The organism is Salinibacterium sp. NK8237 (genome assembly GCF_015864955.1).
Classification (GTDB): domain Bacteria; phylum Actinomycetota; class Actinomycetes; order Actinomycetales; family Microbacteriaceae; genus Rhodoglobus.
Window position 1 is genome coordinate 1,423,228 of record NZ_JADYWE010000001.1, and the last position, 230,686, is coordinate 1,653,913.

Annotated in this window: 212 protein-coding genes and 1 pseudogene (2 of these 213 running past the window's edge); 92 read left to right on the plus strand and 121 right to left on the minus strand. The window is 62.0% G+C overall.

The annotated features are described in order from the left end of the window. The 3 genes from I6E56_RS06915 to I6E56_RS06925 all read right to left on the minus strand — a co-directional run. Window positions 1–506 carry the 5' portion of a glucose-6-phosphate isomerase family protein gene (locus I6E56_RS06915; RefSeq protein ID WP_197136929.1) on the minus strand. Its footprint begins 121 nt before the window's first position, so 506 of the gene's 627 nt are visible here — the first part of the coding sequence; its start codon is at window positions 504–506; the stop codon falls past the left edge of the window. 166 nt (window positions 507–672) lie between these two features. Next, window positions 673–1,407: a hypothetical protein gene (locus I6E56_RS06920; RefSeq protein ID WP_197136931.1), complete on the minus strand. Its 735-nt coding sequence runs from the start codon at window positions 1,405–1,407 to the stop codon at window positions 673–675. A gap of 151 nt (window positions 1,408–1,558) precedes the next feature. Continuing rightward, window positions 1,559–2,212 carry a cysteine hydrolase family protein gene (locus tag I6E56_RS06925; RefSeq protein WP_197136933.1) on the minus strand — a complete coding sequence of 218 codons (654 nt, stop codon included), beginning with the start codon at window positions 2,210–2,212 and terminating at the stop codon, window positions 1,559–1,561. A gap of 142 nt (window positions 2,213–2,354) precedes the next feature. Between I6E56_RS06925 and I6E56_RS06930 the strand changes: the two genes are divergently transcribed. Next, window positions 2,355–3,851: an MFS transporter gene (locus I6E56_RS06930; RefSeq protein ID WP_197136935.1), complete on the plus strand. Its 1,497-nt coding sequence runs from the start codon at window positions 2,355–2,357 to the stop codon at window positions 3,849–3,851. Window positions 3,852–4,155: 304 nt separating this feature from the next. Here I6E56_RS06930 and I6E56_RS06935 read toward each other — a convergent pair whose 3' ends face one another. From I6E56_RS06935 to I6E56_RS06955, 5 genes are read right to left on the minus strand one after another with little or no spacing between them, the layout of a single operon-like run. Beyond that, the gene (locus tag I6E56_RS06935) at window positions 4,156–5,745 is read right to left on the minus strand and encodes an ABC transporter substrate-binding protein (protein ID WP_197136937.1); all 1,590 of its coding nucleotides are present in this window, start codon (window positions 5,743–5,745) and stop codon (window positions 4,156–4,158) included. 44 nt (window positions 5,746–5,789) lie between these two features. Then, a complete protein-coding gene (locus I6E56_RS06940) occupies window positions 5,790–6,548 on the minus strand; it encodes an ABC transporter ATP-binding protein (protein ID WP_197136938.1) in 759 nt (252 codons plus the stop codon). Next, a complete protein-coding gene (locus tag I6E56_RS06945; RefSeq protein ID WP_197136940.1) occupies window positions 6,545–7,519 on the minus strand; it encodes an ABC transporter ATP-binding protein in 975 nt (324 codons plus the stop codon). The genes I6E56_RS06940 and I6E56_RS06945 overlap by 4 nt, the downstream gene beginning before the upstream one ends. Further along, window positions 7,516–8,385, minus strand: coding sequence for an ABC transporter permease (locus tag I6E56_RS06950; protein WP_197136942.1), 870 nt, complete (start codon window positions 8,383–8,385; stop codon window positions 7,516–7,518). The genes I6E56_RS06945 and I6E56_RS06950 overlap by 4 nt, the downstream gene beginning before the upstream one ends. A gap of 32 nt (window positions 8,386–8,417) precedes the next feature. Then, window positions 8,418–9,395, minus strand: coding sequence for an ABC transporter permease (locus tag I6E56_RS06955; RefSeq protein ID WP_307783774.1), 978 nt, complete (start codon window positions 9,393–9,395; stop codon window positions 8,418–8,420). Window positions 9,396–9,565: 170 nt separating this feature from the next. Between I6E56_RS06955 and I6E56_RS06960 the strand changes: the two genes are divergently transcribed. Continuing rightward, window positions 9,566–10,150, plus strand: coding sequence for a PadR family transcriptional regulator (locus I6E56_RS06960; protein ID WP_197136944.1), 585 nt, complete (start codon window positions 9,566–9,568; stop codon window positions 10,148–10,150). A gap of 17 nt (window positions 10,151–10,167) precedes the next feature. Here the strand turns inward: I6E56_RS06960 and I6E56_RS06965 are convergent, their stop codons facing one another. Together I6E56_RS06965 and I6E56_RS06970 are read right to left on the minus strand one after the other, a co-directional pair. Continuing rightward, window positions 10,168–10,533: a YciI family protein gene (locus tag I6E56_RS06965; RefSeq protein ID WP_197136946.1), complete on the minus strand. Its 366-nt coding sequence runs from the start codon at window positions 10,531–10,533 to the stop codon at window positions 10,168–10,170. Window positions 10,534–10,599: 66 nt separating this feature from the next. Further along, window positions 10,600–11,577, minus strand: coding sequence for an ABC transporter substrate-binding protein (locus I6E56_RS06970; protein ID WP_197136948.1), 978 nt, complete (start codon window positions 11,575–11,577; stop codon window positions 10,600–10,602). A gap of 288 nt (window positions 11,578–11,865) precedes the next feature. Here I6E56_RS06970 and I6E56_RS06975 point away from each other — a divergent pair, with 288 nt between their 5' ends. The 7 genes from I6E56_RS06975 (at window position 11,866) to I6E56_RS07005 (ending at window position 17,964) form a co-directional block, all read left to right on the plus strand. Further along, the gene (locus I6E56_RS06975; protein WP_197136950.1) at window positions 11,866–12,666 is read left to right on the plus strand and encodes an ABC transporter permease; all 801 of its coding nucleotides are present in this window, start codon (window positions 11,866–11,868) and stop codon (window positions 12,664–12,666) included. After that, entirely contained in the window at window positions 12,663–13,460 is a 798-nt protein-coding gene (locus tag I6E56_RS06980; RefSeq protein ID WP_197136952.1) for an ABC transporter permease, read from the plus strand. Before I6E56_RS06975 ends, I6E56_RS06980 begins: the two co-directional genes overlap by 4 nt. Further along, the gene (locus I6E56_RS06985) at window positions 13,453–14,229 is read left to right on the plus strand and encodes an ABC transporter ATP-binding protein (RefSeq protein WP_197136955.1); all 777 of its coding nucleotides are present in this window, start codon (window positions 13,453–13,455) and stop codon (window positions 14,227–14,229) included. Before I6E56_RS06980 ends, I6E56_RS06985 begins: the two co-directional genes overlap by 8 nt. Window positions 14,230–14,433: 204 nt before the next feature. Beyond that, entirely contained in the window at window positions 14,434–15,384 is a 951-nt protein-coding gene (locus tag I6E56_RS06990; RefSeq protein ID WP_197136957.1) for a fumarylacetoacetate hydrolase family protein, read from the plus strand. Next, complete coding sequence (locus tag I6E56_RS06995; RefSeq protein WP_197136959.1) at window positions 15,381–16,274, plus strand: VOC family protein; 894 nt, start codon at window positions 15,381–15,383, stop codon at window positions 16,272–16,274. Before I6E56_RS06990 ends, I6E56_RS06995 begins: the two co-directional genes overlap by 4 nt. Next, window positions 16,271–17,128, plus strand: a complete 858-nt coding sequence (locus tag I6E56_RS07000; RefSeq protein ID WP_197136960.1) for a VOC family protein — start codon at window positions 16,271–16,273, stop codon at window positions 17,126–17,128. Before I6E56_RS06995 ends, I6E56_RS07000 begins: the two co-directional genes overlap by 4 nt. 122 nt (window positions 17,129–17,250) lie before the next feature. Then, the gene (locus tag I6E56_RS07005; protein ID WP_231606270.1) at window positions 17,251–17,964 is read left to right on the plus strand and encodes a fumarylacetoacetate hydrolase family protein; all 714 of its coding nucleotides are present in this window, start codon (window positions 17,251–17,253) and stop codon (window positions 17,962–17,964) included. On the opposite strand, the gene I6E56_RS07010 is transcribed toward I6E56_RS07005, so the two are convergent. Further along, entirely contained in the window at window positions 17,965–18,705 is a 741-nt protein-coding gene (locus tag I6E56_RS07010) for a GntR family transcriptional regulator (RefSeq protein ID WP_197136962.1), read from the minus strand. Window positions 18,706–19,033: 328 nt separating this feature from the next. Here I6E56_RS07010 and I6E56_RS07015 point away from each other — a divergent pair, with 328 nt between their 5' ends. Then, on the plus strand, window positions 19,034–20,104 hold the full coding sequence (locus I6E56_RS07015; RefSeq protein ID WP_197136963.1) for a zinc-binding dehydrogenase: 1,071 nt from the start codon (window positions 19,034–19,036) through the stop codon (window positions 20,102–20,104). A 210-nt stretch (window positions 20,105–20,314) separates the two neighbouring features. Continuing rightward, window positions 20,315–21,355 carry a formylglycine-generating enzyme family protein gene (locus I6E56_RS07020; RefSeq protein WP_255529377.1) on the plus strand — a complete coding sequence of 347 codons (1,041 nt, stop codon included), beginning with the start codon at window positions 20,315–20,317 and terminating at the stop codon, window positions 21,353–21,355. A 44-nt stretch (window positions 21,356–21,399) separates the two neighbouring features. Here the strand turns inward: I6E56_RS07020 and I6E56_RS07025 are convergent, their stop codons facing one another. Next, window positions 21,400–22,266: a neutral zinc metallopeptidase gene (locus I6E56_RS07025; RefSeq protein WP_197136964.1), complete on the minus strand. Its 867-nt coding sequence runs from the start codon at window positions 22,264–22,266 to the stop codon at window positions 21,400–21,402. 58 nt (window positions 22,267–22,324) lie between these two features. Between I6E56_RS07025 and I6E56_RS15190 the strand changes: the two genes are divergently transcribed. From I6E56_RS15190 to I6E56_RS07035, 3 genes are all read left to right on the plus strand, one after another. After that, a complete protein-coding gene (locus I6E56_RS15190; protein WP_255529378.1) occupies window positions 22,325–22,459 on the plus strand; it encodes a hypothetical protein in 135 nt (44 codons plus the stop codon). 135 nt (window positions 22,460–22,594) lie between these two features. After that, window positions 22,595–23,389: a tryptophan-rich sensory protein gene (locus tag I6E56_RS07030; protein WP_197136966.1), complete on the plus strand. Its 795-nt coding sequence runs from the start codon at window positions 22,595–22,597 to the stop codon at window positions 23,387–23,389. After that, entirely contained in the window at window positions 23,389–25,029 is a 1,641-nt protein-coding gene (locus tag I6E56_RS07035) for an MFS transporter (protein WP_197136968.1), read from the plus strand. The genes I6E56_RS07030 and I6E56_RS07035 overlap by 1 nt, the downstream gene beginning before the upstream one ends. 75 nt (window positions 25,030–25,104) lie before the next feature. Here the strand turns inward: I6E56_RS07035 and I6E56_RS07040 are convergent, their stop codons facing one another. Beyond that, window positions 25,105–27,231 (minus strand): acyl-CoA dehydrogenase, encoded by a 2,127-nt coding sequence (locus tag I6E56_RS07040; RefSeq protein ID WP_197136970.1) that lies wholly within the window; start codon window positions 27,229–27,231, stop codon window positions 25,105–25,107. 230 nt (window positions 27,232–27,461) lie between these two features. Here I6E56_RS07040 and trxA point away from each other — a divergent pair, with 230 nt between their 5' ends. Further along, complete coding sequence (trxA, locus tag I6E56_RS07045) at window positions 27,462–27,863, plus strand: thioredoxin (RefSeq protein ID WP_197136972.1); 402 nt, start codon at window positions 27,462–27,464, stop codon at window positions 27,861–27,863. 95 nt (window positions 27,864–27,958) lie between these two features. Here the strand turns inward: trxA and I6E56_RS07050 are convergent, their stop codons facing one another. The 9 genes from I6E56_RS07050 to recQ form a co-directional block, all read right to left on the minus strand. After that, the gene (locus tag I6E56_RS07050) at window positions 27,959–29,026 is read right to left on the minus strand and encodes an ABC transporter substrate-binding protein (protein WP_197136974.1); all 1,068 of its coding nucleotides are present in this window, start codon (window positions 29,024–29,026) and stop codon (window positions 27,959–27,961) included. Window positions 29,027–29,317: 291 nt separating this feature from the next. Beyond that, entirely contained in the window at window positions 29,318–30,328 is a 1,011-nt protein-coding gene (locus I6E56_RS07055) for an iron-siderophore ABC transporter substrate-binding protein (RefSeq protein ID WP_197136975.1), read from the minus strand. A 133-nt stretch (window positions 30,329–30,461) separates the two neighbouring features. After that, entirely contained in the window at window positions 30,462–31,298 is an 837-nt protein-coding gene (locus tag I6E56_RS07060; protein WP_197136976.1) for an ABC transporter ATP-binding protein, read from the minus strand. Further along, window positions 31,295–32,287 (minus strand): iron chelate uptake ABC transporter family permease subunit, encoded by a 993-nt coding sequence (locus I6E56_RS07065; RefSeq protein WP_197136977.1) that lies wholly within the window; start codon window positions 32,285–32,287, stop codon window positions 31,295–31,297. The genes I6E56_RS07060 and I6E56_RS07065 overlap by 4 nt, the downstream gene beginning before the upstream one ends. Further along, window positions 32,284–33,321, minus strand: coding sequence for an iron ABC transporter permease (locus I6E56_RS07070; protein ID WP_197136978.1), 1,038 nt, complete (start codon window positions 33,319–33,321; stop codon window positions 32,284–32,286). Before I6E56_RS07070 ends, I6E56_RS07065 begins: the two co-directional genes overlap by 4 nt. A 21-nt stretch (window positions 33,322–33,342) precedes the next feature. Further along, window positions 33,343–34,296 (minus strand): siderophore-interacting protein, encoded by a 954-nt coding sequence (locus I6E56_RS07075; protein ID WP_197136979.1) that lies wholly within the window; start codon window positions 34,294–34,296, stop codon window positions 33,343–33,345. 38 nt (window positions 34,297–34,334) lie between these two features. Then, window positions 34,335–34,829 (minus strand): helix-turn-helix domain-containing protein, encoded by a 495-nt coding sequence (locus I6E56_RS07080; protein WP_197106590.1) that lies wholly within the window; start codon window positions 34,827–34,829, stop codon window positions 34,335–34,337. 161 nt (window positions 34,830–34,990) lie between these two features. Further along, the gene (locus I6E56_RS07085; RefSeq protein ID WP_231606506.1) at window positions 34,991–36,013 is read right to left on the minus strand and encodes an ABC transporter substrate-binding protein; all 1,023 of its coding nucleotides are present in this window, start codon (window positions 36,011–36,013) and stop codon (window positions 34,991–34,993) included. Between the two features lie 164 nt (window positions 36,014–36,177). Next, on the minus strand, window positions 36,178–38,262 hold the full coding sequence (recQ, locus tag I6E56_RS07090) for a DNA helicase RecQ (RefSeq protein WP_374061777.1): 2,085 nt from the start codon (window positions 38,260–38,262) through the stop codon (window positions 36,178–36,180). A gap of 32 nt (window positions 38,263–38,294) precedes the next feature. On the opposite strand from recQ, the gene I6E56_RS07095 reads away from it, so the two are divergent. Next, window positions 38,295–39,173, plus strand: a complete 879-nt coding sequence (locus I6E56_RS07095; RefSeq protein ID WP_197136982.1) for a DMT family transporter — start codon at window positions 38,295–38,297, stop codon at window positions 39,171–39,173. Window positions 39,174–39,234: 61 nt separating this feature from the next. Here I6E56_RS07095 and I6E56_RS07100 read toward each other — a convergent pair whose 3' ends face one another. From I6E56_RS07100 to I6E56_RS07110, 3 genes are all read right to left on the minus strand, one after another. Continuing rightward, a complete protein-coding gene (locus I6E56_RS07100; protein ID WP_197136983.1) occupies window positions 39,235–40,200 on the minus strand; it encodes a carbohydrate ABC transporter permease in 966 nt (321 codons plus the stop codon). Next, the gene (locus I6E56_RS07105; RefSeq protein WP_197136984.1) at window positions 40,197–41,330 is read right to left on the minus strand and encodes a carbohydrate ABC transporter permease; all 1,134 of its coding nucleotides are present in this window, start codon (window positions 41,328–41,330) and stop codon (window positions 40,197–40,199) included. The genes I6E56_RS07100 and I6E56_RS07105 overlap by 4 nt, the downstream gene beginning before the upstream one ends. Before the next feature lie 147 nt (window positions 41,331–41,477). After that, window positions 41,478–42,809 (minus strand): ABC transporter substrate-binding protein, encoded by a 1,332-nt coding sequence (locus tag I6E56_RS07110; RefSeq protein ID WP_197136985.1) that lies wholly within the window; start codon window positions 42,807–42,809, stop codon window positions 41,478–41,480. A gap of 262 nt (window positions 42,810–43,071) precedes the next feature. Here I6E56_RS07110 and I6E56_RS07115 point away from each other — a divergent pair, with 262 nt between their 5' ends. Further along, window positions 43,072–43,785, plus strand: coding sequence for a DUF981 domain-containing protein (locus I6E56_RS07115; protein ID WP_231606271.1), 714 nt, complete (start codon window positions 43,072–43,074; stop codon window positions 43,783–43,785). 18 nt (window positions 43,786–43,803) lie between these two features. Here the strand turns inward: I6E56_RS07115 and I6E56_RS07120 are convergent, their stop codons facing one another. The 9 genes from I6E56_RS07120 to kynA all read right to left on the minus strand — a co-directional run bounded on the left by I6E56_RS07120 (window position 43,804) and on the right by kynA (window position 56,186). Next, entirely contained in the window at window positions 43,804–44,865 is a 1,062-nt protein-coding gene (locus tag I6E56_RS07120) for an ABC transporter permease (protein ID WP_197136986.1), read from the minus strand. Beyond that, the gene (locus I6E56_RS07125) at window positions 44,862–45,830 is read right to left on the minus strand and encodes an ABC transporter ATP-binding protein (protein ID WP_231606272.1); all 969 of its coding nucleotides are present in this window, start codon (window positions 45,828–45,830) and stop codon (window positions 44,862–44,864) included. Before I6E56_RS07125 ends, I6E56_RS07120 begins: the two co-directional genes overlap by 4 nt. A 52-nt stretch (window positions 45,831–45,882) precedes the next feature. Then, window positions 45,883–46,452 (minus strand): serine O-acetyltransferase, encoded by a 570-nt coding sequence (gene cysE / locus I6E56_RS07130; protein ID WP_197136987.1) that lies wholly within the window; start codon window positions 46,450–46,452, stop codon window positions 45,883–45,885. Between the two features lie 70 nt (window positions 46,453–46,522). Beyond that, on the minus strand, window positions 46,523–47,461 hold the full coding sequence (gene cysK / locus I6E56_RS07135) for a cysteine synthase A (protein ID WP_197136988.1): 939 nt from the start codon (window positions 47,459–47,461) through the stop codon (window positions 46,523–46,525). Between the two features lie 168 nt (window positions 47,462–47,629). After that, the gene (locus I6E56_RS07140) at window positions 47,630–51,889 is read right to left on the minus strand and encodes an ExeM/NucH family extracellular endonuclease (RefSeq protein ID WP_197136989.1); all 4,260 of its coding nucleotides are present in this window, start codon (window positions 51,887–51,889) and stop codon (window positions 47,630–47,632) included. A 198-nt stretch (window positions 51,890–52,087) separates the two neighbouring features. Beyond that, window positions 52,088–52,906, minus strand: coding sequence for a PaaX family transcriptional regulator C-terminal domain-containing protein (locus I6E56_RS07145; RefSeq protein WP_197136990.1), 819 nt, complete (start codon window positions 52,904–52,906; stop codon window positions 52,088–52,090). Between the two features lie 6 nt (window positions 52,907–52,912). Further along, on the minus strand, window positions 52,913–54,178 hold the full coding sequence (locus I6E56_RS07150) for a kynureninase (RefSeq protein WP_197136991.1): 1,266 nt from the start codon (window positions 54,176–54,178) through the stop codon (window positions 52,913–52,915). Continuing rightward, window positions 54,175–55,332: an amidohydrolase family protein gene (locus I6E56_RS07155; RefSeq protein ID WP_197136992.1), complete on the minus strand. Its 1,158-nt coding sequence runs from the start codon at window positions 55,330–55,332 to the stop codon at window positions 54,175–54,177. The genes I6E56_RS07150 and I6E56_RS07155 overlap by 4 nt, the downstream gene beginning before the upstream one ends. After that, window positions 55,329–56,186 carry a tryptophan 2,3-dioxygenase gene (kynA, locus tag I6E56_RS07160; protein ID WP_197136993.1) on the minus strand — a complete coding sequence of 286 codons (858 nt, stop codon included), beginning with the start codon at window positions 56,184–56,186 and terminating at the stop codon, window positions 55,329–55,331. Before kynA ends, I6E56_RS07155 begins: the two co-directional genes overlap by 4 nt. Before the next feature lie 120 nt (window positions 56,187–56,306). On the opposite strand from kynA, the gene I6E56_RS07165 reads away from it, so the two are divergent. Next, window positions 56,307–56,903, plus strand: coding sequence for an NUDIX domain-containing protein (locus tag I6E56_RS07165; RefSeq protein WP_307842800.1), 597 nt, complete (start codon window positions 56,307–56,309; stop codon window positions 56,901–56,903). A 10-nt stretch (window positions 56,904–56,913) separates the two neighbouring features. Further along, entirely contained in the window at window positions 56,914–57,606 is a 693-nt protein-coding gene (locus I6E56_RS07170; RefSeq protein ID WP_197136995.1) for a M24 family metallopeptidase, read from the plus strand. A gap of 26 nt (window positions 57,607–57,632) precedes the next feature. On the opposite strand, the gene I6E56_RS07175 is transcribed toward I6E56_RS07170, so the two are convergent. The 7 genes from I6E56_RS07175 to I6E56_RS07205 all read right to left on the minus strand — a co-directional run bounded on the left by I6E56_RS07175 (window position 57,633) and on the right by I6E56_RS07205 (window position 68,152). Further along, entirely contained in the window at window positions 57,633–58,010 is a 378-nt protein-coding gene (locus tag I6E56_RS07175) for a PGPGW domain-containing protein (protein ID WP_197136997.1), read from the minus strand. A 24-nt stretch (window positions 58,011–58,034) separates the two neighbouring features. Next, a complete protein-coding gene (locus I6E56_RS07180) occupies window positions 58,035–58,883 on the minus strand; it encodes a hypothetical protein (RefSeq protein ID WP_197136999.1) in 849 nt (282 codons plus the stop codon). 177 nt (window positions 58,884–59,060) lie between these two features. Continuing rightward, complete coding sequence (locus I6E56_RS07185; protein WP_197137001.1) at window positions 59,061–61,379, minus strand: DEAD/DEAH box helicase; 2,319 nt, start codon at window positions 61,377–61,379, stop codon at window positions 59,061–59,063. Window positions 61,380–61,749: 370 nt separating this feature from the next. Continuing rightward, window positions 61,750–62,793 (minus strand): TM2 domain-containing protein, encoded by a 1,044-nt coding sequence (locus tag I6E56_RS07190; RefSeq protein ID WP_197137002.1) that lies wholly within the window; start codon window positions 62,791–62,793, stop codon window positions 61,750–61,752. 311 nt (window positions 62,794–63,104) lie between these two features. After that, complete coding sequence (locus tag I6E56_RS07195) at window positions 63,105–63,314, minus strand: hypothetical protein (RefSeq protein ID WP_197137003.1); 210 nt, start codon at window positions 63,312–63,314, stop codon at window positions 63,105–63,107. 103 nt (window positions 63,315–63,417) lie between these two features. Then, the gene (locus tag I6E56_RS07200; RefSeq protein ID WP_197137004.1) at window positions 63,418–66,573 is read right to left on the minus strand and encodes an efflux RND transporter permease subunit; all 3,156 of its coding nucleotides are present in this window, start codon (window positions 66,571–66,573) and stop codon (window positions 63,418–63,420) included. Window positions 66,574–66,730: 157 nt separating this feature from the next. Beyond that, window positions 66,731–68,152 (minus strand): PLP-dependent aminotransferase family protein, encoded by a 1,422-nt coding sequence (locus I6E56_RS07205; RefSeq protein ID WP_197137005.1) that lies wholly within the window; start codon window positions 68,150–68,152, stop codon window positions 66,731–66,733. A gap of 61 nt (window positions 68,153–68,213) precedes the next feature. On the opposite strand from I6E56_RS07205, the gene I6E56_RS07210 reads away from it, so the two are divergent. Next, window positions 68,214–68,864, plus strand: a complete 651-nt coding sequence (locus I6E56_RS07210; RefSeq protein WP_197137006.1) for a YitT family protein — start codon at window positions 68,214–68,216, stop codon at window positions 68,862–68,864. Between the two features lie 78 nt (window positions 68,865–68,942). Here the strand turns inward: I6E56_RS07210 and I6E56_RS07215 are convergent, their stop codons facing one another. Next, window positions 68,943–69,728: a MerR family transcriptional regulator gene (locus I6E56_RS07215; protein WP_197137007.1), complete on the minus strand. Its 786-nt coding sequence runs from the start codon at window positions 69,726–69,728 to the stop codon at window positions 68,943–68,945. Between the two features lie 47 nt (window positions 69,729–69,775). Further along, complete coding sequence (locus tag I6E56_RS07220) at window positions 69,776–70,417, minus strand: hypothetical protein (RefSeq protein WP_197137008.1); 642 nt, start codon at window positions 70,415–70,417, stop codon at window positions 69,776–69,778. 105 nt (window positions 70,418–70,522) lie between these two features. Between I6E56_RS07220 and I6E56_RS07225 the strand changes: the two genes are divergently transcribed. Together I6E56_RS07225 and I6E56_RS07230 are read left to right on the plus strand one after the other, a co-directional pair. After that, window positions 70,523–70,918 carry a CrcB family protein gene (locus I6E56_RS07225; RefSeq protein WP_197122939.1) on the plus strand — a complete coding sequence of 132 codons (396 nt, stop codon included), beginning with the start codon at window positions 70,523–70,525 and terminating at the stop codon, window positions 70,916–70,918. Next, window positions 70,915–71,295 carry a CrcB family protein gene (locus I6E56_RS07230; protein ID WP_197137010.1) on the plus strand — a complete coding sequence of 127 codons (381 nt, stop codon included), beginning with the start codon at window positions 70,915–70,917 and terminating at the stop codon, window positions 71,293–71,295. Before I6E56_RS07225 ends, I6E56_RS07230 begins: the two co-directional genes overlap by 4 nt. A 43-nt stretch (window positions 71,296–71,338) precedes the next feature. Here the strand turns inward: I6E56_RS07230 and I6E56_RS07235 are convergent, their stop codons facing one another. The 3 genes from I6E56_RS07235 to I6E56_RS07245 are packed head-to-tail and all read right to left on the minus strand — an operon-like array spanning window position 71,339 to window position 73,751. Beyond that, a complete protein-coding gene (locus I6E56_RS07235) occupies window positions 71,339–71,956 on the minus strand; it encodes a phosphoribosylanthranilate isomerase (RefSeq protein ID WP_197137012.1) in 618 nt (205 codons plus the stop codon). Continuing rightward, the gene (locus tag I6E56_RS07240) at window positions 71,953–72,825 is read right to left on the minus strand and encodes a PfkB family carbohydrate kinase (RefSeq protein WP_197137013.1); all 873 of its coding nucleotides are present in this window, start codon (window positions 72,823–72,825) and stop codon (window positions 71,953–71,955) included. Before I6E56_RS07240 ends, I6E56_RS07235 begins: the two co-directional genes overlap by 4 nt. A 14-nt stretch (window positions 72,826–72,839) precedes the next feature. Next, complete coding sequence (locus I6E56_RS07245) at window positions 72,840–73,751, minus strand: pseudouridine-5'-phosphate glycosidase (protein ID WP_197137014.1); 912 nt, start codon at window positions 73,749–73,751, stop codon at window positions 72,840–72,842. Window positions 73,752–73,877: 126 nt separating this feature from the next. Here I6E56_RS07245 and I6E56_RS07250 point away from each other — a divergent pair, with 126 nt between their 5' ends. Further along, the gene (locus tag I6E56_RS07250; RefSeq protein ID WP_197137015.1) at window positions 73,878–74,771 is read left to right on the plus strand and encodes a LysR family transcriptional regulator; all 894 of its coding nucleotides are present in this window, start codon (window positions 73,878–73,880) and stop codon (window positions 74,769–74,771) included. A 57-nt stretch (window positions 74,772–74,828) separates the two neighbouring features. Here I6E56_RS07250 and I6E56_RS07255 read toward each other — a convergent pair whose 3' ends face one another. After that, on the minus strand, window positions 74,829–75,989 hold the full coding sequence (locus I6E56_RS07255; RefSeq protein WP_197137016.1) for an AAA family ATPase: 1,161 nt from the start codon (window positions 75,987–75,989) through the stop codon (window positions 74,829–74,831). A 64-nt stretch (window positions 75,990–76,053) separates the two neighbouring features. Beyond that, a complete protein-coding gene (locus I6E56_RS07260) occupies window positions 76,054–77,175 on the minus strand; it encodes an NAD(P)-binding domain-containing protein (protein ID WP_197137017.1) in 1,122 nt (373 codons plus the stop codon). A gap of 155 nt (window positions 77,176–77,330) precedes the next feature. On the opposite strand from I6E56_RS07260, the gene I6E56_RS07265 reads away from it, so the two are divergent. Then, a complete protein-coding gene (locus I6E56_RS07265) occupies window positions 77,331–77,570 on the plus strand; it encodes a DUF3073 domain-containing protein (protein WP_197109364.1) in 240 nt (79 codons plus the stop codon). A gap of 79 nt (window positions 77,571–77,649) precedes the next feature. On the opposite strand, the gene I6E56_RS07270 is transcribed toward I6E56_RS07265, so the two are convergent. The 3 genes from I6E56_RS07270 to purM form a co-directional block, all read right to left on the minus strand. Beyond that, complete coding sequence (locus I6E56_RS07270; RefSeq protein WP_197137018.1) at window positions 77,650–79,044, minus strand: aminotransferase class V-fold PLP-dependent enzyme; 1,395 nt, start codon at window positions 79,042–79,044, stop codon at window positions 77,650–77,652. Window positions 79,045–79,128: 84 nt separating this feature from the next. Further along, window positions 79,129–80,028: an EamA family transporter gene (locus tag I6E56_RS07275; protein ID WP_197109362.1), complete on the minus strand. Its 900-nt coding sequence runs from the start codon at window positions 80,026–80,028 to the stop codon at window positions 79,129–79,131. Window positions 80,029–80,101: 73 nt separating this feature from the next. Further along, on the minus strand, window positions 80,102–81,208 hold the full coding sequence (gene purM, locus I6E56_RS07280) for a phosphoribosylformylglycinamidine cyclo-ligase (protein WP_197106628.1): 1,107 nt from the start codon (window positions 81,206–81,208) through the stop codon (window positions 80,102–80,104). Between the two features lie 141 nt (window positions 81,209–81,349). On the opposite strand from purM, the gene purF reads away from it, so the two are divergent. Next, window positions 81,350–82,807, plus strand: a complete 1,458-nt coding sequence (gene purF / locus I6E56_RS07285) for an amidophosphoribosyltransferase (RefSeq protein WP_197106629.1) — start codon at window positions 81,350–81,352, stop codon at window positions 82,805–82,807. 47 nt (window positions 82,808–82,854) lie between these two features. On the opposite strand, the gene I6E56_RS07290 is transcribed toward purF, so the two are convergent. Both I6E56_RS07290 and I6E56_RS07295 read right to left on the minus strand, forming a co-directional pair. After that, window positions 82,855–83,217 carry a hypothetical protein gene (locus I6E56_RS07290; RefSeq protein WP_197137020.1) on the minus strand — a complete coding sequence of 121 codons (363 nt, stop codon included), beginning with the start codon at window positions 83,215–83,217 and terminating at the stop codon, window positions 82,855–82,857. Continuing rightward, window positions 83,214–83,585, minus strand: a complete 372-nt coding sequence (locus I6E56_RS07295) for a sterol carrier family protein (protein WP_197106631.1) — start codon at window positions 83,583–83,585, stop codon at window positions 83,214–83,216. The genes I6E56_RS07290 and I6E56_RS07295 overlap by 4 nt, the downstream gene beginning before the upstream one ends. Window positions 83,586–83,652: 67 nt before the next feature. On the opposite strand from I6E56_RS07295, the gene purD reads away from it, so the two are divergent. Next, complete coding sequence (gene purD, locus I6E56_RS07300; protein WP_197137022.1) at window positions 83,653–84,903, plus strand: phosphoribosylamine--glycine ligase; 1,251 nt, start codon at window positions 83,653–83,655, stop codon at window positions 84,901–84,903. After that, a complete protein-coding gene (locus I6E56_RS07305) occupies window positions 84,900–85,811 on the plus strand; it encodes a phosphoribosylaminoimidazolesuccinocarboxamide synthase (protein WP_231606274.1) in 912 nt (303 codons plus the stop codon). The genes purD and I6E56_RS07305 overlap by 4 nt, the downstream gene beginning before the upstream one ends. Window positions 85,812–85,892: 81 nt before the next feature. Here the strand turns inward: I6E56_RS07305 and I6E56_RS07310 are convergent, their stop codons facing one another. From I6E56_RS07310 to I6E56_RS07320, 3 genes are read right to left on the minus strand one after another with little or no spacing between them, the layout of a single operon-like run. Then, the gene (locus I6E56_RS07310; protein ID WP_197137024.1) at window positions 85,893–86,378 is read right to left on the minus strand and encodes a GNAT family N-acetyltransferase; all 486 of its coding nucleotides are present in this window, start codon (window positions 86,376–86,378) and stop codon (window positions 85,893–85,895) included. A gap of 54 nt (window positions 86,379–86,432) precedes the next feature. Beyond that, window positions 86,433–87,263: a hypothetical protein gene (locus I6E56_RS07315; RefSeq protein WP_197137025.1), complete on the minus strand. Its 831-nt coding sequence runs from the start codon at window positions 87,261–87,263 to the stop codon at window positions 86,433–86,435. Next, window positions 87,260–87,661 carry a PadR family transcriptional regulator gene (locus I6E56_RS07320; RefSeq protein ID WP_307842801.1) on the minus strand — a complete coding sequence of 134 codons (402 nt, stop codon included), beginning with the start codon at window positions 87,659–87,661 and terminating at the stop codon, window positions 87,260–87,262. Before I6E56_RS07320 ends, I6E56_RS07315 begins: the two co-directional genes overlap by 4 nt. 64 nt (window positions 87,662–87,725) lie before the next feature. Here I6E56_RS07320 and I6E56_RS07325 point away from each other — a divergent pair, with 64 nt between their 5' ends. After that, the gene (locus I6E56_RS07325) at window positions 87,726–88,220 is read left to right on the plus strand and encodes a GNAT family N-acetyltransferase (RefSeq protein WP_197137026.1); all 495 of its coding nucleotides are present in this window, start codon (window positions 87,726–87,728) and stop codon (window positions 88,218–88,220) included. Between the two features lie 99 nt (window positions 88,221–88,319). Here the strand turns inward: I6E56_RS07325 and I6E56_RS07330 are convergent, their stop codons facing one another. Then, window positions 88,320–88,793: a small multi-drug export protein gene (locus I6E56_RS07330; RefSeq protein ID WP_197137027.1), complete on the minus strand. Its 474-nt coding sequence runs from the start codon at window positions 88,791–88,793 to the stop codon at window positions 88,320–88,322. A 177-nt stretch (window positions 88,794–88,970) separates the two neighbouring features. Here I6E56_RS07330 and I6E56_RS07335 point away from each other — a divergent pair, with 177 nt between their 5' ends. The 3 genes from I6E56_RS07335 (at window position 88,971) to I6E56_RS07345 (ending at window position 91,964) form a co-directional block, all read left to right on the plus strand. After that, entirely contained in the window at window positions 88,971–90,203 is a 1,233-nt protein-coding gene (locus tag I6E56_RS07335; protein ID WP_197137028.1) for a sensor histidine kinase, read from the plus strand. Window positions 90,204–90,295: 92 nt separating this feature from the next. After that, window positions 90,296–90,889 carry a DNA-binding response regulator gene (locus I6E56_RS07340; RefSeq protein ID WP_197138199.1) on the plus strand — a complete coding sequence of 198 codons (594 nt, stop codon included), beginning with the start codon at window positions 90,296–90,298 and terminating at the stop codon, window positions 90,887–90,889. A 238-nt stretch (window positions 90,890–91,127) separates the two neighbouring features. Continuing rightward, window positions 91,128–91,964: an Abi family protein gene (locus I6E56_RS07345; RefSeq protein ID WP_197137029.1), complete on the plus strand. Its 837-nt coding sequence runs from the start codon at window positions 91,128–91,130 to the stop codon at window positions 91,962–91,964. Window positions 91,965–91,991: 27 nt separating this feature from the next. On the opposite strand, the gene I6E56_RS07350 is transcribed toward I6E56_RS07345, so the two are convergent. The 3 genes and pseudogenes from I6E56_RS07350 to I6E56_RS07360 form a co-directional block, all read right to left on the minus strand. After that, the gene (locus I6E56_RS07350; RefSeq protein WP_197137030.1) at window positions 91,992–92,318 is read right to left on the minus strand and encodes a hypothetical protein; all 327 of its coding nucleotides are present in this window, start codon (window positions 92,316–92,318) and stop codon (window positions 91,992–91,994) included. Window positions 92,319–92,384: 66 nt separating this feature from the next. Then, window positions 92,385–92,966: a DUF4166 domain-containing protein gene (locus tag I6E56_RS07355; protein WP_197137032.1), complete on the minus strand. Its 582-nt coding sequence runs from the start codon at window positions 92,964–92,966 to the stop codon at window positions 92,385–92,387. Between the two features lie 95 nt (window positions 92,967–93,061). Beyond that, window positions 93,062–93,511, minus strand: a pseudogene (locus tag I6E56_RS07360) (MarR family winged helix-turn-helix transcriptional regulator); the annotation flags it as partial. Between the two features lie 62 nt (window positions 93,512–93,573). On the opposite strand from I6E56_RS07360, the gene I6E56_RS07365 reads away from it, so the two are divergent. Next, complete coding sequence (locus I6E56_RS07365) at window positions 93,574–93,942, plus strand: VOC family protein (RefSeq protein WP_197137036.1); 369 nt, start codon at window positions 93,574–93,576, stop codon at window positions 93,940–93,942. A gap of 58 nt (window positions 93,943–94,000) precedes the next feature. Here I6E56_RS07365 and I6E56_RS07370 read toward each other — a convergent pair whose 3' ends face one another. Continuing rightward, window positions 94,001–95,653, minus strand: coding sequence for a molybdopterin-dependent oxidoreductase (locus I6E56_RS07370; protein ID WP_197137038.1), 1,653 nt, complete (start codon window positions 95,651–95,653; stop codon window positions 94,001–94,003). 388 nt (window positions 95,654–96,041) lie between these two features. Here I6E56_RS07370 and I6E56_RS07375 point away from each other — a divergent pair, with 388 nt between their 5' ends. The 4 genes from I6E56_RS07375 to I6E56_RS07390 all read left to right on the plus strand — a co-directional run bounded on the left by I6E56_RS07375 (window position 96,042) and on the right by I6E56_RS07390 (window position 98,375). Then, a complete protein-coding gene (locus tag I6E56_RS07375) occupies window positions 96,042–96,971 on the plus strand; it encodes a hypothetical protein (RefSeq protein ID WP_197137040.1) in 930 nt (309 codons plus the stop codon). Beyond that, entirely contained in the window at window positions 96,968–97,333 is a 366-nt protein-coding gene (locus I6E56_RS07380) for a GntR family transcriptional regulator (protein ID WP_197137043.1), read from the plus strand. The genes I6E56_RS07375 and I6E56_RS07380 overlap by 4 nt, the downstream gene beginning before the upstream one ends. A 46-nt stretch (window positions 97,334–97,379) precedes the next feature. Continuing rightward, window positions 97,380–97,796: a hypothetical protein gene (locus I6E56_RS07385; protein ID WP_197137045.1), complete on the plus strand. Its 417-nt coding sequence runs from the start codon at window positions 97,380–97,382 to the stop codon at window positions 97,794–97,796. A gap of 96 nt (window positions 97,797–97,892) precedes the next feature. Continuing rightward, window positions 97,893–98,375, plus strand: a complete 483-nt coding sequence (locus I6E56_RS07390; RefSeq protein ID WP_197137047.1) for an N-acetyltransferase — start codon at window positions 97,893–97,895, stop codon at window positions 98,373–98,375. Window positions 98,376–98,416: 41 nt separating this feature from the next. On the opposite strand, the gene I6E56_RS07395 is transcribed toward I6E56_RS07390, so the two are convergent. Continuing rightward, entirely contained in the window at window positions 98,417–99,421 is a 1,005-nt protein-coding gene (locus I6E56_RS07395; protein WP_197137048.1) for a hypothetical protein, read from the minus strand. Between the two features lie 155 nt (window positions 99,422–99,576). Here I6E56_RS07395 and I6E56_RS07400 point away from each other — a divergent pair, with 155 nt between their 5' ends. From I6E56_RS07400 to I6E56_RS07410, 3 genes are all read left to right on the plus strand, one after another. Then, complete coding sequence (locus I6E56_RS07400; protein WP_197137051.1) at window positions 99,577–100,653, plus strand: alkene reductase; 1,077 nt, start codon at window positions 99,577–99,579, stop codon at window positions 100,651–100,653. Between the two features lie 136 nt (window positions 100,654–100,789). Continuing rightward, a complete protein-coding gene (locus tag I6E56_RS07405; RefSeq protein WP_197137053.1) occupies window positions 100,790–101,716 on the plus strand; it encodes a hypothetical protein in 927 nt (308 codons plus the stop codon). After that, on the plus strand, window positions 101,713–102,078 hold the full coding sequence (locus I6E56_RS07410; protein WP_231606275.1) for a GntR family transcriptional regulator: 366 nt from the start codon (window positions 101,713–101,715) through the stop codon (window positions 102,076–102,078). The genes I6E56_RS07405 and I6E56_RS07410 overlap by 4 nt, the downstream gene beginning before the upstream one ends. 9 nt (window positions 102,079–102,087) lie before the next feature. On the opposite strand, the gene I6E56_RS07415 is transcribed toward I6E56_RS07410, so the two are convergent. The 4 genes from I6E56_RS07415 to rbsK form a co-directional block, all read right to left on the minus strand. Beyond that, a complete protein-coding gene (locus I6E56_RS07415) occupies window positions 102,088–103,071 on the minus strand; it encodes an oxidoreductase (RefSeq protein ID WP_197137055.1) in 984 nt (327 codons plus the stop codon). A gap of 95 nt (window positions 103,072–103,166) precedes the next feature. Beyond that, window positions 103,167–103,982 (minus strand): GntR family transcriptional regulator, encoded by an 816-nt coding sequence (locus I6E56_RS07420; RefSeq protein WP_197137061.1) that lies wholly within the window; start codon window positions 103,980–103,982, stop codon window positions 103,167–103,169. Between the two features lies 1 nt (window position 103,983). Then, window positions 103,984–104,388, minus strand: coding sequence for a D-ribose pyranase (rbsD, locus tag I6E56_RS07425; RefSeq protein WP_197137063.1), 405 nt, complete (start codon window positions 104,386–104,388; stop codon window positions 103,984–103,986). 2 nt (window positions 104,389–104,390) lie between these two features. Next, a complete protein-coding gene (rbsK, locus tag I6E56_RS07430; protein WP_197137064.1) occupies window positions 104,391–105,374 on the minus strand; it encodes a ribokinase in 984 nt (327 codons plus the stop codon). Window positions 105,375–105,491: 117 nt separating this feature from the next. Between rbsK and I6E56_RS07435 the strand changes: the two genes are divergently transcribed. Next, on the plus strand, window positions 105,492–106,151 hold the full coding sequence (locus I6E56_RS07435) for a transaldolase family protein (RefSeq protein ID WP_197137065.1): 660 nt from the start codon (window positions 105,492–105,494) through the stop codon (window positions 106,149–106,151). Between the two features lie 21 nt (window positions 106,152–106,172). On the opposite strand, the gene I6E56_RS07440 is transcribed toward I6E56_RS07435, so the two are convergent. After that, window positions 106,173–107,042, minus strand: a complete 870-nt coding sequence (locus tag I6E56_RS07440; protein WP_197137066.1) for a sugar phosphate isomerase/epimerase — start codon at window positions 107,040–107,042, stop codon at window positions 106,173–106,175. Between the two features lie 193 nt (window positions 107,043–107,235). Here I6E56_RS07440 and I6E56_RS07445 point away from each other — a divergent pair, with 193 nt between their 5' ends. The 3 genes from I6E56_RS07445 to I6E56_RS07455 all read left to right on the plus strand — a co-directional run bounded on the left by I6E56_RS07445 (window position 107,236) and on the right by I6E56_RS07455 (window position 110,822). Next, a complete protein-coding gene (locus I6E56_RS07445) occupies window positions 107,236–108,741 on the plus strand; it encodes a sugar ABC transporter ATP-binding protein (RefSeq protein ID WP_197137067.1) in 1,506 nt (501 codons plus the stop codon). After that, complete coding sequence (locus I6E56_RS07450) at window positions 108,738–109,772, plus strand: ABC transporter permease (RefSeq protein WP_197137068.1); 1,035 nt, start codon at window positions 108,738–108,740, stop codon at window positions 109,770–109,772. Before I6E56_RS07445 ends, I6E56_RS07450 begins: the two co-directional genes overlap by 4 nt. A 66-nt stretch (window positions 109,773–109,838) precedes the next feature. After that, entirely contained in the window at window positions 109,839–110,822 is a 984-nt protein-coding gene (locus I6E56_RS07455) for an ABC transporter substrate-binding protein (protein ID WP_197137069.1), read from the plus strand. A 117-nt stretch (window positions 110,823–110,939) separates the two neighbouring features. Here the strand turns inward: I6E56_RS07455 and I6E56_RS07460 are convergent, their stop codons facing one another. Genes I6E56_RS07460 through I6E56_RS07485 form a run of 6 tightly spaced genes read right to left on the minus strand, consistent with a single transcriptional unit; the run spans window position 110,940 to window position 116,555 of the window. Next, complete coding sequence (locus I6E56_RS07460) at window positions 110,940–111,899, minus strand: phosphotriesterase (protein WP_197137070.1); 960 nt, start codon at window positions 111,897–111,899, stop codon at window positions 110,940–110,942. After that, on the minus strand, window positions 111,896–112,816 hold the full coding sequence (locus I6E56_RS07465; protein WP_197137072.1) for a shikimate dehydrogenase: 921 nt from the start codon (window positions 112,814–112,816) through the stop codon (window positions 111,896–111,898). Before I6E56_RS07465 ends, I6E56_RS07460 begins: the two co-directional genes overlap by 4 nt. Then, window positions 112,813–113,463: a bifunctional 4-hydroxy-2-oxoglutarate aldolase/2-dehydro-3-deoxy-phosphogluconate aldolase gene (locus tag I6E56_RS07470; protein WP_197137073.1), complete on the minus strand. Its 651-nt coding sequence runs from the start codon at window positions 113,461–113,463 to the stop codon at window positions 112,813–112,815. The genes I6E56_RS07465 and I6E56_RS07470 overlap by 4 nt, the downstream gene beginning before the upstream one ends. 25 nt (window positions 113,464–113,488) lie before the next feature. Then, on the minus strand, window positions 113,489–114,481 hold the full coding sequence (locus I6E56_RS07475; protein WP_231606276.1) for an NAD(P)-dependent oxidoreductase: 993 nt from the start codon (window positions 114,479–114,481) through the stop codon (window positions 113,489–113,491). Beyond that, a complete protein-coding gene (gene xylB, locus I6E56_RS07480) occupies window positions 114,481–115,974 on the minus strand; it encodes a xylulokinase (RefSeq protein WP_197137075.1) in 1,494 nt (497 codons plus the stop codon). The genes I6E56_RS07475 and xylB overlap by 1 nt, the downstream gene beginning before the upstream one ends. A 5-nt stretch (window positions 115,975–115,979) precedes the next feature. After that, window positions 115,980–116,555 carry a glucose-6-phosphate isomerase family protein gene (locus I6E56_RS07485; RefSeq protein WP_197137076.1) on the minus strand — a complete coding sequence of 192 codons (576 nt, stop codon included), beginning with the start codon at window positions 116,553–116,555 and terminating at the stop codon, window positions 115,980–115,982. 207 nt (window positions 116,556–116,762) lie between these two features. Between I6E56_RS07485 and I6E56_RS07490 the strand changes: the two genes are divergently transcribed. Then, on the plus strand, window positions 116,763–117,593 hold the full coding sequence (locus tag I6E56_RS07490; RefSeq protein WP_197138202.1) for a VOC family protein: 831 nt from the start codon (window positions 116,763–116,765) through the stop codon (window positions 117,591–117,593). 17 nt (window positions 117,594–117,610) lie between these two features. On the opposite strand, the gene I6E56_RS07495 is transcribed toward I6E56_RS07490, so the two are convergent. Continuing rightward, complete coding sequence (locus I6E56_RS07495) at window positions 117,611–118,621, minus strand: serine hydrolase (protein WP_197137077.1); 1,011 nt, start codon at window positions 118,619–118,621, stop codon at window positions 117,611–117,613. A gap of 138 nt (window positions 118,622–118,759) precedes the next feature. Between I6E56_RS07495 and I6E56_RS07500 the strand changes: the two genes are divergently transcribed. Beyond that, a complete protein-coding gene (locus I6E56_RS07500; protein WP_197137078.1) occupies window positions 118,760–119,317 on the plus strand; it encodes a YceI family protein in 558 nt (185 codons plus the stop codon). A gap of 58 nt (window positions 119,318–119,375) precedes the next feature. Here the strand turns inward: I6E56_RS07500 and I6E56_RS07505 are convergent, their stop codons facing one another. From I6E56_RS07505 to I6E56_RS07545, 9 genes are all read right to left on the minus strand, one after another. Then, window positions 119,376–120,629, minus strand: a complete 1,254-nt coding sequence (locus I6E56_RS07505; RefSeq protein ID WP_231606277.1) for an MFS transporter — start codon at window positions 120,627–120,629, stop codon at window positions 119,376–119,378. A gap of 32 nt (window positions 120,630–120,661) precedes the next feature. Next, window positions 120,662–121,438, minus strand: a complete 777-nt coding sequence (locus tag I6E56_RS07510; RefSeq protein WP_197137080.1) for a triose-phosphate isomerase family protein — start codon at window positions 121,436–121,438, stop codon at window positions 120,662–120,664. Next, on the minus strand, window positions 121,431–121,910 hold the full coding sequence (locus I6E56_RS07515) for a ribose-5-phosphate isomerase (RefSeq protein WP_197137081.1): 480 nt from the start codon (window positions 121,908–121,910) through the stop codon (window positions 121,431–121,433). Before I6E56_RS07515 ends, I6E56_RS07510 begins: the two co-directional genes overlap by 8 nt. A gap of 33 nt (window positions 121,911–121,943) precedes the next feature. Continuing rightward, window positions 121,944–122,990, minus strand: a complete 1,047-nt coding sequence (locus tag I6E56_RS07520; protein ID WP_197137082.1) for an ABC transporter permease — start codon at window positions 122,988–122,990, stop codon at window positions 121,944–121,946. A 12-nt stretch (window positions 122,991–123,002) separates the two neighbouring features. After that, window positions 123,003–124,019, minus strand: a complete 1,017-nt coding sequence (locus I6E56_RS07525; protein WP_197137083.1) for an ABC transporter permease — start codon at window positions 124,017–124,019, stop codon at window positions 123,003–123,005. A 1-nt stretch (window position 124,020) separates the two neighbouring features. Continuing rightward, window positions 124,021–125,607 carry a sugar ABC transporter ATP-binding protein gene (locus I6E56_RS07530; RefSeq protein WP_197137084.1) on the minus strand — a complete coding sequence of 529 codons (1,587 nt, stop codon included), beginning with the start codon at window positions 125,605–125,607 and terminating at the stop codon, window positions 124,021–124,023. Window positions 125,608–125,696: 89 nt separating this feature from the next. Next, window positions 125,697–126,752, minus strand: coding sequence for a substrate-binding domain-containing protein (locus I6E56_RS07535; protein ID WP_197137085.1), 1,056 nt, complete (start codon window positions 126,750–126,752; stop codon window positions 125,697–125,699). 209 nt (window positions 126,753–126,961) lie between these two features. Continuing rightward, on the minus strand, window positions 126,962–128,263 hold the full coding sequence (locus I6E56_RS07540; RefSeq protein WP_197137086.1) for a dihydrolipoamide acetyltransferase family protein: 1,302 nt from the start codon (window positions 128,261–128,263) through the stop codon (window positions 126,962–126,964). After that, on the minus strand, window positions 128,263–130,473 hold the full coding sequence (locus I6E56_RS07545) for a thiamine pyrophosphate-dependent enzyme (protein WP_197137088.1): 2,211 nt from the start codon (window positions 130,471–130,473) through the stop codon (window positions 128,263–128,265). The genes I6E56_RS07540 and I6E56_RS07545 overlap by 1 nt, the downstream gene beginning before the upstream one ends. A gap of 235 nt (window positions 130,474–130,708) precedes the next feature. Here I6E56_RS07545 and I6E56_RS07550 point away from each other — a divergent pair, with 235 nt between their 5' ends. The 8 genes from I6E56_RS07550 (at window position 130,709) to I6E56_RS07585 (ending at window position 138,245) form a co-directional block, all read left to right on the plus strand. Then, complete coding sequence (locus I6E56_RS07550; RefSeq protein ID WP_197137090.1) at window positions 130,709–132,547, plus strand: LuxR C-terminal-related transcriptional regulator; 1,839 nt, start codon at window positions 130,709–130,711, stop codon at window positions 132,545–132,547. A 120-nt stretch (window positions 132,548–132,667) separates the two neighbouring features. Then, on the plus strand, window positions 132,668–133,528 hold the full coding sequence (locus I6E56_RS07555; RefSeq protein ID WP_197137092.1) for a class II fructose-bisphosphate aldolase: 861 nt from the start codon (window positions 132,668–132,670) through the stop codon (window positions 133,526–133,528). Between the two features lie 4 nt (window positions 133,529–133,532). Further along, the gene (locus I6E56_RS07560) at window positions 133,533–134,321 is read left to right on the plus strand and encodes an HAD-IA family hydrolase (RefSeq protein WP_197137094.1); all 789 of its coding nucleotides are present in this window, start codon (window positions 133,533–133,535) and stop codon (window positions 134,319–134,321) included. Between the two features lie 31 nt (window positions 134,322–134,352). Next, a complete protein-coding gene (locus I6E56_RS07565) occupies window positions 134,353–136,080 on the plus strand; it encodes a dihydroxyacetone kinase family protein (RefSeq protein ID WP_197137096.1) in 1,728 nt (575 codons plus the stop codon). A 27-nt stretch (window positions 136,081–136,107) separates the two neighbouring features. Further along, window positions 136,108–136,662: a VOC family protein gene (locus I6E56_RS07570; RefSeq protein ID WP_197137098.1), complete on the plus strand. Its 555-nt coding sequence runs from the start codon at window positions 136,108–136,110 to the stop codon at window positions 136,660–136,662. 129 nt (window positions 136,663–136,791) lie between these two features. Further along, complete coding sequence (gene purS, locus I6E56_RS07575) at window positions 136,792–137,064, plus strand: phosphoribosylformylglycinamidine synthase subunit PurS (RefSeq protein WP_197106662.1); 273 nt, start codon at window positions 136,792–136,794, stop codon at window positions 137,062–137,064. Further along, complete coding sequence (purQ, locus tag I6E56_RS07580; RefSeq protein ID WP_197122852.1) at window positions 137,064–137,762, plus strand: phosphoribosylformylglycinamidine synthase subunit PurQ; 699 nt, start codon at window positions 137,064–137,066, stop codon at window positions 137,760–137,762. Before purS ends, purQ begins: the two co-directional genes overlap by 1 nt. Window positions 137,763–137,780: 18 nt before the next feature. Then, window positions 137,781–138,245, plus strand: a complete 465-nt coding sequence (locus tag I6E56_RS07585) for a DUF3817 domain-containing protein (RefSeq protein ID WP_197137100.1) — start codon at window positions 137,781–137,783, stop codon at window positions 138,243–138,245. A gap of 34 nt (window positions 138,246–138,279) precedes the next feature. Here the strand turns inward: I6E56_RS07585 and I6E56_RS07590 are convergent, their stop codons facing one another. Together I6E56_RS07590 and I6E56_RS07595 are read right to left on the minus strand one after the other, a co-directional pair. Beyond that, entirely contained in the window at window positions 138,280–139,122 is an 843-nt protein-coding gene (locus tag I6E56_RS07590; RefSeq protein ID WP_197137101.1) for a type II CAAX prenyl endopeptidase Rce1 family protein, read from the minus strand. 12 nt (window positions 139,123–139,134) lie between these two features. Further along, entirely contained in the window at window positions 139,135–140,370 is a 1,236-nt protein-coding gene (locus I6E56_RS07595) for a mechanosensitive ion channel family protein (protein ID WP_197137103.1), read from the minus strand. Window positions 140,371–140,466: 96 nt separating this feature from the next. Here I6E56_RS07595 and I6E56_RS07600 point away from each other — a divergent pair, with 96 nt between their 5' ends. Both I6E56_RS07600 and I6E56_RS07605 read left to right on the plus strand, forming a co-directional pair. Next, window positions 140,467–141,849, plus strand: a complete 1,383-nt coding sequence (locus tag I6E56_RS07600) for a DUF2254 domain-containing protein (RefSeq protein WP_197137104.1) — start codon at window positions 140,467–140,469, stop codon at window positions 141,847–141,849. A gap of 67 nt (window positions 141,850–141,916) precedes the next feature. Next, window positions 141,917–143,365 carry a glycosyltransferase gene (locus tag I6E56_RS07605; RefSeq protein WP_197137105.1) on the plus strand — a complete coding sequence of 483 codons (1,449 nt, stop codon included), beginning with the start codon at window positions 141,917–141,919 and terminating at the stop codon, window positions 143,363–143,365. 90 nt (window positions 143,366–143,455) lie between these two features. On the opposite strand, the gene I6E56_RS07610 is transcribed toward I6E56_RS07605, so the two are convergent. Beyond that, entirely contained in the window at window positions 143,456–145,684 is a 2,229-nt protein-coding gene (locus I6E56_RS07610; protein ID WP_197137106.1) for a beta-glucosidase, read from the minus strand. Window positions 145,685–145,815: 131 nt separating this feature from the next. Between I6E56_RS07610 and I6E56_RS15320 the strand changes: the two genes are divergently transcribed. The 3 genes from I6E56_RS15320 to I6E56_RS07630 all read left to right on the plus strand — a co-directional run bounded on the left by I6E56_RS15320 (window position 145,816) and on the right by I6E56_RS07630 (window position 148,130). After that, entirely contained in the window at window positions 145,816–146,796 is a 981-nt protein-coding gene (locus tag I6E56_RS15320) for a tail fiber protein (RefSeq protein ID WP_307842802.1), read from the plus strand. Between the two features lie 54 nt (window positions 146,797–146,850). Beyond that, the gene (locus I6E56_RS07625) at window positions 146,851–147,315 is read left to right on the plus strand and encodes a GNAT family N-acetyltransferase (RefSeq protein ID WP_197137107.1); all 465 of its coding nucleotides are present in this window, start codon (window positions 146,851–146,853) and stop codon (window positions 147,313–147,315) included. A gap of 74 nt (window positions 147,316–147,389) precedes the next feature. After that, the gene (locus tag I6E56_RS07630; RefSeq protein ID WP_197137108.1) at window positions 147,390–148,130 is read left to right on the plus strand and encodes a sulfite exporter TauE/SafE family protein; all 741 of its coding nucleotides are present in this window, start codon (window positions 147,390–147,392) and stop codon (window positions 148,128–148,130) included. Window positions 148,131–148,317: 187 nt separating this feature from the next. Here I6E56_RS07630 and I6E56_RS07635 read toward each other — a convergent pair whose 3' ends face one another. The 3 genes from I6E56_RS07635 to I6E56_RS07645 form a co-directional block, all read right to left on the minus strand. Continuing rightward, window positions 148,318–149,817: a catalase gene (locus tag I6E56_RS07635; RefSeq protein WP_197137109.1), complete on the minus strand. Its 1,500-nt coding sequence runs from the start codon at window positions 149,815–149,817 to the stop codon at window positions 148,318–148,320. A 78-nt stretch (window positions 149,818–149,895) separates the two neighbouring features. Further along, window positions 149,896–150,345 (minus strand): Fur family transcriptional regulator, encoded by a 450-nt coding sequence (locus tag I6E56_RS07640; protein ID WP_197137111.1) that lies wholly within the window; start codon window positions 150,343–150,345, stop codon window positions 149,896–149,898. A 325-nt stretch (window positions 150,346–150,670) separates the two neighbouring features. Further along, window positions 150,671–151,129, minus strand: a complete 459-nt coding sequence (locus I6E56_RS07645) for a putative immunity protein (RefSeq protein ID WP_197137112.1) — start codon at window positions 151,127–151,129, stop codon at window positions 150,671–150,673. 162 nt (window positions 151,130–151,291) lie between these two features. Here I6E56_RS07645 and I6E56_RS07650 point away from each other — a divergent pair, with 162 nt between their 5' ends. From I6E56_RS07650 to I6E56_RS07660, 3 genes are all read left to right on the plus strand, one after another. Continuing rightward, window positions 151,292–152,335 carry an Abi family protein gene (locus tag I6E56_RS07650; protein WP_197137114.1) on the plus strand — a complete coding sequence of 348 codons (1,044 nt, stop codon included), beginning with the start codon at window positions 151,292–151,294 and terminating at the stop codon, window positions 152,333–152,335. A gap of 211 nt (window positions 152,336–152,546) precedes the next feature. Continuing rightward, complete coding sequence (locus I6E56_RS07655; protein ID WP_197137116.1) at window positions 152,547–153,131, plus strand: hypothetical protein; 585 nt, start codon at window positions 152,547–152,549, stop codon at window positions 153,129–153,131. Continuing rightward, window positions 153,128–153,673, plus strand: coding sequence for an RNA polymerase sigma factor (locus I6E56_RS07660; protein ID WP_197137118.1), 546 nt, complete (start codon window positions 153,128–153,130; stop codon window positions 153,671–153,673). The genes I6E56_RS07655 and I6E56_RS07660 overlap by 4 nt, the downstream gene beginning before the upstream one ends. Window positions 153,674–153,732: 59 nt before the next feature. On the opposite strand, the gene I6E56_RS07665 is transcribed toward I6E56_RS07660, so the two are convergent. The 3 genes from I6E56_RS07665 to I6E56_RS07675 all read right to left on the minus strand — a co-directional run bounded on the left by I6E56_RS07665 (window position 153,733) and on the right by I6E56_RS07675 (window position 155,111). After that, a complete protein-coding gene (locus I6E56_RS07665) occupies window positions 153,733–153,993 on the minus strand; it encodes a Txe/YoeB family addiction module toxin (protein ID WP_197137119.1) in 261 nt (86 codons plus the stop codon). Then, window positions 153,990–154,241 carry a type II toxin-antitoxin system Phd/YefM family antitoxin gene (locus I6E56_RS07670; RefSeq protein WP_197137121.1) on the minus strand — a complete coding sequence of 84 codons (252 nt, stop codon included), beginning with the start codon at window positions 154,239–154,241 and terminating at the stop codon, window positions 153,990–153,992. Before I6E56_RS07670 ends, I6E56_RS07665 begins: the two co-directional genes overlap by 4 nt. A gap of 75 nt (window positions 154,242–154,316) precedes the next feature. Then, on the minus strand, window positions 154,317–155,111 hold the full coding sequence (locus I6E56_RS07675; RefSeq protein WP_197137123.1) for an alpha/beta fold hydrolase: 795 nt from the start codon (window positions 155,109–155,111) through the stop codon (window positions 154,317–154,319). A 108-nt stretch (window positions 155,112–155,219) separates the two neighbouring features. On the opposite strand from I6E56_RS07675, the gene I6E56_RS07680 reads away from it, so the two are divergent. Together I6E56_RS07680 and I6E56_RS07685 are read left to right on the plus strand one after the other, a co-directional pair. After that, window positions 155,220–155,456: a type II toxin-antitoxin system ParD family antitoxin gene (locus I6E56_RS07680; protein ID WP_197137125.1), complete on the plus strand. Its 237-nt coding sequence runs from the start codon at window positions 155,220–155,222 to the stop codon at window positions 155,454–155,456. Beyond that, the gene (locus I6E56_RS07685; protein WP_197137127.1) at window positions 155,453–155,773 is read left to right on the plus strand and encodes a type II toxin-antitoxin system RelE/ParE family toxin; all 321 of its coding nucleotides are present in this window, start codon (window positions 155,453–155,455) and stop codon (window positions 155,771–155,773) included. Before I6E56_RS07680 ends, I6E56_RS07685 begins: the two co-directional genes overlap by 4 nt. Window positions 155,774–155,843: 70 nt before the next feature. Here I6E56_RS07685 and I6E56_RS07690 read toward each other — a convergent pair whose 3' ends face one another. Continuing rightward, window positions 155,844–156,311, minus strand: a complete 468-nt coding sequence (locus tag I6E56_RS07690) for a DUF1643 domain-containing protein (protein ID WP_197137129.1) — start codon at window positions 156,309–156,311, stop codon at window positions 155,844–155,846. Between the two features lie 140 nt (window positions 156,312–156,451). Here I6E56_RS07690 and I6E56_RS07695 point away from each other — a divergent pair, with 140 nt between their 5' ends. After that, entirely contained in the window at window positions 156,452–157,123 is a 672-nt protein-coding gene (locus tag I6E56_RS07695; RefSeq protein ID WP_197137131.1) for a FadR/GntR family transcriptional regulator, read from the plus strand. A 32-nt stretch (window positions 157,124–157,155) separates the two neighbouring features. After that, window positions 157,156–157,995 (plus strand): ABC transporter ATP-binding protein, encoded by an 840-nt coding sequence (locus tag I6E56_RS07700; protein WP_197138214.1) that lies wholly within the window; start codon window positions 157,156–157,158, stop codon window positions 157,993–157,995. Between the two features lie 50 nt (window positions 157,996–158,045). Here the strand turns inward: I6E56_RS07700 and I6E56_RS07705 are convergent, their stop codons facing one another. After that, the gene (locus tag I6E56_RS07705) at window positions 158,046–158,705 is read right to left on the minus strand and encodes a TetR/AcrR family transcriptional regulator C-terminal domain-containing protein (RefSeq protein WP_197109325.1); all 660 of its coding nucleotides are present in this window, start codon (window positions 158,703–158,705) and stop codon (window positions 158,046–158,048) included. Window positions 158,706–158,870: 165 nt separating this feature from the next. Between I6E56_RS07705 and I6E56_RS07710 the strand changes: the two genes are divergently transcribed. Continuing rightward, window positions 158,871–159,158, plus strand: a complete 288-nt coding sequence (locus tag I6E56_RS07710) for a putative quinol monooxygenase (RefSeq protein WP_197109324.1) — start codon at window positions 158,871–158,873, stop codon at window positions 159,156–159,158. Between the two features lie 114 nt (window positions 159,159–159,272). Here the strand turns inward: I6E56_RS07710 and I6E56_RS07715 are convergent, their stop codons facing one another. The 4 genes from I6E56_RS07715 to I6E56_RS07730 all read right to left on the minus strand — a co-directional run bounded on the left by I6E56_RS07715 (window position 159,273) and on the right by I6E56_RS07730 (window position 163,701). After that, window positions 159,273–159,419: a hypothetical protein gene (locus tag I6E56_RS07715; RefSeq protein WP_197137132.1), complete on the minus strand. Its 147-nt coding sequence runs from the start codon at window positions 159,417–159,419 to the stop codon at window positions 159,273–159,275. A 105-nt stretch (window positions 159,420–159,524) separates the two neighbouring features. Next, entirely contained in the window at window positions 159,525–160,079 is a 555-nt protein-coding gene (locus I6E56_RS07720; protein ID WP_197137133.1) for a hypothetical protein, read from the minus strand. A 37-nt stretch (window positions 160,080–160,116) separates the two neighbouring features. Next, the gene (locus tag I6E56_RS07725; protein WP_197137134.1) at window positions 160,117–162,114 is read right to left on the minus strand and encodes a primary-amine oxidase; all 1,998 of its coding nucleotides are present in this window, start codon (window positions 162,112–162,114) and stop codon (window positions 160,117–160,119) included. Between the two features lie 105 nt (window positions 162,115–162,219). Further along, window positions 162,220–163,701: an APC family permease gene (locus I6E56_RS07730; RefSeq protein WP_197137135.1), complete on the minus strand. Its 1,482-nt coding sequence runs from the start codon at window positions 163,699–163,701 to the stop codon at window positions 162,220–162,222. A 220-nt stretch (window positions 163,702–163,921) separates the two neighbouring features. Here I6E56_RS07730 and I6E56_RS07735 point away from each other — a divergent pair, with 220 nt between their 5' ends. The 3 genes from I6E56_RS07735 to I6E56_RS07745 all read left to right on the plus strand — a co-directional run bounded on the left by I6E56_RS07735 (window position 163,922) and on the right by I6E56_RS07745 (window position 166,496). Next, window positions 163,922–165,454 (plus strand): APC family permease, encoded by a 1,533-nt coding sequence (locus I6E56_RS07735; RefSeq protein WP_197137136.1) that lies wholly within the window; start codon window positions 163,922–163,924, stop codon window positions 165,452–165,454. Next, complete coding sequence (locus I6E56_RS07740) at window positions 165,447–166,214, plus strand: helix-turn-helix domain-containing protein (protein WP_307842803.1); 768 nt, start codon at window positions 165,447–165,449, stop codon at window positions 166,212–166,214. The genes I6E56_RS07735 and I6E56_RS07740 overlap by 8 nt, the downstream gene beginning before the upstream one ends. An 87-nt stretch (window positions 166,215–166,301) precedes the next feature. Beyond that, a complete protein-coding gene (locus tag I6E56_RS07745) occupies window positions 166,302–166,496 on the plus strand; it encodes a hypothetical protein (RefSeq protein ID WP_197137139.1) in 195 nt (64 codons plus the stop codon). Here the strand turns inward: I6E56_RS07745 and I6E56_RS07750 are convergent. From I6E56_RS07750 to I6E56_RS07760, 3 genes are read right to left on the minus strand one after another with little or no spacing between them, the layout of a single operon-like run. Then, window positions 166,493–167,005: a tetratricopeptide repeat protein gene (locus tag I6E56_RS07750; RefSeq protein ID WP_197137140.1), complete on the minus strand. Its 513-nt coding sequence runs from the start codon at window positions 167,003–167,005 to the stop codon at window positions 166,493–166,495. The two genes, I6E56_RS07745 and I6E56_RS07750, sit on opposite strands and share 4 nt — an antisense overlap. 55 nt (window positions 167,006–167,060) lie before the next feature. Next, the gene (locus I6E56_RS07755; RefSeq protein WP_197137142.1) at window positions 167,061–167,573 is read right to left on the minus strand and encodes an SRPBCC family protein; all 513 of its coding nucleotides are present in this window, start codon (window positions 167,571–167,573) and stop codon (window positions 167,061–167,063) included. Window positions 167,574–167,575: 2 nt separating this feature from the next. Continuing rightward, the gene (locus tag I6E56_RS07760; protein ID WP_197137144.1) at window positions 167,576–167,920 is read right to left on the minus strand and encodes a helix-turn-helix transcriptional regulator; all 345 of its coding nucleotides are present in this window, start codon (window positions 167,918–167,920) and stop codon (window positions 167,576–167,578) included. A 247-nt stretch (window positions 167,921–168,167) separates the two neighbouring features. On the opposite strand from I6E56_RS07760, the gene I6E56_RS07765 reads away from it, so the two are divergent. Together I6E56_RS07765 and I6E56_RS07770 are read left to right on the plus strand one after the other, a co-directional pair. Beyond that, complete coding sequence (locus I6E56_RS07765) at window positions 168,168–168,449, plus strand: helix-turn-helix domain-containing protein (protein WP_197109314.1); 282 nt, start codon at window positions 168,168–168,170, stop codon at window positions 168,447–168,449. Next, window positions 168,439–169,713, plus strand: coding sequence for a type II toxin-antitoxin system HipA family toxin (locus I6E56_RS07770; protein ID WP_197109313.1), 1,275 nt, complete (start codon window positions 168,439–168,441; stop codon window positions 169,711–169,713). Before I6E56_RS07765 ends, I6E56_RS07770 begins: the two co-directional genes overlap by 11 nt. 18 nt (window positions 169,714–169,731) lie before the next feature. On the opposite strand, the gene I6E56_RS07775 is transcribed toward I6E56_RS07770, so the two are convergent. Further along, window positions 169,732–170,565: a phosphotransferase family protein gene (locus I6E56_RS07775; protein ID WP_197110119.1), complete on the minus strand. Its 834-nt coding sequence runs from the start codon at window positions 170,563–170,565 to the stop codon at window positions 169,732–169,734. A gap of 179 nt (window positions 170,566–170,744) precedes the next feature. On the opposite strand from I6E56_RS07775, the gene I6E56_RS07780 reads away from it, so the two are divergent. From I6E56_RS07780 to I6E56_RS07800, 5 genes are all read left to right on the plus strand, one after another. Next, the gene (locus tag I6E56_RS07780) at window positions 170,745–171,245 is read left to right on the plus strand and encodes a GNAT family N-acetyltransferase (RefSeq protein WP_197109312.1); all 501 of its coding nucleotides are present in this window, start codon (window positions 170,745–170,747) and stop codon (window positions 171,243–171,245) included. 109 nt (window positions 171,246–171,354) lie between these two features. Continuing rightward, on the plus strand, window positions 171,355–171,750 hold the full coding sequence (locus tag I6E56_RS07785; protein ID WP_231599625.1) for a hypothetical protein: 396 nt from the start codon (window positions 171,355–171,357) through the stop codon (window positions 171,748–171,750). Between the two features lie 199 nt (window positions 171,751–171,949). Then, on the plus strand, window positions 171,950–172,900 hold the full coding sequence (locus tag I6E56_RS07790; protein WP_307783767.1) for a PhzF family phenazine biosynthesis protein: 951 nt from the start codon (window positions 171,950–171,952) through the stop codon (window positions 172,898–172,900). Window positions 172,901–173,055: 155 nt separating this feature from the next. Beyond that, window positions 173,056–175,308, plus strand: coding sequence for a phosphoribosylformylglycinamidine synthase subunit PurL (gene purL, locus I6E56_RS07795; protein WP_197138216.1), 2,253 nt, complete (start codon window positions 173,056–173,058; stop codon window positions 175,306–175,308). Between the two features lies 1 nt (window position 175,309). Beyond that, a complete protein-coding gene (locus I6E56_RS07800; RefSeq protein ID WP_197137146.1) occupies window positions 175,310–176,146 on the plus strand; it encodes a peroxiredoxin in 837 nt (278 codons plus the stop codon). A gap of 32 nt (window positions 176,147–176,178) precedes the next feature. On the opposite strand, the gene I6E56_RS07805 is transcribed toward I6E56_RS07800, so the two are convergent. Further along, on the minus strand, window positions 176,179–176,913 hold the full coding sequence (locus I6E56_RS07805) for an amino acid deaminase (RefSeq protein ID WP_197137148.1): 735 nt from the start codon (window positions 176,911–176,913) through the stop codon (window positions 176,179–176,181). A 101-nt stretch (window positions 176,914–177,014) separates the two neighbouring features. Here I6E56_RS07805 and I6E56_RS07810 point away from each other — a divergent pair, with 101 nt between their 5' ends. The 6 genes from I6E56_RS07810 to I6E56_RS07835 are packed head-to-tail and all read left to right on the plus strand — an operon-like array spanning window position 177,015 to window position 182,107. Beyond that, complete coding sequence (locus tag I6E56_RS07810; RefSeq protein WP_197137150.1) at window positions 177,015–177,734, plus strand: HAD family hydrolase; 720 nt, start codon at window positions 177,015–177,017, stop codon at window positions 177,732–177,734. A gap of 56 nt (window positions 177,735–177,790) precedes the next feature. Continuing rightward, on the plus strand, window positions 177,791–178,777 hold the full coding sequence (gene phnD / locus I6E56_RS07815; protein ID WP_374061589.1) for a phosphate/phosphite/phosphonate ABC transporter substrate-binding protein: 987 nt from the start codon (window positions 177,791–177,793) through the stop codon (window positions 178,775–178,777). Continuing rightward, window positions 178,778–179,602: a phosphonate ABC transporter ATP-binding protein gene (gene phnC, locus I6E56_RS07820; protein WP_197137152.1), complete on the plus strand. Its 825-nt coding sequence runs from the start codon at window positions 178,778–178,780 to the stop codon at window positions 179,600–179,602. Further along, window positions 179,599–180,456, plus strand: coding sequence for a phosphonate ABC transporter, permease protein PhnE (gene phnE / locus I6E56_RS07825; RefSeq protein WP_197137154.1), 858 nt, complete (start codon window positions 179,599–179,601; stop codon window positions 180,454–180,456). The genes phnC and phnE (I6E56_RS07825) overlap by 4 nt, the downstream gene beginning before the upstream one ends. After that, window positions 180,453–181,250, plus strand: coding sequence for a phosphonate ABC transporter, permease protein PhnE (gene phnE, locus I6E56_RS07830; protein WP_197137155.1), 798 nt, complete (start codon window positions 180,453–180,455; stop codon window positions 181,248–181,250). The genes phnE (I6E56_RS07825) and phnE (I6E56_RS07830) overlap by 4 nt, the downstream gene beginning before the upstream one ends. Further along, complete coding sequence (locus I6E56_RS07835; RefSeq protein ID WP_197137156.1) at window positions 181,247–182,107, plus strand: MurR/RpiR family transcriptional regulator; 861 nt, start codon at window positions 181,247–181,249, stop codon at window positions 182,105–182,107. The genes phnE (I6E56_RS07830) and I6E56_RS07835 overlap by 4 nt, the downstream gene beginning before the upstream one ends. 23 nt (window positions 182,108–182,130) lie before the next feature. On the opposite strand, the gene I6E56_RS07840 is transcribed toward I6E56_RS07835, so the two are convergent. Beyond that, the gene (locus tag I6E56_RS07840) at window positions 182,131–182,475 is read right to left on the minus strand and encodes a chorismate mutase (protein ID WP_197106692.1); all 345 of its coding nucleotides are present in this window, start codon (window positions 182,473–182,475) and stop codon (window positions 182,131–182,133) included. A gap of 82 nt (window positions 182,476–182,557) precedes the next feature. Here I6E56_RS07840 and pgm point away from each other — a divergent pair, with 82 nt between their 5' ends. After that, complete coding sequence (gene pgm, locus I6E56_RS07845; protein ID WP_197137157.1) at window positions 182,558–184,192, plus strand: phosphoglucomutase (alpha-D-glucose-1,6-bisphosphate-dependent); 1,635 nt, start codon at window positions 182,558–182,560, stop codon at window positions 184,190–184,192. 79 nt (window positions 184,193–184,271) lie between these two features. Here the strand turns inward: pgm and I6E56_RS07850 are convergent, their stop codons facing one another. The 4 genes from I6E56_RS07850 to I6E56_RS07865 form a co-directional block, all read right to left on the minus strand. Further along, a complete protein-coding gene (locus I6E56_RS07850; protein WP_197137158.1) occupies window positions 184,272–185,177 on the minus strand; it encodes an amidase domain-containing protein in 906 nt (301 codons plus the stop codon). A gap of 108 nt (window positions 185,178–185,285) precedes the next feature. Next, the gene (locus I6E56_RS07855; protein WP_197137159.1) at window positions 185,286–186,239 is read right to left on the minus strand and encodes a DMT family transporter; all 954 of its coding nucleotides are present in this window, start codon (window positions 186,237–186,239) and stop codon (window positions 185,286–185,288) included. Continuing rightward, on the minus strand, window positions 186,236–186,856 hold the full coding sequence (locus I6E56_RS07860; protein ID WP_197137160.1) for a GNAT family N-acetyltransferase: 621 nt from the start codon (window positions 186,854–186,856) through the stop codon (window positions 186,236–186,238). The genes I6E56_RS07855 and I6E56_RS07860 overlap by 4 nt, the downstream gene beginning before the upstream one ends. Window positions 186,857–187,041: 185 nt before the next feature. Then, window positions 187,042–188,328: an adenylosuccinate synthase gene (locus I6E56_RS07865; RefSeq protein WP_197122636.1), complete on the minus strand. Its 1,287-nt coding sequence runs from the start codon at window positions 188,326–188,328 to the stop codon at window positions 187,042–187,044. 168 nt (window positions 188,329–188,496) lie between these two features. Between I6E56_RS07865 and I6E56_RS07870 the strand changes: the two genes are divergently transcribed. Next, window positions 188,497–189,600 carry a M4 family metallopeptidase gene (locus I6E56_RS07870; RefSeq protein WP_197137161.1) on the plus strand — a complete coding sequence of 368 codons (1,104 nt, stop codon included), beginning with the start codon at window positions 188,497–188,499 and terminating at the stop codon, window positions 189,598–189,600. A 112-nt stretch (window positions 189,601–189,712) separates the two neighbouring features. After that, window positions 189,713–190,132 (plus strand): protealysin inhibitor emfourin, encoded by a 420-nt coding sequence (locus tag I6E56_RS07875; RefSeq protein WP_231606279.1) that lies wholly within the window; start codon window positions 189,713–189,715, stop codon window positions 190,130–190,132. 18 nt (window positions 190,133–190,150) lie between these two features. Here I6E56_RS07875 and I6E56_RS07880 read toward each other — a convergent pair whose 3' ends face one another. From I6E56_RS07880 to I6E56_RS07910, 7 genes are all read right to left on the minus strand, one after another. Beyond that, entirely contained in the window at window positions 190,151–191,047 is an 897-nt protein-coding gene (locus I6E56_RS07880) for a hypothetical protein (protein WP_197137163.1), read from the minus strand. After that, window positions 191,044–191,670, minus strand: a complete 627-nt coding sequence (locus I6E56_RS07885; protein WP_197137165.1) for a signal peptidase I — start codon at window positions 191,668–191,670, stop codon at window positions 191,044–191,046. Before I6E56_RS07885 ends, I6E56_RS07880 begins: the two co-directional genes overlap by 4 nt. Continuing rightward, window positions 191,670–192,248: a hypothetical protein gene (locus tag I6E56_RS07890; protein WP_197137166.1), complete on the minus strand. Its 579-nt coding sequence runs from the start codon at window positions 192,246–192,248 to the stop codon at window positions 191,670–191,672. Before I6E56_RS07890 ends, I6E56_RS07885 begins: the two co-directional genes overlap by 1 nt. A gap of 162 nt (window positions 192,249–192,410) precedes the next feature. Continuing rightward, entirely contained in the window at window positions 192,411–193,658 is a 1,248-nt protein-coding gene (locus I6E56_RS07895) for an FAD-binding oxidoreductase (RefSeq protein ID WP_197137168.1), read from the minus strand. Between the two features lie 6 nt (window positions 193,659–193,664). Then, window positions 193,665–194,303, minus strand: a complete 639-nt coding sequence (locus I6E56_RS07900) for a TrmH family RNA methyltransferase (protein ID WP_197137170.1) — start codon at window positions 194,301–194,303, stop codon at window positions 193,665–193,667. Window positions 194,304–194,386: 83 nt separating this feature from the next. Beyond that, window positions 194,387–194,836 (minus strand): hypothetical protein, encoded by a 450-nt coding sequence (locus I6E56_RS07905; protein WP_197137172.1) that lies wholly within the window; start codon window positions 194,834–194,836, stop codon window positions 194,387–194,389. Next, entirely contained in the window at window positions 194,833–213,063 is an 18,231-nt protein-coding gene (locus I6E56_RS07910; protein WP_197137174.1) for a DUF11 domain-containing protein, read from the minus strand. Before I6E56_RS07910 ends, I6E56_RS07905 begins: the two co-directional genes overlap by 4 nt. Before the next feature lie 232 nt (window positions 213,064–213,295). Between I6E56_RS07910 and I6E56_RS07915 the strand changes: the two genes are divergently transcribed. Together I6E56_RS07915 and I6E56_RS07920 are read left to right on the plus strand one after the other, a co-directional pair. Next, window positions 213,296–214,156, plus strand: coding sequence for a site-specific DNA-methyltransferase (locus I6E56_RS07915; RefSeq protein WP_197137176.1), 861 nt, complete (start codon window positions 213,296–213,298; stop codon window positions 214,154–214,156). Continuing rightward, window positions 214,153–214,926, plus strand: coding sequence for an HAD-IIA family hydrolase (locus I6E56_RS07920; RefSeq protein ID WP_197137178.1), 774 nt, complete (start codon window positions 214,153–214,155; stop codon window positions 214,924–214,926). Before I6E56_RS07915 ends, I6E56_RS07920 begins: the two co-directional genes overlap by 4 nt. Before the next feature lie 78 nt (window positions 214,927–215,004). Here the strand turns inward: I6E56_RS07920 and I6E56_RS15325 are convergent, their stop codons facing one another. Genes I6E56_RS15325 through I6E56_RS07935 form a run of 3 tightly spaced genes read right to left on the minus strand, consistent with a single transcriptional unit; the run spans window position 215,005 to window position 216,995 of the window. Further along, entirely contained in the window at window positions 215,005–216,273 is a 1,269-nt protein-coding gene (locus tag I6E56_RS15325) for a septum formation family protein (RefSeq protein ID WP_197137180.1), read from the minus strand. Further along, complete coding sequence (gene pyrE, locus I6E56_RS07930) at window positions 216,270–216,821, minus strand: orotate phosphoribosyltransferase (protein WP_197137182.1); 552 nt, start codon at window positions 216,819–216,821, stop codon at window positions 216,270–216,272. The genes I6E56_RS15325 and pyrE overlap by 4 nt, the downstream gene beginning before the upstream one ends. Before the next feature lie 30 nt (window positions 216,822–216,851). Beyond that, entirely contained in the window at window positions 216,852–216,995 is a 144-nt protein-coding gene (locus I6E56_RS07935) for a hypothetical protein (RefSeq protein WP_197137183.1), read from the minus strand. A 71-nt stretch (window positions 216,996–217,066) separates the two neighbouring features. Here I6E56_RS07935 and I6E56_RS07940 point away from each other — a divergent pair, with 71 nt between their 5' ends. Then, on the plus strand, window positions 217,067–217,903 hold the full coding sequence (locus I6E56_RS07940; RefSeq protein ID WP_197137184.1) for an exodeoxyribonuclease III: 837 nt from the start codon (window positions 217,067–217,069) through the stop codon (window positions 217,901–217,903). Between the two features lie 87 nt (window positions 217,904–217,990). Here the strand turns inward: I6E56_RS07940 and I6E56_RS07945 are convergent, their stop codons facing one another. Continuing rightward, window positions 217,991–220,153, minus strand: coding sequence for an ATP-dependent Clp protease ATP-binding subunit (locus I6E56_RS07945; protein ID WP_197137185.1), 2,163 nt, complete (start codon window positions 220,151–220,153; stop codon window positions 217,991–217,993). Window positions 220,154–220,272: 119 nt separating this feature from the next. On the opposite strand from I6E56_RS07945, the gene I6E56_RS07950 reads away from it, so the two are divergent. Beyond that, window positions 220,273–222,132 carry an HSP90 family protein gene (locus I6E56_RS07950; RefSeq protein WP_197137186.1) on the plus strand — a complete coding sequence of 620 codons (1,860 nt, stop codon included), beginning with the start codon at window positions 220,273–220,275 and terminating at the stop codon, window positions 222,130–222,132. Then, window positions 222,129–224,930, plus strand: coding sequence for a hypothetical protein (locus I6E56_RS07955; protein WP_197137187.1), 2,802 nt, complete (start codon window positions 222,129–222,131; stop codon window positions 224,928–224,930). Before I6E56_RS07950 ends, I6E56_RS07955 begins: the two co-directional genes overlap by 4 nt. A gap of 21 nt (window positions 224,931–224,951) precedes the next feature. On the opposite strand, the gene I6E56_RS07960 is transcribed toward I6E56_RS07955, so the two are convergent. Next, window positions 224,952–226,316 carry an NAD-dependent succinate-semialdehyde dehydrogenase gene (locus tag I6E56_RS07960; RefSeq protein WP_197137188.1) on the minus strand — a complete coding sequence of 455 codons (1,365 nt, stop codon included), beginning with the start codon at window positions 226,314–226,316 and terminating at the stop codon, window positions 224,952–224,954. 85 nt (window positions 226,317–226,401) lie between these two features. Then, complete coding sequence (locus I6E56_RS07965) at window positions 226,402–227,985, minus strand: PucR family transcriptional regulator (RefSeq protein ID WP_197137189.1); 1,584 nt, start codon at window positions 227,983–227,985, stop codon at window positions 226,402–226,404. A gap of 160 nt (window positions 227,986–228,145) precedes the next feature. On the opposite strand from I6E56_RS07965, the gene gabT reads away from it, so the two are divergent. Together gabT and I6E56_RS07975 are read left to right on the plus strand one after the other, a co-directional pair. Continuing rightward, window positions 228,146–229,522 (plus strand): 4-aminobutyrate--2-oxoglutarate transaminase, encoded by a 1,377-nt coding sequence (gene gabT, locus I6E56_RS07970; RefSeq protein WP_197137190.1) that lies wholly within the window; start codon window positions 228,146–228,148, stop codon window positions 229,520–229,522. 120 nt (window positions 229,523–229,642) lie between these two features. Next, window positions 229,643–230,686 carry the 5' portion of an NAD-dependent succinate-semialdehyde dehydrogenase gene (locus tag I6E56_RS07975; protein ID WP_197137191.1) on the plus strand. 423 nt of this gene lie beyond the right edge of the window, so only the first 1,044 of its 1,467 coding nucleotides appear in the window; it begins with the start codon at window positions 229,643–229,645; its stop codon lies beyond the right edge, outside the window.

Below are 230,686 nucleotides of genomic sequence, written 5' to 3' on the forward strand. Positions count from 1 at the left end.
GCGTAATTTTGTCCGGCGTCGGCGGCATAGCTGAACAGCGTGATGAAGGGTTCGTCGCCGACATTGACGCTCCGGTGCAGCCATCCGCCAGGGACATTGACTGCTTGGCCAGGCGTGAGTTCGATCGCTTTGCTTTGTCCGTCGAGGGTGTCGAGCAGCATGACACCCCGCCCGGACAGACAGTAGTAGAGCTCTGCCCTGTTTGCCTTCGCGTGCAAGTGTCCGCGCGTTATCGAGAACTCGTCGCCATAGCGTCCGGGGAGGAGCTTGCTCGTTCCGACAATCAACGCCCCAGGCCCATCTTGATACTTGTGCTCATCCACCGAGTAAACGAGAAGGTCAGCGCCGAGGGCATCGACTTGAGCAACCCACGATTCGTTGTCGGCGTAGACGTCTTGCATGTCGCCGAGGTGCTTTTCGTAGCGCCTTGTTGCCCCGACGATCGCACCAGTTGGAAAAATCTCCAGCAGAACCGGCTGATCGACAGCGATGTCGGAACCTGTCATCGTTACTCCCTTTGTAGTAAAACTACCGTAGCATCACATTTCGATGAAAGCGCCGTCAAAATTTCGGCGATATTTACTTTCCAACGCGCCGATTATCGCGATCCGTGTAGTGCCGCTAGTGAAGCGTTGGGAGTCTTGATCATTTTGCAGCCGAACCGCTGCCGCCTTAGGGCGCATCCGCGACTGTGCGAAACAGGATCGTGTTGTCTTGCGTAAGGCTCGTTCCCCAAATGAGTTCTGCTGAGGAATCCCAGGAGACCTCGTCGTAGCCATCCTTGGGGCTGACCTCGGCTGCGCTGAAAACACCCGCGGAGGTCCAGGAGCTGGAATCGAAGTCAGTCGCGAACCAGTCGTCCGCGACATCCGTCACCTCAAAGGTGCACGCAGTGTCAGGGTCAGCGGCGTTCTCGCAGCTGGTGTCGAGCGGTGCGCGTTGAATGACGAGCGACTCCCACGAACCGTCGGTCGCCGCCACAACGCTGCCAGAGGCATCCGTCACTTGGGCAATCAGGCCACCGTCGCCCATCTGCTGATTGGCGAGACCGATGTACTCGATACCGGAGTCCGTCTCCTTGAAGTCTTTCGCCTCAATCGCGATCGTCAACGGATAGCTTGCCGTGAACGTGAACGTCTCCTTGTTGAAGGACCGCTCGGTAGTGATCGGAACCGAGTCTTCGCCAACGAGCTCACCATTCACATACATCTCAAACCAGTTATCGGCCCAGACATCGGCGGTGAACTCTTGCAGCTCTGCGGTGGCTTCGGAGGCTTCAGCCGTTTCTGTTGTTGCCGAAGGAGTGATTTCGGCGGCGGGCACCTCACCGCTTGCACACGCAGAGAGCGCAAGAACGCAGGCTGCGAAGGTAGCGGCGATGGTGAGCGAACGAGAAGTGTTGCGCATGACGACATCCAAACATCGGAGGGTGGATCTTCGACGCTATGAGGGTTGTCTATGGACGGGCTGAATCGCCGAGCGCCAACCGGTGCGGCACCCTGCCTTGCGCCCGACACGCAAGACAGAGCACCCGTTGCCAGCGAGCGAGACTCCGTGACTAGTTCTCTGCCCGACGGCCGTAGTGGGGAGTTGTGAATGCGCGATCCCACGGCGCACCAGGAGCCATCAGCTCTCGCCACGGAGCAACCTCGACATACAAGACCCTCATCGCATCAAGCGCGTTGTAATGCAGCGACTCTCCGTCGGTCGAAACCGCATCCTCGGGCACGGCGATTTCGAAGTTTTTCATCATGCCCGTGCGCGAAGTTGTTTCGATACAGACGTTAGTTTGCAAGCCCGCGACCACAAGGCGACGAACATCCAGATTGCGCAAAATTGTGTCGAGGTCAGTCTGGAAGAAGGCATCCCAGCGGTGCTTCTCAATAACAATGTCTCCGGGCTGCGGCGCGACGACATCGAGAATTTGTGAAGACCAATCGCTGGGGTCGAACCCGGGGCCCTCTTCGGCATCCGCGAGCTTCGCCTGGAGACGGCGGATGCTGGGAGTTGTGTCCGCTCCATCGGCACGGCTCACTTGGCGCGTGTAAATGATCGGGATGCCCTTCGATCGCGCATCAGCGAGCAACGCTGCACACTCGGCAACTACCGCATCAAAGTTCCAGATCGGAGGCCACCCGTAGGCATCGCGCCGATCTTGCTCTAGGTACATGTTTTGCATGTCAATCATCACAACAGCTGTTCGGTCGCTCACAGTGGCTCTCGCTCTCTACTCATCTTTAGTGTGGAAACGTACTCCAATACTGTTGTACAGTATCGGTGTTTCCTTTGTGTTTCCGCCTGCACTCGATTTCACTCCTATCGGACATCGATGCTGCCACCAACGAAAGGCTCTCGTGACCGCTGGCAACCCCGCCGCCACCCAGCTGCGCGCTCCGCATCGTTGGGCTACATTCGCGGTCCTCGCCGCGACAGCGGCCCTCACTATCCTCGATGTGTCAAAAGTCGGGGTCGCGCTGCCCGCAATTCAAGAGTCGACCGGCGGTTCGGGCTCCACTATTCAAGTCATGGTGGTGGGCTACACGCTCGCATATGCTGTGCTGTTGTTGCCCGCCGGAAGAGTTGGTGACGTTCTTCCGCGCAAAGCGATATTCCTCGTCGGTGGATTCATGTTCCTCGGCGCTAGCGTTATTTGCGCGCTTGCTCCCGATATCGCGTGGCTGATAGGTGGGCGCCTGTTTCAAGGAGCAGGAGCGGGCATCCTGATGCCGCAGGTGCTCGGGCTTATTCAACGAATCTTTCCGCCGGAAGAGCGCTCGCGCCCATTAGCGGCGTTAGCAGCAACGATCGCGGCTACCGCGCTATTCGGTCCCGTTATCGCGGGCGTCATCATGGAACTCGTTGGCGGCCCTGAGGCTTGGCGAGCGCTGTTCTGGCTCAATGTGGTCATCGGAATCATCGTGCTGCCGATTGCGATCTTTGTAATCCGGGAACCACAAGGCGAGAAACGTCGGGGATTCGACGCTGTGGGAGTCATGCTCTTGACCCCAGCCGTCATTCTGCTCGCTGGGCCCCTGAGCACCGTGTCTACCGACTCGCCCGCATCGTGGCTGACGCTAGCGCTGACCCTCCTCGGAGCAGTCTTCGCGATCGCGTTTGTGCTCTATGAGCGGTACCGAGCCCGCAAAGGACGTCAAGCGCTCGTGGACCCCCTACTCTTCGGCTTCCGCCATCTCACGGTGGGAGTAATCATCGCGGGATTCATGCACGCCGCAGCCACGGCGGGCACTCTCATCATCACGATCGGCCTCCAGCAAGAAGCCGGCCAGACGGCACTTCAGACGGCACTCTGGATGCTCCCTGCTGCGATCGCGACCATCATAGGTTCGTGGATTGCTGGCAGACTCCCCCAACGCTCCACCTATCGCCTCATCGCGATCGGGACGGGGATGGGAGCCCTCTCGCTCGCGGGAATCGCGATCGCCTTTGGTGTCGCTCCCGTCACAGCGCTGCCGTGGATCGTCAGCGCCATCTTGGTCACCAACTCGTTTGGCAATGCCCTTGCCGGCCCAGCAAACCAGGCACGGACACTGGTAGAAGTCCCCGATTACCGAGCAAGCGTCGCCGGATCATTGATTCAGTTCTCTCAACGCTTTGGCTCCGCACTTGGTATCGCCTTCGCCCTCATCCTCTACTACGGCTATGAGAACGTTTCCACGCTAGCGGGCCAACCGACACTGGGCCCAACGCTCGCGATCGCTCTCACCTCGGTCTTCCTGCTCATCGCGGCGATCCTTGCACTCATGGATCGCGCACGCAGCCGCAGAGCGGCACCAGCGACGGACCCTGAGCTTCGCGAGTCGACCGCGGTGCCCGTGGTCGCACCCAGCTAGCCAATGAACGAGACCAGACTTCGGGATGCCCGGCGCGCTGAGGTCGCTGCGACTCACGGCGCTCAGCACGCGGGAGGGGCTGCGCGCACACACTGAGTGGTGAAGTAGGCAACCCAGCGAAGCATGGATCGCCGGCCGCAGCCGCAAGCCGCATCCGACTCCAGCGCGTGCTAAAACTCCATCTGCGAAACGGGGCGCTGCGCACGGAGGTCCGCTGCCCCGCAGAACAGAATGTGCAGCCTCGCGGGCGCGCGAAAGACCGGCCCCGCTGTTAAGCGGGACCGGTCCTCGTTGAGCTAGACCGCTAGCCGGCCATCGATACGTTGGTGAATTCGATCCACCAGCTCTTAGGCTGCTCGTAGCCCTCGACGTCGGCGGACATTGCGCGCGGTGCGGTGTCGTTAGCAACGAACAGCCACGCGGCGTCCTCGGTGACGAGATGCCCGACCTCTGTCAGAAGCGCACCACGCTCTTCTTCGTCGGTCGTCACGATCGCCTGCGCGTAGAGCGCATCGGCTTCTTCATTGCAGTAGCTAAAGAAGTTGCCGTCGCAGCCGAACCAGAAGCCGTTCCAGCTCGAGGGCTGTTCGAGGCTAAACGCCTGGTTTGCCGCGTTCCAACCAGTGTCACCCTCACCCAACTGACCGTACATTCCCGAGAAGTCAACCGGGTCAAGTGTGACCCGAATATCTACCTCGGCCAGCTGCGCCTGCAGTGCTTCATTCATCGACTTAGCCTGCATCGAACCAGAGCCAGCCGTGATGTAGCCCACCGTGATGTCAACACCATCGGCGTACCCTGCTTCAGCCAGAAGTTCGCTCGCTAGCTCAGGGTCGTAGCCGTAGATGTCGTCAGCTTCGTCGTAGTAGAGGCTCGCCGGAGCGAACATCTGATACGCAGGCGAAGCTGTGTCGTGCAGCAAGTCGCTCGCGATTGCCTCGCGGTCAATCGCATAGTTCATAGCTTGACGAACACGGATGTCGTCCAACGGAGCCTCCTGGGTCATCAACTGCCATGACCACTCCCAGTCGAACGCATTGCCTGCGGTTACAAATCCCGCTTCCTCAAGGCTTGCGAAGTCATCGGGTTGCGCAGACTCGATCCAGTCGACTCGTCCCGAGCGCAGCGCTGCCGTACGCGCTGACGCGTCAGGAATTAGTTCGACCGTCAGCCGGTCGAGCTTTGCGACATCGCCCCAATAGTCGTCGTTGCGAACGAACGAGATCGACTGGTTCTCTTCGAGGGAATCGAAGACGAATGGACCAGTTCCGACCGGGTCTTTCGCCTGGCCTTCAGCGCCGAACTCTTCTAGCGATGCTGGGCTCGCGAAGTAGACGTTGTAGAGGTCAGCAAGGAAGAAAGCGAAAGGTTCGTTGAGATGGAAAACAACCGTCATGTCGTCGACCTTTTCGGTCGACTCAATGAAGTTCAGCACTGAGTAGTAGGTCACCAATACCGGGTCGTAATTCGGGTCAGTCTCATCCATGTAGCGAGTGAGGTTATAGAGCAGCGCGTCAGCATCCCACGCCGTTCCATCGTGGAAGGTCACGTCCTCCTGAAGGTGGATGGTGTAGTCGAGGTCGTTCTCCGCGATCTCCCATGACGCCGCCAAAGCCGGAGCGACGCCAGCAGGGGCGTTGGGGTCGGAAACGTCTCGCTTGGTGAGCCCCTCGTAGATCAGGTTTCCGATCAGTCGCTGCCCCTCATAGCCGGCGGTGGTGATGGCGCCGGTATCAAGGCTGGGGAAGGATGCCATCTGCGAACCGATGACGAGTTCTTGCTCGGCTGTGTCTCCGCTGTCGCTACCGGCACAGCCGGTCAGGACGAGTGCTGTAGACACAACCGCGGCTGCGATCGCTGTGAGGCGCCGCGTGCGGGTGTTTGTGAAATGCATGTCTCTCCTTGTGTCGTAGGGGTGTGCGCGTTTCTTTTCATCGATCAGATGGCCTCCGCGCTATGCCTCGCGTCCAGAAGCACCCGGGTGTACGGGTCTTTCGGATCGTCCAACACAGCGCGAGTCGGCCCCGACTCGACGACTTCACCGCGGTTCAGTACGAGCACGTCGTCACTGATGTGCTCGATGACCGCGAGGTCATGGCTGATGAAGAAGAGCGCAACACCAAGATCGCTTTGCAGCTCCGCGAAAGTGTTGAGCACCTGCGCCTGAACGGACTTGTCCAGCGCGGACACTGCCTCGTCAGCAACGATCACCTCTGGGTTATTGGCGATCGCGCGCGCAATCGCAATCCGTTGCGCCTGACCGCCAGATAACTCGTGCGGATAAGCGTGCAGGTAGTCGGCAGTGAGGGACACACGCGCCAACAGCTCAACGCAACGCGCGGCCCATTCGCGGGAGGGAATCCCTTGGGCCCGTAGTTGAAAAGCGAGCGACTGCTGCACCGTCATTGTGGGGTTGAGGGCGTGCCTCGGATCCTGCGGAACCAGTTGAATTCGTCGGCGTGCCATACGCAGCTGGCGCTCACTCATCGAGAACAGGTCATCGTCACCGAGGGTAACGACCCCGGCATCCGGAGCCATGAGCCGCATCACAATTCTGCCAAGAGTCGACTTTCCGCTGCCTGATTCGCCTACGACACCGAGCGTGCGCCCACGCTCGAGACTGAAGGACACTCGGTCGAGTGCGGTAAACGCGCCAAAATGTTTCACGATGCCATCTGCGGCGAGAACGGAACTCATGCTGTTACCTCCTGAGGAGCTGAAGCCACGGCATGGCCGGGTTCGACATCACGCAACGAACCCCAGTCCCGCCTCATCCGCACCTCGTCTGGTACGACCGCGAGTTCGCCCCGCGGGGTGTTAGCCGAAGGTTCGGCCGCGAGCAGTGCACGCGTGTACTCGTGCTGCGCGTTGTGAAGTACTTGATGCGCGAAGCCCAGCTCGACAATGCGACCGCCGAGCATGACGGCAACGCGGTCGTGCGGCTTCGAAGCAATGAGGGCTGCGATACCAATGTCGTGAGTGATGAACAAGATTGCCGTCTCCATGCGCACACGCAAGTCGTCGAGGAGTCGCACCACTTGAACGCCGACGGAGGCATCGAGCGCGCTCGACGGCTCATCCGCGATGATCAACTCCGGTTCGCAGCAGATCGCGATCGCGATCGCGACTCGTTGACGCATGCCACCAGAGATTTCGTGGGGGTAGTTATGCAAAACTCGTTCGGGGTCAGCGATGTGCACGAGCTCGAGCAGCTCCGTTGCTCGAACAAGAGCTGCGGCACGATTGGGAGCCTTACCGTGTTGCAACAGTGTCTCGGTTATCTGGCCGCCGATTCTCCGCATCGGATCGAGCGAAGAGTTTGGGTCTTGCGGCACCATTCCGATTCTGTCGCCGTGAAGTCGGCGAAGAGCTCGGCGATCCGCGCTCAGAAGCTCGACACCATCGAACTCGACCGTTCCCTCGACCTTTGCCGCGGGATGAGCCATCCCTGTAATAGTGCGAGCGAACACCGTCTTGCCACTGCCGGATTCGCCGAGGAGAACCGTGACTTGAGAACGCTCGAGGCCGAGGCCGATCGAATCGACGACAGTGTTCCAGCCGCCGCGAGGTGAACGAAACGAGACGGAGACGTTCGAGGCGTCGAGCGTCAACGGTGTTTGGACATCGAGTCGCCCTCCCGATGCTGCGGTTGTGGTGCCTAGGCTCATGACTCTTGCCCCCGTCCGGAGATGGCATCTCGAAAGCCATCTCCGACGAGCGGAAAGAGCATCGAGAGCGCGATGATTACGACAACCGGTGCGAGCGCCAGCCCGGGGTCGCTATAAATGGCAGCCTGCATTTCTTGAAGGATGGATCCCAGCTCCGGTTCTGGGGAGGGAACCCCAAGCCCAATGAACCCAAGCCCACCCGCAATGGCGATGTTGGCTCCCACAAGTGAGGTCGAGAATGCCAGAACGGCCGGGAGCGCAACCGGAACGATCTGTCGCCCCAGGATCGAAGGAAGTCCTGCACCGCTGGCCCGCGCCACGGTTACAAAGTCGAGTTCGCGGATTCGTGTCACTTCGGTCTCAGCGATTCGAGCGACGGGTGCGATCCAGACAAGCGTCAGAGCGAGGATGAGCGTTCCCAGACCGACGCCAAGGGTGATGGCGAGAAGAAGCGAAAGCAGCACGCCGGGGAACGCAAACATGACATCGACGGCGCGCATCAGGATGGTGTTGGTTACCTTGCCCGCGAGTCCCGCAATAGTGCCGATAATCAGGCCGAGCGTCGTGGCGATCACGATGGGCACGACCCCGGCAATCAGAGAGGTGCGCGTTCCGTACACTAGGCGACTGAGCATGTCGCGACCTTGGCTATCCGTTCCAAGGATGTGACCGTCGCTGAAGAACGGCAGCAGTCGATCGGCGAGCGAACCGCTCAGCGGGTCAGCAATTGGCAAGACCGGCGCAAGAGCCACTATCAGCCCCACGCTGGCCACCAATGCGAGAGCAACCTGGCTCCTCAGCGGCAGCCGAGAAAGAAGCGCCCGGCGCTGGAACCGCGGGCTTGCGGTCTTCGAGGGTGTTGCCATGGTGGCTTTCCTTCCAATGACGGGAAATTTGGTCATGCTCGACCCACTCGGATTCGGGGATCAAGCAGTGCGTTGAGAATGTCGGCGAGGAGCAGCACAACTACGAATACGACCGCAATGAGAAGAGCGACCGCTTGCACCAGGGTGTAATCGCGCAAGCTAACGGACTGCACTACGAGGGCACCGAGGCCGGGAATGCTGAAGATGTTCTCGACGAATAGAGCGCCACCGAGCATCGAGCCAACTTGGATTCCCAACACGGTGATCATGGGCGGCAGTGCGTTGTGATGCGCATGCACCGCGAGTCGCCAGGGGGAAAGCCCTCGAGCGCGAAGTGCGGGGAGGAGCTCTGTCGATTGAAGGGTGGCGATCGACGTCTTCAACGAGCGTGCCATTTGCGCTCCGGGGGCGAGCGCCAATGCTGTGGCGGGGAGCACGAGATGTGCGGCGACATCGAAGAAGCCGCCATCGCCGCGAGAACTTATGCCACCGGCAGGGAAGAGAGGAAGCAGCACTGCGAATGCAAGCAGCAGGAGTAACGCAACGGTGTACTGCGGTGCCGACAAGAAGAATGCCTCGACCCAGTCAATCACTCGACGCACCCAGCGGATGGATGACGTGGCGAGATTGCCCATGACGAGAGCAAGGACGACGGCGATCAGCGTTGCGGCTGCTCCGAGCATCGCAGTGTTTTCGAGTGCTGGCCCCACAATATCTGCGACGGGTCGGCCCTGACTGTAGGAGTACCCCAGATCGCCCGTAACGAGACGGCCTAGCCAGCCGAAGAACTGCACCAGTATCGATTGGTCTAAGCCCATGACGATACGCAGCTCGGCGCGCTCCTCAGGAGTGCTGTCAGTTCCAAGGATCGTGAGCGCCGGGTCACCCGGTATTGCTCGGATTGCGAAAAACACTACGGCCGCTACGAAAAACGCAGTGAGAACCGTCAAGAGCAGTCGTGCTCCAACGAACCGGAGAAACCGGTTATGTGCCAAATTCTTGTACTCCACAATTGGAATTAGACCGTACTTCTATTTCGGAAGTGTTACAGCGGCATTAACCCCAAAACTTGATCCCAAAGGTATAGTTCAAGAAAGGAGCATTCCGGCAAGCATCGGCGCTTGACGAGCGACTGCCTAATGACCTAAATTGACGATGGCTCGAATCAAAGGAGGCCCTCTTGGCCCTGAGACACGCAATTTTGTCCGCCCTCTCACGTGGCGTTCCCCGCACCGGCTACGACCTGAACACAAGCTTCGCCGACGACGTCGATCGCGCGTGGCACGCGAGCCCTTCACAGGTGTACTCCGAACTGACAAAGATGGAATCCTCTGGACTCATCGACATCAGCGAACGCAACGAGCGAGGCCGCACGAGCTACGTCATCAACGAAAACGGAATAGAGGAGCTTCGACGCTGGCTACTCCATGACGAGCCAGATCACGGTATCCGCGACGATGCGATGATGCGCTTGGTCACGCTGTGGGTTCTTGACGACACGAATGCCGGCTATCTCATTGATGCCGAAATCTCATTCCAGCGACGCAGACAACTCAGCCTCAAGCACATGCTTGATTCGTGGGACGAAGTTCGCGAAGACACTCGCGTCTGGCGCAATCGTCACGCCATGCACTGGCTGTGGCTGCACCAAACACAAGAGATGCTGACCTGGCTCGAAGGCTTCCGCCGAGTCTTAGAGAACCCGGAGCTCTCGGTGCGCGACGTCTTTGCCCAATACGACGTGCCTTCCGAGACGGCATCCTAGGACCTAAGGCGCAAAGTCTATTCGACGATAAAAGTGGAATCAGAAAAGCGAACCTTGATACCCATCGAGCCTTCAACCAGAATCCACCTGCGAATCTCAAACGTTCGCAGCCCTGCGGCCGCTAGCGGGTCGGCAGCAGCAAGGGCCTCTGCTTCCTCGCGCGATGCAACACGGAGGATCGTCAACCCCGCGCCAACATCTGGGCCTTCTGGCGCAAACAATGGGCCAGATCCAAAGACTTTGTTTGCGCGTTCGAGATCAAGGATGTAGCCGAGGTGTTCTGGGATTGACTCGCGGAGTTGTTCTGATGCGACGGTAGAAGTCCACTGCACAATCCAAAGTTCCACTTTGGCAGACTGCGCGATTGGAGAGGTTTCTGACATCTCTGTTGTCCTTTCACAATGAGAAAGCGGCCGGGGAACTAGATGCCCCGACCGCTCCGCATTGATTTACTGAGTGAGTAAGAGCGTGTCCAAATCAACAGTGTTTTCGATGACATCGTTCGCCAACATGATCTCTTCGTATGCTTCGAAAGCAGCGGGATCGAGTGTCACCGTATAGTCCGGCAGCCGGATGTCTGCCGCGACTTCGGCGGTCAACGATGTGTAGGTCGGAAGGATCGCTCGCACGGCATCATCATTCTCAGCAGCGAAGACACTGGACTCAGCGAGCGCCCGTTGGAAGCAGCCCACCACGTCGGGGTTCGCACTGGCATATTCCTGCGACGCTATCCAGACCGCAGCGACCCCACCATCTCCCGCAGCAGTGTTAGTCGGCAAGACTTCGGTGTAGCCGCTGTCCAACGCGCTGAGCAGGAAGCCATCGCTGACAGCAGCTGCGTCAACTTGGCCCCGGTCAATAGCCTCAAGCATTGCGGAGTAGGCAACTTCGGAAACTGTCACAGTGCTGGGGTCGATACCCAAAAACTCCAGAGACTGCAGTAGCGAGATATGCGGCAACTGGTAGAGAGAGTCGACGGCGATCGTCTTTCCGACAAGATCTTCAGGGTCCACGATCCCGGTGTCGCTGCCGGTCACCACCGAGATGTTCGATGGTGTGCCTGCAGCAGGTAGTCCGGCCGCCGCTCCGACCACCACGACGGGCAGTCCGTTGGACGATGTCGCGATCACGGCGGGTGCACTGGTGAAAGCGAATTGAGACTCGCCACTCACTACTGAGGCCTGCAAGGAAGCCGCAGGCGTTTCGACCAGAGTGATGTCTAACCCCTCGTCAGCGAAAAAGCCTTGGTCAATCCCCAGCACTACGGATGCTGCGCTTCCGACGGGGAGATATCCGATCGTGAGCGATGCTTCGCAAGAGTCGCCTGAGGCTGCTGTGGTGCTGGAATCTTCGGTTGCGGCGCTTGCGCAGCCACCGAGAGCGCTGACCGCGAGGAGAGCTGCCGCGCCGGCCGCTATATGCCGCAAAGACGGGCGTGGACGTAAAAGTTGAGAGTGCTGTGTCGAGTACAAGTGATCAAACTCCTTTGTCTGAAGATCGCGAGATGTCGCATATTGCATCGACACCGGATGCGACCATTCTCTACAGACTATTGAAGATTGTCAACACACTTCGCAGCTCCCCACCTCATAGATTGAGCCGATTTCAGGGAAACTTCCTCAGGACTCACTGGTCAACCTGTATAGATTTTGCTACTGTGTGGGCATGCCGCAATCCCGCGGAGTGATAATGACGTCACACAAGAGGGGCCACCCGTGAACCGAATCTCCGTCGCTCGACACGAGACGACAATTCTCGTCGCCAAGGGCGTCGCTGGGATCGTGATCGCGGTTACTATTTGGGAACTTTTACGAACCCTCAACGTCATCCCCGCATCGATCGTGCCTCCAACGCTGGACGTCGTCAGTACCGCGGTGCGCGAGTTCGCGGCGGGCGACCTTACTGCGGCTTTCATCGAGACGCTCTCTGCATGGTCGGCCGGGTTGTTGGTCACCATCCTGATAGCTGTTCCTTTGGGCGTCATCGTCGGACTTTCGCGGTGGGCGGACGCAGCGACCTCGATTTCCTTCGACCTCATCCGCCCCATCCCTGCTGTCGCGCTCGTGCCCGTTGCGGTCGTGTTGCTTGGCTTAGGTCAAGAAATGCAGGTCGCGCTCGTGGTACTTGCCGCCGTATGGCCGCTGCTTTACAACACGCGCTATGGAGTGCGCAATGTAGACAGAACCCACCTCGATGCAGCACGCGTATCTGGCGTCAATGGATGGCCGCTCATCGCGAGAGTCGTGTTGCCGAGTGCGCTACCTTCCATGTTCACGGGGCTTCGGCTCTCGGCTGGAATTGCGCTAATAGTGACGGTCGTGACCGAACTCGTGGCGTCCGGGACAGGTCTGGGAAGGTACATCAGCATTAGTCAGCAGGCAGGCCTCAACTCGGAAGCCATGGCGGGAGTCCTCGTAGCCGCGCTATTGGGGCTGACCATCAGCGGCCTCGTCGGCCTCATTGAGAAACGCGCCCTCCGTTGGCATCACGGACTATCGAAAGCAGCCTCGGAATGACCAAACGCAGTAACTCCCCGTTGGACCGACCTGGTGTGCGAATTGGAGTGGGACTTCTCGCGGTCGCAGTTCTCCTGCTTGCCTGGGAAATAATAGGGTCCTCCAACGCGATTCCGTTTCTTGTTCCCTTTTCTGCAGCGGTCAGCTCCGCGTTTTCTCTCGTGACCGGACCAGAGCTGCTCGAGGATGTACTGCCCTCGGCAGCTCGAGCGGCATCCGGCTTCGCTATCGGTTCAGCACTTGGTGTACTCGTCGGGATTCCGCTCGGCCGCGTCAAAGGCCTCGACCCCTGGTTTCGCCCCAGCCTCGAGTTCCTCAGGAACACTCCGCTGCCGGCACTTCTCCCCATTGCCTTTGTGGCTTTTGGAGCGACCGACGAGACTCGAATTGGGCTCATCGCCATCGGTGCGTTGTGGCCAGTGCTGCTCAATGCGATCGATGGCGCTCGAGCCGTTGACGGCCGCTTGCTCGACGCAGCACGAGTAGTCGGCGTGCCGCAATGGAGGATACTAATCCGCGTCGTCCTACCCGCCGCGGCCCCGCAAATTTTCGCCGGGTTGCGCATTGCTCTGGGAATTGCACTGGTCATGATGGTCGTTAGCGAGTTGATCTCCTCAACCAGCGGACTCGGCTACTTGGTGCTCCAGGCTCAACGATCCTTTGCTCTGCCGCAAATGTACGCCGGTGTACTTCTTCTCGGAGTCATCGGTGGAATTTTCACCCTAATTTTCGCCGTAATAGAGCGGCGTGCACTTCGCTGGTACGCCGGCCAGAAAGGACTGAACGATGCTTGAAACCAAGCCTGCACTTCTTGAGGTTCGCCACATCACCAAGACCTACCGCACTCGCACTGGCGACACCCTTGCCATCGGCGATGTGAATTTCGAAGCGCATGAAGGTGAGTTTGTGGTGATCGTAGGCCCGTCGGGCTGCGGCAAAACCACTTTGCTCCGATGCCTGACTGGACTCGACACGCCCACCGGCGGCGAGGTGCGATTCGACGGCAGCCCTGTTGATCGACCGAGAGAAGGCGTGGGCGTTGTATTTCAGGAATATACACGCAGCCTATTCCCCTGGCTTTCGGTAGCGGCGAACGTGGGCTTTGGTCTCTCGGGGATGCCACGAAAGGAACGGGAGGAGCGCGTTGCAGATGCCCTGCGCCACGTAGGACTCGTCGAGTTTGCCGACAGCTACTCGTGGCAGTTGTCCGGAGGGATGCAACAACGAGTTGCTATTGCTCGCGCAATCGCTTCACGGCCGAAGTTCCTCCTCATGGACGAGCCGTTCGCTTCTGTTGATGCCCAAACTCGCGGACAACTTGAGTCACTCGTGCTGGACCTCTGGAAGGAATTCAAGTGGACAGTCGTCTTGGTGACGCACGACATCGACGAAGCGATCTTTTTGGCAGATCGGGTACTGGTGCTTTCCACGCGGCCGAGTCACATCGTCGAGGAAATCCAGATCGACTTAGAGCGACCCCGCACCCATTTAGGAACGAAGAGTCAGCCCGAGTTTCATTCTCACCGCAAACGTGTCAACGAATTGATAGGCGTCATGCACTAAGAATGCCCCCTTCTCCGCTTTCTCTATAGAGCTATCAACGGCCAGCGGCCAATGCGCCGCCATCTGCTTTTAGACGCGCGCCAAAATCGGCCAGAAACCGGACTATTTACTCTTCGATCATTAAATGTTTGATCCCTTGCCAATTTTCTCTATAGACTGAGACGGTCGGTGAGGACACCCACCACCGCAAAGTGAAAGGGAACCATGTCTACATCCAGCACGCTGGAACCGGCGTCACCGCACGCTGAACCAATCGCTTACCGCTTAGCGGCCGGCGTCATCAATGGCGCGCACCGCGTCGTAATTGTCGTAGGCGCCTCCGCCTACGTGCTCAACGATTTTGTCGACGAAGAAGAAGTACCCGCCGCGCTCCCCACTATCCTCGCCGAGTGGCAGCGGTGGCGACCGATCGCAGCTGCTGCCGCCCAGAGAGTTATGGCTTCCCCCAAGGCACCTGCCGAAGTCGAGCGCTGGCTGGCACCGGTTCAACCGGACAAGCTTCTCTGCATTGGCACGAACTACCACGACCACCTTCGCGAGATGGGCACCCCTAATGTGCCCACTGTTCCCTATTCATTCCTGAAACCCGCCGCCACCGGCATCGTTGCCACGAACTCGAAGGTTTCGCTCCCTGCTCGCAGCACTATGGTCGACTGGGAAGCGGAGCTGGCCGTTGTCATCGGGCACACGCCAGAACCAAACGATCCCGACATCATGGCCAGCATCTCCGGATACATCGTGCTCAACGATCTCTCAGCGCGCGACTGGATCATCGGAAAGCCTGAGGTCGGCATCGACTGGGTCATGATGAAGGGCTACGACGGGTTCTCACCGATCGGTCCGTACTTCACCCCTAGCGAGTTCGTCGCAAATCCACAGGACCTCTGGATCAAGTGCTGGGTGAATGGTGAGCTAAAGCAAGACTCGAACACTTCAGAAATGGTATTCGGAGTCGAAACGATTCTCCGACATGCCTCAGGAATAATGACCCTCAACTCTGGTGATGTCATTGCCACAGGCACCCCAGCGGGGGTGGGCTTCGGTGCTCGCCCTCAACAATTTCTCAAACACGGTGACACTGTCTCCGTCGAAATTCAAGGGCTCGGCCGACTCGAGACCCACATGGTTGACCTACAAGAAGGAGCAAACCGATGACAAGCCCACTGAGTCGCCTCTCTCACGTCGCACTCCGCACGCCCGACGTCGAACGTATGCGCAGTTACTACACTGACGTGATCGGCCTCTCCTCCTACGACGATGCTGATGGCACTGTCTATCTCGCCAGCGGCGGGCTTGGCCCGGCGCTCGAACTCAAGCCGGCGGCGGAGGCGGGCGTAGACCATGTGGCTTTCGACCTGACCGAGTCTCGCGAGGAAGAGCTTCTTACTCGCCTCGCACATCAACACATCGATGTCGCGACAAAGACAGATGCTGAGCCCGGCATCCTTCGAGTGCACGACATTGTGGATGTTGAGGGAAACAAGATCCAGCTCGCCATCTTGGACAGCACTCGTGAGGCCGCTGAACTTTCACAAGTAGGAATCGCACCGCAGAAGATTGGTCACGTCGCGACCCGTACGGTCAGCGCGGAGAACGTCGTAGGTTTTTACGAATCAGCGCTCGACTTTCGTTGGTCCGACTGGATGGGCGATTTTTTCGCGTTCATGCGCTGCAACGCCGATCACCACACCGTGAATTTTGTGAATGCTTCGAGCCCTGGCCAGATGCATCACTTCGCTTTCGAGCTCAAAGATGCCAGTGAGGTGGTTGCGGCGTGTGATGCTCTCGCAGTACGCGATATCCCCATGATCTGGGGGCCAGGACGCCACGGTATTGGCCACAATCTGTTCACCTACCATTCTGACCCGGACGGCAACGTTGTCGAGCTATTCACTGACCTCGATCGCATCGTCTCCGAGGATCTCGGCTATTTCGAACCTCGGCCGTGGCATCAGGATCGACCTCAGTATCCGAAACGCTGGACCCCCGGTTCTGGCGCCGCAAATATGTGGGGTTACGCGGGACCGGAAGGATTCCTCTCGTGAGTGCTTCACCATCACTGAACCGCACGCTGCTATCGCACGTGGCACTCACCACGCCCGATGTTGAGGGCATGGCCGCGTTCTACAACAGGCACATGGGCCTCCAGCAGGTCGTCGACCTTGGCTCCCCCCATCATGCGTTTCTCGGCTACGGGCAGGGACATCACGCCCTCGAGCTCATCGAGGGCCCTGTAGGGCTTCACCACATTGCATTTGAGGTCGGCGACGAGGGCGGACATGAAGCACTCGCCGACCGCCAAAGGGCACGAGGCATCAACGTTCGCGAGCTCGGCGATGAAGCGGGAACACTCGAAGTTGCCGACCCCGACGGGAACTTGGTGCGACTCCACGGGCCGATCTCCCGCTCAGGCGAACACACAGCCGATCCTGGCCGTCGCCCGCTGCGTATTCAACACGCAACGTTCTCTACGCACAACATGGAACCGATGGTCGAGTTCTACGTCGGCCTCGGGTTCCGCGTGAGTGACCGGATGGGTGAGGTGTTCACTTGGTTGCGCTCCACCGTCGATCACCACTCGATCGCAATAGTCAAGGGACCGACGAGCAGCGGGCTCGATCACTACTCGTGGGATCTCGCGGAGTGGGAGGACTTCAAGTCGTGGTCGGATCGACTTACCGACAACGGCGTCCAGATCCAATGGGGGCCTGGTCGCCATGGGCCCGGCGGAAACCTCTTCCTATTCTTTGATGATCCCGATGGGAATCACATCGAGCTTTCGGCTGAGATGGAGCGCTTCTTTGACGACCGCGCGGACTACCAGCCCCGTGTATGGGAACCGGGAGCAACAACCGTCAACCTCTGGGGCGGGCAAGTCCCGAGTTGGCGGGCGGTCTGATTATGAGATTCGCTTCCGCAGTAATAGAAGGTGTCCCCACGGCGGTTCTTGTCGAAGGAGACAACGCTGTTCCGCTCCGAGGGATCTCTGAACTTGGGGCACACACCCCGTCAGCAGTCCTGATGGATCCCCCTTTGGACCGCGCGCGAACGGTCGCTTTGAGCGCAGTAACGTTGCGGGCAAGCGTTCCCAGCCCCGGCAAGATAATTTGCGTCGGGCTTAACTACCGGAGTCACATCAACGAGACGGGCCGAGAGACCCCGCAATATCCGGTGCTCTTTACAAAATTCGCCGAGTCGCTTATCGGGCCATCGGATGACATCGTGCTACCCGCCGAGTCGCATCAGGTCGACTGGGAAGGTGAACTCGCGGTGATCATGGGTCGAGCTGGCAGGCGGATTCCTGAGGATTCTGCGCTGGACTTCGTTGGCGGGTACGCCGTCGCCAACGACATCACCATGCGCGATTACCAATACAAGACCCATCAGTGGCTGCAGGGGAAAACTTGGGAGCGTTCAACACCGCTCGGGCCCTACCTCACGAGCGCGGATGAAGTTGGGGATCCCTCCGATTTAGAGTTGTCGTTGAGCATCGATGGAGAAATGATGCAGTCGGGGAATACAAGTCAACTTCTATTCGACATCCCGCGATTGATTTCGGTCATTTCGGAGTTTGTCACCTTGTCGGTGGGAGACGTAATCATGACAGGAACTCCCGAAGGGGTTGGGTTTCGACGTGAACCGAAACGATTCCTTCGTGATGGCGAGACCGTCCGAGTTGAGATTTCCCGCGTCGGTGCGATCGAGAACCGCGTTGTCGGCGGGGAACCCCGATAGCTACTTCGACTCCGCTGCTTTTTGCACCATGAGGAGCGCTTCACGAACCGCAATCGGGTTTTCTTCGGGGGCGACCTTAGCTAGAACCGTCAGCGCAGACCGGGCGAGGTGTCGTGCCAGCAAAATCGATGCCTCGGCTGGCTGCCCTGCTTCGCACGCGGCCAGAATGGACTGGTGTTCTTCGTTACCTATCTCCCACGTTCGTGCCGGGGAGCCGAAAAGGCTCGAGCGGCGGTAGCGCTCGGTGTGATCTGAAACAGACTCGATGATTCGGGACATCTGCTCATCGCAGCCGCTCGTGATCCTTCGGTGAAAGTCCGCGTGAATCGGTTCCCATGCCGAGAGGTCCTGGGCCTCTGCTGCGTCGGCCATACCCTTAACCGCAGCCCGCAGAGCCTCTATCTCGGTCGGGCCGAGCGTGGGAACCGTCAATCGAATAGCAAGTGCCTCCATCACGATGCGGCTCGCGTACACGGAGTCGATATCGCGTGGATTGAGCGGAGTCACTCTCGAGCGGCGGTTGTGCTCGGCGACCAAGAGCCCCTCGGCCTGAAGCAAGCGCATCGCCTCACGCAGTGGCGTGGTGCTCACCGCTAGTTGCTTCGCTAGCTGCACTTGGGAGAGGATCGCCCCCGGCGGAATTTCACCGTTAAGGAGCAGCGCACGCAGCCTCGTGTACACATCTTCAGTGTTGCTGATGGTCCTCGCCGGCTGAGTGGAACCTCCGTCTATATCATTCACGCCTAAACTCTACAGAGCGAGAGCTGTCTATGAAAGCTTCGTGCCGAAATTGTGGGAAACCTCTTGCTCTACCACTCAGGCAAGTCTATAGTCTTGCTCCACAGTAGAGCCCAGTACAGCAGGCTTCCGCCGTGCTGATCCCGTGCCGTTCCGGGATCTCAAAGACTGGCGGCGCAACAACACAATCTGTTACTCTATATAGAGATTTCGACCTAACGCCATCTGCAGGCTTGATTTTAGGCCTCTTTTGCCATAACTCGATAGAGATTTGGCCTAGCGCATTATCTGACGACGACACATTGGGGTGTCAGAGGGAGACAAGAACGAAATGAAAGCGATCACGTTCAGCAAGCATGGCGGAAGTGAAGTTCTGGAATACAGCGAAGTAGACCGACCGTCGCCCGGCGTCGGCGAGGTTTTACTCAAAATTCACGCCGTCGCGATTAACCATGGACCTGATATTGAGACGAGGCGTCGGGGCTTCGGCATGGGGGCTATTGCAATGCCGCACATCGGCGGTGTCGATCCAGCAGGCGAAATCGTCGAACTCGGAGCCGAGGTGACTGAATTCGCGCTCGGTGATCGAGTTGCCGTGTATCCAGTCATCGCCTGCGGTGTCTGCGAATTCTGCAGTGATGAGGCATCGGAAAACTACTGCAGCAACTCCGTTCTCTACGGCGTTCAAACTGACGGAGGCAGGGCAGAGTTTGCGGTCGCCCCAGCATCACAACTCGTTCGCCTGCCTACGACAGTCTCGTACGAAGCAGCCGCCGCGCTCGGAGTCGCTTACACCACAACTTGGCACGGGCTTATGGAGCTCGGCAAGTTGACCGCCGACGACACGTTTCTCGTTGTCGGTGCCGGCGGTGGATGTGGCGTTGCCGCAGTTCAGCTCGCCAAAATTTACGGCGCCACGGTCATTGCGATTACTGGTTCTGAATGGAAACAAGAGAAAGTTCGTGAGCTCGGGGCTGACGCAGTATTCAGCTACCGTGACAAGGACTGGCCGGACAAGGTGCGAGAGTTCACCGGGGGCCGAGGAGTCACTATCGCCTTCGACAACGCGGGGACAGAAACTCTGCCGTCGAGCATTAGTTGCTTGGCTCGCGGTGGTCGCCTGTTCTGTTCCGGCGGCACCACTGGTTTCGAGGTCTCACTAGATCTGCGTCAGCTTTACCGCAACCTTATTAGCCTCCTGTTTTACGTACAGGGAGGAAAAGCCGACATGGAAAAACTCGTCGCGCTTGTCGCGGATGGATCTCTGAATCCGGTCATCGACCGCATCTACCCGCTAGAGAATGCAGCCGACGCCGATAACCACCTCGACGCGCAAGGGCAGTTTGGCCGAGTTGTGCTTGCCGTCGCTGGAGACGTTCCCGCCGCCGGCGAATATATCTAGCCCACTCCCGGCCTCGGCCTAACGCGGTGATCTGTCACGCAGGGAACAAAGCCCCAATCAATTGTTCATATGGGCGCTCCTCGAACATGAGAAGCGCCCATATGCGTATCCGACGGATGCTGATGACACGCAAAAATCGGCAATAGGCGCATAAGGAGTGCCTTGGCCGGCAAGACGGTCGGCGAGCAACCACCGGCGTAGGCTGGAACGATGGATGACGCAACACCGTCGAGCTGCGGAGACAGCTGCACCTGCACCCCCCAACGCAGCGCTGCAGCCCCCTTGGGCATGCCGCTCTCGGCACCGCCTGCGGCATCCGTAACTGCGATATCTGATGCGACGGCGGCATCCGCGCGATCCGCAACAACCGCGGCCGGAACTGGCGACCACCTCATCGAGCACGCTGCGATTCCCGCGGGCACCTTCGTGATGGGCGACTCGTCGGGCGACCGCAACGCGGCCGATGGCGAACTGCCGCAGCATCCGGTCTCCCTCGATGCATTCTCGATTGACGTCAGTAGCGTGACGAACGACGACTTTGCACGATTCGTGAATGCGACGGGCTATCTCACCGAGGCAGAAACCTTTGGCTATTCGGCAGTTTTCCATCTCGCTGTTGACGCCCCCGAGGAAGACATTGTGGGGCGAGCTGCGGGAGCACCCTGGTGGTTCGGCGTGAACGGCGCGGATTGGAAGCACCCCGGTGGCCGCAATTCATCCCTTGAGGGCTTGGGCGATCATCCGGCCGTGCACATCAGCTTCAACGACGCCGAAGCCTATTGCGCGTGGGCCGGACGCCGCCTCCCCACCGAAGCCGAGTGGGAGTACGCCTCTCGCGGAGGTCTCGACCAAACCAAGTACCCGTGGGGTGACGACGAAATGGATGCCGGCGGCTGGCGCACGAACATTTTTCAGGGTGACTTTCCCCGCACCAACACCATGGACGACGGATATCTCACTACCGCGCCCGTGCGCAGCTTCGAGCCCAACGGCTACGGACTCTTTCAAACGGTCGGCAATGTGTGGGAATGGTGCGCCGACTGGTACGACGCGAATTACTACGCGACGCTGCCCGCCGACTCCCCCACCGACAATCCCGTTGGCCCCCAAAGCGGAAACGTGCGGGTGCTGCGCGGCGGCAGCTACCTGTGCCATATCTCGTACTGCAACCGGTACCGCAACTCGGCCCGCTCACAGAACACGCCAGACTCGTCAATGGGTAACGCCGGGTTCCGCACGGTCGCGCTGTAGGTGCGATTCGCGCTGTAGGTGCGATTCAACCGCAGCAACCAGCGCTAGGGCGTTGCCACCTCAAAGGTGTTGCACGAGTCCGGCCCACCGTTGAGCCCGGTCGTAAACCACTGCTGACGCTTATCGCTCGAGCCGTGCGTCCACGACTCGGGAGTCACTTCGCCCTGCGTTGACTCCTGGATGCGGTCGTCGCCGATAGCCGATGCTGCACTCAGAGCATCCGCAATTTGGGCATCCGTCACGGGATCAAGAAAGGCCTCCCCGTCATCATCGGTGATGGTGGATGCTGCGCCTACCCACGCTCCCGCGAAGCAGTCTGCCTGCAGTTCGAGGCGCACCGAATCGGATGACGGGCCTGTTGTTTGACGGTCGAGGCCCTCCATAATCCCAGTGGAGTTCTGAATGTGGTGGCCCCACTCGTGGGCGATGACGTACATCTCGGCGAGTGGCCCGCCGCTGGATCCGAAGCGAGAGCGCAGATCATCGTAAAACGCGGTGTCGACGTAGATCTTCTCATCGGAAGGGCAATAGAACGGCCCCGTCGCGCTGGTTGCGCCGCCGCATCCGGTGTTGACCTGCTCAGTGAAAAGAACAACGTTGGTGGTGCGGTAGCCGTCGATTTCACCTTCCCAGTAGGTGTCGAGCGAGTCAGCGGCCCCGGCGATCCGGCAATCGATGTCGCTATTGGCTTTTTCTGCCGTAGTGCATTCCGTGAGCGCTTGACCCTGCTCTTGCTCCCCGCTCGTTGCGCCGCCACCCACGAGCCCCGTCAAGTCCACGCCGAGAACTTGAGATGCGATGAATAGGCCAACTACCAGCAGTGTGCTGCCGCCGCCCACCGCGATGCCGGTGTTGCGGCCGCGTCGCGAGACCTTGTCGGGATTGATACGGGCGTTGTCGTTGAACGTCATAGAGGGAATTTACTACGTGGCACGAGCAGTGGCTGATCTACTCAGATATCCTTGAGGAATGACTTTCATTTCCGTAATCACCGTTCTCGGCAAGGCTGTGCTCGTTGTCACGGGCGCGATTGTTGCACTCAGCGGCATCGTCCTTCTCGTGAACCTTGCCGTGCCGAGCTTGCTCGCTGGTTTCACGCACTAGAACGTTCGGCATCCGCGCTGTTCGCAAGGCGCTAGCTATGTCTGCGTGCTCCTGAGCGACACCCACATTTCAGCGATTCTTCGGTCAACTCCGCCACAGGAGTTCTAGGCTAAAGGCCTACCGAAGGAGAACGTGATGCGCGAGTCCAAAGATGTAGTCCGTCAAATCACCGTCGCCGCGAGCGCGACTTTTGCCCTGATTGGCGCATTCGTAGGTTCGGGTGCCTACGGCGGAACCCCGGTCGAAGAAGTCGCCGGCGGCGCTCTGAACGCCGACGCCACCGTTATAGCCCCGGCCGGTGCAGCATTCACCATCTGGAGCATCATCTACTTCGGCCTTGTGGCCTACGCCGTGTGGCAGATGCTGCCGAAACAGACCAGCACAGAATTGCATCGCCGCGTGGGGTACTGGGTCGCGGCTTCTCTCGTGCTCAACGCTGCGTGGATTCTCTCGATTCAGTTCGACATGCTGGCTCTCAGCGTTCCTGTCATCATTCTTCTCCTCATCGTGCTCATTCGGGCCTATCTGATTACCGTCAAGCTGCCCGCAGCCGGTGCGATCGACACGATAATCACGGATGGCACGGTCGGGCTCTACCTCGGTTGGGTGTGCGTCGCGACCGCAGCCAACATTGCCGCGTGGCTCACCGCCATTGGGTTTACGGGCTTCGGCATTTCTCAGGATGTGTGGGGTGTGGCAGTAGTGTTCGTCGCTGGTGCCGTCGGTATCGCCCTCGCCGCCCGCGGCCGCGCGCACTTCGCGCCATCGCTTTCACTCAGCTGGGGTCTTGCGTGGGTTGCCGTCGGACGCCTCACCGGTGATCTCATCTCGCAGCCCACCGCGGTCGCCGCGATCGTCGCCCTCGTCGCGGTGCTTGCCAGCGCCGCAGTCTTCACCGCTGCACGCTTGCGCGCTGAACAGACCGCCTAATGGATGACCGACGCGCCTCACGCAAACGCTGGTTGGGCCTCCTCTTCATCAGCATTGCCGTGGCGCTCATCATCGTTGACTCCACGATCGTCAACGTCGCCATCCCCTCCGTTGTCGAAGACCTTGACCTCAATTCGACTCAGGTTCAGTGGGTGCAAGAAAGCTACACGCTCGTCTTCGCTTCGCTGCTGCTGGTGTTCGGCACCCTCGCCGACCGCTACGGCCGGCGCAAGGTTCTGCTCATCGGTGTCGCCATTTTCGCGCTCTCGTCGATCCTCGCCGCGACTGCTGCGACCGGCGAATTGCTGATCGCCTCGAGACTCGTGCAAGGCATCGGTGGGGCCATGATCTTGCCCTCCTCCCTCTCCACTATCAACGCGACTTTCCGCGGTCGCGAACGCGCCATCGCCTTTGCCGTCTGGGGTTCCACGATCGGCGGCATGGCGGCTGTTGGCCCGCTCCTCGGCGGCTGGCTCACGACCTACTACTCGTGGCGTTGGGCCTTCGGCATCAACGTGCCGCTCGGCGTGATCATCGTCATCGGCATCCTGATCTTCACGATCGAATCGAAGGAGCCTTCAGCTCAACGACGAGTGGATGTTGTGGGCGCGCTTCTCTCGGTCGTTCTGTTCGCTTCGCTCGTCTTCGCTCTCATCGAGGGCCGCAGTTTCGGCTGGTTCTTCAGCGATACCCCGCCCGACTTCTGGACGTGGGATGTCTCGCCTATCCCCTTCGCGTTCGCCCTCGCTCTCGTGAGCGGCATCGTCTTTGTGCGCTGGGGTTTCGCTCGCGAGCGTGCAGGCAAGTCAACGATGCTCGCGTTTGGACTGCTGAAGATTCCATCGTTCCGCAATGGAAATATCGCCGCGATGATTGTCTCGCTTGGTGAGTTCGGCATCATCCTGTCACTGCCACTGTGGTTGCAGAATGTGCTCGGCTACGACGCCCTGCAGACGGGTTTCGTGATTCTCGCGCTCGCCATTGGTTCATTCGTCGCAAGTGGTTTCGCGGGTGCTTTCGGCAACAAGGTGACACCGGTCACGATCGTGCGCGTCGGCATCGGCGCCGAGATCATCGGCATTCTCATCGTCGCTTTCGTGCTCAGTCCGGATGCCGTCTGGTGGCACATCGCGCCCGGGCTCTTTATCTACGGCTTCGGTGTCGGCCTCGCGACGGCGCAACTCACGAGCGTGGTGCTCAAGGACGTGCCGCTCAGCCAGTCGGGTCAGGGTTCCGGAACACAGAGCACTGCCCGCCAGGTCGGCTCCGCGCTCGGAATCGCCATTCTCGGCACCGTGCTCTTCGCGAGCCTCGGCACTGGCCTCGACGCCAAGCTCGCTGACCGTGCCGAGATCCCCGCCGAAACCCGCAGCGAGATCGTGGACCTCGTCGTCGATACTGCCGGCACCGCCATCAGCACCCTCGATGAAACATCGCCGGATGCCGCAGCCGACGCCCGTCAAGCCTTCACCGATTCGACACGGTATTCCGCACTCGCGGCTGCCGGTTTCCTTGCGTTTGGATTCCTCGCCAGCCTCCGTCTCGACGGCGGACGCCGCGGCGACGACGACACCGAGGGTGCCGACGGTGCCGGCGCACGCAGCACTGCAGAGTCAACTGACGATTCAGGGCGCGAATAACCGCCCTGTAGGGATACAAAAAGGCTGCCGCCCCACACAGCGTGGGGCGGCAGCCTTTTCTGCAAATCAGCGCAGTTAGCGGCGCTTCTTCTGCTTGAGATCCTTTTCGTGCACGGGCTCTTCGCCGCTTTCGCGACGCGCGGCGTAGTAGTCGCGAGCCTCGTTCTGGCGCTGAGCTTCGATGCCCGAGGCGATCGGTGCGCGCACCAGTTCGTCGGTCAGACCGAACGCGGCCACGAGATCCAGCGCCTGCGGACGCAAGCGCGGAAGCAGACGGTCATCGATGTAGTCGGTGATGGCCTGCGCACGGTTCGTGGAGATGCGACCGTGCATGAGGTACCACGCGAGGTTCTTCTCGATGAGCGTGAAGCCGAAGAGGTCACGCAACCAGGTCATAACCTGAGCGGTGTCCTTGTCTTCGATCTTCTCGATGGCGCGGGTGAACGCCTCCCACTGCAGCAGCTCGCCATGCGCGTACGCGGTCATGATGAGCTGGTTCTGGTGGCTGTTGAAGAGAGCGGCAGCCTCAGCCTGCGGAAGCTTGCTCGCCGGACGCAACTTGCCGGCGACATCCGCCACCATCGTTTCGACACGGTCGGTGAGCAGCTGGCGCTGGGAGTCGGTGTCGCGAACGTAGCCGATGGAGCGGGCGGTTGAACCGAAGTCCACGACGTTCTGGGCGAAGCGGCGAAGACCCGTGCGGTTGACGGCAGCCTCGTTGACCTGGTCGGCAACGTAGTGAGCCATGGCACCGGCATCCGCTCCGGCGAACTTGCGGGAGTAATCGGTGAGCAGTCGCTTGGCCACGAGTTGCAGCAGCACGTTGTTGTCACCCTCGAAGGTCACGTAGATGTCCATGTCGGCGCGCATCTGCGTGAGGCGGTTCTCGGCCATGAAGCCCGAGCCACCGCAGGCTTCGCGAGCCTCTTGCAGAGTGTCGAGGGCAGCCCACGTGCTGAGGGGCTTGAGGGCCGCGGCGATGGTTTCGAGGTCTTGGCGATCGGCATCGGTATCGGTGCGGCCGGAGAAGACGCCGTCGAACTTGTCGAGGAACTCCTCGTGCGCGAACGACATCGCGTAGGTCTGAGCCAAGCGCGGCAACAGGCGACGCTGGTGACGCTGGTAGTCCAGAATCACTTCTTCGTTTGTGTTGCTGGATGCCGTGAACTGTCGGCGCTCCGAACCGTACTTGATGGCGATGTTGAGGGCCAGCTTGCTCGCGAGCACCGCGGCGCCATCGAGCGAAACCCGGCCCTGCACGAGGGTGCCGAGCATCGTGAAGAAGCGACGACCGGGGCTGTCGATGTCGGAGGTGTATTCGCCGTTCTCGTCAACGTTGCCGTAGCGGTTGAGGAGGTTGATGCGCGGAACACGAACGTGGTCGAAGTGGAGGCGACCGTTATCGATACCGTTCAGACCACCCTTGAGGCCGTCATCTTCGGTCGAGATTCCGGGGAGCGCGCCGTTGTCGTCGCGCAGCGGAACATAGAACGCATGAACGCCGTGATTGACGTCCTTGGTAATGAGCTGCGCAAAAACGGTAGCGGCCTTGCCGTGGAGCGCCGCGTTGCCGAGGTACTCCTTCCACGCAGCGCGGAACGGGGTGTTGATGACGAACTCATCGGTGTCGGGGTCGTAGGTCGCCGTCGTGGCGATGCTCGCGACATCCGATCCGTGACCGATCTCGGTCATCGCGAACGCACCGGGAGTCTTGAGGCTCATGATGTCGGGCAGCCACTTGTCGTGGTGCTCCTTGGTGCCAAGGTGAACAACGGCGGAACCGAAGAGGCCCCATTGCACGCCTGACTTAATCTGCAGCGACGGGTCAGCGAGCACGGTCTCTTCGAACGCGGCAATGTTTCCGCCGTGGTTGTCGTCGCCGCCGAGGTCAACCGGGAACGCGCGGTGAACAGCGTTGTTGTCGACCAGCAGTGAGAGCTGGTGCAGCACGCGCTCACGGTGGTCTTCCATCGAGAGGCCGTCAACGCGGTGGAACTCGGGGTTCGACATGAGCGTGCGGGACTCTTTGCGCTCCTTCGCCCACTTGCCGAGAAGGTATTCGCCCAACCATTCGACATCGATGGTGGGGGCAGCGGCAGCACTATCTGTCGTCGCTGCAGTGGGGGAAGTTGCGGCGTTGTTGGCGGGGGTGGATGACTCCGGCGCCGACTCGGTCGCCGTGTGGTCGTGAACCTGGGTCATGGCTATCTCGATTCGTCAAAGTTCGGTAATCACACGCTACGACTGGTCTTCGCGGGGGCAAAGCGGGTCGTGCACCATCAATGAAGCGGATGCCGGACCCACCGCATCCGTTTGTGCGAAACCGCAAAACAGCCGCCGTAGCGTTGTGGGATGTAGTGCGAAACTCGGTCGTCCGACCTCGGGAATCTTTCTTCAGGCACGGTTGTTGGGCTGCATGAAAGGATGTAACTATGTCGACAATCACTCTCACCTCAGCAGACTTTGGCCAGGCGGTCACTAAAGACGGAATCCTCCTCGTGGATTTCTGGGCCGAATGGTGTGGCCCCTGTAAGCAGTTCGGGCCCATCTATGAAGCCGCAAGCGAAGCCCACCCGGACATCACGTTCGGCAAGGTAGACACCGAAGACCAGCAGGAACTCGCTGGCGCAGCAGGAATCACGTCGATTCCGACGCTCATGGTTTTCCGTGAAGGCGTACTCGTCTTCTCACAGCCCGGAGCTCTCCCCGCTCCTGCTCTCGAGCAGGTTATTGAAGGCGCCAAGAACCTCGACATGGTTGAGGTTCACAAGCAGGTTGCCGAGCAGCAGGCTGCAGCAGAAGCTGGCGAAGCGCCGGCTGAGCACTCTCACTAACCAGAAGCAACACCGCAGACCACAAAGGCCCCGCCGACGTCATGTCGGCGGGGCCTTTTCTGTGCGTGAACTAAGGCTGCGTGAACTAAGGCCGCCTACGGAGCACCAATCGACGCAGCCAGATCTGCCACGAAAGCATCAACCGCCCACGGCACGGAGAGCGCAGTGGGCGCGATCATGCCCAGAGTCGGCTCATCGAGGAATCCCGGATAGTGAATGACCCCGTCAGCCCCCGTAGCACTCGCTTCAACGAACGTTACCCAATAGGGCGCACCGACCGGGTCCCCGATATAAATCAGCACATCGGTGTCAAGCTGTTCGACATCGTCGGCCCACAAGTAGTACACCTTACCGTTGTACGATTCTGAGTTGTAGGCGACAGTTGAGTCATCGGCGTAAGTGAAACCGAGTTGCTCGAGGAGAGCCGCGACCGCAGTATTCGATTTACTGTAGGCAACAGAGCCTCCTTGCGGCGAGATGACCGCGATGGTCTTTCCTGCGAACTCAGGATGCGCCACAGCGTGCGCCGCCAACGAATCATCGATGGACGCTAGGTGAGCCTCAGCCTCAGGCACGTGACCAACAATCTGCCCCATCTGGAGGAGGGTTTCGCGCCACGAGTTCGAAGAGCTGAACGATGGAGAGTCGAGGGCTGAAAGAGCTGGACGGATCGTCGGGGCTACCTCAGGCAGATCATTATAAAAGGCAAGCCATGACGTCGGATCCATGTCGAACGGATGAAAAGGCAGCGCCGTGACGATAACGTCTGGCGAAACTGCTTCCGCATCGGCAAGAGTGTCACCGTCGAGAGGATCGATGGTCGGCACCACGCCGACACCGAGCGAGCCGATCGCTTCCTCTTGCCAAGGACCAAGCGAGCCGCCGCCGGAGGCGACCGGCCCAATACCCAGCGCTAGAAGCGAATCCGTCTGCTCAGCGCCGAAAGTGAAGATGTGTTCCGGCGCTTCTTCGAGGGTAGTTTCACCCTCAGAGTGCACGACCGTAGTGGGGAACGCGGGCGCAGCCGTCTCCGTGGGAGCTGGTCCACCCGCAGGAGCGGCCGTAGGTTCGGGCTCTGCTGGCGGGCTGCAGGCGCCGAGCAGCATGAGCGCCGTTACTCCTACCGCAGCGATGGACACGGTTCTTCTCAACGCTGTAGACATCTGCATCCCCTAACAAAAAGTGAGCAAGTTCTCACGTCACGGTAACGAGCGAGGCGCCTACCTGCCCTTCTGGTCCCAAAGTTTGGCCTGATCGTTATCCAGGGGTGGTCGAATTGCCTATCTAGCTATCAGCTCACGGCGTTAGCGAGGTCGTGCCCAAGGGTGTCCGGGCCCACCGCACCCGAAAGCGCAGTTGATCGGGCACCCTGGGCGACACACAAGCGGCCACCGACGTCTCCGTCGGTGGCCGCTTCGCGAGATGACTCGCGAGATGACTGGCGTGGTCGCGCGTTAGTTCAGCGCACCAGCAATTGCATCCACGAAGCTGTCGATACCCCAGGGCAGCGAGAGCGCCGTGGGCGGCGATACCGAGGCGACGAGCGACGCGCCGTTGACCGCGATGAGTCCACCGTTGGCCACGGCCGGGATGCTCTGCGCGTAAGGCTGGGCAGCGAAAGTATCGCCAGCGTCATCCGTCTCCGCGTACGCAATCAACAGGTCGCTATCGAGCTCATCGAGCTTCTCGTAGCTGAGAGTGTAGAAGAACGTTGCGTCACCATTGGCGAGGGTCTCAACCGCGGGAGCGCTCTCAAGACCGAGGTCGACTAAGAACTCCACGCGGGGGTCTGCCGGCTTGTAGACGTAGAAGGTTCCGCCGACGTCGAAGGTCGCCGCAACGGTCTTGCCCTCGAACTCGGGATGCTCGGCCGCCTTCTCGGCGACGAGAGCGTCAATGTTGGTGAGTACCTCATCCGCGGCAGCAGTCTTGCCGAGGGCGGTGCCAGTGGTGCTGATCACGTCGCGCCACGGGGTAGCCCACGGCAGCTCGGGGTACGCAACGACGGGAGCGATCTCGCTGAGCAGGTCGTACTGCTCTTCGGTGATTCCCGAGTAGGTTGCGAGGATCAGGTCGGGAGCGGCCTCGGCGATCTGCTCATAGGCGGGAGCATCCGTGGTCGCAGGGACAATGATGGGGTCGTCGCCATCGAGCTCGGCGAGAGCATCCGCAGCCCAGGGAAGAACGCCGTTCTCGTCGCCACCGTAGTTTTGCGCTTCCATGCCAACGGGCACGACACCGAGGGCCAGAACAGCGTCGCCGCTTCCCCAGCCGAGAGTGAGCACGCGCTGCGGTTCACTCTCGATAACCGTTTCGCCGAAGGCGTGCTCGATCGTGACGGGGAATGCGTCGGAGGCTGCGGGCGCATCCGTTTCGCCTTCGGACGTTGAGGCGGCGCAACCGCTCAATGCGACGAGGGCGGCGGTGGCCGCAGCGAAGGCTGCGAGGCGGGAACGGCGTGACATTGATCTCCTCGATCGAACGATAGGTGCACAGTAAGGATAGGCTTACCTTAGTGAGTTGCGCAAGCAGCGTGCGGGCGAACATGGCGGCAGGGCGCTGGGACCCAGGCGGCGCCGGCGTCCGACGACAGTGCCACTAGCGCCCCGGGCGACGCCCCAGCGGGATGACCATCGGTGAGCCAGAAACCGGATCGGCCATGATCTGAGCCTCGAGCCCAAACGCCTCGCGCATCCGTTCTGCTGTAACAACCTCGGCAGGTGTGCCCTCGGCGATGATCTGCCCCTCGCCCATGAGGATCATGTGATCGGCATAGCGCGCGGCCAAGTTGAGTTCGTGCAGCACCATCACGATGGTGGTGCCTCGCTCGCGATTGAGGGTGGCGAGCACGTCGAGCGCATCAAGTTGGTGGCGCACATCCAAGAAGGTGGTGGGTTCGTCGAGCAGCAGAATGTCGGGATCCTGGCTGAGCGCCATCGCGATCCACACGCGTTGACGTTGCCCACCCGAGAGCTCCTCGATGCGGCGCGATGCCAACTGAGCGGTGTCGGTCGCTTCAAGCGCGTGCTCGACAGCCGCCTCATCCGCCGCCGACCACTGCTGAAACCAACCCTGATGCGGGTAGCGTCCGCGAGCCACGAGGTCGCGGACCGTGATGCCCTCCGGTGCGATCGGCGACTGCGGCAAGATTCCCACAACTTGCGCAACCTCTTTCGATGCCATCGAGTGGATGTCGCGGCCGTCGAGCATCACGTGACCCGACGCCGGTCGCAGCAACCGCGACAGCCCGCGCAGCAGTGTCGACTTGCCGCAGGCATTGGCGCCCACGATCACGGTCACCGTGCCGTCGGGGATCGTGACGCTCACGTTCGACACAATGTCGCGCCCGCCATAGTTGAGGGTCACGTTGTCGGCGCGCAGTTCGTGCGGTGGGCGCTGGGGAGTGTCAGCTGGGTGAGTGTCAGCTGGGGTCACGATGCACGTCCTTCGCGGTTGGTGGTGGAGATAAGCCACAACAGGTACGGGGCACCCACGATGCCGGTGACGATTCCTGTAGGCACTTGGGTTCCGGTGGTGATGAAATGTTGGGCCACAAAGTCGGCGCCGAGAACGAGCACGACCGCGACAAGAGCGCTCGGGACGAGCGCGAGGCCTCCCCCGCGCACCAAGCGCCGAGCGATCGGGGCGGAGACGAAGGCGACAAAGGCGAGCGGTCCTACTAGGGCGGTGGCGATCGCGACTAGAGCTACCGCGACGATGATGAGCGCGAGCCGCGAGCGTTGCACAGCCACGCCGAGGCCCGCAGCAAGATCATCGCCGAGCTGGAGCATCCGCAGCTTCGATGCCAGCAGGAAGACCGCGGGCAGCAAGATGGCGAGGCTGACAGCCATGATGAGGATGTCGTCCCAGCTGGCTCCGCCGAGCCCGCCGACCATCCACACGAGAGCTTGTTGCGCGTCGCGCACGTCGCCGCGGGTGATGAGATAACCCAGCACGGATTGCGCCATGAACGCGATGCCGACACCGATGAGAACGAAGCGCATACCGTTCATGCCCGAGCGCCACGAGAGCAGGTAGATCGTGAACGCCACAAGTAGCGCGCCGCCGAGCGCGGAGAGTGACACAACGAGTCCGGTGGCTCCAAAGACGAGCAGGCTGAGCACGGCGGCGACACTCGCTCCCCCACTGATGCCGATGATGTCGGGGCTAGCAAGTGGGTTGCGCAGCAGGCTCTGGAACAGGGCACCAGCGAGGCCGAACCCGACAGCAACCAGCACGGCAAGAAGCACTCGCGGCAGCCGCAACTTGAAGACAATGAACTGGTCGGATGAGGTGCCACCGCCGAACAAGGTCGCGAGCAAATCCGGCAGCGTGAGCGTATATGCCCCGACCGCAATATTGACAAGAATGAGTGTCAGAGCAATCGCCGCGAGAACGATAGAGACGCGCCACGTGCGGGTCATAGCCCGGCCAGCTTCACTCGGCGCACGAGGGCGATCATGACGGGCGCACCGATAATGGCGACGACGAGGCCCGCTTCGAGCTCGGACGGTGCGACCACAAGGCGGCCCACGATGTCGGCGATGAGGAGCAAGCTGGGGCCGACGAGCGCCGAGACAGCAATAATCCAGCGATAGTCAGGGCCCGTGAATGGGCGCACGATGTGGGGCACAACGAGACCGACGAAGACGATGGGGCCGGCAAGCGCGGTGGCGGATCCGCAGAGCAGAACGACAGCTCCGGCAGCGACCGCACGAGCAACGTAGACCCGCTGGCCGAGGCCCCGGGCGAGGTCATCTCCGAGGGCGACGAGGTTGAGCATCCGTCCCGAAATGATCGCGAAGATGGCGCCGGCCACAACGAACCCGATTGTGAGGCGCACGGCCTCAAGGTCGCGGCTAGCGAGCGACCCCACCGACCAGAACCGGAAGGTGTTGAGGGTGTCGGTGTCGGAGATGAGAACGAGAGAGATGACGGAGGTGATGCCGGCGGTGACCGCTGTTCCGGCAAGCACGAGCTTGACCGGGGTAGCGCCCTCGCGGCCCAATGAACCGATTGCGTAGACGATACTTGCCGCCGCCGCTGCCCCCGCGAAGGCGAACCAGATGTAGCCGGTGGGGTTGGTGATCGACAGCACGCTGATCGCGAAGACGACCGCGAGTGAGGCGCCCGCGTTGACGCCGAGGAGGCCGGGGTCGGCGAGCGGGTTGCGGGTGACCCCCTGCATGACCGCTCCGGCGACGCCGAGGGAGAGGCCTGCGAGAAGACCAACAATGGTGCGGGGTAATCGCAGTTCACGGATCACCAATTGGTCGTTGTTGCCCGCCTCGGGGTCGAAAAGCGCCTGCCAGATTTGCGAAAACTCGACACCGCGAGCGCCGAGCGCAAGGCTCAACACGAGAACGACCGCGAGCAACCCGAGGGCCGAGCCGAGAGTGATCCAGCGCTGGGTGCGGAGGCTCAGTCGTGCGCGCGAAGCCGAGGCGGTCTGGGTCATAGTCGGGGGTGGTGGTGCGAGCTACTGCGCTTCGGACTTGCCGAGACGCCAGTACCCCATGAACGCAACCTGCTTGCGGTCAACACCGGTCTCGCTCACAAGAAAGCGGCGCAAGAGTTTGATGGTGCAGGCTTCGGCGGCAAGCCAGGCATAGAAGTGCTTTCCGGATGCCTCACCCGGCGAATCCCAGAGAAGTTCGGTGTCGACATCGATATCCCCGAGCAGTTGGGGCGTCGGGGCGAGTGCGGGTAACACGAGTGACGCGTTGGCTTTCGTCCACGCCCGAACGGCGGGGTCGAGCGCAGAACCTGCGGGCTGCTCGCCGCGCGGAAGCCACGTGACGTGGCAGTTACTGGTGAGGTTCAGTGGCGGCTGGTCTGCGGCATCCGGAATCTCGATGAAAGCGTGAGCTTGCACGCTGGGGTCGAGGCGTTCAAGGATGTTGCAGATGGCGGGCGCAGACGTTTCATCGCCGGCCAGAAGCACAGTGCGGGCGGGGCCGGGGTGCCAGTCGATGCCGATACCCGAGTGGATGCTCGCCGCGTCGGGCCCGACGATGATGACCTCGTCGCCGGCCGCTGCGTTTGCGAGCCACTGCCCGGCGGGGCCATTAGCGCCGTGGAAGACCATGTCGACATCGATTTCGCGGAGCTCAGGTCGCACCGCGCGAATCGTGTAAGTGCGGAACGGGTTGCGCGCCTCGTCGGGCAGCGCACGCCAGCGGGCGTACCAGGTGCCCTCGGCGATGGTCTGCGGATCGTGCGCGCCGATGTCGCTCAAGCCAATGCCCGGCAGCGGAAAAACGATCTTGATTCGCTGGTCGAAACCATCAGTGCCGAAGGCCTCGAACTCAGCGCCCGCGAAGGTAACCCGCTTAAAGTGAGGCGAAAGTTCGCGGATGCTTTCCACGCGGGCAGCGAACGGTCGATAGCCCGGGCGGGCGTCCTTCACGATCTCGCGCTCCAAGGTAAGCATTGCCTAAGTATGGCATACCTAACCTGAAGCGAAAAGGGTCAGATCTCGCGGCTCTTCTGCAGTCGGCGGTCACGTTTGCTGCGCGACAGCGGGAATGTGCGTTCGAGATATGGCTCGAGAACAAGTCGCTTCAGAGCAATGAAAATGAGACTGCCGCCGAGCCAATAGGCGACGAAACCCATGCTCGACAACTGCGTATTGATCGCAAAGCTGAACATGCTGATCACCACGCCCACACCGACGAATAGCCACACCCAAGCACCTGCCACCCGGTTGCGTGACGACTGCTGATCCTGAGCGCGCGACTCGAATGAATCGACTCGGCCGCTCAACTCATCGCTCTCGATGCTGGCGAAGAGATCCCGAACTGGCACCCCGAGTGCATCGGCGACCAGCGACAGCGTTTCGAGGCTGGCGTCACTCCCCGCTTCTAACCGTTGGATGGTGCGGATGCCGACACCACACTCGGTGGCGAGCTTCTCTTGGGTCCAGCCGCGCTCACGGCGCAGGTCAACTATGCGTGTCTCGTTCATGTGACCAATACTCCACGATGCGGTGGATGCAGGCTACGCCAGCCGCACGTCAGTCACACGCCAGTCGCGCGCCAACGGCACGCCACCTCGCCGCAGACCACAAAGGCCCCACCGACACATAAGTCGGCGGGGCCTTTGTCGCGCGTGAACGCGGGAGGTTGCTACTTGAGCGCCGCGGCTAGCTGACTCACAAACGCCTCGATACTTGCGGGAGCGGTGAGCGCCGTGGGCACGACAAGCGCTAGCTGCGTTGCTTGATCCATCTGCCCAAAGTGGAGCACTGTTCCGTCGGCGTAGGTGGGACTGTCGCCATACCCGCGAATAGTGTCTGTTTGCCCGCCCTCGTCGTCGCTCACAATCAGAACATCGACGTCGAGGAGTGCTGCTTGATCGGGCTCGAAAAATACCACGTCGCCGCTTACGTCACTCTCGATCGTCGTGGGGTCGAAGACTGTAAAGCCAAGCGCCTCAAGGATGAGCGCCACCGGAGACGTCGCCGTCACGAGTACGGGACCGCCGGAGCCAGACCGCGTCACCGCTATTGTTTTACCGGAGAATTCAGGGTGCTCCTCGGCCAAGGCCGCCACAGTCGCATCGAACGACTCGAGTTGGGCTGCGGCATCCGCGCTCTTGCCGAGCACCGCCCCCACTTGGATGAGCGCTTCACGCCAACTTGTCGCAGATTCATAGCCCTCAGAGTCCAACGCCGAAGCGGTCGGATAGACCGTCGGGGCAACCTCCGTGAGCCTCAGGTAACCGTCGCTGAGCAGTACGTTTCCATTGAGAGGGGAAATCTGTTGTGGGGCAAGAATCACGTCGGGAGCAAACTCAGCAAGAGCGGCGAGAGTGCCGTCAACGTCGTCGTTCTCGGTCAAGACTTCTGGCACCGCAGCGCCGAGTTCAGCCAGGGTCTCTTCGTAAATCGGGCGTGTCAGAGGGTAGGTAGTCACAACCGGGACGGCCCCCAGAGCCAGAAGTGCATCGGTGTGCTGCGAGCCCAGCGAAGCTATGCGTTCCGGCAATTCCTCAATGGTGGTTTCACCCTGGGAATGCACGAGCGTGACAGGAAATGCAGGAGCAGGGGCTGGAGTTTCACTAGGCGCCGAAGTTGCCTGCGGCTCGCTGGCGCTCGTGCACGCGCTGAGAGCAATAGCTGCGATCAGACTGATGCCGACTAACCGCATTCTTTGCGCTGCCGAGTGTGACAAGGATGCCCCCAATTGATCTGGATTATTTCTCAACTAAGAGTACTCGAACGAGCCTCAGCCGGATACAACGAGAAGAAACAATGTGCCAAGTCGTGACCTACCGCGCCTTGTCGAGGCCGCGAGGGTAGGCGGAAACCCGTCTAGAACTCAGGTGGCCCGTCGTAGGGAGCGTCGTCATCCGAGTAGAACGGGATGTCGTCTTCATCACCGGGAACCGGGGTTGCTTTGGCCGGAGCCGGGCGTGACGCGGCCGGGCGTGAGGTAGGCCGCGAAGCCGCAGGGCGTGCAGTCGCCGGACGCGACGGAGCGGCGGGAGCCGCTGCCGCGAACGCGGGTACGGCACCCGCAGGCGCACCACTTCCCGCTTCGGCCTCGCCCGATCCGCCGGCCACAACCGCGAGCACGGCGGCGCCATACGTCTCGAGCTTCTTCTCGCCAACACCGCTGATTTCCGACAGCTCAGCCAACGACTCTGGTTTGGTGACGGCAATGCCGCGCAGGGTGGCATCCGCGAACACGACGTACGCAGGCACACCGTTGTCGCGCGCGACTCCCGAACGCCAAGTGCGCAGGTTCTCGAACAGATCGGTCGCCGAGGCGGGCAGGTCGGTCATGACCTTGCGTTTAGCGGCGCCGCCGCCTGCACCCGAACCGCGCGCCTTGCGGGGTGCTTCCTTGCGCAGCTTCACCGTGCGCCCGCCGCTCAGCACCGACGCACTCTCGGGCGTGATCGCGAGCGTGCCGTACTCCCCCTGCACCGTAAGCAATGATTGCGCGAGCAGCTGCCGCACGACCGAGCGCCAGTCTTGCTCCGAGACATCGGAACCGATTCCGAACGTGGCCAGATCGTCGTGACGTTGCTGCGTGACCCGCGGTGTGGTCTTGCCGATGAGGATGTCGACTAGGTGCCCAGCGCCAAACTTTTGGTTGCGCTCGCGCTCCAACCGCACAATCGTCGACATCAGCTTTTGGGCCGCGACTGTGCCATCCCAGGACTCGGGCGGAGACAAGCAGGTGTCACAGTTGCCGCACGCCGTGGACTCTTGACCGAAGTAACCAAGCAGCTGCACGCGACGACATTCAACCGTCTCGCACAGCGCGAGCATCGCATCAAGGTGCGCGCTCAGGTTGCGACGGTGAGCCAGGTCGCCACCCGACTGATCGATCATGCGGCGCTGCTGCATGACATCCTGCAAGCCGTAAGCCAACCACGCGGTCGCGGGCAAGCCATCACGACCGGCACGACCCGTCTCTTGGTAGTAACCTTCAACGCTCTTGGGCAGGTCGAGGTGGGCGACGAAGCGCACGTCGGGCTTGTCGATGCCCATGCCGAACGCGATCGTCGCGACCATCACCATGCCCTCTTCGCGCAAGAAGCGGCTCTGGTTGCTGGCGCGCACTCGCGAGTCGAGACCCGCGTGATACGGCAACGCGGGGATACCGTTCTCCACCAAGAACTGCGCCGTCTTCTCGACCGAGGCGCGAGACAAGCAGTACACAATGCCGGCATCGCCCGAGTGTTCCGTGTTCAGCAGAGTGAGCAACTGCTGCAGCGGCTGCGCCTTGGATTCAATGCGGTACTGGATGTTGGGCCGGTCAAAACTAGAAACATACTGAGTGGCGTCAGTGAGCTTCAGTCGCTGGGCGATCTCTTTGCGAGTGGCTTCGGTCGCGGTCGCGGTGAGCGCAATGCGCGGGACCCTCGGCCACAGGTCGTGCAACACATCGAGTTGCAGATAGTCGGGGCGAAAGTCGTGGCCCCACTGCGACACACAGTGAGCCTCGTCGATGGCGAAGAGCCCGATTTGGCCCTGTTTGAGGAGTGACACGGTGGACGAGACGCGGAGGCGCTCGGGCGCGAGGTAGAGAAGATCCAGCTCGCCAGCCCGGTACGCGTTTTCGACGCGAGTGCGCTCGTCGGCGGACTGGGTGGAGTTGAGAAACTCCGCACGCGCGCCGACGGCGGCGAGGGCATCCACTTGATCTTGCATCAGGGCAATGAGCGGCGAAATGACAACGCCGGTGCCCTCGCGAACGAGCGCGGGGATTTGGTAACACAGCGACTTGCCACCACCGGTAGGCATGAGCACGAGGGCGTCTCGGCCCTGCACGATGGTGTCGATGATCTCGCCCTGCTGCCCCCGGAACGAGTCGTAACCGAACGTGGACTCAAGAACAGACTGGGCAGACACCATGCCGAGAAGTCTAGGCGCAGCCACTACCATTGGCATGATTCGTCCCCACAGCGACAGGCGCCATGTTCACCGTATTTCTTGGGCTTTCGAGCGCGCTCACCTTCGGTGCCGCTGACTTCTTCGGCGGCATTGCTGCCAAGCGAATTAGCCCCATTTTGGCCACCGCCGTCGGCGCTGTTTCTGGCCTCGCTCTGCTGCTGCTCATCTTTCCGTTCATCCCGACGGTGTGGTCGACCGAAGCAGTTCTCTACGGACTCGTTGCCGGCGTCAATAGCGCGATAGCAATCGGCCTGCTTTACGCGTGCCTCGCGATCGGGCCCATGAGCATCCTCTCTCCGGTGACGGCGGTCATGTCGGCGATCGTGCCCGTGACAGTCGGCCTACTGCGCGGAGAATCGCTCGGCTCGTTCGGTCTCATCGCCATTCCCGTTGCGCTTATCGCCGTGGTGCTCGTGGGTTTTGTTCCCGAAAAAGGTGCCGTGCGACCGAGCGCCAAGGCACTACTGATGGCCGTGGGTGCCGGCAGTGCGATTGGGCTTTTCTTTGTGATTCTGGATGCCGCCCCCGATGACTCGGGCATCATCACCATTGTCGCCAACCGCGTCGTCAATGCGGCACTCATGTTTACGCTGTTCTTTGTCATGGCGACATTAGCTCAGCGCCGCCGAGCCGGAGCACCAGCCCCCGCCCGCTCGTCCCTGTGGCGCCGCGGACTCTATTTCGCCATGGTCGGCGGCACCCTCGACGTAATCGCCAACATGGCGATTATCACGGGCGTGCGCATCGGCGATCTTTCGGTCATTGCCGTGCTGACCGCGCTCTACCCCGCCGGCACAGTGCTACTGGCGGCCATCGTTCTGCGCGAGCGCATCGCCCCCGTGCAATACGTGGGCATCGCGCTCGGCATCGCCGCGAGCATCCTGCTCGTAGTGGGCGACTAGCGCGCAACCATCACGGCTAGCGCGCCAGCCACACGTCGCCTAGTCGGCAGCGCGCCGCGAGCTACCCCTTCGTTGAACCCGCGAGCAATCCGCGCACGAAGTAGCGCTGCAGCGCGAAGAAGACGATGAGCGGCACAAGAATCGAGATGAAGGCACCGGCGGTAAGCAGGTTCCAGTCTTGACCACGGCTACCGGTGATCTCCGCGAGCAGTTTCGTCATCGGCGCCACTCGCCCGTCGGCAAACACCAACGCCACGAGCAGGTCGTTCCAGACCCACAAGAACTGGAAGATCGCGAACGACGCAATGGCCGGCATCGTGAGCGGAAGCACGATGCGGAAGAAGACCTGACCGTGGCCCGCACCATCCACTCTCGCTGCTTCGATGAGCTCGGACGGGATCTCGGAGACGAAGTTGTGCAGCAAGAAGATGGCCAGTGGCAGCGCGAAGATCGTGTGCGCAATCCAGACCTGCGAGTAGGAGTTGGAGGCATTGAGGCTTGAGAAGATTTCGATGTCACCGATCGACAGCCCACGAGAGAACAGGCTCAGCAGCGGAACAAGTGCCATCTGCAGCGGCACGATCTGTAGCGCGAAGACGCCGATGAACATCCAGTTGCGACCGGGGAACTTGATCCACGCGAAGGCATACGCTGCCAGGCTCGCGATAACGAGCGGGAAGATCGTGGCCGGCAACGTGATGGCGATCGAGTTAATAAACGCGCCTGCCAAATTGAGCTGGCTGTTTCCGGCCGCCAACACCTCGGTGTAGTTGTTGAGAGTGAAGCCGGGGTTCTGGAAGATCGTCCACCAGCCGTTGCGCAGAATCTCCTCGGGCGGGCGAAGCGAGGAGACGAACAGCCCGAATGTCGGCGTCGTCCACAGCACTGCAATCACCAGCGCTGCGATCGTGGCTCCGCGACTCGTGAGGCGCTTCTTGGTGCGCTTGGCAGCGCCGTTTTCGCCACGGGCCAGTTGCTTCTTAGTCTTCTTGTTCAGCGGAAGCTTCGCGGGCACTGTCGCGGTCATCGGATCTCCCTCTGCTTAGCAATCTGTCTCGCGTTGTACACAACAATCGGCAGCACCATGATGAACAAAACGACCGCGAAGGCGGCAGACCTGCCCACCTCGAAGCCCTGCCACTGCGAGTACATTTCGTTCGCGATCACGCTGGTTTCGTTCGCACCAGCAGTCATCGTGCGAACGATGTCAAAGACTTTGAGCGAGGCGATCGAGATCGTCGTCAACACCACAACGAGCGAGCTGCGGATGCCCGGCACGGTCACATTGATGAAGCGCTGCCAGGCGTTCGTTCCGTCGAGCTCCGCGGCCTCAAGTTGCTCGGCCGGAACACCCTTGATCGCCGCCGACAGGATCACCATCGCGAAACCCGTCTGGATCCAGATCAGCACGACGATAAGGAAAAACGTGTTCCACGGGGAGTTCGAGATCCAGTCGACCGGTTGCCCGCCCATCCAGACCACAATTTGGTTGAGCAAACCGATCTGCTCTTGGCCAGCGGGGCGCACGGCATAGACGAAGCGCCAGATGATGCTCGCGCCCACGAACGAGATAGCCATTGGCATAAAGACGAGCACTTTGAAAATCTTCTCGCCGCGCGACTTGTCGATGAAGACCGCGTAGGCGAGTCCGAAGATGGTGGAGACCGTGGGAACAATCAGCACCCATACGACCGTGTTGAGAACGGTGCGGATGCCGGTGTCTTGAGTGAAGATCCAGATGAAGTTATCGAGGCCGACGAAACGGGTTCCGCGGCTGTTCATGAAGGCTTGGATCGTGGTCTGGATCGTCGGGTAGATGAGACCGATAGCGAGCAAGAAGATCGCCGGGCTCATGAATCCGACGAGCTGGAAGAGGTAGCCGGCACCTTGCTTCGAGCGGTAGTCAAGGATGAAGAAGAGCCCACCGAAAACAGCTGCTGCGCCCGCCGCCCAATACACCGAGCCCAGTGCCAAGAAGATGAGGGTGGGGATGAGCACGCAGGCTGCGGCACGAATGATCGTGTACTTGCGGCCGCTGCGTGGGGCGATCTCGATGAAAAATATCAGCAGCGCAATCACCACGAGGAATGCCAGAAGCACGAGGGGAATTTGAGCGAGCGCGGGAAGCGTGGCTATCCACGCGAGAAAAGCTGACATTAGCGACCTTTCGAGTGCATCACTGGACTCTTCACTTCACTGGCATTTCTGCTGTTTCGACTCTACCGAGGAGTCGGCACGAGTGGGAGGAAAGTGAGCGTGGGCTGGAAGAAAAAATGTCCAGCCCACGCTCACTATTGAACGGTGTTACTCAGACGGCCATGACGCATCGATGGTCGAGAGCACTTCTTCGGTTGACTTGCCATTGACCCAGTCGACCATTCCGGTCCAGAACGATCCAGCGCCAACAACACCCGGCATGAGGTCAGAGGCGTCGAAGCGGAACGTCGTGTCGGGGTCCTGCAGAATCGTGATGGCTTCCTGCAGGATGGGGCTGCTCGCGCTAGCCGGGTCGAGGCCGTTGTTAGCGCTAATGACGCCGCCCAACGCTACGCGGGTGTTTGCCCACTCGGCGCTCGACAGGTATTCCTGCACGGCAATCGTGTCTTCGTCGTTGGAAAAGGCTCCGACGATCTCGCCACCACCGGTGACAGCGTTGCCACCAGCTTCAGCAGACGGCGTGACAAAGGCCCAGATGTCAGCATCCGGTCCGACCGTGGCGTTCCCGTTCTTGGGGTCCTGAATGAACCCGTCGAAGAAGGATGCCTGGTGGTGGAGGGCACACGTGCCGTCGCCGAGCGCGCGAGCCGGGTCACCGAACGGCGTGGAGTTGATCGACTTCACGTCGCCGAATCCAGCATTCACGTAATCCGGGTTCAGGAGGATGTCGCCCACCGAATCGAACGCCGAGACGATCGCAGGGTCACTGAACGGGATCTCATGCGAAACCCACTGGTCGTAGACGTCTGGTCCGGCTTCGCGCAGCACGAGGTCTTCTACCCAGTCCGTTCCTGGCCAACCGGTTGCGGCATCCGAACCGAACCCGGCACACCACGGTGCGGTTCCGGTCTCATCAGCGATCGTTTGGGTGAGTGCGAGCAGCTCGTCCCAGGTTTCGGGGACTTCTACACCCCACTCGGCGAACTGCGAAGGCGAGTACCAGATGAAGCCCTTGACGCTGGCCATGAGCGGTGCGCCGTAGAGAGTGTCACCGGTCGTGCCATAGGCAGCCCAGTCTTCTGACCAATACTCTGCGACGTTGGCGGCTACGCCCTCGGGCGCTGGCTGAATGTACTCGCGCGAGGCGAGGTCGGCGAGAAGACCCGGCTGCGGGAAGATTGCGATGTCAGGAGCATTGCCACCCTGAGCGCGGATGCTGATCTGCGCTTCGAACTCTTTGCTCGATTCGTACTGAATGTCGATGTCATTCGCTTCTTCCCAGTCAGCCCAGGATTCTTCGAGAAGCTCAGCTTCAGTGTCGGCGATGGTGCCATAGATAGTGACTACGCCATCCGCTTCGCCAGCATCGCCGGGGCCACCGGTGCCGCTGGTACCGGAGGCACAGCCTGTAAGAACCATGCTTGCGACGCCAAGAGTGGCGATAGGCAGCAAGGCCCGTCGAAAGTTGTGGGAAATCATACAAATCCTCCTCGTCGAGGTTTGCCCGCAGACCGAGCAGTATGCGGGGGAACAACTGCAGCTCTGAACTCGCTCACTCATTGCAGCTCAAGAGAGCGTGTTCACGCCTTACGCTAGGTGACGATCAACGGTTTGTGCAAGCGCTTGCGCTACACAGCTGTCTACCGCAACGCGAATGAGACATGACGGGCACCATCCCGGCGCACCCTGACGCAATTTAGGCAAATTTGATTATCGTGGTCTTCGGGTGTTGACTGACGACATGGATCAAGGATTAGTAATCGACTGGACACAGATGCCCACCTACAACACGATCATGGCGGTGGCCGCCGGTGCGGGACTGCTCAGTCTCGTGTTGTTTGCTCGCAAGCTCATGGCAGGGGCTGACGTGGAGTTCCGCGGTCACGCCGTGAACTTCGGTGTGCTGGGCCTGATCCTCACCGTCACGGGCACGCACATGACGCTGACCTGGCCCTTCGCGGCCTACTTCCCGTTCGACAACATCATCTTTGGCGAACCGAGCCTCGCCTTCGGTGTGCTTCTGCTCGCCTCGAGCTTCGTACTCTGGCGCCGCGCATCCGTGCTCGAAGAATCCAAGGATGCCGCCCGCGCCGTCGCCCGCACTGCTGAACCCCTTGGCGTACTCATCTTTGGTCTCGGCCTCGCCCTCATTGCGATCGCTTTCGCCGGAGTCATCTTCCAGCTCTTCGCCGCTCCTCCCGAGGAGCCCATCTCGGGCGCCTTCGCAGAGTGGCCCTGGGTCGAAGCGATCTTCATGTCAGGTCTCTTCGCGCTCGTAGGTCTCGGAGCATTGCTCTTCCCGTTCGCCACCCGCAGCTTTGCAGTTCGCAGCACGCCGACCAAGGTTCAATGGGTTACCGGAGTCGCCCTTGCTCTCGGCGGCATCGTATTTCTCCTCTTCGGCGCGCTCAACTTCTTCACTCACATCGGGCTCATCGTCAACACGATGGGCTAACGCCGCGAAAGCCGCGTTCTAAGCGATGCGGCTACCTCGGGCCAACTTTGCCGCTGGGGTCTTGGTGCGAGCCCAGGCCCCAGCAAGCAATGCTCCTGCGAGGATGACATGCGTCGCTAGCCCGACAGCCCAGCTAGGAGTTGTGGATTCGATGACGCTGCGAGCACTCGGGGAATCGGGGTATTGGTCGAACTCTCCGACGACGCAGGTGTTCACTGAGTAGCTAACGTCCTGCGGAATTTGAGCCATTCGAGTCGTCAGCTTGAAGTAGCCAAAGAGGTCTGTGGGCTGGTCGTTCGAGTCGTACGTTGTGGGCACGGCATCCGCCAGAATCACGTACGGGTTTGCCGCCAATGCGCCCCAGAACAGGTCGAAGCGTGGCGTCTGGTACTCGAACTCTTCGGGAGTCGAACACGACGTCGGTTTACCTGAACTGTCGTATTCGATTCCGTAGCTCGAGACCTGAGTCGCGGTAGTTTGCAGTGCCAGCCCGCCAAGAGTGAAGGCGATAATCGTGCCAACGCTCAGCGCCGCCACAACCAGATATGTCACAACGATCGAGAACAGCGGCCGCGACATGAGCCCAGAAAGCCCTACCCCCACCGCGGCAACGACGCCCAGCTCGAGCGCGAGCACAACGATCGAAACGATGATGGTGCTCGCACGAAGCTGGCCAGCGAGGGCTGCGTAGACGAGGAACGGGATAGCGGCCGCCAAGAACGCGAGGGCGGTGATCCAGGCCGAGAGAAACTTGCCCATGATCAGCTGGCCGGTCGTGATGAGCGTCACTTGCGTGGTGGCGAGAGTGCCAGCATCCCGATCACCGTTAATGGCGTTGCCACTCAGGGCCGGCGCCACAAGCGTGCCCAAGAGCAGCACGAAGTAGATAACGGTGGAGTAAACGCCGGCTGCACCGTTGTCTACGCTGCCGAACCCGTTAAGCGCGAACGACAGCAGCACCGTCACGATGAAGATGAGCGCGACGAAGACAGCAAGAAGGATGTACCAGCTTGTTGTGCGCACGCGCTGGCGCAGCTCGAGTGAAAGAATCACTCCGACGCCGGAGATGAAGGGGCTCATTCGCTTTCCTCCGAGCTCAAGTCGATAAAGGCATGTTCGAGATCGCCCACAGCTGGCGCAAACGTGCTGATCGCAACGCCTGCCCCGACCAGTCGAGCAAGAAGTTCGGATGCCGCCGCTTCGCCGTCGAGCGCAACGAGCAGTTCCGTGCGATCGGTCGCAATCGCTTCATCCGCGATACCGTCCGCAATGAGTGCCGTCCGCAGAGCCACCACGTCGCTCGAGCGGATGCGCCAGGGCCGAGCCGTGGCGCGACTACGTGCCAACGCTTCCGCAGACGCCGTGACGCCCTTCGATAGGTAAACGGCGCCATCCGCCATTTCGTCGAGTTCGGAAAGAACATGACTGGAGACGAGAAGGGTCTTGCCCTCGGAAGCAAGCCGACGAACGAGGGTGCGTAGGTGCGCGCGCGCCACAGGGTCTAAACCCGAAGCGGGCTCATCGAGCAACAGCACTGCAGGGTCGTGCACGAGTGCACGGCCAAGACTGAGCCGTTGCTTCTGCCCCCGCGACAGAACGCGGGTCGGGCTGTCGGCGAGATCGCCCAGATCAACAAGCGTGAGAATTTCGGCTGCTCGAGCGGCCGCCGTGGCTTTGTCCATCGCATACATGCGCGCCGCGTAAGTCAGGGTGTCGCGCACACTAATCGTCGCCCACGATCCGAGCACGTCGGGCATCCAGCCCAACCGCGAGCGCACAGCGGCCGTCTCGCCAAAGGGGTCGTAACCGGCGATGCGGATGCTGCCAGCATCCGGTTTGAGCAGTGACGCCAGCATCAGCATAAGAGTGGTCTTGCCCGAGCCATTGGGGCCGATAAGACCCGTCACGGTTCCGGGCACCGCGACGAAACTGGCGTCACGTACCGCATGGATAGCTCCAAAGGATCGGCCGACGTTCTCGACGACGATCCCGGAGTGTGGAGGTTCTGAGTGCAGTAGCTCGGTGCTCACCATAAGGGTGAGCATAACTTACTGTTACGACTTCTCGAGGCCTGCGAGGAGCCCTGTCCCGTCGTGGCTAGATGTAGATCGCGGGATCGATGTAGTTAAAGCCGTCCTTAGGCGCTTTCGTGCCGCCCTTGGGGCGCGCCACGGCGGGAGCGCCGACGAGCAGAGAGTCGGCGGGAGCATCCGCCACCACTACGGCACCGGCACCCACGACCGAGCCAGAGCCGATCGTGATGTCGCCGAGGATGGCAGCGCCGGCGCCCACAACAATGTCGTTGCCGAGCGTCGGGTGGCGCTTGCCGCCCTGCGAGCTCGTGCCGCCAAGCGTGACGCCGTGATAGATCAAGACGTCGTCGCCGACAATGGCAGTCTCGCCAATGACGACTCCGGAGCCGTGGTCGATGATGACGCGGCGGCCAAGTTGCGCGCCAGGATGAATCTCAACCCCGGTCAGAAAACGAACGAACTGGGAGACTACGCGGGCAAGAAAGAATGCCCGCGCAGTCCACAACCAGTGACTCAAGCGGTAACCCCACACGGCGTGCATCCCTGAATAGGTCAGCCAAATCTCGAAGGCACCACGGGCTGCGGGGTCGCGTTCGCGCACGGCAGCGATGTCTTCACGAGTTCGAGCAAACAATAGAGGGATCCGTCGTTAGTGGTGGTTAGCGGCGTTGAGTTGAGGTGACTCGGTCTTAGTCGACAAGCCCCTAGTCGACGAGGTCTTCGTAGAGAAGGGTCGAGAGGTAACGCTCGCCGAAGCTCGCGATGATGACGACAATGGTCTTGCCTGCATTCTCAGGGCGCTTGGCCAACTCGATGGCGGCGTATACGGTCGCACCCGAGGAGATGCCTGCGAGGATTCCCTCTTCGGCTGCAAGGCGACGAGCCATCGTGACCGACTGGGTGATGTTGACGTCGAGTACCTCGTCGTAGACATCGCGGTCGAGAATTTCGGGCACAAAATTGGCGCCGATTCCCTGAATCTTGTGGGGGCCAGGAGCTCCGCCATTGAGGATGGCCGACTCTTCGGGCTCAACCGCAACAACCTTGATCTCGGGGTTCTGTTCCTTGAGGTAACTACCAGCACCGGTGATGGTTCCGCCGGTTCCGATTCCCGCAACGAAGATGTCGACGGCACCGTCGGTGTCGTTCCAAATCTCAGGGCCCGTGGTGGCACGGTGAATAGCGGGGTTTGCGGCATTCGCGAACTGCTGAGCGGCGACAGCGCCCTCAGTGTTGGCCACGATCTCAGCGGCCTTCTCAACGGCGCCACGCATACCTTCGCCGGCGGGAGTCAATACGAGCTCTGCACCGAACGCGCGCAGCAACATGCGGCGCTCCTTGCTCATGCTCTCGGGCATCGTGAGCACTACGCGGTAACCGCGAGCGGCACCAACCATGGCGAGCGCGATACCGGTGTTGCCACTGGTGCCCTCAACGATGGTCCCGCCAGGCTTCAACGCGCCAGCTTTCTCGGCCGCATCAATAATTGCGACACCGATACGGTCCTTCACACTGGCCGAAGGGTTCTGGAATTCGAGCTTTGCCAGCACCGTGGCGCCAGCACCGTCTGTGACGGAGTTGAGCTGAACCAACGGGGTGTTACCGACGAGTTCGGTGATGTTCTTATAGATACGACTAGCCATGATTCAGGGGTTCCTTTGCAGGTTGGAGATCGATGGGAGCTTGCTCACCATAGTTAGTAGCAATCAGCAGGCCAAATTTATTTCATCAATATGGGTAAAAGTAAGAAAAGAGGGCCCCGCGTTGTGCGGGACCCTCTTCGCGTTATGCGGCTAGTTGCCAGCTTTCGCCTAGAAGACGAAGACCAGTCGCGGCCAGCTCGTGCTCGACTCCACCAGATCATTACCGGAGTACTTGACCGTAATGAAGTGGATGCCGCGGCTCAGCTTCGGCAGCTTCAGCGAAGCCTCGCCGCGCTTGTCGACCGTGCTCGTGCCGACTGCGGTGCGACCGTCGTAGAAGGTCACCTCGCCAGCTGTCGTGCCGCCCTTGCTAACCGAAACATCAGCATCGACGGTCACAGAGCGGTTGCCCCAGACGAACGAGGATGAGGTGCTGGCGCTGACTCGCGAAGCGATCTTGTCGACCGTTTCGGCATCCGAGACAGCAACACCGTCGGCGTAGCCATCCTTGCTTGCGGTGACTTGCACGCTCAGCTCGGTAGCGACATCCGCGGCCGTGACCTTGTAGGTGCGGTCGGTCGCGTTAGCGATCGGCACACCATCGCGCAGCCACTGGAAGCTAAGGGTCGTCGAGTTGACGCTCCACTTGCCGCCATTGGCGTTCACTGTCGAACCGACTTTTGCGTTGCCGCGGATGCTCGGAGCCTTCGTGTTCTCGATGGCCTCCTCCGTGGCTGCCACCTCGATCGGTACCACTACCGCAGTATCCGTTCCCGGAACCGTCACGGTCAGCGCGAGCGTGCCCGAAGGAGTGCCGGCGGGAACTGTGACGGTCACGCTGGCGCGACCCTGCTCATCCGTGGTGTCGACGATGGTGCGGTCGATCGTTGCCGAACCGAGCACTGTGCCGTCAACCGAAACCTCGACCGTGGTGGCGTCTGAGCCGCCGCGGCTGAAGGTGAGTGACGACAAGTCAAGGGTTACGTCGTCTCCCGGAGCGAAGCCGCCAGCGGCGGGCTCCGATACGACAGCACCAATGGCACGCTGTTCGAGCGGCGGGCTAGCGACCGTGTTCTCCTCGAACCACTCGACCATGGACTGCAGGTCGACTCGTCCGCTATCGGCACGATCGGTTCCTTCGGCGAGAGTCGCGAAGTTATCGCCACCCGCCGCGAGGAAGGAGTTAGCGACCACCGTGTAGCTGGCTGCAACATCCACCGGAACACCGTTGAGGTACATTGCGGTCACTCGCTCGCCCTGGACTGCGGTGGGGTCGTACGAGTACGTGAGCCCCTCCGAAACACCGAGCTTGAGGAACGGACGTTGCGCACCTTCTGGCTGCCACTGCTCTTCGAGCACCGACTTGATCTGCTCACCCGTCAGCGACATCGTCGTGAGCGTGTTGCCGAAGGGCTGCACATTAGCAGCCTCGCGGTACGTGACTTCGCCGTCGGCGTCGCCAGCTCCCGATGCTTCGTAGATGAGGTCGGTGCGCAAACCACCAGGGTTCATGAACGCGATCTCTGCACCCGAATCGGATGCCGCCCAGAGCTGAACATCAGCAACAAAGTTGCCAATGGTCGACTCTCCACCGCGGTTCTCCGGGAACTCCGCCGCGTCGGTCGGGGACTGCACCGCACGGAACATGCTCTCGGTGATTTCACCAACCGTGGCGTTGCCGAGTTCGGCAGCAGCCTCCGTTGCTTCGTCAACGATGGCCTGCACAGCGGCATCCGGCTCGAAGCCCTCGATCGGCAGCACCTCGGCGCTGAACTCGAGAATCTCCATGGTTGCCGGGTCGACGTTGAGGTCGAAGTGGCCGTAGTACGAGCCGTACTGCCCAGCAGAGATCACGAGACGCGGGCTGTCCATGCCAGCAACCTCGATCTCGTGGTCGTACGCCAGGTGGGTGTGGCCCGAGACAATTGCCTGAATCTTCGGGCTCACGTCAGTGACGATCTGGCCGAAGGCCGAGTCATCCATCGAAGCAGCGATATCGGTGGATGCCGCGCCCTCGTGGATGAGCAGAACGAGAACGTCTGCTTCACCATTGCTGTCGTCACCATCGGTGAGGTAATCCGCAACGCGGTCTACTTCTTCGACAACTCCACGGATCTCGAGCGAAGCGATGCCAGCGGGGCTGACGAGCTCTTCGAGGTCTTCGGTAATGGCACCGATGAATCCGACAGTTACGCCCTCAAACTCTTGCAGGAAGTACTCGTCATAGGCCGGCGCATTCGTGTCGCGGTCGTAGATGTTGGCCGCAAGGTAGGGCCAGTCGGCGGCATCCAAGATGCGGTCATCGACATCGGCACGACCCTGATCGAATTCGTGGTTACCGAAGGAGCTCGTGTCGAGCCCGATTTCGTTCAACACGTCGATCGTGGGCTGGTCGTTCTGGATGAACGACGTGAACGTCGTTGCACCAACGAAGTCACCCGCACCCACGAAGGTGGTGTTCGGGTTCTGCGACTCCCACGAGCGAACCATGCCCGCGAGCATTGCTGCGCCGGGGATTCCGCTGCCCGCTTCGATACGACCGTGGAAGTCGTTCGTGGTGAGAATTTCGATCTCAACCGGCGCTGCCTCAGTGCTGAGGCCGATGCTGATCGGGTCGTGGTCACTCGAACGGAACACGCTGCTCGCATCCGCAGCAGCGTAGGCGTAGCCACGGTCTGACCACTCAGGCGAGTTGATGTTCCAGACGGCGGCATCCGTCACGTGGTCGGCAAGCGACGGCGAGACGATGATGTGGTCGAGCGATCCGAGTTCACCATCGAACGTGTAGGTGTACTGCTCGTCGCCTGCGGCGGCGAGGGTGTCGACGTAGCCAGCCTCGGTGAAGACCTGAATGGGGTCTTCTTCGGAGTAGGCGTTGAAGTCACCGACCAGCACAACCTGGTCGCTCTTGGCTTCATCAGCCGAGATCGAGTCCACAAGGTCCTTGACGGCATTAGCCTGCTCAACACGCTCGGTGTTGAAGAAGCCCTGGCCATCGGTCGGCTCGGTTCCCGAACCACCCTTCGACTTGAAGTGGTTGGCAACAACAGTGATGAGCTCACCGTTTGACTCGAAGGTTTGAGCGATCGGCTCACGCGCGATGTCCCAGACCGACTCGTCGACCTGCGTGAAGCTGTCGCCAACAGGCGTAGCAGCGGCAGGCTTGAAGATGATCGCGTTCGTGATGAAGTCAGTGATGGCTGCATCGTCGAGCGCTGCCGGAGTCGGAACGTAGTCCCACGTGCCTGCGCCAGCGGCCGCGTTGAGCGCACCGACGAGATCCATGAGCGCTTCGTCGAGGTCTCCACCCAGCTTGATGGAGTTTTCGATCTCCATGAGACCAACAACATCCGCATCGAGCGAGTTGATAGCGGCAACGATCTTCGACTGCTGGATTGCGAACTCTTCAGCAGTGTCTGCGCCACGAGCATCCGAGTCTTCACTCGTGAGCGTCGTGAAGTAGTTGTAGACGTTGAACGCCGATACCTTGAAGTCTCCGCCAACTTCAGGCGCAGTCTCTTCACGCGGGTTCGTCGACTCGAACGTGGGCAGGTACTCCGCCGGGCTCGCATCGTTGATCGCGATGGTCGGCTGCAAACGCCAGTCGTCAAAGCCGTAGCTCAGAACGAAAGGGTTCGCGGGGAACTCAACGGTGTCACCGTTGCGCACAACAGTGTCTGCCGAGAAGTAGGGCTGCTCACCGGGGTGAGAGCTACTCGAAACCTGGATGTTGTAGCCATCATCGAGAAGGATGCGGCTGGCACGGTTGGCGGCGGCGATCGCGTCGGCGTCGGCTCCGGCATCCGTCGTCTCGGTGCTCTTGACGGCGAGCTCTTCTGGGCTGAGCCAGAGGGTGCCGTAGTTATACAGCTGGTGGCTCGAGCTGACGAGGTAGTCGCCGGTGGGGGCGACGAGCATCGACTCGAGGGACTCGCGGTCGGTGCCGACAACGCTCGCATCGAGAGCGGATGCTTCAACCGCATCTTCTGCGGCTAGGTCGGCGGCTGCAGTCACGAGCTCGACTGTGGTGCCTGAACCGAGCTGAGTCAGGCCGTAGTACTCGCCAACGGGACCGGTCGCGGTGACCTTGTCTCCGATGGAGACGGCGGGGTTCGCGCTGCCGAGGTAGACGAAGATTCCGTCAGAGGCACCGGGCGTTGCATCGGTCGCGCCGCCGGACCCAGGAGTCTGGATGACGATGCCGCTGTAGCCGGAAGCCCCCCGGTAGTCAGCAGTGACAACACCCTCTACGGTGACGGTGGTGCCGACAATAGTGCTGGAGGCTGAAGTGCCTTGCACCTGGGCAATCGTGTATGTGGCTTCGGCGGCTAGGGCAGCCGGAGCGGTGATCGTAGCCAACGCAATGGCGCACGACGTGGCAAGAGCCCCGATCGTGAGCCGCGTTGGCCTGCTGCTTCGTGGATACATAGCGGGCAGTCCCCTTAGGAATTGTGAAATCGACGGTCTACCCCATAACAGGGGTACCTGAGACGATAGCCCCGCCCACAGCCCATTCCAAGGTTTTAAACGAAATGCTCATGTGCGCGTAACCCGTTGTTCTTATGCGAAATGCGCGCACCAATACTTCGGGGGTTTGTTCGCACGGAGCGCCCGCCGACGCCACCGTCAGTGAGCGCTATTGCGCGCAAAAGCGTGCGCCCGCGCCGCCAAGGTGCGCGAAAGGCGACCGAAAAGATCGATGCTTGCTCGCCCCGGCCAATCCTCCGGCAACGCCGAATCCGGCAACCCCGGATCGACATACGGGATCACACGCCACTGATCGAGAGCATGGATGTAGCACGCAAACGCCTCGGCATCGGTCGACCCCGGACCCACCAGAGCGGAGTGCTGCGCGAGAAAACTGTCGTGCAATTCACGCAACCGATCGAGGTCCCACCACTGGGCTACGGCATCCGCAAACGACTGAGTCGTCTCGGGCCGGCCCGCAATAAACAGCGTCGCGCACTCGCTCAGTTCGAGGCTTTCCAGAATGCGCAACACTTCTGGCTTGAGGTGGGCGGGGCAAATCCAGAGCCCGGTGGCCACGGTGCCGCACCCGATCCAACCGAGTCTGCGACGAAGCTGGTGGCGTTCGTCGCGGCGTGATTCCGGGATCGAAAACGAAATCAGACACCACGGGTCATCTTCGCGCTGCTGGCGAAAACTAAAGACGCGGCGATCGCCGCTCTCGAGCATCGGCACGGCATCCTCGTTCACGCGGTAGCCCTGCTGGCCGTCGACCATTTCAGGCACAAGAAGGCCCTTCGATTTCACTCGAGCGATGGCACTGCGAGCACCATTGGCCGAGACTCCCAGCGCCTCCATGATGCGCACGAGATGCGCCGACGAGATCCAGCCACCAAGCTGACGCAGCTGCGAGCCCACAAAGGTGCGGAGCAGGGCTGTTGCACTCCCGGGGCGGGAGTCGAAGTCATCCAGAATCATGCGCGGCTACTTGGTGAGCTGCGCGTGAATCGCGTCGATGCCGAGCTGCACTTCGGCGAAGGTCGTGCTGAGTGGCGACAGCCCGAGCCGGATGCCGTGAGGCCGACGGAAGTCGGGAATGATCCCCTGTTTCCAGAGTTCGGCATTCACGGCGGCGAAGCTTTCGTGGTCGATCGTGACGTGGCTGCCGCGTTCGTCGGCATCTCGCGGCGAGCTGACGGTGACGCCGAGCGGCGCGAGTAATTCGTCAACGAGCGCGAGGGCGTACTCGGTGAGCGCGATCGACTTGGCGCGGATCGCGGGGATGCCCACTTCTTCGATGAGCCCGAGCATGTCTTGCATCGCGAGCGACCCGACGATCGAGGGCGTGCCACTGATGAAGCGCCGGATGCCCTCGTGCGGTGCATAACCTGGACCCATTTCGAAGGGGTTGTTGCTGCCCATCCAGCCTTGGATCGGTTGCGTCATGGCCTCGATGTGCTCGGCGCGCACGTAGCCGAAGGCGGGGGAACCCGGGCCTCCGTTGAGATATTTATACGTGCATCCGGCGGCAAGGTCGACGCCCCACGTGTCGAGTTCGGTTTCGACGACACCGGCGGAGTGACAGAGATCCCACAGCACGAGCGCACCTGCGTCGTGCGCGAGGGCGGTGATGCCGGGCATATCGGCGAGGTGACCGGAGCGGTAGGCGACGTGGCTGATAACGACAAGCGCCGTGTTCTCGTTGAGCGCGTCCTCTACTTCGGCGGCGGTGACTCCCCCATCGCTCGCGGGATCGATCCAGCGCAGGGTCTTGCCCAGCTCAGCCGCGATCCCCTCGACCAGATAGCGATCGGTCGGAAAGTTGCCGGTGTCGATCACGATCTCGCTGCGCTCCGGGCGGGCGCTCAGACCCGCGCGAATCAGCTTATAGAGCACGACGGTGGTCGAGTCACCGATGAAGGTTTGGCCGGGTGCAGCACCGAGGGTGGCAGCGCCGAGGCGATCGCCGAGGGTGAGAGGCAATTCGTACCACGCTTCATCCCAGCCACGAATAAGACGGCCGCCCCAGTGCTCGTCAACGAACTCGGCGAGGCGGGCCGCACTCGCGATGGTGGGCCGCCCGAGCGAGTTGCCGTCGAGGTAGGCACGCACTTCGGCTGATCGCACGAACTTGGCTGGGTACTGCTTCAGCGGGTCAGCGGCATCGAGCGCTGCTGCGGCCTCGGCACTCGTGTCGATGGGAGCGCTGGCTTCGGGGTGTGCCGCGGTTGGCACGCTGATCTCGGTCATAGGTTGAGCCTCCATGTGGTTGGGATGGGGGTTGTTGCGGCGGGAACGACATCGTCGCCCTCGCGAACGGAGTGCGCGAGGGTCGCGGCCTCCGCAAAATCAGGGTGAAGCAGCTCGCGGGCAGTCACCACGGTGGCGGTCATCAGCCACGACGCGAGGTCGGCATCCGCGCGCGGCACGGTGGGGAGGTAGCTCACGGTGCTGCCGAAACCGGGCAAGCACAGCGCCCGCAGCAGGGCGTCGTAACGCACGCCGGCATCCTGCAGTGCGGTCAGCTCGCGGTGGTTGAGGCCGGGTGGCAGGTCGCCGTTGCCCAGATCGGTGCCGTAGCGGATGATGCCGCCGGCGGCATGAAAGCGCTGCAGGTTGTCGCTGGCGGTGGCGAAGTCGCGGCCGCGCTGACCATAACCGTGGATGTCGAGGGTGCTGATCCACGAATGACGTCCAGCAAGAAAGCGGGAGTTCGGCTGCGCCATCTCCTCGATCAGGGAATCGCTGAGCTTCTCGGTCCAGGGCGTATGCGCCAGGCGGTCGGCCCCGGCAGCGAATGCTCGCTGGGCTTGGCCAGTGCCCTGCACGTGCACGACGACTTCGGCTCCGCGGCTGTGGGCGTACTCGACAAGGGCGCTCAAGGTGTCATCGTCGATCACGGGCCCCTCTTCAGCATTGAGCGCGACTTTCACGAAGGTGGCCCCTGCGGCCAGTTGTTGCGCGACGGCCGCCATCGCCTCCTCACCGGTCTGCACTTCAGTGACAGCGAGGGTCGCCGCCCAGGCCCGGTTCGCCGGGTACGTGTGAGGCGCGGTGATAAAAGCTCCCGCATGGTGCAGCTCCGGAACCGTATCGTCGGTAGCCCACTCCTGAAGACGCTCAGGGTGCCCGCCCAAGTCGTCGACGGCGGCGAGACCGCCGGCGATGAGAGCGCGCGGCTCGATCAATCCGAGGTGAACGTGCGCGTCGCGAAAGCCGGGAAGCAGCACTCCCGGAAGACGCACGGCGGTGGATGTTGGGGCATCCGCTATCGCTCGGATGCCGTGGGGGCTGACGCGAACGGTGGCGGGACCGTGCCATTCACGCAGCCAGAAGCCGTCAACGGCGTAATCGACGGCGAGCGCCGACTCCGGAGTCTCGTGCGGGTTTGGTGGTTCGGTCACGAGCGGCCGATCTCGGTGCGCACGGCAAAGAGTTCAGGAAAGAAGGTGAGATCGAGAGCCTTCTGCAAAAAGCCGACTCCGCTGGAGCCGCCGGTGCCGCGCTTCATGCCGATGATGCGCATGACAGTTTTCATGTGGCGGAAGCGCCACAGTTGGAAGTTGTCTTCGAGATCAACAAACTCTTCGCAGGCTTCGTAGGCGAGCCAGTGTTCGCTCTCGTTGTCGTAGATGTGGCGGAAGGTGTCGATAAGCTCGTCGTTTTGCTTGTAGCCGCGAGTCACGTCACGGCCCAGCACGGCGTCGGGGATGTCGTAGCCGTGACGGTCGAGGTACCGCAAGAATTCGTCGTAGACGCTCGGCTCGGCGAGCAGCTTGCTGAGCAGGGCGTGAGCTTCAGGATGCGCTTCGAACACCTTGAGCATTCCCGCGTTCTTGTTGCCGAGAAGAAACTCGACCGCGCGGTACTGGTACGACTGGAATCCGGATGAGCTACCCAAGTAGTCGCGGAACTGCGAATACTCGCTCGGCGTCAGCGTCGCGAGCACCGACCACTGCTCGGTGAGGGTGCGCTGGATGTGCTTGACGCGCGCGATGCGCTTGAGCGCAATAGAGAGGTTGTCGCTCGCGATGAGGTCGCGGGCCGAGGTGAGTTCGTGGATCACGAGCTTGAGCCACAGCTCGGTGGTCTGATGCTGGATGATGAACAACATCTCATCGTGATGCTCAGGAGTGCTTTGCGGAGTCTGCGCGCTCAGCAGCGTGTCGAGCTCGAGGTACGCACCGTAGGACATCCGCTCGCTAAAGTCGGTGACAATCTCTTCTTCTAGGGCGCGTTCGCTGTGAGAATCCGGCATGCCGACACCCTATTGCACTTCTGCGACGATCGCCACATTTGTGTTCGAGTGGTATCGGGCGGAGCGGGGCCGGGGCGTGTGATCTCGCACCACGGCGGCCGCTCCCCTCATGAGCCACTTGTGCCGGATAATTGCCAAGTGATCGTCGATGACTTCCTGACCAGCCTTGAGACACTCCCCGCATCCCCCGCGCGCGACTCATACCTTGCTTTTGTCAGGGCAGGCGGCACGGATGCTCTCCAGCGGGATGGAGGGCCCGAACATGTCACCGCGTCCTGCTTCGTGTTCTCCCCCGACTTCGAGCGCGTGCTGCTGTGCTTTCACCGCAAGGGACAGTTTTGGGTTCAATTCGGTGGCCACATCGAACCGCAGGATTCATCGATCGCGGATGCCGCACTGCGCGAAGCGCGCGAGGAGTCCGGCATCGCCGAGCTCACTCTGCGCTCCGAGGCGATCGTCGACCTCGACCGCCATGACCTCCACGGCGGTTTCGCGTGTGCTGCTCACTGGGATGTGGGATTCGTCGCGATCGCCGCCGCGGATGTCGTCTTCGCGGCTAGCGACGAAAGCGAAGACGTGCGCTGGTTCGCCACGAACGCTCTCCCCGGGAAAGTCCCCAGCAGCTTTCCCGCGCGGATCGCAGCTGTACTGAATGCCGTCACGGGCAGCGCCGCCGACGAACCCCGCGACCCCGAACATGGAGAGACAAGAAAGTGACAGCGAAAGGATGATTGAACACCTCACAGTGCAATCGATTGCACGAGACACCATGGATCTTGCGCGCCAAAGCATCCGCGCCGGAGACACTCTCGCTTCAGTACGGCAGTTGTGCGAAGACACCATGCGCAGCTTGGGCGCGGACTCCTTTTGGTACTGGGGAATCGGAGCTCTCGTGTTGTGCGGCGAAGACACGATCAGCTCGGTCTCCGGTCGCGAATACGAAACTGCTGATCGAGTCATCTGCTCGGAGGACATCATCACAATCGATCTCAGTCCGCAGCAAAGTCGGGTCTGGGGCGATTTCGCCCGAACCATCATTGTGGAGAACGGTTCGCCACTCGACGATGCTCGGCTCACGACGCATGACGAATGGCGGGATGGCGTGCTCGCAGAGGCACAGCTCCATAGCGACCTGATCGACGTCGCTAGACCGTCGATGACGTTCGAGGATCTTCACACCGAGATGAATTCACGCATCAACGAATTGGGCTTCGAGAACCTCGATTTTCTAGGCAATGTAGGTCATTCAATCGAGCGCCGCAGCACCGACCGCTTGTACATCGAGCGCGGCAATAAGGCCCGAATCGGAGACACTCCTTTTTTCACTTTTGAGCCCCACATCCGGCGGCCAGCAGGCACTTTCGGTTTCAAGCACGAAAATATTTACCACTTTGACGCCGAAAGACTTGTGGAGTTGTAACGTTCACACGCTGTAACGGGTAAGCCTCAGGAAGCCACTGCATCGAAATCAGGAGCATCGGCGGCAGCCCGCACCGCTGCCCGTCGTTTACGCTTCTCGTTGGCCGCGGCAAGTGCCTTGCGGGCGAGGGCATTCGCTTTGCCGCTCGCTTTCTTTGCCATCTCGAACTCGGTGCCCAGAAGCGCGAGCCCGCCAATCGCCACTAGGGAACCTGGCCCGGGCAACGGGATCAGCACCACACCAAGAGCGACCGTCGTGCCGCCGACGACACCAACGGTCGTGCGATAGACACGGTCTGCCTTGGGGTTCTTGCGGATCGCCTCGCGCGTTCCATGAGCAGCGGAACTTGCCGCGTGCCCTACCGCCACGCCTGCACGCGCGGCGACTGTTTGTTTCTGGCTCATAGGTTGATTCTACGAGTTGGTTCTCTACTCGCTAGCTGAGATCACGCTCTCAAAACCGGCGATGCGCGTCGCGACAACTTCAGCAGCTTCCTTGGCCTCGGCTTCGCTGGCATCCATGAGTGCCGACTGGTAGCGAGCAGTGAGGTCGTACAGCGTCTGGATCGCACCGGTCTCAACATTGCAGGTGGCCTGAATTACGGCGATTCGTCGGTTCTCGGCGCTGTCGCCGTCCGACTCGTAGTCGAACTGAGGCATAGGTGACTCGGCATCGAATTCGAGCCCCTGCTCAACCATGCACTCCTTGGCCACAGCGAGCGCTGCTTGGCCTGGCTCCGAAGCGAAGGCGGCATCGTAGGCAGCTCTCGCGACCTGCGCATCGAAAGAGTAGCCGTCATCCAGATTGAAGCGTGTTCTCATTTCTTCTTTGGATTCATCGAGGCAACGCAGCTCGTCATCGCTCGGAGTCGGCGGCACTTGGTCGATGAGGGCCGCAATCTCGAAACCGTACTCCTGAGCGAGCGGGACGCTCCACAGCCCAAAAAGCCGATCCTCTTCGCTCGACACCGTCTCTGACCGGCTGTAGCCCGGCAGTCCACTCTCGGCGAGGCACGCGTCAGTCAATACCTGCCACGCTTCACGCCGGAGTTCATCGACCTGCGGCGCATCCCGGTTAATGGCATCCACCGGCAGAACAACGGTGCCCGCCTCGAAGTCGAGGGTGGCGGTCACGTGGGCGTAGGGCTCGATGTCGACGCGTGAAGATTCCAACCCGACAGTGCCGGTCGAGCATGACGACAGCAGAAAACTGGCGGCGATGAGCAGAACGCCCGCCGGGGTCGCGATCCGAGAGGTGTGTTGCGATCGAATACTCATCTGTGGTTACCCAACAATCTTGTTATTTGAGGTTTAATCGCAACAACGCGTGCGCTCCATAGAATCACGGGATGCCGCACCCGTCAACCACAGCGGGCACATGCAGAAAGCCCCGGCTGCCGACCACATGAGTGGGGCATCCGGGGCTTTCTTATGCTCGAGTGAGCGGGGTGCTTGTTAGAGCGCAGCCAGCTTGTCGACGAACGAATCGCCAGGCGCTACGTCGACCGACTCTGCATCGATCTCGGCGCGGCCAAGGAGTTCGTCCATCTTGCGACGACGGTTGCGCGGGATGAGCGTGACAACGGTTCCGGCCTTGCCTGCGCGACCGGTACGGCCAGCGCGGTGCAGGTACGTCTTGTACTCCTCGGGAGCATCGGCCTGAATAACGAGGCTGATGTCATCCACGTGGATGCCGCGGGCTGCAACGTCTGTCGCGACGAGCACGTTGACCTTGCCGCTTGTGAGCATCTGCAGGTTGCGGGTACGACGCGACTGGTTGAGGTCACCGTGAAGGCTCGTGGCGGGGGTTCCACCCATGCTCAAGAATTCAGCCATCTCTTCAGCAAACGCACGCGTGCGGGTGAAGACAAGAGTCTTGCCCGTGCCGGCGGAAAGCTGCTTGATGATCGCACGCTTGTCGCGCTGTTCGATGAGCAGAACCTTGTGGTCGATCGTGGAAGAAGCCTGGTCTTCACCAGCAACCTCGTGCACGGCCGGGTCAACAAGGAATTCCTTGACGAGAGTGGCAACACCCTTGTCAAGGGTTGCCGAGAACAGCAGCTTCTGGCCGCCCTCGCTGGTCTCCCGCAGAATGCGCTGAACAGGCTCAAGGAACCCGAGGTCGCACATGTGGTCTGCTTCGTCGAGAACAGTAACCTTCACCTGGCTGAGGTCGAGACGACCCTGCTCGATGAGGTCTTCAACACGGCCGGGGGTCGCGATGATGACATCGACGCCACGGGTGAGAGCTGCAACCTGCTTGTACTGAGGAACGCCACCCACGATGGTCGTGGTGAACAGGCCAACGCTGCGAGCGATGGGCTGAATGGTGCGGTCGATCTGCTGAGCAAGCTCGCGGGTCGGAGCCAGGATGAGGGCGCGCGGCTTGCGGCCCATCTGACGGTCCTTGCCACCATTGTTTTCCATGAGGCGCTCAACGAGAGGCGCACCGAAAGCAATGGTCTTGCCCGATCCGGTCTTTCCGCGGCCAAGAACATCCTTGCCGGCGAGAACGTCGGGGATGGTTGCTGCCTGAATGGGGAACGGCGACTCTGCACCCATGGATGCGAGCTGACGCGAAATGTTCGAGCCGATACCCAGGTCGATGAAGGACTTGCCTTCAACATCACTGGCGGTAACGGTCTTGGCTACGAGGCGCTCAAGTACAACGTCTTCTTGCTGCGAGTGCGACGACTTGCCATCGCGGGCCGGGTAGTAGGCGCTTTCGCGCGGCTCGGAACGTTGCGGACGGTCGTTGCGGTCATTGCGGTCGTTGTACGACGGGCGCGAACCACGGTCGGGACGGTCGCCATACGCGGGACGCTCCGAACGCTGCGGGCGCTCGTTGTAGGCGGGGCGCTCTGAACGCTCGGGGCGTGCACCGCGGTCGGGACGGTCACCGTACGCAGGGCGCTCGGTGCGCTGAGCACGGTCGTTGTACGACGGACGCTCGGTGCGACCAGCGGATGCGCCACGGTCACCATACGAGGGACGCTCAGTGCGACCAGCGTTGCGATCGTTGTACGACGGACGCTCATTGCGGTCGTTGTAAGAGGGACGGCCACCGCGGTCGGGGCGGTCGCCGTAGGAGGGACGCTCTGAACGGCCACCAGCATTGCGGTCGTTGTACGAGGGGCGCTCGTTACGGCCGCTCGAGTTGCGGTCGTTGTACGACGGGCGCTCGCTGCGACCGGCGTTGCCGCCACGGTCGGGGCGGTCACCGTACGAAGGACGGTCATTGCTGCGCTGCGGGCGCTCGTTGCGGTCGTTGCGGTCATTGCGGTCGTTGTACGACGGACGTCCACCACGGTCAGGACGGTCGCCGTATGACGGGCGATCGTTGCTACGCTGCGGGCGCTCGTTGCGGTCGCCATACGTGGGGCGTCCACCGCGCTCGGGGCGGTCACCCGACGAGGGACGATCGTTGCTGCGCTGGGGACGGTCGCCGTAGGCGCCACGTTCGTTGCGCTGCGGGCGGTCACCATACGAGGGGCGATCTCCGCGGCCGCCGGCCTCGGGGCGTCCACCACGGGCAGGCTTTTCGCGAGGAGTCCAGTCGGGGCGACGCTCGTCGCGTCCGCCACGGGCTCCGCCCGGCTTGCGGTCTCCAGTGCGAGCAGCGCGGTCATCTGCGCTCCAGCGACGCTTGGGGGCATCCCCCTCATCGGCACGGAATCCGCGGTGACCTTCGCTGCGTGAACCGCCACGTTTGGGCGCTCCCGAGTTGAAGTTTTTGTTGCCACGACCAGTGGCAGGCTTATTGAAATTAGGCATAGTTCTTTCCGGGTTGTTCTTAGATGGAACACATCTAGTGCGTGGAGCACGCGCGCACGCCAACACTCACCATTTAGTTAGCGAGACACCGATTGGTTAGAAACCGATTGACTGTCTTCTAATTAGCTTGAGTATTCGTACGCTGCACTACTGAACCCGGGCAGTCTTTGACCGAGGCCGTCACATACATTCGTGTGATTGTCACCAGTTGGATGGACTGGCAAACCGGCCCGCAAGACTTACAAACCCATACGCGAGATTTCGCGCTGTCTTGAGCCGACTTGACTACGTTACTCGATCGAGCCCCTAATAGCGAGGGCCGAGCGGATGCCGGGGTCAAGCGACACAGCCGCTCGACCCCAGCGATCAATTACTCGACTGCGAGCGTCCAGGCGCCGTCAGCGCCTACCGTGATCGCCGACGGACCCGTGCTCAGTGCAACGGTGCCACTGTAGGAGCCGATTTCGTTAACGAGGAGGCCAAACGCGAACGCCTTGTCGGTTTCTTCGATAATGGAGAAGTTGCTGTCGCCCGAGTGGGTAGCCGTGAGCTTAGCTGCATCGCCGTTGTACAGGAACACTGCGTCGCCGGTGCCGGATTCGGCCAGCAGGGGGGCTGCCGAAACAGGAGCAATGAGCAACGACCACGCACCATCCGCCTTGATCTGAAGCGTAACGCCGTCTGAGAGCGCATTGAATCCATACGACGTTGTGCCCGCGTAGTCTCCGATCGTATTCACCAACAGTTCGCCAGTGCTCTCGTTATCTTCGTTGAGTACTGAGACTGCGAAGTTCGACGCTCCGGCATGTGTAGCGGTAACGATTCCTGCTGTCGCGCCGACGGGCAGGTCGACAATGCTGTCGCCCGTGCCAGTCTCGGTGATGGCTTCGAACGTGCCGAAGGCGTCATCCGCCCAGCCCTGCACTGCCGGTACTTCTGGTTCAGCAGGCTCTTCCTCAGCAGCGTCCGACTCTTCTACGTCAGCGCTCTCCGAAATAGCGCTCGTGTCACTCGAATCAGTTGTCTCGGCGTTGCCTCCGTTGAGGCTCGACGTCACGATCGAGAGAACGATGAGTGCGCCGGTAACGATCCAAGCAACCTTCTTGTTCTCGTTGTACCCGACAAGCGCATTGCCTGCCTTGTCGCGCTGAGCCCCGCTGAGCGTGAGGATGATGTCAACTAGGACCCAGATTCCTGCACCACCGAAAGTGATGAGCTTCAGAATTCCGGTACCGACTTTGCCGAGGTAGAAACGGTCGACGGCGAAGAAACCAAGCAGGAGAGCGAAAAGCCACGTGATGACAAACGACTTGCCAGCGATCGGAGGTACTGGGGGCGCAGTCGGAGCTGCAGGAGGTGCACTATTCGGAATGTCTTGCGCGTTCGATTCGGGTGTAGGTGTGGCGTCTGACATGGAGCCTCTTTCGTTCGGGTAATGAAGAGAAACGCGCGCACTGTGATTCACGCCGCGCACGTTGTTGTGCGCGCACGCCGAGGCACACGACAACTGGCCGAGTGATGAGTGATCTCATCTGGCCGGTATCGCCTAGACGCCCCCGCGTGGTTACTTACTCACCCTGTCGGACGGCACTGACATTTGTTCAATTGAACGAGCAGATCAGGCCAAGTGGTCTACCGGACGGCGTGAAACGCTAAGCGAATGCAGTGATGCGGTCGCGCGAGGCACGCAGGCAGATCCCAGCCCGCCCTCGCCCACGTCGGTGACTAAACGTTGTGGTCGTAGGGAAGATCGCCGTTGGGGCGCGGCTCCGGCGGAAGAGTTTTTTCAGCGCGACGCTCAAGCCACATATGGTGATCGCGCATCGCCCGACCAACCGCCAGACGGATCAGCCAATAGACAAGCAAGGCACCCACGACTATCGCCAAGAGCATCAGTGCGATTGCGAAGGGGAAGTACCCCATATTGCCGTACATGAGTTCTCCGATTCGGTCTGCAGAAAGTCTCCCACAATAGTGACAGAAATTCTGTTTCCCCACGGCGGCTGAACCGGCGGGGGGAAACTAGACCATTCAAGGATTACTCTGCGGTGGCAACCACCGGAGTCTCGCGACCAGCCTTCTTGGCTGCGCGACGGCTCTTGCGATCGGTGCCGGCTGCCTTCTTGTCTTCGCGACGTTCCTTAGCGCCCTCGACGAGGTAGTACAGAACGGGCAGCACCACGAGGGTGAGCACGGTCGAGGAAACAAGTCCGCCGATAACGATGATGGCCAGGGGCTGCGAAATGAACCCGCCCTGACCCGTGACACCGATGCCGAGGGGAAGGAGCGCAAAGATCGTTGCCGCCGCGGTCATCAAGATGGGGCGGAGTCGACGCGATGCACCCTCGATGATGGCTTCGCGAGCGCGCATGCCCTTCACGCGGTACTGGTTGATGAGGTCGACGAGCACGATGGCATTCGTCACGACGATACCGATGAGCATCAGCACACCGATGAGCGAGGCAACACCGAGCGGGATGCCCGAGATCACCTGAAGCGCAATGGCACCGGTTGCCGCGAAGGGCACCGAGACCAGCAGCAGCAACGGCTGGCGCAGGCTCTTGAAGGTTGCCACCATCACGACATACACGATGAGAATTGCGACCAGGAGCGCGAGGCCAAGCTGCTGGAACGCATCCGTCTGCTCCGTAGCGACACCGCCCAGTTCGGCAGAAGCGCCCGCGGGCAGTTCTGCTTCATCAACAGCGGTAGCAACCAGAGCGGATGCCGTTCCTACGTCGTCACTGCTCGGCGTCACGCTCAAGGTCGCACTGCGCACACCCTTCACCGAGGTGATGCTCGCGGGGCCGTCGTCAACGGACACTGTGGCGACATCCGTCAGCGGGATGAGTCCGGTGGCACCCGGGATCTCGAAGTCTTCCAACTCTTCGATCGTGGTCGGCGCAAGGTCATTGAGAATGTAAATCGAGAGCGTCGATTCGTCGATGACGGCACTACCGACCGCATTCGGGTTCATCGCACCGGTGACAATTCCACCGACTGCAATTTCACTCAGTCCGACTTCGGCGGCCTTGTCGCGGTCAACAACGATCGAGATGAACGGCTGCTGCTCCGACAGGTTGCTGGTGGCTTCGGCAACGATGTCGAGGTCGCGCACCTGCTCGAGCAGGGCATCCGATGCTTCACGCAGTTCAGAATCGCTGGTGGCGGTGAGGTTGATCTCGATGTCGCTGGATGCGAAACCGCTGGAGGCCGCGGCGAGGGTGATCTCGCCGGCATCCTCGATGTCGGCTACAGCCTCGCGCACGTCTTCTTGCAGCTCGGTCTGATCAAGGTCGGGGTCGGTGGTGAGCGAGAATGCGTTCGCTCCGCTGCCGGTGAACGCAGCCCGCAGCGAGCCGCCGCTGGAACCGATGGAGAGCTGCACGGTCTCGATGCCGTCGAGGTCCATGAGAACCGCTTCAACCTTCTTGGCGGCTTCGTCACGAGCTTCGAGGCTTGCACCGAGCGGCAGCGACTGGTTGACGGTCAGAGTGTTCTGTCCGCTGTCGCCAATGAAGTTGGTCTTCATGAACGGCACGAGTGCCACGGTTCCACCGAGCAGGAGAACAGCAGTCATGAGTGTGGCAACGGGGCGCTTGAGCGTCCACTTGATTACGGGTAGGTAGCCACGCTGCAGGGCGTTGGTCTTCTCTTCCTGAGGCATACCCGCTGCGTGCGCGTGCTCCACAGCGTCTTCGGTGTGGCGCGGCACAGCCTTGTTGCCGAGGAACCAGTAGGCGAGCACCGGCACGATCGTGAGCGACACGAAGAGTGATGCGGCGAGCGCGATGGCGGTCGTCAACGCGAACGGGCGGAACAACTCTCCCGTGATGTCGCCGACAAGAGCCAGCGGCAAGAACACCGCGATGGTCGTCACGGTCGAGGCCGTGATGGCTCCCGCAACTTCCTTCACTGCCGTCTGGATGGCCTGAAGCTTGGGCTCCCCCATCGAGACGTGTCTCTTGATGTTCTCGATAACCACAATCGAGTCATCCACCACTCGACCAATCGAGATCGTGAGGGCTCCGAGGGTGATGATGTTGAGGGTATAGCCCGAGACCTGCATACCGATAAAGGTGATGAGAACGGATGCCGGGATCGAGATCGCGGTCACCAGCGTCGATCGGATCGACAGCAAGAACACCAGAATCACGATCACGGCGAAGACGAGACCGAGCAGCCCCTCGGTGGTGAGGCTGTCGATTGATTCTTGGATGAAGGGGGCCTGGTCGAAGACAACCGTGAACTTGGTGTTGTTGCCGAGGGCACTCTCGAGGTCGGGGATCGCTTCGAGAACGGCTTGCGACACAGCGACGGTGTTGCCCGCGGGGCTCTTCGTGATCGCGATCGTGAGCGAAGGCTCACCGTCAACGCGCGAGATTCCGGTGGCGGGATCGTCGATGACGTCGACGGTCGCTACGTCTGAGATGGTGACGACTTCGGTGTTCGAACCGCCGAGCAACGGCAGTTCGGCAATGCCGTCTGCCGTCGTGATGCGCTGACCGGCCTGCACCGTGAGGGTCTGGCCATCTTCGGTGATCTCACCGGCTGGCAACAGCACGCCGTTGTCGTCGAGCGCAGAAATGATGTCCTGGTTGTTCAGCCCGTTGAGGAACAGTTCGTCTTGGTCGGGAGTGATAACCAGGCGCTGAGTAGACGTGCCCAGCAGGCTTGCGTCGCTGACGCCATCCAACTTATTGAGTTCAACCAGAGTGGATGCTTCGAGCTTGCTGGAGAGCTCGAGAGGGTCGAGGTCGCTCGAGACTGCGATCTGCACGACCGGAAGATCGGTGAAGTTGAAGGTGAACACCTGAGTGTCGGCGGAGTCGGGAAGCTGGCCAGAGATGCGGTTGATGGCGAGCTGAATCTTCTGCTCGGCAGTGGCGATGTTGGTGCCGTATGCGAAGGAAGCCGAAATGTTGGCGAAGTTCGAGTTCGAGGTTGCGGTCGTCGACTCAAGCCCCTCGACGCCCTGGATGGCTGCCTCAAGCGGGCCTGCCAAGTCCTTATCGACAACCGCCGGCGATGCGCCCGGGTAGGTAGAGACGATGAAGATCTGCGGCAGCGACAGCGACGGAATGAGCTCTTGCTTGAGCGATGTCAAAGCAACGCCACCGAAGATTCCGATAACGATCGTCACGAGCGCGATGAGGGCTCGGTTACGCAGGGAGAAGACAGAAAGCAGATGCACGAGGGAACTTTCGTTGCTGTTAAACGCGGGCGCGGTCGCAAAAACCACTTCTTGGTTAGGTCAATTCTCTCAGCACGCTCAGTATTCCGCGTACTCTCGCGAGATTACATCTGCGTAAAAGGTGCGCCGCCGCGAGGCGCTCTCTCCGTCGTAAGACTTAGACGACGCTGGCCAGTTCAGTGCTCGCCGGCGAGAACGGATGCCGCATCACCGTCGACCACGCTGCGGCGAGCGCCGAGACGCCCTGTTCCAGATCGGCGGCGTTTCCACTGAACGGGATGCGCAGGAACCGTTCGAACGCGCCATCCATTCCGAACCGCGGACCAGCCGCGATCACGAGGCCCTCATTGCGAGCGGCGAGAACGAGCTGCGAGCTGACGGGTTCGCCGAGACCGACCCAGGCGGTCATTCCTCCCTGGGTGTGCGGCACCTGCCAGGACGGCAGTTGCTCGGCAAGGAGGGCGGAGAGGTGCTCGCGACCGGCACGCAAAGACGTGCGTCGAGCATCCAGAATCGAAGGAAAGTCTTCGAGAACGTTGGTAACGACAAGCTGTTCTAGCAGCGGGGTTCCGAGGTCACCGGCCGATCGTGCGCGAACCAGTTGACGGATGGTGGCGTGGTCGGCGCGGATCCAGCCAGTGCGCAGCCCGCCCCACACTGTCTTGCCGACAGAGCCGACCGAGATGGCGTTGCCGTGAGCAGCAAAAGGAAGTCGTGTGCCGTTGCTGTCGAGATCGAGCTCCGCCATAGTCTCGTCGGCGATGACCGCGGTGCCGTGGCGAGCAGCGAGTGACAGCACTTTTTCGCGCAGTTCGTCGGGCATGGACTGCCCGGTGGGGTTGTGAAAGTCGGGCATGAGATAGGCCAGCGAGGGGCTCGTGCGTTGGATGGCCTGCTCGACGGCGATGGCATCCCAGCCGGTTTCGGTCGAGACACCGACCGGCACGAGGCGCGCACCAGCGGCCCGAAGCGCATCGAGAGCGTGCGGGTAACTCGGGTTTTCCATGAGGGCACGATCGCCACGAGACATGAGGGTGCGCGAGATCAGGGCGATGGCGTGCTGAGCGCCGAGGGTCACCATGATCTGGTCGGGGCTCGTCGGCAGCCCGCGATCGGCGTAGCGCTGGGCGATAGCTTCGCGCAGGACCGGCAAACCCACCGGGTCGAACCCAGACTCTCCCAGGTAGGCCGGCAGTTGTTCGGCCGCACGACGAGAAGCCTCAATCACTTCGGGCGCCGCCGACATTGTCGACTTACTGAAATCCAACATTTGCGGCGCTGTCGATTCGGGAATCGGGTTCGCACGATGCGGCAACTGGGCAACGCTGCCCGAGCCACGCGTGCTCTCCACGTAGCCGCCTTCACGCAGCGTCGAATAGGCCGCCGTCACGGTCGTGCGGCTCACTCCGAGCGCAAGGGCGAGTTCACGCTCAGCCGGCAGCCGCGTCGACGTCAGAATGCGACCATCCATGATGAGGAGTCGGATGCGGTCAGAGACGGCCGCATAAGCCGCATTCGACCCCGACGCACGCCACTCACCCATCATTACGACCAATGCTCGGGCAGAAAGGCTATTCATGAGGCCACGATAGCGCGATTGGCCTCTTGCTCCGAGTCCAATTACGTAATTGGATACTTGGATGACTCCCCGCTTCACCATGACACGACGAATCGTTCAGCTCGGCATCGGACTGTTCCTCTACGGCTTCGCCATCGCGCTGATGATTCGCGCCGAGGTTGGAGTTGGCCCGTGGGATGTACTCGGTCAGGGTGTCTCTCTCACCACCGGTATCCCCTTTGGCTTTGTTACCAACATCATTGGCCTTGTCGTGTTACTGCTCTGGATCCCGATCCGCCAAAAGCCCGGCATCGGAACCGTCTTCAACGTGGCTCTCGTCGGACCGAGTGCCCAACTCGGGCTGTGGATGCTGCCCGAAATTGAGGGACTCGCGCTGCGCATCCTCGTGTTTGCCGCCGGCCTGCTGCTCCTCGGAATCGCGACCGGCCTCTACCTCGGGGCACGCTTTGGCCCGGGGCCGCGCGATGGCCTCATGACGGGCATCCACCGCCGCTACGGTGGCAAGATTTGGGTCGTGCGCAGCAGCATTGAACTTGTCGTGTTGAGCATCGGCGCGTTCCTCGGTGGCGATCTCGGCTGGGGCACCCTCGCGTTCGCCCTGCTGATCGGCCCGATTGTGCACTTTACGATTCCGCGCCTCATGGTGCCTGCCGCCGTCTCTGGCGAGAGCGTGGAGACGCCCGAGCCGAGCCCCGACGTCACCGTTCCGTAGCGGCGCCGCACCCGCGCAGCGCGAGCACCCCCGCAACCCGCCGCAACCCGCCCGCGTGCGACAGATCAGCGGCGCGGACTAGCTCCAGCGTGTGGCCGCAAATGCAATCATGGCCGCGCGCACGAACTCGGCACCCGCCTGCCCGCCGTAATTGCGAGCGAAGCGGGGATCAGCGACATACATCTCGGCAAGCCCGAGATAATACTCCCGGGGCGGCCCCGCTTTTCCTTCGCTCGGAGTGCCGGGGATACCGACAAGCGCGTCGAACTGACGCTGTGCGAGCACCTGAGCGGCGTCGCTCTCGGGGTCATCGCCGCGCTCGGCAGCAGCGGCCCAATCCGCCGCCAGCTGCTTCTGCGCCGCAACGAACGCAGCTTGGTCGGCCGCGCTCATCGCCTTCCACCAGGTGTTACTCGCCGCGTACGAGTCAGCGCCCCAGCGCTGCTCGACTTCGTCCTTATGGGCGGTGTGGTCGAATCCGTCGAACATTTCTTCAGCCATGAGTGGCTCTCCTTCTGTGAGTTTGTGGATAGTGGTGCTCACCGACGCGATGAGCCGATCGATGCGCTGCTTCTCGCTTTCGAGCAGGCGCACGTGGTCTCTGAGCGCAGCCGTGTCATCCCGTTGCCCGGCGAGCACCTCGGCAATGGCCGCAAGGCCGAGCCCGAGTTCGCGCAACAGCAGAATGCGTTGAAGGCGAGCGAGAGCATCCGCGTCGTAATAGCGGTAGCCATTGGCGCCGACCCGGCTTGGTGTGAGCAGCCCGATGTCGTCGTAGTGCCGCAGCGTGCGCGATGTCGTGCCGGTGATGCGGGCGACGTCGTTGATCGAACGCTCGGCGAGTGGTGGGGTGTCGTGTGCCATACCTCGACGGTAGAGGTTGACGTTACGTCAATGTCAAGCGCGCGGCGCTATTCGGTGAATTTCACCGGAACGTAGACATCCTGCACCCGGTCATTGAGCGCGGTGTGGTCGTTGCGGGTGAAGATGCCGCACTCGTTCGTGATGCAGTCAGCGTCTTCACCTTGCGGGTCACCAAGCTCGAGGTAGGCCGTGAAGGTGCCGGTCGCGGTGTCGTCATAGCTGCGAGCGCCGAAGAGCCGCCAGGCCCAATCGGCGTTGATCCAGTTGCTGGGCGCCCACTGCACGGTGCCTTCGGCAACATTCTCTTGCTGCTGGCTTGGCACTCCGCCGATGCACGGCCCTGGCTTGTCTGCCGATGTTTCTGGGATGACGCACACGGCAACGTAGACCCCTTGAGTGCCGTCATACCCGGTTCCCGTCACGACCACCCGTTCGTCACGAACGAGTGCTTCGGTGGCGATGGGTTCGCCGTTTTCACCGGCGACGCTGAGCGTGCGGGTTCGTCCGTCATCACCCTCGGCGGTGACAGAGAGCGGCCATTCGCCAGCCGTGAGTTCTTGGTTCGATTGACCCGCGCTCTCATGGGTGAGAATCGGCACGACGATGATGGCGATGGGCACGAGCAACACCACAACTACGGCGAGCACGATCCACGGCCAACGGCGGCGGCGCGCAGCAGTTCGGGTCATGGCTTCAGTCTAGGACTGCGCGCATGGCGCGGGGCAGCGCCCGCTTGCCATAGGGTGACTGTATAGGCAGTACAGACCCGAGAACTGGCACTTGGAAGGCAGCGCATGATCCGTGAACTCGCTGCCGTGGCCGTTGGCGGTGCTATCGGCACCGGAATGCGGTTCGCCCTCGATCTTGCCTTTGCCACCGACGATGGGCTGTTTCCCCTCTCCACTCTGATCGCCAATATCGTCGGCAGTTTCGTGCTGGCACTCGTCGTTGCCGAACTGTGGACACCAGCCCCGGTCTGGGCCCGTGCCGGCCTAGGCGCCGGTCTTCTCGGTTCCTTCACGACGTTCTCCGCACTTGCCGTCGCCGTCGTGCAACTCATAGGTGCCGACCAGCTCATCCCGGCCCTCATCTACCTCGCCGCCACCATGGTGCTCGGACTCGCCGCGGCCGCACTGGGCCTGCGCCTCGGTTTCGCTCGCGCACGCCGCCCTGACCTGGTGAACGAATGACCGCGGGCGTGGTGTTTGCGATCCTGGGCGCCGGTGCCGCCGGGGCCGTCTTGCGCTACCTCACGGCACGCGCGTTTGTTCCGCACAAGCGGTTCCCGTGGGCCGTGCTCGTGGTCAACGTGATCGGCTCCGCCCTCGGCGGGACGCTCGCCGGCATGGCGCACATTGGCACCATCGACCCCAACCTCGAGCTCGTGTTGCTCACCGGCCTCTGTGGCGGACTCACGACCTTCAGCACCCTCAGTGTTGAAACAATGCAGATTGCCAACCTCAAACGGCTCAGGGTGGCGGTCGCTAGCGTCGCCGCTAACCTCATACTCGGCATTGGTGTCGCAGCAGCGACCTACTTCGGTCTGATCGCGCTCGCTACAACGTAGGTTCTCGGCTCGGCTGAGTCTCCAGTGAGGTTCGCCCGGCGGCTCAGGCGTCGCGAACAGCCGCCACGAAAGCACGAATCAGTGCGGGATCCTTTACGCCTCGGCTCACTTCGACGCCGCTCGACACGTCAACGCCTCCCGGTTGCATGATGCCGACCAGCTCGGCCACATTCTGCGGGGTGAGGCCACCGGCCAGAATCCAGAAGCCGTCAGGCGCAGCATCCGACAGCAGGGTGGGGTCGAAGGCTGCTCCCCCGCCCGGCGTCACCGCATCGATCAGCAATCGGTCATCGGCGCGCAGCACTCCGTCATGACTGAGTCGGCGGTAATCATCGATAGACAGGGCGCGGATGGTGCCGAAGCCCTCTGCCCGCAGCCGGTCAAACTCTGCCTCAGTTTCGTCACCGTGCAACTGCACTGTGGCGATACCGGCCGCGTGCGCGGTGCGGAGCACCGTCTCGATCGGTTGGTTGCGAAAGACGCCAACCGTTTCGAGCGCGGACGGCAAGCCCGCGATGAGGGAACGCGCCTGCTCGGCGCTGACCTCACGAGGACTGCCGGGAGCGAAGACGAACCCGATCGCGTTGGCGCCGCTGTCGGCTACCGCCGCTGCGGCATCCGCCGTGCTGATGCCGCAGATCTTTACAAAACGGTGAGTCATCCGGCAGAGGCTCCTGGCGAGCAGAGAACAAGCGCTGCCGATGAGTGCCCGCCGACGCACGCTTTCTGCAGGTCGTGCGTCGCGAGGTACGACGTGAGAAAGCCAGCAGCGAAGGCGTCGCCGGCACCAGTGAGGTCACGCACGGCAGGAACCGGAGGCACTGCCACGGTGAGCGGCTCACTGCCGGGCTGGTGCACGATCGTGGGATCAGCGCCCGCTTTGGTGACGATGATCGTGTCGGTCAAGCGTGGTGCGTTGGTGCCCGGCTTTCCGTCGACGACCACATCGAGGCAGGCCATTTCGCTCTGGTTACCGATGAGGAAATCGGGAGCCAGATCGACCATCAGGTCGAGGAAGCGGTCGATGCCGTACTGGGCGAGCATCCCCGTGGAAGAGACATCGATTGACACCAGAATGCCCCTTCTCTTTGCGCGACGGATGACGTCGATCACTGTATCGCCGACCGGGGCGCCGTTGAAGGAGTACGCCGACACGTGCAGCAGCTCAAGCCCGTCGAGCCACCCATCAGGCACCTCGTCGAGCATCGTCGCCGCAGCTCGGTTCGGCAGCATGCTGCGTTCGCCGTCTTGGTCAATCAGGATGATGACGGTGCCGGTGACGTGTTTGCGCTGCACGCGCACGTCAACGCCTTCCGCTTCCAAGTCCTGCACTAGGGCGGTGCCGAGATTGTCGTTTCCCACGCAGCCGATGAACCGGGTCGGACCGAGACGGCCAGCAAAGCTCGCGACGTTTGCCCCGCTTCCGCCACGAGTGTGGAAGATTTCGGCTTCGGTGTCGGTGCCGTGGCGGAGTGGCTCCGAGAGCCACACCACGACGTCCTCAACCAGATCGCCAATGATGCCGAGCACGTGTTCGCTCGCCGCTAGCGCGTGAGCGCCGTGGCGACGAGTCCACCGAGCGAGACGTTGCCGCGGTAGACCTCGACGTTGACATCCAGGCTGACGCCCTTGGTGTCCTTCTGGATGAAGTCGAGCAAGAACGGGGTTGAGGCGTTGCCGCTGATGCCCTGCTTCTCGGCCTCAGCCCATGCCCGGGCGAGGATGTCGTCGAGCTGCTCCGGCGGAAGCTGCTTGTCGACGGCGACGGGGTTGGCCAGCAACACCGACTGCGGCAGGCCGAGTTCATCGCGTGCGGTGACAACGGCGGCGACCTCTTCGGGAGTGTCGACTGAGTAGCCGATGCTGAAGCCAGAGTCAGTGACATAGAAGCCGGGGTACTTGGTGGTGCCGTAGCCGATGACCGGGATGTTGAGGGTCTCGAAGCGTTCGAGCGTTGCGGGGATGTCGAGAATCGACTTCACTCCGGCGCTGATCACGAGGATGGGGATCTGCGCCAACGTGGTCATGTCGGCTGACTCATCAAAGGTTTCGGAGGCGCCGTGGTGAACGCCACCGAGACCGCCGGTGGAGAAGACCTTCACGCCAGCATGGTGGGCGAGGAACGCGGTTGCTGCGACGGTAGTGCCACCGTGGATGCCGAGCGCGCGAACAACAGGAAGGTCGCGAAGGCTGGCTTTGGCGATCTTGTCGGTGTTCGAGAGTTCGGTGATCTGTTCGGTACTGAGGCCGACAGTCGGCACACCGTTGAAGACACCGATCGTGGCGGGCGTGACGCCCTGCGCGCGAAGACCGGCTTCGGCTTCAAGTGCAACGTCGAGGTTGCGCGGGCGAGGAAGCCCGTGGGTGAAGATTGTGGATTCGAGAGCGACAACGGGGCGGTTCTCGCGAACAGCATCCTGCACTTCTTGGGACACGTGGATGACGGGTTCAGACATAGTCACTCTCATTCTTCGCTGTGCTCTTCACTGATGCTCGGGCGGAGGCGTACCTCTCTCCCCACCGTAACCAGTCGATTACCAAGAATCCATAAAGAGTCACGAGAGTTTCGATAGGTTTAACCTATGCGAATCACACTGCGGCAAGTGGAGATCTTTGTCGCCGTGGCCGAGTTCGGGCATTTCGGCCGCGCAGCCGAAGCTCTCCACATCTCCCAGCCAACAGTGAGCCAGGAAGTCACTCGGCTGGAGCGCGCGCTGGAGGTCGCGCTGCTCGACCGGTCCGGGCGGTCAGCCACACTCACGCTGGCAGGCGAAGCGATGGCCGCCGAGGGCAAGAAGCTGCTCGCTCACGCAACTCAAGTCGTGCTCGACGTGAAGCTGCACGAACCGAGCCGCCTGCGCACCGTGCGCGTGGTGGCGTCTCCGAGCATCGTAAATCGGCTGCTCCCCGCCGTGATCAGCAAAGCCGAACAGTCACTTGCATCCACTCGCATCGAAGACATCCTCGTCGACACCGGCGGCGTCTCCGCCCACCTCGTCGCCGAACAAGCAGATGTTGGACTCGGCCGTTTTCTCGACACCGTGGACGGGTACAGCGTTGAGGTGCTCGCCGAAGAACAAGTCTTCGTCGCGATCAGCCGCAAACACCCACTGGCGGATGCCGCCCACCTCGAACTCCCCGAGCTCGGCGACCTTCCCCTGCTGTTGTGGCCGCGCGAACAGAATCCCGCCTACTTCGACTACTTGCTCGAGATCTGCACCTCGCGTGGGCTGGGCCCGCTGCTTCTGGTGAGCCCGCCCCGAATCGTGGGTTCGCGGCTCTATCTGCTCTCGGAGTCGCGCGCGTTCTCGCTCGTCTCCGCCGCCCTCATCGGCCACCTGCCCGAAGATCTCGTCGCCATTCCGCTGGCCCGTCCGGCAACCCTGCCCCTCGAGATGCAGTGGCGCACGAGCGATGGCCGACCCCAGCTTGCCGCTCTTCGCGCACTCATTCGCGATGTGGCATCCGCCGGCTAGCGACGCCCGCGTTTCGCTAGTGCCCGCTGCGGGTATTCCCGCCGCGGCCAGTGTCGCTCAACGTTTCGGCCAGCTCCAGGGCGGTTCATCAAGCATGCCTTGGCCCTCGATCACAGTCTCGCCGTCACGCTTGATGAGATGAACCTCGTTCGCTCCGCCGCGCACCAGACCGTCGACTAGCGCTGAAGCGTGCGACACCACCACGATCTGGGTCAACTGTGCTGCAGCCTCGACAAGCTGAGCGAGCGGCTCGAGAAGTCGCGGATGCAGACTTGTCTCCGGCTCATTCAACACGAGCAGCGATGGTGGTGTCGGCGAGAGCAGCGCCGCCACGAGCATGAGAAAGCGAAGCGTGCCATCAGAAAGTTCATGGGTCTCCAGCGGCCGCAGCAGCCCAGGCTGCTCCATCACGAGCGAGAACAGTCCATCGCGTGACTGCACCCGCACGGATGCACCATCGAAGGCCTGCTCAATCGTGCGGTCGAGCAACGTTCTGTCGCCACGCTCGCGAATGGTTTGGATCGCTGCTGCCAAATCGGCGCCGCTGTGGCTCAGCACGGGAGTATTCGTGCCGAGCTGCGCTTGACGAACCGGAGCATCGGGATCGGTTCGAAAATGATCGTAGAAGCGCCACGACCCCAATCCTTCCCGCACCGTCAGCAGTTCCGGAGCCAGCCCCGGATCCGCAAATGCTGCCACCATGCTTTCGATGGGACGTAGGCGGTAGTCGTGCGCGACCCACTCGCCCCGAGCATCCCGCACCCGAACGGCGCCATTTCGTCGCTCGCTGAGAGCGGTCGCCGGCCGCAACACCGCGCCGCTAAACACTGACTCCGCTTTGATCTCGGGATCGCGGGAGAACATCGTGCACTGGTCAGTGGGCAACCCGAAGTCGACTGCATACCCAAACTCGGTGCCGGCGTAGCCAAGCTTGAGCGCCACGACATCTTTGCGCACGGTGCCTTGGACGGGATGCCCGGCGCGTTTCGCTGCTGCAGCACCCGCTTCGGGGCCAGCCCACAGCATCGACTGCACACCGCCCTCGCGCGCCAGCGCAGCAATCGCGCCACTCTGTCCCACTTCGGAAAGCAACCGCAGGCTGCGATACACACTCGACTTGCCGACGCCGTTCGCGCCCGAAATGACCGTCAATCTACCAAGCGGCATAACGAGATGCCGCAGGGAACGAAACCCCTCGATCGCCAGCGTCGTAATCATGCCGCGAGTTTAGCCACGGCGGCTGTCATTGCTGTGACGCCTTAGGCTCGCGGTTGCGAAAGCGCTAGCGCCCGTTTTTCATGGCTTGAATCTTGCTGAGGGTCGCGATGGCCTGGCGGGCGATCATCCGCCCCGCACGGTTGGCACCAATCGTTGATGCCTGCGGCCCGTACCCGGCGAAGAAGACACGGGGGTCTTTCCAGGCGACGCCCTGCCCGACGGCCACTCCGCCCTCTTTCTCGCGAAGTTTCAGCGGAGCAAGGTGACGCAGTTCTGGGCGGAACCCGGTTGACCAAATAATGGCATCCGCCTGCTGGAAGGCACCATCTTTCCAGCGCACCCCATCGGGCTCGATGCTCGAAAACATGGGGCGCGGCGTCAAAACGCCCCGTTCAATTCCGGCTTGGATGCGGCGGGTGCGCGGAACACCCGTGCCACTGACGATGCTGGGCAGGGCTCGGCCCGCCCGCGCCGCCTCATCCTGCATCAGCACGGCTTCTTTGCGCGCTTCAAGGTTGAGGCCACCGTCTTCGAGGAAGTCGATGGGGCGTCGGCTCACCCAGGTGAGATTGCTGGCGATGTTTTCGAGTTCGAGCAGGAATCCGATTGCCGACGTTCCGCCGCCAACTACGACAACGCTCTGGTCGGTGAATTCGCGGGCGCTGCGGTATTCGCTCGTGTGAAGGTGGCGACCCTTGAACGACTTGAGCCCCGGGTACCACGGGATAAACGGCGCACCCCACGTGCCGGTGGCGTTGATAACGAGCATCGTGCTGACGGTTTTGGTTTCTTCGCCATCGAGGGTGAAGGTCACGTTCAGGTGTTCGCCGAGGTTATCGACGGCGATGACATCCGCATTGCGCACGACTTGCAAACCGTAGTGCTCTTCGTATGCACGGTAATAGTCAGCGACGACCTTCTTGGCTGGCATGTGTTTGTCGGCGGTCTCAAAGCTCAAACCGAGCTCTTCGAGACCGGGAAGGTCATTGATGCGGTGGGCGGAACCAATGCGCAACGCTTCCCAACGAAACTGCCACGCGCCGCCTGTATTGGGGCCGCGGTCGAGCAGCACAAAGTCGTTGCCGGCGTCGAGACCTAGTCTCTGCAAATAGTAGGCAACAGAGAGGCCCGCTTGGCCAGCACCAATAACGACAACAGAGGTGTCGGTTTCAGTGGTGGATGTCACGGGCTAACGTTACCCGTGAACACCCCACCTGTGCACCGCCCACGAAGACCTTTCTGTCCACCGTGCTAAACTTCAGGTTAGTTTTCATCCATCCCTGTTCGCTCGTTCGCTGGCCACCGTCAGTGCACCGGGACAGAAGCATGAGGGGGTCTCGAATGGGACGCGGCCGTCAAAAGGCAAAGCACACCAAGGTTGCTCGGGATTTGAAGTACTTCAGCCCAGACACCAACTATGGTGCACTCGCTCGCGAGTTGAGCGGGTCAGAAAGCGCTGCTCCGGTGTCGGAAGACAGCGAAAAGTGGCCGGAGTACTCCGCTGGTAGTGCCTACAGCGATAAGTACGACGTCGACGAAGAGGACGACGAAGACGACAACGAGGAAACTCGTAGCGCCTGATAGTCACCTTCTAATCACAAGGCGAGCACCAGACCCTCCGGGGTCGGATGCTCGCTTCGTGCGTTAACGTGACGCCGGGCTAGCGCTCGCGCGACCACTCCACGAGAGTAGGCACCGCGTCTTCGGCGAAGCGCTCATAGTCGTCTGCGGTGTTATAGGCGTGCGCGGAGAGCCTTAAGTAGCCGATGTCGCGGAAGCTCGTGACTTGGGTTTCGAATCCGAGTTCGTCCGTGATGCGTTGACGAATAGCGTGAGCGGTGTCATCCGTTGTGCCGAGAGCGCCGGGGAGCCGCAGGAGACGCATTCCCGGAGCGGGGGTTCCGACATCCACTCGCGACTCTTCGCCAGACGCAGCATCGAGCGCATCGGCGACAACGTCGGTGGAGTAGTCGAGCAACGAGTCGATGTAGCTGCGAATGGAATCCCAGCCAATACGGTCTTCGAGGCCCGTGATTGCATCGACGGTCGCGAGATAGGGCGTGTAGTCGAGGGTGCCCTGGTCGTCGAAACGACCGGGGAACGGCTCATCCATTCCCCACGAATCAATCACCGGATACAGGTTCTTGGCGAATTTCTTTTCTGCCACTAGCACTGCGGTTCCGCGGAAACCGCACGCAAACTTGTGCAAATTGCCCACCCAAGCGGATGCCGCAACGCCCTCTGCCGGGCGGTGCTGAATTCCCGGGGCGTGAGCTGCATCCACGAGCAGAGGCACCCCGTGCTTCGTGGCCAACTCGGCGAGCGCCGCGACCGGGAACTCGCGCGCAGTGGCCGAGGTTGAGGCGTCGATGATGAGGCCTGCAGGCTTCTTGGCGAGTGCTTTGCCAAGAACGGTGAGGATGTGTTCGGGCGTGGCATCGAGAGCGATGGGCACGGTGCGCACTTTGGCTCCGCGCTGGCGGGCCTCGCGGCGGGCCGAGAAGGCGACTGCCCCGTAAGCGTGGTCGGTGATGAGCACCTCGTCACCGGCGTTGAGCATGAGGGCGCGGATGGCGGCCGTCATTCCGGCGCTGGCGTTGGGGACGAAAGCGAAACGGTCGGCATCCACACCGATGAAGTCGGCAAGGTTCGCGCGGGCCTGAGCAAGACGCTCAGGCGCGGCCATGAACCAACGCTGCGGTGCACTCTCGGTGTCTTGCAGGTAGGCGAGGCGACGCAGTTGGGCAAAGACAGGGACTGCTCCGAAGGAGCCGTGGTTGATGTGGCGCCAGCGGGAGTTCAGACTCCACAGCGCGGCGGCGGGAGAACCATCGCGGGTCAGCAGCGGTTCGGGGCGGGGCGTGCCCTCTGCGTGATCGGCGTCATCGTGGCCGTCATCCGCGGCGTCATCCGAGTCAGCTTCGTTCACGGTCACGACGTCGCTGTCGTCAGCGTCGTCGAGCTGCTCATCCACCACGGTGTGCTCGTGTTCGGGTTCTGCGAGTTGCTCGTCGTTGTCGACGTCAACCGAGTTGTCGGGCTGCTTAGTTGCCATAGCGCCCATTCAAGCGCACGGCACCGGATTCGCTTCGGTGGCACCCGGGGCGCAGCGAAAACACTGCTGCAGTGAAGGCGTTGCCTAGGTGAGAGCGCGCCCGCGGCGACGGCGCAGCAACCCGGTCGTGATGGCGACGCCGAGAAGCAGCATCACTCCACCAATAACTTCGATCACCGTCGGCACCTCACCGAGCGCTAACCACGCGGTGGTCATGCCGATCGGCGGAACGAGCATCGTGAAGGGCACGACAGCGGATGCCGCATGGCGGGCGAGCAACGTGTTCCAGATGCCGTACCCGACAAGGCTGGCGAGCCACGCGGTGTAAGCGGTCGAGAGCAGCTGCGGAACGGTGAGGTGCGTGAGGGCGAAGCCGACAGCATCCGCCCCATTTATCGCGAAGGCGAGCCCGAGCATCGGGATCGGTACGACCAGGGCCGACCAGACCGTGAGCGACAGTCCGGCCAGTGGCGAGGACGTGGTGCCGATGCGCCCGACTCGGCGTGCGATGACATTGCCGATGGCCCACGATGCAGCAGCGGCCAGGGTCACGAAGAAGGCCAGCACGGGAGTTTCTACCCCGCGCCCGCTTCCCACCACGACCAGGCCCGCGGCGCCGAGCACGACTCCGACCAGTTGACTGCGCGTGGGGGTTTCACGCAGCGCGAGAGCGGCGAACACCACCGTCAGCACCACCTGCGCTTGCAACACAAGTGAGGCGAGGCCGGGCGGCATGCCGATGGCGAGCGCGGTGTAGAGCAGGCCGAACTGCCCGAGGCTCATGAACGAGCCGATGAGCACTACGTCGCGAAACCTCGACTTCGGCCGCGGCACGAAGAAGATAGCGGGAACAATCACCACCATGAAGCGCAACGCTAGAAACAGCGTGGGTGGCATCCCCTCGAGTCCAACATCGATAACAACGAAGTTGAGCCCCCAAATGATGGCGACGAGCACTGCGGCGAGAATGGAACGGATGGGCATAGTTCAACGCCTCAGATAGGGACCGGGATCACGACCGGAAATAACGCGGCTCGCGCTCAACGCAACGATAAAGCTAGTTCGCGTACGAACCGCTCAGGCGCACAGCGCCACCGTTGACGCCCTTGGCTCCCTGTTCGAAGCCAGAAAGATCATGGGCGGCCATCGAAACACGACCAACTTCCCACGAGGGGATGCCGTCGGCGGTGAGTGCTGCGATGGTCGCGTCGGCAGCATCCGCAGCCACGATCGCGATCATGCCGATCCCGAGGTTCCAGGTTCCTTCGGCACTTTCGAGGCTGGAACCAGCCAGGTCAGACAGCACACGGAATACGGTGGGCGGCGACCAGGTCGAGCGCTCAACTTCAACCCACGAGCCGACAGGCAGCACGCGCGCGAGGTTCGCGGCGATTCCGCCACCCGTGACGTGGCTGAGCGAGTGCACAGCACCGGGCTGGGCGTCGAGCAGGTTCAGCAGCGGCATCGTGTAGAGGCGGGTCGGCTCGAGGAGCACTTCGCCGACGACTCCGCCGAGTTCGTTGAGGTGGTCGCTGTAGCCGACCTTGTTGTTGGCCAGAATGTGGCGCACGAGAGAGAAACCGTTCGAGTGGATGCCCGAGGACTCCATCGCGATCACAACATCGCCATCGGCCACAAGGTGCGGGCCGAGCTGGGATCCCGCTTCAACCACACCGGTTGCCGCACCGGCAACGTCGTAGTCGTCGGGGCCGAGAAGACCAGGGTGTTCTGCCGTTTCGCCGCCGACCAGCGCGGTGCCGGTAGCCGAGCATCCACGGGCAATACCGGCAACGATGTCGGCGATGCGCGAGGGAACGACCTTGCCACACGCGATGTAGTCGGTCATAAAGAGGGGCTTGGCGCCCACGACGATGATGTCGTCAACGACCATGCCGACGAGGTCTTGACCGATGGTGTCGTGCTTGTCGAGAGCCTGAGCGATCGCGACCTTGGTGCCCACGCCATCCGTCGATGTTGCCATCAGCGGGTGCTTGTAGTCCTTGAAGAACGAGGCGTCATAGAGGCCAGCGAAACCGCCGAACCCTCCGACCACGTTGGGCCCATGAGTGGCACTGACGGCCGCCTTCATGAGTTCGACGGCGCGGTCACCAGCAGCGGTATCGACACCGGCTGCGGCATAGCTGGAAGAAGAGTTCTCGGTCACGGCTCAAGCGTACCGGTCTGCGGGTTTTACGCGCAGCAGCACCCCCGCTCCCCCCGCAGCAACCGCACTGCCAGATGTGAGAAGCTAGACCGTACTCACACCGGGTACGCGCTCTACGACCTCAGGGAGCCACGCGAAAGCATGTGCGGCATTGTCGGTATCGTCTCTTCTCAGCCCGTCAACCAGCAGGTTTATGACGCCCTGCTGCTCCTGCAGCACCGCGGTCAAGACTCCACGGGTATCGCCACCGCCGACGGCAGCACTCTGCACTTGCAGAAGGCCAACGGGCAAGTACGTGAGGCCTACCGCACTCGCGACATGCGCAACCTTGTCGGCACCTCCGGCCTCGGCCACGTGCGCTACGCCACCAAGGGCAACGCCTTCAATGAAAATGAAGCCCAGCCGTTCTATGTGAACGCGCCCTACGGCATCATCCTTGTTCACAACGGCAACTTGACGAACACGCAGCAGCTCACTGACGAACTGTTCCGCATCGACCGTCGCCACCTCAACACCACGAGCGATACTGAACTGCTCGTCAACGTGTTGGCCAACGAACTTCAAGAGCAAGTGTCGGGGCTCGACCTCGACCCCGAGCAAGTTTTCACCGCCATCGAGCGCGTGCATGACCGCGTTGAGGGCTCCTACGCCGCGATCGCACTGATCGCTGGTCACGGCTTGCTCGCGTTCCGCGACCCCTACGGCATCCGCCCCTTGGTTTTGGGCCGCCGCCAAACTGGTCTCGTCGGCTACGAGTGGATTGTGGCGTCCGAATCTCTCGTGCTGGAAAGCGCCGGCTACGAACTGGTGCGGGATGTTGCCCCCGGCGAAGCGATCTTCATTACGCCCGACGGCGAAATGTTCTCCAAGCAGTGCGCCAAAGCACCGGTGCTGATCCCGTGCTCGTTCGAATACGTCTATCTGGCTCGCCCCGACTCGATAATGAACGGCATCTCCGTTTATGAAGCTCGCCTGCGCTTGGGCGACAAACTGGCCGACACCATCTCGAAGTTCACCCCCATGGGCGACATCGACGTTGTGATGCCCATCCCCGACTCCTCACGGCCCGCCGCGATGCAGGTCGCCCAGAAGCTTGGCGTCGAATACCGCGAAGGCTTCTACAAGAACCGCTACGTTGGTCGCACCTTCATCATGCCCGGCCAGGCCGAGCGCAAGAAGAGCGTGAAGCAGAAGCTGAACGCCATGGGCACCGAGTTCAAGGGCAAAAACATCCTGATCGTGGATGACTCCATCGTGCGTGGCACCACCTCGAAAGAGATCGTGCAGATGGCTCGTGAAGCCGGCGCCAACAAGGTCACCTTCACCTCCGCTGCACCCCCCGTGCGCTACCCACACGTGTACGGCATCAACATGCCGACTCGCGCTGAACTCGTTGCCCACGGGCGCAAGATTCCCGAGATCGCTCTAGAGATGGGCGCTGACGCTCTCATCTACCAAGAGGTCGCCGACATGCAGGCTGCGATCACCGAAGGATCCGACGTGTCAGCTCTCGAAATGAGCTGCTTCACCGGCGAATACGTTTCGGGCAACATCACGCCCGAATACCTCGACTGGCTTGAGCTCACACAACTGAGCTAGCGCGGCGCACTTCGCGGGGGTGGACTCCCGCGGGGTGCAGCTCGTTGCTACTCGAGCGTGCCCTCGTACACTTCTGGCTCCGAGATCTCGTGCTCGGCCGTGCCGGTCTTGGCACGACGGCGCGATGAACGATCGGCGATGAGCGCGACGAGCGCTCCGACGGCAACACCGGCAGGAATACCAAAGAGACTGAAGTAGCCAAAGAGAGCCCCGAATCCGACCGAAGGGTCAGCGGGGAACGACATCGTGAGAATGAACGTGGCGGCGGCACCGAGCCCACCACCGACAATCATGAACGCGCCGTACTTAGGCGCACGGCGGATGCTCACGCCCGTTGATTCGACCGTGGTCTTCATCGCAGGCTGCTGCGGGGCGGATGCCGCGGGCTCGTGTTCTGGCGTAATACTCACGGCACTATTCTCTCCCACACAACTGGGAGGTATTCGCTGAGGTCGGCACGCGACCCCGAGGCGCTGATGTCGCCGGAGTCGAGGGCCTCGGCCCACTCGCGCGTTCCCGTGGCCAAGGCAATCCAGGTCGCGGCATCCATCTCAACAACATTGGGCGGGGTGCCGCGCGTGTGATTGGGGCCTTCGATGGCTTGAACGGCGCCGAAAGGCGGCACTCGCACTTCAACCGAGTTGCCTTCGGCATTCTTTGCGAGCACCTGCAGGAGGTAGCGCACTGCGGTGGCTGTGGCGTCGCGGTCTGCTCGACCGTCGCGCACCATCCGGATGCTCGCTTCACCAGCAATGGGGGCTATTTTCAGCTGTGCCATGCCTAAACGCTAGCAAGTTGGGCTGTGCGCTAACAACTGTGGCTGTGGGCTTGGTTAGGCTGGGGTCGTGCGAATTCTTGTTCTTGGATCCGGTGCCCGCGAGCACGCCATTGTGACGTCACTTCTCAGTGAGGAGGAGACGCACGAAATCACGGCTGCGCCCGGCAATGCCGGTATTGCATCGGTCGTGGAGACGGTCGCGCTCGACCCCACTCGGGGAAGCGTTGTTACCGAATACGCCCTCGGCAATGACATCGAACTGGTCATCATCGGGCCAGAGGCTCCCCTGGTTGAGGGCGTCGCTGACGCTCTTCGCCGCCGCGGCATCGCCGTGTTCGGCCCAGGCAAGGCCGCCGCTGCTCTCGAGGGCAGCAAAACTTTTGCCAAGCGCATCATGGATGCCGCTAACGTGCCCACCGGTCGCGCCCACCGCGCTGGCTCGCTCGAAGAAGCCACTGAGGCTCTCGATGAGTTCGGCGCCCCTTACGTAGTCAAGGCTGACGGCCTCGCTGCCGGCAAGGGCGTTCTCGTCACTGGTGACCGCAACGCCGCCGTTGATCACGCCAAGCACTGGCTCACCTACGGCAGCGTGCTCGTCGAGGAATACCTCGCCGGCGAAGAGGTCTCCCTCTTCCTGTTGAGCGATGGCCACAACGTTGTTCCGCTGTCTCCCGCGCAGGATTACAAGCGCGCCTACGACGGCGATGACGGCCCCAACACGGGCGGCATGGGCGCCTATTCGCCGCTCACCTGGCTCCCCGACGGCTTCGTTCAAGAGGTCATCGACACGATCGCGCTCCCCACGATCCGTCAGCTTGCCGACGAGCAAACGCCGTTTATTGGACTGCTCTACTGTGGCCTCATTGTTACTCGGGACGGCATCCGCGTCATCGAGTTCAACGCCCGCTTCGGCGACCCCGAGACGCAGGTTGTGCTCCCCCGCCTCGTTACGCCGCTGAGTTCGCTGCTCTACGCGGCGGCGACCGGCGGCCTCCCCGACCATGCCACCCCCGAGTTCTCAGACGACGTTGCCGTCACCGTGGTGCTCGCCAGCGAGGGCTACCCCGAGAACCCCAAGATCGGTCGCCCGATTACGGGACTGGATGCCGCCCTCGCCGTTCCCGGAATCACCATCGCCCACGCGGCCACCGCCAAAAAGGGTGACGAGTTTGTCGCCACCGGCGGACGCGTGCTCAGCGTCGTCGCGACCGGTGCGACGTTTGCGGTAGCCCGCGAACGCGCGTACGAAGCACTCGGCCACATTCACCTTGAGGGCTCACACTTTCGCAGCGACATCGCTTTGCGCGTCGCGAAATGAGCGACGTTGTGAACGGCGCTGCTGGCGCGGATGCTGCTGGTGCGGGCTCTGCTGCTGGCGCTGGCGCGTGGACGCTGACGTATTCCGGCAAAGTCCGCGACTTGTATGTACGGGCCGACGAGCCACAGCTTGTGCTCATGGTTGCCAGTGATCGCGTGAGTGCGTTTGACCACGTGCTTGAGCCGGGCATCCCGAGCAAGGGCGCGCTGCTGACGCAACTGAGCAAGTGGTGGTTCGCGCAGCTCGCTGACATGCCGAACCATTTGGCGGATGCCGCTGGCGTTGATGCGCCAGCTGAGCTTGCTGACCGCTCGATGATCGTGAAGCGGCTGGAGATGTATCCGGTGGAGTGCGTCGTTCGCGGCTACCTGTCGGGCAGCGGCTGGCTGGAGTATCAGGAGTCGCAGAGCGTGTGCGGCATTGCGCTGCCTGCTGGTTTGAGCGATGGCGACCGCCTGCCCGAACCGATCTACACGCCGGCGTGGAAAGCGCCAATGGGTGAGCACGACGAGAACATCAGCTTTGAACGCACCGTCGAACTCGTCGGTGCTGAGGTTGCGACGGCGCTTCGGGATGCTTCGCTCGACATCTTCGCCCGAGCCTCAGCCATCGCGGAAACTCGTGGCGTAATTCTCGCCGATACCAAGTTCGAGTTCGGAGCCGACCCGGAGACCGGTGATCTCGTCCTGGCCGACGAGGTACTGACGAGCGACTCCAGCCGCTACTGGGATGCCGAACTCTACGCTGCCGGCGGGCCCGGTCGCCTAGCGAGCTTCGACAAGCAGATCGTGCGCAACTGGCTCTCCGCAAACTGGGACAAGCAGGGCGTACCGCCCGAGCTTCCCGCTGACATCGTGGAGCAGACGGCTGCGCGGTATCGCGAGCTGATTGAGCGGCTTACGGCGTAGTTCAGCGTTACTGTTGATGCATCATGATCAGCCCGCTCGCCTCGCGGCTCGGGCTGATTTTCTTTAACTGGGCAACGCGATCTACCCTGGGTGCTGCAACCGCAACAGCATCGTGTCGGAGTCGCCGGAGCGGCCGACAATCTGAAATCCCAACCGTGAGTACAGCGAACGCACGGGGTTGCCATCCTCAACGCTCAGGCTGATGGCGGGCAGACCGCGCACAGCCGCGGCCGCGATGAGCTTCTGCAGAAGCTCGGACCCGATTCCTTGGCCACGAAAGCCCTCGAACGTGGTGATGCTGAGTTCGGGGATTGTTTCTTCGACGAAACCGTAGCCGGGGTGCTCCGCCGAAAAGAAGACCAGCCACGCGACTGCACGGACTTTGCCGTCATACTCGTCCAGCATCCCGAAGTCATTGCCGGTTGGGAAGGCGGAGTAGTAGTGCGCGAGCTCTTCTGACTGATCGAGATCAGCAAAGCTAAAGCGCGGCCCGCACCAGTTCATGTTGGCGAGCGTCGCTTCTCTCAGGACCGGCCGGTCGGATTCCTTCAGCAGGCGGGTCGACATCCGACGATTGTAGCTTGGTGGCGAAACTGGCCGACGCCGTGATCAAGCCTTGAGCTACGGGGCTGAGACATTGAGGATGCCGGCCTGCGCGCAGGTTTGCGGAAAGTCTTTCTGCAAGCCAGTAGCGTCACCAAAGCTCAACGGTTCGAGCACATTCGATGCCCACCCGCCATCAGGGTCGGAGACGTAGTCGTAGCTGGGCCACTGCGCAAGCATCGATTCCGCGGTGACCTGGCGTTCGGCATCATCCTCGGATGCTGCGGTCAGGTACTCGGCCTCCCACGCACACAGCCAGGTGAAGTGCGCGACAGTCGCGCCCAGTCCAGACTGAACAACTCCGCCATCCGTTTGGCCGGAGTCCAACCCTTCTGGCACGCCGGCGGGATAGGCCGCGCCGTTGGGCAGCGCCTCGGGCATCGCTTCGATCGCGGCGACGTATTCAAAGTAGGCCGTGCCCTCGGTCACCCTGGCTGGTCCTGTCGGGTCTTCATTCACCACGGATGCTGGACCCTCTGATGACTGAGGCGCTTGTGGTGAGATCGCAGGCTGAGGTCCGGGAAACCAGAGGTATATGGCCAGCACGAGGCCGGCGATCACGATCGCCGCTGCGATGAGAACTCGCTGGCGGCGCTTCAGAGATGAGCGCGAGGCCGGGCGACCCTGCCCCGGGATGCCTTCGTCCCCGAGAATTTCAGCGGGCGATCCGAACGCAGCGATGACGGCGGCAGCGTCGGCGTTCGAGACTGCGACCGGGATGGACTCGCGCAAGTGATTGGCGATTTCTTCGCGTAATTCCAGACGGCGGGCCGAAGACAGCGGTGCTGCCAGGTCATCGAACTCAGAGAGGTACGACGTTACTAGTGGGTGCTCGGCGGCGTGGTTCATGGCAGCTCACTTTCGATGGATCCACTGGGAACGGATGCGGAGGGCACGGTCTCGAGGAGCGTTCCGACGGAGCCGGAGAACTGGCGCCAATCTTCACAGAAGAGTTCAAGGTCGCGACGACCGACATCCGTGAGGCTGTAATAGCGTCGCGGTCGCTCGGTGTCACTCACTTCCCAGTGGCTGCTGACTTGACCCGCTTCTTGTAGGCGGCTCAGCAGCGGGTACACGGTGCCCTGGCTCGTGAGCAACTGACCGACGTCATTCAGTTCGCGAACGATTTGTAGCCCGAAGCGCGGCCCGGTCGAGAGTAACGCGAGGATGCACGGCCCAACGACCCCTCGCCGGAGTTGGGTGCTTGCTGCGCTTTCGACCATGCCGTCGACGATACCTTGTGTCACAAGAGCTAAACAAGAGAAACGGTCACATCTTCCCTTCCGCCGAAGCGACTGGCACGATAATCAGATGACCACCATTCTTCGCGACCCAGTGCCTGCCGACGCCGACGCTCTCGCTCAATTGCATGTCGCGAGCTGGCGGGAGACCTATTCCCACCTCCTCCCCGATGGCTTCTTCACGGCCGAGTATCTGGCCGGACGCCAGAAGATGTGGAATCACATCCTTAACTATCCGCGAGCGGAGCGGTGCATCCAAGTGGCTGACCTCGACGGCACAATCGTTGGATTTGCTTCGGTTGGGCGGGAGGCCTCCGTCAAAGAAACTACCGTGCCTGCGCAAGCCCAACTCGAAGCGATTTATGTTGTGGCGGCGCACCATGGCACCGGCATCGGTCAGGCATTGCTCGACGCGACCCTAGGCGACTCGCCTGCTGCGCTGTGGGTCGCCAAAGACAATCCCCGGGCTGTGGCCTTCTACCGCCGCAATGGCTTCGAGTTCGACGGTACCGAAGACATCGACCCTGCGACTCCCCAACTCGTTGACGCGCGGATGGTGCGCTGACAGCCCCTGCGGCGAGTGACCTGCGGCCGTTGCCGAAGCCGCGTGCTGACGTAACGCGCAGCTTCGGCTGGGGATGCCTGGCCACCCCGGGCATCCGCATCAACGCAGGGCGGTGGTCCCGAACGTGGCGAGCACACCGAACAGAACGCCCCAGATGATGATCGAGATGAGCTGCCACACGATGACGGCGTTGCGCGAAGCGCCGAATGACACCATCGCAGCCGAGGTGACTTGGCTTGGCAGGAGGGTTTGGCCGAGCAGGCTGACTCCGGCGACTCCGTAGCGATCGAAACGTTCGCGCAGCTTTTGGCGACGGGGCGTTTCGGGCTTGGGCTCGCGGCCCGCTGCCACCTTGGAACGAACTCCATGGGCTGCGAAAACGAAGATCAGCATCGAAATCACGTTGCCCACGATTGCAGCGACGATTGCGACCACCGGGTTGACGCCGGCGACGATCCCGATCACCGATCCGCCGTACGACTCCACATACGGAATCGCCGCGATCAACATCACACCCACCCACTGCAGCAGTTCGGGGAGTCCTGAAGTGAAGGAAGTGAAAGCGTCGTACATGGTGTGCCTTTCGGGAGAGGGTGACGAGAATCGTCCGGCATGTCACTGGCTGGGGTGCCAGCGATGAATCAATCCTCGCCGCGGATGATCGCACCGGACAGTGCCGCCGCGTCACGGCATCCGGTGAACTTTCGCACCCGCGACCGTGACAAATGTCACTGCTCTACGCTGGAGGCCATGCTCGAATCCACTACGCCCGCGACGCCCCGCGACGGCGAACAGGCTCGCGGCGTTCGCGGAGTGCGCGCCACCTGGAATTACACGCTCGGCTCCATCGTGTTCTTCTACATCGTGCTGAACGCGGTTGTGATTCTGAATATGCTCGCCGTTTTCGCCGCATCAGGCTCGCCACTTGATGGCCTTCTCATCGCGCTGACGGCGATTGCGGCTGCAGCCCAAGTGCGCGGATGCTGGTTCCTTCGCACGGAGCGAGGGCAGGGCATCCCGAACGTCGCCTGGCTCATCGCGCTTCTCGCCCCCGCCATTGCGGTCTGGGTGATCGGACTTTTCAGGCCCGAGGTGGGATTTCTTGCCGCTGTTCCGGTGTGGATGGCCGCGTGCGTTCTCGCTCCTCTCCTTCCGCGGCGCCAGCTCTGGACGCTGCTGGCCGTCGGGCTCGCAGTGTCGATCGCCCATCCGGTGCTCGCAACCGCGATCTTCGGCAACCAGGTCAGCCCGGCTGCGATTGGGGACGCCTGGTTGGTGTTGTTCTACGGCATCCTGCTGCCGCTTATGGTGCTTTCTGGTCTGTGGTGGTGGGACATTGTCGTCACCCTCGACCGTCTGCGTTCGAGCGCTGCCGAGCTCGCGGTGACTGAAGAACGACTGCGCTTCGCCTCTGACCTGCACGACATTCAGGGGCACCACTTGCAAGTGATCGCCCTCAAGTCTGAGCTGGCCGAGCGGATGCTGTCCATCGACCCCGAAGCCGCCCGCGAACATATTCACGAAACTCGGATGATCGCCAAGCAAGCTCTCGAAGAGACCCGGTCACTCGTGGCCGGGTATCGCGAAGTTGAGCTGGACAACGAACTCGAGAACGCGCGCGAAGTGCTCGCGGCGGCGGGCGCGCACTGCGATCTGGTGATTGGCCGAATGCCAGACGACGCCGACGTGCGGCGCGCCCTGGGCCTCGCCGTGCGCGAAGCGACCACGAACATCTTGCGGCACAGCGAGGCCAGCCACGTGTCGATTCGGCTAGCCAGCAGCGACACCGAAAGCACTCTCGTGATCAGCAATAACGAACTGCGAAGCTCGGCCTCGGCGGGAGAGACTCCCGGCAGCGGGCTTGTCGGGCTCCACAGCCGAGTCACTGCCCTTGGGGGTGAGCTCGCCACTGAGGCCGATGCCAGCGGAGATCGCTTCGAGTTGAGCGTGCGGATTCCGACGCGCTCGCGGGTGACAGCGTGAGCGGGACTGGCGTGAGTGGGGCGAGCACGGCCGCGGTCGGCGTAACGGGTACGAGCGCGAGCGGCGCCGTCGAAGCGCCCCGCGTCATCCGCCTGCTCATTGCTGACGATGAGCATCTCATTCGCGGTGCGCTGAGTGCACTGCTCAACTTAGAAGCCGATATCGAGGTCGTCGCGAGCGTCGACAACGGTGTCGCTGCGGCGGAGCAAGCACTCGCGCTTCAGCCGGATGTCTGCCTCCTCGACCTCGAAATGCCGCAGGCCGATGGCATCGAGGCGGCCACGCGCATCCTCTCGACCGTCGCGACGAAGGTCGTCATTGTGACTCGCCACGCTCGACCGGGCGTGCTGCGCCGCGCTCTTGCCGCTCGCGTTTCGGGCTTCGTGCCCAAGTCGACGCCCGCCGAAGACTTGGCCGCTGTGATTCGGGATGTCGTGGCCGGCAAGCGCTACATCGATGCCGAAATCGCGGCGACGGCTCTCACCGCCGACCGCTGCCCTCTCACTGATCGCGAGCTCGACGCGCTGCGGTTCAGCCGCTCCACGATGAGCGTGCAGGAAATCGCTGACGCTCTACACCTCGCGCCCGGAACCGTGCGCAACTACCTGTCCTCCGCGATGACGAAGCTCGACGCTCGCTCGCGGCACGACGCCGCCGACAAGGCTTGGCAGCAGGGGTGGATCTAGCGACGGCGTTCAGTCCAGCTTGGCCCCTAGCGCGGAAACCCAATTCAGGGCGCAGCTCAACCATGTGGAAAACTCTGCTGCGCTCGTTGGCATCTGCTAAATTGGTAGCAACACGACCGGTTCCGCCCCTCTGGGGGTCCAGGGCCGGTCTTTACTTTGCCCAGACAGGTCTTAGCCCTTGGAACCAAAGCCGCACAAGACGTACGCCGAGCAGTTAGCGGTGCTGAAACGTCGCGGCATGTCGGTTGACGATGATGCTGCCGCTCTGGCGCTCCTCCAAAGGGCTGGCTACTACACGCTTAGCGGGTATTCGCATACGTTCAGGCTCAAGACCACACAGGGCGATCGGACTGAACGCTTCCGCGAAGGCACCGCTTTCGAGAGCATCCATGCTCTTTGGTCATTCGATAATCGCCTTCGAGCCGCTACTTTCGCCTCAGTACAGACAGTTGAAACCCATCTGAGAGCCCTCATCGGATACTCGTTGGGAGCGGTGGACCCGCTCATCCACGTGAAGCCCGAGCTGCTATCGATCTCGAAGATGCATGACTACCGGTTGTGGTCCGCAAAGCTGGCAAGAAAAGTAAAAGACTCACGCGAAGACTTTGTGATCCACCATCGCGACAATCGCGAGAATGTGATTCCCGTGTGGGTTGCCGTTGATGTTCTCGACTGGGGCGGACTTTCGTACCTCTACAGTTTTATGCCCATTCGCGAACGCGAAGCCGTGGCCGGGCACTTCGAGCTCAGCGCGGCTCAGCTCCTTTCATGGCTTCGCGCCCTCAACACCGTAAGAAACGTTTGCGCTCACCACTCGCGTTTTTTCAATCGCCACTACGCCGTATCGCCGAAGCTCACGAGACCTGGTGAAAACCTTGCTCTCGACGAGATCGCCGTCTCGAAGCAGAGCACCTTTGGGATGTTGTCCCTTATTCGGCACCTTGGCTCACAAACTCAGGGGCACAATCAGAGATTGCTTCCCGCTGCCGTGTCCTCATTCCCGCCCGACACCGGACTTAACTTTGGTGCTCTCGGTACGACCGAAGACTGGCAAACCTTCCACCTCTGGAAATAAGCTACGCCGGGCACAACGGGGCTTCAGCTACGCGCTTTCGGGCCGAGCGAAAGTGAGCGCCCACGACTGGGTGCCTTGTTCGGTGACGACCCAGCCATCCGCTTCGATGTCGTGGCGGATCTTCGCAAGGTGCTCGGCCATGCGCGGCGCGTACGCTTCATCCGGATTCATCGGATCGAACATGTGATTCGACGAGAAGGTTCCGCTTTCGTAGCGAGTGTCGCCATCTACCTTGCCAACAAAGCGCAGCGTTCGGTTGAACACTCCTGTTGTGTACGAGGTAAGCAATCTCGCCAGTTTTGAGATTTCGACGTCTTCGACTTCGATGCGGAGCAACTCGCGTTGTGCGTTCATGCGTCCCATAGTGCGCCTGAGATGCGCGTTTGTAAACGGGCCCGGCGAGGGAACCCAGCGGCAGGGCTACTCGTAGCCGTAGGTGAAGTGCCCGGCGTAGCGGAACCAGTCCCCCAGCAGCGGAGTGTGGAGCCGGACATCCACGTGCTGGCGTCCGTCGGCCCACGATTCGTCGACCGTGACCGTGGCGAGTGCGGGGATGCGGAGGCGGAGACCAGCCAGACGCAGCCATTGGCGATCGGAGCGCAACCGCATGCGTCCATCCGTGACCGCGAGTTCCAAGCGCACTTCGAAGCCGCCGCGCCGCCCCAAGAAATCGTGCAGGTGACCGTCGACAACGCGCATCTCATCCTGCAAGGCGCGGTCGCGACCGGGGAAGTGGAAGGTGCGCACGGCGCCGAGGTCGCCATCCGCGGTGGGGGTATTGATGACGTCGAAGGGTACGTTGCGCGCGTACTCCGGGAACAGGATGCGCTGCCACGCCATAAACGCCAGCACCGGTTTCAGGATGCGCAGCGGCGACCCCGCTACGTCGAACACTCCGCTGCCGACGCCAACGCACTGACCGCCATCGAAGTAGGGGCGGAGCTCAGGAGACAGCAGATCGAGCGAGGCGCCGAGCACTCGCCGGTAGACCGACTCGGTCACGATTGCACCTGCTCTTGCGCCTGCTGACGTGTGGATGCCGGATGCGCGGTCGCCGGCAGGCTGGGCTCCTCACCACCGGCGGCGCCGGCAACCCCAGCACTCGGCTCACGCAGCGACGTCACGCACCGCGACAGCAGATCGCCGAGCATCGCTTGTTCGTCCATGCTCAGGGTGGACTTCATCCGGTCCTCGACGTCTTTGACCGCAGCGCTGGCGGAGGCCAACTGGCGCCGCCCGCTCGCAGTGAGTTCGGCGGGGAGCACGCGGCCAGCGACGGGCTGCTCGGGCCGCGTAATGAGACCATCACGCTCGAGGGATTGCAGCAAGACGTTCATCGCTTGGCGAGTAACGAAGGCTCCGCGGGCAAGCTCAGAGTTCGAGAGGCCGGGTCGTTGGGCCAACAGTTCGAGGCACGAGTAGTGCGTGATGCTCATCCCGAGCGGACGCAGCACGGCTTCCATCGACGACCGGAGTGCGCTGGAGGCTTCCTTCAGAAGGTAGCCCAGCGAGGTTTCGAGATCGATTCCGGCCGGCCGTTGCGTCATGTCAATATTCTGACATAGAGTGTGGGATGTCAACTAATTGACATGACGATTGAGGAGAAATAATGACCAGCGCATCCGGCCCCGGCTTCATCTCACTGCAGGTTCGCGACCTCGACGCCGCGGGCGCTTTCTACGAAAAGTACCTCGGCTTGACCCGCCAGCCAGGCCCACCCCACGCGATCGTTTTCGGCACGACCCCGGCTGCATTCGCGGTGCGCTCCGCAGCTCCCGGCGTTGACCTCGACTCGGTCGCGCAACTCGGACTCGGCGTCGGCATTTGGATGTGCGCTCCCGACACCCAGGGTATCCACGACACCCTCGCTGCCGATGGCATCACCATCACCTCAGCTCCCGTCGATGGTCCCTTCGGCCGCACCTTCACGTTCGCCGACCTTGATGGCTACCAGATCACGCTCCACGACGGCGCGTAGCGCGCGGGCAGGCCTTGATAAGCGCTGATCCGCGCTGGAAAGCCTCGATACTTGTCAGCTACGCGACCTGCACGCCGATGCGGTGCCAGCCCTCGGCGCCGTCGGGCACGACCGGCACGGGGTCACCGGATTGCGTGGTGCCTTCGGCATCCGTCGCCCGCACCTCAATGATGTGGTTGCCGCTCGTGGCTTCCCACTCGTAAACCCACTGCACCCAGGTGTCGACCGAGATGGCGGTGGCGAGTTCTGCGGGTTCCCACGTGCCGCTATCGACGCGCACTTCGACACCGGCAATTCCCGTGTTGGGCGCCCACGCGACGCCAGCAACTGCGACGGTACCTGCCTCGACCGATGCATCTGAGGATGGAACATCGATGCGTGACTGCACCTTCACGGGGCCGATGGCCGACCATCCGCGGTCGGTCCAATACGCCGTGGCGTCGGCGAAGCGGGTGACTTCCATTTCAACAACCCACTTGGTTGCCGAGACGTAGCCGTAGAGCCCGGGCACCACCATGCGCACCGGGAACCCGTGTTCGCGCGGAAGCGGTTCGCCGTTCATCCCGACGGCAAGGATGCTCTCGCGAGACTCTTCCTGTAGCGCCTCGATCGGGGTGCTCGCGGTAAAGCCGTCGATGCTGCGCGACAGCACCATGTCAGCCCCGGCGAGCGGCTTCGCCTGGGCGAGCAGTTCACGGATGGGGTAGCCGAGCCACATGGCGTTGTCGACGAGGTCGCCGCCCACCACATTCGACACGCACGACAGCGTTGCGGCAGTCTCCACCAAGGGCAGTGCGAGCAGTTCGGCGAACGTGATTTCGATCTCGTTCTCGACCATTCCCGTGATCTTGAGGCTCCACTCATCCGCATCGATGTTGGGCACAACGAGCGCTGTGTCGATGCGATAGAAGTCAGCGTTGGGGGTGATGATCGGCGAGATGCCGGCAACCTCGAGGCTCGCGCCGGCGGGGATTGCGGGAGCGGGGAACGCCGCGGCGGGCAGCGTGAGAGCCGTGCGCACGGCATCCACGACACTGGCACTGGCGTTGACGACGCGCGCGCCAGCACCGACGAGAACGGCACCGATGGATGTCACTCCCACGATGCGCAGAAAGTCGCGGCGCGACGCGGCCGGCACACGAGCGGGAGTAGCGGATGACCGTTGAGCGCTGGCGGCGCGCGCCGCCTCCGCAGAACCAGCGCGCGTCGTGGCGGGCGCGACCGGGGTAGAACTCACCCAGCGTCGCAACCGAATCATGGTGAGGCGCAAGACCAGCACACCGGCGACAACGCCGAGAACGGTGGGCATCGGCCAGCTTGCGGTCGCTTGGGCGCGGGTCGTGACGGCGATCGTCGCAATCACTCCGACGAAGACAAGCAGGATGACGCCCCAGCTAGGCCGCGCGTACTCGGCGAGGCCAATTGCCACAGCGAGAATCAAGACGAGTAGCCCGACACACAGCAGCAACACGATCTTGTCATTGGTGCCGAAGAGCGCGATCGTGAGGTCTTTCAACCATGACGGCGCGAGGTCGATGACGAGGGAGCCGACCGCAAGCACGGGGCTGCTGGCGGGCGAGATGAACACGGCGAAGAACTCGGCGACGGCGAGCACAACGGCGGCACTCAGCACGCCAAGAAGTGCCGACCAGGTGCGGATGCGCTTCACGCTCAGGTCGGCGGGTGGGGCAGTCTTCGTCGCGGAGGTCACAGGCGAATCGCTTCTTCCTAAGTAAGACGAGAGACCGTGGGTCTAGACGCCGGGCTGGACTTCGAACATCCTCTTCCAGAACCGCCGAAGCGGGAGGCATAACCCACCTTAGACGCGGCTGCTGCATGCACGGCGGTCGGGCTTCAAATGAGTCAAACACGTAAGAATTGCGAGGTTCACTTTGCGTCGCTAGGGCGTCAAACGAAACTGACATCATGGAATCATTGAATCTGGCGGAACAGTTCCGCGCCGCCAACCCCGCAACCGGGTTGCTCGCGCTGCTCGACTGCCGAGAGCCCGACGCACCGGCGCCCCTAGCTCAATGTACCCATTGCCTGCTACATTCAATGTACTTATACGCTAGTACATTTAAGGCCTGAGGAGCGCAATGTCCACTCTCACCTTCATACTCTGGTTTGGATTGCGCACCGCGATCATCGGCCTTGCAATCGCGGTGGTCTGGTGGATTGTTTGGGGCCGCAAAGACCGGTTGCCGAGGGGTGCCGTCGCCACCGCCACACTCATCGCCGCGGGATTGGCGTTGATGCCAATGATGTACTTACTGGCGGCAAGTGTGGGATTTTTCGGCCCGCGGCCCCTGTTGGTCGAACAGTTTTGGTACTGGGTTTTCGAGAGACGCATTTCATGGTCACTCGTATTAGGTCTCGTTGCGATCGCAGTCCTGATATTGCCCATCCACGCTCGCGTCGCACGCGGGCAAGCAACCCTCACCCATCGCACGCCCTTCAGCTTTGGACACCGGTGGTGGTTCGGTGGCACCGCCAGCATCATCGGCGCAATAGTCACGGTTACTGTTCTCGCCGGTCTCGCTTCCGAACCTGACCCTGAGGGCCTCTGGCGCAACTTCACCGTTGAGGGCGCAAACGGATCGACCTTCGGAACCACCATTTATGGCTGGTACTACTCATTGCCCGCCTTGGCGCTGCTCGCAGCACTCATCGTTGTGACGCTGACCGCCCTGTGGCTCATCGCCCGGCCGCCCATCAGCGCCGACCACTCCAGCGATGTGTGGATGCGGCAACACAGAACCCGCAACGTTCTCGCCCTCGCATCCGGCGCACTCTTGCTCCACTTGGGCATGATCTTCAACTCTCTTGCGTCCACCGCCACATTGCGCGGCGGGGAAACCGTGGGTAGCACCGGCTGGGCTTCCTGGGGAACTCCGTTCGAGGCGATGCAACCGGCGCTAACGTTCTTGGGCCTCGTCGCCATGTCGCTGGGGTTCACCCTGTGGTTCGGCATTCTTCTCGCCGCAATCCCGCCGCGGCACGCTAGCGCTCCGTCAGTTCAATCATGAGGATCTCGCTGGCGGGATCAGCCCCCGCCGCTGATCAAATCCGGGATCAGATCCGGGGGCTGATCGCAGCAGGGAGCCTCGCCGCTGGCGAACGCATCCCCTCCGTGCGGCAACTCGCGAAGGATTTGGGCGTCTCCCCCGGCACCGTCGCCAGAGCCTACAAAGTGCTGGAATCCGAGGGGCACCTGCGCACGCACACCGGGGGCGGCACGCGCGTCAGCACTACGGCATCCGCAACGCCGAAACCCGTTGCAGAAGCTGCTCGCGCTCTCGCCGACACAAGCATCCGCTCGGGGATTGACCTCGAAGAGGCTACCCGCGTGCTGCGCGCAATTTGGGCATCCCGCCACAATGGCAATTAGGCGATAACCGAGCGACAAGCCCATCAAGTTGAGCTACATTCGATTTATGAATGTCGCGCAGCGTTCTCGTCTATTGGCAGCGATTGCGGCGTTGAGCATGGCGCCGCTCGCGCTTTCTGCGTGCAGCCCCGCTGCACCGGATGGCCCTCCGAACGCCGTTGCGCCATCCAGCACGCCAACAGACGAATTCGCCTGGCAGCAGGAGCAACTGCAGGAGATGGCGGACGAGCTGTGGAATGCGGTCGAACGACAGTTTCCGGATGCTGTGAGGCCCGGAACAGAGCTCGTAGAGTGGAGCACTGCTCCGGCGCTCGGCGGCTCTGAACAGCTGCGTGACTGCCTTAACGAGACCTCAGCTGCGGAGTTCTCCGCCGAGGAGCGCGAGGTGGCGCACTACGTGTGCTTCGTGCAGTATCCCGTGAAGCCGGAGTACTCGACGGACGACGCCGACACTAAGCCGTGACCGGCCACACGGGCTCTCGCGGCCATTCGCCTCCTTCATCCCGCCTAGACCCATGCAACCGTCGTGTATTCGGTTCGCTGCTGCGAGAATCAGCCCATGACAACAGTGAACGTCCGCCCCATGACCGCGAGCGAGTTTGACGCGTGGCAGCACGCAACAACCGCAGAGTTCGCTGCCGAGCAAGTCGTGATCGGGCGCTGGCCGCTCGAAGGTTCGGTCGAGCGGGCTGTCGCCGACAATGCCTCTCGGTTGCCGCAGGGCATCCACACTCCGCGCATGCTGTTCCTGCAGGGAACGGATGCCGACGGCGCAACGGTCGGGCATGCGTGGGTCAGTCTCGACCACCCGCAAGGGTCACCCGACTTGGCGTATCTGTTCGACATCCAAGTGGTGGAAGAGCGCCGAGGTGAGGGCCTTGGTCGCGCCCTTCTGGCTGCGGTCGAAGCTGCTGTCGTGGATGCTGGGGTTCCCGCTCTCGAGCTAAACGTGTTCTGGCACAACACGCCCGCAGTCTCGCTGTACGACTCTTCGGGCTACTCCGTCACCACGCAGCAGATGCGCAAGACCCTTCGGTCGTAGCAGGCGAACCCATTCGCCCTGGTCGCTTTTACAGCGACCGCCTAGCGCAAAGCAGCCGAGCGGCCACGAAGGTAGCGCAACACCAAGCCAACAAGCACCGCCACTCCGGCCGCGACCATAAGCGGCGGCACCACAAGGTCTGGCATCGTCGCTGCTAGCCGAAACACGCCGAACCCCGCGCTGGCCATTTCTTGAAGATCAGACGCATACACCCTGCTTCCAGCGGCGTGACTGATCGCCGTCGTTAGGGCCGGCACGAGCCACAGCAGCATGAAGCTCACGAGCACCGCAATCACACGCCCCACCGAGCGGATGCCGCACCATCCGGCCGCAATCCCGACCAGTATGGCCGGAACCCACCGCAGCACGCTCGCCGCCCAGCGCCGAAAGTCTTCTACTTCCCCGTACTGCTGATTGGTCAGCGGATGCACGAGCTCGCCCAACCACGGCGCCAACGCCACCGCCGCCATCGCGTAGCCGATCAACGCGCCAGCGCGCGGAGCCCGAGCGATCAGCCAGAACACGGCAATCCCCACCAACATCGCGAGCGCCGCAACCCCGGTAACCGCCGCGAGGTAGAACGTCGCCGCACTGCGATCTTGCAGCCCACCCTGCACAACAACGTAGGTTTGCACGATCGCGCCAAGCTGCACCACGATGAGCGAGAGGAACATCACCAGAACACCGCGCCGCGGCATCCGGGATCGCAACACGCGCGCAAGAAGCCCGGCGACCGCAGCCCCAACCACCATCAGCCCAATCTCGGTGGTCAACGCATATTGGCTAAACGGCAGCAGCACAAGCGGCATTTCGTCGGGCGCAGTCTCGGCCACCCACAAGTTTTGCAACGGCAAACGCAAGCCCTGAAGCAGCCACGGCAGCAGCCCAACCACCGCAGCGCCCACACCGAGGAGGGCGCTCATCCACACAGTCAATCGACGACCAGCGGATGCCTCACCCGCCGTCGCTGCAGAGCGATCCGCCTCCGCATCCCTCGTCATTGTTTCTGGCTGCTCGGCCGGGATTTCGCTCGCATTGTCGTCCACAACGGTCAGCCTATGAACGTGTGTAGCAAGACGGAAGAGTATCGGTGAGAAATATTCGATACAGCGCTCGGTGGCCAACGCGGCACATTCACAGGGAGGAATAGTGCGTGCCGGTCGATGTTGAAGTTGTTACGACCGACAGAAAGAGATCCGCTGTGAATTTGTTTTCCCCCACGACCTTCGGCGAGCTGAGCCTGACCAACCGCTTGGTAATGGCACCGCTCACTCGCACCCGCTCGGGACAAGCCGGTGTTCCCGGCCCGATGGTTGCCGAACACTATGCGCAGCGCGCCTCGCTCGGCCTGATCGTGTCCGAGGGCACCTACCCGAGCCACGCCGGGCAGGGCTTTCCCGGCCAGCCCGGTCTGGTCGAGCCCGAGCAGCTCGAGGGCTGGAAGCACGTTACCGACGCTGTGCACGCGGCGGGCGGCCAGATCGTCGCGCAAGTGATGCACGCCGGGCGAGTAACCCACGAAGCCACCAACGGCGGACACCCCGTAGTCGGCCCGAGCGCAATCGCGATCAACGGCCAGACCCACACCTACGACGGCAAGCAGCCGTACCCGGTTCCGCATGCGCTCACCGATGACGAGCTCACCGGCGTGATTGACGAGTTCGTGACTGCCTCGCGCAACGCTATCGCGGCGGGCTTCGACGGCGTCGAACTTCACTCCGCCAACGGCTACCTCCTGCACGAGTTTCTCTCCCCCGCCTCCAACCAGCGCGAGGGCCAGTACGGCGGGTCCCCCGAAAACCGCGCTCGCTTCGTGATCGAAGTTGCTACCGCGGTTGCCGACGCGATCGGTGCCGGCCGCGTGGGCTTACGCATCTCGCCGCAACACAACATCCAAGACGCCCTAGAAATAGACAACGCTGATGCCCTCGCGACGTACGGCGCACTAGTCGACGGCCTTGCCCCTCTCGGTCTTGCCTACCTCAGCGTGCTTAACGCCGACCCCACCGGTGCCTTCGTGCAAGAACTTCGCACCCGCTTCGGCGGACCGGTGTTGCTCAACAGTGGCTTCGCTCAGATGACGACTCGGGATGAGGCCCTCAGCCTGGTGCGCGACGGTCACGCCGAGGGTGTTGTCGTGGGTCGTCCAGCCATCGCAAACCCTGACTTGGCCTACCGCTGGCAAGAAGACCTACCCCTGAACAGCCCCGATGCCAGCACCTTCTACGGCGCCGGCCCCGAGGGATACACGGACTACCCGACCTTCGAGCCAAGCTAGCGCTTCGCTGGAGCCGCCGGCGGCGAATGAACGTTTCTGGCGTCCGGATGACACCTGGCCGCGCAAATGTACCAGTTGCGTGCTACATTGAATGTACTTCACCACTAGTACATTCAATGTTTACGGAGCCGCCTCAATGCCCGACCTCGTCATACTCATCTGGTTCAGTTTCCGCTCCATAATCATCGGTCTGGTACTAGCAGTTGTGTGGTACCTGGCACGAGGGCGCGCAGGCCGGCTGCCCACCGGACTGACCGCGGCAGTCACGGTGACTGCGACTTCGCTGGCCTTGGCCTGCCTCCTTTATCTGAATGCGGCCATCGGATTCCCCGTGCTCCGGCCCCCGCTGTCCGAGCACCTTCCGCTGTGGGTATTAGAGATGAGCATCCTCTGGGCTCTCGCGATCGGAATCCTCGCCGTCGCACTCCTCGCCATCCCTATCGGTGCCCACACTCCGCGCGGTCACGCAAGCCTCACCCGGCGAACACCGTTCAGCTTCGGCCCTCGGTGGTGGTTCGCTGGCATCAGCACAATTGTCGGCACGATCGTCACCGTTTCCGTGCTCGCCGGCTTGGCGTCTGAACCAGACGAAGAGGGCCTCTGGCGGAACTACACCGTGGATGCCGGGAGCTCAATCTCCTTCGGAACCCGCATCTACGGGTGGTACTACTCGGTGCCCGCGTTGATACTTCTCGCCGCACTCATCGCGGTCACCATCGTCGCACTCTGGCTCATCGCCCGACCTTCGCTCAGCACCAACCATGACGATGATGTGCGGATGCGTAACCTCAGAACCCGGAATGTCGTCGCCATCGCGAGCGGGGCTCTCCTGATTCACCTCGGCTCAATATTCACGTCACTGTCGAATACAGCGTTGCTGCGGGGCGGGGCCGCTATTGGCGACAGCGGTTGGGGTTCGTGGACCACCCCCTTCGCCGCGATGCAGCCAGCTCTTCTCCATGTTGGTCTGGGGATAGGCGCCCTCGGCTATGCCCTCTGGTTCGGCGTGCTGCTTTCTGCGGTGTTCATGCGTCGCGCGACCACCGGCATCGTTCGATCATGATGATTAGCTTGGCGGGGTCAGCCCCCGCCGCCGAACAAATTCGGGACCAAATTCGCGGCCTCATTGCCGCCGGAACTCTGGCAGCGGGTGAAAGAATCCCCTCAGTTCGACAGCTCGCAAAAGACCTCGGCGTTGCCCCCGGGACGGTCGCTAAAGCCTACAAAGCTCTCGAATCTGAAGGACACCTTCGCACCCACACCGGAGGAGGAACCCGCGTCAGCGCAACGGCGTCGGCCACACCCCTCGCCGTTGTCGAAGCTGCCCGCCTCCTCGCCGACACCAGCATTCGCGGCGGTGTTGACCTCGAAGAAACCACGCGGGTCCTGCGTGCGATCTGGGCGTCGCAGCGCAAAAACGACTAGGGCCGTCCGCTAGCTGCTGAACGGATCCAACCCGGTCGCCTTCACCGCAACAGCCCAGAGCTTCTCGGCCGCAGCAGGGTCAACTGCCCACTGCTTGGCGCCGCCGGTCGTCATGTCGGCGTGGTCATCCGCGACGATTCCCTTGATGGAGCAGTCTTCGCAGTACGCGCCGCCACGCTCAGCGAGCTCGGCGGCCGTTGCAGCCCAGAGGCCGGTCGAAGCACCTTCGGCAGGCGTCTTGAACAGCGGGTTCGGGTTGCCGTCTTCGTCAATCCACTGGCGTGCAAGCAGTTCCTCGCGGGGCATGTTGCGCTGCAGGTCAGTCATGATGCCACCGGGGTGCACCGAGAACGCGTGGATGCCGCGGCCAGCCAGGCGAGCGTCCAGCGCAACAGCGAGCAGGGCATCCGCTGTCTTCGACTGGCCGTAGGCAACCCAGGGCTCGTAGTCGGTGGTGTCGAAGTTGATGTCGTCGAAGTTCACCGGCGAGCGCCAGTGGCCAACCGAGGAGTACGACACGATTCGCGCGCCATCCTGAAGCAAGGGTTCGAGGCCAGCGACGAGTGCGAAGTGTCCGAGCACGTTCGTGCCGAACTGCAGGTCCCAGCCCTGCGGCGTGCGCAATTCAGGCGTTGCCATGACCCCGGCGGCATTGATCATGAGGTCAACGGGGGTGCCTGCGTCGCGCATTCCGGCGGTGAACGCGGCGACAGAGTCGAGGTCGCTAAGGTCCATCGCCTCAATCTGAACACCGGCAACATCGGCGAGCACTTCGGCTGCCTTGTCTGGACGACGGGCGGGAACAATCACGGTCACGCCCGCTTCGGCGAGCGCCTTTACGGTTTCGTAGCCGAGCCCCGAGTAGCCACCGGTGACGACGGCGGTTTTGCCGGCGAGGTCGAAGCCGGCAATCACTTCGGATGCTGTGCTGCGGTAGCCGAACTTCGATTCGAGTGGTTGTTGGCGGGCGGTCATTTCTTCGAGGGAGATCATGGTTAGGACTCTAAGAGTTGGAGTGCACTCTAGGTCAAGCCAACCGGAGGAATTCAGATGACATCCACGCTCGCGCTATTGTTGCGACGCCTCAGCTAGTCCGTGATGTGCAAGCGGGCCGTGGAGCGACCGCCCTCAAGCTGAAACTCAAACCGGCTTCGATCCCCGCGGTGATAGGCGACGAAGTGTTCAATGGGTTTCCCTGTCGCGTCCATGCTGACGCTGCGCAGCAACAACAGGGGATCGCCAGCGTTGATCTGAAGTTTTTGGGCCTGCTCTGCCGACGCAATAGTCGACTCGGCTGAGCGTGTGCCCGTTGTCGCGACAACGTCAACCTCTGCGAGCACCGCATAGAGCGAATTCTCTGACATGTCGACGTCGAGCGTGTGACTGCCGACCGCTTCGGGCATCCACGTGGTCGTCAAGGACCACGGTTCACCATCCACCCATCTCAGACGATCCAGGACCACCACTATGTCTCCCGGGTTGATCTGCAACATCCTCGCAACGTCGGCGCTGGCAGCTTCTCGCTCGTGCCGCAGGATGTCGCTGTGCACGTGACCGCCCCGTCGAGCGACTTCGTCATAGAGGCCCGTCAGCGTGTGCACCAGACTCTCGGCAACTTTCGGACGTGACACGAAAGTTCCTTTGCCTTTGACGCGCTCCACCACGCCTTCGATTTCTAAGAGCGCCAGAGCCTGCCGAACCACGGTTCGCGAAATCTCGTACTGTTCGCAGAGTCGATGCTCGCCAGGCAGGAGGTCGCCCGGGCCGAGCAAGTGCTTATCGATCGAGTCGAGAATGAGAAGACGCAGTTGGTCGTACATTGGCACTGCAGAGTGGCGGTCGATCTGCCCTACATGATGAGGCGCTGCATCCAAGGCGGCTGTTGTTTCGGGCCGGTCAGACATGTTAATACGCCACCCCTGCATGCAGGATGACATTCGCATAGGGCGTGTACTCGCCAGAGCGAACGAAGGCGCGAGCATCGTGGGTCAGCGATTTAAATTGCTCATGCGGAATCATGCTGATCTCGAGATCCAGGTCTCGAAATCTCGACTTCAACGCTTCCAACATCTCGGGACTTGACTCGGCAATTTCTGCGGAAACCGTCACCCCTTCAACGACAAGCTCAGCCAACACAGTATCGAGCACGTCTAAGAACGCGGGCATCCCTGGTCGAAAAGCGAGATCAATTCGCTCGGAGTCCAGCGGAATTGGCAGGCCGGCATCCGTCACCACGATGAGATCAGTGTGACCTGTCTGGGAGATTACCTTCGATAGTTGCGGGTTGATCGTCGTGTTTGAGCTTCTCACGTTCAGTTCCGTTCACTCGGGTTTGCGGGAATTGCGTTCGTGGACATTAGCGCCTCGACGTCGCGGCGTTCGGGAAGGCTAGGGGATGCCCCTCGCTTGGTAACCGTGAGCGCACCTGCGGCACCAGCGAGACGAATCGCATCGTGAAGGGGCATGCCCAGAGCGATCCCTGCGCCGAGGTAGCCAGCGAAACTATCACCCGCAGCCGTCGTGTCAACCGATATTACTGGGATAGCGGGGAAGGCGGTGATTTCATCGTTTGTCACGAGCAACGCACCCGCGGCCGCAAGAGTGATCACCGCTGCCTTCGCACCCCGATCCAAGAACCACCTACCGGCCTTCGTTGCACTCTCCTGATCGGTGACTTCAATCCCGGTCAGGATGCGGGCTTCAGTTTCGTTGGGCGTGACGATATCGATGCCGGCCCAGATGCTGTCATCAAGCGGAACCGCTGGGGCCGGGTCCAAGATAACTGTCAGCCCACTCTCCCTTGCCCGACGAATCGCATAGCTCGAAAGGTCGGCTGGAATCTCCAGCTGCGTTAGCAACACAGAAGAAGTAGCGGAACACGCCGCGAATGCCTGATCGATTTGTTCAACGCTGAGCTGCTCGTTTGCGAGAGGAACCATGACGATATCGTTCTCGGCCGAATCGTCGACCCGAATATGAGCGATTCCGGTGCGTGCTCCATCGATGGCGCGCACGTGTTCTGTTGCGACGCCCGCGCTTCGCAACCCGTCAAAGATGAGGTTCTGGAAGAGGTCCGTTCCAACGCACGCCACGAAGTGAGCATCCGCCCCGGCTAGCCCTACTGCGACCGCCTGGTTAGCGCCCTTTCCTCCAAGCACGAGGGTAAATTCATCACCATGGATCGTCTCGCCACGCGACGGAAGCCGCTGAGAGAACGTCGTAAGGTCTGCAGTGACGCTTCCGACAATGATCACCCCTGGGCGCAATTTTTCGGTGCCTGGCAATTTTTCGGGCATGGAACAACTCCTGTTCGAGCTTTTGACAACAGCGTCAACTTGTAATTACATTAGCCGAGATTCAACCTGAATCGATAGGTTGGTCACGTTGACGTGACTGCCAGGAACGGGGACTCCATGGCGAATTCGCCAAAGTTTTATGTGGATAGTGCTGATGTCGAGAAGGTCACAGAGCTGCTCGCTGTGGGGCTGGTGTGCGGAGTGACCACGAACCCGACCATTCTCGAACGCGGCGGGCGGCACCTCGGCGAACTACCCGAGCTTTATGCACGCTGGGTCGCCGAAGGCGCGGAGGAAGTATTCTTTCAGGCGTGGGGTTCGACCTCAGACGAGATGCTCGAGAACGCCGCACAACTGCTCGCTCTTGGCGACCGCGTGGTGGTAAAAGTGCCCGCGACTCGCGATGGATTCATCGTTGCGCGCACCCTGACTGCCCGTGGAGCTGTCGTGCTTGTGACCGCCGTGTATTCGGCGGCGCAGGCACTCGCCGCGGCCACTTATGGTGTGCGTTACATCGCCCCGTATTTTGGTCGGCTTAGCGATAGTGGGCGCGATGCCCTGAAGCTCATCGGCGAAATGCAGGCGGTCTGCGAAGGCACAAGCACAAACGTGCTCGCCGCCAGCCTGCGCAACCCCGACGATATCGTTGCCCTCCGCCTCGCCGGGGTTCAGTACTTCACCGCTGCGCCCGAGGTGATTCTCGCGTGCCTGCGAGATGACATCAGCGAGCGTTCCGCATCCGATTTCGAGGACGCCATCGTTCGCATTTCTCAGTAGCTGACCTCAGAACAGCATCGGCTAGTGCATGCTGATCGAATCCACGCCGTGGATGCGGTCGCGGATAAACCGATTCGCGTGCGCAGCAAGGTCACCAGAGTCTTCCCACAGGTTGCGCCAGATCGCCAAGGTGTTGCTCAAATCCGCGTTCACGACGGCGGAAGAAAACGACTCGAAAACCACCGGGCCGTCATAGTCGATGCGCGCGAGCCCGCGAAAGAGCTCGTCGAAGTCCACGGTGCCGGAACCTAGGTAGCCGCGGTGACTCTCGCCAATGTGCACGTATCCCAGTTGCGCGCCCGCATCGAGGATTGGGCTGAACAAATCCGACTCCTCAATGTTCATGTGATAGCTATCGAGGTGCACTGAGACGGTGTCGCTCTGCAGCCGGTCCAGGTATGCCAGAGCACCACGGCCCGTGTTGAACAGGTTTGACTCGTAGCGATTGACTACCTCTAGCGATAGCCGGATGCCGCGGTCGGCTGCCTTCGCCGCCACCCTGTCGATTGCGGCAGCGCTCCCCGCGATCCGAGCCTCGGTAGTCGGTTCCGCGTACTTGCTCATGGCGGAATAGATCACGCCACAGAGCACATCGCCCCCCATCGTTGCCACGTGATCGAGGCACTTTTCGAGAACGGATTCACCCCGTGCGACGACGGTCGGATCGTCGCTCGACAGGTCGGTCTGTGCGGTGAGGCCGAGCGACGCTGTCACCGCAAGGTTGTTGTCTTTCAGCATTCGCGCGGCAAGCTGAGAATCGAATCCGTCAGGATCCATGAGTGGAATTTCTATCAGGTCGAACCCGGCAGTTGTGGTTCCTTCGATTGCTGTGCGCAACCCTGCCTCGTCAAAAGTGCCGGTAAATACCAGCGCGTGAGCTCCAATGAGCATGAATATTCCTCCCTCAAACGGGTTATTTCCCGCTTCGTAATCGAGATGTTATTACAGGTCTTCCCTTCAGCGCGAACATTAGATACATTGGGATACAACTTACGGCGGAGGGCTCGCGAACCCACGAGTTTGCAGCACCAACTCCGCCCACAATTACAGCCACACATCAACCTCCGAAGAAGCAGGTGAAGGAATGAGCGCACCCATCCTCAAAGTTGAGGGGATCAGTAAAAGCTTCCCCGGTGTAAAAGCCCTCGATGATGTTCATCTTGAGATCCACAGCGGCGAAGTACTTGTACTCGTTGGCGAGAACGGCGCAGGAAAGTCGTCTCTCATGAAGATCCTTTCCGGCATCTACACGAAAGATGCGGGCCGGATTCTCTACGAAGGCAAAGAGATCGACATCGCGAGCCCGCTGCATGCGCAACAACTCGGGGTCACGATCATCCACCAAGAAATGAACTTGATGGGCGATCTCACTGTTGCCCAAAATATCTACGTTGGCCGTGAGCCGAAGTCTGGCCCCTTTCTTTCGGAAGTGAAGCTCAACAAGGCAGCCACAGAGCTGCTCAGCCGGCTCAACATCAACCTAGACCCGCGCCAGCTCGTCTCCGAGTTGACGGTAGCTAAGCAGCAAATGGTCGAGATCGCCAAGGCTCTCTCCTTCAATGCCAAAGTGCTGATCATGGACGAGCCGACCTCGGCGCTCACCGATACAGAAGTCGAAGTTCTCTTCACTCTGATCGAAGAACTCAAGGCCACCGGCACAGGAATCATCTACATCTCGCACCGCATGGATGAGTTGAAGCGCCTCGCTGACCGGGTCACGATCCTTCGAGACGGCTCCTACATTGGAACGCTCTCCCGCGAAGAGATCGATATTCCGCAGATCATCGAAATGATGGTCGGCCGCCACATCGACGAGGGCAAGCGCCCGAGCATCCGTGAGCATGACGAGGAACCTCCCGTGTTGAGTGTTCGCGGACTCTCGACCAAGAACCTGCTGCGAGACGTGTCCTTCGACCTCAAACGTGGAGAGATTCTTGGGTTCGCTGGCCTGATGGGTGCCGGTCGCACTGAAACGGCTCGAGCCCTCATCAGCGCAGACCCACGCACCGGTGGCACGGTCGAGATCAATGGCGAACTTGCTCGTATCAAGCAGCCCGCGGATGCTGTTCGCCTAGGAATCGGATACCTCTCGGAGGATCGCAAACTCACCGGCCTCATGCTCGACCAAGACGTCACCTTCAACACCATCCTCGCCTCGCTTCCGCAATTCGCCAATCACGCGGGGTTCATGCAAACCGGCAAGACGAGGACGGCGACAAAAGAAAAAGTACAAAGCCTCCGCATCAAGACGCCGTCGATTGGGCAACTTGTGAAGCTGCTCTCGGGCGGCAACCAACAAAAGGTGGTCATCGCAAAGTGGCTCGTGCGCGACTGCGACGTGCTGATCTTTGACGAACCAACTCGAGGCATCGACGTCGGGGCGAAAGAAGAAATTTATGGGCTGCTCCAGCAGCTTGCGCACGAAGGCAAATCAATCATCGTAATTTCGTCGGAACTTCCGGAGATTCTCCGCGTCGCTAATCGCATCATCGTGATGGCGGGCGGACGAATCACCGGCGAGCTAGCAAACGAAGAAGCCAGTCAGGAGAAAATCATGCACCTCGCAACTCACGGTGGAGGCGACGAATGAGCGCACAAAATAACGCCAATCCAGACACAACAGCGATGATCGAAATCGCGTTGTCAGAGGACAAGCCGGGAGGCGGGCTTATGGGCTTCCTCAAGCGTCAGGCACAGCAGTCACTCGCTTTTGGAACGCTGATTGTGCTCGTCGTCTTCTTCTCGATCGCCAATCCGGCGTTCCTGACGTGGCCAAACATCTCAGGTGTTCTGCTGGCTACGGCCGTCATCGGTATCTTGGCGCTAGGAACAACCTTTGTCATCATCACCGGAGGAATCGATCTGTCGATCGGCACCGGTATGACTTTGGCTGCTGTAATGACGGGTGTATTCGTCGTCAATATGGGTGTTCCGGTCTGGCTCGGCGTAATCGGTGGGATCGCAACCGGTGGGCTCATGGGGTTCGTCAACGGCCTCAACATCGCCTACCTGAAACTCCCACCGTTCATCGCGACACTGGCGATGATGTTGATCGCGCAGGGATTGTCTCTGATCATCTCCGGTGTGCGCCCCATCTATTTCTCGGCGATTGCTCCTGAGTTTTCTCAGATCGCGCTTGGAAACCTGATCCCCAGTTTCCCCAACGCGGTGCTGATCACAATTGTGGTCGCCCTCATCGCGTACATCGTGCTCGGAAAGACGGTCCTCGGCCGCTTTACGTTCGCCATCGGCTCCAATGAAGAAGCAACACGCCTCTCAGGAGTCAACACCCGCCGCTGGAAGATTCTGATCTACACCTTCGCTGGACTCTTCACCGGTATCGCCGGCGTAGTTATCGCTTCCCGCCTCGACTCAGCGCAGCCAGCGCTGGGTGTCGGATACGAACTGCAGGCTATTGCTGCGGTAATCATCGGCGGCACCTCTCTCCTCGGCGGCCGCGGCTCCATCCTCGGAACCGTTATTGGCGCGCTCATCATGAGCGTTGTCATCAACGGCCTGCGGATCATGTCGATCCAGACCGAGTGGCAAAACGTTGTAGTCGGAGTCGTCATCCTGGTCGCCGTCTACTTCGACACGCTTCGCAACCGCGCAAGCAACTAGCTCACCAAGAGTTCGACCTGTCCCATCGCTGACGACCCCGTCGGCATTACACACAATGGAGAACCAATGAAATACGGCAGAAAATTAGCAGTCGCCGCAATCACCGTCGCCGCTCTCAGCGTCGCCGCGTGCTCGTCTGGTGACACCTCGGGCGGAACCACTGACGGATCGGGCGATGAGGTCTACATCGCGCTCGTCTCCAAGGGATTCCAGCACCAGTTCTGGCAAGCAGTGAAGCTTGGCGCAGAGCAGAAGGCTGAGGAGCTGGGAATTACGATCACGTTCGACGGCCCCGCCTCCGAATCCGAGATCGATTCGCAGTTGCAGATGCTGCAGACCGCAATCGACAAGAACCCCGTAGCAATCGGGTACGCGGCCCTCGACCCTGAGGCCTGTGTCTCTCTGTACGAAACGGCCGAAGCGGCAGAGATCCCCATCGTAGAGTTCGATGCACCGTGCGCTAGCGACTACTCGCAGAACCTTTCCGCAACCGACAGCATCGTCGCTGGTGGAATCGCGGCTGATCACATGGCTGAGCTCATCGGCGGCGAAGGCGAAGTTGCCATCGTCGGCCACAGCCAGATCAACTCGACCGGTATCGAGCGTCGTGACGGATTCGTTGAAAAGATCGAGTCTGACTACCCCGACATCACCATCGTTGACATCCAGTACGGCGAGGGCGACCACCTGAAGTCGGCTGACATCGCGAAGGCAATGATCGCTGCCCACCCGAACCTCAAGGGAATGTACGGCACCAATGAGGGCTCGGCGGTCGGCATCGTGAACGCCGCAACCGAACTCGGATTGGAAGCTGGCGACCTCACGATCATCGGTTTCGACTCGGGTTCCGCTCAGATCAACGCGATCAAGAGCGGCCTGATGGCTGGAGCGATCACGCAAGACCCCATCGGCATCGGTGAGTCGGTTGTTCAAGCCGCCTACGACGCTTACATGGGCGAGACGCTCGAACCATTCACCGACACCGGATCGTTCTGGTACGACGCTGACAACATCGACGACCCAGACATCGCCGCGGTCCTCTACGAATAGGACTACCCACCAATAAAGAGGCCCTCCACCGAAAGGTGGAGGGCCTCTTTGCGTGTCGCACTAAAGGTTGTGCCGTCCGGTATTCACAATGAGAAGCAAGCCCTCAATGGCGAACGATCAGCGGGCATCGAGGAACAGTGCCGGGTTGGCAACCGTCAGCTGTTCGACCGCGGGCTCGCCGATGCACTCGCGAAGCCGCGGCACATACCGATTCCCGAGGTACGCGAGACCCGGCATACCGCCATACGCGATATAGCGTGTGGCGCGAGCGACATCGCCACCCAGGAGGATTCGCCCTGCACCTCCCCCACGCACAACCCGCTCCGTCAGCTCCAGCAGTTGTTCATCTGAGAATTGCTTTGACCGAGCTGCCCCGTCATAACCAAGCCAGGCGCCCCGCTCCACAAGGGAGAGGTGCAGGCCCGCATCGAGAACACGATCAGCATGCGCCAGAACGACCCGCTCCGCGCTCACGCCCTGAGCCGCCAAAATGTCGAGCACTTCGTGGGCGGCGGTGCAGAACTCGAGGTGGACCATCACCGGCCTCGCGGTGTGCCGATGGGCTATCGCCACAGCATCCAAGGTTTCACGCTCGAACGATGAGATCGCCCAGTAGCCGATTCCTGCCTTGATGAGCCCAGCTCGCACCGGCTCACCGGCCGGAGTGAGCGCGATCTCTGCGCGCACCTGCGCTGGCAGGAAGGCGTCGGATGCGGGCATCCCTCGCTCAATATCGTCGCTGAACAGCTCAGCAAGTGCGTCAGCTTTGAGCGCCCTCAATGGATGATCGCCAGGGTAGTGCGCCTCACGATGGGTGCCTGTGGTCGCGACGATCGAGAGAGCGTGGGTTGCGCTGATTCGAGCGAGTGCGGCAGGATTTCGCCCCAACCCAACGGGGGTGGCATCGACCATCGCCTCAAAACCACTATCGCGCAGCAACGCCGCTTCCGCCGCCGACGCGGCCTCATCGGAGAGCTCGTCTCCAGGAAGAAGAGGACTGACTTGGAAAAGATGCTCGTGATAGTTCGTCGCCCCGAGATCGGAAGCGGCGATATCGCCAAGCACCGTACGGATCATTGCTGTGCTCTCGCGAACTCTGCGGCATCCGCTAGCTCATCGACCAGCGGCGGAGTCATCGTGACGCCGAAAACTTCACCGATCACCTGCGTCCAGCCGTGGATGAAGTAGCGCCAGCCGTCTACGACGGTCAATCGCTGTGCTTCTTCTTGCGCTCGCGCCTGATGGAGAAAGTCGAGACTGCCCCGATAGTTGAATTCCCACACGACTGCGTCCTTCGGAAAGACAGCATCATCGGAGAGGGGCGACCCGGGCCGATCTTTGCCCAGTCCGGTTGCGTTCACGACGAGGCTGCCCGCTGGCGCCGTCGCTAGTAGCTCTGTAACGGAGAGTTGCGCCGGATTGACATAGCGAATCACGCCAGCCTGAGTTCCTCGACGGTGATGCACCTCGGCGAGGTGGGCTAGCCGGGCATCGCTGGTATCCACCACCGTAATGATCTCGGGAGCGTCTACTCGCTCGACGAGGTGCCAGCTCAACGCGGTTCCCGCACCTCCAGCGCCGAGGATGATCGCTTCGCTCCCCGAGTCACGAAAGTGAGTTGGCGAAAGGAACTCGTCGAGGGCTAGGCCCACAGTGATTGGGTCTTTGGCATGCCCCACAAGAGCGCCGTCGCGCTTCGAGATGCTCGACACCTCGCCACACAGGGAAGCAAAACGGTCGAGCTCAGAAAATAGGTCGTGGGTCGCCGCGAAAAGTGCCAACTTGTGGGTCGTGACCAATGCCCCTAAGTGGCGTGGATCGTCCTGAATTTGGGTCACGAGAGCCCGGTAGTCGGCAGGCGTCGCATCCATGGGCAGGTCGTGGCCTACCAACTCGCGAGTAGGCAAGTCGAGAAGCTCTGCCCACCGCGGAAATACCTTCATGATCGACGACGAGCCGGTGCTCACGCCAACAAACCCCATGTAGCCGTTCATGCGCTCGCCCCCGCACGAACCGCGGCGACCGCCGCCAGGAATCGTTTGGCGCGCACCTCGATCTCGGTGAAGTCTCCCGATGTGAGCGCGGACGAAGGAACGAGGTCTCCCCCTGCGCCCACGGCAATCGCGCCAGCGGCAAACCAATCGGCAACATTGTCGGGGTTCACGCCACCGGTCGGCATGAGCGGCACCTCGGGGAACGGCCCACGGAGGGCTCCCAGATAGGAGGGGCCTCCCAACGAGGCGGGGAATATCTTGACGACGTCGACTCCGAGATCTACGGCCTCCATGACTTCTGACGGGGTGAGTGCCCCTGTCATAACGACAAGTCCGGTGTCGATCATCGCGGTGGCCAGTGGCGCCGAGGTACCGGGGCTCACTAAGAACTGTGCCCCGGCGCCTGCAGCCGCCTGAGCCTGTTCCGCCGTCGTCACTGTTCCGGCACCGATGTAGGCGGCGTCGCCGTGACGGCGCACGAGTTCCGCAATCACTGCTGCGGCATCCGGTGTCGAATAGGTCACCTCGATACCGAGAATTCCATTTCGGATCAGCGCTTCGGATGCGTCAAGCGCGATCTCTGCGGAAGGCGCACGGAGTACAGCGAGCACCGCCGATTCGCGGAGGCGGTGAAGGCGGTCAGTCATGATCAGGCTGCTTTCTTGAGGAGAATTAGGAGTGTGAGATTGAGGGAGCGCTGGCCTTGATCGCTGACGTCGGAACGGGGCGTGCAGCGGGGCGTCCAGCCAAAACGGCGATGACGTCGTCGACAGCGAGTGATCCCATGCCATCTACGGCTTCTACTGTTTGCGCACCGAGGTGGGGAGTGATGATGACGCGATCGCAAATGTCATCCGTCAACAATGGAGAGTCTCGTGATCCTGCTGCATCGCCATTGAGAGTGTCGGCGGCGTACGCGCCAATTCGGCCATCGCGCAGTGCCCCGGCGAGCGCAATCTCGTCGATGAGGTCGGGGCGAGCAGTGTTGACGAGCACCATCCCTGGGCGAGCGTGAGCCAACCATTCTTCGTCGATGATGACTCGCCCACCTGGCGCATGCAGCGACACCACATCGCAGTCGGCGGCAACGGACATGACGTCGCCCGCGGTCGCGCCCAAGGCCGTTATCTGCTCAGGAGTAAGGAAAGGATCAACAGCAATCACCGGTGACCCGAAACCAGAAAGGCGTCGCGCAACGCCTTGCCCTATTCGACCGAACCCGATGATTCCGACAGTAGCGGCACCCAACTCCCGCCCTCGGCGTACAGCCCAGTCACCTGTTCGAACGCGTCGGTCGCCATCCACCGTGTGCCTCAGGGCCGCAAGGGCCAAGCCGACAGCGTGGTCAGCAACGGCATCGGAGTTGGCACCCGGAGTGTTGGTGACGACCACACCAGCGTCATTGGCCGCATCCACGTCAACAGCCTCGAAACCGACACCGTAGCGCGCCACGATCTGGAGAGCGGATGCCGCCGAGAGATGCTCAGCAGCCACCGGTCCGGTTCCCGCAATCCACGCACTCGCGTTAGCCAGCAGCGGAGCAAGCTCACTGAGATCGTGGCCGGCCGGCCCTCGAACAACGGTGTGGCCAGCGTCTTCTAGCCGCGCCACAAGATCGATAGCGCCCCCGGAGAACGAGCGACTGGTTACGAGCACGGTGGCCATCAGCGACTCCCCTTGGCGAACCACGGCTCAAGCGCCTGATAGGCATCCACGAACTCTGCATGGCGGCGAACGTACTCGCCGTGGCGGTCGGCGGTCGGCACGAACTCTGCGACGACCTCGCTCAGATCGCGCGCGGCGCTGAACTCGGCAAGCCCCAGCCCCACCGCTCCCGTTACGGCAGCACCGAGGCTGTTCGCCTCTCCGACGACGGTGCGGCGGCGCACGGGAACGCCCCACACGTCTGCCAAGAGTTGCAAAACGCTGTCACTTGCCGCGGCACCACCAATCGCATCGATATTGTCCAAGTTCGCCCCTGCAGCGCGGAAGGCCTGAATACAACTAAAGAGGTTAAAGGCGACACCCTCGAGAACTGCACGAGTGAGATGCGCGCGACCGTGATGGCGGCTGAGGCCGATGAACGCGGCACGGGCATCGGCGTTCCACCAGGGTGACCGCTCGCCGAGAAGATACGGGAGAAAGTAGAGGCCAGCAGTGTCGTCTCGAACGCCGTCGCTGTCGGCGATAAGCCCGGCAACATCGGGGCGTGCCGGGTCAGGAGAGAGCACTTCGTTGATCCACGCGATGGAGGCGCCACCTGCTTGCATGGTGGCGGTCGGCACGTACATCGACGGGACAACATGGTCAAAGGTGAAGGTACTCATCGCCGGATCGTGCACCGGAGTCGCGCTCGCAAAGGAAATCCACGACGACGTTCCCAAACTCACATAGGCACCGTCCTCTGGTGCAACAACCGCTGCTCCCACCGCAGCAATGGGTCCGTCGCCACCCCCCATGACGACCCGCGCTGAGCGTGGCAGCCCCAGAAGCTCAGCGGCTGCTGCGGTAACGGGGCCAACAACATCGGTCGACTCCAGAATTTGCGGGAACAGGGCGCGGTCGAGACCGGCGGCGTCGAGCACTTCACTCGACCAGGTTCCGGCTTTTTGATCGTAAGCATTGGTGCCAGAAGCATCGGAACGGTCTGTCGCTAGCCGACCGGTAAGCCGATGAACCACGTAGTCCTTCGCCTGAGCAACGTGACGGACCCGGGAGAAGATGTCTGGCTCTTCGTCTCGCACCCACATCACTTTCTCAACGGAGTAAGTGGGGTCGAGTCGATGACCAAGAAGCGAGTATGCGTACTCTCGGCCGAGAATATCTCCGAGCCGGGCCGCTTGCTTGGCACTGCGGGTATCTGCCCAAATGATGGCAGGGCGCACGGGCTCGTACGCGGAATCCAGCAGAACCGCCCCCATCATCTGACCGCTGACGACAAGACCTTCGACCGCGGACGGGTCAACTTTCGACTCGTCGAGCAGCGTGCGCGTAGCCTCCACAACGGCGCTCCACCAGTCGTCGGGATCTTGCTCAGCCACGCCGCCCGCGGCAAAATGTGCACCGTACGACACCGTGACTGAAGCGATCAGCCGCCCTTGGTCAGTGTGCAACGACGCCTTGTTTCCGCTCGTTCCGAGATCGTGCGCGATGAGCATAATACTTAGCCTTCGTAGGGGCGAAGGTCTACTCCGCTATCAGCAGTGAACGCTCGCTTGCCCATGCCGTGCTCCAGCACCCAGCCATAGTCGTGACCGGCGCCGCCAGGGTAGACGGCAAGGAACGAATACGGGTCCGCGCCGACGTTGATCGAACGGTGAGCCCATCCCGGTGGGATATACCCGATGGTTCCGGGAACCATATCGATCCACTCGGTACGCTCTCCATCGAACATCAGAAGACCACCGGTGCCCTTGAGCCCCAAGTAGATCTCACCCTGATGGTTAGGGTGCTGATGGCCCTTCGTCATCCATAGCTCACCACCAGTGTTGCCCGGCTGGATCGTCGTGATGGATTGCGGCAGTTCGCGGTCGAGTTCCGGCACGGGCGACGAAACCACGGAGTACACAACAGGGTTGTCGCCCTGAGCTGCGGCCTTCCAGCTATCACCGTCGAGAAACAGCCCCTCAAGGTCTGACATTCGGCGCGTTAGCGTGGGGCCTTCTGGGGTCAGGGCCAGCTTCTCCTGGTCGAAAGTGATCGCGAACGGCATTAGCGGTTGCGAATAATAATCGGACATTCGGTCTCCTCGACGACTCTGTCGCTTGGTCTTCAACGTTGCGGCTTTACGAACGTGTTATTACAAGCCAATGTAACATGTAATTACAGGCTAACGAAAGGGCGAAATGCCACCGATAGGCGCCCTCGCAGGCGCTCGTCGCGGAATAATGCCGGCGAGAACGAGGTTGCAGCAGGCGTGACCGACCTACTCGCCGCCGACACCGCCATGGGCGCCGTCACGCTCAGCGTCGCGAACCTTGACGCGCTCACCGCGTACTACCGGGATGCCGTGGCCCTGACCGTGCTGAGCGAGTCTTCTGACACGGTCGTTCTCGGTCGCGGCACCACGCCCGTGGTCATTCTTAAGCATTCGCCCGCGCTCAAGCACGCGAGCCCTCGCGACGCCGGGCTGTTCCACACCGCGATTCTGTTCGACACCGAAGAAGCGCTGGCGGCATCCGTTTATTCGGTTGCCACTCGCTACCCGAAGACGTTCACGGGTAGCGCCGACCATCTCGTCAGCAAAGCCTTCTACTTCACCGACCCCGAAGGCAACGGCGTCGAGTTGTACTGGGATCGCGACCGCACCCAGTGGAGTTGGACCCACGGCGCCGTCGAAATGGCGACCCTCTTTCTCGACCCCAATGGCTTCTTGCAAGAGAACCTCACCGAGGCTGCCATCGAGCAGCCCGTGATCGGTGGCGCCCGCGTCGGCCACGTGCACCTGCAAGTGGGTGACGTCGCCACCGCGCGCGAGTTCTACGTCAACCAGCTCGGCTTCGAAGCGACCACCGAAATCCCCGGAAGCGCCGTCTTTGTCAGCGCCGGCGGCTACCACCACCACATGGCCATGAACACCTGGAACTCCAGCGGCGCTGGTCCGCGGCTACCCGCCCTCGGGCTTGCCCAAGTCGACATCGCGGTGCCGAGCGCCGACGACCTCGGAGCGCTTGGCGAACGGATGTCGCACCACGGCATCCAACTGCGTAACGATGGCAAGACCCTCAGTTTCGATGACCCGTGGACCAACACGATTCGCGTGAGCACCGCGCCTTAGCGTGCAAGCGGGAGGAGCTACCCGCCGAGGCGTTCGTCGATTTCGCGGATGACCGGCCAGGCGCCCTCTTCAGAGTTCGAGAGCACCACAATGTCGAGACCATTCTCGAGGTAGTGGCGCACGATTCCGGAGGCGCCGGGGCTCACACCGTCGGCGAAGTAGCTGCGCACGGTGCCGTCTTCGTTCATGTCGAACTCTAGACCGAAGCCGTACCACGTCTCTTCGTCATACTGCACCTGTGGGGTGAGGAACTCTTCTGTGAATTCGGTGTCGAGAAGGTCGCCGTTGCGCACCGCCTGAATGAAGCGCACGAGGTCGGCGGCGGTGACGTGGGCTCCGCTATCGGGCAGGCCAATGGGCGGGGCGCTAAAGATATTGGCAACCCAACGGCCGTCGATATAGTCCCAGCCTTCGGCAACGCGAGGGGCGGCATCCCGACGGTCGTAGAACCCCGAATCAACCATGCCGGCCGGCGTGAAGACCTCGTCGAAAATGTACTGGCGATAGTCGGTTTTGGTGACCTTTTCGAGCGCAAGGCCCGCGAGCACGTAACCGGCGTTGGTGTACACGCACTCGACGCCAGGCTCGGCCAGTGGCTCCTTATTCACAAAGGTGGGGAGCTGGTCGGCGGGCTCAAGAATTGTGTAGGTCGGGAACTCTGCCCAGAGGTCGGCGTAGCTTTCGCCCTCCTCCTCGTCCACGTCATCCGCGATACCGCTCGTGTGGGTGAGAACGTGCAACAGCGTCACGGCCGGGTCGATTTCGGTGTCGGCCAAGTCAACATAGTGGTGGATGGATGTCTCGAGGTCGAGATCATTCTTCGACACCTGCTGCAGCGCAGCAACGCTCGTGAAAAGTTTGGTGATCGAGCTCGAGTCGAAGCGCGTATCTGGCGTATTCAGCACATCCCAGCGCTGGCTGGCCTTGCCGGCGACAGCTTCGTAAATTGTGGCGTTGCCCCGCTTGATCAGGACCGTGCCCGAGAAGTCGTTCTGCTCAAGAAATTCGTCGAGTCCCGTGGTGTCCATAGTGCGAGCCTACCCACTGTCGCTCGTCAATTGTGAGGCGGATGCTGTGGGTGGGCTCGATGATTGCTGAGTAACGCTCCCAGCGAACAGACCCGCATTCGCGGAATGCATCAGCCCCGCCGAGAGTTGCCGATTTACATGACTACTTCTCTCGTTGAACACCCCAGTTTCACCACCGGCACGTGGCAGATTGATGCCGCCCACTCGACGGTTGCGTTCACCGTCAAGCACCTCATGATCAGCAAGGTTCGCGGAACCTTCGATGGTTTCTCAGGCACGATCGTCACTTCCGAAACGCCCGCCGAGAACTCGGTGACGGCAGAGATCGACATGGCGACGATCAACACCAATCAGGCTGACCGTGACGGTCACCTGCGCACCAACGACTTCTTTAACGTTGAAGAGTTTCCGACCGCCACGTTCACGTCAACCTCTGTCGCCATAGACGGCGATGACCTCACCATCGAGGGTGACCTCACCCTTCGTGGCGTCACGAAGCCTGTCACGCTGAAGGGAGAGTTCGGCGGCATCGCGCAGAACCCCTACGGCCAGACCATTGCGGCAGCAAGCGCGAGCACTGTGATCAACCGCACCGACTTCGGTGTGAACTACAACGCAGCCCTCGAAACCGGCGGCGTGCTTCTCGGCGAAGACGTGACCCTCACCTTCGACCTTCAGGCTGCACTCCAGCAGTAACCGCTACCTCGCGAATAACTGATGAGGCCTCTCTGCTCACTGCGCGGAGAGGCCTTTGTTATGGCGCGACCGCTGGTGCGTCGTCGAGCAACACTTTTTCGGCTGCTGCCACGGCGGCGCTCCGCCACACCACGAGGGCGGCTACCGCAACAATGAGCACCAGAATTCCGGCACCCCACGCAAGCCCGGCGTAGCCAACCTGCGCGAGGATGGGCCCAGCGAATCCTCCACCGAGCGCGCCAGCGAGACTCATGATCGTGTCGCTTCGACCCTGAATGCGCAGCTTCGTTTTGCCGGTCGCGAGGTCAGCAACAAGTGCGGAGCCAGCAACGGTTGATGCACTCCAGCCGAGGCCAAGCAACACGAGTCCGACGGTGACTGCCGTGTTGCTGAGCTCGCCCAAGGCAACGACCACTACGGATGCCGCAAAGAACCCCTGCCCGATAAGGATCGTCGGGATGCGACCGAAACGGTCACTCGCCCACCCAAAGACCGGGGAAAGCGCGTACATGCCGGCAATGTGCAGGCTGATGGTGAAGCCGATGATCGTGAGGCTCGCTCCGTGGTGGCTCAAGTGCACGGGCGTCATCGCCATGATCGAGACCATCACCGCATGGCTGATCGCGATGGCAGCAATGGCGAAGACCAACGGGCCACGACCGCGCACGATTCCGGCATCCGCCGCAACAGCGGCATCCGCCGGACGGTTGCGGGCAAGAGTGAGCGGATCGGGTCGCAGCGCCACGATGTACAGCATCATCGCTGCGAGCTGCGCCACAATCGCGAACACAAACGACCCTGTGTTCGTCGGCAGCGACAACCACTGAGCGATCGCCTCCCCCGGGCCGACGAGGTTCGGGCCAGCAACAGCACCAATCGTGGTGGACCACACCACGAGGGAGAGGTCACGGCCACGATGTGCCGGAGCCGCAACATCCGTCGCCGCAAAGCGCGCCTGGAGACCAACCGCCGTGCCGACGCCGAGCATCGCAAAACCAAGAATGAGAAGCGGGAAAAACGCAACGCCCACCGCGATCACGGTGATGAGCGAGCCACCGGCCGCAACGCCAGCACCGAGCGCGAGTGCCGGGCGGCGACCCCAGCGCGCGGCAAGCCGAGCAAGCGGAATCGACACAAGCGCTGCGCCCAAGGTGCTGGATGTTGCTGCCGCGCCCGAGAGCGTCTCGCCGCCCAGCTCAGCAGCCAGAATCGCGCCGACCGCCACGGTCGCTCCGAGGCCCAACCCGGCAAGCACTTGGCCCGCAACAAGAGTTCTTACGATGCGGGATTGCACTGCGCGGTCAATGTCCATGGGTACAGTCTGGCGCAGGCGCGGGCCGAGTATTAGTCGATCAGGTGCCAGGCCTCATCGAGCACGTGTTTCAAGGCTGACGCGTCGTGCGCACTTCGTCCGAGAAAGAGCCCGTCAACCGCGCCGCGGAGCGCTTCGAGTTGCTTGGGGCCGGCACTTCCACCGTAAATTACCCGACTTCCTCGAAGGGCGGAGTCGTTGTCGATTTCTTGGCGAATGAGGCCAACAACTTCTCTGATGTAGCCAGCGGATGCCGGTTCGGGCGCTCCGATTGCCCACTGCGGCTCGTACGCAACAATGACATGGCCAATGGTGTTTTCCGCCCTGCTGGCGTCGAGAGCTGACCGCAACTGACGAATGCATTCGGTCGCAGCATCCGCACTCGGCACGAGCGCCGGCTCGCCAACACACAGCACAGGAGTAAGACCGTTGCGAAAAGCCGCCAACATTTTTTGGCTGACAATATCTTCGGTTTCACCGAAAATGCGCCGCCGCTCGGCATGACCGACCTCCACCAGCGTGCAGCCGATCTCCGCGAGATCTCTACCGCTGACTTCGCCCGTGTAAGCGCCCCGATCGTGCCAAAACAGATCTTGCGCGCCGATCGCGACGCGGGTGTCGCGCAGGGCAAAATGTGCAGGGATGATGGAGGTGAACGATGGCAAAACGAACAGCTCCACGACTCCGGCGGTGACTGCGGGGTGACTCTTTGCGATGCCGCGAACGAGGTTGATCCACTCCATCGTGTCTCGATGACTCATGTACATCTTGAGCCCGACTCCGACGATCACCGCATGGTGGTCATTCATCAGTCTGCCCTCGATCTCTCGACTCGTATTCATCAATTACTTTGACCTTCTCAGCGGAGGCGCTGGAGACATCAAAGGTGTACTCGAGCCATTCTCTTGCTAGTCGGCGCGCCAGTTCAAGGCCAACAACACGTTGCCCCATCGCCAAGATTTGAGCATTGTTGCTCAATACAGCGCGCTCTACCGAATAGCTGTCGTGCGCCGTAACGGCGCGAATCCCGGGAACCTTGTTGGCGGCAATCGCCATTCCCAGACCGGTGCCGCACACGAGCAAAGCCCGGTCAGCATCTCCCGACGCCACCAACTCGGCTGCCGCGACAGCGATGCTCGGGTATGGCGTCACCTGCCCTGCGCTTATGCCGACATCGGTGACGGTAGCGACCGCCGGGTTAGCCAGAAGATCGGCCCGCAGTTGTTCCTTGTAGTCAAAGCCTGCTTCGTCGCAGCCGATAACAATTCTTAGCCCGTTCATATTTTTCTCCCGTTCATCCCTCGTCGGCATGCTCTAACGCCGCGACTGTTCCAGCGCGATCGCAACGGTTTCGGTTGGTGGCTCCGTGCGACGGGATCGCGGCGCTCCCGCCCGCAAGTAGTGGTTCATACCCATCACAGCGATCAGGATGCCGCCCCAGACGATGTTCTTGGCGTACGGCGAAAACGCGAACGCTGTCATCGAGGTAGAGATGACCTGCAGGAGCACGAGCGCAATGCCCAGGTTCAGCACGCGGCCCTTTCCGCCAAGCGGGTTGAACCCGGCGAGCACCACCACAAGAATCGCTTGCAAGAGATAGGACTCCCCGAAGCCAACACGCATCGAGTTAGCTCGCGCGATGATCACGATGGCTGCGAGGCCCACAAGGATGCCGATCATGGCATAGGTCATCAAGATTACTCGTTCTGACTTGATGCCCGAGAAGCGAGCGGCAACCTCGTTCTCGCCGAATAGATAGACCTTTCGACCAAAACGAGTGCGGGTCAAGATGAGGCTCACGACGATGAATGCCGCGAGCAGCATGACGAACACCATGGGCAATGGTCCGACTGTCGAGGTCGCGAGTTTCGCGAAACTGGGCACCTGCAGCGAGACGCTCGAGCCCGAGGTGATCGCCGTTCCGATACCCGTGTACAAGATCATGGTGCCCAAGGTCGCCAAGATCGGCGGCACAGAGAGTTTGGCGATGATGAACCCGTTGAGCAAACCGGTGAGCAGCCCCGTCACCAATGCGACAGTGACACCGAGCACAATGATCTGGGACTCATTCTCGGGCGTTATCGGAATGAACTTCCCGCTCATGGTGAGCGCCGCCATCACCCCCGACAGGCCGGCTGCGGCGACGACAGAAAGATCGATTCCCGCGATCAGCATCGCGAGCCCCATCGCCAGAGCGAGGAAGCCGAACTCGCTTACTTGAATCGACATCGACTGAAGGCCGCCGAGAGAGAACAAGCGCGAACCGAGCATGAGGTACAGCACCACGATGACCGCAGTGGTCACTAACCCGAGAATCGAAAGGTCCCGGTCACGACCGAGGAATTTGAATACCTTATTCATCAGAATCGCTCCCTAGTTCGATGTGAAGACAAGCGCGCGCTTATTGGCTTGACGCTGTCTGAGGTAGATGAAACCGAGCATGAATACCAACACCGCTCCGAAGAACAGGTCGTTGAACGACGAACTCAATCCGAGGTGGACGAGGGTGTTTTGGAAGAGCTGCCACAGCACAACTCCCAGAACGGTGCCGAGGATGGTGCCTTCGCCACCGGTGAGTTTTGCCCCACCGATCACAACCGCGGCGATCACTGCGAGTTCGGTGCCGACCAAGGCTGCCGGGTTGATGTAGGCCAGGCCGCTGAAGTAGATGATTCCCATCAGTCCAGAGAGCGCTCCGACATACATGTAGACGAATAGCCGCGTGCGCAGAATGTTGATGCCGATGCGCGATGCGGATTCAGGATCGCTACCTACAGCAAACACCGAACGGCCGATCATCGTGCGGTACAGCAGGAACCACGTGAGCACCCCAACCGCGACCACGATCGGGAAGAAAATGGTCAGACCGTATTGCGAGTTCTCCTCTTTGATCGTGAAGATCGAGAAGGCACCGAAATCGAGCATCGACTGGGGAACATCCGCCCGCGTAAAGGTCTTCGCGCCGAGCAGAATCACCATCGTGCCGTGAAACACACTCGCCGTACCCAGCGTCGCTATCAGCGTCGAGAGTTGGAAAAAATGGATGATGAGCGCATTAATCGACCCCAGCAATGCGCCGATGATGACCGCGACAGTAATGATGAACAAGAGATTGTCCACGCCGAGTGCCCGCGACAGCAGTACGGACGAGTAACCGCCTACGATCGCAATCGCGGCGAATGAGACATCCAGTCCGCCCGAGATCAAAACGATAAGGCAGCCCAAGGCGAGGATCATCGCGCCCGACCCATTGCGGGCCAGATCGAAGGCAGTCTCGAGCGAGAAGAACTTCGGGCTTTGAGACGCGACGACCAGAATGTAGATCGCCATGATCGCGAGGAGGAACTTCTCCATCGGGGTCATCTTCCGGTTGAGAACCCGGGTGGTCACGTTACGCATCATTGTTCAGCCCCTTGTTCTGCCCTGTGGAATCCGTCACGGTTTCATCGGTGATGACGACGTCGCTGGCGTGGCGTGGCGCACTAATTGCATGAATCAGCTGCTCTTTGAAGCCCGCAGCGGCAACATCCTCTTCGTCGAACCGTGCATCAACTGCCCCGGCGTGCATCACGACTACACGGTTGCAGTTCGCCACAATCTCTTCTGGTTCGTCCGAAATGAACAGCACCCCCATGCCGCCTTCGGCGAGACGATGAATCTGTTCGTAGATCTCCGACTTCGACCCGATGTCGATACCGACCGTCGGGCTATCCAAGATGAAGATCGACGGATTGCGTTTGATCCACTTGCCGATGGCAACTTTTTGCTGGTTTCCACCAGATAAGTGGATGACCGGAGTTGAGACATCACGATTGTTGACCTGCAACTCGCGCACCACCATCTCAGCAAGAGCCTTTTCGAGCGGCCTACTGAGCATTCCGATCTTGTTCACGATCTGGTCGAGCATCGTGGCCGACGCATTCACCGCGACTGATTGCGCGGGAAAGAGCCCTTGGCTGAGACGGTCTTCGGGGAGGAGCGCGATTCCGTGTTTCATCGCGACCCAGGGGGCCGAAACATCCACTTGCTTGCCGCGCATCGCAATAGTGCCGGAGTCTGGCTTGTTGAGGCCAAACAAGGAGAGGGCGAGCTCAGTGCGTCCCGAACCCAGCAGACCGGTAAGGCCAACGATGTCGCCGGGGCGAATGCTGAGGTCAACGTCGCTGTAGTTGCCCTTGCGGCTGAGCTTGCTGACCTCAAGGATGGGAGCGTCGTCGGTCTGTTCACGGTGGTAACGGTTGTAGGTCACATCGCGACCGGTCATGTGCCGGCTCAGACTGAGCTCGTCAAGCTCGCTTACTTCGAAGTCGCCGACCTTGGCGCCATCCCGAAAGATGGTGATGCTGTCAGCGACCGAGAAGACTTCGTCAAGCTTGTGGCTAATGAACACCGTGGAGAGGCCGCGCTCTTTGAGGTCCAAAATGATCGAGAGGAGCCGCTGCACTTCGCGGCCGGTGAGAGCGGTCGTTGGCTCATCCATGAACATGATGCGGGCATCCATCGAGAGCGCCCGGCAGATAGCGACAATCTGTTTGTTGGCCACCGAAAGCGAAGACACGGGAGCATCGAGCGGGAGGTCGACACCGACTCGAGTGAGTTGTTGTTGAGCAATCTCTCGCATCGTGGTGCGATTCACGAAGCGTGAACCGTCGTGCATCATGCGGTTGATCGCAATGTTCTCGGCGACCGATAGGTGCCCGAACAGTGAAAGGTCTTGGTAAATGACCTGGATCCCGGCGGCGCTAGCCTCTCGCGGATTCATGCTGGTCATCTCTTCACCAGCGATGGTGATGGTGCCGTGATCGGCAGTGTTGACGCCCGAGATGATCTTGACGAACGTGGACTTACCGGAGCCGTTCTCGCCCGCCAAACAGCGGATCTCGCCCACTCCGACTTCAAAGTCAATGTCGTGAAGGGCTTGGACTCCCCCGAAAGACTTCGCTAAGCCTCGCGCGGAGAGAATGGGTGATTCAGTCATTGCAGGTCTCCGTTTACTTACGGTCGTGCCACGGTTCGGTGAGGTTGGGGAACGCCGGGTGGCGTTCCCCAACCCGTTAATCCGTAGACCTAGAAGGGGTAGTTTCCGTCTGAGAACTGTCCAGGAACATAGGGCTGGATGTCATTGCCCAAGATGAGTTGGCCGTCAACGACGATCGACTCATAGCCGCCAAGTTCCCAAGCAAGGTCATCGCCAGTGGCAACGGTCTCGCCCTTGAGGATCGAGAGAGCTACCGAGTTCAGTGCCCAACCCCAGCCGGCCGGGTCCCAACCCTGACCGAAGTCCATGTAGCCGTCTTCGAGGTCAGGACCGGCAACCGATGGCAACGTGAGGGACACGTTTGCAACATCCGTGCGTCCCTTGTCGCGAAGGGCCAAGGCCATTCCCGAACCACCGGACGGTGTCGTGGTGAGGTAACCCTTGAGGTTCGGGTAGGTGCTCAGCAGTTCGTCTGCGAGTTCGCGACCCTGCTGGTCGTCGTTGTTGTTCTCGTAGGGTGTTTCTTCGACCAACACCATGTCTGGATAGTTTTCGGCGATATAGTTGTTTGCCGCTTCGAGCCACAGCAAGTGCGACTCACTGGTGAGGTTTCCCACGCTCGTGACGTATTCGCCCTCGCCGTCCATGGCCTCAGCCAGTCCCTTAGCGAAGCCAACACCGAAGTCGGCGTTGTCGAATGACTCAATGTCGAAGTCGATGGATTCGGTGCCGACGAGCTGTGTAGCCTCCGTTACGCCGACGACGATGCCTGCCTCACGGGCACGTTCGAGCACGGGTCCGATACCGATGGGGTCGTTAGGAACGACGATGATGGCATCGACGTTCTGAGCGATAAGGTCTTCAACAATCTGAACCTGAAGCGCGGGATCGCCCTCTGCTGGCCCCGTCTGGTAGGCCTCAACTTCGTCGCTGTTGGCGTCGTTGAACATGTCAACGCCTTCGCTCATGCGCTGGAACCAGGTGATACCTTCCACCTTTGAGACGGTGACGATGCGGAACTTGTCGCCGTCTTCACCACCGGCGCTTGATCCGCCGGAATCGACGGTGCCACATCCGGCGACGAGCCCTGATAGGGCGAGCGCCGTAACAGCGCCTCCGATAAACCTGCTGCGTGCGAGCTTCATGCGTGTTCTCCTTTGAACGTTGTGCTGAACCGACTGCTGGTTGTTTCCAAGCTATGAGAGTGGGCTAGCGGGGAATATTGGGGCTTTCCCTATACGCCGGTAGGGAACCCCCTACGTCGCGCTACGGGTAGACAGAAAGAAACACCCCGAGCATGACGACAGTGCGTCACGCTCGGGGTGCCGAGTGCTGAGGGTGATGTTGGTGCCGGTTAGACCAGCATTGAGAGTGGGTTCTCGATGTATTCCTTGAAGCGGGCCAGCCATTGGGCGGCGAGCACACCATCCACTGGTCGATGGTCAACCGAGACGGTGACCGTGACGGTATTGCCGATGACAATCTCGTCGCCGTCAACAAGGGGAGCTCTCACTACGCCGGCGACAGCAACAATGCCCACTTGTGGCGGGTTGATGATCGCCGAGAAGCTTTCGACCCCGTACTTGCCCAGGTTCGAGACTGCGAAGGAGCCGCCGACAAGTTCGTGTTGCTTGAGGGTTCCGTCGTTGGCGCGTTGCGCGAGGTCACGAACGCTCGATGAGATCTCAGTCAGCGACTTCGCGTCTGCGTCACGAATGAGGGGCGTAAACAGCCCACGCTCGCCCTGGATAGCCACGGCGACATCCACAGAATCGAGGTGTTTTACCGCTGTCGGCGTCCAGTTGACATTCATTTCTGGAACCGCTCGCAAGGTCAACGCCGTCGCTTTCACGAAGAAGTCATTGATCGATACGCGCACCGCAGAGCTCGTGTTGATGCGCTCTCGCAGGTCGAGCAACGCGTCAACGCGACACGTCACCGTCAGGTAAAAGTGCGGCACCGTTTGCTTGCTCGCCGACAGAGCCGAAGCGATCGCTCTACGCATAGCCGTGTGCGGAACATCCACACCGCCATCGCTCGCTGACTGTGGTGCTTTCGGCGTGGCTGGCGCTGCTGCCACGGGCGGCGCGACCGGGGGCGGAGTTGCGGATGCCACAGCCGGACTGCTCGCGATGGCTCGCTCGACATCCGCTCGCACAATGCGGCCCTCGGGCCCACTGCCGGAGAGCGCAGAGATTTCGACCCCGTGTTCAACGGCAAGACGACGAGCGAGAGGGGACGCGAAGAGTCGCGTTCCTCGATCAGTTTCGTCGGGGGCGATGGCGTCGTTCGTCGGCGCGGGAGCCGCCGCTGGCTGAGCGCTCGCTTCGGGCGCTGCTTCGGCAGCGGGCGCTGGAGCCGCGGCCGCAGCGAGCCCAAGCCCACTGAGAACCGCAGCCGGATCGCTGCCGTCTTCACCCGGATCGAGCAGGATGGCGATGGGTGCACCGATAGCGACGGAGTCCCCGGCTTCGGCCATGAGTTGCATCACAACACCGTCGGAATCCGCCTCGATGTCGACGTTGGCCTTGTCTGTCTCGACCGTGGCGAGAACATCGCCCGGCTTGATCGTGGCGCCAGCCGCGATTCCCCACTCGAGGAGTGTTGCTTCCTCAGCATCGGCGGAGATACCCGGCATGCGAAAAATGCTAGCCATTAGTTGGCCCCCTCTGGGCTCGCGTCACTATTCGTCAGCCCGACGATCTGCCGCATGCTGGCGGCAACATCATCGACGTTGGCGAGCGCGGCAGCTTCGAGGATGCGGCTGATGCTCGGTGACGATTCTGAGCCAGTGACTCGTTCGATTGGGGCATCCAACCAGTCAAAGTAGCGGCGCTGAATTTCGTCGCTCAGCCAGGCGCCGTAGGAGGTTCCGCGGGAGCCTTGCTCGACGATCATGACGCGGTTGGTTTTCTTGATGCTCTCGCCGATCGTCGCCCAGTCGATGCTCGCGGGGTCAAGCCAGCGGAGGTCGACAACTTCAGCGTCGACTCCCGACTTGTCGGCGGCATCCAGCGACTCTTGCACCATCGACAGGTACGTCAGCACGGTCACTTCTGCACCTTCACGGCGAATCGCGGCAGAGCCAATCGGGATGCGGAAGTCGAGGTCGTCAACGGGGATGTCGCCGAAGGTCTTGTACAGATCGGCATCGTGTTCGAGCATCGCCACCGGGTCGTTGCAGGCCAACGCTGTGTTCATCATTCCGATGTAGTCCAGGGGCGTGGATGGCGCGGCGATCCGCCAGCCGACCGACGATGCCATCGCACCAGCCGGATCCATGGAGTGCTGTGATCCGTACCCGGTTCGCGTGCCCACCTTGATGCGCATGACGAGGTTCATGTCGTGCTTGCCGCCGAACATGTGGCGCGCTTTGCCGATCTGGTTGAAGACTTGGTCGGCGGCAACCCAGAGGAAGTCGGCATACATGAGTTCCACGACAGGAACGTACCGACCGTCGAGGGCAAGGCCTCCGGCGAGTCCGGTGAAAGCTGCCTCGCTGATGGGGGTGCCGAGCACGCGGTCGGGAAAGAGTTGCTTGAGGCCGCGGGTTGCACCGCGCGGTCCACCGTTGAGCTTGTGCACATCTTCGCCGAGCACCACGATGGCCGGGTTCTGGTCCATGCGTCGCGCCATGACGTCGGCGACGACGTCGACGAATTTGCGCGACTCTGTCTTGCCTTCGAAGTCGGCGGCTTCTTTGTAGTCGCTCGAGTCGAGCTCAGCGAGGTCGCTGCGAATGCCTTCGTTGATGGTGGCCGGGTCTGGCCAGAGTTCGGGGCGGATGCGCTGTGTTCCGCCGCCAGCCGGGTTGGGCTCGAGCAGCGACGATGAAGCGACGCTCATGGCCTTCTTGGCACGGGCCCGCAGTTGGCTAATCTCCTCCTCGGTCATGATCTTGCGACGGATTAGGTTAGCTTCGAGCATCTTGAGCGGGTCGCGTTCGCGCCACTCTTGCTCTTCAGTCTTCTCGCGGTAGCCGAACGCGCTGCCAGCGATCGGACCGTTCTGGTGGAAGTAGCGGTAGACGTTCGCTTCGATCATGGTCGGCCCGCCACCGGCGCGCATATGGGCGACCGCCTGTTCCATCGCGAGGTGAACGGCGAGCGGGTCCATACCGTCAACTTGCCAGCTGGGGATATTGAAACCGAGAGCGCGAGCGGAGAGACGCGGCTCCCCTGTTGACTCTTCGACCGTCGTCGAGACCGCGTACTGGTTGTTCTCCACGAAGAAGCACACCGGCAGGTCCCACGCTGAGGCGAGGTTGAGCGTTTCGAGAACGGAGCCGATGTTCATGGCGCCGTCACCGAAGTAGGTGACAGAGACAGCATCCGTGTCTGAGTGCTTGCCAGCCCAGGCGAATCCGGCGGCAAAGGGCACAGCGCCACCGACGATCGCGTTCGTGCCGAGTGCGCCAGCTTCTTTCCACTGGAGGTGCATCGAGCCACCGCGGCCTCCGCAGTAACCGGAGGCGAGACCACAGATTTCGGCGAGCGCCCGTTCGAGAATGGTTTGCACGTCGTCGGAGAACTCGGCTTGAGGATCGAGCCCGTCGGGAGCTACGAAGCCAAAGGCCTTCGAGAGGAACTGGTGGTGCCCGCGGTGCGAGCCGTTAATCTGGTCTGCCTGCTGCAGCGCGATGATTGAACCGACGGCTCCGCCCTCTTGACCGATGCTGGAGTGGGCCGGCCCATTTACAAGTTTCTGTCCGGCAAGATCAAGCACGGTTTCTTCAAAGGCGCGGATCAGATGCGCTTGCGCAATCATGTTTCCCAGCAGTGCTGGGTCCGCTGCGTCCCAGTCCTTGCGTGTGGTTCGAATTTCGACCCACGGCGAGGCGGGCAATAGGTTCTTGGTACTAGGCATCGATCCCTCGTTCGGTTTCGCCCTGGGCCGTTCAAGAATTCAACAGTGAGTTCTCAACGCTGAGTCAGAGTGTCTGTGGTGCAACGCTACCCACCCCCATGCTGGCTCAAAATAAGGACTTCCCCTAGGCCACGGGTAGGGAAGCCCCTACGTGAAGCACTTAAGGTTCCCTCACGAGTGCGCACATATATGCAAATGATCTAGTGTTTGGTGCAGTCAAGGAGGACTGTGAACAATGCGAAGTGAAACCCGAATTCTTTCTGCTGTTCCCGAACGCTCGATCGTGCGCGCCATTGAGACGCCCATGTCGACGGTCTCGACCCTCGCCCGCGACCTGGCCGGGCGCTTCGAGCTCGCCCCACTGCTCGAAAGAATCTTGGGGCACGCGACCTCGTTGCTCGGCTGCGATTCCGGCTCCATTTCGCTTGTCGATGAGTCGCGCGGCACCTACACCAAGCAAATTGACTTTGGAGTGGGATGCCAAGAAGGGCAAACCTTCTCTCTCGCGGAAGGCGTGACGGGTCGTGTCGTTCGCGCCCGCACCACCGTGATGTTCTCGACCTACTCCACCGTGGGATCGAGCCACATTTCTTCGGAAGATCCACGCTGGGATTGCGCCGTCATCGGCGTCCCCATTTTCTGGGAAGACAAGATCGTCGGCACGTGTGTCATCTTCGCGGCAGACCGCGACCGTGTCTTCACGAAAGACGACGCCAAGATCGCCGAGGTCTTTGCCAACCACGCCGCAATCGCGCTTGCCAACGCCGAACTCCACGCCAAGGCATCCGAACGGGAACGCGAAAGTGCGATCGCCTCCGAGCGCGAACGCGCCGTACGCGAAGTGCACGAAACTATCGGCCGTTCGCTCGGCGAACTACTTCAGCGACTCGACGACGTCAGCTCGAGCCTCGACAGCCAGAGCCCGGCGACCCCACATATCCATGCCGTGCGTACGATCGCGCACGACACCCTGGCCGAAACCCGCCGCACCGCGCAGGGCTTGGGACCGGCATCCCTCGAGGGCAGAAGTCTGCAAGCAGCGCTTCAAGCGGAACTGGCCTGGGTCGAATCAATGACGGCCGCCCAAACGCAGCTCACCGTCATCGGCACCGAACGCGACACTGGTCCCGAAGTCGAGCACCAACTCTTCAAGATCGCCCAAGAAGCCCTCAGCAACGTGGTCTCGCACGCCCGAGCATCCACCGTGCGAGTCGGTTTGGTGTACAGCGAGGGCCGCTCCGAAGTGCTCATCGAAGACAACGGTCGTGGGTTCGACCTTGCCGAAGCCCACGGTGACCATTCCTCGCTGCCCTCCGGCTGTCTTGGGCTGCACGGCATGACCTCCCGCGCCCTGCACCTCTCCGGCGAACTCATCCTCGAGCCCATCGTTGGTTGGGGCACGAAAGTGCACGCGATCATCCCCGACCGCAGCGCCCTGCCCGACCGGATCGACCGCCCGCAGTGGAAGATCGTCATCGCCAACGACCAAACCCTTATCAATGCCGGCCTCATCCGCATCATCAACACCAACGAGCCCTCGATTCAGGTGGCTGCGGTCGTCGACTCCACCGCGCAACTGCTCGATGCTTACGGGGTCTTCACTCCGGATGTCTTGCTCGTCGACCTCGAAATGATCCACAACGACAGCGCCGGGTCGCTTGCCGCCATTCGCGAGCAGGCTCCCGAGATTGCCATCGTCGTGCTCACCGACAACCCCAGCGTCGAACAGATTCGTGCCGCGAAGGCAGCAGGAGCTCGGGGCTACATCAACAGCAAGTCGAGCGCAGACACGATCATCCGCATCCTCGTCGCCGCCAGCCAGGGTCAAACGCTCATGGAGAGCGACATGTTCGACCACCTTACGGACACCATCGAACAAGACCCCAACGCCGAACACTTGACTGCCCGCGAACTCGAAGTACGCGAAATGGTGGCGCTGGGCATGGCAGACAAACAGATCGCCACCTCGCTCGGCATCTCCGCCAAAACGGTGGAAAAGCATGTCGGCTCGCTCCTGCGCAAGACAGGAGCCCGCAACCGCACCATGCTCGTCAGCATGGATCCCGCTCGCTAGCACCACGCCCCGCTGACCCGGGGCATAGGAGATTCCCCTACCGGGAGGGAGGGAGAATCCTTATATCGTCACCCCCTCCGTCAGGCATAGCGTGAAGCCAGCTAAGACAAGGGAGTTGCAGTGAGCGTTGTATCTGTTTCAGAAATCGTGGACCGAGCCTTTGAGGAGCGATTCGGCGTACCGGCGATCAACGTCTTCAATGACCTCACCATGGAGAGTGTTCTCCGGGGTGCCGTTCAAGCCTCGTCACCACTCATCGTGCAGACGTCAGTCAAGACCGTGCGCAGCATTGGTCCCGAAATTCTTGCCAGCATGTGGAAGTCAATGACAGCGGGAATCACCGTTCCGGTCTCGCTGCACCTCGACCACTGCCCCGACCGAGAGCTGCTGAGCACCTGCCTCACGTTGGGCTGGAACTCGGTGCACTTCGATGCCTCCGCCATGCCCGTGGCCGAAAACCAGCGCCAGACCATCGAAGTAGTACGCGAAGCCCGCGAGTATGGGGCGAGCGTTGAGGGCGAGATCGAAGCCATCACGGGCGTCGAAGACGGGCACGGCTCCGACGACATCTCGTCGCAGCATCCACTTCAGGCTTCGTTGGATTTTATTGAGGCCACCGGCGTCGACGTGTTCGCCCCCTCCATCGGCAATGCGCACGGAACCTACCTCTCTGAGCCGGTTATCGACTTCAACCGCGTCACCGAAATTGTGACCCGTCACCCCATCCCGATCGCCCTTCATGGCGGCAGCGGACTCTCGGCAGAACAGTTCACCGAACTGATCGCTCGCGGCTGCGCCAAGGTCAACATTTCGACTGCCCTCAAAGAGATCTACATGAAGTCGAGCCTGGCTTTTCTGGAGGATGCGGCTGCCGCCAACAAGTGGGACCCGCCGTCGCTGTTCGCCAGCACCTCCGCTGACGTTGTCGACCTCGTGCTTGACCTCACCACCCAGTTCGGCTCCGCCGGAAAGGCCTGGTAGTCAGATGCCCGCCCTCATTTTCGATTGCGACGGAGTGCTCGCCGACACCGAAGTTGATGGCCACCTGCGCGCCTTCAATGAGATGTTCACCCAGCTCGGGGTTCCCGTGCAGTGGAGCCTTGACGACTACGCCGAGAAGGTGCGCATCGGCGGCGGCAAAGAACGACTTGCCAGCCTGTTTTCCGATCCTGTCGGTGCCGAACTAGGCATTGACGAGGATGCCCGGGCCGAGACCGTTGCGCTCTGGCACCGCACCAAAACGGAAATCTACACTCGCCTTGTCAGCGACGGGCTCATGCCCGCTCGCCCCGGAATCGCCCGCATCGTTGCCGAAGCGCACGCCGCTGGCTGGACGCTGGCGATGGCATCAACCTCGGCTGAAGCATCCGTTCGCGCGGTGCTCGAACACGCGGTCGGCGTCGAACAAGCGAAGGCGTTTCGCATCTTCGCCGGCGATGCCGTCACGAACAAGAAACCCTCCCCCGACATCTACTTGCTTGCGCTCGATGAGCTAGGAATCAGCGCCGACGATGCCGTTGTCATCGAAGACAGCGAGAACGGGATGCGGGCGGCCAACGCCGCGCACCTGCGCACGATCGTGACTACGAGCACTCTCACTCACGACGAAAACTTCGACGGAGCTTCGCTCGTCGTCACTTGTCTCGGGTCGACCGCCGATGGCGTTGAGCTCGAGATTGCTTCTGATCCGTTCACCATCGCACCACGCGGAGAAGTGCAGCTCACCCACATCCAGAAAGTACTCGCAGAACCGCTCCTTCATCGCGGAGCTTAGACAACGACGTCACACCAGCAGGAGGTTTTCCATGACCAGTCTCGTAAACAACCCGGCCGACTTTCCCAAGGAGTTAGTGCAGGGATTTATCCAAGCGAATTCGCGCTATGTCCGCGAAGTATTCGGTGGCGTTGTTCGCTCCACCCAGTCGAAACCCGGCAAGGTGGTGATCATCAGCGGTGGCGGAACAGGCCACTACCCCGGCTTCCTGGGGTGGGTCGGTACCGGCCTCATCGATGGCGCCGTCACCGGAAACATCTTCTCGTCTCCCTCAGCATCACAGGCGTATAGCGTCGCCAAAGCTGTCGATCAGGGCGCCGGTGTCATCATCGCTTTTCTCAACTACGCCGGCGACGTTTTGCACTTCGGTCAAGCGGCAGAACAATTGCGCGCCGAGGGCATCGATGCTCGCGAAGCAGTGGTGACGGATGACGTAGCGTCGGCCCCCATCACCGAACGCCACAAGCGCCGCGGCATCACGGGCGGCCTCCCTGTCTTCAAGATGGCATCCGCCGCGGCCGAAGCCGGGCTCTCGATCGATGAGGTTCTTGAGGTTTTCAACCGAGCCAATGAGCGCGTGCGCACCTTCGGTGTCGCGTTCTCGGGCTGCACGCTTCCCGGCGCGAGCCACCCTCTCTTCGAGGTCGCTGATGGAACGATCGGCGTGGGTCTCGGCGTTCACGGCGAACCGGGGATCTACGAAACCGAGCTCGGCACAGCGGATGAGGTGGCCAAGCTTCTCGTCGACCGGCTCTTGGAGGATGTTCCCGACAACCCCGGCACGCGCGTCGCCGTTCTCCTCAACGGCCTCGGCTCGGCCAAGTATGAAGAACTCTTCGTAACCTACACCTCGGTCACGAAGTACTTGAACGCTGCCGGAATCGACATCGTTGAAGGCGAAGTGGGCGAGTTCATGACCTCTCTCGACATGGGCGGAGTTTCACTGACGCTGACGTGGCTCGACGACACGATTGAGCCCTACTACTTCGCTCCCTGCAACACCCCCGCCTACAAGCGCGGCCCGCTTCTTGACCCTCTGCTTCCGGACGATGTCGTCTTCAACACTGAGCCTGAAGGCCTTGTTGTCCGCGCTCCAGGAAGCGCCGAGTCACAGGCGGCAGCCCAGCAGATCGCTCGCGGTTTGGCGCAGGTCAAATCCCTGCTGCTGGAAAAGATGGAAGAGCTGGGCGACCTCGATGCCATTGCCGGCGACGGCGACCACGGCGTTGGCATGGAACGTGGATCACGCGCCGCCGCCGAGGCGGCCGAATGGCTCGCCGCAGAAGGTGCTGGCGCCCAGTCAACTCTGGTGGGAGCTGGTTCGCGCTGGTCCGAAAACGCCGGCGGCGCCTCCGGAGCACTCTGGGGTGCAGCGCTTACAGCCGCGGGTAACGCCCTTGGCGACAACGAGGCGATTGATGCCGCAGCACAGGCCCGCGCCATCCGCGCCTTCATTGAATCCATCCAGCGATTGGGTGGGGCCAAGGTCGGCGACAAGACCATGGTGTGCGCACAAGTTCCGTTCGCGGATGCCTTCGAAGCGGCAGCAGCAGATGGCAAGTCGACAGCGGAAGCGTGGGCGATCGCGGCTAAGGCTGCGACGATCGCAGCAGAAGCCACGGCCCAGCTCGAGCCGAAGATTGGCCGAGCTCGCGTGCTCGCTCAGCGATCGCTCGGCTACGCCGACCCCGGCGCGGTGTCGTTCGGAATGATCGTGAGCACCATGGCCGCTCTGTTCGAACCAACACCAACCAACTAGCGACAACGACGTACTAGGAGAAAAATCATGGCAATCCCCGGAATCCGCGGTATGGAGCACATCGGCTTCACCGTGCCAGACATCAATGAAGCGTGCACCTTCTTTGAGGAAATCCTCGGCGCAACGACACTGTTCGTGGCGGCAACAGATTTTCGCAATGACGACACGGACTGGATGGATGAGCACCTGCACGTGCATCCACGTTCAGTAATTAAGGAGTTCCGTTACTTGCGCTTGGGCAACGGAAGCAACCTTGAGGTCTTCGAATATGAGTCGCCCGATCAGGCGACCGTTCCGCCGAAGAACAGCGACATCGGCGGGCACCACTTGGCCTTCTACGTCGACGACATGGATGCGGCGATCGCCTATCTCAAGTCGAACAACGTCGAAGTGCTCGGCGAGCCCACCAGCTATACCGACGGCCCGAACCTGGGGCTCACGTGGTGCTACTTCATGGCGCCGTGGGGAATGCAGTTGGAGATTGTCTCGTCGCCGAATGGAACGGCGTACGACGACTCGGCGAAGGCTAGTGGTGGCCCGCGCCTCTTCCACCCTGCACTGGTAGACGAGACCAAGGTCTAACCAGCGATAGCTCGCCGCTAGTTTCACTTCAGTGTGAGGCTAGCGGCGAGTTCTTTGCCCGGCCCGCGCCATCGCTACCCTCCGCTAGACTTGGTGCAATCCGCCCGCGCGAAATCATGGAGTGATTCGGTGCCAATTATTGTCGTCGAGGTAATGCCTAAGGCTGAAATCCTCGATCCTCAGGGTAAGGCCGTAGCCGGCGCCCTCGTCCGTCTCGACAAGAGCGAGTTCAGCGCGGTGCGCATCGGTAAGCGTTTTGAGCTCACCGTTGAGGGCCCGATCACTGACGAGCTACTGGCTGAGGCCCGCGAGATCGCCAACGATCTCCTCGCCAACACCGTCATCGAAGATGTTATTTATGTCGGCGAGGCTCGCGGTGCCGACGACGCTCAGGGCGCATAGTGCGCGTCGGAGTCATCACCTTCCCGGGTTCGCTCGACGACCGTGACGCTCAGCGTGCGGTCAAGTTGGGTGGCGGCGAGCCAGTAGCCCTGTGGCACGGCGACCACGACCTCAAGAACGTGGATGCCATCGTTCTGCCCGGTGGGTTCAGCTACGGCGACTACCTCCGTGCCGGCGCAATCGCAGCGCACTCGCCCATCATGAGCGAAGTCATCACGGCCGCTAACGCCGGAATGCCTGTTCTCGGTATTTGCAACGGTTTCCAGATTTTGGTGGAGTCGCACCTTCTTCCCGGCGGCCTCGTGCGCAACGATCACGGTGACTTTGTGTGCCGCGACCAGAAGCTGCGCGTCGAGAACGTCGACACGGCCTGGAGCAACGGCTTCAAAGAAGACGAAGAGATCATCATCCCGCTCAAGAACGGTGAGGGCGGCTACATTGCCGACCAGAACACTCTTGATCGCCTTGAGGGTGAAGGCCAGGTTGTGTTCCGCTACCTCGAGGTCAACCCCAACGGGTCGGCGAATGACATTGCTGGCATCTCGAATGCTCGCGGCAACGTTGTTGGCCTGATGCCTCATCCCGAGCACGCGACCGAGCCGGGCTTTGGTCCAGACACTCGCGCGGCGATGCGTTCGGGCACCGACGGCCTCACGTTCTTCACGAGCGCGATCAGCTCGTTGATGGCCAACGCCTAATACTGAAAGCTCGGCTCCATGTTTGCGACCCCCAAGTCACTGTTCCGCGTTCTCGCATTTGCTGAAGCGGTCACGTGGACGCTGCTCATCACGGGGCTCATCCTGCGTGCTACGGCGGGGCTGGATGTCGCGGTGTCGATCGGTGGGGCCATCCACGGTTTCGTCTTCCTCGCCTACGGTGCCACCGCCGTGTTGTTGACGGTGAACCAGCGTTGGAGCGTCGGCACCGCCGTTCTCACCATCGGTAGCGCGGTGATTCCGTACGCGACCATTCCGGTGGAGCTGTGGCTGGCACGCTCGGGTCGCCTCAGGGGCGACTGGCGCAAGGAAGCATCCGACCATCCGCGTGATGCTGGCTGGATCGACCGCACAATGCGGTGGTTCTTGAACCACCCGTACATCTTGGTGGCCCTCATCGCGGGCGCCGTCATTCTGCTCTACGTCGTGCTGCTCATCGCAGGCCCTCCCGGCGGCAAAGAGTAGCTTCGCAGGATCGGCACCGCCCCCGCACCCCCTGCTACAGCAGGAAGAACGGGATCACTCCCGGGTTACGCGCGTGCACGATGACGAGGAAGACGACCGCGTCGAACAGTAGGTGCACGCTCAGCACGTAGACGAGCGACTTGGTGGTCGAGTAGATCCAGCCCTGCAGCAGGGCGAACGGGATGGTGAGCAGCGGGCCCCACGACTGGTAGCCGAGTTCCCACAGGAACGCCACGAAGATCACCATCTGCAGCAGGTTGGCCTGCCACACCGGGAAGTGACGACGGAAGAGCACGAAGACGGTGAGGATGAAGAACAGTTCGTCCCACGTGCCGACCGCGTTCACGCCGACGAAGAGCCGCCCGATCTCATCGGGCGTCGTGACAATCGGCCAGTTGAGATAGACACCGCTCGTGATGAAGTAGAACGGCAGAATGAGCCAGCCGAGAAAAAGCACGAGAAACAGGTAGCCCCACTGAACGCGGTTCCACGGCCATCCGCCCCGCCACGGAAAGCGGATGAGGCGATCCTTGAACACAAAGCGTGACAGGGCATACGGCACAGCAACCGCTGCAGCCAGCACAAACCCGAGCAGGAAGAAGTTGCCCCAGCTGATGTCGGCTTCGACCGACACTGTGGAGACGATGATCATGCCGACCGCGATCAGCAGCAGGTCTTTCGCGAGACCCTCGGTGTGCTTGTTGCGGTCGGTGAGCCAGGCGGCGGCGAGCGCCAATGCCACCACGACATAGCCCAGCAGCGGAAGCCGCAGCGAGAACATCAGCACCGCCGATCCACTCAGCAGCGCTGCCGGCACCAACCCCCAGCTTCGTGAACTGAGCGGCGGGGAACTGACAGCATTGTCGAGGCCGGGCATCGTGAATGACTCCTAGTCGTTGATGACGCGCTTGTCGGTGGAAGCCTGAGCCTCATCGGCATCGGTCTCTTCTGGGCCAACGAGGTTTTCGGGAACGTTGTCTTGAACCGGAATCGCCCCCGTGAACTCTTGACGACGAGCGTCGGCCTCAGCGCTACCGCTGAAGAGGCCGCGCTCTTGAGGTTCGACCGAGCCCTTGGTGCGACCACGGGCTTCGTTGTCGACCATGAGCACGCGAGTGCGCGGCAGGGCTGCGGAGTCTTTCTGCTGCAGCCAGCCGACCATTTCTTCGCGCACGTGAGTGCGGAGGTCCCATTGGGCGCCAGAGTCAGCGGCGCTAATCAGCACACGAACGCGCACGAAGCCACCCGTGGCATCCACGACTTGGATGTTGGCGGTGCGGCCATCCCACAGGTCGGATTCCGCAACGATCTTCTTGAGGTGCACGCGCATCTGGTCGATGTTGACGCGCCAGTCGAGATCGAAATTGATTTCGCCGAGCAGCTCGGTGGCGTTACGCGTCCAGTTCTGGAATGGCGTGGTCGTGAAGTAGGTAGATGGCAGCACGAGGCGGCGCTGATCCCAGATGCTCACGACGATGTAGGTGAGGGTGATCTCTTCAATGCGACCCCATTCGCCGTCGGCGATAACAACGTCATCCACTCGGATGGCATCGCTGAAGGCGAGTTGCATGCCGGCAAAGACGTTGGCGAGAGCGGACTGAGCCGCGATGCCGGCCACAACGCTGACGAGACCAGCAGAGGCGAGCACGCTGGCGCCAAGAGCTTCAGCGCCGGGAAGCGTCAAGAGGATGGCACCGATCGTGACGATGATGATGACCGCCCCGAGGATGCGGCGAATCAGTTGAATCTGGGTGCGGATGCGGCGAGCAGCTCGGTTATCTGGAACATCCGTGGGGTAGCGGGTGAGAGTGCGATTGAGCAAAAGGTTGATCACGGCGATCAGCACCCAGCCGCTGGCGGCAATCACCAGCACGAGGAAAACACCGTCGATAACGTCGCGCATGCTCTCCACGGGGAGAGTGATCGAGATCGCAGCCCAGACGGCGAGCAGAGCCAAGAGCACTCGCAGTCGGCGGCGAGTCGGAGCCAAGGTTTCGTACACCCCCGGCCGCAGCCGCGCGATACCCCGCACAATGAGAGAGAGCACCCCGATGACGATGACGACGGCGACAAGCGCAATCACGACAGCAACGGCAAGACCCAGCCACGATACCCATTCAAACAATCGAGTGATTTCCTTTCATTCGCGTTGTTCCACCCTAGGGGCACGCGCCACAACAAAGCCTGACGTGATTAACTAGGGCGATTCGAGAGGGATGTGATGAGCGAGCTAGCAACACAGAGTGCACGCCGAAACTCCCTGCGCCGTTGGATTGCCACCGTGCGCGAGGGAGTGGCCGCTGAGCTGTGGCCGCTGCCCACGATCTCCATTCTTCTCGCCGTGATTTTGGGCATCGTATTGCCGCTGGTCGACCGCGCCGTTGACTCGTCGCTGCCCGTCGGCGTTGAACGATTCTTGTTTGCCGGTGGTCCGGAAAGTGCGCGAGCCGTGCTCTCCGCCATCTCCGGTTCGCTCATTACCGCCACCTCTCTTACCTTCTCCCTCACGGTCGTTGCTCTGCAGCTAGCGAGCAGCCAGGCATCCCCGCGCGTACTGCGCACCTTCCTCAAAGACCAAACCGTGCACTGGACCCTCTCCGTCTTCGTCGGCACCTTCGCCTACGCATTGACGGTGCTGCGCACGGTGCAGGATGGCGACGACACCATTGATCCGCTCGTGCCGCGGCTGGCAGTGACGCTGGCATCGCTCCTGACCTTGGCGAGCGTTGTCATGCTCACGCTGTTCCTCGCGCATCTGGCCAGGCAGCTGCGCATTGAAACAACGATGCGGCAGGTCTACCTCGAAACCAGCAAGACCATTGAGCTCGTGGCATCCACGATGGCGACCGGCGAAACCGAGCTTCCCGAATGGCCGCCCGCCGAGCGCATCGAGCTGGCTCTCGCGAAGCGTTCTGGCTTCATTCGGTCGAGCGACCGCTCCCGGCTGCTCACGATCGCCATCCGGCACGACATTGTCGCGCGCGAAGAACACACCGTTGGCCATCACGTCGTGAGCGGCACCCCGGTGCTGCGCTGGTGGCCGCGTGACCCCATGCGCCACGTGGATGACGACGACCGCGACACCATCAACAGTGCGCTGGTCGGTGCCGTCAGCCTCGCCTACGAGCGCACGGCCAGCCAAGATATTGGTTTTGGCATCCGGCAACTCGTCGACATCACCGCCCGCGCTCTCTCCCCCGGAGTCAACGACCCGACGACCGCGGTGCACACGCTCGGGCACATCTCGGCGACGCTCTGCTCGATTGCCGACCTTGAGATTCAGTCGCGCGGGCTTACCGACGACGACAATCTTGTTCGCGTGATCATCAAGCCCCACGACTTTGTGAGCCTGCTCGATATCGCCCTCACCCAACCTCGCCGCTATGGCGCGAGCGACCCCGGGGTGGTTGAGCGTTTGTTCCAACTGCTGCAGGAGGTTGGCTACCGCGCGCAACGCACCGAGCAGTCCGCGGCGGTGGCTGAGCAGATTGACCGGCTCGAAGCATCCGTCGCCGCCGAAACGTATGACGCCGTGGAGCGCGAACGGTTCGCCCGCTTTGCTGAGGCTGCCCGCGTGGCGACCAACGAACATCGCTGGCTCTAAAAATTCGCCGCGGGGATAAGACACCCCCAACGGGCGCAGCCGCACCCGGCTCGACTACTCTTTCCCTATGCCCAAGACCCGCCCCGCCCATCCCTCTGCGGCTGGAGAAGAGCGGGTACTGATCTTGTCTGCCGGCGTCGGGTCGGGCCACAACAGCGCCGCCGCGGCAGTGCGCCAAGCTTGTGACGCACGCAGCGATGTCGGCGAAGTGAAGGTGCTCGACGTGCTGCAGGTCAGCAGCACCCTCTACCGCGACGTGTTGGGCAAGGGCTATTTCGTACTGGCGAAGGGTTTGCCCTGGCTGCTCGAGTGGGCCTACGACGTCAGCGACGCCCCGTTTTGGCGCCGCGGACCTATCGACCCCTGGACGCAGGCCAACTCTCTTCCCGTGATTCGGGAGATCAAACGCTTTCAGCCGACCGCAATCGTCAGCACACACTTTCTTCCCGCCCAGCTCATGTCCACGCTCCTTATGCGCGGAGTAATTGATGCCAAAACTGCGGTGGTCACGACCGACTACGATCCTCAAGGCCTCTGGCTGACCAGCGCATTCCACTCGTTCAACGTGGCGCGCGAGGAAGGCAAGATCGAGCTGATGGCGCTCGGTCTGCCGCCCGACCGTGTGGCCGCTACCGGCATCCCGATCAGCACCTATATGGATGTCGAACCCGACCGCGTCGCCCATGACATCCCCCATATTTTGATCTCTGCTGGCGCTGCGGGCGGAGACTATGCCATCGCGGTAGTGCGGCAGACGCTGCATATGCGCTCCGCGTTTACGGCGACCGTCGTGTGTGGGCACAACGATGAGACTCGCACGGGCATTGAGAAACTCGTCGGGGCTGACGACCGCTTTCAGGTGCTGGGATTCACGACGGAGATGCCCGCGCTGCTGAGAAGTGCCGACCTGTTTGTGGGTAAACCCGGTGGGTTATCGGCCTCCGAATGCATGGCGGCAGGGTTGCCCATGGTGCTCGTGAACCCCATCCCGGGGCAAGAAGTTCGTAACGGTGACTACCTGATGGAACAGGGTGCTGCTGTTCGCTGCAACGACGTCACGACCCTCGGCTGGAAGATCGACCAAATCTTTCGCGAACCCGGTCGCCTCCAACGAATGCAAGCGGCAGCAAAGAGCACCGGCCGACCGGATGCCGCGGCAGACGTTCTCACTGGCCTGCTCGATGGCCCGGCCCGGCCGATCGTCGTGACTCGCGATGCCCAAAAAGCTATTCTTGCCGCCAGCGAACGACAAATGGTGGCGAGCGATCTCAGAGGAGACTCTGCCCTCGTTCGGCTGACTGACCCCACAGACAACAGCACGGTGGCGCTCCTGAAAGCAGATGAGCTGGACGATCTGCAGAAGCGGTACGCGTCTGCCGAAGGAGAGCTAGTGCTGAGACCTGACCAGAGGCTCGCCTCGGTGCGCTGGGAGGGCCGCCGACTGATTCGGGCAGTGCTTCGCAACGACGATTCTCTGCGTGTTCGTATCGACGCGCTTCCGCACACGCAGGCGTAGCCGCAGACACAGTCGCTGCCACAGCCGCAGTCGCAGTCGCAGTCGCAGACACAGTCGCAGGCAGTGGTCGCTGCCGCAGTCTGTAAGCCGCTAGTTGGCGGTGCGACGCAACGGCACCGCTCCAGTCCAGTGTGAAGGACTGTGTTGAGCGGCGATCAGCGCCCAATCGCCCGCTCGTGGATGCCACTGCCGGGTGCTCGGATCACGCTGCACCGTCGGCCCCGCATCGAGCGCGATCTGCACGGTCGTGCTCGCCCCGCGCTGCACCGTCACTTTCTGAAAACCCAGAAGCTGAGCGACTGGATGCTCGGCCGACAAGTCGGCGGCGTAGAGCTGCACGACGGTGGATCCGTCGCGGTCGCCCGTATTGGTCACGAGAACCCGAGCGGTGCCGCCCACGTCGCTGAAGGTGTGGTCGAGAAGCTCGTGCGTCATCGTCGTGTAACCCAGCCCGAAGCCGAGGGGGAACGCAGCAGCACGGCCCTGGCCATCGAGGTGGCGCTGGCCCCAGGAATCGTCGTACACCACGGCCTTCGCTGCGCTGTCGAAAGGTGGCAGCTGCGCAGCGTCGCTCGGTATGACGAACGGCAACCGGCCTCCGGGTTCCGTATCTCCCGTGAGCATGCTCGCGAGCGCGTGCCCGCCCTCCATGCCGCCGTACCAGGCCAGAACAAGGGCAGGAACGCGATCCCGCCACTCGTCGGTCAGGATCGCGCTGCCGCCGATGAGCACTACAACGGTGCGCGGATTGGCCGCGACAACGGCACGGATGAGACTGGCGTCGGAAGGCCGAAGCTCGAGCGAGCTCCGATCGCCACCGCGAACGAAGCGGGCCGCGAGGTGCGCCAGCCCGATGAAGATACGGCGAGAGAGACCAGAGTTGAAAGCGCGGCCGAGGATCCCCACATCGACTCCCCCGGTGACGACCGACTCGCCCTCGTCGTGTTGGTCAAGCCCGACAACGACGACGGCAATCTCTGCCTGAGCCGCGAGCGCCGCGGCAGCCTTTTCGTCTTTGCCTGTGGAAGTCGTGATCAGTGCCGCGGGGAACGCGTCACGCAAGCCCTGCAGCGGGGAGACAGTGGATGGTGGTCGAACGCGCGAAGAACCATGATCGCCCAGGTTCGCTTGGTCAGCGAGTCGCCCGATAACGGCGAGCCGACGCATGCCGGGAGCCAATGGTAGCAGTGGCGCCTCGTCGACGGCATCGTTCTTGAGCAGCACGATTGACTCGGCAGCGGCGTGGAGGGCCAGAGCCCGGTGCGCGGCAGAGGCAATGACAGCGACATCCGGCTCCTGCTGCTCGCGGGTTGCCGCATGCAGAATGCTGGTGCGCAGGATGCGGTGAGCAGACTCCAGCACGGTCGCGCGGTTAAGCTCCCCACTGCGCAGTGCGGCAGGCAGAGCGCGCGCCCGCAGCATCCGTAGCGGCATCTCGACATCCATTCCGGCTTGCAGGCTGACGACCGCATCGTGGGTGCCGAACACCCAGTCGCTCGTCACGAAACCGGTGAAGCCCCACTCGTCTCGCAGCACATCCGTGAGAAGGGCACGATTGACATCCATGTACTCGCCGCGCACCCGGTTATAGGCACTCATGACCGAGTCGGCTCCGGCATCCACCACCGCTTTGAAATGGGGCAAATACACCTCATGCAGCGCATGGTCGTCGACAGAGACGTCGACCTCGAAGCGTTCGTTCTCCATTGAGTTGAGCGCAAAATGCTTGACGCACGCCATCGTGTGTACCCGAACGCCCCGGGTAAGCGCCGAGCCCATCTGCCCAACGAGCACCGGATCTTCGCCGTAACACTCCTGCGCGCGACCCCAAGCGGGATGCCGCAGCAAATTCACGCACACCGAGGCCGAGTAGTTGGCGCCCCGCGCGCGGGTCTCGGCGCCGATCGCGACGCCGACCCGTTGCTCAAGCTCCGGATCCCAGGTTGCTGCCCGCGCCATTGTTACGGGGAACGCTGTAGCCGCACCGATGACGACGCCGCGAGCACCATCACTGAATCGGATGCCCGGGATACCGAGTCGCGATACCGCACCGGCCACAAATGGTCTCCGGCCGAGAAGCGCGGGGATGAACGGTAAGAGTCGGCGCGGAGAATCTCCGTCGAGCAGGCCGAGCAGTTCCTTCTCTGTCAGCAGACCAATGAGCTGAGCCGCAGAGTCATCCGCTTCAAGTTCGCCGGCACGGACAGCGCGTACTGCTTGATTAAAGGCGTGAACCGACGCTGTGATCGTGACGGGCACGGCTGCATCGCTAATCGGCGCACTGCCAACGCTGTGCACGATGCCGTTCGCATTTTCCATGATTTGAAGTCTGCACCCTGTAGCTGTGCCGACACACAACGGCGGCGGAAGACCACCTGCCGTGTCCCCACACTGGGGGTGGAGACCACTCGTGGTCCACTTGGTCAGCTTCGTTAGGTTTGTATCATCCCGTGACGCACCGTTGCGCTCTCCCGAACGTCTGGATCTTTCTTTTGCCTTCAGCACCCCGCACGCCGTCACGTTCACTTCGACTGTTTGTGGGAGCGGCCGTCGCTGCCGTCATGCTTGCCGGCTGCACGAGCCAAGCCAGTTCTGCGGATGCGCTGCAGAAGGCCTGTGTCGACACCACCGCCTCGGCAATCAAGCTCATTGATGCCGCCGACTCGTGCGGTGCCGGATTCGTTGAGGCAGTGTTCACGACGGAAGCAACCTCGGCTGGCGTTGACGGAGTCGATGGACAAGATGGCACAAACGGCCTGAACGGTGCAGATGGCGTCGATGGACGAGACGGCACAAACGGCCTGAACGGTGCAGCCGGTGCGGATGGCGACACCGTGCTCAACGGAACAGCCGGACCTCGTGGCGCAGCAGGCGCAGCAGGCGCAGCAGGCGCTGATGGTGCGGATGGCGCTGATGGCATCGACGGTTCAGATGGTGCAGATGGCGTCGACGGACTCGATGGACTCGACGGCGCAACGGGCCCCGCCGGACCCCAGGGCGAACGGGGCCTCCTCGGCGCAACCGGCCCAGCCGGTGCTGCCGGTGCTGCCGGTGCGACGGGTGCTGCCGGTGCGACGGGTGCAACCGGGGCAACAGGGCTAACGGGCCCCACGGGCGCAACGGGAGCCACCGGAAACTCTCTCCTCTCTGCGCAGTTCGGCTACCGCTCGGGCGAAGCACTCGACAGTTCCACCAATGAATGCACTATGGGCACGCTCTCGCTGTCGGCGGGCTACCGCACCGGAGAGGGCCTCGTCGCAGATGGCCGCCTCATCAATATTTCCTCCAACGAAGCGCTCTTCTCACTCATTGGCACCACCTACGGCGGCGATGGTCGCGTGACTTTTGCGCTCCCCGACATGAGCGACATTACGCCCAACAACATGACTTGGATGATCTGTGATCGGGGCATCTTCCCCAGCACGCTCTAGGTTCCTGAAACACTCTCGGCAGGTTCTCGGCGACACGCAGACTAGGATTCTGACGTGGAAGACACTTACGAACTCGAACTCCGTAGCGTTCCCTTTGAGCACGCCGACTCGGTAATGCTGCGTTCAGCGCAGCGTGCGGAGCTCACCGCGCGGTACGGAACCGAAGATAGCGAACCCGGCGCGAAGCCGACATCTGACTCGGTAGTCGTCTTCTTGATCGCCTATGTCGACGGTGTTCCTGCCGGTTGTGGTGGGCTCCGTGAGCTCGATAACGGCAACTTCGAAGTGAAGCGCATGTACGTCACGCCTGCCCAGCGCGGCACCGGCATCGCAATCGCCGTGCTCAAGGGCCTCGAGGAGTGGGCGCGCGCGCAGTCGGCGACCACGCTCGCGCTCGAAACAGGCACCGCCCAACCCGATGCGATGCGGTTCTACGAGCGCGAGGGGTACACCCGCATTGAGAACTTTGGCGACTACGTGGGCGAGCCCCTGAGCGTCTGTTACGCCAAAACCCTCTAACGCAGAACCCCAGCTCGGCACGGGTTTCTTGCCTGATGGCAAGCATGGGCACGGCAGCGCTCTAGTCTTGGTCAGTGCTTGCTCTCGTCGCGCTTTCCGTTCTCATCGGAGCGCTCTCACAACGGATCACCGGGATGGGCTTCGCACTCGTTGCGTCCCCGCTGATCGTGATCTTGCTCGGCCCCTTCGATGGGGTGCTAGTGATCAACCTGTGTGGCGTTATTTCGGCGTCACTCATCATTCCGCGCGTCTGGCGGCACGTCGAGTGGCGCACGCTCGCATGGTTGGCGATTCCGGCGGTTGTCACGATCGTGCCCGCCTCGTTTCTTGTGACCCGCCTCCCCGGGCCAATCACTCAACTCAGCATTGGCATCCTGGTGCTCGTTGCCCTCACCGCGACGCTGCTAATCAAGCGGTCGGAGCGCGTTATACCGGCGCGACCGGCTGCGATCCTTGCCGGCGCGGCATCCGGTTTTATGAACACGGCGGCGGGCGTCGGCGGTCCGGCGATCAGCATTTATGCGGTCATCATGCGCTGGCCGCAAGTGAACTTTGCGGCGACGCTTCAGCCTTACTTTGTGATTGTGGGCGCCACATCACTCGCCACGAAGGCTCTCTTTTCTGGCGGCATGCTTCCTGAGTTGGATGCTCTCAGCTGGGTCATCATCATCAGCTCACTGCTGGTGGGGCTCGTGTTCGGCGAGGTGCTCAACCGGCACGTCAGCCACCGCGCTGCGCGGATCGCGGTCATCATCATCGCGTATGTCGGTGGCACTGTCGCTGTCATCGATGGGGCTTTGGGGCTTGCGGCCTAGCCAGCACCGGTCTCGCTGCCGGCGGCGCTCGCTCTGTTCGGTGGCACATGCAGCGCCTCCGGCATAGGCGACACCTGCAGCACACGCGACACCTGCAGCATTAACGAACGGATGCCCGGCCCCCATACTTCGGGGACCGGGCATCCGGTGTTCGGCTTCGCGTTAGCGCAAGCGATTCACCTCAGTGTTACTCGGCGGGGCCGACTCCTACGGGGTCAGCTTCTTCGTTGGGGGTGTCGCCGTTGCCGGGAACGGTCTGGCGCAGGGTGGCACCGAGGCCGGCATCCACACTTGTCCAATACCAGTAGAAACGCTCGAGGATCTCGGGAACGGTGATGCCGCGGCCCTGTCCGGTGAGGGTTTCAATGAAGCGTGCCTTCGACTCTGCGGAGAAGACGTCGCGGTAGAGCGTTCCGGCCTGGCCGAAGTCGTCGTCTTCGGAGTGCAGGGTTGCTGCTGCGCGAAGGAGTTCGCCGTCGGTCGCCCAGCCACCTTCGCCGGCAAGCTCGGGCTGAGCTGCGGGTCCGCCATACGAGTTCGGTGTGTACGTGCGAGCTGCCGCGTCACCGATCTTGTAGTTCATGGAACCTTCGTGCTGGTAGTTGCGCGCTTCGGAGGCGTGCGGCTGGTTGACCGGCAGTTGGTTGTAGTTGGTTCCGATGCGGTTGCGCTGGGCATCCGGGTAGGAGAACACGCGTGCCATCAGCATCTTGTCTGGGCTGATGTCGGTGCCGGGAACCATGTTCGACGGCGAGAACGCTGACTGCTCGATCTGCGCGAAGAAGTTCTCCGGGTTGCGGTTGAGCGTGAAGTGTCCAACCGGAATCAGCGGGTAGTCCTTGTGCGACCACACCTTGGTGAGGTCGAAGGGGTTGAAGCGGTAGGTCTTGGCTTCTTCGTACGGCATGACCTGCACGGAGACATCCCAGGTGGGGTAGTCGCCGTCGGCGATGGCGTTGAAGAGGTCGCGACGGTAGTAGTCAGCGTCTTCTCCGGCGATGCGCTCGGCTTCGGCAGCTTCCATCAGTTCAACGCCCTGGCGGGACTTGAAGTGGTACTGCACCCAGAAGCGTTCGCCTTCGGCGTTGATCCACTGGTAGGTGTGCGAGCTGTAGCCGTTGAGGTGGCGCCATGACTTGGAGAGGCCGCGGTCACCCATGAGGTACGTGACCTGGTGGGCGCTTTCGGGCGAGAGGGTCCAGAAGTCCCACTGCATGTCGCCGTCACGAAGACCGGAGTCACCGAGGCGCTTCTGCGAGTGGATGAAGTCGGGGAACTTCATGCCGTCACGAATGAAGAAGACGGGGGTGTTGTTTCCGACGATGTCGAGGTTTCCCTCGGTGGTGTAGAAACGCAGTGCGAAGCCGCGCACGTCGCGCCAAGTGTCGGGCGAACCTTGTTCTCCGGCTACGGACGAGAAACGCAGAATGGTTTCACTTGTTGCACCCTTCTGGAAGACGGCAGCCTTGGTGAAACGAGAGACGTCTTCTGTGACGACGAACTCACCGAATGCTCCAGCACCCTTGGCGTGGGGGTTGCGCTCCGGCACCCGCTCGCGGTTGAACGCGGCAAGCTTCTCGACCAGAAAACGATCGTGCAGCGCGATTACGCCATCAGGACCTGTTGTGAGCGAATGGTCATCGCTCGCAATGGGTGCGCCGGCCTGGGTTGTCGTGGGTTCAGTCACGATGTCTCCTTTGTGTGGGGATTATTAGGGGCGAAATGGAAAGTCGGTCGACAGCGTAGACAGCTCTGTCTGTGTTCTTTAGTCTGCGCTCTTTTGCTTGAGAGCGCTCTGGCAATCGGGGCATACTCCCCAAAAGTTCACTTCGGCGGTGTGCACGGTGAAGCCGCCAGCATCGGATGGCGTGAGGCACGGCGCGTGACCAACAACGCAGTCCACGTCACGCACGGCACTGCATTCGGTGCACACGATGTGGTGGTGGTTGTCACCAATGCGGCGTTCATAGAGAGCGGATGACCCTGCCGGTTCGATCTTGCGCAGCAAGCCCGCCGTCGTGAGCGCCGCCAGCACCCCGTACACGGCTTGGAGGGAGGTGCCGGGCAAACTCGGCAGTACAGCTCCGAACACCGTGTCGGCATCAGAGTGCGGGATGTCGGTGAGGGCACTCAGCACAGCGACGCGGGGCTCAGTCACTTTCAGACCGGCCTCTCGCAGAGTGTCGGCGAGCGCCGCATCCGTCACTGTTTCCATGACTACGACGCTATCAGTTGTTTTGATTAACTCAAGACAACTTGCGGTGAATTCGGAACCCCGATGCAGCAGCACACCACGCCGAAACCTCTGAGCAATCGAATCGAGTCGCCGGGTTCGCTGCACCGTATAGGGAGCCATTTCGGGATTTGACCGCGGACACCCTTTACGGGATTCCCCAGGCTCTCCGTGGGCAGAAGCAGTCCAGCGTTGTGCGTGGCTCCGGGTTGATCCGCGCATTAGCACTCAAGCGGAAGCGCAGAGCGGTGTCCCGCTTAGGGATCGTCTAACGGGCGGCCGCGATGTGCGGATCGATCCGCTCACGCTATAGCCCCTTAGGGAAGCCGATCGCACGCAGCTCAGGGTCGAGGTGCTTCCACTGCCAAGCGCGCTCGGCGTCTCGATCGGTTTTTCCCGATCCGCGCAAGCCGACTGCTTTCGCGGCATATGTCGCCGCATGCGGAGAGTGGTTGAACATGTGCGCTACTGCGCACGCCTGACCAGCCGCACGGGCAGCCGCAACGGCTGCCGGGGAGTCGGCTCCACTCGCGTCTCGTGCAGCGGCATGAGCTGCGAATGCCGCGGTGCGGCACGCTGTCATCGGAATCTGTCCGAGTTCCCAGGCGCGCAGAGCTGCGATCGCTGCGCGTGGCCGACCGTCATCGGGCCGTAGTTCTTCGAAGATCGGCAGAGCGCGCTCCGCGCAATCCGCAGCCCAGAGTGCAACCGCGTGATGAATCGACGGCTCAGGGTTTGCCCACTTCGCCTGTTGTTCTTCGCTCACCCTCTGATCATCTCAGCAATCACACGCGCAAAACTCAACCGTTTGCCCTTTGCTTCAGAAGTGCGGACGCTTAGGTAGTTGAAAGTCCCGTAAGGGAATCCGTTTACGAGACGTCTTTTATCACGGAACCTCACCGCCCATACGTCCCAGGGGCGTGGTAGGTTGGATGCAATCGTTCAGCCCGCCCGGTATTCCGGTGTGGGCTGGATTTCTTTAACATGGCAGAATCGGGCTGTGGCCTCGCCTTCAAAGAAGTATCAGACGATCGATCAGCAGGTCGCACTCCTGAGAACCCGTGGCCTCGACCTTGACGGAGAACCGGAACGTTGGCTCCGCTCCGTGAACTACTACCGACTCAGCGGCTACTGGTACATCTACCGACAGTCAGTCGTTTCGGAAGACGGTAAAGTAGATCGATCGGATCAGTTCGAAGCCGGAACAACCTTTTCTTCCATCACAGACCTCTACGAATTCGATCGAAAACTCCGCACCCTTTTGCATGACGGTGTCGAACGTGTAGAAGTGGCCCTCCGCAGCCAAGTCAGTTATGTGCTCGGCGCTCACGGACCACTTTCATACGAAATCGCATCCACTTTTCGAGATACCTTCGATCACCAAGGTTGGCTCGCGGATGCGAATAGACGCGTGACCAGGGCTTCCCGACGATCTCCATCCATTCAGCACCATCAAAACCAGCGCAGCGGCGTCATCCCCATCTGGGTTCTTGTCGACGTTCTCGATCTTTCCGACGTCTCCAAACTTTTCGAAGGCATGAAAGCTAGCGATCAATACGCTGTCGCCGAAGGGCTAGGTTTGCGCATCGACTTGGATAAAGTCACCGGAAATCAGCGAAACAAATCGCTCAAGAACCACCCGCTGGCTCGCTGGCTCGAGCAACTGTCAGTCGTCCGGAATATTGCAGCCCACCATGGGAGGCTCTGGAACCGAACGGTCGTCCCAGCCCCAACCGCCGCTATGAAAACAATCGAGGGCCTGGAGGGCCTCCCCAAGGGGCAGAGCGAGAATATCTTCGGCGCTCTCGCTGTCATCGCGAAGATTCTCCAGACGACATCACCGGGCTCGACCTGGGCCCACAAGGTGGGCGTTTTAGCGGGCCAGTCTCTCGACAAGATGCCTGGGCGTTCAGCGCGGGAGATGGGTTTTCCCGACGACTGGCGCACAACGAGACCTTGGGCTGACCACTAGGCGAGGGCCGCATGCGAGCTTTCTCCTGTGGGTTTAGTGGAGATCCTAAGTAGCCGGCCGGCAGTGCCCACAGCAAACCTGGGACAAGGGAAGGACTTCGGACGCGTCCACGACCGAGGTTACTGTTTGCCTGACTCATTTCGAGTTCGAATGGACAAAACGGGCGTCCGCGGTCATGTACTGAGTGAATGTAATCATCGGAGGGCACACCATGGACAACGCTGAACTCGAACTCTTGCTCCGCGATACGGCACCCCAGCCGCCGCTGCCCACAGGGCTGGCCGGACATCGGGAGCGAATCCTCGCCGAAACGCTGCCTCGCCGCGCGCGACGTTGGCGGGCATGGACTGCCGGGGTCGTTGCTGCGGGGTTGCTTCTCGGCGGAGGGACAGCGGCGATGGCTGCCGGCGGCATGGAAACGCCCTGGGGCTGGGTCGCAGACAATGTCTTCTCTGTCTCCAACGGTGCCGAGATCTGCTTCGCCGGCTTCACCGTCAGCTTCTCGGATGGAGTGAACGAGAACTCAGACATCGCGCGTGAAACACGGGCGTTTGTGGGCGCGCTCGATCTGGAAACGTTGGACACTGCGCAAATGGAAGCCGAAATCCGTGAGTCGAATCTCACCGCTCAAGATGAAAATGGCGACACGGTTGCGATCTCCAGGAGTGATGCTGAGGTCAAACAGATGGCTGTGTGGCGGGTGGCCTCGAACTTGACGTGGAAGCACCTAGAAACGAAAGGTTATGACCCTAATCTGGTCGGCTTCGACATGGCCGCGGAAGGATGCGGCTTGTGAGCACCGTTGACGAACAGGCCAGATTCGCGGCTGTTATTAGGGGCAACGAGGGCGACTTGTATCGCTACTTCTTGCGCAGGATCACGAACCCTGCTGATGCCGCCGAAGCATACGGCGAGTTGTTGATCACAGCGTGGAAACTCCACCGCAAAATGCCTGCAGAAGAGACTGACGCACGCATGTGGCTCTTCGGAGTCGCTCACAACGTGTTGCGAAGCACCAGACGCAGCTCCGCACGTCACTCCTCCGCGGTGCGCAGGTTCGCCGACGAACTGCGAACCACCGCGGCGTTCCCGGCTGACGACAAGGGAGCTGAACTCCGCGACGCAATCGCATCACTTTCGGCAGCTGATGCCGAGCTAATCCGGCTGATCTACTGGGATGGCTTCAAATCACACGAGGCAGCAGTCATCGTCGGAGTCAAACCTTCGACCCTGAGATCCAGAATGACAAGCATCAAGGCGCAGCTGCGCACGCTGTTGTCCCCGGCGCCGACTGAGCCGGTGAACCCTGCGCACATACCGTGTCTATCAGCGCGGTAGCGCGCGAATTCGGAGCGGGTTGCGGGCGGGTGGCGAAAGAGGGCGGTTTATGGTGACGCTCAATAGTGATCGCGTGCTTGGAGGATCACAATGTGGGAGTTGGTGACGTAGTAGACGAGTCGGTTCGTTTCGTCGATGCGCCGCGACCAGGCGCCGCTGAGGACGTGCTTGAGTGGTTCCGGTTTTCCGATCCCGGTGAATGGGTCGCCGAGAACGTCAGCGATGAGGGTGTTGATCCGTTTGAGCGTCTTGCGGTCTTGGGTTTGCCAATGGACGTAATCTTCCCAACCGTTTTTGTCGAACGCGAGCGTGCGGCTCATGCGTCGAGAAGATCGTGCTGTTCAAACTCGCCACGTCGAGCGCGCTCGATTGCGTCGAGTAGACGCTCAGCGTTTGCGGGGTTGCGCAGCAAGTAAGCGGTCTCGATGATTGCGTCGTAGTCGTCTTTCGAGAGGATGACTGCGTTGCCGTGCTTGGAAACAACCTCGACCGCAGTGTGGTCATCGTTGACGCGCTGGATGAGTCCGAACAGGCTCTTGCGCGCCTCGGTTGCTGTGATTGCGGGCATGACGACTCCTTGATAAGTGGTACAGCATACTGTACCACTTAGCCATGGGAGGCTGTCCGGGGCGCAGGTTAACGGTCATCCGTGGCATCGTGATCCTCGTGCGGGCGAGAGGCCAGCGGTCACTTCGCGCCGGGTGATCCACGCGTCGACCGCTGAGTTGAAGAGGCCAGGCGCTTCGATATTCCAGGCATGACCGACACCGTCGGCGATCGTCGCCACTGCATCGGGCATCACGCGCGAGACATGGCGCGCGGACTCTGCCGCAAGCGGCGGTTCGTTCTCGCCGGCGATGACGAGTGTGGGCACGGTGCATACCGCCAGGCCGTCGAGAGAAACCCCGTCGAAAACGTCACGAACCATGCGTGTGTAACTTGACCGCGCGAATCTTGGGACCGTCGAGAGAAACTCTTCGCGCCGGTCGCCTGTCAACCCCATTGAGTTCGCCGCCAACCGTTGAAATACGCGCGTGCCAGCCATGAGTGACGCTACCCATTGCACTGCGCGTGGGATGCCGGTCACTTTCGATGTCACGATGCCGGAAATGAACGCGGATTCGATCCTTGCAGCATTCCGGCCGAGCACTCGAAGCGCGACGTCACCGCCCACAGATAGCCCAACAAGGTGTACTTGTTGCGTATCCGCAATCTCGGATATTAGCCGCGCCACTCGGTCTGCAGTCTCGTCAAGGGACCGCCAAGGAAGGTGGGCGCTTGCCCCGGAACCCGGCAAGTCGACAGTGACACAGTGGAAGTCCGAGAGCGCGGCGACCTGTCGATCCCATGCCCACCCGGTCCAACCCCCACCGTGCAGGAACACAATGACTGGCTTATCCGGGTTCGGACCGATTTCGTGTGCCAGTTCAGCCGCCATCCTCAGACTCTAGTCAGCAGTCGAAGTTCGCGCGCTCAGAGCAATTACGGAGACGCGAGAACCGATGACAAACTTTGCCATCGAGCGTACAGTGAAGGAATGGCAACGATGAATGTGTCCCTTCCTGACGCTTTGAAGCAGTTCGTTGAAGAACAGGTAAGCGAGCACGGGTACGGCACGAGTAGCGAGTTCGTGCGCAATTTGATCCGGAATGAGCATGCTCGCACGCAACTGCGTGCACTCGTCGTGGAGGGGATGACGTCGGGGCCAGGATCCGAGCTGGATGATGCGTACTTCCACCAGCTTCGTGAGCGAATCAACAACCACGGCGTTGACACCCCGTGACGTCCCGCCGCGTCGTCACGACCAGACGCGCCGATCAGGACATCGACAATGCCGTGGAGCACTACCTGACAGAGGGCGCCGCTGACGCCGCAATGGCATTTGTTGATGCGCTAGATAAGGCGCGCGACCTACTCGGGTCGCAACCGTCGATCGGGTCGCCGCGGTTCGCAGTCGAGCTAGGCATGCCGGAGCTTCGAGGGCTTGCGTTGCAGAAGTTCCCCTACGTGGCGTTTTACACAGATGATGCCGATGCCGTTCGCATCCACCGCATCCTTCATACTCGGCGCGATATCCCCGCTGAACTCTCCGAACTATGATGCGACGCGTACGCAGAGAGACGGGTTCCTCAGCCGCCGCAGTCGAACAGCTACGAAACGGTCGAAGTTTTCACACTGACGACGTCCACTCGATCAGCGGCGCATCTTTGGGCACGTAGAGCGGATGCCGAGGATGGCCATCCTTGGTGACTCCGAGTGTGTGCAACTGCGGCAGAACAGCCATCGCCTGAGCCACACGCTTCGGGGAGGCGTTGGCGCCCCATCCTGCGACGACGGTTCCCGTGAGGTTACCGAGCACGCTGTCATTTTCGGGGCCAACAGGATCAGCCGCCGCGAGCATCACCTTCGGGTCCTTGGTGCGGAACGCATAGAGGTTGAGGATCACCATGCCGCCATACCCGTCGCGTTCAGCGAAGCCAACGCAGCGCCGCAGTGTCGGATCGAGCTGATTGGCATCGGCAGTGCTCGGATTGAGCAGCACGAACGTGATCGTCGGAAGCGTCGGATCCCAGACGCGAGTCAACGAATAGCGGTAGTCGCCACGGATATCTGCAGTCGCAGATACGAACTCGGTCATCGGGTCTCCTTCGGCCAATTCATCCTGTCACACCGCACCATCCAGCTAGGGACACCCACCAGCCAGACACGCACGGCGAACCCAACTTGTCTGAGGTGTAGAGTTGCGAGGCAGATGAACACAGTGATCGGAGCACCTGCATGACGCCAGCAGTGCAACAAGGCCGGCTCGCCGCGCAGGCAGCCGGAGTCCTGCTTGGGCGCATCGGTGCCGGCGAGTGGCCCTTGGGACACAAGCTGCCGGGCGAGACGACACTGGCGGCCGAGATCGGGGTCGGGCGCTCAACACTGCGGGAGGCCATCCGTGAACTTGCCGGCCAGGGCGTGCTCGAAAGCCGTCAAGGCTCGGGCGTCTTCGTGATCTCGACCGACATTGCCGAGGACTGGGATGTCGTGCTGCGCCGAGTCTCCGTTGCATCCGTCATCGAGGCTCGGGTCGCCATCGAGGCCGAAGCTGCCGCGCTCGCCGCGCATCGCCGCACACCATCAGACTTGCGGGCGATGCGCCGAGCACTCGCCCGCCGCTCGGGCTCGCACCACTCTGCCGAAGAGTTCGCTGACGTCGACATGGCGCTTCACCGGGAAGTCGTCGCGGCATCCCACAATGAAGTGCTGCTCGAACTGTTCGACGGGTTCGTGCCGCGAGTGCGAGTTGCGATGATTGAGATGCTGAAGCTGCGCCCCATCCACGACTACGAGGTAGACCAAGCCGCTCACAGTGCTCTGGTCGAAGCGATCGCCGAACGGAACCCGGCCGCCGCCGCCGAGTGCAGCCGGGCGCACCTCACCGGCGTGCATCGAGCCCTCTCGTGAGCGACGGCACCACCACGAACGACAGCACCTCCATGAACGAAAGCACCTCCGTGAACAGCAACCCCACCGTCGTCGAGCTGCGCGGGGTCACGTTCCGCCGCGGCGAGCGCACCATCCTCCACGAGGTCGACCTCACCGTGCGCGCGGGCGAACACTGGGCGCTCCTCGGCCCCAACGGCGCCGGCAAGAGCACCATTCTCGGTTTCGTCGGCGCCTCAGCGCACCCGACCTCCGGAACCGTGGACATCCTGGGGCAACGCCTCGGCCGAGTCGAACTGCAGGCACTGCGTCGCTCGATCGGGCACGTCAACCCGCGTCATCCGCTTCACGCACCCCTCACGATTCGGGATGTCGTACTCACTGGCCTCACCGGATCCCTCGAGACTCCCCCGCGCTGGGAACCCACCGCGCAGCAGACCCAACGCGCGTCAGAGCTCATCGAACAGCTGGGGCTGGCAGGCAAGGATGCCCACCGCTGGCCGACGCTGTCGCAAGGAGAGCGCGGCAGAGCACTCATCGCCCGCGCCCTGATCGCCGAACCCGACCTGCTGCTTCTCGACGAACCCAGCACCGGGCTGGATGTCGCGGCGCGCGAGCAACTCCTCGAAACCATCGACACGCTCACCCACAGCTTTCCGCGACTGGCCTCAATTCTCGTGACGCATCACCTCGAAGAGCTGCCCTCCACAACATCCCATGCCGCGTTGATTGCGAATGGTCGGATCTCGCAGGCCGGGCCAGCCGAACAGGTGTTGACCACTGAAAACGTCACGACCGCCTTTGCGCATCCGATTCTCGTCGGGCAACACGACGGGCGCTGGTTCGCGCTGCCCGGTCGCAAGCGTTCGCTCGGGCCGTACGCTGTGACGTAGAGGTGATTGTTCGTAAACAGAAGTTGTGTCGGGCCCCGTTGCCAGCGTGATCAGTCGCTGCTGACAGCGGCCAACTCGCGTTCGGTTCCTAAAATGATCATGCGCAATCCGTGCTCGAAAACATCCTCGCCCAGGGGATCCCCTCCAGTACGCATGGCAACCACGAATGTGTCGAGTGCAGGCCCGTCGAGTATCTCCATCGGATTCACAGCGCCGCCTACTCCCATGCGTTGCGCCTCGGCCGCGGCCTGCTCCTTTAAGACGAACCCGGTCACGTAATGCGAGACGACGGCGATGGTGCGTACAGCTAGCGCCGGATCAAACCCGAGGGCTGCCAGCGCGGCGATTTCGTCACCGAAGAGCCGAACGGTTTCAGGGCTTGCTGTGCGAACGGACGCAACAATGCGAGCCCCATCCCGATGGCTCAGCATTTCCGTGCGATACGCGCGGGCGCGTCGCTCTACCCATTTCTGCCAACCCTCATCGGGCAGAGGAGCGCCCATGCCGGCGCTGAGGATTATGGCGTCACCCATCCCGTCAAGAAGGGCTTGCTTGTTGGCAAAATGCCAATACAACGCGGGCGATTTGACCCCGAGCTCGACCGCCAGCCGCCGCGTGGTGAGTTCGTTCAAACCAACCGTGTCGGCAAGGGCGAGCGCTGTCGCAGTGATCGACTTCCGGGTGAGTGTCGGTCGTTTTGTTGAAGCCATCTTGACACCTTATCGACGATAAGCCATAGTTGCACCAACACTTATCACCGATAAGGAATTGCGATGGTTGCAACGTTGCCAGCGGGTGGGACGACTGCACGTTCTCGCCACCGACATCGTCACGTTCTACAACCACACACCCATCGCCATGAAGGGAACGCTCATATGCTCGTCATCGCCGGATACCTCCTTCTCGCCCCCACTGAACGCGACAGATTTGTCGCTCAACACCTCGACCTCGTGGCTCGGGCACGCCTAGCGCCGGGGTGCCTAGACCTCGCCATCAGTTCAGACCCCGTCAACGACGCCCGGGTCAATACATTTGAGCGGTGGGAGAACGAGGAGGCGTTAGCTGCGTGGAGGAAGATCGCAAACTCCCCGCAGCTAGATATCGAATTCCTTGGTGGAGACATGGCGAAATACCATATCGACAAGACCGGACCCGTTTTCTAAGAAGAGGCTCCGCCGCCGCCTTCCAGCATCCGATCCACGTCAAGCAACACGACGGCCGGTGGTGCGGGCTGATGGCCGACCGGACCTGGCGCGGCGGGCCGACCAACGATCAGCTCACGAGTTGATCGCTGCCAAGAGTTGAAATCGCCCGGGCCGCCCTCCACCAGCGGCGACCGCAACGAGGCATTCGCGAACAAGGGCGTGTCCCTCAATGATCAGGGTGCGATCCCATGCGCTGCGGTCTTGCTCGTCGAGGGTCACCAGTTCGCCGTCACACTAAATCGAGGGTCACGGATCTAGGCTTGCTCAGGCATCAATGACGATTTCGGCTAGGCGCGCTCGCTAGAGAGTCCCGACAACAGCCCTCTACGCCAGCAGCGCCAACGCCATGAGCCCCGCGGCGCCGCCCATGCTCAGCACTTCGACGCGCGCGAGCAGCCCGGGCGATCGCTGCGTTAGCCGCAGCGACCGCTCGAACCACACAGTGAAAATGACGTACCCGGCCATGCCGCCCAACAGTGGCGGCAGGAACGCCACCCCGTGATGGTGACTTTCGCTGGCATCGACGCCGCCCGAACTCATCGCCATGATCATTCCCGCCATCAAGACGAGACCGAGGGCCGAGTGCAGCGCCATCATCCCGGAGGGATGGGCTGCATTGGCCCCGGCACCCGTTCCCGCCGAGCGAGCCGAACGGGAGTTGGGTCGCGCGCCGAACCCTACGAGCATCCCCGAGACGAGAAGCGCCATCACCCAGACCAGCGGATGAAGCAGCCCCCACGAGAGCGACACATCCAGCATCGCCGCGAGCATCACAATCGCCGCAAAAGACTGCAGCTGCATTCCAGTACGCCGCGCACCCACGGTGCAACACGTGCCGAGCGCCGCCGGCAGCAAGGCCGCCACGTGCAAGGTTTCCACTGTTTTCCGCTTCCGCTCTCGCTCTCCTCGCCGCTCCCTAGTGGCCGTGCTCGCTATCGTGGTGGGCGCAGTGGTCACCGTTTTCTTGGGCCGGGGCGGGGATGTTGAGTGCCGGGTTCATGCCGAAGAAGCCGTTGGGCTTGAGGGTGAACTTGGCGTAGTCCATGGGCATGACGGGCCAGTCTTCCATGCGGGGGAAGTGGGTGAGACCGAAGGTGTGCCACACGACAACATCTTCGGCTTCAACCGAGGCGTCATCCGCAATGTATTTGGCAATGCCGTCGCCACCCGGGTTCTGGTGCACGAAGTCGCCGGCCGCATACCGTTCGCTTGGGTCGTACTTCGTCACGTAGAGATGCTTGGTCGTGAACAGTGCTCGCTTCGCAATCGATGACGACTCGTCTGCCATCAAGGTCGGGCTCTCCTGGGGGTAGAGAACGTACGACGTGGGGCGTCCAGTGCGGTTGACCTTGTCTGCGCTTGAGATCTGCCAGACACGCGATGCCGCACCGTTAGCAACTCGGCCTGACTCGCCTTCCGAGCGGATGCGCGTGACCTGCTTCGTGAAGGCGTTGCCGTATTCATTGCCCGGCCCCATCGGCACGCGCACAGCGTCAATCTCATCCACGCTGTTGGCTACACCGTCGACGGTCATGTCGAGTCGTGCCGAAAAGAGGTGCTGGTGATTGGGGCCACCGAGGCCAGGGGCAACTTCCGAGGCGTAGGGGTAGTCCGAGCCATCCGCTTGCAGTCCGGGATACGCCGACGTGAAGAGGATGCCCGTGAGCTTCGATTCGCATTCGATGGTGCCGTCGAGGTACAGGTACCAGTAGAAGCCGTAGTCGTAGTTTCCGACTGTGGTGAAGAAGGAGATGACGAGTCGACGAGAGCGCCGAACTTCCGAGGCGCCTGTGAAGAGATCGGTGTGCTTCCACAGTGTGCCGAAGTCTTCCTCGTGCATGCAGATGCCGTTCTGAACGACCTTGGGAGAACCCAGCTCGTCGGCGAAGACCGCGTCAAAGTACGTGATCTCGCCAACACAGTCGCAGCCGAGGGCGAGCGAGTTCGTGTAACGACCGAACAGGTACTCGCCGGTGTCGAAGTAGTTCTGCCAGAAACGGTTGGGCTGCGGGTCGGCGTAGGGAACCACCATTTCGCTAATCGACCCGCGATACATGATTGGGCGGTCGACACCCTGGTCGGCAAAGCTGAGGTTGCGCATGATGAGACCCTCGCGCATGTCGAACCCGATCTGGAATTTCCAGTTGCCCCACTCGACCTGTTCACCGTCGACGAGATAGCTGGGGCCTTCCGGCTGAGTGATGACAATCGGCTTGAGCGCATCGAGCGGTGGTCCCTGCACTGCCGGGTCGTCGTAATTGCCGCCCTCGGCGGGGATCGGATAAACCTCGTTGTCGACAATGCGCGTCACTTTCATCGCGGCAATGTCGACGTAGGCGGCGAGACCGTCAATCGGGTGCGCCCACACGTGGTCGCCCACGTAGTCAGAGCGGAACGCGAAGATACGCAGAATGCGGCGACCCTCCTCTTCGGGAAAGTCGTAGTAGCCGGAGGAGAGCGGCACAACTTCGACGTCGTTTACGGTGACGCCGCGCTTCGCAAGAGCCGCGATCCAGCCTTCGTCTTGGGCGACGATCTCGCCGACGAGCTCGAATTCTGTGTCGAGGATAGGCAATTGTCCCGCTGATCCGTCGAGCACCGACGTTGAGATGACGGCTCCGAGCCCCAACGAGATGATGTTGTCGCTGGAGTGGCCGGTTGCGAGATCAAGCAGCATGACGCGTGCTTGGCGGTCGGGCATTTCCCCGCCCGCTGCCTCCCACGCTTTCACTTCGTTCTTGGCGGGCTCCTCGAGGCCGACATAAACGAAACGAGTGGTCGTGGTGAAGAAATCCACCGTCGAGGCGATGTCGCGAATCGCGGTGATCTCGTCGGCGCTCAGGCTGCTGAGCGGATGCTGCGGCGCAGTCGAATTGTGGTGGGCCAAGACTGATTTGTCGTTCGTGATCGTCATTCGATTTCCTTCACTTGCGGGGGATGGGGATGATGTGTGCGTGCCGGGCTGGAGCGCCGGACCAGTGCACAGGGTTGTCCAGTGCGGCGCTCCAGCCCGAACGGATCAGGCGTCGATTGAGTCGATAATCGATTCGTAGGTTGCGGGCTTGGTGCGCTTGAGGATGACTGCCTGAACCAGACCGACGGCGGGAGCGATCACGATCAGCAGCAGGAGCAGCACACTCATTGCGCCGAAGACGGGGGCTCCCTCGGCATTGACGTCTCCGACCATGATCGGGAAGTACGCGATGATGATCGCGGCGCTGGCGATGAGACCTACCAGGCCCAGCACAGGTGCCAGCTTGGTGTTCCACACTCGTGTGTCGCTCTTCGTGCTGGCGAAGTACACAATGACCGCGACACTCGTGAGAGCCATCAGAATCGCGATGGCTAGCGTTGCGACACCAGCGAACCACGTGAATACCTGGACCACGGGGTCGAGCCCAAGCACCGCAAAAAGAGTGATCAGGGTGCCGGCTGTTACGGTCTGCACGAGAGAAGACAGGTGCGGCGACAGGTGCTTGGAGTGCACTGAGGCGAGACGTTCCGGAAGCACACCCGTGTTCGACATCGAGTGCTGGTAACGCGTGATGACGTTATGGAACGAGAGCACACACGCGAACATTGCCGTGATCAGCAGGATGTTGACGATGATCTCGCCCGCGACACCGAGGTACTGCGCCACGGTGACCAGAATCATGGCGCCAGGATCTTGGGCCGCGACATCCACCACATTTTCTGGGCCCCACGCCATCACGATCGCCCAGCTGGCGACCGTGTAAAACACACCAACGCCGATGACGGCGCTGTAGGTGGCGATGGGGATGGTGCGGTCAGGGTCTTTTGCTTCGTCACGGAACACCGCGGTCGCTTCGAAGCCGATGAAGGCGGCAATGGCGAACATGAGGCCGACGCCCGGCGAACCGCTGACGATGTTGGTCGGGTAGAAGGGCTCGAGAGTGAGCCCCTCCGCACCGCCCGAAGCGACAACCGCAATCACGAGCGCGATGACGATGCCGACCTCAGAAACGAGGAAGACCGCAAGCACCTTGGACGAGAGATCGATGTGGCGATAGCCGAGCACACCGACAACGGCAACGACGAGGAGCGAGAAAACCCACCACGGAATCTCCGGGCCGCCCAACGACATCGCCGTCACGCTGAGGATGTAACCGACGTAGCCGTGCACCGACACCTGAATGGCGGTGTACGTGAGCATCGCAAGCCACGCACTCGCCAGCCCAGCCGGGCGGCCAAGGCCGTAGCCGACATACGTGAAGAATGCCCCCGGCTTCGGAACGTGACGGGCCATGGCAGAGAGGCCGACAGCGAAGAGCAGCAATACGACGCCAGAGATGACATACATGCTCGGAAAGCCGACACCGTTGCCGATGAGGATGCCCAGCGGCACCGCCCCTCCGACCACAGTGAGCGGTGATGCAGCGGCAACAACCATGAAGACAATCGCGGCGACTCCGAGCTTTCCGGAGAGTTTTGGCTTAGCCAAGGTGTCTGTAGCTGTTGGGGGTGTTCCAGTGGCGGTCATTGCTGTCGTCCAATCAAACGGGAGAGGGGAATGGTCGTAAAGACACTCTGCCGAGGCCGGGTTGCGCCGCTGTCACCGCGCGGTAAAAACATCCGTCGCGTGAATGAGACGAGTTTCTAGTGCTGTCTCATTTGGGCTTACCTGCCGGAAACATTTCGGTCTCGCCGCTGTAATCGACCACCGCTAGAGTCGTCGAATCTCGGCACTCTAGGAGCACGCGATGTCAGCACTTGAACGCGCGATCGCGCAGCGCCACCCGGTTCATGGTTTTAGCCGCGAGTCACCGCTTCACGGCCTCGATCGCCGCAGCATCGGTTTCGTCGAGGTGCTTGCTCAATCGGTATCGGCCATTGCCCCGGCGGCAGCCGCCACCACTATGCCGCTGCTGGTCGCGAGCATCGCGGGATCAGCCACCGTCTTCTCGATCGCTACCGCCGGTCTTCTCGCTCTCCTTATCGCCTTCACCGTCAACCAATTCACGCGCCGCATGGCCGCCACTGGATCGCTCTACACCTTTGTGGCCAAAGGCTTCGGCACTGACCGCGCGGGTACAACCGCGACTCTGGCAACAAGTGTTGGCATGCTCATTGGCTACAGCTTCATCGCAATGTTCGCTTTGGCCGGAGGCACCTACTACGTGTCGATCGTTCTCGCGAGAGTCATTCCGGACCTCATCGGCTCACCGCTCGCGACGGGCGGGATCATGGTGGTGCTGGCCAGCATTGTGCTGCTGGTTCTCGCCCGCGGCATCCGGCTCTCCTCGAGAGTGACGCTCATGGTGGAGACGCTCTCGGTCGCGGTGCTGCTCATCCTTATCGTTGCTCTATTGATTCAGATTGGGCCTCACACGGACTGGTCAGCGGTCACTCGTCAGTCCTTCGCAGGTTCGACTGGGTCGTTTTCTGGAATCGCGGTCGGCGCGGTGTTGGCGCTCACTGCCTATGTTGGTTTCGAAAGTTCAGCCGCTCTGGGCGTCGAGGTGCGACGCCCGTTTAGAAACATCCCGCGCGCACTGGTCTGGACCGTGCTGGGCTCTCTCCTCTTTTACGTACTCGCCGCGACCGCTCAAGTGATGGGCTTCGAGGTGCTCGGAGCCGACTTCAGCCAGAGTACGTCGCCGGTCAACGAATTAGCAGAAGGATTCGGGCTCGGCTCCTTTGCCCTTGTTCTCGATATCGGAATCGCGGCATCGTTTCTCGCTTGCACAATCGCGTCAACCACCGCGCTCGCTCGAGTGCTCTTCTCGCTGAGTCGCGACGGAATTTTGCCGCGCCGGCTCGGCTCCACTCATCCACAACTGCACACACCGCTCTTTGCAATCGGAGTTTCGTTGCTCGCCGTGACCGTCGTGCCGCTGGCATTCGTGCTCGCTGGTGCTGGCATCTGGAACACCATGCAACTTCTACTGGTCGTCGCTGCGGCGGGCTACATTACGGCCTACATCATGGTGTGTTTCGCCGCCCCCGCATTCTTGAACCGCATCGGCGAGCTCAGCATCCGACCGCTGCTCACCGCACTAGTTGCCGGCCTCTCGCTGACCATCGCTTTCGTCACCTACCTCGCCGTTGAAGTAGCCGGAGAACGTGCACTCGCCGTCGCACTCTATGTGGCAGTCATGAGCCTGGGCACCGCCGTTCTGCTGCTGCGAGTTCGCAAGAATCCAGGCCTCGCCCTCACAATCGGCAACTACGACGAACCCACCGTCATCGATGTACTCGGCGGCACCACACAGGCAAAGCAGGCGAGTGACTGAATCGACCCCGCCCGCAGTGCCCGAGGCGACGCGCAAGCGTGGAGCCGTCGATGGCCTGCGCGCACGCCAACCCGCTGCGGTGCACAGCGCGCTGGGGGTTCTTGAGGCGGTAGCCCAACACGGCGCGGGAGTCAGCGCTCGCGAAATCTCCGAAGCTCTCGACCTGCCCCGCGCCACCACCTACCGCCTGCTCAACCTTCTCGTGCAAGACGAATACTTGGTGCGCACCCCCGACCTCCGTGGTTTCGCGCTCGGCAGCAAACTGGAACAGTTTGGCCGCGCAGTGATGCCCACAGCTCCCCCGCGCGCCGCCCGCGAGATCATCAACGAGCTTCGCGGCAGCATCCGGGCCGGTGTTCATCTTGTGCGCTACGACGCCACGCACATCGTGCTCAGCGACATCGATCCAGACTTTCCACTCAGCCACCCCGAACGCATCAGCAGAGAGCTCGACTGCTCAGCAATGGGCCGCCTCTTGCTCACCGAACTCGGCCACGACGGCCACCCCTCGTGGGCTGTCGTGCGCCCCGCGTCAAGCATCCACGCCATTACTGAACACGTCACCCGCAGCGGCTACGCGATGCAGAACGGGGAACTGCAACCAGGGCACGGATGCATCGCCGTAGCCATCCGCGACGATCACGATGTGCTCGTGGCTGGCCTCGCCGTCTCGATGCCCGGAGTGCGGGTCGAGAACCCTGCCAAGATCGTCGACTCCCTCAGGGAAGCCGCGCAGGGGTTGGCGCCGCTGTTGTCATGAAATGCGTGTGCAGCCTAATAAGCGGTTAAGTTCTAGCGCTAATTGCAATTCGTTTGGTCGCGGATGCCATTTCGATCGGAGCACTCTATGGAATCCACTTTTAGCGAACAGTACGCAGAGATCGTTCTCCGTGCGAAGAAATCGGCCCGGGCTTATCTGTGTGACGGAGAGTTCGACCACGACGGTATCGACCTCGTGCTCAATTCGATTCTGCGCTCAGAAGTTGCCGAACACTGTGGGCCACTGGGATACGCCCGCAGGGCGATCGAGTGGGGCGGCTAAGCCGAAAGCTCCGGCCGCTTCTTTTCCAAGGAACGGATGTACGCCGCATTCCCACTGATCGCCGCCTTGTACCGGTCTATGTCGGGAGAAGGAACGAACTCCACCACTAGATCGAGGAGCGCTGCGACGGCCGCATCATGCCGCCCGGCGGCGTGCAACGTAATCGCCTCAAAAGCACCCAGCGCAGCGGACTCCGGAAATGCGCCGCGTGCTGTCGCAAACACCGCCCGGGATTTGTCGTATTCGCCCAGGTTTCTGAGCGTCGAGCCGTACTGAACGTAGCAACGGCGGAGCAGATCGCCCTCCAGCCCGGCGGCGAGAGCGCCCTCATAAAAACCCCGGGCTGTTTCTTCCTGGCCAGCCGTGTCATACGCCCCTCCCAGCTCATAGAGCACTCGAGCGTTCTGGGAATGCGAGGCGTAGAGGGGAAGCAACGAATCTATTGTTGGCTGCATGTTTTCCCGGTCCCTGGCGGCGAAGATCCGGTCAAGCTCATCGTCTAGATTCATGCCGCACAGTCTGCCACGGGCGCTCTCGGCAGGAGACCTGGTCGATGGTTTTGGGTTAGTTAAGGCCAGCCGCCATTTCCCGATAGACAGTAGAGAGCTCTGTCGCGCGAGCGCCCCAGTCCGATGTTTCGCGACCTTCAAGATAGGCGGCGAGATCCTCGATGTGGGTTTGCCAGCCTGCACCGTGGTGATGATAAACATCGAGCGGCAGGCCAGACTCCTCGACGATTAGCCTCGTGCCGGCCGGTTCCTCAACCAGCGTGACGTCAATCACGCCGGGTGCGTCGTCATCCGACCAGGTCGTTATTCGCAAGTGTCTGGGTGACTCGCAAATGTCAACGCGGCCGGATCCTTCCCAGCCACTGGTAAACGTGGCGCTGAACTCTCCACCAATGGTGAGATCGCCATCCACGGTCACGATCCAACGCGCGAGTCGGCTCGGCACCGTAATCGCGGACCACAGGTCGTCGATGTTCGTCGCATAGACGTCCTCAACGAGAACGACGCCTGCGCCGTTCTCCTCCCGCACACTGCCCAGAATTTTGGTAACTCCGGATCCTTCAGGCATCGCTATTCCCTTTTCTCTCGTTTACCGCGTGCGACTTCGCTTTTTTTGCCGCGTGCGACCTCAGTGTGGAGCGCGTCGAGGCGGTGTTCCCACAGCGCGCGATATTCCTCCAGCCACTCGTCAAGCTCTTGGAGCGGCTCGGGGCGCAGCGAGTAGATGCGATGCTGCGCCTCGCTGTGAACATCCACTAACCCAACTTCACGCAAGACCCTGAGATGGCGAGAAACACCGGGGCGCGCGATCGGAAGAAGCGCTGCGAGTTCGGTGACATTCGTCGGACCCAATCGAAGTCGGGCGAGTAGAGTGCGTCGGCTTTCGTCTGAGATTGCCTGCAGCATCGTGTCCATACGTTGAATGTACCACCTTGGGTACGTACACGCGAGGTTACATTCTCGTTTTGTCTACCGCATCCGATGTACTGGTTATCAGCGTCGCATCGTAGCCGCGGGTCAACCCGCCGCGAAGGGTAGAGCACACGCAATGCACGTTTATTGATGCATCTGATAGTGCTAGGATAAACGTGCATCGCACAATGCACTGTTATCCGTGCATCGTAGTTTCGGGTCTGGCAGGGACAAAGGGAAGGAGCATCCGATGCCCACCATTGGGATCACCAACTTCAAGGACCTCGGCGCCGTCGTGAAGGTTGCACGGCAAGCACAGGGCATCCGCCAAGAGGACGTCGCAGAAACGCTGGGATTCTCGCGCAACTACCTGCGCGAAATCGAATCCGGCAAACCGAACCTCTTCGCGTCGAGGCTGTTCCGCACCCTCAATAAGCTCGGCATCCGCGTCACCGTCACGTACGAACTGACGCGTCAGAGCTCCGAAGCCGACGAGGCCCAGAGCGAGGCCGGAGCACGCGATGGCGAGTGAACTCGCAGTATTTCTTCATGAACAGCGCATCGGAACGCTAACTCGGGCCGCACGGGGTTCTGCCGAGCAAGTCCGACTCACATGGGCTGCGGACTATCAGCCCGGTGCAGTGCGCTTAACCGAAAGCTTTACCACCGTCCCCGGCGCTCGAACCGACGTGAACCTGGTGTCACGGTTCCTTGGAGGTTACGGGCCCGAGGGCAACCAGCGCGAAGCGATGGCTTCGGAGCGCGGGATACAACCGAACGATCTTTTCGGCATCCTTCGCGAATTCGGTGGATCGCTCGCCGGCGCCCTGACCTTTCTCCCGGTCGGAGACAATCCCGCGAGCTCGGCATCCTATGAACCGCTGAGCGACGCTGAACTGAACCGGATGCTGAAGAGGGCAGTTGAGGATCACGACCTTGGGCAGCGAGATGACAGCCGCTCGATGATCCCGGGCTTTCAGCCCAAACTTCTGTTGGCGAACTTCGGAGCCGGCTGGCGGCAGCCGCACGGCAGTGCCCACTCCACCCACATCATCAAGCCCCAAGTGTCATCGCGCCCTCATCTGATCGCGGACGAATACTTCAGCCACCAGCTCACCCGCGCCATGGGGCTCTCCCATTTCGAAAGCGAACTCCACACCGTCGGCCGCACCTCCTATCTGGCGATCGAACGCTTTGACCGCGCCGTCCACGGCGAAACTGTCAGGCTCGTTCACCAAGAAGACTGCGCGCAGGCCCTCGGCCTCGACTGGATAAACGCGAGCTCAAAGTTTCAAGACAAGAACTGGCCCGCGAACCCGCAACGCCCCAGCGCAGCGAGGATCGCTGAAGCTGCGGCTAGCTTAAATGGAGAAAACCCGCTCTCGGAGTGGTTGCGCCAGCTCACTTACCGGGTGCTCGTTGGCGACAACGATGGCCACGCAAAGAACACCGGAATCCTTCACCTCCCCGGCGAAGATACCCTCACCCAGCTCTACGACGCGGTGCCCAACCTCTACCAGGCAGGCCGTATCGACTGGACCATGGCCTTAGCGATCGATGGGCAATTCGACCACCGCCGCATCAGTGCCGAACGGCTCATCAATGAAGCCACAGGTTGGGGAGTCATGACGCCGAGATCAATCGAAAAAACGGTCACAGAGACCTTCGCGGCATTCAGCTCAGCGCTCAACAGCACTCGGCCACCCGCCGGCATTTCGCCCGGTCTCCTCGACGGCCTGGAATGGAATCTCAGCCGCCTGATCGCTGGGGATGAGATCAGCGAACCGCGGCGCTAAGGGATCGACTAACTGGCATCAGCTGACGCAGAGGCGTGCAGTCCAATCATCCATCCGCGCGCGGAGGGCGCTCTCAGTGAGGTCGCTGTATCCGACACCGAGATAGTTGGGGGCCCAGGTTTCAACGCGCGAGGCCGACCGGGCGGCAGCCACCAGATCCCATGCCTGGATGTCGGGAAGGGAGTGCCCCGATTCGCGCTCGTATTCCGCGAGAAAATGATCTGCCGCATCGATGGATCCGAGGAGCACGAGGTCGAGGCGGCACCATGACACATCCAAGCCGCGTGGAGCGCTGCGAGCGCCCGACCAATCGACGACACCGGTGAGCACGTCACCCTCCCACAGGGCATTTCCGCACCAAAAATCGTAGTGAGTGAGAACGCGGTCAGCCCGATCAAGTTGCTGCCACGCCCCGCGCCCACGAGTCTCTATCGCGCTGACACCCTTCGGGGTTTCCCACGACAGGGTTCGGAGGCCGACACTGTCGAGTTCGTGGATCTGGGCCAATACCGCCGCCATCTGCTCTGCGACCCTGCGCAGTGGCACGTCGGGTGAGGGCGGGCCGCCGGGGACCACCGACGTGACGATGAACGGGGATTCGCCGAACTGACCGGTAGCGACGAGCCGCGGCACACGCTCCCCCAGAGCAGCGACTCGGTCGAGGATTGGTGGCTCGTGCACGACCGCATCGTCCAGTGTCGGGAACACTCTGACGACATACTCGGCGGTCGAGTCCGCGACCACAAGCGTCGTCGCGTGCTGGCCGCCAGCCAGCGGTCGAACGAGCGTGATCGCGCGACCCAGCTTCTCCGACACTGCGGCGATAACGCCATCCACCTCCACAACCGTCACGTAACTCATACTCGCATGTGCTGAACCGCATTAGGACGAGGCGGTCAGCTGTAGTCGGCCGCGACCGACTGGGTTGTCGCGTCGAGCGTGATCATGCCGCCGTGGGGAATGATCCACTGGGGTCGGGTGTGGCCGAAGGGGGCACCGACGCACACGAGCCCGAGTGAGATGCTAGTCGCGTGACTGCATCCGCGAATCGTGAGCACGCTTCGATTGAGGTGCGCCCCTATACCGAGCTGGATGCCGCCAGCACGCTGGCCGTCTTCATCGCCGCGGTGACCCAAACGGCATCCGCTGACTACACCGTCGAGCAGACGGAAGCCTGGGCGGATATCGATGCGCGGGACCTGCACTCTTGGGGCCGCGCGATGGCGGCGCGAAACAGTTTTGTCGCGACCATCGATGAAGAGGTCGCAGGGTTCTCCGATGTGAGCGCCACCGGGTACATCGACATGATGTTTGTCGCGCCGCGATTTCTGCGACGTGGGGTTGCGCGGCGGCTCCTCGCTCACGCGGAAGCCGTGGCTTCCGATTCGGGAGCACGCGTGCTGACCGCCGACGTGAGCATCACCGCCAGACCGTTCTTCGAACGTTTCGGATTCGTCGTCACTGCTGAACAGCATCCAGTGAAGCGCGGCGTTGAGCTGACGAACTTCGCGATGCTCAAACCCCTGCCCTAATCAGCGCTCACAGGTAGTGGAGTGAGCGCAGGTTCGGCGGGAACAGGCCGGAGAAATCCCCTCTTTGCAGCCCGCGATCCCCGAGCTGTGCGGCAGATAATATTGCAGGATGACCGGACCTGAGGGCGCTCTAGGAGCGGTGCTCGAAACGATGTCCTGGGTCGGCCTCGTTCCCGGCATCCCGCTACTCCTTTTCGGCTGGATTCTCGCTCTGCGGGCATGCAAGTGGATCGCGACCACTGCCGAAGTATTCGAAGCCGGAGGCTTTCAGGGCTTTCGCTGGTCCGATGGTGATGGCAGGCAGTACTCCGTCCTTCACGAGCCATCCGAGGTTCCGAACATGGATGTCGGCGCCCCAGTCACGCTCCACTACGACCAGTGCCATCCCTCTCGGTGGAGTCTCGCACGGCCCCGCCGCACGAACGCCGCCATCGTCATCGGCTCGATACTCACCGGAATTGGCCTTCTGAGCGTCGTTGCGGGCTTCATTCTGATGGCGTTGTGAGCATGCGCTCAGGCTACTCGCCACCCCCGACACTTTTCTCACGACTAAGGGGCACCTCAGAGAGCAACGCTCATCCCTCGCTCGCCTTCGACGGCGACGCTGGGATCGCCGAAGCAGGCGGCGGTGAGGTGGTCTCCTTCCCCACGAACTCGTGCCCGAGTTCATCCCAACTCCGCCCCAACTGTGGCAGGGTGGTTTCGTGTCACCACGGCAACCATCAGACCATGATTATGACTCGGCCCCAGCGACAAACGTGCTTCGTCTGGCGGCCTTCGCCTCTGAGCCCGGAGGGGGAAACCCTGCCGGCGTCGTCCTCGATGCCTCCGCTCTCAGCGACGCTGCGATGCAGCGAATCGCTGCGGATGTCGGGTACGCCGAGACAGCGTTCCTCATCGAGCCCGGCAGCGACACCGACAGAACCGTTCGAGTGCGCTACTTCTCTCCCGTGGCCGAGGTGCCATTTTGCGGCCACGCGACCGTTGCGACAGCTGTTGCTCTGGCAGAGCGCCGGGGAACCGGTTCCTTCACATTCGAGACTCCGGTTGGGCTCGTCATCGTTCACACAGCGCGATCGGATGCGGATTCGGATGCGGCCATCACTCCAGCAGGAGGCGCGGCTAGCGCTTCGGTGACAGCCTCGTTCACGAGCGTTGAACCTCACGTTCGTGAACTCGACCCCGTGGTTGCCGACACTCTGCTCTCGCTCTTGGGACTCCAGCGTTCCGACCTCGATGACCACTGGCCTCTGGGGGAGGCCTTTGCCGGCAACTGGCATCCCATTGTCACGATCCGCTCCCAAGAAGTCTTTGATGCCTTTAGCTTCGACCCGGCCAGCATCCGTGCTCTGATGGACGAGCGCGGATGGGCGGGAACGGTCACCGTGGTTTGCCGCCAGCACTCCGATGAGTCGTCAACCCTGCGGGTGGAAGCGCGCAACCTTTTCCCGGTGGGCGACATCACCGAAGACCCCGCCACGGGGTCAGCGGCCGCGTCGCTCGGCGCATACCTTCGAGCGTTGGGGGCGATCGAGCCTCCCGCCCGGTTCGGGGTGCACCAAGGGCGCCATGTTGGCCGCCCCAGCCTGCTCATGGTCGACGTGCCGCCCACCGGTGGCGTCACCGTAACAGGCACCGCAACCCCCATCTCCTGACCCAGTCGAGCAAGCGCGACACCTTCGCGCACCTAGGTAGACTGGAGGCGGCCGGCGTGAGCACCCCGGCATCCATAATCTTCTGGGAGAAGCCCCTCGTGACTGACGTCTCAACCAATTCCCGCCAGCATGTTGCCGACACGGTATCGAACGCGATGGCTACGCCCGAGAAAGAACAGCCCTACGGCGCCCTCGGCCTCAAATCAGACGAGTACGCGAAGATTCGCGAAATTCTGGGCCGCCGCCCCACCAGCGGTGAGCTCGCCATGTACTCCGTGATGTGGAGCGAGCACTGCTCCTACAAGTCCTCGAAGAACTACCTTCGCCAGTTTGGCAAGAAGGTCAGCGAGAACATGACCAAGAACCTCATGGTCGGCATGGGCGAAAACGCTGGCGTCATCGACGTGGGTGAGGGCTGGGCTGTGACCTTCAAGATCGAAAGCCACAACCACCCCAGCTACATCGAACCCTTCCAGGGCGCTGCGACCGGTGTCGGCGGGATCGTCCGCGACATCATCTCCATGGGTGCTCGCCCCGTTGCTGTCATGGATGCGCTCCGCTTCGGCGCCATCGACAACCCAGACACCGCTCGCGTCGCTAAGGGTGTCGTTTCGGGAATCAGCTTCTACGGCAACTGCCTCGGCCTTCCCAACATCGGTGGCGAAACCTACTTCGACTCCGTCTACCAGGCCAACCCGCTCGTCAACGCGCTCGCCGTTGGAGTGCTGCGCCACGAAGACCTGCACCTGGCTAACGCTCGCGGCGTGGGCAACAAGGTTGTGCTGTTCGGTGCCCGCACCGGTGGCGATGGCATCGGCGGAGCATCCATCCTCGCTTCGGATTCCTTCTCAGAGGGCGGCCCGACCAAGCGCCCCGCCGTTCAGGTCGGCGACCCCTTTGCCGAGAAGGTACTCATCGAGTGCTGCCTCGAACTCTTCCAGGGTGACCTTGTTGAGGGCATCCAAGACCTCGGCGCTGCCGGCATCAGCTGCGCAACGAGCGAACTCGCCTCCAACGGTGACGGTGGCATGTTCATCGAACTCGAGAAGGTACTGCTGCGCGACCCCACCCTCACGGCAGAAGAAATTCTGATGTCCGAAAGCCAAGAACGCATGATGGCGATCGTGAAGCCCGAGAAGCTCGAAGGCTTCCTCAAGGTTGTTGAGAAGTGGGATGTCGAAACCAGCGTGCTCGGTGAAGTTACCGACACCGGCCGCCTCATCATCAACTGGCACGACGAAGAAATCGTGAACGTCGAGCCCCGCACCGTCGCCATCGATGGCCCCGTCTACGACCGTCCCGTCGCCTACCCGAAGTGGATCGACAAGCTTCAGGCCGACACCGCATCCGGCCTCGCCCGCCCCAAGGACGGCATCGAACTGCGCGACCAAATGCTGCAGCTGCTTGCGAGCCCGAACTTGGCCGACAAGAGCTGGATCACCGACCAGTACGACCGCTACGTGCTCGGCAACACCGCCTTGAGCTTCCCGGATGACGCCGGCATGGTGCGCATCGACGAAGAGAGTGGCCTCGGATTCTCTGTCGCGACCGACGCCAATGGTCGCTTCTGCCAACTCGACCCCTACGCCGGAGCCCAGATCGCTCTCGCCGAAGCCTTCCGCAACGTTGCCGCCACCGGCGCCAACCCTGTTGCCGTCAGTGACTGCCTCAACTTTGGTAGCCCCGAGAACCCCGAAGTGATGTGGCAGTTCAGCCGCGCCGTTGAAGGTCTCGCCGACGGTTGCCTCGAGATGGAAATTCCTGTCACCGGCGGAAACGTCTCGTTCTACAACCAGACCGGCGATGTGCCCATCCACCCGACCCCCGTGGTCGCGGTGCTCGGCCTCATCCGTGACGTTGCTGAGCGCATCCCGAGCGGCTGGCAAGACGAAGGCAACAACATCTACCTGCTCGGCACCACCGCGCTCGAGCTCGACGGCTCGGCCTGGGCTGGCACCATTCACGACCACCTCGGTGGTCTGCCGCCCAAGGTTGATCTCGCTGCCGAGCGTCGCCTCGCCGACCTCATCAAGGCCGGCAACGAGCAAAACATCATCGCCAGCGCCCACGACCTCGCCGACGGCGGGCTTGCTCAAACTCTCGCCGAATCTGTCATGCGCTTCGGCGTTGGCGCTCGCGTCTGGTTGGGCGAACTGCTCGAGCGTGACGACATCGACGCTGCCACCGCCCTCTTCAGCGAATCAACCGGCCGCATGGTCGTCTCGATCCCGCGCGAAGACGACGTGAAATTCCGCGGACTCTGCGAAGGCCGCGGCTACCCTGCCGTGCGCATCGGAGTCACGGATGCCGCCTCCCCCGCCCTCGAAATCCAAGACCAGTTCACGCTGACCCTCGAAGAACTGCTCGCGGCACACCGCGGAACTCTCGCGGAGGCTTTCGGCGCCTAACGTGCAGTTCATCAAGAGGGTTTACGGAGAAGTCACCGCCGCGCTCGCCCTCGGGGTGATCACGTTCGTCATCCTGCGCGCCATCACGGAATCACAGCCGTGGTGGCTCGCTGCTGCCCTGCCGTGGGCGGCATACGCGCTCTATTTGGGGTTGCTGATGACGCGCCTCGTCGTGGTGCAGCGCCGGCATCCGTGGGTTCAGCTTGCTGTCTCCGGCGTGGCAATATTTGCTGCCATCCTCGCCGGGCCGCTCGCCGTACTCGTCGCCGTTCTCGGGCTTGCCGTGATTCTCGGCTACAACTATTGGTACTCGGTGCAGCACGTCTCCAGCGGGCCAGTCACGGTCGGGCAACCGCTGCCTTCGTTCCCTCTCACGACCGTGGATGGCGCTGTCGTCGACAGCAGCATGCTCACCCAGCAACCGCACGTGATCATGTTCATTCGCGGCAACTGGTGCCCGTTCTGCATGGTCCAGGTCGCCCAGATCGCCGACCAGTATCGCGAGCTCGACCGCCGCGGAGTCGCCGTCGCGATCATCAGCCCGCAAAAGCCCGAAGACACCGTTGAGCTCTCGCAACGCTTCGACATCCCGGTCACCTATTACATCGATGCGGATGCCTCGGCCGCCGCCGCGCTCGACCTCGTGCAGCCCGGCGGAACCCCCGTCATGTTCAGCGCCGGAGCCCCAGCCAATGGCGACACCGTCGTACCGACCGTCATCATCACCAACGCCACCGGAACAGTGCTCTGGGCCGAACACACCGACAACCACCGGGTGCGGCCAGAACCGACCACGTTCCTCGACGTGCTCGACCAGCACGGCATCCGCGCGGTCTAGCCTGCCGCGCACTGCTTACTGCTTGCCGCGCGCTAGCCCGCCCCCACAGCGTTGAAGCGCAACCGCGAGGTGTCGGCGGCGAGCTCCGCGAGCCAGTCGGAGGATGCCGAAACCGGGAACACCGTCACGGGCCGAAGCACGCGAACCCCCGCGTGCTGCACCACCATTCCATAGGCCAGAGCTGCGACACCGTGCCGCTGCACGACCACCGTTCGTGTCGCGTGGGAGACGCCTGCGGCATCCGGTTGGGTGATCGCGGTATGCACGGCAAGCGCGTCGGCGGGCGGGTTAGTGAGCGTGGGAACAATCACGTGCGCGACCCGGCTCAGCAACGATTCGCTGCCCGTCCACGGAGTGAATGCGTCGGGGGCGAGACCGAACGCGGTGGCCAACTCGCTCGCAACCCAGCGGTCGCGCTTGAGTCCATACGGGGTGGATGCCGTCGAAAGCAGGTAGCCGTAGCAGTGCAGCAGGCCGGCGTTGCCGATCGGCCACTGTGCCTCAAGCCCGGCGAGGTCGTGCAGCACCTCGAACAGTTCGCGGGAGACGACGGCCTCGCCGGTGTTTTCGTCGATCGCCGTCGACAGCGCCCATTCGGCGAATCGCCCCTCGGCACGGTCGGCCCCGATCTGGTCAGCAAGCCACGGTAGTTCCCCGGTAATGATCGTGTGAATGCGCGCTCGAGATACCGCCCGCTCACCGGTCACGGCGGCGATGCGGCGAGCGCTCGCATCGAGTTCGGCGAGGGTGAGGTGCTGTTCGTCCACTCCTTGATCGTAGGCTCGTCGGGGCGTGTCCCGGGAATGATTTACCTCCCGTTCACCTGAAATGGCCCAATCGTCACTGAGCGTCTTATATCTTGGACGCAATGTCCACCGCAGCCACTCACCCCCGCACACACACCATCGTTTTCGACTTCGATGGCACCGTCGCCCTCGGCGATGGCCCGATCATCGCGTACGCCCGCGCCGTCGCCTCGAGCCTCACTCCCGCTGCGGCGGATGAGTTTCTGAGCGACGTCAGCACCGCGCTTTTGCGCGAGCCCGGGCATCCGCTCGCCGAAGCATCTGACGGTTACGAACTCGTTCGCCTCGCCTCAGAGTCGCTGCCCGTCGCCCCCGACGCCCACAACGCGGCGTACCTCGCGAGTCGCGAACTGCTCGCCACCGACGCCGCGCCCGTCACCGCTCCCGCCGGTCTCGCCGAGTTTCTCCGCACTGCCCGCGAGCACGCCACCATCGTGCTCGCCACGAACGCCCCCGACATCCGCATCGCTGAGACGCTCGATAGCCTCGGCCTCGCCGACTACTTCGACCACATCTACACGAGCGTCGGCAAACCAGCTGGCCTCGAAGCAGTGCTCGACGAATGGATGCCCGCCGGCCCGCTTCTCAGCATCGGCGACATCTGGGCCAACGACCTTGAGCCCGCCCACCGCCGCGGAGCCACCACCGCCTTCCTCTCTGACACCCCTCACCCGCACGCCGACTTCACGGCTGCGACCCTCGGCGAACTGTACGAGGCCCTCAACTCCTGGATTCACGGAACCCACCGTGAAACACAGGCCGCACCACCCACCACTGCATAACCCACCACCACCGCACCACCCGCAATTCTCAACTAGCTATTCGAAAGGAAACACCCGTGATTACCCTCAGCAAAAAATCTCGTGCACTGGTTGCCGGCGTTGCTCTCACCGCAACTGCTCTCACACTGTCCGCGTGCAGCACGAGTGCCGACAGTGCCGAAGGCACTGAAGCCAACGACCCCACTTCGCTCGTTCTCGCTCTCGTTCCCTCGCAAGACCAGGGCGAACTCGTCACCACCGCCGAGCCTCTCACCGACTACCTCACCGAGGCTCTCGGCATGGAGGTCACCGGTGTGGTCTCGAAGGACTACCAAGCCGCCGTCGAAGCAATGGGTGCCGACCAGGCGCAGATCGGCTTCTTGCCGTCGCTGCAGCTCTGGCAGGCCAACGACATGTATGGCGCGAGTGTTGTGCTGCAGACCGAACGCAATGGCAACATCAGCTACCCGGCGCAGTTCATGACGAACAATCCAGACAAGTACTGCGACGACGAGCCCGTTGAGCGCGATGGCAAGTTGTTCTGTAACGGCGCCGACGCTCTCGTGGGTCCGGCTGGTCTCGACAGCATCACCAAGATTGACAAGGGAACCACCGTTGCCCTTCTCGGCCCCGGCTCGCCCGCTGGCTACATCTACCCGATCCTTGCTCTGCAAGAGGCTGGCATCAACACTGACACCGACATCGAACAGGTGCCAGTGACGGCCAACGACGCGAGCGTTCTCGCGGTCTACAACGGTGACGCCGAAGTGGGCTTCAGCTTCTGGGATGCCCGCGACATCGTCACGAGTGACGTTCCGGATGTTGGCCAAGAGGTCGTTGTCTTCGCCCTGAGCGAGGAGATCCCCAACGATGGTGTCGCTCTCACGAGCAGCCTCTCCCCTGAGCTTCAGCAGAAGATCACGGATGCGCTTGCGGACTACTCGAACACCGAAGAGGGTTCGGAAGTTCTGCAGTCGATCTACTCGATCACCAAGCTTGCTCCGGCTGACCCGGCCTCGCTTGATGTTGTGGCTCGTGCCGCCGAGAAGCTTGGTCTTCAGTAATTGAGCATTCCCGCACCCAGCGCAGCGGCCGGAGCCACCACTCCGGCCGCTGCGTCGTGGGCAATCAGCATGCGCGATCTCACCGTGCGCTACGGCAACGGTGTGACCGCGCTCAAGAACGTCTCCCTCGATATTGCCGCCGGCGAAATGGTCTCTGTCGTGGGCCTGTCCGGTTCGGGCAAGTCGAGCCTGATCCGCACCATCAACGGGCTGGTTCCCGTCACTTCTGGTTCGCTCACCGTCGGCGACCGCGATCTCGCGACGACTCGCGGCCGCGATTTGCGTGCTCTGCGCGGAGGCATCGGCATGATCTTCCAGAGCTTCAACCTGGCCGGCCGCGCCAGCGTACTCGACAATGTTCTTGTCGGGCGGCTCGCTCACACTCCGACCTGGCGCACCCTTCTGGGTATGCATCGCGCCTCCGACAGGCAGCTCGCGTTTGAAGCGCTCGAGAGCGTCGGCATTCTGGGCAAGTGTTGGGATCGGGCATCCAGCCTCTCGGGCGGTCAGCAGCAGCGGGTTGCCATTGCGCGCGCCCTCACTCAGCAACCGCACCTCATGTTGGCCGATGAGCCGGTCGCCAGCCTTGACCCGCCAACGGCCCACGCTGTGATGAACGACCTGCGGCGCATCAACCGCACCCTCGGCATCACCGTCATCACGAACGTGCACCTCATGGATCTTGCCCGCACTTATACGACGCGGATGATCGGCCTCCGTGCGGGCGAGGTTGTCTACGACGGTCCAGCGGCGAGCGCCACCGACGCCGACTTCGAGGCGATCTATGGGCGCAGCATTGCGCCGGAGGATGTGCTGGGCGAATGACGACCGCAACTCCCCCGCCCGGCCCCACCCCGGCATCCGTTCCCGCAGCACCCGTAGAGCACTCAGCGCTGAACGTGCCGCCGCGCCCGCGAGGCCGCTGGAAGCCCTGGGTTGCCGTGGCTGTCGTGCTCGTCATCACGATCATCACGTTCAGTCCGCAGTGGGGAGTCGCCTTCTCCTTTGATGCGATTGCTCGCAATTGGCAGAACGGTGCAGGCAAGATCGCGCAGTTGCTGGTTCCTGACTGGTCGTTCTTTCCGCGCACTCTCGCGCCGCTGCTCGAAACCCTGCAGATGGCGGTGATCGCGACCGCAGTGGGAGCCTTGATCTCGCTCCCGCTGAGCCTGTGGGCGGCGCGCCTCACTAACCCACACCCGCTGTTGCGTGGGATCGTGCGCACGATCTTGAACGTCATCCGTGCTGTGCCCGAACTGTTGTATGCCGCAATTCTTGTCGCGATGGTCGGCGTCGGCGCCCTGCCCGGCATCATCGCGCTCGTGCTCTTCAACGTGGGCATCATCGTCAAGCTGGTGTCTGAAGCGATCGAAAGCAACGATGCCGGCCCGCTCGAAGCCGCTCGCGCTGCCGGTGGCACAGGAGCACAAGTGAACCGGGCCGCAGCCTTGCCCGATGTGTGGCCGGCCTTCGCCAATCAGAGCCTGTATGTGCTCGAACTCAATGTGCGCGCATCCACGGTTCTCGGCCTGGTCGGCGCCGGCGGTCTTGGTCTGCTGATTGACGCCGTGCGCACCTTCTACCGCTACGACCAACTGTCGCTCATCATCCTGGAAATCCTGGTGGTGGTCGTCGTCATTGACGTGGTGTCGTCATCGATTCGAAAGAGGCTCGTATGACCGCCATCGCTCCTCCGCGGCCACGCCGCACCCTGCGCAACGCCCTCTGGCTAGTAACGACCGCGATTGTGGTTGCCGCCTTCTGGTCGGTCGACATCCAATGGGATCGCCTGCTCGATCTGCCCGCCGAGATCGCCCGCTATACCTGGCTAATGTTTGCCAGCCCCGACTGGTCGAAGCTACCCGAGGCGCTCTTTCAAACCTGGCGCTCGGTCGCGATGGCCTGGGTCGGCACTGTGATCGCGATCATCTTGGCAACGCCGTTGAGCTTTGTGGCCGCCCGCGACTTCGGGCCAGCGCCCGTGCGCGCCGTGCTGCGCGTCGGGTTCTCCCTCATTCGTGCGGTGCCCGAGATCATCATCGCGATTGTGATCCTCTCGGTCACGGGGCTCACTCCCCTCACCGGGGCAATCGCGCTCGGCATCAATGGCATCGGCACCCTCGGCAAGTGGGGCTACGAATCCATCGAGGGCGTGCCGCGTGGTCCCATCGAATCCACGCGCGCCGCCGGCGGTTCTTGGTCGCAAGTGGTGCGCTGGGGAGTGTGGCCATCGGCCAGCCCCGAGTTCATGTCGTTTTGGCTCTACCGCTTCGAGATCAATGTTCGCTCGTCAGCCGTGCTCGGTTTGATTGGTGTCGGGGGCATCGGTGACATGCTTACCTCCTACACTCAGTACCGAGAATGGTCGACTGTCGGGATGCTGTTGATTGTTGTCGTGGTCGTCACGATGACCATCGATGCCATTTCGGGTCGCATCCGCCGCCGCATCACCGAAGGAGCACGCCTGGCATGAATTGGACAGGAAACTCTGACGCATCGCCCACCGCGCGCATTGCGACGGTGCGTAACGCGCTCGTTCCGAGCGAAGACAAGTTCATTCAACTGTTGCTCGATGATCCGGCAGCCGCGGTCGAAAACACGGCTCAAGAAATCGCCGACCGGGCCGGTGTTGCTCGGTCCACTGTCATCCGCGCCTGCCAGCGTCTCGGTTACCGTGGCTACCCGCAATTGCGGGTGGCCCTCACGCGCGAGCTTGCCCAAACCGAGGCTCGCGATGTCACCTACGAGAAGGGTGCGCTTGGCCGCATCCGAGCCGAAGTGGATGCTCTCGCCGCCGCCCTGCCGCACATCACGGCCGCGCTGGATAGTGACGGCCTCGATGCGGCGATCACCCGTATCGCGACCGCTCGACGCCTGCTCGTGATCGCTAATGGACTCTCGTCTGCCCAAGCCAGCGACTTGGCCATGCGGCTGACGGCGGTCGGTCGACCGTCGGAGTATGTGGCGGATGCCATTGGCCAGCAGATCGCCGCCCGCGGCCTTGCCACCAAGGACGCCTGCGTGGTTATCAGTGGTAGTGGCGCCAATGAGGCGACGCTGCGTTCCGCTCGCGCCGTTCGCGCCTCGGGAGCACACCTGATTGCGGTGACGTCGTTTGCGCAGTCGCCGCTCGTGGAACTCGCCGACAACGCGATCGTGATTGCGCCGGCTACGGGGTCGTTCCGTCACGAGCTGGAGCACACCTCGCGGGTCTCGCACACGATTCTGCTGGAGTCGCTCGTGGGGCTCGTCGCCTCAGAGTTGGGCGAGACGGCCGATCAGACGCGGGCGCTCGTGCTTGATGTGCTGAGCGACAACCTCAGCGAGTAGCTGGGGTATTCGCCTCAGGCGCTCTACTTGCTCGAGTCGGGCTCGCTGCCCGATGCGAGCTGCTCGTGGTGGTGAATGACCTCGGCAACGACGAAGTTGAACCACTTCTCGGCGAAGGCCGGGTCGAGGTGAGACTCTTCGGCCAGTGACTTGAGGCGGGCGATTTGGTCGCGCTCACGGTTGGGATCTGACGCGGGCAGGCCCTTGGTGGCCTTGAGACGACCAACCTGCTGTGTGTATTTGAAGCGCTCGGCCAGCAAATGGATGAGGGCCGCATCAATGTTGTCAATGCTGCGGCGAGCGCCCAAAAGTTGCTCGCGCACTTCGGGGTCGACGTTGTCGTTGTGGGCCTGATCTGCTGCTGCCATACAACGACTTTAGAGCGTACGGATGCTGCGTGTTTGCCAGATGACGCGCCGACCCCCGCTCGGGGGTGCGAGACTAGAACGCATGAACGATCGCGCAGGCACGACAGCCCAGGCATCCGACCTCATTGATGTGACCGAGTTGGTGGCGGCGTATTACGCGCTGGTTCCGGATGTCACGATCCCTGAGCAGCGCGTCGTGTTCGGCACGAGCGGCCATCGTGGCTCCGCGCTCGACACCGCGTTCAACGAAGTGCACATCGCCGCCATCACGCAGGCGATCGTGGAATATCGTGCCAGCCAGGGCATCACGGGCCCTGTGTTTATCGGCCGCGACACCCACGCGCTCTCGCAGCCTGCCGAGACGACCGCGCTCGATGTGCTCGCCGCCAATGGCGTGCTCGCGCTAAAAGACGAGTTTGACGACTTCGTGCCCACGCCTGCGCTGAGCCACGCGATCATTGCGTACAACGCTGCCGACAACGGCGATGAGGCCGACGGCATCATCATCACCCCGAGCCACAACCCGCCCCGCGATGGCGGCTTCAAGTACAACCCGCCGCACGGTGGCCCCGCCGACAGCGATGCGACCGGCTGGATTGCTGACCGCGCGAACGCAATCATCGCCGAGGGCAACACGGCGGTGAAGCACGTGGGCGATGCCGGGGCTGAGAACACGGCAGCGGGCAGCTATGACTTCCGCGGACGCTATGTCGACGACCTCGAGAACATCATCGACATTGATGCGATTCGCACGGCCGGCATCCGCATCGGTGCAGACCCGCTGGGTGGCGCGAGCGTCAACTATTGGAAGCTCATCGCGGAAAAGTACGACCTCGATCTCACGGTCGTGAACCCCGACGTTGACCCGACGTGGGCGTTCATGACGCTCGACTGGGACGGCAAGATTCGCATGGACCCGTCATCGAAGTCGGCCATGGCCTCCGTCGTCGCCCGCCGTGACGAGTTCGACATCCTCACCGGCAACGACGCCGATGCTGACCGCCACGGGATCGTCACGCCAGACGGTGGCCTCATGAACCCCAACCACTACTTGGCCGTCGCAATCCAATACCTCTACACGCACCGCGAGGGCTGGAACCCGGAAGCCGCAGTCGGCAAGACCCTCGTCTCGAGTTCCATGATCGACCGGGTTGCTGCCGCGATGGGCCGCGACCTCATCGAGGTGCCCGTCGGCTTCAAGTGGTTCGTTCCCGGCCTCGTTGATGGATCTGTCGCGTTCGGCGGCGAAGAGAGCGCTGGCGCGAGCTTCCTGCGCAAAGACGGCTCCGTCTGGACGACCGACAAAGACGGGATCTTGCTAGCCCTGCTGGCCGCCGAGATCTTGGCGGTCACCGGCAAGACGCCATCCGTTCTGTACGCCGAGCTGGTCGAAGAGTTTGGCGACCCCGCCTACGAACGTGTGGATGCCGTGGCGACCAAAGAGCAGAAGGCCAAGCTGGGCAAGCTGAGTGGAGCTGCGATCGCGGCCACCGAACTCGCCGGTGACCCGATCACGGCCAAACTCTCGGAGGCTCCGGGTAATGGCGCTGCGATCGGCGGGGTGAAGGTGACGACGGAGTTCGCGTGGTTCGCGGCCCGCCCCAGCGGCACCGAAGACGTGTACAAGATCTACGGCGAATCGTTCAAGGGAGCGGAGCACTTGCGCCTCGTGCAGGCCGAAGCCAAAGCGATCGTCGACGCTGCCCTGAACGGGTAGCGAGCGCTCACTCGCGGGCGCCGAACGGCGCGGACAGCACCGACAACAACGGCGCTCGCACCGCTAGCACAGCGGCTCGTTACGGGATGCTCCAGAAGTGTCCTGTAGCGCCGGGGTGGTCGACGGTGATGGTTTCGTCAAGGTCGCGGTAGTTGGTGTCGAGGTTATGGCCAACCATCTTGATGACGGTTTCGCCGTCAACAGTTTCGACCGAGGATACGACCTGAATGTGGTCGAGGAAGTCGTTGTCGTTCCAGTCGAAGACGACGAGGTCGCCGACCTTCGCTTGGTCACGCTCGTCGAAGCTCAACTGGGTTGCGCCGAGTTCGGGGTTGGAGTTGAGCCAGATTTCCATGGTCGGAACGTAGCCCCAGGCTCCGCTCCAGTCGGCGGCAGCGTCGTAGTTGAACCAGTCGGCGGTCATATCCCAGCCGCGCATCAGCAGCGATTGGCTGGCGAAGTTGGCGCAGTCGCCACCAACGGAGTTGAGGTCGCCGTATTCGTCGACGTTGTAGTCTTCCCAGTGCTCCATGAGGTACTGCATTTGGTTGTCGACCGGGGTGGATGCTTCGTACGTGTAGTCGAGGGTCTCTGCGGTGGGTACCGCTGCGTCATCCGCCAGCACGGCGATGTCTACGGTTGACGGCTGAAAGTCGACGGCAGAGGGAACGGTGACGGTGACGGTTTCACTGTCGGTCACGACAACGTCGGTTGCGGAGACTCCCCCGAAGGTGACATCGGTCACATCGTCAAGGGCTGTGCCGGTAATGACGAGAGATTCACCGGCCACGAGCGTTCCCGTGGCGGAACTTATCGCCTGCACCTCGGGCTCGGCTACGACTACCGCAGCGACCGCTTCTTCTTCGGCTGGTGCCGCAGTTTCGGTGACGGGCGCAGCAATCACAACAAACGCGGTGATCGCAGCGACGACGCCAAGCGCAGCCGCAGAGACGCCGATGCGGCGCACGAGAAAGGAAGAAGCCATCCGAATATTCTCCCAGACGACGGCTGGGTCATGACTCGGAAAGCGGAGGGTCTGCGCTGATTCATAGGAACTAGTTACGTGGCTTGCGCCTCACGGCGAGCCCGCAGCCTAGACGACCTTCGGCTCGCCCCACGGAATCCGCAGCCTGCCCTGCGCCAGCAGCACGCCCAGAATCACGAGCACAGCGCCGACGGGCTCATGCCACGACATCGTTTCTTTCAGGATGACGAAGCCGAGGATGACACCAATGACGGGCGTGATGTAGGTGACGGTCGAGGTGCGGGTTGGGCCCCATTCGGCGAGCACCCGGTAGTTCCAGACGTAGGCCATGCCGGTGCCGAGCACCCCGAGCGCGAGGAGGCTGGCCACCACGGGGAGGGTGAGGTTCACCGGGCCGGTCGCGACGAGCGGAGTCAGCAGAAGGTAGATGACGGCGGCAATGCCGATGTTCATGGTCGCGGAGGTGACGCCGGGCACCTTGTAGGGCGCCACAAATTTGCGCTGGTAACTCATCGCGGCGCCGTAGCAGAGCGCTGCGCCGAGGCACGCGAGCTGGCCCAACAGGCTGCCGCTGATGTCGCCCGCTTGCCACGGGGCGATGATCACGAGCACCCCAAAGATGCCCAGGGTGACGCCCGCAATCTGTGAGCGCGACAGCTTCTCGACCCGGAACACGAGCGTCGCAAAGATCGCGGTCATGATCGGCGTTGTCGCGTTGTAGATGCTGGCGAGGCCCGAACTCACGTATTGCTCAGCCCACGCGAACAGCAGGTACGGGAACACGGCGAAGAGGAACGCGAGCACCGTGAAGTGCGCCCACACGATGGGCTTGCGCGGGAGCTTACGACGGCTGACCGCAAACACCACCACGAGCGCGAGAGCGCCGAGTACCGCCCGGCTCCAGGCGACCTGCCCAAAGCTCACGCCATCCAAAGCCACTTTCATGAACAGAAAGCTGGAGCCCCACACCAGCCCGGCCGCGGCAAACCGCAACCAGGTTCCGAGCGGGGATGCCGTGTCATGCTTTTCGACCCGACCTGCGGAAGCAACGCGGGCGCTCACGCGCGCGGCTCCTGTTCGAGACGGGCGAGCAGTCTGGCCTTCACGCCTGGCCAGTCGGAGTCAATCACGGAGTACACCGCGGTGTCGCGCCACGAGCCGTCGGCCCGCAGCAGGTGTTGGCGCTGGATGCCCTCGAAGGTCGCACCGAGTTTGAGAATGGCGGCGCGCGAACGGGCGTTGATGGAGTCAGCTTGAAGGCGCACGCGGTTGTAGCCGCTGTCGAAGGCAAACCCGAGCAGCAGGAGTTTCGTTTCGGGGTTCACGGCGGTGCCCCACACGGTCGGGTCGTAGGCGGTCCAGCCGATGTGCGCGTTGGCGTTCTTATCGTCGAGGTCACCGAGGGTGCTCACGCCGACAAGACGGCCGGCGTCGGGGCCAGAGCTCAGGCGGATGGCGAACGGCAGCCGGTCGGCGTAACCGAGGTAGCCAGCGCGCATCCATTCGATGAAGGATGCTTCGTCGGCGGGCAGCCCGGCAGGGCCGCCACCGTAGCCACCGGCAAAGACCGCGGGCACACCGAGGGCGGGCCAGAGGTCAGCGAGGTGCGCTTCGGTCAGGGGTTCAACGGAGACGAAGGTTCCCTGAAGGATGCGGGGCTGCGGGCGCGTTACGGTCACTCAGAAATCTTCCCACCTCGCTACGACATCGCACCCGCGGATTTCGGACCTTCACCCACCGATTACGGCCGTTCGGTCCAGCCATCCCCGATTGGCTACCCCGAACACTCCACCGCCAACGCAGAAACGGCACGCCCCGGATCTCTCCGGTGCGTGCCGCTTGAGTGCGAACTAGGTGTCGAGGCTTAGTCGACGAGGTCGTGACGAACGATGATTTCGTCGCGGCCGGGGCCAACGCCGATCGCTGACATGCGGGCGCCGCTCATTGCTTCAATGGCGAGCACGTAGTCTTGCGCGTTCTTGGGCAGGTCTTCGAAGGTGCGAGCGCCAGTAATGTCTTCATCCCAGCCGGGGAACTCTTCGTAGATCGGCACCGAGTGGTGGAAGTCGGACTGAGAGACAGGCATCTCGTCGAAGCGCACACCGTCAACGTCATACGCGACACAGACGGGAATCGTTTTGAGGCCGGTGAGCACGTCGAGCTTGGTGAGCACGAAGTCGGTGACGCCGTTGACGCGCGCTGTGTAGCGGGCGATGGGGGCGTCGTACCAACCACAGCGACGCGGACGCCCGGTGGTGGTTCCGAACTCAAAACCGTGGGAACGCAAGAACTCGCCAGACTCATCGTGCAGTTCGGTCGGGAACGGGCCGGCACCAACGCGAGTTGTGTAGGCCTTGACGATTCCAATGATGCGCTCGAGGCGGTTGGGGGCAACGCCCGAACCGGTAGCCGCGCCACCGGAGGTGGAGTTGGAGGACGTGACGAACGGGTACGTGCCGTGGTCAACATCCAGCATCGTGGCCTGGCCACCCTCGAAGAGCACAATCTCGCCATCGTCGAGTGCCTTGTTCAGCAGCAGACCGGTGTCGGCGACCATGGGGCGCAAACGGTCGGCATAGCTGAGCAGTTCGGTGACGATCTCTTCAACCTCGATTGCGCGACGGTTGTAGACCTTCACGAGCAGGTGGTTCTTCTGGTCGAGAGCGCCCTCAACCTTTTGACGAAGAATGTTCTCGTCAAAGAGGTCTTGAATCCGGATGCCGACACGGTTGATCTTGTCGGCATACGCCGGACCAATTCCGCGACCGGTCGTGCCGATCTGGCGCTTGCCGAGGAAGCGTTCCGTCACCTTGTCGAGGGTGCGGTGGTAGTTGGTGATGACGTGCGCGTTGGCACTCACCAGCAGCTTGGAGACGTCGACGCCACGGGCGATCAGAGCATCCAGTTCTTCAAAAAGAACTTCGACGTCGATGACGACACCGTTGGAGATGATCGGGGTGACGCCTTCGGTGAGGATGCCAGACGGCAGAAGGTGAAGCGCGTACTTTTCGTCGCCGATAACGACCGTGTGTCCGGCGTTGTTGCCGCCGTTGAATTTGACGACATAGTCGATGCGGCTACCGAGGAGGTCGGTTGCTTTACCCTTGCCCTCGTCGCCCCATTGGGCGCCGATAATGACGATTGCTGGCATGGTGGATCCCTTCGAAGAAGTGGGGGGATTACACCTCAGTCTACCCGAGAGCAGTCTTGTGCTTGTCGTAGCGATTTCTTGCGTGGCGGCGTAGCTGGGGACTCCGTGAGAATCGTGAGTGTTCATCGCCAGCGTCGGTGGTCCGTGTCAGCATGAAGCATGTTCCGGATGCCACTGAACCACGTTTCCCCCGCTGACTCGCCTCGCGCCCTGTGCGCGATCGTTCCCCCGTTTTTGCTGTCGCGAATCGCGACACTCGACGACCCCCGCTTTGAGCGAGCAGCGCAGGCCGCGAAGCGCTCCCTCACCGACATCGGTCACGATCACCTCGATCATGGGCGTCACGAGCACAAGCTCCCACCGCGGTCGCTGCGCCCCGATGAGCCAGCAGAGCGCGGCATTGTGAGCCGAGCCATTTCGGACGCCCAGACCGGGGAGACTCTGCCCGGCATCCTCGTGCGCTCAGAAGGAGAGCCCGAGACAGGCGACACTTCGGTGTCCGAGGCCTATGACGGCCTCGGCCACACCTTCGCGTTGTTCTGGGAGGTGTTTGAGCGTGACTCGATCGACGATCGTTCGTCGCCCCTCGAAGCGACCGTGCACTTCGGCACGCTCTACGACAATGCCTTTTGGGATGGCAGCCGCATGGTCTTCGGCGATGGTGACGGTGAAATTTTCACCGGCTTCACTCGCTCGCTCAGTGTCATCGGTCACGAGCTCGCCCACGGAGTCACCGAGTTCACCGCGGGCCTTGTGTACCGCGGCCAGAGCGGCGCCCTCAACGAGCACGTCTCCGACGTGTTTGGGGCACTCGTCGAGCAGCACGCCTGGCGCCAAACCGCGGCCGAAGCATCGTGGTTAGTCGGCGAAGGCATCTTCACCGATGAGGTCGAAGGCAATGCTCTGCGGTCCCTGAAAGCGCCCGGCACCGCCTACGACGACGATGTGCTCGGCAAAGACCCGCAGCCCGCTCACTGGGACGACTTCATCGTCACACAGTCCGACAACGGTGGCGTGCACCTCAACTCGGGCATCCCCAACCGCGCCTTCTGGAGCACCGCCGACACCCTCGGCGGCTTCGCGTGGGAACGTGCAGGCCAGATCTGGTTCGACACCCTCACCAATGGTTCGCTCACACCCCGCAGCGAGTTCTCGGAATTCGCTGCCGCCACCATCGCGGCCGCCGTTGCTCGCTTCGGTGACGGCTCTGACGAACAGCGCGCGGTCGCAGCCGGCTGGGCATTGGTCGGAGTGATTCCCGCCGAAGCGTGACGCCGTGAGCTGAAACCCCGCTCGGAGGTGCTGCGTTGGTTCGCACCCTGTTCGTCGTACGCTGTTCGCCCGCACCCTGTTCGCCTGCACGCTGACCGGATAGCATGCACGTGTGAAGGTACAGGTGTGGCGAAGCGGTGGCCTTCTCGGTCGCCGCGTGGAGTGGGATGTCGTAGTCGACGAGCAACCCGACCCCGAGCGGTGGTACGTGCTGATTGCAGAACTGCCGTGGCACGAGCATCCGGTCGAAAGCACGATGCCCGACCGCTACACCTACGAAATTCACTGCGAACCGCACGAAGCGGTCATCCCCGAGCAGCAGCTCGTTGGTCCGTGGCGTGAACTCGTTGATCGCGTGCGCGACGCCAATGCGAAAGCGCGCCCGAGCGAACCCGTGAGCGCGCCCGCGACAGAGCCTGAGCCAGAGTCCGAGCCCGAGCCCGAGCCCGAGCCCGAACCCGAACCCGAACCCGCATCAGGCCAGAAAGCGACACCAGAGCTGAAACCTGAACCCGAAATCGAGTGCGACTAACCGTCCCTTTCGCTGCGGCTAGTAGCCGTAGACACACGCCGTTATCGTGCTCGACTGAGTTCCCTTGATCGCCGTGGTGCGCCCCGACGTTATCGAGTAACTGTCTGCCACGGGGTTATACGTGGTGGGCGAAGTCGAGAACTCATAGCCACTCGATGGTGCCGGCGACCAGCCAACGTAGTTCACCGTTTTACCTGCGCTCGTGATGCGGCTCTTGGCCCCGGCGAGGTTTGCGGTTGCCACCCATCCGAAGAAGAACGGGTTCGCTTCAAGGTCGGTGACCGTTCCGGTTGCGGTGATGGCCACGCACGCTTTCGTGTCTGTCCACGTTGTCGGCGATTGGGTGACGCTGTAGTAGCTGGCAGCACCGGTCGCCGCGATGGGCGTATTGCTGACGCAGATCGTGATCGTCAGTGGCTGAACGTCGGTGATGAGCGCGTTGTTGTATGACGCGTTCCACGTCGCGCTCCCATTACTTTTTCCGGAGATGAGCAGGGTGCTGGGGCTTTGGTTTGTCGTCGCGAACGAGGCCTGTGTGGATCCTTGATAGTAAACACCAGAGCTGCCGGTGCGACCGTTGAACGGCGGCAGCGTCATGTCGGCTTGGAGCTGCCACGCTGCGGATGTGGAAGTTGTGCCGCGCACGGTCACGACGACACAAAAACTTGAATCTGCGGATGACGACGGAATGTTCCACACGGTGGAATCGAGAGACGTGTTGGTGTTTCCAGCCACGATAACGATCGAGCTTGGAGTCGGGGACGTGCTGCCCCACGTGCCACTTGTTGCCTCAGCAACAAACTCGACAGGGTCAGTCCAGGCCGCAACCGTGGTGTCCTGCGCTGTGAGGCTTGAACCCACCATCAGCAGGGCGGTAGCGGCAAGCGCGACGACACCTAAAATTGCGTGCTTCACGAGGCGGTTCCCTTCTCAGCCGTGCCGGCAGACGCCGCAGCGACACTTTCGGACGGAGTCGTGTCGTCAGCCCCGTCGTCATCGTCGTCATCGTCGCCGCAGGAGTCGTCACGACTCTTCTCACTCGAATTCGCCGGGAGCACCGCCAATACGATTCCCGCCGCGATCGCCACGAACAGCGGCACGCCGATAAAGGGCGAGGCGAGCGCGGTGACGACGGTTCCCACCCCGGCGAGAGTGAGCACTGGATGCAGCACGGTGTCACCGACCTCATAAACGTAGGCTTCGGCATCCGGAGCATCGTTGTCGTCGCCTTGCATTTCAAACGCCACCGAGTCGCCATCGATGCTGATGCTGATGATGCGGTGAGTGATGAGATTGCCCGTAACCGTTGACGGCAGGCTCGCAATATCTCCGACCACCAGGTCTTCAACGGGAACCGGAAGCGCAACAAGAAGGTCGCCGGTACGAATGGCGGGCTGCATCGATTCCGAGACAACAACAAGGGGCTGAACCAGGCCGAAAGCATGTGCGATCCACAACACCCCGGTGATCGCACCGATCACGGCCATAATCCACAGCAGTCCGTCACCCAAGGTACGGAGCGTTTTCGCGGCGCGCACTAGGGCACGTCCGTTGAGCCGCTAAACAAGATCTGAACGGCGCCGGATGACTGTCCCTGATAGGCGCTCGGCCAGCTTGCGGGGGTCGTGACGACGACATCGAGGGGAAGCACGGCATTGGCGGCGAGAACCGTGGACGAGTAGGCGACCCCGCTCTTGCGCACCTCGATGGTCGCTGGAGTTGAACCGCCAAAGACGGAGTTGCTCGTCACGGCGATGGGCTGAAGCGAAACAGTCAGCGGGAGGTCGCCGCCGTTGCGGAGGCAGATCGCCACCGATCGCTCTTGGCCCGGCAGAAGCGCTGCGAATTCACCCGATGCGAGCGTAATGGCCACAGCTGCGGCACTCGTGTCTGCTTCCACGTAAGGGGAGCCTGACCCGGTCGGGCAGGTTCCGTCGACCGCCAAAGCGCCATAAAGCTCAATCGATGCGGCTCGCGCACCAGCAGTAAGGGTGGTCTGCGCAGTCCAGGCGGCGCTCGTGGCGGCAGCACCAATACCGACCAGAGCCACACCGGCCAATGCCAGTCGGATGATCGTGGATGTCTTTCGACTTTTCTGCTCGCGAGACGCAGACATACTCTCCCCCAGAGAATGCGAACGATCACGGTTCGGGTGAGTGATCGTTCCCCCGACGTTAGCTCTCGATCCTGAGAATCGCCACGTTTTTAGGGAGGCCTGCCGCGAAGTGGGGGTGTTCGGGCGGGCGCCCCACTTGGTGGCGCCGTTGTGTTGCGAGCGCTACCGCAGCGGGTTAAATGCGTCGAGAAGCGGGTGCTTCTCGCCACCGGTGATCGAGTCGGCGAGAATCCGGCCTGTCAACGGACCGAGGGTGACGCCCCACATGCCATGACCGCCGGCAACGTGAACGCGCGGCGAGCGCGTTCCGCCCACGAGCGGCAGGCCGTCGGGAGTGCAGGGGCGCGAGCCGACCCACTCTTCTTCGCGGGCATCCCAGTCGACGCCGTCGAACATCGGGCTGGCCGCGTTGACGATGGTTTGGATGCGGCGAGAATCGGCGGGAGCATCGACCGACCGGAACTCCATCATGCCTCCCACCCGCAGCCGATCCCCGAGGGGCGTGCAGGCAACGCGTTGGGCGGGCAAGTAGATCGGGTGCGTGGGGATCACGGGCGGCTTCACGCTGAAGCTGTAGCCGCGACCCGACTGCACGACTTGGCGCACGCCGAACTGGCGGGCGAGGTCGCCGAGCCAGGTTCCGGTAGCAATAACCACTTCGTCGCTGAGCACCGCATCGTGGCCCTCAACGTCGACAGCGACTCCCGCAGCACCGAGGTCGCGGATGCCGGTCGCTTTCGCGCCTTCCACGATCGTGGCTCCGCGAGCGCGCACGGATGCCGCAAGCACCTGCATGAACGAGGGCGGGTTGATGAAGCGCTGGCCATCCACGCGCAGCCCATGCGTCACGAGCTTCGAGACGCTCGGCTCGAACTCACGCAGCTCGTCGCCGGTGATCTTCTCAAAGCTCACGTGACCGCCACCGGCCGCGACTTCATCGAATTCGTGGGTGATGACCTGGCGGTCGGCGTCGCTCGTGAAGGCGGCGAGGAACGGCTCGGCGTGCTTGAGCGCGGCGGAGACTCCGCCCTCTTCCATCCGGTCGAAAGATTCGAGGCTCCACTTGTTGATCTCGGCAAACGTGACCATGTTGCGACGCCACATCTTGGGCGTCGAGTGACGGGCAAAACCAGTGAGGAAACGCAGCAGTGTCGAGTTCGCTGCGAGAGGGACATAGACGGGAGATGTCGGGTCGATAACGGCCTTGATGCCGACCTTGAAGATCGACGGCTCGGGCAGTGGAAGGGTCAGTGCAGGAGCGACCCAACCGGCGTTACCGAGCGAAGCACCAGCGGCAACACCCGTGCGGTCGAGCACGGTGACCTCAACACCACGCTCCTGCAAGAACCAGGCTGTGCACAGCCCTACGATTCCGGCGCCAATAATGGTGACTTTCGCGGGCTGGGTCATAGTTCCCTACTTTGTGAAGCTGACGTGCTGAGTAATCCAGTTATGCATCGCTACGGCAGCCGCGGCTGACGCATTGATGGATCGGGTTGAACCAAACTGGCTGATCTCTACGACATCCGTCGCTGCGTCGATTGCTTCGGAAGAGAGCCCGGGGCCCTCTTGGCCGAACAGCAGCACACAGCGCTTGGGGATGTCAAAAGTTTCGATGATGACGCTGCCGGGCACGTTGTCGATCGCAATGATCGGCAGGTCGTTGGCTTCAGTCCACTCGACGAAGGCCGCGACATCCGGATGATGCAACACGTGCTGGTAGCGGTCAGTGACCATGGCGCCGCGTTTGTTCCAGCGCCGCCGCCCAATGATGTGCACCGTGTCGGCACCGAACGCATTGGCGCTGCGCACGATGGACCCGATGTTCATGTCGTGCTGCCAGTTTTCGATAGCAACGTGGAAGGGATGCCGCGTCACGTCGAGATCGGCAACAATCGCTTCCATGTTCCAGTAGCGATACCGGTCGATGACGTTGCGGGTATCGCCGCGTTCGAGCAGCACAGGGTCGTAGTGGGCATCGGTAGGCAATTCGCCCCGCCAGGGCCCCACGCCGTTGGTCGACAGCTCGACGCTGGGGTTCGGTTCAGTCACCATTCCACGATAGTCGTCGGCAGCCCGGCCGGAGTACCGCCGCCGAGCGCCGACCGCGAATCGCCGCGCCGCGCCGCGCCGCGCGACTAGTCTTCGTAGCGTTCGACGCGCAGCACGCAGGTGAGTTCGTCTTCAGCGACAGGAATGACGGTCTCCCAGTCGGTGGCGTCGCCGGGTTCGGTGGCATCGACATCCACTTGCGTGAGTGCACGGGTGTCGTTGGCACCGTTGAGCAGCGACACATAGATGCGGTACGTCGCACTGGCATCGGTCGAGTTCGTGACCGACCCGTTGACTACCCACTCGTCGCCGTCGCGCTCGCACTGGTCAACCGTGGAATCGGCTAGGGCTCCTTCGAGGTCTTCGCCGGTGCCGGGAGCATCCTGAATGTCGGTTACGCCGGGGGTTTGCTCTTCTGCCGCCGAACTTTCGGTGGCGTCAGGCTGTTCCTCAGTGCCGTTGGTGCACCCCGCCAAAGTGAAGGCGAGAATCGCAAAAGGAACAGCGGTAGCGGTCAGTCGTGTGGGGAGCTTCATGATTCTTCCTGTCGTTGTCTTCTGCGTGCGAGCAGGATCAGCGCGAGCCCGGCGAGCAGTGTGCCTAACCCGGTTGCGAGAGTTCCTCGGGGGTCTGATCCAGTGTAAGAGAGTGCCTTGTTAGGTAGCTGCAGACTTGTCTGCGCGGTTGCGACCACGGGGTCACCCGAGTCAAGCTCGGTGCTGGTGACCGTTGCGGTCTCGTACAGAGTCGCTCCCGCATCACCTTCACGGATGACGTAGGTTGCCGTGGCCGTAATCGACTGCCCGGGAAGGAGCACACCGATCGCGCCCGGCCACGTGCCGTAGTTCATCGCCGAGAGCCCGAGACGCGGATCGTTGATCGAGACGTTCGTCAACGGCTTCGTGCCGGTGTTCGTGGCAACGTAAGTGAAGATCACGAGATCGCCGGGGAAGCCCTGCTGTCCCGCTCCCAGCACACCGGAAATCGTGAGATCGATCGCGGCTACGTTCGGGATCGCGAGAACGTCGGTTGCTTCTTCCGGCGTGATAGCGCCGGAGGGCGCATCCGCGTTCACAGTAGCGACGTTGACGGTCTGCTCGACATCCACGTCCGCCTGCGTGATCACGTAGGTCGCTGTCGCGGTGACCGACTCGCCCGGAGCCAACTCGCCCGGAGTGCCCGGCCAGTTGTAGGCGAGCGCTGAGACACCCGGCTTGGGATCGTCGATCGAAACTGCGGTCAGCGTAACGTTTCCGGTGTTTACTACTTCGATCACGTAGTTGACCGTGGCCCCCTGCTGAGCGAGAGTCGCAAACGAGCTCGACTTCGTGATGGCCATCGAGGGATCTTCGGCGATCGGCGTTTCTCCGGTGGTTGTATCCGTCACCGCAGCGCCCACTACCGGCGTTCCCGCCGTGGAGGCGTCGGAGCTGATCGAGCCAGCATCCACGTCATCCTGCGTGAGCACATACGTTGCGGTTGCCGTGGCCGACTCGCCCGGAGCGAGAACGCCCGGAGTGCCCGGCCAGGTGATCGTCAGCGTACTGAGATCGATCTGGTCGTCGGCGATCGTGACACCGTTCAGCGTGACATCACCGGTGTTGGTGACCTCGAAGTTGTACTCCACGACGTCTCCCGCGTTGCCGGTGGCACCTGCGGCCAGCACCTGAGTCTTCGTGATGCCGATGTCTGGCGTGCCAGCAGCGGTCGGCGCCACAACCGTGTTGGAGGTATCGATCACGTCGTCACCCGCCAGGTTCGTCGAGGTCACGTTTGCCGTGTTCGACGCCGAGCCGGCATCGAACTCAGCCTGCGTGACCTGGTAGCTCGCGGTTGCCGTGACCGACTCACCGGGAGCGAGTACGCCGTCAGCGGCTGGCCAAGTTCCGTACGCGACCGCAGTCGTTCCGACCTTCGGGTCAGCGACAGTGACACCACTCAGGGTGGTTTCGCCCGTGTTCTCGACGGTGAAGGTGTAATCGATCCACGAGCCGACGACGACGGGGTTGCCCGCGTCGCGCGGTTCGCCAGCCTTGGCAATGTCAATGCTCGACAGCGCCTCGATGAGCGGCACGACGGTGACAGCCGAGTCGGCATCAACGGCGGTTGCGGCAGGAGAGTTGCCCGCACCGGTCGCGACGTTGCGCACTTCACCAGCGTCGATATCCGCCTGGTCAACAAGACGTGTCGCCGTGACGGTGACGCTTTCGCCCGGAGCGAGAACGCCCGGAGCGGCCGCGTCTGGCCACGTGTAGACAAAGCCGGTGAGGCCGGGGATCATGTTCGAGAGCGTCACACCATCGAGGCTGACGTTTCCGTCATTCGTGATCGTGAACGTGTAGTCCATGCCGTCGCCGAGTACGCCAGTTGCGCCCGCAGCGAGAGCCGCGGTGTGCGAGGTGACGATGGAAGGTTCAGCATCCTCGGTCGGGTTGAATACCGTGTTCGAGACGCCCTGAACTTCGCTGCCGTCAGGCGCGGTGCCGATCGCAGTCGCCGTGTTCTCCACGGTGCCGCTGTCGACATCTGCCTGCGTGACGGTGTACACGACGGAGCCAACAGCCTGCTCGTTCGGGCCGAGAATACCGGTGGCCGACGGGAAGGTGAGGTCGGAGGGAACAACATCGATCAGTGGGTCGAGAACTCCTACGAGGCGCAGGGTCACGTTTCCGGTGTTCTTCACGATGAAGCTGTAAGTAATCTCGGAACCGACTTCACCCGAACCCGAGGTCATTACGCCCGACTTCTCGGCTGTGATGCTGGGGTCAGAAACTGCAGTCAGTTCCCGGTCAACGTTCGAGGTCGCCGTGACAGGGTCGCCGCCCGGCGTCACACCACGAACGGATGCAGTGTTGTCGACATAGCCGCGGTCCACGTCATCCTGTTCGAGAACGTACGTGGCGCTCGCCGTCGCCGATTCACCCGGAGCCAGCACGCCGCTGTTGGCGGGCCAGACGATCGAGTTGATCGAGACGTTGTCAATGCTGTCCGTGATGGTCACCGTGCGCAGCGTGACGTTTCCGATGTTGGTAACCACGATCGTGTAATCGATCGTGTCGCCAGGACCGTTCTCGCCAGCGACAGCCAGCTCGCTCGACTTTGTCACCTGCAGCAGGCCATCGGCCGCGAGAGCGACGGTTGCCGGAGCAGTGGCGGTTGCCGCTGCGCCCACGGGAGGAGTTCCCTCACCGGTGACGACGCTCGACACTGCACCTGAGTCGATATCGGCCTGCGTCAATGTCTGCACGCGAACTGCCGTGACCGTGTCGCCGGGAGCGAGAACGCCCACGTCTCCGGGCCAGGTGTAATCGCCGGCGGGCAGCGAACCGAGGAAGTCGCTCAGCTCAACGCCCGAGAGCGTCACGTTGCTCGTGCTCGTGAAGCTGTAGTTCCAGGTGACAGTGTCGCCTTCGACTGCCGGGCCCGGGTTCGTCAAAGCGCCAACGTTGGTCACCGAAACGACAACGCTCGGAGCCTCGGTGGGCACCTCGACAGTGTTCGAGGTTGCGGAGATGGGATCGCCGCGCACCGGAACTGCCGTAGCGCTCGCCGTGTTCTCGACGTAGCCGCGGTCAACATCCGACTGACGGATGAGGTAGCTGGCCGTTGCGGTCACCGCCTCGGTGGGCGCGAGTGTTTCTACCGCGGTCGGCCACTGCACTATTGGCGTGCTCATACCGGGCAGCGGATCGGTCACAACGATCGAACCGATCGTCACGTTACCGGTGTTGCGAACCTCGAACTCGAAGTCGACAGAGTCACCGACGCCGTTCTCGCCTGTCAGAGCGATCTCGCCCGACTTCACCACTGTCATGCTCGGCTGCGGCTGAACCGTCGTGACGATAACTTCGTTGGTGGTCGCCGAAACGTCATCATCGTTCGGGTCGGTAGCGCCGACATCCGCAATGTTCGAGATGTAGCCGCGGTCGATGTCTTCCTGCGTGAGCTGAACTGATGCTTCACCGATGACGGTTTCGCCCGGCAAAATTACGCCGGGCTGGGCCGGGTTCGGCCACGTGATGGTCGGAATGCTGAGGCCCGGGAGCGGGTCGCGCAGTTCACCATCGATGAGCGTGACGTTACCCGTGTTGGTTGCTTCGAGACGGTAGTCGACCCAGTCGCCGACCTGCCCGATTCCACCAGCGCGCAATACGCCCCACTTCGTGGTCTCCAGCTCGCCATTCGCGACGATAGCGACGGTAGCGGGAGCATCCTCTTCGAAGGCAACACCGGACGGCGGTGTTGCACTACCGGTCACGACGTTCGCAACCGAGCCCGAGTCGATATCTGCCTGGGTCAATTCGTGGGTCGCGGTGGCCGTGACAACAGCGCCGGGCACGAGCGTTCCTGCCGTAGCGGTGGGCCACGAGTAGACGAGTGCAGACAGGCCCGGAAGCGGGTCAGCGAGTGACACCGAAGTGAGCGTCTGGTTACCGTTGTTCGTCAGAGAGAACTCGTACTCCACGAGGTCACCCTCGAAGCCGGTCGAACCGGGAGCGAGGGCACCACTCTTGGTGACGAGGATGTCGGGCGCAGCCGCATCCGTCGGCGTCGATTCGAGAGCCGTGTTGCTCGCAACCGCAGCGTCGGTCGGCGAGGTTCCATCGGCCACTGCAGTGTTGTCGACCGTGCCGGCATCGACATCAGCCTGGGTGATCGCGTAGGTTGCGGTCGCCGTGGCAATCTCGCCCGGAGCAAGAACACCGTTGGCACCTGGCCAGTTCACGACAGGCGTGCTGAGGCCGGGTAGCGGGTCGGTGATCACGATCTCGTCGACCGTGACGTTTCCGGTGTTCTCCACCTCGAATGTGTAGGTGACGATGTCGTTCACACCAGCGCTCGCGCCCGTGCTCGATGACTTCGTCAACAGCAGCGAAGCAGCGGCCGGAGCAACAGTCGTCTCGGTAACTGTCGTGCTCACCGTAATCGTGTCGCCGATGGGCGGCTTTCCGCTGGCGGTCGCCACGTTCGAGACGCTGCCGCGGTCAACGTCATCCTGAGTGATCGTGTAGTCAGCAGTAGCCGTAACCGTCTCACCTGGTTGCAACTCTCCGGTCGTTCCGGGCCAGGTGAAGACCGGGCTGCTCACACCGACGAGGGCATCAACGAGGTCGACGAGGGTCAGCGTGACGTTACCGGTATTGGTGATGCCGAAGTCATAGTCGATAGTGTCGCCCGCGTTGCCGGCGCCATCAACAGTTCCGTCCTTCGTGACGGCCATGCCCGCCTGCGGAGCCAAAACCACCGAAGCGGTTGCCGGATCACTAACAGCATCGCCGCGCGGAGGGGTTCCAGAACCGGTCGCGTCGTTTGCAACTGTTCCCGCGTCGATCTGCTCTTGAGTAAGAGTGGATGTCGCGGTCGCGGTGACCGATTCCCCCACCTCGAGCGTGCCAGCGGTGTCCGGCCACGCGTAGGTCAGCGCCGAAAGGCCCGGCAGGGTGTCCACAATCTCGACGCCGGTGAGGGTCACGTTGCCGGAGTTGGTCAACTCGAACGACCAGTTGACGGTGTCGCCCTCGTCGGCGCGAGCCGGGTCTGAGAGAACGCCGCTCTTGGTGAGTTCCACCTCGGCACGAATTGTTTCGGTCGGAACCGTGTTCGTTTCAGAGTCGTCGGTGACGTCGGTGCCGTTGGGGTCAACGCCATCAGCGGTCGCGATGTTGAGAACAGCGCCAGCATCCACGTCGTCCTGGGTGATCTCGTAGTCAGCCGTCGCCGTTGCGATCTCACCGGGAGCGAGCACGCCGGGGCTCGTCGGAGTCGGCCACGTAATCGTGATCGCCGAGAGGTTCGGCAGTGGATCGGCGAGCGTGACGGAGTCCAGCGTGACGTTTCCAGAGTTCAGAATCTCGAAGGTGTAGTCGATGATGTCACCGAAATCAGCCGAGCCCTGAGGCGCACCCGACTTGGTGACCGTGATGTTCGGAGACGGCAACACCATCGGCACAATAACTTCGTTCGAGGCTTCGACAATGACAACACCCTGCGGGGTCTGCGCCGACATGTCTGCAGTATTGGGGATATAGCCGAGGTCGACGTCTGCTTGCGTAATCACGTACGTCGCTATACCAATGACGGATTCGCCAACCGGAATCTCACCCGGCTTTTCGCTATCTGGCCACGTGATAACCGGAACAGAGAGACCCGGCAACGGGTCGAGCAGCTGGCCGTCGTAGAGCGTGACGTTTCCGTCATTGGTCACAGTGAGCGTGTATTGCACGGTGTCACCCACAGCACCGACGCCACCATCCAGAATCGTTCCCGACTTGAAGGGCGTGAGCACTGGTGCTGGCGTGATCGTCACTGTCTCATCGGCAGTGTCGTCGACGGTGCCTGCCGCAGGAGTTGTTCCCTCGGCCGTCACCGTGTTGTCGACCTTGCCCGCATCAACATCAGCCTGAGTCAGCTCGTAGGTGGCAACTGCGGTTGCACTCTGGCCGGGCGCAAGCATGCCGTCCGTCGCGGTGGGCCACGTGTAGGTCAGCGCGCTAAGCCCCGTGAGCGGGTCGGTCATCGTGACACCGGTGAGCGTCACATTTCCGCTGTTTCGCACCGTAAACGAGTAGTCGATGATGTCGCCGGCGAAGCCCGTTGAGCCCGCCTCGAGCGCACCGTTCTTGGTGGTCTCGATCGCTGGAGCAGCGGCATCCGTCAGCACATCAATGGGGCCAACCGAGTCCTCGACCGCACCGAGCGGTGACGTGGCATCGACATCCGCCGAGTTGCGAACATAGCCGCGGTCAATATCAGCCTGAGTAATCGCGTAGGTCGCGGTTGCCGTTGCGGTCTCGCCGGGAGCGAGCTCACCGTCAGCACCCGGCCACGAGTACACGATGGTCGAGAGTCCGACAAGCGGGTCATCAATCGCGACGCCGTTCAGGGTGGTGTTACCGGTGTTCTGCAGCGTGAAGTCGTAGTGCACGAGATCGCCGAAAGCCGCGCCATCCGGAGTGCTGCCGACCTTGTCGATCGTCACCGAATCCGTGCGTTCGACCGTGGGATCGATGGCAGGGTCTGAGAATTCGAAGTACTCGGTGCCGTCAGGCGTGGAACCGAGAGCCTCAGCAGTATTCGAGACGGAACCCGCGTCGACATCGTCCTGAGTGATCGTGTAGTCCGCGGTAGCCGTTGCTGTCTCGCCCGGAGCGAGCACGCGGTCGTCTCCCGGCCAGACGATCACCGGAGTGCTCACGCCCGGCATCGAGTCAATCAGAACAACACCGGTGAGCGTAACGTTTCCGGAGTTCGTAATGCTGAAGCTGTAGTCAATGACGTCGCCCACTTCGCCCAGCTGGGTTCCCAAGCCACCCGTCTTCGTGATGGTGAAGTCCGGTGTTGCCGTGAGAGGAAGAGTCGCGGAGGCCGGCTGCGTAACAGCAGATCCCGTCGGCGGAACGCCCATGGCATTGGCGCTGTTCGCGAGCGAGCCAGCATCGATGTCGCTCTGGAGGAGCGTGTATGTCGCGGTGGCCGTGACGTCATCGCCCGGGTTGAGCAGTCCGTCAGTCGCCGTTGGCCACGCACCGAAGGTCACGCCGGTGAGGCCCGGTAGCTGATCGATGAGGTCGACGGATGTCAGGGAGACGTTTCCGTCGTTGGTGACGGTGAAGCTGAATTCCACGGTGTCGCCCGCGACTCCGGTTGCTCCCGCAGCAAGGGCCGCGCTCTTGGTCGCACTGAGCGACGGAGCGGCGGCGACGACCTCGGTGACGACCTCGGGCGAGTCACCGGTAATCGCTGTGCCCTGCGCGTCGGTTCCACTCGCGGTTGCCGTGTTGCGAACCTCTCCCGCGTTCACGTCATCCTGAGTGATTTCGTACGTTGCCGTGGCGGTAACGCTCTCGCCGGGGGCGAGCGTCTGGGTGGTGTTTGCGACATCCCAGTTGACCGTGAGGTCGGTGAGACCGGGCAGCGGGTCAGCAAGAGTAATGCCGTCGATCGTGACGTTTCCATCATTGGTAATCGTGAACGAGTAGGCGATCTCATCGCCAAGTTCACCAGCGTCGGCGACAACGGCAGTCTTGTCGACGGTCAGGATCGGAGCGGGTCGCACCGTCGGGATGACGACAGTGTTGGTGGTCGCCGGAACAACGGCATCGTTCGGTGTGAGCGCCTGAACTTCTGCCGTGTTTTCGATGTACCCAAGGTCGATGTCGGCCTGAGTAAGCGTGTACTCCGCGGTTCCGGTGACGGACTCGCCGACGCCAAGAACACCGGGCTGGGCCGGGTCTGGCCACACGATGTTGGGGTCGCTGATGCCGGGAAGCGGGTCGAGGAGTTGGCCCTCGTGCAGCGTGACGTTACCGCTGTTAGTGGCGGTCACGGAGTAGTCGATGATGTCGCCGACTTGACCGATTCCGCCAGCACGCAGCTCGCCTGTCTTGATCGCGCTCAGGCCTGCGTCGGGTTCAACAACAACCGTCGCGGCGACTTCGGTGCCATCCACGTCAACGGCGTTGGGGTCAACACCGGATGGTGTGGCCAAGTTCACGACAGAACCGGAGTCCACATCGCTCTGCTTGAGCTCGTAGGTCGCTACCGCCGTTGCGGTCTCGCCCGGAGCCAAGACGCCGTCGGTCGCGGTCGGCCAGATGTACGTGATGGCCGACAGATCTGCGAGCGGGTCTGTCAGCGTCACTCCGGTGAGCGTGACGTTTCCGTCGTTCGTGATCGTGAAGGAGAAGTCAATGAGGTCTCCCGCTTCACCCTCAGAGCCGGATTCCAGTGCACCGGTTTTGGTCGCCGAAATAGCAGCGACCTGAGTGACGAGAGGCGTGACCGCGGCAGGCGAGTCATCCGTGACTGCGGCGCCGTCGCGAGCGGACTCGGCATCACCGGTCGCGATGTTGCTGACGGAGCCAGCGTCGACGTCCGCTTGAGTGACCGTGTAGTTAGCGGTAGCGGTGACCGAGGTATTGGGAGCCAGTTCACCCTCGACACCCGACACCCATTCGCCATATACAAGCTCACTGAGCCCTGCGAGCGAGTCAGTTATCTCGGCATCCGTGAGGGTCACGTTCCCGTCATTCAGCAGCGTGATCGTGTAGCTGATCGTGTCGCCAACGTCTCCCGTGCCGTTGAGGACGGCGTCCTTCGTCGTGACGAGTGCAGGTGTCGCCGCTTCAGTTGTCACCGTGGCGGTGTTGGAATCTTCGTCAAGGATGTCGCCAGCGGGCGTCGACGCGAGCGCGCTCGAGTCGTTATCGACGAAGCCGCGGTCGATGTCTGCTTGCGTCAGAGTGTATGTGGCTGTCGCTGTCAGCACGTCGTTCGGGGCGAGCGAACCGGCAGGACTGCCGTCCCAGTCGTCATAACTGATCGCCGAGATTCCATCGAGCGGATCGATGATGCTGACTGCATCCAGCGTGACGTTTCCCGTGTTCGTAACAGTAAACGTGAACGTGACGGTGTCGCCGACGCCATCTTCGCCGACGTCAACGGACGCCGCCTTAACAATCGAGATACCGGCGTCTGGTTGAAGCGGAACAGTCTCAGCCGTGGTCGCGCTGGCAACGGCGCCGCGCGTTGGTGTGCCGGATGCCGTCACCGTATTGATGATCGAACCAGCGTCGACATCCGCCTGCGTCAGAGTCGAGGAACCAGTAGCGGTTACAGACTCTGTCGGATCGAGTTGATTGGGGGTCGCTCCCGGCCATGATCCAAACACCGGAGTGACACCCGCGAGGGCGTCGTCGAGCGCAACCCCGGTAAGCGTAACGTTGCCATCGTTCGTGACGGTGAACGTCCAGTTCACGGTATCGCCAGCGTCTTGCCCCGTGGCGGTTCCCTCCTTGGTCACCGAGATCGACGGTCTCGCCGCTTCGGTAACCGTGGTGGTTGATGAGGAAAGGCTGTCAAAGAACTCTGTGGGGGCTGCGGTGGTTGCACCGTTTGCAACGACCGTATTGATGACCGAGCCAGCGTTCACGTCAGCCTGCGTGATGACGTAGTCAACGCTCACGGAGGTTGCGGGGTCGCCGGGCGCCAATGACGTGATGGGCAGCGTCGGCGTGGCCCCCGCCAACATCGAGTCCACCAGCGTGATGTCTTGGACCGTCACGTTTCCGGTGTTGGTCACGTCGAACGTGTAGGTGATTGTTGAGCCCACGACGTTCGGACCGGCGACGGTGCTTGCCGATTTGACGACGGTCAGTTCGGGACGGATTGCCGCGGTAGATACCGTGACCGTCTCGGAGGTGTCAGCGGCCTCGACACCCTGCGGAGATTGCCCGGTTACTGAGGCGGTGTTTTGCACACCACCGGCATCAATATCCGCTTGAGTGATCGTGTAGTCGGCAGTAGCGACAACCTGCTCGCCGGGCGCGAGCACGTAATCAGTGTCCGGCCACGGAGAGTACGAAACCGGGCCGAGACCTACCAAACTATCGTCAAGATCAATTGCGGTGAGCGTTTGGTTGCCGGTGTTACGAATAGTCATCGTAAAGGTGATGACTCCGTCGACTTCACGGTCGGTGACGGTCGCGGCCTTATCGACTTGGATGCGCGGGTCTGCCGTGATCGACACCGTCTCAGGGTCGGTCTCGGTGAAGGGTGTACCTGAGGGCGGAGTGGCGGTGAGCGTCGCCGTGTTGCTGACGGAGCCAGCATCCACGTCGGACTGCTTCACGGTGTAGTTCGCGGTTGCCACAACAGACTGTCCGGGAGTCAATACGCCCGTGGCACCCGGCCAGGTGTAGGAGATTGCACCAAGACTGGGCAGTGGGTCGGTGACGCCGACGCCGGTGAGCGTGACGTTTCCGGTGTTCTTTGTGGTGAAGGTGTACGTGATCACATCGCCGGCGCGGCCGACAGCACCAGGCGCGAGCGCGCCAGTCTTCGAGAAGGTGGCAGCCGGGTTCGCTGCAACCGTCGGAGTGATGACTTCATCCGAGGGGTCGGTGATCACACCGGCGGAGGGCGAGGTGCCCTGACCTGTTGCCGTATTCGTGACCGAACCCGTGTTCACATCGGATTGCTTGATCGTGTATTTCGCGGTGGCGACAACCTGGGTGTTGGGTTGCAGCGTTCCCGTAACTCCACCGGGCCACGCCCCATAGGTGAGTGTGCTGAGTCCCGAGAGCGGGTCACTCGCCGACACCGAAGTGAGGGTCGTGTTTCCCGTGTTGCGCACGGTGATGGTGTACGTGATGACATCGCCGACGGCGCCGGTTCCGGCAACGCTCGAGGTCTTGGTGGTGAGGATGCCGGGAACGCGCGTTGCGGTCGGAGTAGCTACCGCAGCAGACGACGCCGTGGCGTTCGCGCCTGCGGGAGGCTTGCCCGAAACGGACGCCGTGTTGTTCACAACGCCGGCGTTCTGGTCGGCCTGGCGGATAACATAGTCAGCCGTTGCCGTAATCGTCTGCCCCGGAGCGAGGCGGCCAACAGTTCCGCTGGTCCAGGTGCCGTAGGTGAGGGCGCTGAGGCCGGGACGCGGGTCGGCGATGATCACGTTGGTCAGCGTGACGTTACCGGTGTTCTGGGCGGTGAAGGTGTAGCGGATGGTGTCGCCCACCACGCCCGTGCCGGGAGAAACGATGGCCGCTGTCTTGTCGAGCGTGATGGTGGAGTTCGATGCAAGGGGAAGGGTTGCCGGAGCAGTGGCCGTCGCCGGTGAACCCCGCGGCGGAGTACCCGAACCATTAGCGGTGTTCGAGACTGCACCGGCGTCGATGTCTGCCTGCGTGAGCACGTACGTTGCAGTAGCGGAAACGCTCTGGCCCGGAGCCAAAGTTCCTGCCGTCGAGGGCCACGTGCCGTAGGTCACGGCGGAGACGCCGGGCAGAGAGTCAGTAACCGATACCGAGGTGAGCGTCACATTGCCCGAGTTCGTGAGCGTCAGGCTCCACGTGACAACGTCACCAGCAACACCCTGCGCGCCCGGCGCGAGAGCGCCCGACTTGGTCACACCGATCTTCGGTGCAGACGCGATCGTCGGCGTGACGAGCTGCGGCGACGGAGCAGTGACGACAGCGCCGGTCGGAGGCGTTCCCGTGGCCGTCGCAATGTTCTTGACCGAACCGGCGTCGACATCCGCCTGCGTGATTGTGTACGTGGCGGTTCCGGTGACGGTTCCGTTGGGGTTGAGCTGGCCACTGACGCCACCCGACCACACGTAGGTGGGGGTCGAAAGCCCAGACAGCGGGTCGGTCAGCGTGACGCCCGTGAGCGTGACGTTACCGGTGTTTCGTGCCGTAAACGTATACGTGATCGTGTCGCCGATCGCACCGGTTCCCGTGCCGCCGACAACAGCGCTCTTGGTCGTGACGAGCGCGGGCGCTGCAGCAACCGTGGGCACGACAGCCTGCGTCGACGTTGCTGTAGCAACCGGGCCCGATGGCGGCGTTCCGGATGCCGTAGCCGTGTTCTTTACGGAGCCAGCGTTCACGTCGGACTGCTTGATTGTGTACGTCGCCGTCGCGGTTACCTGCGCGTTGGGAGCGAGAACTCCGGTCGTGCCACCCGGCCAGGTGCCGAAGGTGACAGCCGAGAGGTCCGCGAGAGAGTCAGTGATGCCGACGCTCGAGAGCGTGACGTTGCCGGTGTTCTTGACGACGAAGGAGAAGGTGACGGTGTCGCCGACCTTGTTGGCGCCCGCAGCGACTGCACCGGTCTTAGAGACGGTGAGCTTCGCTGCGGAGGCGAGCGGAACCGTCGCACTACTGGTCTTCGGAGCAGCGGCGCCGCCGATGACACCCGTTCCCGTAGCGGTCGCGGTGTTCGCGATCGAACCCGCATCGACATCCGTCTGCTTCACCGTGTAGGTAGCGGTGGCCGTCACTTGAGTGTTCGGTGCCAACGTTCCGGCGGTGCCCGAGGGCCAGGTGCCATATGTGATCGCCGAGAGGCCCGAGAGCGGGTCAGCAACTGCGGCACCCGTAATCGTGACGTTGCCGGTGTTGCGGATGACGAAGCTGTACGTCACGACCTCGCCAGCAACTGACGTGGAGCCAGCCGGCAGCGTGCCCGACTTGACGAGCGACAGAGTGGGGGCCGGAGTAGCCGTCGTGGTGACCACGGGGTTCGAGTCATCGCTGACGGGAGTCGCGCCCGGAGCAGTTCCCGCAGCCGACGCGGTGTTGGCGATCGAGCCAGCATCCACATCCGACTGCTTCACGGTGTAGCTCGCGAGAGCGGTTGCGGTCTGGCCAGGAGCGAGGGTTCCCGCGACGCCGGGCCACGTGACAACAGGAGTCGAGAGACCCACGAGCGAGTCGGTCAGGGTCACGCCGGTGATGGTCTGGTTACCCGTGTTCGAGATTGCGATCGAGTACGTGATCGAGTCGCCAACTTTGGCGCCCGAGGTGACGTTCGCCGACTTCGTGGTGGTGAGTTCAGGGGCGCCAGCAATCGTAGGTACGTTAGCGGTCGAGGGAGAAGACGTGACCGTCGCGTTTGTCGGAGTCTTACCCGAAACGGTCGCCGTGTTCGCTACCGAACCAGCGTTAACGTCAGCCTGCTTCACCGTGTACGTGGCCGTTGCTGTCGCGGTCTCACCCGGAGCGATACGACCCGCGGTAGCGGTGGGCCACGTGTAGACGGGCGCCGAGAGGCCGACGAGCGAGTCCGCGATGGCGACACCCGTCATCGTGACATTTCCGGGGTTGGTGATGGAGAACGAGAAGGTCATCGTGCTACCGACGCCGCCGGTACCCGACGTGACGGCACCCGTCTTCGCCACGGCGAGAGCACCGTTAGCAGCGACCGGAACGGTAGCAGGAGCAGTTGCCGAGACGGCAGCACCGGTGGGAGGCGTACCGCGCGTTGTTGCCGTGTTGGCTACCGAGCCAGCGTCGACATCCGACTGCTTCAGAACGTAGGTCGCCGTGGCCGTGACTTGCGTGTTGGGGAGTAAGCGACCCGCAGTGCCGCTGGGCCACGTACCGAACGTGACGGCGGAGAGGCCGGGCAGCGGGTCGGTGATGCCGACGCTCGTCAGCGTGACGTTACCCGTGTTGCGCACGACGAAGCTGTAATTGACGGTGTCGCCAGCGACTCCGGTCGCCCCAGCGGCGAGAGCGCCGTCCTTGGCGAGAGAGATGGTGCGAACCGAGGCGACGGTCGGTGTGGTGACCTGGGGCGAAGGCCCGTTCACGGTGGCGCCGCCGAAGGAGCCCGTTGAGGTCGCTGTGTTCTTGACCGAGCCGGCATCAACATCGGACTGAGCGATTGTGTAAGTCGCCGTGGCAGTGACCTGCGCGTTGGGCGCAAGCGTTCCGGTAACCCCTCCGGGCCAGGTGCCGTAGGTCAGAGCCGAAAGCCCCGTGAGCGGGTCAGCGATGGAGACGCCCGTGAGCGTGACGTTACCGGTGTTCTTCGCGATAAAGGTGTACGTGATGACATCGCCAACCGCACCGGTGCCTGCAACACTCGCCGACTTTTGAGTCGTGATGGCTGGCGACGATGCGACGGTCGGCACTACCGCCTGCGGCGACGTCGCTGTGACCGTTCCGCCCGACGGCGTGCTGCCGGATGCCGTAGCCGTGTTCTTCACCGAGCCAGCGTTCACGTCAGCCTGCTTGATCAGGTAGGTAGCCGTAGCGGTCACCTGAGTGTTGGGAGCAAGCGTGCCTGCCGTGCCGCTCGGCCAGGTTCCGAAGGTGACCGCGGAGAGGCCAACAAGGCTGTCGGTGATACCAACACCGGTGGCGGTGACGTTACCGGTGTTGCGCACCACGAACGAGAACGTGACAGTGTCGCCGACGGAACCGTTGCCGCTGGTTACCGCACCCGACTTGGCCACGGTAAGCGCGGGGCCCGCCGTGATCGGAACGGTGGCAGGGCTCGTGCTGGTAACTGCGGCCCCAATGGGCGGGGTGCCCGTGCCGGTGGCCGTGTTCGCTACCGAGCCGGCATCTACGTCGGTCTGCTTGAGCGTGTAGGTGGCGGTGGCGGTAACTGACTGTCCGGGCGCGAGCGTTCCGGCGGTGCCCGACGGCCACGTGCCGTAAGTGAGCGCCGAAAGATCGGGAAGAGTGTCAGCTGCCGACACTGAGGTGAGGGTGACGTTGCCCGAGTTGGTGAGCTTGATCGAGAAGTTGACGGTGTCGCCAGCGCGCCCGGTCGAACCGGCGGCGAGCGCACCCGATTTGAGAGTCGTGACGACCGGGTTGGCGGCGACCGTCGGAACCGTGATCTCAGCCGAGGGGTTGCTGACAGTCGTGCCGGCGTGAGTTCCGCTACCGGTGGCGATGTTCTTGACGGAACCAGCATCCACATCGGACTGCTTGATGGTGTACGTCGCTACCGCGGTGACGGTCTGGCCGGGCGCGAGAACGCCCGTGGCGCCGGGCCAGGTATAGGTCAGGGTCGACAGGCCAACATGGGGGTCAGCGATGGTAACGCCCGTGAGCGTGACGTTTCCATCGTTCTTTGCACTGAAGGAGTAGTTGATGACGTCACCGACCTTGCCGGTAGCGCCGCCAGCGACTAGAGCCGACTTCGTGGTCGTGATGACTCGGGTCGGTGCGACCGTCGGTACGACAGACTCGACGGAAGGCTGGGTAACGGTGCCGCCGGCTGGTGTCTTAGCGGTGGCAGTCGCCGTGTTCTTGACCGAGCCAGCATCCACGTCAGACTGCTTCACCGTGTAGGTCGCGGTACCCGTTGCCGTTTGGCCAGGAGTGAGCACTCCGGAGGCGCCGGGCCACGTGACCGAGATCGAGCTGAGCCCGGACAGCGGGTCAGCAAGAACGACTTGGCTGAGGGTAACGTTTCCGTCGTTTTTCACGCTGAAGGTGTAGGTGACAACCGAGCCGACTGCGCCAGATCCCGTCGTGTAGGTACCCGACTTAGTGACGACCATCTTCGCGTCGGCCGTGATCGGAACGGTCGCGGGCGTCGTGCGCGTGACGTCAGCACCGGTCGGAGGGGTGCCCTTTGCGGTAGCGCTGTTCGCAATGGCGCCGGCATCGACATCCGACTGCTTCACCGTGTATGTGGCCGTTGCGGTGACGGACTGACCGGGAGCGAGAGTGCCGACGGTGCCGGGCCAGGTGCCGTACGTGATGGCCGAGAGACCAGAGAGCGGGTCGGTGATGCCCGCATTCGTGAGGGTTACGTTGCCCGAGTTGGTGAGAACGAAGGAGTAGTTCACGGTGCTGCCAGCCGTCGAGCCGCCCGCGAGCGCGCCCGACTTCGTCAGCGAAATGGCGGGCGTGCGGGTCTGAAGCGGAACATCTACGCGAGGGGATGCCGCAGTGACGGCAGTGCCGCTGGGTGACGTTCCCGAGCTGGTGGCCGTGTTGCGCACCAGACCGGCATCCACATCAGACTGTTTCACGGTGTAGGTCGCGGTGGCGGTCACCGTCTGGCCCGGAGCCAGAGTTCCGGCGGTTCCCGGCCACGAGTAGGTCAGCGCGGAGAGACCGACGAGCGGGTCAGCGATCACCACGCCTGTGAGAGTGACATTTCCGGTGTTCTTGGCGCTGAAGTTGTAGGTGACGACGCTGCCGACGCCCTTGGGCTCTGCAACGGTTCCCGACTTCGTGGTGGTGAGCGCGGGCGCGGCAGGCGCGGTGGCCAGAGTGACCTCATTGCTGAGGCCCGTGACGGCGACGTTCTTGGGCGTGCGGCCAGCCGAAGTCGCCTGGTTCACGATCTTGCCGGCGTTAACGTCGGCCTGCTTCACCGTATAGGTCGCTGTTCCAGTTGCGGTCTGCCCCGGAGCGAGGGTGCCGCTGGTGCCTGGCCACGTCACGGCAATGGCCGAGAGCCCAGTCAGCGGGTCGGTCAGTGTCACCGAGGTGAGCGTGACGTTACCGGTGTTTTTTACGGAGAACGAGTAGTTGACGGTGTCGCCCACGTTACCGACTCCGGTGCCGGCATACGCGGCAGTCTTTTTGGTTTCGAGAACAGCATTCACCGGGATGGGGGTGGTGCGGTTTGCTGTCGCAACCGGCTTGACGCCGCCGTCGGCATCCGTTCCGGTGGCGCTCGCGGTATTCGCGATCGAACCGGCATCCACATCAGCCTGCGTGAGGGTGTAGGTCGCCGTTGCTGTTGCCGACGCCCCCGCGGCGAGCGCGCCAGCGGTTGCTGTTGGCCACGTGTAGGTAAGGGCCGAAAGTCCGGTCATCGGATCGGTAACCGCGACTCCTGTGAGGGGCGAGTCACCGTTGTTCTTGATGGTGAACGTGTAGTTCAGGGTGTCGCCGGCACGACCGGTTGCTCCACCGGCGAGGGCGCTTGTCTTGGCGAGTGTGAGAGAGGACAACAGCACCCGCGTGGAGTCGCTGCCCGTGGCAGGGCTCGCGCCAACAACGGTGCTCGCTGTCGCTGTAGCGGTCGAGTCATAACTGGCCGTCGTCGGCCCGTTAGCAACACACGTATAGGTATAGGACTCAAGGGGGGCGAGCGTGACGCCCGTCAGCGTTCGCGCACAGTCTGTTTGGTCATCCGCAATCACAATGTTCTGCAGGATGCCGACACCGGAGTTGGTGACGGTGATAGTGAAGGTCGCTGGTTCTGTTGCCGTGCGCGACTGCTGGTCGAGCGTTCCGTCATAGGTTTTTGAGACGTTGATTCCCGCGCTGGGCACCGAGAGGATCGCATTCTGCAGCAGGTATGAGTCACCACTCGTGCTCATGCGAAGGTTCACGGAGGTGTCGCCGGCCTGCACGTTGGGCAGATCGACGGTCGCGACATCCACACTCTGGTTAGTGAACGGGCCAGTGTCGGTGAGCGCCGTGTAGCGGACAGAGCCCTCTCCTCGACCGATACCGATATTGCCGGTGTTGCCGGCGCTGTTGGCTAGCTGTGTGTAGGCACCGTTGCCGCGCGAGTACTCGGCAATATCTCCCTGGATGATGCGGTCGCCCTCGTAGAGCGAGAAGCCGGCGCGAGTTCCGGTCGCGATCGCGCTGAAGCCGTTGAAGGCAACCGTCAGCGGCGCTTCAGCGGCGGTCATGCGCACGTGACCTTCGTAGAAGATGATGCGGTGCGGAGCCGAATTGAGGTTGCTGGGGATGTAGACGCCGTAGTCGTAGACGACCGTCAGGGTCCAGCCTGCGTAGCAACCAGCACCCTGCGGCGCCCACAGGTCACCAGCAGATATCGTGAGTGGCGTTCCCGTAAGCGCTCCGGCAAAGGCTGTGGTGACATCAGCGCTTGCGCTGTAGTAGATCGCCGAAGTCGTGCCGACCGGGTCTTCGAGCATTGTCGTCGGTGCCACGGTAGTGACGGCGCCGGTGCCGACCTTGAGTTTGGCTGGCGCAGTGCGGTAACCGGTTGCCGAACCGGCAGGCATCAGCGCGGTTCCCCGCGTGGCGTTGACAGTGGTGCACGCATTGGCGGTGGTACCGGTGAAGACACCGGTGTTAGCGCTCCAGCTCAGAAAGGCCTTTTTCACGGATGCGCCAGCAGGAATCGTGATGTTCGCCGAGCTCGAGTTGGTGGTGAAGCCGGCGACCGTGTTTGAGTTTTCGAGGTAGAAGTTGTCGTTGGCCGTATTACCGTTCCCGCCGGAGGCTGAATGCAGGTCGGCACACGTGCCGATTTGCGCAGCGGTGTAGAGCGGCCGATTACAGGCGAGAACGCCGTTACCGGCCATGAGGAAGTCACCGTTGACGGTGGTCTGGTAGCTGGGCGAAGTACCCGCGTTGGTACCCCATTGAACGACCGCAGCTTCGGCAGGATCCGAGGGCATGACAGTCAGTCCGGCCACGAGAAGGCCGAAGGCTACGACGGATGCGACGCCACGCATGAACGTGCTTCGAGCACTACGCTGCGTGCGCTCCACGTTGATGCTGTTATGCCGCACTTTTTCTCTCCCCCGAGTCTAAATCCCTGACTTTGCGAGTCATCGCATCGTCAATGAATAGCTCTTCGGGTGAGCACATCTCACTCAACCATAAACTGTTGGTCGAAGTTTTGGACACCCTAACCCGCCGCAACTGCCCCGCACTGGGGCTAGAACTCTGGTTCTTAGCGACCTCATAGGGTGCTTCGTGCCGGTGTGACCTGTGCGCGTCGCCGGCTGTTAATCTCAAGGGATGCAGCCGCCTTGGACTTCCGATGGACCCGACCTTGTTGTGCACGGCGATAACCTCCCCGTGATCAGCACTTTGCCTGACGAGAGCTTTCGGCTGATCTATATCGATCCGCCGTTCAACACGGGCCGAACCCAACGCCGGCAAGCATTAACGACGCAACGATCAACTGAGGGAACGCGCGTGGGTTTCGGAGGCAACAATTACGACACAATTAAGGGAGTGTTGTATTCCTACGACGACACGTTCGCCGATTATTGGGAATTCTTAGAGCCACGGTTGCAGGAGGCATGGCGCCTTCTCGACGACCGCGGCACCCTCTACCTCCACCTCGATTACCGCGAAGTGCATTACGCCAAAGTGGCCCTCGATGCCCTCTTCGGCCGTGAGAGCTTTCTCAACGAAATCATCTGGGCCTACGACTATGGCGCCAGAGCCACCAAAAAATGGCCTTCCAAGCACGACACGATCCTTGTCTACGTGAAGAACCCCAAGAACTACTACTTCAACAACGAAGAAGTCGACCGCGAACCCTATATGGCCCCCGGCCTCGTCACGCCCGAGAAGGCAGCGCGCGGCAAGTTGCCGACGGATGTCTGGTGGCACACCATCGTGTCCCCCACCGGAAAAGAGAAAACCGGCTACGCCACCCAGAAGCCGGAGGGCATTCTGCGGCGCATCATTCAGGCATCCAGTAAGCCAGGCGATTGGGTTCTTGATTTCTTCGCTGGCAGCGGCACAACGGGCGCCGTCGCTCAAGCCCTCGCTCGTCGCGTCGTGCTCGTGGAGCAGAATCCCGACGCGATCGCAATCATCACGAAACGGCTCTCAGCGGACACCACATTCGCTAACATGAGCGCATGAGGAATCGTGACGAAATCGAATGCTGGCTCACCGACATGGATGGCGTTCTGGTGCATGAGAACCACCCCGTTCCCGGTGCTTCAGAGTTACTGCAGCAGTGGCGCGATGAGAAGAAGCCCTACTTGGTGCTCACTAACAACTCGATTTTCACCCCGCGCGATCTGAGCGCACGCCTTAAAGCGTCAGGGCTTGACGTTCCCGAGTCGGCAATCTGGACTTCCGCACTCGCGACCGCAGATTTCTTGAAAGAACAGATTCCCGGCGGCACCGCCTTTGTTATCGGCGAATCTGGCATCACAACGGCCCTCCATGAAGCCGGCTTCATCATGACGGAAACCAACCCTGACTATGTCGTCATCGGTGAGACCCGCAACTACTCTTTCGAAGCCATCACGAAAGCAATTCGCCTCATCGGCAACGGAAGTCGCTTTATTGTGACCAACCCGGATGCCACCGGCCCGAGTGCTGACGGCCCCTTGCCCGCAACGGGCGCGGTTGCCGCTCTCATCACCAAGGCCACTGGCCGCGAGCCCTACATCGTCGGCAAGCCGAACCCTATGATGTTCCGCTCGGCACTCAACAAGATTGGCGCCCACAGCGAAAACACCGGCATGATCGGTGACCGCATGGACACCGACATCGTTGCCGGCATCGAAGCTGGTTTGCACACCGTGCTGGTGCTCACCGGAATCAGCGATCAGAAAGAAATCGACCGCTACCCGTTCCGTCCCAACGAGGTTCTCGACAGCGTCGCCGACCTGCTGCACTAACGGTGCGCAACCCGGGCGGCGTGAACTGGCCGTTCCGGGCGTTGCACAGTTGTGGCCGTTCCGTTGTTCGCGCGCTCGCTATTCGGAGGGCGTTTGTGGTTGAGCAACGGATGCCGTGAGCGCGTCGTCTCCGGCACGCGTAGCGAAGCAGTAGTAGTCGCGGTTTCCGGCATCCCAGTCGCTGGCATTCGCGGCGAAGCTCGTCACAATTTCGAGGTCGGCAAATGATTGTGCCGCCGAGAAGTCGATCACGCTGTCGCTGGAGCACGCCGCAGCCGTGCGCGATGTCAGCTCGTCTGCTTCGGGATACGGATCAGAGGCAGCGTCATCGAACTGGCCGATCGTCAGCAGTTGAGCGGCGTGGGGTTGCGCGCAATCGATCACGGTGTATTCCTGTTCCCACGCCGAGACGAAGGGATCGACGCACTCACCACCGGCGAGTTCATTCCATAAGTAGGTGCCAGGGGCGATCGGACCAACGACGGGAACAACGGCAGTAGCCGTCGCAGAGGGGGTAGGCGAGGCAACCGCAGCGGGCGTGACCGAAGGGGCGATACGTGTGCCGGCCAAGAACAATGCCACCAGTGCGAGCGCCGCAACCAAGCCACCAGCAATGGCCAATCCGATCAATTGACCGCGCGGGATGGGTGGGCGAGGCGGCTGGGGTACCCGGGGTCGTGAAATCACCGCTGGAACCTGCGCTACGAGCGCCTGATCTTCGTACTCGACAAACTTGTCTTCGCCGAAGAGGTCGCTCACGGCATCGTGTTCGACAGATTCTGACTCCGCTGAGATGCCCTCGAGCGACAGCGCACCCATGACTTCCGTCGCGCCCTCAAGCGACTGGTCAACCGAAGCCGGCAGCTGAGCCTGGCGTCGAGTCGCGGCATCCATCGCCACCGTCGGCAGGTCTGCGGAGCTGATTGCTGCGGTCGGAAGGTCGGAAATGTCCATCGCCCCCGTGGGGAGATCGGCAACGTTGATCGCCTCTGTCGCGGGAGGTTCAACGAGTGGTTCAACAAGTGGTTCACGCGGTGTGACGGCGGGCTCGTCTGGCTGATCGGAAGCGGACGCCGACGACACCGCAGGCGACGCGGCAGGAGGTTCCTCACCTGGCAGCGGCGGAAGAGAAAGGAGCCCCGGAACCGCGGGAGTCGCCGACGGCGGTGGGGTGCCGGGTGGCGGCGTCATTGGCGGCAACGGAACCTCAAGCGCGTTCGGCTGAGGGGTAGCCGGAGTTGGTTCTTCTGGCGATTCGGGCTCGGTTGGAGTGAGCCCCCAATTGAAGGAGGACTCGCGGCGCTGCTCGTCTTCGCTAGCGCCCGAACCGTTGTCGCCTGAGGTCACGGCGTGAGCCCCAATTCACCAAGCCCGATCGCTGAAAAGTAGGGGTAGCCGGCCGCCTCGATGCGCTCCTTGGCTCCGGTGTCACGATCGACAACGACAGCAACGCCGGCAACGATCGCGCCGACCTTCTCGAGCGCCTCAATAGCGGCGAGCGGTGAACCTCCAGTCGTTGAGGTGTCTTCGAGCACAATGACGCGCTTGCCCTCAAGCTCAGGCCCTTCGACCTGACGACCACGGCCGTGATCTTTGGGTTCCTTGCGCACCACGAAGGCGTCGTAGGTGAGGCCGCGAGCGGCACCCTGGTGAAGAATTGCCGCAGCGATCGGGTCGGCCCCCATCGTCATCCCGCCCACAGCCACGATGTCTGGCACGTCGGCGATGAGGTCAATCATGACCTGACCAATCAGTGGAGCGACGCGGTGGTCGAGGCTTACGCGACGCATGTCGACGTAGTACGTAGCCTTCTTTCCGCTCGTCAGAGTGAAATCACCGTGGAACACGGCATCGGCGGAAATGTACTCAATGAGCTGTTGCTTGGCGTCGGTCACGAGTACAGAATACCCATTCTGGGGAGTCCCCTAAAGGATGGTCTCGCCGAAAATCAGCAAAGCGCCCGAGATAGTGACGCCCACGAAGCCCAAGATGGCGACGATTGTCGCGTTGCGGCGGTCGAGACGGTCAGCCTTTGCCGCAGCTTCGTCGAGAAGAATATCTTGCTGCATACGATGACTGTACGGGGCAGAGCAGCCCCTGTCGTCGCCCAATGCGGGGGTAGACCTATTACCGTTGAAGCATGCTCATTGCCACCTGGAACGTGAACTCCATCAGAACCCGAGTCAGCCGCGTCGTTGATTGGCTGCTTCGTGAAGATATTGACGTACTGGCGATGCAAGAAATCAAGTGCAAGCCCGAACAATTTCCTCTCGAGGCGTTCACCGAAGCGGGCTACGAGGTCGAACTTCACGGCCTCAATCAGTGGAATGGTGTGGCCTTCGCGAGCCGTCTCCCCCTGGAGGATGTCACGGTCGGTTTCGACACCCAGCCAGGGTTCGGCAAACCGCTCGATGACGGCACTGTACCGATCGAGGCGCGCGCTCTTGGCGTGACTGTAGAGGGCGCCCGGCTCTGGAGCCTTTACGTGCCCAACGGTCGCGAACTCGACAATCCGCACTACGCCTACAAGCTCGAGTGGCTCGCCAACCTTGCGACTCAGGCCACCACGTGGATGCGCGACAACCCGGAACAGCCTCTCGCCCTGATGGGCGACTTCAACATCGCGCCCTTCGATCACGACGTGTGGGACATCGCAGCCTTCGAGGGCAAGACTCACGTGAGCGACGCTGAACGCGCAGCGTTCCGGGCCTTTGAAGAGGCCGGGATGATCGACACTCTCCGCAGCCGCAACATTGAGGGTTACACCTACTGGGATTACCAGCGTCTGCGCTTTCCTCGCAATGAGGGAATGCGCATCGACTTCGTGCTCGGCTCCCCCGCATTCGACGAACTCGTTACGGGCGCATCGATTGACCGCGAGGAGCGCAAGGGTGATGGCCCAAGCGACCACGTTCCCGTCGTCGTCGAACTCGCGATCGACACCGCGAACGACGACGATCGGCCAATGTTCCTCTAGGCGGTACGTCCAAGAGGTTCGCCCAAGCGGTTCACCTAGGCAGTTCGCCCAAGCGGTTCATCTAAGCAGTTGCCTTAGCCACGGGCGTTAGCCCGCGTCTGGCTCCGACCGCGACACCTTGAGGCCTTCGCCGTTCTCGGCGAGCCCCACGAGCACGGTGTCCCCGTCGCGAATGTCGCCAGCAAGCAGCGCCTTGGCGAGCTTGTCGTCGATCTCGCGCTGCATGAGGCGGCGGAGCGGTCGTGCGCCGTAGATGGGGTCGTAGCCGCGCTCCGAAAGCCAGGTGCGAGCATCCGGGGTCACAGCAAGCTGCAGGCGACGATCGGTGAGGCGCTTGCCCAAACGGTCGATGTCGAGCTCAACGATCTGGCTGAGGTCATCGGTCGAGAGCGGCTGGAACACCACGATGTCGTCGAGACGGTTGATGAACTCCGGCTTGAACGACTTGCGCACAAGGTCGTCAACGGCGGCCTTGCGGGCATCCCACGGCAGCTCTTGGTCAGTGATGAATTGGCTGCCCAGGTTGCTGGTGAGAATCAGGATGACGTTGCGGAAGTCGACAGTGCGACCCTGGCCATCGGTGAGACGGCCATCATCGAGCACCTGCAGGAGAATGTCGAAGACCTCAGGGTGCGCCTTTTCGACCTCGTCGAGCAGGATCACCGAGTAGGGACGACGGCGCACAGCCTCGGTCAGCTGACCGCCCTGTTCGAATCCGATGTAGCCGGGAGGGGCACCGACGAGGCGCGAGACGGAGAACTTCTCGCCGTACTCACTCATGTCGATGCGCACGAGAGCTTTCTCGTCGTTGAAGAGGTATTGCGCGAGGGCCTTGGCGAGCTCCGTCTTTCCGACGCCGGTGGGGCCGAGGAAGAGGAACGAGCCGGTGGGGCGATCGGGGTCGGAGATTCCGGCGCGGGTACGACGAACCGCTTCGGAGACCGCTTGCACGGCTTCCTTTTGACCGATGAGACGCTTGCCGAGTTCTGCTTCGAGGTGAAGCAGCTTCTCGGTCTCGCCCTCGGTGAGGCGGTCGACGGGGATGCCCGTCCACGCGGCAACGACCGCAGCGATGTCTTCTTCGGTCACCTGGTCATTGACCATGCGGGGACCGGTTGGCTCGTTGCTTTCGGCGGTAACGAGGGCGCGCTGGATTGAAGGGATCGTCTCGTACTCGAGCTTCGACACCTTTTGGTAATCGCCGTCACGCATCGCACGCTCGGAGGCAATACGAGCATCGTTGAGGCGAGTCTTCAGCTCACCGACGTCGGTCAGGCTCGCCTTTTCGAGCTTCCAGCGCCCTTCCAACTCGTTCAGCAACTTGCTCTGGCTGGCGAGATCTTCGCGGAGCTTCGCGAGTCGCGCCTTCGACGCCTCGTCTTTTTCCTTCTTGAGAGCGTGCTCTTCGATGCGCAGGCGATCAACAGCACGCTTGAGCTTGTCGATTTCAACGGGCGAGGAATCGATCTCCATCTTGAGGTGGCTTGCCGCCTCGTCGATGAGGTCAATTGCTTTGTCGGGCAGTTTGCGACCCGAGATGTAGCGATTGCTGAGTGCTGCGGCCGCCACCAGCGCGGAGTCCGCGATGGTCACCTTGTGGTGAGCTTCGTAACGCTCCTTGAGGCCACGCAAAATCGCGACGGTGTCTTCGACAGAAGGTTCGCCGACGAATACTTGCTGGAAGCGGCGCTCAAGCGCGGCATCCTTCTCGATGTATTGGCGATACTCGTCGAGCGTTGTGGCACCGATCAGTCGCAGTTCACCACGGGCCAACATGGGCTTGAGCATGTTGGATGCCGCGACCGAACCGTCGCCACCACCCGCACCCATGAGGGTGTGAAGTTCGTCAATGAACGTGATGACTTGGCCATCGGAGTCTTTGATCTCCTTGAGCACAGCCTTGAGGCGCTCTTCGAACTCGCCGCGGTACTTGGCACCGGCGACGAGGGCTGCGAGGTCGAGGGAGATGAGCTGTTTGTCTTTGAGGGAATCGGCAACGTCGCCGGCAATGATGCGCTGAGCGAGGCCTTCAACAACGGCCGTCTTTCCGACGCCGGGCTCACCAATGAGTACAGGGTTGTTTTTCGTGCGGCGCGTCAGCACTTGGCTTACGCGGCGGATCTCAGCGTCGCGCCCGATTACGGGGTCGAGCTTGCCACTGCGTGCAATCTCGGTGAGATTCACCCCGTACTTTTCGAGAGCACTTTTTTGCTCTTCATCGGTACTTGGGGCACCCTGCATGTTCGCCATTTACAAACCCTCCGCAAACTTGAGTTGAGATGACTCAACTTTACACCCGTGGGGTCGCCCGTGGCTAGATGAACGCTGTGTACTTCGAGAGATTGCCCATCAAGTGAGAGACTCGTGTGGTGAACGCCGATTCCCGAGACGATCTCCACTCCTTTCAAGTGAACCTCACGGGGGTCGTCGACCTCCTGAGCAAGCACATCTACTCCAGTCCGCGCGTGTATTTGCGCGAACTTCTGCAGAACGGGCGCGACGCTCTGGCCGCTCGAGTTGAGCTCGACGGCGCTGACGCGAGCCGCGGCATCCGCATCACTCCGCTCAGCGAGCACAACGACACATTCCGGTTTCAGGATGACGGCATCGGGCTCACCGCCGACGAAATGACCGAGCTGCTCTCGACCGTCGGGCGCTCCTCGAAACGCGACATCTTTGATCTTCCCCGCAGCGACTACCTCGGGCAGTTCGGCATCGGATTATTGAGCTGCTTCATGGTGGCCGACCAGATTGTGATCCAGTCACGCTCCGCTCGCGGCTCAGCCCCAGTGGAGTGGATCGGCAATAGCGACGGCACGTTCAGCGTGCGCGAGCTGGAGGGCGACCTGCCCATCGGCACCACCGTCTCGCTCAAGCCGCGCTTTGATCAGCACGACCTGCTCAGCACTTCGACGGTGCTGGCGCTCGCGAAAACTTTTGCCGAGTTCTTGCCGGTCGCCGTGCGCGTTGATCTCCCCGGCTGCGGCAGCGAGACCGTCACGCACGATGCTCCGTTCCTTGACGCACACACGGCTACGGCATCCGAGCTACTGATCTACGGTCGCGAGTTGCTCGGCGTTGAGCCCTTCGCCGCAATTCCGTTGAGTGTGCCCGGCACCAGCACCACGGGTGTCGCCTATGTGCTGCCCCACTCGCCGCCGCCAGGGGCGCGCCAAGCGAACCGCGTTTATCTTGGCCGGATGCTGCTGAGCGAGAACGTGGATGCGCTCGTTCCCGACTGGGCGTTCTTCGTGCGCGTCGTGCTGAACAGCACCACGCTCACCCCGACGGCAAGCCGCGAATCGCTCGTGGACGACGACATCCTCGAGCACACGCGGGCGGCAATCGGCACGACGCTGCGGCAGTGGGTGCTCGAAATGGCGGCCCGGCATCCGGCCCAACTCAACGACTTTGTGCAGATTCATTCACTCGCCCTCAAGTCGCTCGTGATCCACGACGAAGAACTCGCGAAGTTCATCACTCCGTGGCTGAGCGTCGAAACCACACTCGGGCGCCTGACGATCGAGAGCCTTACGCGGGATCACACGCAGTTGCGCTACGCCGAAACGGTGGATGAATTTCGGCAGATCGCAAGCATCGCGAGCCCCGACCGGCCGGTGATCAACGGTGGCTATATTTACGACACCGAGATCGCCCGCCTGCTCCCCACTCTTGTCGACGGACTCACCGTCGAGCGCGTCAGCGTGCTCGACGAACTCGACTTTCTCGAGGTGCCACCGCTTGACGCGCGCAGTGTCGTCGCGAAGCTCGAAGACCGCGCCAGCGCTGTGCTCGCGGATGCCGGCTGCGCTGTGATTGTGCGCGGCGTGCCCGCCACCGACGTCACGGGCCTCTACCTCGCCGACCCCGAAGTGCTGCGCTCCATCGACCGACGGGCGGCCCGCGAAATCAGTCGCCCCGGGTTATGGAAAGACGTGCTCGGCAAAATGGATGCGTTCGCCGAGGAACGCCTCGCGAGCGACGGCACCAGTAAATCCCTCGCCCGACTGTGCCTCAACTGGAACAACCCTGTCGTCGTCACCCTCTCCACCCTGAGTGATGACGCCGTCTTCTCCCGCACCATCGAACTGCTCTACGTTCAAGCCCTGCTCACCAGCCAACGCCCCCTCAGCGTGCGCGACCGCGCCATGATGACCAATTCCATGTCAGACCTGATCGCCATGAGTGTCGCACTCGGTGATTCCCTCCCAGAAAGTTCTTCCCTATGAGCGTCGCCCGCATCACCGAACTGTTCAGCGAGATCGACACGATGGCCTTCGGCCCCGAGGAACGAGCTCGCGTCGATGAGGCGATTGCGCTCGCGGTCGAACTCGGGGACGAAGAGTTGGAGTACCGTGCGCGCATTCGGCTGACGGCATCCGCCAATCAGCTTGGCGATACCGAAGCTCTGCTCTCCTCATTCGCGTGGTGCCTCGCCAAGCACGACGCTGACCCTGTGCGCTTTCCCGACGACGTGGTCGAGGGCGGTGCCGGGCTCATGTGGCAGTTCAAGTGGATCGCCACGACCCTCGCGAGCTCACCCATCTTCGGCACCGACGACATCTCCGGCGCTCTCGCCGACATGGAGAGCCACTACCGCGACGCCGGAATCGGCCAGAGCGGCGTGCTGACCTCCCAGTTCGCCACGGCCTGGCGTCTTGGCCAGCTCGACCGCGCCGAAGAATTGCGCGCCCAACTCGCCGTGACGCCCCGCGACGACTACAGCCACTGTGACGCCTGTGTGCGCAGCGATGCCAGCGGCTTCCTCACAGAAACAGGGCGCGACGCCGAAGCAATCGTGCTCTTCGACGAACTCATCGAAGGCGGCTACAGCTGCGGCGATGAGCCAGAAGCCGCCCTCTCGCGCGCCCTGCTCCCCTACCTGCGCGCCGGCCGCCTCGATGACGCTCGCGCCGCCCACTTTCGCAGCTACAACCTCGCCCGCGACAACGCCGACAACCTCAGCATCATCGCCAATCACTTCATCTTCTGCGCCGTCACCGGCAATGAAGCCCGCGGCCTGGCCATGCTCGAACGCCACCTCTCGTGGTTTGTGCACGACCAGCTCAACGCCGACGGCCAGTTCTCCGGTCTCGTCGCCGCTGGTGTGCTGCTCGACGCCGTGACCGCCGCCGGCTTCGGCGAGCAAGTTGTTCGCGGCGCCGAAAGTACCGAACTCACGGCACTCTTCGGAGAGCACGACGGCACCTGGACCGCCGAAGAACTTGCCGCCGCCACGTGGGCTGCCGCGCGCCGGATTGGCGACCAGTTCGACGAACGCGCCGACAACAACTACCGCGCCACGCGCATCCAGAAGGCTAAAAATCTCGCTAACGAGAACTATCCCCTCAGCCTCACGAGTGAAACTCTTGCCGCCCCCACTCCCGCCGACGCCGAACCGACGGATGCCGCCGGCTGGCTGCTGCGCGCAGAAGAACTGACCGCTATTGGTTGGCTTCCCACCGCATTGCCCGCCGCGCGTAAGGCTGCGGAATTGGCAACGGGCACGGAGCGCACGGCTGCCCTCAGCACGTTGGTTGCCGGACTCGTGGCTACCGGCGATCTCGCTGCAGCCGAGGCTGCTCTCGCCGAACGCATCCCGGCTCTCCGTGAGCACGGCAACGAGGCGCAAGCGTCGCTCGAAGAGTTGCTCGGCCTCTCACTTTTTGGTCGCGCCGAGCAAGACGATTTCGACAAGCTCAGCGTCGCTGTTGGCGTCTCGGAGGAGTTAGCTCCCGCCCAGATCGCCGACATCGAACTGTCACTACTGAGCGTGCTGCTGCGCGGCGAGGAGCCCGATCTCGAGGCTGTGACGAAGCTTGCGGCGAGTGCGCTCGTGCACGCCGAGGCTGGCGAGATGCCCCTGCTGCGCGCCCACGCGCTGCGGTATCTTTCCGATCTGGCGGCCACCGCTGGCGACACTGATCGCGCACTCGCGCACCTTGATGATCTGCTGGGGGCGACATCCAACCGCGGTGTTTTGGCCCACGCTCACGCGCTTCGTGCCCGCATTTTGGGCAGTGGCGGCCAGTTCGCTGCCGGTGCCGCCAGCGCGGATGCGGCGGCCGAATGCGCCAATGCCATCGACGCCGCTGGCCCGCTGCACGACACCACCATTCTGGCTGGACGCCTCTATGACGAAGCCGAACAGTTCACGGATGCCGCTGGTCGCTTCCGCCTCGGAATCCGCTATGCCGAACGCCTCGAGATCGAGACCGTAGGGGCGCGCTATGCCCTCGGCCGAGCGCTCGTGCGCGGCGGAGAGTCGGCAGAAGCCATCGAGCTTTTGCTCTCGCTGTTCGAAGAAGAGACTGCTGCGCAGGCCGCGCCGGGCAGCCGCGGGGAGACGCTGTTCTGGTTGGGACATGGTTTCGCTGACTCTGGCGAACCGGGTTCTGCTGTTGGCACCTGGGAGACCGCGACGGAGCTGTACCTCGAGTCCGGCGACACCCAGAGCGCAGCACGCACGCTCGCTGACAGCGCGAGTGTGCACGCGCAACACGGCGACCACGAGACGGCCGCAACATTGCTCGAGAATGCTGTGACGCATGCTCGCGCCACGCCCGACGACCTCAACCTGCTCGTGCGCGTGCTGCACCAGTCGGGGCGCGCTCACGCCGAAGCGGGCAACGCCGCCGGCCTTGAGGCACTGGATGAGGTGCTGGCGTTGGCCGCCGAACACAACGCTGATTGGTTGCACGCCGACGTGACCGACTCGAAGGCACGCTCTCTCGCGAGCCTCGGCAAGCCGAAGGAGTCGGTGGCACTCGCACTCACGGCAGCGGACGAATACCGCGCGGCAGGAGATCCTGTTGCCGGCGCGAACTGCGAACGTTTCGTTGCTAACGTTTTGGCCGGCGAGGGCCGTCACGACGAAGCTGTGGCAGTGCTGCAGTCAGTGATGGAGCAAGCTGCCGACCACGAGCGCCTGCGTCAGATCACCGCGTTCGACCTGGCCGAAAGCCTCGACAAGCTCGGACGAACCGCTGAAGCAGCGGCCGCCCGAGCTCTCGCAGAAGGCGCGTAGGGCGCCGAGGTGCCCCGGCGCTTACGGGCGCTTGACCAGCTTGCGGTTCATGAACTCGTCGATGCCGTGCGAACCGAGTTCGCGACCGGTGCCGGAGTTCTTGACTCCACCGAAGGGCAGCTCGGGAGCATCCGCGCCGACCTCGTTGATGTAGACCATGCCGGCGTCGATGCCGTCAGCGATGCGGTCGGCCTGCTCGGCATCCGTCGTGAAGACGTATGAGCCGAGGCCGAACGGCGTCGCGTTGGCGAGCACGATGGCTTCTTCTTCGCTGGCTACGCGGTGCAGTTGAGCAACCGGCCCGAAGAACTCGACCGTGTAGGCGGGGTTATCGGGGCTGATGTTTTCGAGCACTGCTGGCGCAAACTTTGTGCCGTCGCGCTTGCCGGTTCCGACGCGCAAGGTGGCGCCGGCAGCGACTGCTTCCGCGACCTGCTCTTCGAGGTTTTCGGCGGCCGCTACGGAACACAGCGGTCCGAGCTCGGTGCTCTCATCCATAGGGTCACCGACCGTAATGGCACCCATCGCGGCGCTGAACTTCTCGGCGAACTCTTCGTAGAGCGAATCGATGATGACGAAGCGCTTGGCGCCATTGCAGGCCTGGCCGTTGTTATCGACACGAGCCGCCACTGCAGCCTCGACCGTGGCATCCATGTCGTCAGTCGACATGAGGATGAACGGGTCGGAGCCTCCCAGTTCGAGCACGCTCTTCTTGAGGTTGGTTCCGGCCGCAGCACCGACGATCGCACCGGCACGCTCGGAGCCCGTGAGCGAGACTCCCTGGATGCGGGGGTCGTCGATCATCGCAGCGATTTGGTCGTTGTCGGCGAGCACATTTTGGTAGCCGCCGATCGGCAAACCGGCCTCGTGAATAAGCGCTTCAAGTGCGGCCGACGACTCGGGGCACTGCTGCGCTGGCTTCACCAAAACGGGGTTGCCGAGAACGATGCTCGGGCCAGCAAAACGGGCGATCTGATAGATCGGAAAGTTCCACGGCATGATGCCCAGAACTGGACCGATGGGGCTCTTGCGAATCCACGCAGTGCCCGATCCGGCAGGAATTTGTTCGTCGGCGAGGAACGCTTCAGCGTTGTCGGCGAAGTAACGGAAAATGTCGGCCGAGAACTCAACTTCACCCACCGCTTGGGCCAAAGGCTTGCCCATTTCGCGCACGATAATTTCGCCGAATTCGGCCGAACGCTCGGTGAGAAGATCGGCGATACGCGTGACGATCGCTGCGCGCTCTTTTACCTGATCACGGTTCATTCCGCCGTTGTATTCAGAGTGGGCTGCGGCGACGATCTGCTCGATCACTTCGTCGCTGACAGCGGGGTGGGCCGTGCCCTCTTCGCCGGTGTAGGGATTGATCACTTGAAAGGTCTTCATGAGAGGCTCCTCGCTGCTCGAAAATGACCGGCGACGCCGCCGAGATTTGTTCGTAGGCTACAGGCGAAATCCTGAAAATTGGAAGTTAGGGTTTTTCGCCGAGGTCGATCGCAGCCAACATCGCCCACAACTCGGCACGGCCCTGGAAGGTGTCGAGACTCAAATTGGTGAGGTCGGCGAGCCGCTGCATCCGCGACTTCAACCCGTGCCGATGGATGCCCAACTCGCGTGCCGCCGGATCCCACTGACCGTTGTGCCGCAGCCACACTTGCGCCGCCCGCAGCAGCGCGAGACCGTCGGCCGATTCGATGACGCTAGCGAGGCGGGCATGAGCGATATCGGCCACCGAACTCGACGCCAGCAACCCGAAAAAGCTCTCGCCCACGAGGCTGTCGAATTCAGTGATTGTTCCGGCCGGCGCCGCCTCAAGCGAGCGAACCGCCTGAGTGATCGCGACGTTCAGCTCGCTCCACCCGAGCACCGCCGAGAGCCCAACGGTGAGTTCGTTGGCGGCAAAGAATCGTTTCTCGGCACGCAACTGGCTCGCATCGATCAGTACCAGCAAGTGCCGGCCATCGGCCACCGCAAAAAACGTGCTCTCGGCGCGAGCGGCGCGACGCTCGAGCACATCGCGAACGCTCGCCGTGGTCTGGCTCAACTCCAGCGCCGCGACCGCAAAATGTTCCGCCGGCAAATCGATGCCCGCCACCTGCACCGCACGCCGCACACTGTCGACCCGGCCATCCTTCAACAACTGAAACAGCTGCTCCAGAATCGCCCGATGGCCCACCCGCAAATTCTCGGTCTGCTCGAGCGACACCTCGGCGAGCGCCGCCAACACCGTCATCACCGAATTGTCGAGTGCCCCAAATTCGGTGTCGCGCGACCACGCGATGGCCCCGCACAAGCGTCCGCTCGGGCCCAGCGTTTGCACCACGCGGTGCTCACCCGGCAACTGCTCAACGACGCGCGCGCGACGAGCCCGACCCAGCAAGGTCGTGACCGAACTGCGGATGGCGGGGGCGGCATCCGCGGGACGGCTGGCGGGGGCGGCATCCGCGGGACGGCTGGCGGGGGCACGGCCGGCTTTCGCCCCGCGTTGGGATTCGGAACTGTCGCTGACGAGCTCGCCGTCGGCGTCGAAGATCCAGACACCACAGTCGAGGTGCTCGGCGGCGCGGGCAGCCGCAGCAGGCAGGCGGCCTTTGCCAACGGCGGCGCTGGCGATGTCGTTTTGGGCGGCGAGGGCGCGGTCGAAGCCGGCGCGCGCTTGTTCGGCTTCGTTGTCGGCGACGAGGCGACTGATGGCGATGAACGGGATGCGGTACGGCACTTCGAAGAGCGGGAGTCCGGCGGCGGAGCACGCGGCGACGAGGCCGGCTGGCACTCCGTGGGTGATCACTTCGGTGCCGAAACCGATCGCCGCGACGCCAGCGCTGGTGAGCCTGGCGACGTAGGAATCGAAGTCGGGCACGGCATCCGGGTCGGCGTTGTCGACGAATTGGCGCCCGGTCGTGAGCAGCAATTGGCCCTCGGTGACGAAGGGCGTTGGATCATCGAGGTCGGAGTTGTGCACCCACGTGACGGTGCGCTCGAAGGTGTCAACGGCAGTGAGCGGACGCAGCGCGAGACGCTCAGTCGCGATCACGTCGGCGAGTGGTGTGGGCATGGCAATCCTCCTGCTGCCATTCTGTCAGTTATTGCCGCAAACAGTGCCACTCTGTGTCTGTTGTGCCGGGCATCCGCGAACTAAGTTGAACCAAACGTTTGCACGCCGCAGCTCGTCTGCACGAACGAACATCGTCTACTCAGATTGGATACCGGTGGCCATGTCTACTTCTTCTTCCACCTCCACGGCTCCCGCGGCCCCGGCCCCGGTTGGCGGCCCCTCGCTTCCGCAGAAGCGCAACCTCGTCACCGCGATTCCCGGGCCCCGCTCGCAGGCACTGCTCGAGCGCAAGAAGCAGGCGGTTCCTTCCGCTATCGGCATCACTCTCCCCGTCTTCGTCGAAGCCGCCGGTGGTGGCGTGCTTCTCGACGTTGATGGCAACACCCTCATCGACTTTGGTTCCGGCATCGCCGTGACCGGTGTGGGCAACGCGGCACCCGCCGTTGTCGAAGCTGTCACCGCGCAGGTCGCCCAGTTCACCCACACGTGCTTCATGATCAACGGCTACGAAAGCTACGTCGAGGTCGCCGAGAAGCTCAACGAAATCACCCCCGGAACCCACGAGAAGCGCACCGCTCTTTTCAACTCGGGCTCCGAAGCTGTTGAGAACGCGATCAAGATCGCCCGCTACTTCACCGGCAAGCAGGCCGTTGTGGCCTTCGACCACGCGTACCACGGTCGCACCAACCTCACGATGGGTCTCACCGCCAAGTCGATGCCCTACAAGAGCGGCTTCGGACCCTTCGCGCCCGAGATCTACCGCGCACCGATGTCGTATCCGTTCCGCGATGGCGGAATCAGTGGTGAGGATGCCGCCGCCCGCGCCATCCTGCAGATCGAGAAGCAGATCGGCGCCAGCAACCTCGCCGCGATCATCATCGAGCCCATCCAGGGCGAGGGTGGCTTCATTGAGCCGGCCCCCGGATTCCTGCCAGCCCTCAGCGAGTGGGCCACCGCCAACAACGTGATCTTCATCGCTGACGAAGTGCAGACCGGCTTCGCTCGCACGGGTGACCTGTTCGCCTCGAACCACGAGAACCTCGTTCCCGACATCATGGTGACCGCCAAGGGCATCGCCGGCGGCCTCCCGCTTTCGGCCGTCACCGGTCGCGCCGATGTCATGGATGCCGCCCACGTCGGCGGACTCGGCGGAACCTACGGTGGAAACCCCATCGCCTGTGCCGCAGCGCTCGCCACCATCCGCACCTTCGAAGAATCGGGCGCCATTGAGCGAGCCCGTGAAATCGGAACCACCTTCCGTGGCCGCCTCAACGGACTCCGCGCCGGCGACCCCCGCATCGGAGATGTTCGTGGCCGTGGCGCCATGATCGCCATGGAACTCGTCGACCCCACCACGAAAGAGCCCGACGCCGCCCTCACGTCGAAGGTTGCAGCTGCAGCCCACGCCGCCGGTGTTGTCGTGCTGACCTGCGGAACCTATGGCAACGTCATCCGCTTCCTCCCGCCGCTCTCGATCTCTGACGAGCTCATCGCTGACGGCCTCGACGTCGTTCGCGACGCTCTCGCCAAGGCCTAGCTCGCGGCCAGCGGGCACTGGGCGCGCGCTCAGTGCCCGCCCACGCGGCGCCAAGCCGAAGTTCAGCTAGCGCTGTTTGACTGACTTGCAGATTTCCCCACCACGAAAGGTGCACACCGAATGACGAACTCCACCGAAACCCAGCTTCTTGAAGCAGTGCCGAACCAGTTGTTCATCGGCGGTGAGTGGGTTGCCGCAACAGGCAGCAAGACGCTCGACGTGACTGACCCGGCTACCGGCAAGGTCATCCGCACCATTTCGGATGCCTCGGCAGAAGACGGCATGCGCGCCCTTGACGCCGCAGCGGCCGCTCAGGATTCCTGGGCCGCGACACCTGCTCGCGAGCGTGGCGAAATTCTGCGTCGCACCTTCGACCTCGTGCAGGAGCACCGCGACGAGATCGCCCTGCTCATGACGCTCGAGATGGGCAAGCCGCTCGCCGAGGCCAACGGTGAAGTCACCTACGGCGGCGAGTTCTTGCGCTGGTTCAGCGAAGAGGCCGTGCGCATCTCGGGTCGCTTCGGCAACACCCCTGAGGGCACCGGTCGCATGATCGTGTCGCAGCGTCCGGTTGGTCCGTGCTTCCTTATTACGCCCTGGAACTTCCCGCTCGCGATGGCCACCCGCAAGATTGCCCCTGCACTGGCCGCCGGTTGCACGGTCGTCGTGAAGCCCGCAGCGCTCACGCCACTGAGCACCCTGTTCCTGGCGAAGCTCTTCGAAGAGGCCGGCCTGCCGGCTGGCGTGCTCAACATCGTCACGACCTCAAGCTCCTCCGAAGTGTCGGAGCCGATCATCGCCGACTCTCGCCTGCGCAAGCTCTCGTTCACCGGCTCCACTCCGGTCGGCAAGGCGCTCATCAAGCAGGCCTCCGAAAACGTTCTGCGCACCTCGATGGAACTCGGCGGCAACGCCCCGTTCGTTGTCTTCGACGACGCCGACCTCGACAAGGCTGTAGACGGCGCAATTGCGGCCAAGTTCCGCAACATCGGCCAAGCCTGCACCGCAGCAAACCGCTTCATCGTGCACAGCTCAGTTGCTGCCGAGTTCGCGGAAAAGATTGCCGCTCGCGTCGCCGACATGAAGATCGGTCGCGGCACCGAAGACGGCGTCAACATTGGTCCGCTCATCAATGACAAGGCTGTCGACAAGGCCGACGAACTG

Excerpts from the sequence above, each read along its gene's own strand:
- I6E56_RS06920 (WP_197136931.1), bottom strand. The coding sequence starts at position 1,407 with ATGCGCAACACTTCTCGTTCGCTCACCATCGCCGCTACCTTCGCAGCC.
- I6E56_RS06935 (WP_197136937.1), bottom strand. The coding sequence starts at position 5,745 with ATGCATTTCACAAACACCCGCACGCGGCGCCTCACAGCGATCGCAGCC.
- I6E56_RS06940 (WP_197136938.1), bottom strand. The coding sequence starts at position 6,548 with ATGAGTTCCGTTCTCGCCGCAGATGGCATCGTGAAACATTTTGGCGCG.
- I6E56_RS06945 (WP_197136940.1), bottom strand. The coding sequence starts at position 7,519 with ATGAGCCTAGGCACCACAACCGCAGCATCGGGAGGGCGACTCGATGTC.
- I6E56_RS06950 (WP_197136942.1), bottom strand. The coding sequence starts at position 8,385 with ATGGCAACACCCTCGAAGACCGCAAGCCCGCGGTTCCAGCGCCGGGCG.
- I6E56_RS06965 (WP_197136946.1), bottom strand. The coding sequence starts at position 10,533 with ATGTCAGAAACCTCTCCAATCGCGCAGTCTGCCAAAGTGGAACTTTGG.
- I6E56_RS06980 (WP_197136952.1), top strand. The coding sequence starts at position 12,663 with ATGACCAAACGCAGTAACTCCCCGTTGGACCGACCTGGTGTGCGAATT.
- I6E56_RS06985 (WP_197136955.1), top strand. The coding sequence starts at position 13,453 with ATGCTTGAAACCAAGCCTGCACTTCTTGAGGTTCGCCACATCACCAAG.
- I6E56_RS06990 (WP_197136957.1), top strand. The coding sequence starts at position 14,434 with ATGTCTACATCCAGCACGCTGGAACCGGCGTCACCGCACGCTGAACCA.
- I6E56_RS06995 (WP_197136959.1), top strand. The coding sequence starts at position 15,381 with ATGACAAGCCCACTGAGTCGCCTCTCTCACGTCGCACTCCGCACGCCC.
- I6E56_RS07005 (WP_231606270.1), top strand. The coding sequence starts at position 17,251 with ATGGATCCCCCTTTGGACCGCGCGCGAACGGTCGCTTTGAGCGCAGTA.
- I6E56_RS07015 (WP_197136963.1), top strand. The coding sequence starts at position 19,034 with ATGAAAGCGATCACGTTCAGCAAGCATGGCGGAAGTGAAGTTCTGGAA.
- I6E56_RS07020 (WP_255529377.1), top strand. The coding sequence starts at position 20,315 with ATGGATGACGCAACACCGTCGAGCTGCGGAGACAGCTGCACCTGCACC.
- I6E56_RS07025 (WP_197136964.1), bottom strand. The coding sequence starts at position 22,266 with ATGACGTTCAACGACAACGCCCGTATCAATCCCGACAAGGTCTCGCGA.
- I6E56_RS15190 (WP_255529378.1), top strand. The coding sequence starts at position 22,325 with ATGACTTTCATTTCCGTAATCACCGTTCTCGGCAAGGCTGTGCTCGTT.
- I6E56_RS07030 (WP_197136966.1), top strand. The coding sequence starts at position 22,595 with ATGCGCGAGTCCAAAGATGTAGTCCGTCAAATCACCGTCGCCGCGAGC.
- I6E56_RS07035 (WP_197136968.1), top strand. The coding sequence starts at position 23,389 with ATGGATGACCGACGCGCCTCACGCAAACGCTGGTTGGGCCTCCTCTTC.
- I6E56_RS07040 (WP_197136970.1), bottom strand. The coding sequence starts at position 27,231 with ATGACCCAGGTTCACGACCACACGGCGACCGAGTCGGCGCCGGAGTCA.
- trxA (WP_197136972.1), top strand. The coding sequence starts at position 27,462 with ATGTCGACAATCACTCTCACCTCAGCAGACTTTGGCCAGGCGGTCACT.
- I6E56_RS07050 (WP_197136974.1), bottom strand. The coding sequence starts at position 29,026 with ATGTCTACAGCGTTGAGAAGAACCGTGTCCATCGCTGCGGTAGGAGTA.
- I6E56_RS07055 (WP_197136975.1), bottom strand. The coding sequence starts at position 30,328 with ATGTCACGCCGTTCCCGCCTCGCAGCCTTCGCTGCGGCCACCGCCGCC.
- I6E56_RS07065 (WP_197136977.1), bottom strand. The coding sequence starts at position 32,287 with ATGACCCGCACGTGGCGCGTCTCTATCGTTCTCGCGGCGATTGCTCTG.
- I6E56_RS07070 (WP_197136978.1), bottom strand. The coding sequence starts at position 33,321 with ATGACCCAGACCGCCTCGGCTTCGCGCGCACGACTGAGCCTCCGCACC.
- I6E56_RS07075 (WP_197136979.1), bottom strand. The coding sequence starts at position 34,296 with ATGCTTACCTTGGAGCGCGAGATCGTGAAGGACGCCCGCCCGGGCTAT.
- I6E56_RS07080 (WP_197106590.1), bottom strand. The coding sequence starts at position 34,829 with ATGAACGAGACACGCATAGTTGACCTGCGCCGTGAGCGCGGCTGGACC.
- I6E56_RS07085 (WP_231606506.1), bottom strand. The coding sequence starts at position 36,013 with ATGCGGTTAGTCGGCATCAGTCTGATCGCAGCTATTGCTCTCAGCGCG.
- recQ (WP_374061777.1), bottom strand. The coding sequence starts at position 38,262 with ATGGTAGTGGCTGCGCCTAGACTTCTCGGCATGGTGTCTGCCCAGTCT.
- I6E56_RS07095 (WP_197136982.1), top strand. The coding sequence starts at position 38,295 with ATGTTCACCGTATTTCTTGGGCTTTCGAGCGCGCTCACCTTCGGTGCC.
- I6E56_RS07100 (WP_197136983.1), bottom strand. The coding sequence starts at position 40,200 with ATGACCGCGACAGTGCCCGCGAAGCTTCCGCTGAACAAGAAGACTAAG.
- I6E56_RS07105 (WP_197136984.1), bottom strand. The coding sequence starts at position 41,330 with ATGTCAGCTTTTCTCGCGTGGATAGCCACGCTTCCCGCGCTCGCTCAA.
- I6E56_RS07110 (WP_197136985.1), bottom strand. The coding sequence starts at position 42,809 with ATGATTTCCCACAACTTTCGACGGGCCTTGCTGCCTATCGCCACTCTT.
- I6E56_RS07115 (WP_231606271.1), top strand. The coding sequence starts at position 43,072 with ATGGATCAAGGATTAGTAATCGACTGGACACAGATGCCCACCTACAAC.
- I6E56_RS07120 (WP_197136986.1), bottom strand. The coding sequence starts at position 44,865 with ATGAGCCCCTTCATCTCCGGCGTCGGAGTGATTCTTTCACTCGAGCTG.
- I6E56_RS07125 (WP_231606272.1), bottom strand. The coding sequence starts at position 45,830 with ATGCTCACCCTTATGGTGAGCACCGAGCTACTGCACTCAGAACCTCCA.
- cysK (WP_197136988.1), bottom strand. The coding sequence starts at position 47,461 with ATGGCTAGTCGTATCTATAAGAACATCACCGAACTCGTCGGTAACACC.
- I6E56_RS07140 (WP_197136989.1), bottom strand. The coding sequence starts at position 51,889 with ATGTATCCACGAAGCAGCAGGCCAACGCGGCTCACGATCGGGGCTCTT.
- I6E56_RS07145 (WP_197136990.1), bottom strand. The coding sequence starts at position 52,906 with ATGATTCTGGATGACTTCGACTCCCGCCCCGGGAGTGCAACAGCCCTG.
- I6E56_RS07150 (WP_197136991.1), bottom strand. The coding sequence starts at position 54,178 with ATGACCGAGATCAGCGTGCCAACCGCGGCACACCCCGAAGCCAGCGCT.
- kynA (WP_197136993.1), bottom strand. The coding sequence starts at position 56,186 with ATGCCGGATTCTCACAGCGAACGCGCCCTAGAAGAAGAGATTGTCACC.
- I6E56_RS07170 (WP_197136995.1), top strand. The coding sequence starts at position 56,914 with ATGATTGAACACCTCACAGTGCAATCGATTGCACGAGACACCATGGAT.
- I6E56_RS07175 (WP_197136997.1), bottom strand. The coding sequence starts at position 58,010 with ATGAGCCAGAAACAAACAGTCGCCGCGCGTGCAGGCGTGGCGGTAGGG.
- I6E56_RS07180 (WP_197136999.1), bottom strand. The coding sequence starts at position 58,883 with ATGAGTATTCGATCGCAACACACCTCTCGGATCGCGACCCCGGCGGGC.
- I6E56_RS07185 (WP_197137001.1), bottom strand. The coding sequence starts at position 61,379 with ATGCCTAATTTCAATAAGCCTGCCACTGGTCGTGGCAACAAAAACTTC.
- I6E56_RS07190 (WP_197137002.1), bottom strand. The coding sequence starts at position 62,793 with ATGTCAGACGCCACACCTACACCCGAATCGAACGCGCAAGACATTCCG.
- I6E56_RS07195 (WP_197137003.1), bottom strand. The coding sequence starts at position 63,314 with ATGTACGGCAATATGGGGTACTTCCCCTTCGCAATCGCACTGATGCTC.
- I6E56_RS07205 (WP_197137005.1), bottom strand. The coding sequence starts at position 68,152 with ATGAATAGCCTTTCTGCCCGAGCATTGGTCGTAATGATGGGTGAGTGG.
- I6E56_RS07210 (WP_197137006.1), top strand. The coding sequence starts at position 68,214 with ATGACTCCCCGCTTCACCATGACACGACGAATCGTTCAGCTCGGCATC.
- I6E56_RS07215 (WP_197137007.1), bottom strand. The coding sequence starts at position 69,728 with ATGGCACACGACACCCCACCACTCGCCGAGCGTTCGATCAACGACGTC.
- I6E56_RS07220 (WP_197137008.1), bottom strand. The coding sequence starts at position 70,417 with ATGACCCGAACTGCTGCGCGCCGCCGCCGTTGGCCGTGGATCGTGCTC.
- I6E56_RS07225 (WP_197122939.1), top strand. The coding sequence starts at position 70,523 with ATGATCCGTGAACTCGCTGCCGTGGCCGTTGGCGGTGCTATCGGCACC.
- I6E56_RS07230 (WP_197137010.1), top strand. The coding sequence starts at position 70,915 with ATGACCGCGGGCGTGGTGTTTGCGATCCTGGGCGCCGGTGCCGCCGGG.
- I6E56_RS07235 (WP_197137012.1), bottom strand. The coding sequence starts at position 71,956 with ATGACTCACCGTTTTGTAAAGATCTGCGGCATCAGCACGGCGGATGCC.
- I6E56_RS07245 (WP_197137014.1), bottom strand. The coding sequence starts at position 73,751 with ATGTCTGAACCCGTCATCCACGTGTCCCAAGAAGTGCAGGATGCTGTT.
- I6E56_RS07250 (WP_197137015.1), top strand. The coding sequence starts at position 73,878 with ATGCGAATCACACTGCGGCAAGTGGAGATCTTTGTCGCCGTGGCCGAG.
- I6E56_RS07255 (WP_197137016.1), bottom strand. The coding sequence starts at position 75,989 with ATGATTACGACGCTGGCGATCGAGGGGTTTCGTTCCCTGCGGCATCTC.
- I6E56_RS07265 (WP_197109364.1), top strand. The coding sequence starts at position 77,331 with ATGGGACGCGGCCGTCAAAAGGCAAAGCACACCAAGGTTGCTCGGGAT.
- I6E56_RS07270 (WP_197137018.1), bottom strand. The coding sequence starts at position 79,044 with ATGGCAACTAAGCAGCCCGACAACTCGGTTGACGTCGACAACGACGAG.
- I6E56_RS07275 (WP_197109362.1), bottom strand. The coding sequence starts at position 80,028 with ATGCCCATCCGTTCCATTCTCGCCGCAGTGCTCGTCGCCATCATTTGG.
- purF (WP_197106629.1), top strand. The coding sequence starts at position 81,350 with ATGTGCGGCATTGTCGGTATCGTCTCTTCTCAGCCCGTCAACCAGCAG.
- I6E56_RS07295 (WP_197106631.1), bottom strand. The coding sequence starts at position 83,585 with ATGGCACAGCTGAAAATAGCCCCCATTGCTGGTGAAGCGAGCATCCGG.
- I6E56_RS07305 (WP_231606274.1), top strand. The coding sequence starts at position 84,900 with ATGAGCGACGTTGTGAACGGCGCTGCTGGCGCGGATGCTGCTGGTGCG.
- I6E56_RS07310 (WP_197137024.1), bottom strand. The coding sequence starts at position 86,378 with ATGTCGACCCGCCTGCTGAAGGAATCCGACCGGCCGGTCCTGAGAGAA.
- I6E56_RS07315 (WP_197137025.1), bottom strand. The coding sequence starts at position 87,263 with ATGAACCACGCCGCCGAGCACCCACTAGTAACGTCGTACCTCTCTGAG.
- I6E56_RS07325 (WP_197137026.1), top strand. The coding sequence starts at position 87,726 with ATGACCACCATTCTTCGCGACCCAGTGCCTGCCGACGCCGACGCTCTC.
- I6E56_RS07330 (WP_197137027.1), bottom strand. The coding sequence starts at position 88,793 with ATGTACGACGCTTTCACTTCCTTCACTTCAGGACTCCCCGAACTGCTG.
- I6E56_RS07335 (WP_197137028.1), top strand. The coding sequence starts at position 88,971 with ATGCTCGAATCCACTACGCCCGCGACGCCCCGCGACGGCGAACAGGCT.
- I6E56_RS07345 (WP_197137029.1), top strand. The coding sequence starts at position 91,128 with ATGTCGGTTGACGATGATGCTGCCGCTCTGGCGCTCCTCCAAAGGGCT.
- I6E56_RS07350 (WP_197137030.1), bottom strand. The coding sequence starts at position 92,318 with ATGAACGCACAACGCGAGTTGCTCCGCATCGAAGTCGAAGACGTCGAA.
- I6E56_RS07365 (WP_197137036.1), top strand. The coding sequence starts at position 93,574 with ATGACCAGCGCATCCGGCCCCGGCTTCATCTCACTGCAGGTTCGCGAC.
- I6E56_RS07375 (WP_197137040.1), top strand. The coding sequence starts at position 96,042 with ATGTCCACTCTCACCTTCATACTCTGGTTTGGATTGCGCACCGCGATC.
- I6E56_RS07380 (WP_197137043.1), top strand. The coding sequence starts at position 96,968 with ATGAGGATCTCGCTGGCGGGATCAGCCCCCGCCGCTGATCAAATCCGG.
- I6E56_RS07385 (WP_197137045.1), top strand. The coding sequence starts at position 97,380 with ATGAATGTCGCGCAGCGTTCTCGTCTATTGGCAGCGATTGCGGCGTTG.
- I6E56_RS07390 (WP_197137047.1), top strand. The coding sequence starts at position 97,893 with ATGACAACAGTGAACGTCCGCCCCATGACCGCGAGCGAGTTTGACGCG.
- I6E56_RS07405 (WP_197137053.1), top strand. The coding sequence starts at position 100,790 with ATGCCCGACCTCGTCATACTCATCTGGTTCAGTTTCCGCTCCATAATC.
- I6E56_RS07410 (WP_231606275.1), top strand. The coding sequence starts at position 101,713 with ATGATGATTAGCTTGGCGGGGTCAGCCCCCGCCGCCGAACAAATTCGG.
- I6E56_RS07415 (WP_197137055.1), bottom strand. The coding sequence starts at position 103,071 with ATGATCTCCCTCGAAGAAATGACCGCCCGCCAACAACCACTCGAATCG.
- I6E56_RS07420 (WP_197137061.1), bottom strand. The coding sequence starts at position 103,982 with ATGTCTGACCGGCCCGAAACAACAGCCGCCTTGGATGCAGCGCCTCAT.
- rbsK (WP_197137064.1), bottom strand. The coding sequence starts at position 105,374 with ATGCCCGAAAAATTGCCAGGCACCGAAAAATTGCGCCCAGGGGTGATC.
- I6E56_RS07435 (WP_197137065.1), top strand. The coding sequence starts at position 105,492 with ATGGCGAATTCGCCAAAGTTTTATGTGGATAGTGCTGATGTCGAGAAG.
- I6E56_RS07440 (WP_197137066.1), bottom strand. The coding sequence starts at position 107,042 with ATGCTCATTGGAGCTCACGCGCTGGTATTTACCGGCACTTTTGACGAG.
- I6E56_RS07445 (WP_197137067.1), top strand. The coding sequence starts at position 107,236 with ATGAGCGCACCCATCCTCAAAGTTGAGGGGATCAGTAAAAGCTTCCCC.
- I6E56_RS07450 (WP_197137068.1), top strand. The coding sequence starts at position 108,738 with ATGAGCGCACAAAATAACGCCAATCCAGACACAACAGCGATGATCGAA.
- I6E56_RS07455 (WP_197137069.1), top strand. The coding sequence starts at position 109,839 with ATGAAATACGGCAGAAAATTAGCAGTCGCCGCAATCACCGTCGCCGCT.
- I6E56_RS07460 (WP_197137070.1), bottom strand. The coding sequence starts at position 111,899 with ATGATCCGTACGGTGCTTGGCGATATCGCCGCTTCCGATCTCGGGGCG.
- I6E56_RS07465 (WP_197137072.1), bottom strand. The coding sequence starts at position 112,816 with ATGAACGGCTACATGGGGTTTGTTGGCGTGAGCACCGGCTCGTCGTCG.
- I6E56_RS07470 (WP_197137073.1), bottom strand. The coding sequence starts at position 113,463 with ATGACTGACCGCCTTCACCGCCTCCGCGAATCGGCGGTGCTCGCTGTA.
- I6E56_RS07475 (WP_231606276.1), bottom strand. The coding sequence starts at position 114,481 with ATGGCCACCGTGCTCGTAACCAGTCGCTCGTTCTCCGGGGGCGCTATC.
- xylB (WP_197137075.1), bottom strand. The coding sequence starts at position 115,974 with ATGCTCATCGCGCACGATCTCGGAACGAGCGGAAACAAGGCGTCGTTG.
- I6E56_RS07485 (WP_197137076.1), bottom strand. The coding sequence starts at position 116,555 with ATGTCCGATTATTATTCGCAACCGCTAATGCCGTTCGCGATCACTTTC.
- I6E56_RS07490 (WP_197138202.1), top strand. The coding sequence starts at position 116,763 with ATGGGCGCCGTCACGCTCAGCGTCGCGAACCTTGACGCGCTCACCGCG.
- I6E56_RS07495 (WP_197137077.1), bottom strand. The coding sequence starts at position 118,621 with ATGGACACCACGGGACTCGACGAATTTCTTGAGCAGAACGACTTCTCG.
- I6E56_RS07500 (WP_197137078.1), top strand. The coding sequence starts at position 118,760 with ATGACTACTTCTCTCGTTGAACACCCCAGTTTCACCACCGGCACGTGG.
- I6E56_RS07505 (WP_231606277.1), bottom strand. The coding sequence starts at position 120,629 with ATGGACATTGACCGCGCAGTGCAATCCCGCATCGTAAGAACTCTTGTT.
- I6E56_RS07510 (WP_197137080.1), bottom strand. The coding sequence starts at position 121,438 with ATGAATGACCACCATGCGGTGATCGTCGGAGTCGGGCTCAAGATGTAC.
- I6E56_RS07515 (WP_197137081.1), bottom strand. The coding sequence starts at position 121,910 with ATGAACGGGCTAAGAATTGTTATCGGCTGCGACGAAGCAGGCTTTGAC.
- I6E56_RS07520 (WP_197137082.1), bottom strand. The coding sequence starts at position 122,990 with ATGAATAAGGTATTCAAATTCCTCGGTCGTGACCGGGACCTTTCGATT.
- I6E56_RS07530 (WP_197137084.1), bottom strand. The coding sequence starts at position 125,607 with ATGACTGAATCACCCATTCTCTCCGCGCGAGGCTTAGCGAAGTCTTTC.
- I6E56_RS07535 (WP_197137085.1), bottom strand. The coding sequence starts at position 126,752 with ATGAAGCTCGCACGCAGCAGGTTTATCGGAGGCGCTGTTACGGCGCTC.
- I6E56_RS07540 (WP_197137086.1), bottom strand. The coding sequence starts at position 128,263 with ATGGCTAGCATTTTTCGCATGCCGGGTATCTCCGCCGATGCTGAGGAA.
- I6E56_RS07545 (WP_197137088.1), bottom strand. The coding sequence starts at position 130,473 with ATGCCTAGTACCAAGAACCTATTGCCCGCCTCGCCGTGGGTCGAAATT.
- I6E56_RS07550 (WP_197137090.1), top strand. The coding sequence starts at position 130,709 with ATGCGAAGTGAAACCCGAATTCTTTCTGCTGTTCCCGAACGCTCGATC.
- I6E56_RS07560 (WP_197137094.1), top strand. The coding sequence starts at position 133,533 with ATGCCCGCCCTCATTTTCGATTGCGACGGAGTGCTCGCCGACACCGAA.
- I6E56_RS07565 (WP_197137096.1), top strand. The coding sequence starts at position 134,353 with ATGACCAGTCTCGTAAACAACCCGGCCGACTTTCCCAAGGAGTTAGTG.
- I6E56_RS07570 (WP_197137098.1), top strand. The coding sequence starts at position 136,108 with ATGGCAATCCCCGGAATCCGCGGTATGGAGCACATCGGCTTCACCGTG.
- I6E56_RS07585 (WP_197137100.1), top strand. The coding sequence starts at position 137,781 with ATGTTTGCGACCCCCAAGTCACTGTTCCGCGTTCTCGCATTTGCTGAA.
- I6E56_RS07590 (WP_197137101.1), bottom strand. The coding sequence starts at position 139,122 with ATGCCCGGCCTCGACAATGCTGTCAGTTCCCCGCCGCTCAGTTCACGA.
- I6E56_RS07600 (WP_197137104.1), top strand. The coding sequence starts at position 140,467 with ATGAGCGAGCTAGCAACACAGAGTGCACGCCGAAACTCCCTGCGCCGT.
- I6E56_RS07605 (WP_197137105.1), top strand. The coding sequence starts at position 141,917 with ATGCCCAAGACCCGCCCCGCCCATCCCTCTGCGGCTGGAGAAGAGCGG.
- I6E56_RS07610 (WP_197137106.1), bottom strand. The coding sequence starts at position 145,684 with ATGGAAAATGCGAACGGCATCGTGCACAGCGTTGGCAGTGCGCCGATT.
- I6E56_RS07640 (WP_197137111.1), bottom strand. The coding sequence starts at position 150,345 with ATGGAAACAGTGACGGATGCGGCGCTCGCCGACACTCTGCGAGAGGCC.
- I6E56_RS07655 (WP_197137116.1), top strand. The coding sequence starts at position 152,547 with ATGGACAACGCTGAACTCGAACTCTTGCTCCGCGATACGGCACCCCAG.
- I6E56_RS07665 (WP_197137119.1), bottom strand. The coding sequence starts at position 153,993 with ATGAGCCGCACGCTCGCGTTCGACAAAAACGGTTGGGAAGATTACGTC.
- I6E56_RS07670 (WP_197137121.1), bottom strand. The coding sequence starts at position 154,241 with ATGCCCGCAATCACAGCAACCGAGGCGCGCAAGAGCCTGTTCGGACTC.
- I6E56_RS07675 (WP_197137123.1), bottom strand. The coding sequence starts at position 155,111 with ATGGCGGCTGAACTGGCACACGAAATCGGTCCGAACCCGGATAAGCCA.
- I6E56_RS07680 (WP_197137125.1), top strand. The coding sequence starts at position 155,220 with ATGAATGTGTCCCTTCCTGACGCTTTGAAGCAGTTCGTTGAAGAACAG.
- I6E56_RS07690 (WP_197137129.1), bottom strand. The coding sequence starts at position 156,311 with ATGACCGAGTTCGTATCTGCGACTGCAGATATCCGTGGCGACTACCGC.
- I6E56_RS07695 (WP_197137131.1), top strand. The coding sequence starts at position 156,452 with ATGACGCCAGCAGTGCAACAAGGCCGGCTCGCCGCGCAGGCAGCCGGA.
- I6E56_RS07700 (WP_197138214.1), top strand. The coding sequence starts at position 157,156 with ATGAACGAAAGCACCTCCGTGAACAGCAACCCCACCGTCGTCGAGCTG.
- I6E56_RS07705 (WP_197109325.1), bottom strand. The coding sequence starts at position 158,705 with ATGGCTTCAACAAAACGACCGACACTCACCCGGAAGTCGATCACTGCG.
- I6E56_RS07710 (WP_197109324.1), top strand. The coding sequence starts at position 158,871 with ATGCTCGTCATCGCCGGATACCTCCTTCTCGCCCCCACTGAACGCGAC.
- I6E56_RS07725 (WP_197137134.1), bottom strand. The coding sequence starts at position 162,114 with ATGACGATCACGAACGACAAATCAGTCTTGGCCCACCACAATTCGACT.
- I6E56_RS07730 (WP_197137135.1), bottom strand. The coding sequence starts at position 163,701 with ATGACCGCCACTGGAACACCCCCAACAGCTACAGACACCTTGGCTAAG.
- I6E56_RS07735 (WP_197137136.1), top strand. The coding sequence starts at position 163,922 with ATGTCAGCACTTGAACGCGCGATCGCGCAGCGCCACCCGGTTCATGGT.
- I6E56_RS07745 (WP_197137139.1), top strand. The coding sequence starts at position 166,302 with ATGGAATCCACTTTTAGCGAACAGTACGCAGAGATCGTTCTCCGTGCG.
- I6E56_RS07750 (WP_197137140.1), bottom strand. The coding sequence starts at position 167,005 with ATGAATCTAGACGATGAGCTTGACCGGATCTTCGCCGCCAGGGACCGG.
- I6E56_RS07755 (WP_197137142.1), bottom strand. The coding sequence starts at position 167,573 with ATGCCTGAAGGATCCGGAGTTACCAAAATTCTGGGCAGTGTGCGGGAG.
- I6E56_RS07760 (WP_197137144.1), bottom strand. The coding sequence starts at position 167,920 with ATGGACACGATGCTGCAGGCAATCTCAGACGAAAGCCGACGCACTCTA.
- I6E56_RS07765 (WP_197109314.1), top strand. The coding sequence starts at position 168,168 with ATGCCCACCATTGGGATCACCAACTTCAAGGACCTCGGCGCCGTCGTG.
- I6E56_RS07770 (WP_197109313.1), top strand. The coding sequence starts at position 168,439 with ATGGCGAGTGAACTCGCAGTATTTCTTCATGAACAGCGCATCGGAACG.
- I6E56_RS07785 (WP_231599625.1), top strand. The coding sequence starts at position 171,355 with ATGACCGGACCTGAGGGCGCTCTAGGAGCGGTGCTCGAAACGATGTCC.
- purL (WP_197138216.1), top strand. The coding sequence starts at position 173,056 with ATGGCTACGCCCGAGAAAGAACAGCCCTACGGCGCCCTCGGCCTCAAA.
- I6E56_RS07810 (WP_197137150.1), top strand. The coding sequence starts at position 177,015 with ATGTCCACCGCAGCCACTCACCCCCGCACACACACCATCGTTTTCGAC.
- phnE (WP_197137154.1), top strand. The coding sequence starts at position 179,599 with ATGACGACCGCAACTCCCCCGCCCGGCCCCACCCCGGCATCCGTTCCC.
- phnE (WP_197137155.1), top strand. The coding sequence starts at position 180,453 with ATGACCGCCATCGCTCCTCCGCGGCCACGCCGCACCCTGCGCAACGCC.
- I6E56_RS07835 (WP_197137156.1), top strand. The coding sequence starts at position 181,247 with ATGAATTGGACAGGAAACTCTGACGCATCGCCCACCGCGCGCATTGCG.
- I6E56_RS07840 (WP_197106692.1), bottom strand. The coding sequence starts at position 182,475 with ATGGCAGCAGCAGATCAGGCCCACAACGACAACGTCGACCCCGAAGTG.
- pgm (WP_197137157.1), top strand. The coding sequence starts at position 182,558 with ATGAACGATCGCGCAGGCACGACAGCCCAGGCATCCGACCTCATTGAT.
- I6E56_RS07850 (WP_197137158.1), bottom strand. The coding sequence starts at position 185,177 with ATGGCTTCTTCCTTTCTCGTGCGCCGCATCGGCGTCTCTGCGGCTGCG.
- I6E56_RS07865 (WP_197122636.1), bottom strand. The coding sequence starts at position 188,328 with ATGCCAGCAATCGTCATTATCGGCGCCCAATGGGGCGACGAGGGCAAG.
- I6E56_RS07870 (WP_197137161.1), top strand. The coding sequence starts at position 188,497 with ATGCCACTGAACCACGTTTCCCCCGCTGACTCGCCTCGCGCCCTGTGC.
- I6E56_RS07890 (WP_197137166.1), bottom strand. The coding sequence starts at position 192,248 with ATGTCTGCGTCTCGCGAGCAGAAAAGTCGAAAGACATCCACGATCATC.
- I6E56_RS07895 (WP_197137168.1), bottom strand. The coding sequence starts at position 193,658 with ATGACCCAGCCCGCGAAAGTCACCATTATTGGCGCCGGAATCGTAGGG.
- I6E56_RS07900 (WP_197137170.1), bottom strand. The coding sequence starts at position 194,303 with ATGGTGACTGAACCGAACCCCAGCGTCGAGCTGTCGACCAACGGCGTG.
- I6E56_RS07905 (WP_197137172.1), bottom strand. The coding sequence starts at position 194,836 with ATGAAGCTCCCCACACGACTGACCGCTACCGCTGTTCCTTTTGCGATT.
- I6E56_RS07915 (WP_197137176.1), top strand. The coding sequence starts at position 213,296 with ATGCAGCCGCCTTGGACTTCCGATGGACCCGACCTTGTTGTGCACGGC.
- I6E56_RS07920 (WP_197137178.1), top strand. The coding sequence starts at position 214,153 with ATGAGGAATCGTGACGAAATCGAATGCTGGCTCACCGACATGGATGGC.
- I6E56_RS07935 (WP_197137183.1), bottom strand. The coding sequence starts at position 216,995 with ATGCAGCAAGATATTCTTCTCGACGAAGCTGCGGCAAAGGCTGACCGT.
- I6E56_RS07940 (WP_197137184.1), top strand. The coding sequence starts at position 217,067 with ATGCTCATTGCCACCTGGAACGTGAACTCCATCAGAACCCGAGTCAGC.
- I6E56_RS07945 (WP_197137185.1), bottom strand. The coding sequence starts at position 220,153 with ATGGCGAACATGCAGGGTGCCCCAAGTACCGATGAAGAGCAAAAAAGT.
- I6E56_RS07955 (WP_197137187.1), top strand. The coding sequence starts at position 222,129 with ATGAGCGTCGCCCGCATCACCGAACTGTTCAGCGAGATCGACACGATG.
- I6E56_RS07960 (WP_197137188.1), bottom strand. The coding sequence starts at position 226,316 with ATGAAGACCTTTCAAGTGATCAATCCCTACACCGGCGAAGAGGGCACG.
- I6E56_RS07965 (WP_197137189.1), bottom strand. The coding sequence starts at position 227,985 with ATGCCCACACCACTCGCCGACGTGATCGCGACTGAGCGTCTCGCGCTG.
- gabT (WP_197137190.1), top strand. The coding sequence starts at position 228,146 with ATGTCTACTTCTTCTTCCACCTCCACGGCTCCCGCGGCCCCGGCCCCG.